This window comes from Rhodovulum sp. P5, from assembly GCF_002079305.1.
In the GTDB taxonomy this organism is placed as follows: domain Bacteria; phylum Pseudomonadota; class Alphaproteobacteria; order Rhodobacterales; family Rhodobacteraceae; genus Rhodovulum.
Genome location: NZ_CP015039.1, coordinates 3,147,501 through 3,373,909 on the forward strand (window position 1 = coordinate 3,147,501; position 226,409 = coordinate 3,373,909).

The following is a 226,409-nucleotide window of genomic DNA, read 5'->3' on the forward strand; positions in this document are numbered from 1 at the left end:
TCCCGCCGAAAGTCCAAGGGTTCCTGCTTAAAGCTAATCTGAGCAGGGTAAGCCGGCCCCTAAGGCGAGGCCGAAAGGCGTAGTCGATGGGAACCAGGTTAATATTCCTGGGCCAGGAGGATGTGACGGATTGTGGCGGCGTGCGTGCCTTATCGGATTGGCGCGTATCCAAGACAGTTCCAGGAAATAGCCCTCCGCCAGACCGTACCCTAAACCGACACAGGTGGACTGGTAGAGCATACCAAGGCGCTTGAGAGAACGATGTTGAAGGAACTCGGCAAAATACCTCCGTAAGTTCGCGAGAAGGAGGCCCGGCGTATGAGCGTCGGGGGCACAAACCAGGGGGTGGCGACTGTTTACTAAAAACACAGGGCTCTGCGAAGTCGCAAGACGACGTATAGGGTCTGACGCCTGCCCGGTGCCGGAAGGTTAAAAGGAGGAGTGCAAGCTCCGAATTGAAGCCCCGGTAAACGGCGGCCGTAACTATAACGGTCCTAAGGTAGCGAAATTCCTTGTCGGGTAAGTTCCGACCTGCACGAATGGCGTAACGACTTCCCCGCTGTCTCCAACATCGACTCAGCGAAATTGAATTGCCTGTCAAGATGCAGGCTTCCCGCGGTTAGACGGAAAGACCCCGTGCACCTTCACTACAGCTTCGCACTGGCATCAGGCACAACATGTGCAGGATAGGTGGTAGGCTTCGAAGCAGGGACGCCAGTCCCTGTGGAGCCATCCTTGAGATACCACCCTTGTTCTGCTTGATGTCTAACCGCGATCCGTTACCCGGATCCGGGACCCTGCGTGGCGGGTAGTTTGACTGGGGCGGTCGCCTCCCAAATCGTAACGGAGGCGCGCGAAGGTTGGCTCAGAGCGGTCGGAAATCGCTCGTTGAGTGCAATGGCAGAAGCCAGCCTGACTGCGAGACTGACAAGTCGAGCAGAGACGAAAGTCGGCCATAGTGATCCGGTGGTCCCGAGTGGAAGGGCCATCGCTCAACGGATAAAAGGTACGCCGGGGATAACAGGCTGATACTGCCCAAGAGTCCATATCGACGGCAGTGTTTGGCACCTCGATGTCGGCTCATCTCATCCTGGGGCTGGAGCAGGTCCCAAGGGTACGGCTGTTCGCCGTTTAAAGAGGTACGTGAGCTGGGTTTAGAACGTCGTGAGACAGTTCGGTCCCTATCTGCCGTGGGTGTAGGATACTTGAGAGGAGTTGCCCCTAGTACGAGAGGACCGGGGTGAACGATCCACTGGTGGACCTGTTGTGGCGCCAGCCGCAGTGCAGGGTAGCTATGATCGGACAGGATAACCGCTGAAGGCATCTAAGCGGGAAGCCCCCCTCAAAACAAGGTATCCCCGAGGGCCGTGGTAGACCACCACGTCGATAGGCCGGAGATGTAAGTGCAGCAATGCATTCAGTTGACCGGTACTAATGGCCCGATAGGCTTGATCCGATCCAGTAAAAGACAAACTCGGATCAAAAGCATACACACATGAAACTGTACTACTTGGATAACTGGATTTTCCTCGGTTTGGTGGTCATAGCGCGAGCAAAACACCCGGTCCCATTCCGAACCCGGAAGTTAAGTGCCGATGCGCCGATGGTACTGCGCCAATAGACGTGGGAGAGTAGGTCACCGCCAAACCTAGAAAAATCCAAAATAACTCTCAATACGAAAAAAATCAGGTCGCGCCAGAAGAGAAGACCCCAAAAACGCGCGGCACCGGCGAAAAGCCAATACAAAACCCTGTCGCGGGGTGGAGCAGCCCGGTAGCTCGTCAGGCTCATAACCTGAAGGTCGTAGGTTCAAATCCTACCCCCGCAACCAACGCGTCGCAGTAGCCAGTTGAATCCGGTGAGAGGCGTCCAAAGCGCCCTCCCGCAACCAACGATCGACCGGAAGTCGGGGTTTTGCTGTCCGGCTGCAAAGCGCAGGATCGCTCTCAGGTCGCCGGGCAGAACGATGAAGAGTTCGCCGTTCTGCGGCACGAGGCTGATTTCATCTAGTCGTGATCGAAGCACGTCGACGGCGGCGCCATCATCGTCCTCGGATTGCAGGTTCTCGCACAGATTCCCGATCCGATCCTGATACATTATGTCAATCGGCATCAGTTCAGACCCCTCAAGTTCACCAGTAAAACGCGTAAGTGATTGATATCGTTATGGCGAGATTGGCCAAAATGTAACTACGCGAGGGTGATCAGGCGGGTTTTGGCAGGTTCAGGGTGTCGAAGAGGTCCAGTTGTTCGGGGGTCGGGGTGGTGAGGCCGTCGAGCTTTCGGTCGGCGATCCGGGCTTCGTGGCGGTGGATGCGCGCGAGCATGTCGAGGGCGGTTCGTGGGCTGGCGTCATGTCCTTTTGCCTTCAGCCGCATGCGCATGACGCGGTAGAGGACGAGGGCGAGAAAGCAGATCAGCGCGTGGGCGCGGATGCGGTCGGGCAGCCGATGGTGGACGGGGGCGATCTCGATATCGGATTTCAGGACGCGGAAGCCGCGTTCGATATCGGCCAGCGACTTGTAGCGGGTCACGGTTGCGGTCGGCGTCAGGTCGGGGGCATTGGTCAGCAGGGCGAGCTTGCCGTCGAAGAGTTCGGCTCGGGCGACGGCGTCTTCGTCGATGCTGTAGCTGAACCGGTCGGCCTGCAGGTCTGCCTTGAGGAACCGGGTCAGTTCGGCCTCGGCCACGGCGCGCGTGAAGCGGCTATAGGCGCCGCGGTCGGAGGCGCGGCGGCCCCGCGCCGTCTGGCCGTCGTCTTGCGCATCGAGCTTGGCGACCATCTTTTCGGCCTGGGCTTCAAGTTCGGCGATGCGGGCGCGACGTCGTTCGGATTGGTCGGCGGCTCGAACGGGATCATGGGCGACGATCAGGCGATGGCCGGCAAAATTGCTTTCCGCCAGGCCGCCTTCGTCGAAGGCAAGGCCCCGAAAGGTCTCGACCAGATCGGCATAGCGACGGGCGGGGACGGCGAGGATGAACTCCAGCTTGCGGTCGTCCTGATCGGCCAGGGCGGTCAGTTCGTCGATGTTTTCAAGGCTGAGCAGGCCACGGTCGGCGACCAGGATGACACGCTGCACGGGAAACCGCTGCAACACCGTCTGCAGCATGCCCTGCAGGGTTTTCGTCTCCCCGACATTGCCGGGGTGGACCGTGTGCATGAGCGGCAGGCCGTCGGCGGTTTGCACGACGCCGAGCACGAATTGCCGGGCGATGCCACCGGTTTCCTTGTTCATGCCATAGGCGCGGAGGTCGTCGTCAACCTCTCCGTCGCCATGGATGCGCACCGTGGTCAGGTCGTAGAAGACCACGGCCAGGTCCCGATCGACCAGCGGACGGATTTGTCTGGCCAGTTCCATCTCGACCCGCTCGGCATGGTCCATCAGCGCATCCATGGCGCGGAGCAGATGTTGATGCGTGACGGTGTCCGGCATCGCCGGCATGGCGACCGTTTCCAGCCAGCGCAGGCAGCCCAGCTTGCTTGTGGGGTCGCACAACCGATTGAACACCATGGCGCGGACCAGCGCCTCCACGTCGACTTTCCGCTTGCCGGAACGCAGCGCACGGCCGAGGGCATGATCGAAACCAAGGTCCTTCCACAACTCGTGCAGGGCAAAGACGTCGCCATAGCTGCGCGCCGCCTCGTAGGTGATCTCGGCCTTCTCGGGCTCGACCCGACCCGCGGCGCGACTGAGCCCCCGGATCAGCGCATCGAGCTGGCCATCCTTCATCCCGTCCACGCGCCCCAGATTGGCCACGACGCGCAGCCGGGGCTTGCCCGCCTCGTTACGGAAGGACTCGACAATCTGCAGATAGCGACGCCCGCCGCTCTCGGTGATGCGCGTGAACATGGCATGCAGGATATCGCACGTTTGGGCGCATTCATAGGGTCTTAAACATCATAACGTGTAACTACACGACTTCGGCCGAACTGCCCACCTCGCGCGCCTTAAGCTATTGAAATCCCATACCTGCGCTGAACGCGCTCACGCAGATTCCCCCGGATTTTGTCGAAGTTCGGGGGCAAAGAGGTCGCGGACCGTGCGTTCGGAGCGCCCGCAGTTTCGGGCATGCGCCGCCGCGCCGAGACCGGCCATGAATGCGCCGAAAGCATCGATGAACTCTTGCTCGCTCAGCTTGGTGTTCCGGCAATACCGGTTCTTGGGGGTATAGGTTCTTGGCATTGCAGCCTCGCATCCGGCACGGGGTAATGTTCTTCCTGAGATACGCGGCAAAGCTTCCGGATGCGATCCGGTTTTGCGAGATTTTCCATACGAGGAGTCAGCGCTGACACCTGAACGTTGAAGCCCTTGCGGGCTGAAGGTCCAAAGAAAATGGAGCAGCCAGATGTCAAAGCCTCGCACTTCCAATGGGTTATCATGTCCCTGCTTTGGGAGGACGGCCCGATGAACGATGCGTTTCACCCGATCATCGTCGCCGCCGACTTCCAGCTTGTGCAAAAGCCCTTCTACATCGAGCGGGTCTGGAAGCCTGCCCGCGCAGCAAACAAAAATCTGCCCAGCAGCGTGGCATGGCTCAACGCGCTTGAACTTGTCTACAGCTATCACGGCAAGCTGCGCCATCTCGACGGCAGCGAATACGATGTCCCGGAAATCGATGCGATCTTTGTCGATGGCGAGAACCGTTGGATGCGCAACTTCCTTGAGGCGGATGCCACCGGCGCAGCGCCAAGACGCTTTTCCCGGCAGTTCGAACGCTTGCGCCTGATCGAGCTTTACTGCCGTCTGATCGAGCGCGGCGAGTGGTGGAACGGACCTATCCCCGCATGACCCACCTGAGAACGAGAACTGCCCCGACCCACAGCTCTGGCCGGGCTGCGCCCAGCCGGTAGGGGAATGCGGTTAGTGCCAGAGTGATGGTCAGCCCGCACAGGGCTTCGAGCCCGGAGCGGTTCGTTGCGGGCGGATCGACATGGATGTCGCCGCGGGCGAGTTGCGCGGACGCCCCGCCCGGCCAGGCATCGCGCATGGCTTCTAGCCGCCGCCAGTGCCGCGCTCGCAGCCGGGCAAAGAGGCTGAGCCCGAGCAGCAAGGCCGGGGCATAGCCCGCGACAACGCGGGCGAACCCCGCAAACGGTAGTGGCAGGAAGACCCCATAGGTCCCGGCGATCAGGGCAAGACACGCCCAGACGAGCCAGAGCAGTGCGGCGAAAGTGACGACAATCCCGAAGACCTGCCTCATCCGACCCTCAGATACATATCCAGCATCTCCCCCAGCCTTGCCCCCGCCCGCTCAAAATTCACCGGGGCAGGCAGTGCCCGGTGTTCATGATCGGGGTGGATATCGAAGAGCGGCATGCCCCGCGCATTGCGGTAACGCGCATCGAGGAAATATGCAGGGCGAAACGCCACCACCGGATGCGCCGCCGCCAGCTTGATGAACTGCGTTGCCGGATGCAGCGCCATCAACTCTTCGGGCCGGATCAAGGGCCGGGCATGAACGGCATCGCCCGCGCCCCGATAGTCAGGATCACCAAGCAGCGAGGCGCGGATTTCGGCGCTCTCATAGGTCAGGCGTTCGACCGTGGTCTGCCCGCTGAGTTCGGAGAGATAGCGGGCGGTGAAGGAATCGTTCGTGCCGAAGCACTGCACGCTGGCGGCGTTGGCGATGAAGGTTTGCCAGCGTTCGCCATAGAGATCGCGAAGCTGCGAGAAATCCTGCACCACGGCCAGCATTTGAAGGCCGAGCCCGGCCATCAGGCCAAAGCTCCGCTCGACAATCCCCAGCCGCTCTAACGCGGCCATTTCTTCCAGCAGAAACAAAACCGGCGGTTCCGGTCGCTCCGGCAGGTTGGCGATTGCATGGATCAAAAGAGCGATCAGAAGGCGCAGCCAGCGCCGGGCGCTGTGCAGCCGCCGGACGGGCAACACGATGTAGAGCGTCGTGTTTCTGCCAAGGTCCTGAAGATTGAAATCCGAGGCGGACAGGGAAGCCGACAGCTTTGCGCTTTCCAGAAAATGCGTGTTGCGCTGCGCAGTCGAGATCACGCCGCTGCGTTCCTTCTCCGCCTTGTTCATCATCCGCGCCGCCGCCGAGCGGACAAGCTCATAGGGGCTGGCTTGCATTTCTTCGAGCAAGGCGTCGAAGCCTTCGCGGTCGCGGTTGAGATCGGCGCGCAGATCGTGCAGCGTTCCGCCGGTCTGCACCTGAAACAACGAAAGACCGGCAATCAGCGTGGCTGCTTCGTCGGTCCAGAACGCCTCGCCTCCACGCTCGCCAATCGTCATCGCATCGGACAGCAGCATGGCTTCATCGAAGGCTTCATCGCCATCGAGATCGATGCTGCGAACCGGGTTCAGGCGCACAGGATCGACTCCAAGGCGCGAACTGACTGCATCATAAGGATCGATCATGACGACATTCTGCCCAAGGACATCCTGGCGATAGCGCGCCGTGATGAGCGCCAGCTCCCCGCCTTTGACATCCAGAACAACAGCAGAGCCGGGGTGATCGAGCAACCGGGGAACTGCCCCAGACACGGCCTTGCCGCCGCGTGTTGGCGCGACGATCATTTCATGGCGGGCGCCGCCATAGGTGATTGGAGTATTTGTGCCCCCGCGGGTTTCTGCGGGGAGCCAGCCCAGCAAATGATGGCCAAGGGGACCGTAGCCGCGGGCAAGAAGATGGGCGCTATCCGCCCATCTTCCCGCGCCATGCAGATCGGGATCGAAAACCCAATCGCGCGGCGGCTCCCGGCGTTGCCCCTGCATGGCACCTTTCACGGTTGATCTTCGGGACAAGGGGTGAGTTCCAGCACGGTCTGTTCCGCATAGACCTCGCTCACCACATTGAAATACCGCTCCAGATTGGGCACAGCCCCGCCGGTATCGGCAAAGAAGCTGTCCGCAAGACCCTTGAGCCAGCGGTCATCGCTTTTGCCCATGTAGTAGACGAAGGTGAAGACCCCGCGTTTTGCCAGCAGGGTCGCGGCCTCGCTATCGGCATCGAGATTGGCCCGCCCGTCCGTCAGCAGGATAACGGCCTTCTGATGATCGATACGGGCCGGATCGTTTAACCAGTCATAGGCATCGCGCAGCGGCCCGAAGATGTTCGTACTGCCCGCCGCAACCCAGCTTTCGATATCGAAGTTGTCCGGCTCGCAGGTTTGATCGCCGTCCGTCTGGTGCGAGAGAGACCAGTCCTTGGCAAAACTGCCGACCGAGCAATTCGCGCTGTCCGGCAAGGCATCGATGAATGCCCTGGCCGCACTTTTGATCCTGTCCATCTCGCTGGAAACAGAACCCGAGCGGTCCACCAGAACGGCAAAGGACATCGGCAGGATATCGGGTTCCACGACGATGCGTTTCGATGTGAAACACAAGCGCTGCCCGGCGGTCGTATAGGCGGCGAGCGATCCTTGCGGCGGAACGGTGATGTGCCCCTCATGGTCCTTAAAGAGACCGGCCACCACCAAGCCTTGCGGGGTTTCCTGAACGGCGGTGATTTCTGCGCTGCCGCCCGACCATGCGACGACAAGATCGTGCTCGACATCGATATCGTAGCCGCGCGTGATCGAAAGCCCGACGCCATCGACCATGCCGATGCTCTCCACCATTTCGATTACCCGTTCGTTTGGAACGAAGCGGGGATCGGTGCGCACCCGCAAGCTGACGTTCTGTTCGAAGGCATAAAGGCGGGCAAGATCGATGTCCGCGGTCATGGTGGGGTCGATGCGCGCGATGATCCGAAACGTCTCGCCTTGTGCCGCAATGGCCGACGCGACCAAGGCGCTAGCGCAAAGAAGAGAGGCAATCCGTTTCATCTCTCATGCCCCCCGAGGATATGGCCGAGGGCTGCGCGCGTGCGCGCCGCATCCATCAGGTCGAAATCCACCGCGCCCGCACGGGCACGTTCGATCAGCCCGGCATCGGTGAAATAGTCGAGATAGACTTCGTCCTGATCGGCATGGACATTGACCATCCGCACGACGCTTGCCTGTCCGGCAAGGTCGGCAAGCGCCAGCCCCGCCGGGGCGGATTGCGGCAGCGAGATTGTCGTCTCCCCGCTGTCGCAGGGAAATCCCGCATGGATCATCGGGCCAATACCGACAAGCTGGATATCGTCTGGCATCGTGATGCGCGCCGTCAGGCGAACCTGATCCCAGGCCAGAACCAGATCGGAGCAGGTATCGCGAAACTCGATCAACTCCAGCACGTGCTGTCCCTGATCGAAAAGCTGTTGCGGCGTGCCCGACCAACTGACTTCGGTCGGGTTGGCCGTCAGCAGCAAATGGATTTGCGTGTCCTTGGTCGCCCGGCGGCGGCGAAGCTGCGCCAACTCGCCAAAGGTAAAGCTGATCGTTTCTATGGCCGCTTCGCGGTCTGTGACGACACCGCCGTTTTCAATGACAAGGAAAATGGCGGATTTGGTTTGAGCGGCGGCGATTGCTCCGGCGCTGACGCTGAGCAAAAAGGCTGCCGTGCCAATCATGCGTTTCATGGCTTTAGTCCTTCTTCAAAGGGAAGTTTTAAGGGAGTGGACAGCCCGCACCGTCATGAAGGCGAGAACCGTATTGACGATGGCAACGACCCCGGCGACGAACACGCCGAGGCCCTGATTATTTGCGAGAAACGCCATCAGGGGATTTGCCTGAACCGTGGCAAACGGCCCGCCCACACTTTCGCGGGCGATCAGCGTGTAAAGGTTCACCGTCTCAAGCGAGAAGACGAGCGCATAGAGCGCGAGGCCGATAACTGCATAAGCCCGGTTGGTTGGTTTGATGAACCAGCTTTGCGGATCATCGAATATCCGCTCGCTCAGAATATGCGACCAGATGCCAATCGGCACGGCGATACTGAAGATCGCCAGCAGGAACGACAGCAGATGCGAAACCGTCATTTCGTCATCGACAGCGCAAAACAATGCGCCGACCGCAGGCAGGTCGCACAGATACACATCCGACATCATGCCCATGGTTTCGGAGTAGGCTCCGAACAGCATGATGAGCATCGAGAATTCCAGTGTCCCGGCAAAAGCCAAAACGAGGATGGCCCCCCAATCGAAGTCGGGATTTGGCAGACGCGGCGGACGCGTCATGATCTTTTGGGAACGGGTCGAAGGCATGCTTTCATATCCTCTTCGTCCAGTGCTGCATGTGCGATGGCCGGGAGGTCGAGCGGACTCACTTCACCGCCATCGACAATCAGCCTGCCGGGGATTTGCCGGGTGCTCTTGCAAGGGCTGGAAACGCGACAGCCAACGCTTGCAATCCGGTGGACATCTTCCAGATACGATCAGCCGTCCCGCACCCAATCGAAAGGCGGGTTGCTCCTGCAACCCTTGCCCTTCGGCGAGAACGGGTGTGCAAGCGGAAAAGGAAATTCTGCGGCGGGCGCAGGGCGCGGCTTGTCCGCGCCCGAGCCTCGGGAGACCGCTGAATTTGCTTTGCAGCGCGCCGAGGGCGGAGCCCTAAGCAAATAGGCAAAGGTGCCAGGGCATGCCAGCATGGCGTGGTCTGGCTCAAACAATGCTGTCAGGGATTTTCCGGACACGCATCGGAAGCACGCAGCCTTGTGGTGCGGTGCGAAAAATTCGGCCCTTACGCCGAACGCAAGCTGTTTAATGTATTACACATTAACACCTTGGCAGGGGAGACGCTGCGCTCTCCCCGTGCACCCCTCACGCCTTGGCTCTTGGAAGGTATCGAACCCTCCAGAGCCAACAGACCGTATCGCCGGTCAACCACTCGCAAGGGAGCCTTCGGCGCTCCCCTGCACCCCATCGATCCTTTCAGGAAGACCACGGGGCTATCGTGCCCCTTGGAACCCACTCGCAGGGCTTGGAGATATGTCTTCTCCACCTGCACCGAACCATGCACGAACGTCTGGCCGTCCGATCACCAGTCAGGGGAGCATTCTGCGCTACCCCCGACACCCCCATCGACTTGAGGGCGTTCCTACCCCCAAGACCCCCGACCATTTCATGGAGACCAACCCTGCGCGGATTGGATGCTGTCATCTTGCCGAAGACGAACCCTCTCAGCGGTCTATCGCTACCCCCAAACCCAGCTCGTCCGGCTTGGAGCATTCCCTCTCCACCGACACCGAACAATGCACAACCGGGCGCCCGATTGACCCGCGCCACACCGTGGGAACCACACGACGTAGGCGGTTTCACAGGGTAGCCCCTCTCTCATGGCCTAAGCTATCCGAGCCGCTGCGGCGGCGTTGTCGCCACGTCAAGTGCAGTCAGCGCTGTCTCAGTGCCGACTTGTGCCGTCTTCCTCATGGCTATACTATATTTGGTAAAGGCGCAGAATCTCCTGATGGCTGGTCGACGTTACGTTTCTGCTCGCACGATCTGAGGGTTAGAGTTGCTACTATACGCTTATTTCGTTCGCGATGCAGCTTTCACGTTTCACTCATCCAAATCAAATTCTCCCTCATTAAGCATTGATAGGGCGCTAAAATATTGGCATAATGTCACGAAACGAAACGGAATTTAATGAGCATCGACGTTTTCGATTTTTTCTCGGGATGTGGTGGTACTAGCAAGGGCTTTGAGCTTGCTGGATTACGTCCGGTTTTTGCATTGGACTTTGACGAGGCTTCGTCGGAGACGTTCCGGTGCAATTTTCCCGATGTCGAGTTCTACCTTTCAGACATCACTCAATTCGACTCGCGCATCCTTCGTGACCTTATTGACCGCAAGAATCTTACGCTGTTCTGTGGTTGCGCTCCCTGTCAGCCGTTTACTAGACAAAATACACGCAAACCTGAAAGTCAAGTTGATCCGCGAAGATCGCTTCTAACCTATTTTGGCGCACTTGTCGCAAGATACTTGCCCGACTACGTTTTTGTTGAAAACGTTCCAGGCATGCAGCGAATCAAAGGAAATAGCACTCTCAACCGCTTTTCAAGTAATCTAGACAAACTCGGATATAGTTCGAGGATCGGTATTGTAGAGTCGCAGGGATATGGGGTGCCGCAACGCCGCCGTCGCTTGGTCTTGCTCGCCACAAGGCATGGATCAATCAGCTTCCCACGCGAGACGCACGGCTCTGAGTTAGAAAAGCCATATGCGACAGTTCGCGACTGGATATCAGATTTTCCGCCCATCGCTGCAGGCGAAACCCATCCTGATATACCCAACCATCAGGCAGCAAACCTGTCGGAAATAAATCTGAAGCGAATAATGGCAACACCTCCAGAAGGTTCTAGGTCTGACTGGCCTGAAGAATTGCATCTGGATTGTCACAAATCAGGTTACTCGGGCCATACTGATGTGTACGGTCGTATGAGGTGGGACGGACCGGCAACCGGATTGACGACACGCTGTATCAGCTTGTCGAATGGTCGGTTTGGACATCCGGAGCAGAATCGAGCGATAAGCATTAGGGAAGCGGCCTCATTGCAGACATTCCCTACCGATTTTAGATTCTTCGGCTCTTTAGGTTCCCAGGCCAAACAAATCGGTAATGCGGTTCCAGTCCTGTTGGCCAAAACGTTCGGTGCGCAAATTGCCGACCATGCTGCAGAGCGTGCGGGATAGAGAATGGCGAAGTTCCAAACCAGAGCACGAACAGTTGACATGCTCGGACGCCAGCAAATCGCGAACGTCTCCACTGCTATCAGCGAATTATTCAAGAATGCTCATGATGCTTACGCCGATAACGCTGAAGTTGACTACTTTCGGTCCGACAACCTACTTGTAATCCGCGATAACGGCGTGGGAATGACAGCGGAAGAATTCGAGAACCGCTGGCTCGTCCTTGGGACCGAGAGCAAATATGCTCCCCAAGGCTCCAAGGCCCATGCGTATCGTCCTTCCGAAAAGCAAGAACGTGCAATCATGGGCGAGAAAGGCATTGGCCGCCTCGCAATAGCACTCCTGGGCCGACAGGTTCTCATTCTTACACGTGCTGTAAGAGAGGGGATTCAGCACGACCTTGTGATGTGTTTTATACACTGGGAACTGTTTGAGATATCTGGCGTCAATCTTGAAGAGATAGAGATACCAACAAAAACCATCTCCGGTGGGCGCCTTCCGACCTCCGCTGATGTTGATGAATTAATTGAACAAGTCAGAAAGAATGTCTTGGCACTTTCCAGTAAGGGCGAAAAAAAACAGATTGATCGAATCAAGAGAGATATCTCCGACTTCCAAGTGGACCCAAGCGATATGGATCAGTTTCTCGGCGGTCTAAGCCTCGACGAAAACAGGTCTGGAACACACTTTTATGTTGCGCCCGCAGATGAAGGGATAGCTCTTGAAGTCGAACGTGAACGGCAACAGGGCACGAAAGATTTTACAAAATTCCTGCTTGGATTCTCGAATGATGTATTCCGGGAAGTACCACCGCCACCAATTCTAACAGCCTTCCGCTATTGGCCAACGGATAGCTACTATGACGATCTCATCGGACCTGGCGAGTTCTTCACACATGACGATCTCAACACTGCTGATCACAGGATCAGCGGGAGATTCGACGAGTTCGGTCAGTTTCAGGGCGATGTTCGTATTTACGATGAGGAAATAAACAGCCACGTAATTCCTTGGTCATCGGGGCAAGGACAGCAGACTAGATGTGGCCCGTTCGAGGTGGAATTCGGCTATGTCATGGGCAAGCAAAGCGAAACAAAGTTACCTCCAGACGAGTGGAGGCGTCTGACCTCGAAGCTGGACCGGATTGGCGGCGTATATGTGTACCGTGATAGGATACGGATACTTCCTTACGGCAACTCGGATGTGGACTGGCTGAACATTGAAGAAAGGCGCACAAGGGGTGCGTCCTATTATTTCTTTTCTCACCGCCGGATTTTCGGAGCTGTCAAGCTGACAAGAGAAGAAAACGGTCTCCTTCATGAAAAAGCCGGTCGCGAAGGCTTCCAGCAAGACAAAGCCTACAGGCAGCTCAAAGATATTCTTGAGAATCTATTCCTGCAGTTGGCCGCTGACTTTTTCAGAGAAAGTGGGGGGTTATCTGAGTACTACAGTGATCAGCGCTCAGAGCTTGAGCGGTTGGAGCTTGCTCGCAGACGCCGAGAGAAGCAGGTTTCGACAAAAAGAAAGAATATTTCGGTAGATCTCGAAGGTTTCTTCGATCGGGTGAATGCGGGACTTCCACAAACCGAGCTGTCCAATCTTCGCGATATGATCAACCAGCGTATGGATGCGGCTTCGAGGATGAAAGACCCAGACACAGCTTCAAGTGCTTTGCTGGATGCGGAGAGAGAAGCGAACCGGAGGCTTTCCGAGATTCGTGAAAGCTACCGACTGAGCAAGCCACGTGGTGTGGGCCTCTCTAAAGCTCTACAGCGAGAGTGGAACGCATATTCATCTGAAGTCCAGCGACTTGACCACGAAGTGTTCGGTCCCTTCTCGAATGAGGTGTCTCAGACGCTCGGAGCCGTTGCAAAAGAGGCCAAGCTCTATGTCGATCAGCGCAAGCGGCTTGGCGCTCTTATCAAGCAGCAGGCCGAAAGCGGTAGAAAGCAGGTAACGCAAGAAGCTGGAGAGGTAAGAAACTCAGCGGAAGAAACACGTTCTTCGGCACTTAAGTTTGCGCGTGATGCGATCAGGAACATGCAAGAAACCATTTCCGGTGTTGAGGTAGATTTCAACCAGCGTGATCTCGTCGGGCTATCAGAGAGTGAGCTTGAACAGCTTCGCGACAGCTTCGAGGGTCGGATCGAAGCTGCTGGCCGCAAGAACAAGGAAACCTTGGCGAAGATACGCGATATGCTGACGGCGATCTCCAGTAATATCGCGCATGGTGCGGATATTGCTGACACCGATATGGTTGAAGCAATGGACCAAGAACTCCAGGAACTGAGAGAGCAGGCAGATGCTGATGCAGACATGGTTCAACTGGGTCTCGCAGTCGCGATTATCAATCATGAGTTTGAGTCGGCCATCAAAGGCGTGAGACGGTCGCTTCGGGAACTGCGTCCATGGGCAAGCTCTAATGATGAGCTGGCGGGTCTTTATCAGGACATCCGAAACAATTTTGATCACTTGGATGGACACCTTAATCTTTTCACACCTCTTCAGAGACGTCTGTATCGCAAAGCTATTCCAATAAAGGGATCGGACATCAACCACTATTTAAGAACCCTGTTTGAGGTTCGGCTCAAACGACATAACATAAAAATGTCTGCAACTGATGACTTTCTCTCTGCGGAGATCACGGGCTTTCCATCCACGTTGTACCCTGTGTTCGTCAACATTATTGATAATGCTATATTCTGGCTACGCGACATTAAGGGTGAAAAGCTGATCAAGCTTGACGTAAATGACGAAGGGTTTTTAATTGGCAATAACGGACCTTCCATTGGTGAGCGTGATCGCACGGCAATATTTGAGCAGGGTTTTACCAGGAAGCCGGGCGGCAGAGGATTAGGGCTATTCATCTCGAAAAAGGCCCTGCAGAAGGAGGGGATGGATATCGAGGTTCAGCCAAGTTCTGCCAGCGATGGCGTTGTAATCATGATAAAGTGGCCGGAGAACGATGACGCTTCCTGATACCGTTGAGAGTTATTCGAAGTACGCAGCAGCAGAGTTTATTCAGACTGCCGTCTTTGTCGATGACCGGATTTATGAGAGGCAAGACAATACTACCGGTGATACCAAGAGTGTCGTCGCACCAAAGACCCGAAAGAAGGCGATCAAGAGTGTTGAGGCAGAAGACCCGATACAGGAGGCTGAGATCGGCGAGTCGGATAGCCTGCCGGATGCACGCGATATTGTAACGAGCTTCGCAAAGAAACAGATTGTTTGCTCCCTATATCAACCTAAGAAGACCGCTAAGTATTCACCTGAGTCGGACATTTTTCCACTCTGCAAAGCGGCTGATGTCGTTATTCTAGACTGGGACCTTTTTGGCGATGGAGGGGAACGTGCATCCGAGCTCGCTGAGGGTCTTGTGACCCAAGCCGTCAAGGACGTGCCCGAACAACTAAGGCTAATCCTCATATATACGCAAGAAGCGAATCTCTTCGACATTGCAAACAGACTTTATGAAAAAATAACCGGTAGTATCGGCGACAGCCTTGTGCCGCGACCCGAGGATGGGGGGCTAGCTTTCCATACCGAGAACAGTCGCGTCGTCGTTTTGGGGAAGCCTGGGCGGACCCGTACACAGGAGCAAGAGGCATTTGTCGTCGATGAGAGTGATCTCGCCGATGCTGCTATCAGCGAGTTTGCCAAGCTGGCTTCCGGTCTTCTCCATGCTGCAAGCTTGTTAGGCCTTTCGGAAATACGCAAGAATAGCCGGAAAATCCTCTCCAAGTTTCATCACGATCTGGATGCCGGCTTTCTCACTCATCTATCTTTGTCGCTTCCTGAAGAGGATGCCTCCTCGCACGTAATTCCACTTCTCGTTTCGGAAATCGAATCTGTTCTTGAGGATGCTCTTGCGCGCCCACTAGTTCCCAAGGGGCTTCTGGCGGACTGGTGCAATAATGTCTGGATTCCAGGAGAGCATCTGGGAAACATATTCAAAAAAGACGGCGTCGATTACAGGAAGGTAGCAAAACTTCTTTGTACCGAAGGGTTTAAAGCCGCGCGCGCCGAAGAGGATGCGACCCCGAACCCCGATGCGGAAAAGAAAAAGAACAAAAACACCAGAAAGGCTGCCCAAATATTTTTGCCCTCGGCGGATTCGAGCGCGAACCAGCGCTTTTCGCATTTAATGTCAAGCCGTACATTTTATGGGAATAAGGACAAGACGCTGAAACTTGGGAGCGTCGTTCATCAAAAGGATGATGACACTTACTTACTCTGTATTCAACCAGTCTGTGATAGCGTTCGGTTGAAAAGTGATCGTGTCTTTGTATTTGTCCAAATGGAGAAAGGTGGCGAGGGTGATGGTGACGATGCATCTCACATAGTCATTCTCTCGGATGATTCCGTTCGGGAACTGGTCTATAAGCCCAAGTCCTATCTTTGCTTCACAACTACATTCTCGCCCGACTTAGCGACGCAAGAGGTGGTGGCAAAGCCAGATGATCAAGGAGCGTTATTCTTCGAAAACACGGATGGTAAGAGATTTTATTGGGCCGACCAGCTTCGGGCTTCCCACGCTCAGAGGGCTGTCGAACGTTTTGCAAGTGATCTGTCGCGCGTGGGCCTTACAGAAGCAGAGTGGTTAAGGCGCCTCGCCAAGGACTAGGTGTGTGTTCTACCTATCTATGACCACATCTTAATACTTGGTGCGACAACGCCGTCGCAAAATACCTGAAAGCTTAGGACGTTCTTGTGACCTTCATATTCGGTTTCCTCGGCGTGTTTCACCGAACTTCGACAAAATCCGGGGGAATCTGCGTGAGCGCGTTCAGCGCAGGTATGGGATTTCAATAGCTTAAGGCGCGCGAGGTGGGCAGTTCGGCCGAAGTCGTGTAGTTACACGTTATGATGTTTAAGACCCTATGAATGCGCCCAAACGTGCGATATCCTGCATGCCATGTTCACGCGCATCACCGAGAGCGGCGGGCGTCGCTATCTGCAGATTGTCGAGTCCTTCCGTAACGAGGCGGGCAAGCCCCGGCTGCGCGTCGTGGCCAATCTGGGGCGCGTGGACGGGATGAAGGATGGCCAGCTCGATGCGCTGATCCGGGGGCTCAGTCGCGCCGCGGGTCGGGTCGAGCCCGAGAAGGCCGAGATCACCTACGAGGCGGCGCGCAGCTATGGCGACGTCTTTGCCCTGCACGAGTTGTGGAAGGACCTTGGTTTCGATCATGCCCTCGGCCGTGCGCTGCGTTCCGGCAAGCGGAAAGTCGACGTGGAGGCGCTGGTCCGCGCCATGGTGTTCAATCGGTTGTGCGACCCCACAAGCAAGCTGGGCTGCCTGCGCTGGCTGGAAACGGTCGCGATGCCCGCGATGCCGGACACCGTCACGCATCAACATCTGCTCCGCGCCATGGATGCGCTGATGGACCATGCCGAGCGGGTCGAGATGGAACTGGCCAGACAAATCCGTCCGCTGGTCGATCGGGACCTGGCCGTGGTCTTCTACGACCTGACCACGGTGCGCATCCATGGCGACGGAGAGGTTGACGACGACCTCCGCGCCTATGGCATGAACAAGGAAACCGGTGGCATCGCCCGGCAATTCGTGCTCGGCGTCGTGCAAACCGCCGACGGCCTGCCGCTCATGCACACGGTCCACCCCGGCAATGTCGGGGAGACGAAAACCCTGCAGGGCATGCTGCAGACGGTGTTGCAGCGGTTTCCCGTGCAGCGTGTCATCCTGGTCGCCGACCGTGGCCTGCTCAGCCTTGAAAACATCGACGAACTGACCGCCCTGGCCGATCAGGACGACCGCAAGCTGGAGTTCATCCTCGCCGTCCCCGCCCGTCGCTATGCCGATCTGGTCGAGACCTTTCGGGGCCTTGCCTTCGACGAAGGCGGCCTGGCGGAAAGCAATTTTGCCGGCCATCGCCTGATCGTCGCCCATGATCCCGTTCGAGCCGCCGACCAATCCGAACGACGTCGCGCCCGCATCGCCGAACTTGAAGCCCAGGCCGAAAAGATGGTCGCCAAGCTCGATGCGCAAGACGACGGCCAGACGGCGCGGGGCCGCCGCGCCTCCGACCGCGGCGCCTATAGCCGCTTCACGCGCGCCGTGGCCGAGGCCGAACTGACCCGGTTCCTCAAGGCAGACCTGCAGGCCGACCGGTTCAGCTACAGCATCGACGAAGACGCCGTCGCCCGAGCCGAACTCTTCGACGGCAAGCTCGCCCTGCTGACCAATGCCCCCGACCTGACGCCGACCGCAACCGTGACCCGCTACAAGTCGCTGGCCGATATCGAACGCGGCTTCCGCGTCCTGAAATCCGATATCGAGATCGCCCCCGTCCACCATCGGCTGCCCGACCGCATCCGCGCCCACGCGCTGATCTGCTTTCTCGCCCTCGTCCTCTACCGCGTCATGCGCATGCGGCTGAAGGCAAAAGGACATGACGCCAGCCCACGAACCGCCCTCGACATGCTCGCGCGCATCCACCGCCACGAAGCCCGGATCGCCGACCGAAAGCTCGACGGCCTCACCACCCCGACCCCCGAACAACTGGACCTCTTCGACACCCTGAACCTGCCAAAACCCGCCTGATCACCCTCGCGTAGTTACATTTTGGCCAATCTCGCCATAACGATATCAATCACTTACGCGTTTTACTGGTGAACTTGAGGTTTCAGGCCCTGGGGGATGACCAGATGGACACCGAACGACCCCATTTCCGCGATTTGACCTGCCCCTTTTTTTAGGGCTACTCGTAAATCGAGTCTGTTTTCCTTTGCAGTTGCCCCAAATCAATGGATTTACTAAGCTTTCTGAAATTTCAGAGGCGCGCCAGCACTATGGACAATGCTTACATATTCTACACAAAGCTTCTGACGCAATCAATCCTACCGCGCCTACACCGCAAGTGATCGAGCAGGAATTCGAGGCTCTGGGGGCGTGGTTGAATTCAGTCATGGAGAGCCAAAAATTGATAAAGCTAAAGTAATTAGATGCGGCGAAAGTCTGGACGCATTGTCTTCGACTGTGCAAACGCGAGGAAAGGTTTCGGTTTAAGGCGCTCTTCCTTCTGCAACATTCTTTCCAACCTGATAACAGTGTAGTGCGCAGGGGAAATGACGGATGGTGGTCTGGTCTATCGTTGTTTCGCACGTCATCGTCTTGGTCGTTGCGCCGACCGGCAGGTTTGTGTCCTGGTGGCGTTTGGCCAGTTCAATCAAGCCCTTCAGTTCGCCGGGCTGGTCGCTCGCATAACGATCCGACCATTTGATTTCATAGGCCCAGGTTGGCTTTAGCCGGGCTGGATCGACGCGCACCAGATCGACTTCAAGCTCCTGACGCCCCTTCTTCCAGCGTGCATAATGGATGTTGTGCATCTCCTCTGAATGAAACCATTGACTGAATATCGCCGTCTCGGCCATCGCCCCCATGGGTTCGTCGCCGTCCTCGATCTGGGCGAACAATGCGGATCGCATCGATGGGTTGGTCAGATAGACCTTGAAGTGCCGCATGCGCTGAAAAGTCTTGCCGGTGTCATCGACGCGGCGCACGCGCACAATCAGGAACGCCGCTTCAAGATAGTCGAGATATTTGGTGATCGTGTTCTTGGCCACACCCGAGCTTTGCGCAAGTCCGTCAAGGCTGATTTCCTGTCCGGTATGGTAGGCGATGGTCGTGAACAGCCGGTTCAGTTCCTGAATGTCCTGAATACCGTACAGGCTGGGCAAGTCGCGCAGGAGCACCTTGTCGATGATGTCGCGTCCGAGGAAGCGTTGCACATCGGCCTGAATGCGCTCGTTCAGAACGGCTTCCGGATAACCGCCGAAATTCAGGTAGTGAATAAACTCCCCGTTAAGTTTTTCGATGTCGCGGGCGCTATACCGCAGCGTTGCGCCCCTGTTGCGAGAGATGATGAGCTTGTCTTCAAGCCCGCGGAACATCAGGAACTCTGCAAAGGTCAGGGGCGGCAGGAAAAAATCGGTAAACCGTCCCGCACCCGATTCCTGGCTTTTCAGGCGCAACGCCGCTGCGGCAGAGCCCGAGGCGATGAACCGCGTATTCGGATGGCGGTCGGTCAGCACCTTCAGATGGATTTCCCAATCCTTCAGATACTGGATTTCATCGAAGATGACGATCCTCTTGTCGTCGGGGGCATGCCCCGTTTCTTCCTCGAAGAGATCGATCAACCGTTCGAGCGGCATGCCGCTATAGAGCGGCGTGTCAATCGAAACGAACAGGATGTGTGAGCCCTCGAACCCGTCGCGCAGCGCCTGATCGATAAGCTGTTTCAGCATCACGGTCTTGCCGACGCGGCGCGGTCCCATCAGGATTGTCGTGCGTCTGACCGACCAGTCGAGTGCAAGCCCGGAAAACGGCCCAAAATACGCCCGTCTTCGTTCCTTGCCGAGGTGCGGCGGAGCGTGATCCGCACCCCACCACGGGTTGTCCCGTTTCAGGCTCTTGAGAACATCTGACTTTGAAATCTCTAACATGTTCCAATAGTATCAGGGTCGTGATCTTAATGCAACGGGGGGCTTTAAGTCTCTGATGTGGCATTGGTTTTGGTGTCACGTTAAGTCATGACAGCCCGAACTTTCGGGTGGCGAGCCACTAACGGAACGCACCAAAGCCATGTTTCGAACGACCGGGCAGACTGACTTCCCTTAGCCCGCCGAGCCAGACATCAGCGCCGTTTTGTTACGCCAACCATGGCGACAACCGCACGTTCAGTCATCGCTGAAACTATCGGGATCGATTGTTGGGGAGTCAATACATAACACCACAAAGTGGTGCGAACGCTATTTGTTGCGAATTTGCTATCTCGTACCGCTAGATGCAGGGGGGCGTCAATCTCCGATCTCGTGAAAGAGGCCAATTCCCAACGGGAGCGAGCTCCTGGCACCTGCGTCTGTGCCTCACAGGTCTTCATCATCGCGGCGCGGAATAAAGATAAGGGGGCGCACCCCTCACGGGGCCGGGTGCTCGTGAACCAAGCCCGCCGATAGCGGTCTTGGCCATCCGGCTTCGCCCCCTTGCGCGAGTGTCGGGCAGCGTTGCTGCCCTCCTGGCAGGGCACGAGACCTTTGGGTCTCGCGCGTTTTCCTTTCATTGAATTGGGGGTCGATGACCCCATCACCCGTCAAGACCAAGCCCTGCGCTGACGCTTCGGGCGAAAGGCATGGAGCCGTGGCTCGGCTTCGCCTGCGCCCGCACCACCTCCATGTCTTTCGGTCTGGACGGCCTCCCCCCTCTCTTCGCCAGAGGGGCAGTTCGGTTGCATGCGCAACCGAAGATAAGGAGAAAATCAAGTGAAAGCAGATGTTTATCAAAAAGTGACCGACAAGATCGTGGCCGATCTTGAAAAAGGCGAATTGACGTGGCTCAAGCCGTGGTCCGCAGGAAACATGGAGGGGCGGATCGTCAAACCCCTGCGGCACAACGGGCAGCCCTATAACGGAATCAATGTCCTCATGCTCTGGGGCGCGGCGATGGAGGGCGGGTTTCTCTCGCCTTTCTGGATGACCTTCCGGCAGGCCAAGGAGATGGGCGCGCATGTGCGCAAGGGCGAGCGCGGCAATCTGGTTGTCTATGCTAACACCATCACCAAGACCGAGGAACAGGACGACGGCAGCGAGGAAGAGCGCAGCATTCCCTTCATGAAGGGTTACACCGTCTTCAACGTCGAGCAGATCGAAGGCTTGCCCGAACACTACTACACCAAGCCCGAGCCCATCATCGATCCGGCGCAGCGCATCGACCACGCGGACATTTTCTTCACCAACATCCGCGCCGATATCCGCCATGGAGGGAACAGCGCACACTATAGCGGCGGCACCGATCATGTGCAGATGCCGGTTTTCGAGAGCTTCCGCAGCCCCGAAGCGTATTACGCGACCCTCGCGCACGAGTTGACCCACTGGACAAAACACAAGACCCGCCTTGACCGGGATTTCGGGCGCAAGCGCTGGGGTGATGAAGGCTACGCGCGCGAGGAACTGGTTGCCGAGCTTGGCGCGGCGTTCCTGTGTGCCGATCTGGCCTTAACCCCGGAGCCGGGAGAGGATCACGCGGCCTATATTCAAAGCTGGCTGCGCTAATGACGAGCTCGTCATTACCGTAATTATCGCGAGAACGGCATAATGCGGAGGAGAATTTCGTAGCCCGTTTGATTTCAATGTGTTGGATAGGGGTGCTGTCGCCCTTGCTGCGCATTATTTGAGACTGGAGGTTCCCTTGGTTGACCCAACAAACCAAGGAAAACCAAATGTCATCATCGAAACCTGAGGAGCTTTCGAAGCTTCGCGACACCCTGCACCGGCAGCGTTACAGCCTGACGGTCATTCACAATTATTGCCTCTATGCCGGTCAATTCCTCGCTTATCTGGAGGAGCACGCGATTGACCTGCGCGACGTCACCCCGGACTTTGTCGCCGAATACTTGCGCCACGCAGTCCGGCAGTTTCAACGGGACCGCGGGCGCGCACCAGGGTCCAGTTGGGCATCGATCCCGCGGTCGGGCATTCATGCCTTGCTGCGCTCCGCTTTGCCAGAATGGCCGCCAGCGCCGCCTGCCGCAAACGAAGCAGAGCGCGTCGCCCGCGAGACCTGCGACCAGTATGAGCAATGGCTAAGGGTCGAACGCGGCCTGGCAGAACCTTCGATCAAGGCGCTGATGTGGGAAGCGCGTCATTTTTGCAAATGGTTCGTCCAGCGGTACGAAAAAGTCGGTCTTGCCGATCTGAGCGTGCGCGACGTCGATGCTTACATGGATATCAGGGCGCCGGGATTGACTCGCAAATCGCTCAAGGACGTGGCCGAACGGTTGCGCGGCTTCCTGCGCCATCTACACCGGGGCAAGTTGCATCCGGATGACCTCTCGGGTCATGTGATTGCCCCGCTCCTCTACGCCTACGAGGGCATTCCGTCGATCCTGACTGCGGATCAGATCGCGGCGGTTCTTGAGCTTGCGGGGCAGGACAGTTCGCCCTTGGGATTACGTGACCACGCGATCCTGCAGCTTCTTGCCAATTACGGCCTTCGGTCCGGCGAGGTCGGCCGATTGCAGATCGAGGATATCAACTGGCGGGCCGATACCATTCGGGTACAGCGCTCCAAATCCAATGCCTCGGACGTGCTGCCCCTGATGGAACCCGTGGGGGAAGCGATCCTGCGTTACTTGCGGGACGGTCGTCCGGACACGAATGTGCGCACCATCTTCGTGCGGAGCCGTGCGCCTTATCAGGCGATGATGGCGGGCGGCCTCTATGGTGTGGTCAAACGGCGCCTCGCTAACGCCGGAATTGAGCTTGCTGGCAAGCGCGGACCGCATATCTTCCGTCACGCCCGTGCGGTCAGCATGCTGAGGGCATCCACCCCGCGCAAGATCATCGGCGATGTCCTTGGCCACCGATCCCCGGAATCGACAGCTCCCTATCTGAAGCTTGCCACCGAAGACCTGCGTGCAATTGCCATCAACCTTCCAGGTCGGGAGGTGAGACAATGAGGCGTTGGCCCGAGGATGGCGATGAGCTCATCGAGCACTACATCGCCCGGCTTCCATTGAACTATGCGATAACGCCAATTTACTATCGGCAAGCGCTGAACAGCTTCCGGCAGGTGGCGTTGCGGTTTGGCGCAACCGACCGGCAAGCATTTGAATACTGGTTGCGCGAGCGCGGCGAGGTCTGGGCCCGTTCAACGGTGAAGAACCGCGCCCGTATTGTTACCCGCTTCCTTGATGCCCTGGCGGATGAAGGAAGGATTGGGAGCAGTCCGATCTCCGACCTTCGCCGTGACTATAATGCCCACAGTGACACGGGGTAATACGGGCTTTGATGGCCCCTGATCCCAATCAGGCACTCGAGGCGTTGCGGCAACCTCGACCGTTCGAAAGTTCATTGGGAGAGCTGATGCGCAACCATGTCGAGCGGATGCAGCGCAGGGGCTACCGGTATGAGGCGGCCGACGTCATTTGCCGCAGGTTCGACCGCTTTCTGCAGCGAAGGCCCGATCTTGATGGCCAGCCGCTGGAGATCATGCTTGAGAACTACCGCAGGACAAAGACGACCGCGAACCATCCGGCCGAATGCGAGAAATTGGCCCGTATCCTGAACAAGGCACTGTGCCATGACGATCCATCACGTCCCAAACGGCAATCGGACAACCGGCCAGCGAAACAGGTCGCTCGCGGCTGGCGGCGCCCCTATATCTACAGCTCCGAGGAAATCCAGAAACTGCTTGCGATCGCCCGGACCTACCCGTCGCCGCGCGCACCCTCGCGTCCGATCAACCTATATACCATGCTGGTTCTGGCCTATTGCGCCGGATTGCGCATCGGCGAGATTGCAAGGCTGACGCTTGGCGACGTTGACATGCAGGCCGGAACCATCGCGGTCCGGGAGACGAAGTTCTTCAAGTCCCGCATTCTGCCGCTGTCGGACAGCGCGATGGATGCTCTGCGCGTGCTTCTCGAAGCGCGGGAGAAGGCCAAGGTCTCTCGCAGCCCCGAAGCTGGCTTGTTCTGGCACGATCAAAAGAACCGCTATTACTGTCGGGCAACTATCAGCGATCACCTTGTTGCCATTCTGCGCATGGCAGGCCTCAAACCGGTCACGGGCAAGACCGGGCCGCGCATCCATGACCTGCGCCATACCTTTGTCGTTCACCGGATCCTCGAATGGTACCGACAAGGCGTGAATCCGCAGGAAAAGCTGCCGTATCTTGCAACATATCTCGGCCACCGGGATATCAACTCCACGCTGGTCTACATCACGGTGACGCAGGAACTGTTGCATGAAGCGAGCGAGCGGTTCCGGGCCTTCGCCTCGCCTGGCAACGCTGATCCGGCGGAGGTGGCATCATGAAATCTGATCCGCTTCCCCAATTGCTGCGCATGTTCTTCACCGACTGGATGGTCCAGCAACGCAACGCCTCTGTGCATACCATCAAATCGTATCGGGACACCTGGCGGCTCATTCTGCGCTTTGTCGCGGCCCGGCGTCGCAAGCCGGTTGTTCGCCTAGCGCTGAGCGAATTGACCGCGGCGGAGGTCATCGCCTTCCTGCAACATCTTGAGGTCGAACGCGGTGACACAATCGGCACCCGGAACTGCCGCCTCGCTGCCCTGCGCAGCTTCTTCGGCTTTGTGGCAACGCGCGAACCGGAACTCATGGCGCAGTGCGCGGAGGTACTGAACGTGCCGACGAAAAAAGCACCGATCCGCGCGCCAGACTACCTCGAACCCGAAGAGGTGCAGGCGATCCTGGCTCAACCCGACCGCTCCACGTTGATCGGCCAGCGGGATCATGCCTTGCTGTCGGTTCTCTACAATACAGGCGCGCGCATCCAGGAAGCGCTCGACCTTTGTCCGCAAGCGATCAGGTTCGACGCACCAGCCTGCGTGCGCTTGTATGGCAAAGGCCGGAAAGAACGGATCAGCCCGCTTTGGCCGGAAACGGTCGCCTTGCTGAGGTCGTTGCTCGAGCGAATACCGAAGCCGGCCGATGAACCTCTCTTCGTGAACCGCCACGGCAAACCGCTGAGCGCCTCGGGCGTGCGGTTCAAGCTGGCGGACTATGTCAGGGCGGCTGAAAAGACCGCGCCGACGCTGGCGGCAAAACATGTGACGCCGCATAGCTTCCGGCACGCGACAGCCGTGCACCTGGTCGCCGCTGGCGTCGACGTCACGGTCATCCGCAGCTGGCTGGGTCATGTCAGCCTCGAAACCACCAACCACTATGCTCAGGCAAATCTGGAAACCAAACGGAAAGCACTGGAGCGTGTTGAAAGACCGAAAACCGATAGTCCACCCTCATGGCGACGCGACCAAAGCGTGCTCGACTGGTTGGATACGCTCTGACGCGCATCAAAATAATGCGGAGGTAAAAAGCCTGACGTTGCTGAAAACCAGGGCCTTGGCAGACTTCCTCCACATTATCCCATCCTCGCGATAATTGAAGGTCTTGAAAAACGACAAGCGGGCGATCTTTTCCGCCGCCGCCCATGCCCAGCGTGCCGCCGATTACCTGAAAGGGCTGCAACCCCTCATCGATGAACAGGACAGCAAGGAAGAGGTCGCGGCGTAAGCCGCGGCCTTCCGCCAGCATCGAAAGGGAAAACGCATGGAACAGCACAGCATCACATGGCGCGGGATTTCGATTGAGATCACCTTCACGCCAGAAAAATTCGGGATGGCCGATCATATCGAACTGACGACTGCGGAGCGTGTCGCGCTCCCCGTCACAGAAACCGGCTACCGCTCGCACTTCCTGCCGGTCGGCATTATTACCGAGCATGGCGGCGCGGTCGCTTATGTCACCGCGTGGCTGGAGCACGAGGCCGAGCGCACGGGATGGACCGGCGTGCAGCTAAGCCTTTTCTAGCGAGGCAGAAAATTCGCGGCTGGCCGGATGGCCAGCCGCGACTGAAATAGTTCTCTTTTTGTTCCGTTTATCGTATGTTATATTGGGGTATATTCCGATTCAGCCACACCATCTAGAGGATAGAGCTCGTGACTAAGACCTACAAACCCGGCGAAAAGGCACCGCGCAGTGGGCAATACGAGATGACCGGCCCACGCGGTGGTGGAACCGGAATCGAGCGCACAGTGACCAAAGGTGAGCCGCTGCCTCCGCCACTCAAGTCCGGCCAGAAGTACAAGATGGCCGACCCAACAAAGCACGGCGGCAAGAAAGGTAAGTAAGCGAAAAGTGAAGGCATTTATCTCATACTCCCACCGCGACAGCGAAGCGCTGAAGCGATTTCATGTCCACCTCGCTTCGCTCAAACGCGAAGGCCGCATCGAGGCTTGGTATGATCGTGATATCTTGGCCGGTGACGATCTGCATGCCGAGATTAAGGAACAGATCGAAGAATCTGATTTGTTCCTACTCATGGTTAGCCCTGACTTCCTCGCGTCAGATTACTGCGTTGAGACCGAGATGAGCCGCGCCCTTGAGCGTCACGAAGTGCGCGAAGCTCGTGTGGTACCGATCATCATTGAGCCTTGTGATTGGACGACCTCACGTCTCCGCGACCTTAAGGCCGTGCCATTGGACGGCAAGCCCGTCAGCGAATGGACAAATCAGAATACTGCTTACCTAAATATTATTCAGGAGTTGCGGCGCATCTTGGACAAAGAACCGCACGCAGTTGCGTTAGATGCAGCGGTCGATGTCGATGACGTTGATCGAAAAGCGCCAACGGCGGAGCGTCGATACCGCGTCAAAAAGGACTTCGATGATATTGATCGTGCCGAATTCAGGGAAGAAGCATTCAACGCGATCAGATCTTATTTTAAAAATGCCATTGAAGAATTGAGTGCCGTTGATGGCTTGCGCGGACGCTTCGCGGACTACTCAGATACATCATTCGGCTGCGTCATTGTGAATAGCAGCCTTGGACATGGAACGGCGCACCTTACGGTGCACGGTGGTCGTGGCAAGCATAGCTTTGGTGACGTCTATTATTCGTTTTCCGAAGATGCCTCGGACAACACCGCAAATGGCTGGTTCAACATCGAAGCCGATGAATATGAGCTTCAGCTAAAGGGCTCGATGGGCTTTTCACATGAGGAGCGACGAATGAATCCCGAATGCGCTGCCGAAGCGCTTTGGGTAGAGTTTCTCGGACAAGCGGGGGTTAGCTATGAGTGATACGGTTAGATTCCGCTGTAATAATTGCGGGCATCGCTTTGAGAGCGAAGTTCTGACAGAAGAAGAAGCCCGTGAGGCTCGCCGAATCGATAAGCCGACGTCAGCGGTGAGGTGCCCTGAATGCAACAGAACAGATATTCGCAGGGGTTGGGACTAGTAGGCCATAGCGAAAGTGAAGTGCTTCGTGCGAGTGACGATGACAGACGATTTTGAGGACTATTCCGGCGATTCAGCGCCGAACTATCCGAGCCCAGAAGCAGTTGAGCCTGGGGCGCTTCATAGTGCTCTCTGCTCACTTACATTTCTCGGTGATGACCCATTTCTTAGTATGCAGGCTTTCAATTTGGGTGCTGTTGATCAGTTCATTATGGACATCGAGTACGATGTTTTGAGAGAACTGAACGAGACAGAGCGGACTCCAGTTGCATCTGCCTCGTTTCTAAATGCTCAGTCACAAATGTGGCTATTTATGTGTTATGAGATTTTACGCACTTGGCGACAACGTTGTCGGGATGTCGCCAAATGGTCGGCATCGGGTTATCTAAAAGAAAAAATCCAGTCTCTGAAGCAGGACGAAGGATACCTGCATGTTGCCAAGCAAATGCGAGCGCAGCAATTGCAGCGGGTGCTGGAAGACAGGTCTCAGATCGAACTTGCAAATGCCGATCAAAAGCGCGTTCATGTCCTTTTCACTCAACTCGAACACCTGAGAATGTCCCTTGCCAAGCATGAGGTGAGGAAGAAAAGAGGCTCTGTAGCTCTGCGGCCAGGCTACGGACGAATTAACTATCTTTGCGGCTCTTTGGATTACGAACTTGAGGTTGGAAGAGTTTCACTGGGCACACTGAACCGCAGGCAAGTTGCGGAAGGCATTCGGGCATTGCCAAGCTCGGCAATACCGTCCGATGAGGAACTCGCTTCATTCGATGATTTTATGCGGGGCCCGCCCAGTGATTTTGACGCCTTCGACTAGAAATCGCGGCTGGCCATCTGGCCAGCCGCGACAGGCGCTTAAAGCGTAAGGTCGCGCGATGCGAGTTCAACCTCGATGGCTTCGAGCGATGCGAAAGCATCAAGGCGCTCTTGCGATCCGCGTGCAGCGGACATGAAAGCCTCGAACGCATCCCGGCGAAGGGCGTGCAACTCAGCAGTGCCAAGAGCCGCAGCATCGAAATGTGAAATGAGTTTCATACGAACCTCCCTTGTTTTGTAAGGAGGCCCCGAACCACTCAGGGCCTTTCGGCCCGCTCACCCAACATTGGCCTAGATCAAGGCACTGATGGTCGGGGAGATCGTCAAAATGGATAAGGGAGGTTGCGAAGCTCGTTGGCTTCATGCGTTTGATGCGGCGCTACGTCTAGCCGAACTTCGACAAAATCCGGGGGAATCTGCGTGAGCGCGTTCAGCGCAGGTATGGGATTTCAATAGCTTAAGGCGCGCGAGGTGGGCAGTTCGGCCGAAGTCGTGTAGTTACACGTTATGATGTTTAAGACCCTATGAATGCGCCCAAACGTGCGATATCCTGCATGCCATGTTCACGCGCATCACCGAGAGCGGCGGGCGTCGCTATCTGCAGATTGTCGAGTCCTTCCGTAACGAGGCGGGCAAGCCCCGGCTGCGCGTCGTGGCCAATCTGGGGCGCGTGGACGGGATGAAGGATGGCCAGCTCGATGCGCTGATCCGGGGGCTCAGTCGCGCCGCGGGTCGGGTCGAGCCCGAGAAGGCCGAGATCACCTACGAGGCGGCGCGCAGCTATGGCGACGTCTTTGCCCTGCACGAGTTGTGGAAGGACCTTGGTTTCGATCATGCCCTCGGCCGTGCGCTGCGTTCCGGCAAGCGGAAAGTCGACGTGGAGGCGCTGGTCCGCGCCATGGTGTTCAATCGGTTGTGCGACCCCACAAGCAAGCTTGGCTGCCTGCGCTGGCTGGAAACGGTCGCGATGCCGGCGATGCCGGACACCGTCACGCATCAACATCTGCTCCGCGCCATGGATGCGCTGATGGACCATGCCGAGCGGGTCGAGATGGAACTGGCCAGACAAATCCGTCCGCTGGTCGATCGGGACCTGGCCGTGGTCTTCTACGACCTGACCACGGTGCGCATCCATGGCGACGGAGAGGTTGACGACGACCTCCGCGCCTATGGCATGAACAAGGAAACCGGTGGCATCGCCCGGCAATTCGTGCTCGGCGTCGTGCAAACCGCCGACGGCCTGCCGCTCATGCACACGGTCCACCCCGGCAATGTCGGGGAGACGAAAACCCTGCAGGGCATGCTGCAGACGGTGTTGCAGCGGTTTCCCGTGCAGCGTGTCATCCTGGTCGCCGACCGTGGCCTGCTCAGCCTTGAAAACATCGACGAACTGACCGCCCTGGCCGATCAGGACGACCGCAAGCTGGAGTTCATCCTCGCCGTCCCCGCCCGTCGCTATGCCGATCTGGTCGAGACCTTTCGGGGCCTTGCCTTCGACGAAGGCGGCCTGGCGGAAAGCAATTTTGCCGGCCATCGCCTGATCGTCGCCCATGATCCCGTTCGAGCCGCCGACCAATCCGAACGACGTCGCGCCCGCATCGCCGAACTTGAAGCCCAGGCCGAAAAGATGGTCGCCAAGCTCGATGCGCAAGACGACGGCCAGACGGCGCGGGGCCGCCGCGCCTCCGACCGCGGCGCCTATAGCCGCTTCACGCGCGCCGTGGCCGAGGCCGAACTGACCCGGTTCCTCAAGGCAGACCTGCAGGCCGACCGGTTCAGCTACAGCATCGACGAAGACGCCGTCGCCCGAGCCGAACTCTTCGACGGCAAGCTCGCCCTGCTGACCAATGCCCCCGACCTGACGCCGACCGCAACCGTGACCCGCTACAAGTCGCTGGCCGATATCGAACGCGGCTTCCGCGTCCTGAAATCCGATATCGAGATCGCCCCCGTCCACCATCGGCTGCCCGACCGCATCCGCGCCCACGCGCTGATCTGCTTTCTCGCCCTCGTCCTCTACCGCGTCATGCGCATGCGGCTGAAGGCAAAAGGACATGACGCCAGCCCACGAACCGCCCTCGACATGCTCGCGCGCATCCACCGCCACGAAGCCCGGATCGCCGACCGAAAGCTCGACGGCCTCACCACCCCGACCCCCGAACAACTGGACCTCTTCGACACCCTGAACCTGCCAAAACCCGCCTGATCACCCTCGCGTAGTTACATTTTGGCCAATCTCGCCATAACGATATCAATCACTTACGCGTTTTACTGGTGAACTTGAGGTCTAGAGTTCAAGTTCCGGCCCCGGCTCCCGTCCGTCGCGCGGTGTGCGGCCTTTCTGCCGGTCGCGCTTCGGGGATTCGGGAGTCGATGTTCCAAAGCGCAGATAGTCCGCGATAGCCCGGTTAAGCTCGTCCAGTTCATGGTTGCGTTCTGCGCGGGCACGCACGATGCGCCGCTGTAGGTCCTGGCGTTCTTCAAGCTGGCGGGCGATCACCGTGTCCCGTTCTTGCCGGTCACGGATGGAAGCTTCCCAGGCGTCGAATTCGTTCTGACGTCTGATCTTGCCGTATTTCCCGGTCATCCGGCTCCACAGACCGCCGAGGCCCTTGGGCAGTCTTGCGGCCCGCGCGTTGGTTTCGGCGATCCATCGTTTTTCCTGCTTCTTGTTCAGTTCATCCCGTTCGCGCCGATGCCGTTCCACCATGTTCTGGCGGCGCATCTCGATTGAGGGTTGAATGCGGCGGTGGCCGGACTCGGCTTCCTGCACATACTGGCGCAGTTGCTTTGTCATCCGCTGCGCTATCTCCGCTTTTACGTCATCCACCGAAGGCAGAGCCTTCGGATCGGGGATGCGGTCTTTCACTTCGCGTGTTTTCACCCCGGCATAGCGCGCAAGGGCGTAAACCTCGCCTCTGAAATCCACCGCGACGACGCCCCGCCGGTCGCCGCGGGCGAGGAAGTAGCCGCGCTCTTCAAGCGCGCTGCGAAGTGCTTTCACTGCATCCGAGCTTTCCCAGCAGGCTCGAAACATCGCCTTGATGATCCGGGGGTCTTGCTTTGCACGTTTGGCCTGTTGCCATTCTTCGCGTGTCATGTTCAGCGGATTGCGCACGGCACGATCCACCATGCCGCGGGGCATGTCCCAGCCATGTTCGAGGTAGAGGTCTTTCGAGACATCCATCAGCCGGTTCTTGAAGAACGGCATGTTGCGCGCGGTCATTGTTTCGGGATCGATGCGCGACCAGATGACATGTGCGTGCCGCCGTCCTTCCTTTTCATGGAAGACGATGGCGCGGGGCTGGTCGTCGAGGCCGAGTTTCTGTTCGGCCGTTTCGATGGCGGTCTCGAAAGTATCGATTCCGACCGCTTCTGTCTCTGGCGGGTTCAGGCTCAGCGAGAACAGGAATTTGCTGCATCGCGAACCTTGTGCGACCGCTTCTGCCTCTAGCAAAGCGGCGGTCAGATCATCGGCGATAAAGCCGCGAACCTCGTGCAGTTCGACATGTTCGTTGTCGCGGACATTCAGAAGATGCCGGGCGAGGTGTGCAGCATTTCCGCGGATCGAACCCTTGAGGATCATGGCTGTTTTCCCAGCGCATCCAGAAGGTCACGGCGCATCGCCTGTATGGCCTCGCAAGCTTCGATCAGGTCGTCTTCGGTTTCGGGCGTGACGGGAAGGGAGCCGGTGTTCACGGCCTTGGCAAGCTGGTTCACATTGCTGGCCAACCGCGAGCCGCCAAGTGCCGCCAGAACCCGCCCGAGGGCTTCGTGATCCTTGACCGGGAACTTGCCCCGCGTTTTGCGCGGAACGGCATCTTCGCCAAACAGGCAATCGCGCACATAGGCTCCGAGCGCCATTCCCGCCGCATCCCGCTCCAGACGCGCCCGTTCCTCGAATGTCAGGCGCAGGCAGAAGGGCGAGGGGTAGGGTTTCTTGTTGTTAAATTCGTCTTTCATGTCGGGTCTCTTTCAGACCCGGCATGACGGCGAAAACAATCCATCTAGGAATCTGTATTACCTACAGTGCCTTAGATGGCGTAACGCCATGCCGAGAAGTCAGGTGAATAGATCAGTAGGCTAAGTCGGTTGCGAGCCCCCGCAACCAACCTAGCCCAGCACCTCAATCTATCTTGCTAACGCGGACACGCCCGGTCCGCGCGGTCAACATCTCAACGATGCGGTCTCAACTGCGTGCCAGAGACTGCCGGCCGAGGATCGCATACCCCAGAGAGTCAGATGATCCTCGCTCCGGCGCACGAGAAAGACCGGCATGTGGTGCAGGACGCTCCGCGTTGCATGGCCGACGGCGGTCGCACGTGGGGGCAGGTTGACGGTGCGGCCGAGAAAGTGTCGGAGCGACATCCCATCCCCCTGAATGTCGATTGCGGCCCAGGCGTCCGTCTGATCGGTTACGCAGGTGCCGGGGGCGAGGGCGCGGACATGGGCGGCGAAGTCGGTCTCTGCCTGGCTGGAGCCCTCAACCATCCATTGTCCCGGCGCGGACCAGAAGGTGGCCAGATCGGGGCCGGATGCATACCGCCCCGGCCCGGGCAGGGACAGGCCGGGTAGCACGGGCGCGACCTGGCCCCGCGGCCGCGCCAGCGATACCAGCGCGATGTCGGGCCGCTCGATCAGGGTGAGTGCTCCGACCTTCCGGGTCATGGGAGCCGTGCCGCCAAGGGCGGTGAGGGGGGACAGGTCAACCACGCAGGCGCTCTCCTTCCGGGTCCACGAAATGCGGTGACACAACCCGCAGCGCGACGGACTCTCCCGCAATCGGGTTGGCCGCGACGATCACCTCGTTCATACGACTGTCGCCGTCTTCGAGGAACCCAAGACCGATGGAATGGCCCATATGCGGCGAGAAACAGGCGGACGTTACCCAGCCCTGATCGGTCGTCATGTCCTGTCGCGCGCCCTTTGTGAACAGATGTGCGCCCGGGGTGACGACGGCCTGCGCGTCCACGGGACTGAGCCCGACGAGGCGGCGCCGATCCTTTGCAAGGCCGTCTCGCCGGGACATGACCGCGCCGATGGCGTCTTTCTTCGACGACACCATGCGGCCCAGCCCGATCATCGCGGCGGTGGTTTGGCCGTTGATCTCCGCCCCCGCACAGTGGCCCTTTTCGATCCGGAGCACCGACAGCGCTTCGGTTCCATAGGGGGTTACGCCGAGATCGGCCCCTCCCTCCATCAGCCGCTGCATCAGGGCGTGACCATAGCGGGCAGGGACGGCAAGTTCATAAGCCAACTCGCCGGAGAACGAGATCCGGAAGAGCCGCGCGCGCAGCCCGCCGCAGACCGTCAGCTCGGCGCAGGCCATGAAGGGAAAGGCGTCGTTGGACAGCTCAAAGCCATCGACCACGCGGGCCAGCAGGTCGCGCGCATTCGGGCCCGCCACCGCGATTTGCGCCCACGCGTCGGTGGTGGAGATCAGGTGCACGTCCAGATCGGGCCAAAGGCATTGTCGGGCGAATTCCATGTTGCGGTAGACAAGCCCGGCATTCGCGGTGGTCGTGGTGACGACATAGTGGGTGTCGGCCAGCCGGGCGCAGGTTCCGTCGTCATAGAGAAACCCGTCCTCGCGCAGCATCAGGCCATAGCGGACGCGCCCGACCTTGAGCGTGCTCATGATGTTGGCGTAGATGCGGTCGAGGAACAGCCCCGCATCGTCGCCCTGCACGTCGATCTTGCCAAGCGTTGTGACATCGCACAGCCCCACGGCTGCGCGTACCGCTTTCGCCTCTCGGTCAACGCTTTCGCGCCAATGGGTTTCGCCCGGTTGCGGGAAATACTGCGCACGCAGCCAAGGACCGACCTCGGTGAACACCGCCCCCTGCGCCGTGGCCCAGTGATGGGTCGGCGTCAGGCGGGTGGGACGGAAGTCGGGCCCGGTATCGCCCCCGCCAAGCACCGACAGGGACACGCCGGAATAGGGGGGGCGGAAGATCGTGGTGCCGGTCTCGGGGATGGATTTGCCGGTCAGGTCGGCCATGACGGCCAGGGCGGTGACATTGGCGGTCTTGCCCTGATCGGTTGCCATGCCCAGCGTGGTCCAGCGTTTCAGATGCTCGACGGCGGTCATGCCTTCCCGTTTGGAAAGGGCCAGGTCCTTGACCGTCACGTCATTCTGGAAATCCACCCAGGCGCGGCCTTTGCCGGGGACATGCCAGAAGGCAGCCTGCCGCAACGGGGTGTCCTCGGCCTGCGGAAGGTTCGGTCCTGTTGCCGTGATGCCGATCTGCGCCAGCGCATCTTGCGCGGCGGCGGCCCCGGCGGTCAGCGCGGCGTGGGTGGAGCCCCCGCCCGCACAGGCGCCTGCCGCGATCATGCCTTTCGGCCCATCGGTACCGGGGACGAAGGCCAGCAGATCGGCGCGCCAGACCGGGCGACCCCGATGGTGAGAGGCCAGATGGATGTTGGGATTCCAGCCACCCGAAACGCCGAGTGCACCGCAGGCGATCCTTTGGGTCTTGCCGTTGCTTTGCACGTCTATGCCCGTCAGGCGGCGGCGCCCGTGGCTGTTCGCCACCACGGCCCCCGTGAACAACCTGTAGTCACCGAAGCTTCGCGCATCGGCGCGGGTGTCGATCACCGCTGCCACCGGCGCACCATGGGCCAGCAGGTCAAGCGCGGTGCGGTGCCCGTCGTCGTTGTTCGTGAAGATCGCGACGCCGTCCCCGGCGCGGGCCACGGGACTGACGGCCCAGCGATTGGCATAAGCGCGGATCGCCCCGGCCAGCAGGATTCCGGGCCGGTCGTTGTTGGCGAAGGGGATGTGCCGCTCGGTGGCCCCTGTCGCTAGAACGCTCCGCCGCGCGGTGATGCGCCAGAGTGTCTGGCGTACTCTGCCCTCTGGATCGGGCAGGTGGTCCGACACCCGCTCCACCGCGCCAAAGATGCCGTGATCATAGGCCCCGAAAACGGTGGTCCGCGTCAGGATGCGGACATTGGGCTGGCTGCGCAGTTCCGCCTCGACCCCGGAAATCCAGTCGGTCGCGGGGGCTTCGTTCAAAAGGTGCCGCTCGGCCAGCAGACGCCCGCCCAGCCGGAAATCCTCATCGGCCAGAACCACCTCGGCCCCCGCACGTGCTGCGGTCAGGGCGGCGGAAAGACCCGCTGCGCCCCCGCCGATGATCAGCAGATCGCAATGCAGGTAACCTCGGTCATAGGCATCAGGGTCCGGCAGACCGGACAGCGCCCCCAGACCCGCGGCGCGCCGGATCGCCGGTTCATAGACCTTTTCCCAAAAGGCGGCCGGCCACATGAAGGTCTTGTAATAGAAGCCCGCCGCAAGGACGGGCGCCAGCAGGTCGTACACGGAGAGCAGGTCGAGGCCCAGCGGCCCGATATGGTTCTGCGACGTCGCGGTCAGCCCGTCGAAAAGTTCTGCCATCGTGGCGCGGGTGTTCGGCTCTGCCCGCGCGCCCTCACGCAGGGTGACCAGTGCGTTGGGCTCCTCCGACCCGGCGGAGACGATCCCGCGCGGGCGGTGGTATTTGAAGCTGCGCCCGACAAGCTGCACCCCGTTGGCCATAAGGGCAGAGGCCAGCGTGTCGCCGGGATGCCCCTGATAGCTGCGCCCGTTGAAGGTGAAGCTCAAGGTCTGGCTGCGGTCGATCAGGCCGCCGGAGAGACGGGTCATGCGGAACTGTCCCGTCTTCGAATTGCGACATCGGCGGCCAGTTCGGCGCCGAGGATCTCATGCGTTACCGTATTGCGCGTGACCACCAGCCACGACCGGTCCCCATGTTCGTGATACCAAAGTTCCCGGTGGATCCCGGCCGGGTTCTCCCGAAGGAAGACGTAGTCGCAGAACGCGGCCTCGCCGGCGTCGGGCGCAGGCCGGTCAAGCAGTCGCGCATCGCCGAGATAAGTGAATTCCTGTGCATCGCGAGGGCCGAGAAGGGGGTGGGGGATCAGCATGGCGGGACCTCAGTGCAGGTTGGGCTGCGCGCCGGCGCCGCGCTCGTCGATCACGTAGCCGCGCGCGAACCGGTCAAGGCGGAAGGCTGCGGCGGTCCCGTGCGGGCAGTCGGTGGCCAGAAGATGGGCAAAGGCGTAGCCCGACGCCGGCGTTGCCTTGAACCCGCCGTAGCACCAGCCGCCGTTGAAATAGAGTCCGTCCACCGGCGTGCGGTCGATGATGGGCGATCCGTCCATCGACATGTCCATGATGCCGCCCCATGAGCGCAGCAGCCGCGCCCGCCCGATCATCGGCATCAGCGCCATTCCGCCCTCGGCCACGTCCTCGACCACGGGCAGGTTGCCGCGCTGCGCATAGGAATTGTAGCCGTCGATGTCGCCGCCGAAGACCAGCCCGCCCTTGTCCGATTGGCTTATATAGAAATGCCCGGCGCCGAAGGTGATGACATGGTCGATCACCGGTTTCAGCCCTTCGGTGACAAAGGCCTGCAGTACATGGCTTTCGATGGGCAGGCGCATGCCTGCCAGGCCCATGACACGTCCGGAACTCCCCGCGACGGCCACGCCGACCTTGCCCGCACCGATGAAGCCGCGTGTCGTCTCCACGCCCTTGACGGTGCCGTTCTCGATGCGAAAGCCCGTCACCTCGCAATTCTGGATCAGGTCGACGCCGCGCCGGTCGGCCCCGCGGGCATAGCCCCACGCCACCCCGTCATGGCGGGCCGTGCCGGCACGCGGCTGCATCAGCGCGCCCTTGATGGGAAAACGGGCGTTGTCGAAGTTGAGATACGGAACCATCCCACGCAGGGCGTCGCGATCCAGCAGGCGCGCATCCGCCCCCGACAGCAGCATCGCATTGCCGCGCCGCCGATAGGCATCGCGCTGACCGTCGCTGTGGATGAGGTTGAAGATGCCCCGCTGGCTGACCATCGCGTTGAAGTTCAGTTCCTGCTCCAGCCCCTCCCACAGCTTCATCGAGAATTCGTAGAAGGGCTGGTTGCCGGGCAGCAGGTAGTTGGAGCGGATGATGGTCGTGTTACGCCCGATATTGCCCGAACCCAGCCAGCCCTTTTCCAGAACCGCCACCCGCGTCTGCCGGAAGACGCTGGCAAGGTAATAGGCAGTGGCCAGACCGTGCCCGCCGCCGCCCACAACGACGATGTCATAGTTGGGTTTCGGCGCCGCGTCGCGCCAGAGCGGCGCCCATCCGCGGTGCCCTCTCAGGGCTTCCCTGACAACCCGAAGGCCGGAAAACTGCATGGGCCGCCTCTGGTCAGATGTCGAGCGTGTGGTCTTTTTCCCACCGCGAAAAATGCGACACGAAGGAATTCCACTCCTGGTGTTTCATCTTCACGTAGGAGGCTGCGAAATCCTCGCCCAGCATCGCCTTGAGGTCCCCGTCCGCGTCGAAGGCACGTACCGCGTCAAGCATGTTCAGCGGCAGCTTGGGTGCGTCGGTCACCGTGTGACCCTCGGCATACATGTCGATATCGTAGCGTGGCCCCGGATCGGCCTTGGAGCGGAGACCGGAGAGACCCGCCGCGATGATCACCGCCTGAAGCAGATACGGGTTCGCCGCCCCGTCGGCGAGGCGCAACTCGAACCGGCCCGGCCCCGGCACCCGCACCATATGGGTACGGTTGTTGCCGGTCCACGTGACCGTGTTCGGTGCCCATGTCGCCCCCGACAGAGTGCGGGGCGCGTTGATGCGCTTGTAGCTGTTGACCGTGGGGTTGGTGATCGCGGCCAGTGCCTCGGCATGTTTCATGATCCCGCCGAGAAAATGCGCGCCTTCGGCCGAAAGCCCGACCTCGCCGGCCTGGCCGCTGCCGCTCCCGGCGAAGACGTTGGTCTTGCCGTCGAGATCCCAGACCGAGATATGCGCGTGACAGCCGTTGCCGGTCAGCCCCTCGACCGGTTTCGGCATGAAGGTGGCGCGGAACCCGTGCTTTTCGGCGACCGATTTCACCATGAACTTGAAAAAGCTGTGCCGGTCGGCGGTCACCAGCGCGTCGTCGAATTCCCAGTTCATCTCGAACTGGCCGTTGGCGTCTTCGTGGTCGGTCTGGTACGGCCCCCAGCCGAGCCCGAGCATGTAATCGCAGATCTCGGCCACCACGTCATAGCGGCGCATCACGGCCTGCTGGTCGTAGCACGGCTTTTCGGCGGTATCGTGCGGGTCAGAGATGGTTTCGCCATCGGGTGTCAGGAGAAAGAACTCCGCCTCGACCCCGGTCTTGACGCGCAGCCCGGCATCGGTCGCTTCCGTGATGAGCTTCTTCAGCACGTTGCGCGGCGCTTGCGTGACCAGGTCCCCTTCCATCACGCAGTCGGCGGCGACCCAGGCGACCTCTGGCTTCCAAGGAAGCTGAACGACGGAGTCCGGGTCCGGCACGGCCAGCATGTCGGGATGGGCGGGCGTCATGTCGAGCCAAGTTGCGAAACCTGCAAAGCCCGCGCCCTCTGCCTCCATATCCGCGATCGCGGCGGCGGGGACGAGTTTCGCCCGCTGTCCACCGAAGAGATCGGTGAAGGAGATCATGAAGTATTTCACGCCGTTCTTCTCGGCAAATTCCGCAAGCTTGCTCATCGTCTCTCGTCCCTTCCTTCCAGTGTTCCCGAAAAGAGGGGCCGTTGGCCCCCCTTCATCTTTTCAGCCTCCTCAGAACCCCGGCTTGCCCGGATACCAGTCGGTCCCGGCCAACGGCACCTGCGCCATGGCGGCGGCCTCGATCGTCAGGGCGCACAGGTCCTCCGGTTCAAGGTTGTGAACATGGCTTTTCCCGCAGGCCCGGGCGAGGGTCTGGCATTCCAGCGTCAGCACGTTGAGGTAGTTGCGCAACCGCCGCCCCGCGGCCTCCGGGTGCAGGCGCGCCTCCAGTTCCGGGTCCTGCGTGGTGATGCCGGCGGGGTCGCGTCCCTCGTGCCAGTCGTCATAGGCGCCGGTGGTTGAGCCGAGCTTCTGATACTCCGCCTCCCATTTCGGGTCGTTGTCGCCGAGTGCCACCAGTGCTGCCGAGCCGATGGAGACCGCGTCGGCCCCAAGCGCCAGCGCCTTGGCCACGTCCGCGCCGGTGCGGATGCCGCCCGACACGATCAGTTGCACCTCACGATGAACACCCAGATCCTGCAGCGCCCGGACGGCGGGACGGATACAGGCCAGCGTCGGCTGGCCCACATGTTCGATGAACACCTCCTGCGTCGCCGCCGTACCGCCCTGCATCCCGTCGAGCACGACGACATCGGCGCCGGCCTTCACCGCAAGTGCTGTGTCGTAATAGGGGCGCGCACCGCCGATCTTGATGTAGATCGGCTTTTCCCAGTTGGTGATTTCGCGCAGCTCAAGGATCTTGATCTCCAGATCGTCCGGCCCGGTCCAGTCCGGGTGACGACAGGCAGAACGCTGGTCGATCCCCTCGGGCAGGTCGCGCATGTCGGCGACGCGTTCGGTGATCTTCTGACCCAGCAGCATACCGCCCCCGCCGGGTTTGGCGCCCTGACCGACGACGATCTCGATGGCATCGGCGCGGCGCAAATCGTCGGGGTTCATCCCGTAGCGCGACGGCAGGTACTGGTAGACCAGCTTTTCGCTATGCCCGCGTTCCTCCTCGGTCATGCCGCCGTCGCCCGTGGTGGTCGAGGTGCCGGCCAGGGTCGCACCGCGCCCCAAGGCTTCCTTGGCGTGACCGGAGAGAGAGCCGAAGGACATCCCCGCGATGGTGATCGGGATCTTGATCTCGATGGGTTTCTTGGCAAAGCGCGTGCCCAGCGTGACGGCCGTTTCACACTTCTCTCGATAGCCTTCCAGTGGATAACGCGAAATCGAAGCGCCAAGGAACAGCAGGTCGTCGAAATGCGGCACGCGGCGTTTCGCGCCGCCCCCGCGGATGTCGTAGATGCCGCTGACCGCGGCACGGCGGATTTCCGAGTTGATCTCGTTGGAGAATGTCCAGCTCTGGCGCGGTACGGTGTTCGGGGTCTCTTCCATGTCGCGCTCCTCAATACTCGTCGGCGTGGTCGATGTTGAAATTGTAGAGCTTCCGGGCCGAGCCGTAGCGCTTGAACTCTTCGGGCTTCGCATCCGCCCCGGCCCGGGTCAGCAAATCGCGCAGGAGGTCGATATGCTCCGGGCGCATCTCTTTCTCGATGCAGTCGGCGCCCAGCGATTTCACCGTGCCCCGCACGAACAGAAGTGCTTCGTAAAGGGAATCCCCCAGCGCCTCGCCCGCGTCGCCCAGAACCACAAGGGTGCCCTTCTGCGCCATGAAGGCGGACATGTGGCCGATATTGCCGTGCACCACGATGTCGATCCCCTTCATCGAAATGCCGCAGCGCGAGGACGCGTTGCCCTTGATATTCAGAAGCCCGCCATGACCGGTGGCCCCGGCATACTGGCTGGCGTCGCCCTCGATGGTGACGGTGCCCGACATCATGTTCTCGGCAACGCCCGGCCCGGCGGACCCTTCCACTGTGACCGTCGCTTCCTTGTTCATTCCCGCGCAGTAATAGCCGGTGGAGCCCTTGATGGTTACGTCCAGCGGTCCGTCCAGACCGACGGCCATCGCATGGCTGCCGCGCGGATTGGTGATGACATAGGCTTCGTTGGCCTGACCCTTCGCGGCGGCCTGAAGTGTGGTGTTGGCTTCGCGCAGATCGATCTGGCTCATATCCAGGGTAACGGGCATGGCTCAGCGCTCCCAGAAATAGACGGTTGCGGGTTCCGGCTCCCACACCTTGGCATTCGCGATGCCGGGCAGGTCCGCGAAGGCGCGGTATTCCGAGGCGAACGCGACGTAATCGTCGGTCTCCGCCATGACGGCGGGTTTGCATGCGATGGGGTCGCGCACCACGCCAAAGCCGTTTTTCGTACCGGTGACGAAGGTGAAGAACCCGTCGAGGTCTTTCAGCGTGCCTTCCAGCGCCTCGCCAAGGCTCGCCCCCTCGGCAATGCGGGAGGAGATGTAGGCGGCGCCGACCTCGGTATCGTTCTCGGTCTTTGTATGGATGCCCTTGCGCGCCAGTTCACGGCGAACGTTGTTGTGGTTCGACAGCGATCCGTTGTGCACAAGGCACTGGTCGTCGGCGGTCGAGAACGGGTGCGCGCCCAGCGTGGTCACCGCGGATTCGGTGGCCATGCGGGTGTGGCCGATGCCGTGGCTGCCGCCCATATCCCGGATGCCGAAGCGGTCGGCAACATCGCGGGGCAGGCCGACCTCCTTGAAGATCTCCATGCTGGCGCCGGCGCTCATGATCCTAAGGCCGCGTGCCTCAAGAAGGGCAATCGCCTCGGTCTCCTTCTCGGGCGGCAGGGTCAGCACGGCGTGGGTGCTGACCGCGCGCATCGAAACATCCGTGTCCAGAACCTCGGCCAATGCAGCATCAAGGCCGGGAAATGACGTCTCGGGCGTGTTGGACTGCACGGTGATTTTCAGGCTGCCGGTCTCTTCGCCATAGATCGCGATACCGGCACTGTCCGGTCCGCGATCGGTCATGGTGATGAGCATGTCTGTCAGCATGTCGCCCAGTTTCGGGCGCAGGTCATCCTGTTTCAGGAACAGGCCAACGATGCCGCACATGGGTCCTCCTTGGAATTCGGGGTGGGGCGTGTGCCTCTCCCGATCACCACTATGGAGAAATAAATATTCTTACGAGGAAAATTTTGCGCTGACGGCGGGAGTTTCTGGATACGTCGTGTGGACTGCTCAAGAAATGGGCATGCGAGATCGGGGCTGCGGTTCGCAGACCGACAGATCAGCGGCTTTGCGGATAGGTGATGATCGACAGATAGCGAATCGGAAGGGAGGCCAGTTCCTCCGGCCCATGGGGGGCATCGGAGTCGAACAGCAGCGTATCGCCGACCTCCATCCGATAAAGCTGATCGCCGTGGCGATAGCCCATCTCGCCCTCCAGCATGTAGAGCATCTCGATCCCTTCATGCTGGAAGGTCGGAAACTGGTCGGTCTCGTTCTCCAGCGTGATCATGTAGGGCTCCACCACCACGCCCGACGCGTTGGAGCCGATATGGCCCAGCAGGTGATACTGGTGCCCCGCCCGGGTGCCTGCACGGTCGATCTCCACGCCCTCGCCCGCTTTGACCAGCATGCATCCGCGCTCTTCCTCGTAGCCGGAAAACAACTGCACCAGCGGCACGCGCAGCGCATGGGCCAGACTTGAGATCGTGCCGAGCGACGGCGAGATCAGCCCGTTCTCGATCTTCGAGAGCATGCCGACCGACAGGCCGGTCTGCGCCGCAAGGTCGGCACCGGTCATGCGCTGCCGCTTGCGCAAGTCGCGCACCTGCCGGCCGATCGCGACCTCCAGGTTCTTTTCCCGGATTTCGCGAAGCGCGTGGGGATCTTGTTGAAGGACCTTGCCGTTGCGCTTCACACTCATGCTTCCCTGCTGCTGTCCGCGTGACGTTGGAAGATGCCTTTCTGCCGGTTTCGGGTCAACGGGCAAGGCCGGGCCTGCGCGCACGGCTGACTTCCCGCTCGAACGCCCCGTGTGCGCGCATGACGCCGATCGGTCAGGCGGAGCGGCGCGTGGCGTCGGTCACGTATTCAAGGAATTGCGCCTCGCTCAACGGTCGGGCGAAAAGGTATCCCTGCAAGACGCCGCAGCCGATGCCACGCAAGATCTGCGCCTGTGCTTCGGTCTCTACCCCCTCGGCCACTGTCCCGATGCCCATGGTTTCGGCAATCTCGACTATGGCCCGGACGAGATTGCGGGCGCGCAGGTCGTCCTCGACCGGCAGCACGATCCGCTTGTCGATCTTGAGCGCCGAGGGCGAGATCTCCATCAGGCTGATGATCGAGGCGTGGCCGGAGCCGAAATCGTCGATCTCGATATCCACGCCGACCTCGCGGATCTTTTCCAGATGGAAGCGGAAGGCGTCGCTTTCCTCCTCCACCAGGATGGATTCCAGCAACTCGAAGGTCACCTTGGTTCCGTCGGCCACCATGTCGCGGGCCAACGAAACGACATCGGGGTCATGCATGCGGCCCGACGAGACGTTGAAGCTGATCTTCGGCACAGAGAACCCCTGCCGCCGCCAGCGGGCCAGGATGTCGCGCGATTTCTCCATCATGATGCGGTCGATCTCGGGCACCAGATGCAGGTGGTCGGCGACACGCAGGAAGGCATCGGGGGCAACCACCCCGTCGGTCGGATGGTTCCAGCGCAGGAGCGTTTCAATGCCGACCAGGCTGCCATCGGCGGCGGAAATCTGCGGTTGGAAGAACGGCACGAACTGGTCGTTGTCGAGTGCCTCGTGAATTTCCACGGCCATCCGGCGATCATGCAGGATCTGCCGGTGCAATTCTGGCGTGAACAACTCCAGCCGGTTCCGTCCGCCGGCCTTGGCCCGATAAAGCGCGGCATCGGCAAACAACTGGATATCGTCGCTCATCGTGGAGATATCTTCCGTCCAGGCGATGCCGAAGCTGGCCCCGAAGCGGCACTGGCGGCCCTCGTGGATCAACGGCTCGGCCAGTTTAATCCGAATGCGTTCGACAAGTTTGCCCGCGTCGGTTTCGGAATTTCCGGGGGTCAGCAGGATTGAAAACTCGTCCCCGCCGATCCGGGCCCCGAAATCGCCGGCGCGCAGGCAGGACCGCAAGACATCCGCGACGCGGACAAGGACCTTGTCGCCGGCCTCGTGGCCCAGCGTGTCGTTGACATACTTGAAATGGTCAAGGTCGATCCGGATCAGGGCACAGCCTTTCGGCCCTCCATTTTCGGCACCGGAAATCCGGTCAGCGAGAATGCGGTCGTAGAAGCGCCGGTTCGGCAGGCCGGTCAGTCCGTCATGCAGGGCCTGCCGTTCGTTCTCGGTCCGCATCTGCTCGGCCGTGGCGTAGGCGCGTTTGAGTTCGGCCTCGCGTTCCACGTCTTTCGTGACATCGTGCAGCGCCCCGGTCCAGACGACATTGCCATCGGGGTCGCTGCGCGGGATGGAGGCCGCCGCCATCCAGATTTCGCCGCGCTCCGGATGGCAAATGCGAAAACGCATGTTCCACGGGGCGACATTGCGCATGCTCTCTTCGGTGCTCTCGACCAGCTTCGGCCGGTCCTCGGGGTGGACGCGCGCGAAAATGCCGTCCTTCAACGCGTCGATCTCGGCGCGGCTGTAACCGACCAGATCCTCGAACCGCTTGCTCGTATAGGGGAAGTCAAGCGCGCCATCGGCGTTGGCCCCGAATTCGTATAGGCCGACGGGCGCGATGTTGGCCATCGATGTCAGACGATCATGGGCGCGGTGCAACTCTTCCTCGCGCGCGACATCTTCCGTCACGTCCAGAAGCGCCCCGGTCCAGACGATATCGCCGTTGTCCTCGCTCCGGGGCACGGCCGTGCCGCTCAGCCACAGGGTGCCGCGTTCGGGATGGCTCATCCTGAAGCGGATGTTCCACAAACCCAGCGTCCGGGCGCTTTCCTCGGTCTTGGCCATGACCTCGGGCAGATCCTCTGGCAGTACCGCGTCAAAGACGCTTTGCGGATCGCTTTCGATACGGGCAGCGTCGATGCCGACAAGGTCGACGAAACGTCCGCTGCAATAGGGGAAGTCGAAACGCCCGTCATGCGCGCGGCGGAATTCGTAAAGCCCGGCGGGCGCAACATCGGCCACAAGCGTCAGCCGGTCATGCGCCCGCTTCAGCGCCTCGGCCGTTTCGGCGACACGCTGTTCCGCAACCATCTGGTCGGTGATGTCCAGAATGCTGCTGTAGAACACGATTGCGCCGTCGGGCTGCGCGCACGGGGTCACCGACGACATCACCCAGCGTTCACCTTCCGTGGGATGGTTCATCCGGTGTTTGAAGGTGACCGGGCTCAGGGTGCGGCCGGCCCGCTCCAGCGTTTCGTGAATGCGCGGCAGATCGTCAGGATGCACATACCGTTCGAAGGCAGAGCCGTCGGCCGCGATGTCCTCGGCGGGGACGCCGCTGATTTCGGGCAGTCTGGCGCTGAAATACGGGCAGTCGATCTTGCCGTCGGCCGAAACGCGGTATTCGAACAGGGCGGTCGCCGAGTTGTCGGTCAGCGTGTTCAGCCGCGTATGGGCAAGGCGCAGCTCCTCTGCCGCCTCCGCCATGCGCCGTTCGGCGGCCTTCTGGTCGGTGACGTCGTAGTTCACCCCTAACGCGCGCAGGGGTTTGCCCATGTCGTCGACAAAGACCCGCGCCCGGGCCCTCATGACCCGTGTATCGCCGGCCGGGATGACGATGCGGAACTCGGTGTCATAATCCTCGCCAGAGGCGACGGCGGCTTTGAACTGGTCCTCGGAGCGCTTCACGTCGTCCGGATGGATGCGATTTCGCCAGCCTTCATAGTCCCCCTCGAACGATCCGACAGGCACGCCGTAAAGGCTGTGCATCGTTTCGTCCCAGACGTTCCGCCCGCTGACGAAGTCGAGATCCCAGATACCGATCTTGGCGGCCCCGGTGGCAAGGCGCAGGCGCTCTTCCAGCAGACGGGACCGATCCGCCGCCTCGACCGCGCGCTGCTGGTTGGTCATCTGTTCGGTGATGTCGCTGACATTGCCGTACCAGATGACCGATCCGTCCGCTTGCGCAAAGGGCAGGGCCGAGATGCGGACCCAGGCTGTTCCGCTTTCGGGATGCAGAACCCGCACCTTCGTATCGAAGGCTGTCAGGGCCGCCGTCGCCTCTGCGATCTTGTCTGTCAGGTTGAGCCGGTCCCCAGGTTCCATCAGGGTAAAGGCTGCGTGCCAGTCCGCTTTCAGCGCTTGTGCCGTCGTGCCGAACAGTTCCGGCATGCGGGCACTGAAATAGGGAAATGCTGCCCTGCCATCGGGTTGTTCCTGCCATTCGAACACCGCTCCGGGCATGTTGTCGGCCAGACGGTTGAACCGTTCCTGCGCGCGCCGGGCTGCGTCCGCCGCCGCGGCCAGACGATGTTCGTAGTCCTTCCTCTCGGTGATGTCGAAGGTCGTCCCGCAAATCAGGGGATGCGCGCCCTCGTCCTCACGTCTGAAAGGCTTGGCCACGCTGGTACACCAGACCCAGTGGCCATCGACATGGCGCAATCGGTGATCGACGCGGGCCTCGGCCTTCTGGCCGGAGATCATCGCCGAAAGCTCTGCCTGCACCCTTGGCAGATCGTCAGGATGGATGAGCGAGAGCATTCCGGTCAGGCTCTTGTCGCTTTCCTGATCCTTGCGGCCGGTGATCGTGCCGAATTTCTCGTTCCGAGTGAAGACGCCCGTGGCAGGGTCCAGATACCACGGGGCGACGCCGGCATGTTCCGTTGCAACATGCAGCAGACGTTCGCTTTTCTCCGCCACGCTCAGGGCCGTTTCCGCCGCTTGCAGGGCGTCAAGCAGGCGCGCCTCGTTCGCTTTCCGCTCGCTGATGTCGGCAAGGCTGCCACAGATCAGTGCGGGAAACCGGTCATCGGTCACCGGATACTGTCTGGCCGACGCTTCGAACCACTTGTAGGTGCCGTCCTTGCAGCGAAGCCGGTAGTCGACTTCGTAGCGGTCGCTTTTACCCTCGCACAGGCGCCCGATCTGTTCGGAGGCGAATGGCAGATCATCGGGGTGGATTCGTTCCCGCACCCATTTGCCGTCGATTTCCACCTCTCCCGGGGCGAAGCCGAGCAGTTCGAAATAGGCCTTCGTCACCCACATCTCTCGCCGGTCCGGATATGTGACCCACTGGGCGAAACCCGCGTCCTGGGCGGCCGCGTGCAGGATTTCCGGGCGGTTGATGGGACTTTCGTCGGGGGAAGGGGAGGCGGCCGTTTTGGTCGCAGCCGCCTCCCGATCCATGAGTTGCAGGGACACGGCGACCATTTCGCCGCGGACGACAATGCCGGCCACGGAGGCATGGATGCGGCGGCCATGGCCGCCGCCGGGCGCGGCAAAGGCGACGTCCTGCGGCGCCCCCTTGGCCTTCAGCGTCTCAGTCGCCTGACAGATGATCTTTGCACTCTCGTCGCCCATCACATCGCGCAGGGGGCGCTTTTCGCATAGCGGCTCCGTCCAGCCCAGAAGTCGCGCGGCCGGCCGGCTGGCCCCCAAGACCTCGCCCTCGGTAGAGGCGACAAGGACGGGGTGATCCAGTGTCTGCACGAGCTGGGCGACGATGAGATGCTGATCTTCCATGAGGACCCTGGAACAACTTTTGGGCAATTGCCATTCTTGAAGCAGACACCCTAATCATTGCCTAAAGAAGGCGATTATCGAGAGAGTCCGTGGCAAATTGTTAACATCTGTGGTTGCGGAACGGCGCGAGGGCAGCGGGCGAATCGCCTTGGGTCATGCCGCGCGGCGTGTGGGCTAGGTGTTCTGGCGGGGCGAGGTCGATCTCGCATGCCGAATCGGTTCCGCAAGACGTCGCAAATTCGGTAACGTAGCCAATGGCAATCCCGGGGGTTGAACGCCATTGTTCCGGGAAAGCGCGGCATTTCCTCTTCAATGCGTCTGATCTGTGCCCTTTTCAGAGGGCACGGTAGGCATATATAAACGGGTCCAACGCGAACACCGCCCGCCCTCCGGAGCCTGCAAACCGTGATCGACGACCTTCGCATGATGGCCGCCATGGGAGACGACCCCGATCAGGAATCGGGTGTCATCACCAAGACGCGCCCCAAGACGCAGCGCCCGCCGCTTTACAAGGTGCTGTTGCTGAACGACGACTACACGCCCATGGAATTCGTCGTCCATGTGCTGGAGCGGTTCTTTGGCATGAGCCATGCACAGGCGTTCGAATTGATGCTGGTCGTTCATAAGAAAGGCGTGGCGGTCGTCGGCGTGTTCTCGTTCGAGGTGGCCGAGACCAAGGTTGCGCAGGTGATGGACTTCGCCCGCCGCCATCAGCACCCTCTGCAATGCACCATGGAAAAGGAATAGGGCTGAACGCCCGCCGATGGCTGACACCCGCCTGACCCTCGCGCTGGAGAGCGGCGCCGCAAGCCTGCCCGCTGACGGCAGGATCGTTGTTCTTGGCCCGCCGGCCGGGGCAGACTTGGCGGCGCTGCCCAAAGGGCGGGTGCAGATCGTTCAGGGTTTTGCCCCGGACCACACGGCTTGGGCCGGGCGGGGCTGGGATGTCGCGATCAAGGCCCAAGGGGACTTTTCGGCCGCGTTGGTGTTCATTCCCCGCGCCAAGGCCGCGGCCCGCGCCCGCGTTGCCGAGGCGCTGACCCTGTCCGGCGGCGGACCCGTCATCGTCGATGGCACCAAGACCGACGGGGTGGACAGCTTGCTGAAAGCCTGCAAGGCGCAGGGTGCCGATCTCTCGGCGGTGTTCGCGAAGGCCCATGGCAAGGTCTTTACGCTGACCGGCGACCCGGCGGATTTCTCTGACTGGATGCCGGCAGAGGTCGATCTGATCGACGGGCGCTATCGCACGGCGCCCGGTGTCTTTTCCGCCGACGGGATCGACCGGGGCTCGGCCCTGCTGGTGCAGGCCCTGCCGCCGCGGCTGAAGGGCCGAGTGGCCGATCTGGGGGCGGGCTGGGGCTATATCGCGGCGGAGGTTCTGGCCGCCCATCCCGAAATCGCCGAGATGCATCTGGTTGAGGCGGATCATGCCGCGCTGGAATGCGCCCAGGCCAACGTCGCCGACCCGCGTGCCCATTTCCATTGGGCCGATGTCGCGGCATTCTCTCTGCCCGCGGCCGCCGATGTCGTGCTGTGCAACCCGCCCTTTCATGTGTCGCGCGCGGCGGACCCCGATATTGGCCGGGCTTTCCTTGGTGCAGCGGCGCGCAACCTTGCCGCGCATGGCAAGGCCTTCATTGTCGCCAACCGGCATCTGCCCTATGAACGGGACCTTGCGGCGCTATTCGTCGAGGTCGAGGAAATCGGCGGCGATGCCGGTTTCAAGGTCTTGCGGGCGGCGCGTCCGCGCAAGGGCGGCCCGGCGCATCGGCCGCGCCGATCCTGAACCAAGTCCACGGGAGGTTCACCTCATGTCGTTCTCCATCAGCGGAAAGACCGCCATCGTGACCGGGGCGGCCAATGGTGTCGGTCTGGCCATCGCCCGCCATTTCGCCGACCGTGGGGCCAATGTCATGCTGGCCGATATTGACGAACCGCGGCTTGTCGATGAATGCGGCAAGGATAGCGAGGGCGAAGGCAACATGCGCTTCTTCGCCGGCGATCTGCGGGAGCGGTTGACCATCGCCAACCTGCTGTCGGCGACCATCGACGCGTTCGACCGGATCGACATCCTCGTCAATGCAAGCCGTCAGGTGGTGCCCTCCGACCCGCTGGACCCCGATCAGGACGCGGTTGAATCGCTTCTGCAACAGAACCTGATGACCGCGCTGCGCCTCAGCCAGATCGTGGCCAAGCGGATGATCCGGCAGGCCGAGCAGGATGCGCTGGAGGAGGGGACGGCCGGCTGCATCGTCAACCTGTCTTCTATCGCGGCGCGGCGCACGCATCCCGATCTTCTGGGATATTCCGTCAGTACCGCGGCGCTGGACCAGTTGACCCGGTCGATGGCCGTGGCCCTTGCCCCGCACCGGATCCGGGTGAACGGGGTGGCGTTCGGCTCTGTCCTGTCGGCCAGTCTGAAGGACGTTCTGAAGGAACATGCCGACTACCGCGCCGACATTCGCGATCACACGCCGCTTGGCCGGATTGCGAAACCGTCCGAAGTTGCCGAGGCAGTGCAGTTCCTGGCCTCCGAGGGGGCACAGTTCATGACCGGGCAAATCCTGACGGTGGATGGCGGGCGGACGCTGCTTGATCCGGTGCACGCCCCGGCGCACTGATCCGTCAGGGCGCCTTCTGCCGGGATCGTGCAATCGCCGCACGGGTGCGCGCCACGGCGATCGGCAGGATCGCCGTCAGCACCAGCAGGCGGAACACGTGATGCACGGCGACATAGGCGGGATCGGCATTTAGCAGGAGCGACATTGCCATCATCGTCTCCAGCCCGCCGGGGGCGAAGGCGATCAGCGCCGTCAGGATCGGCAAGCCCAAGAGGTTTGACACCAGCGCCGCAGCCAACAGCGAGATCAGCGCGGCAAAGCCGGTCAGCATAAGCGATGCGCCCAGCGCCTGCACGAACATGCGCAGCGTGACGCCAGAAAACCGGGTGCCGATCATCGTGCCCATCGCCACGAAGGCCGGAACCGACATCCAGACCGGCAACCCGCCCGTCACCACGCCCGAACCTTGCGCAAGGGCAGACAGGCCAAGCCCCCCAAGCAGCAGAGCTGCCGGAACCTTCAGCCGCAGCAGCCCCAAACCCAGCACCGCGGACCCGGCCAGAAGCGGCAGAAGCGCCACCATCGGCATCGCCCCGGCCCGCGCCACCGGCACCGGCAAATCGCCATGGCCCAGAAGCGGGGCAAGGAAGGGCACGATCAGGGTCAGCGACAGGACCCGCAGGCTCTGGATCATCGTCACCCGCGGAAGGTCGGCCTTTACATCCGTGGACAGGCTGAGCACGAAACTCAGATGGCCGGGGCAGGCGGTCAGAAGCGCGCTCATCCGGTCGAAGCCGAAGATGCGCCGCATCAGACGGGCCCCGAGAACCAGTATCACGATCACGGCAAGGGCCAGCACGATCAGGCTCAGCGGCCAGCGGCTGGCGGTGTGCAGCGCCTCGGGGGTGACGCCCGCCCCCATGTTCACCCCGATGGCAACGAAACAGGTGTCCCGCAGCCAGGCCGGCATGTCCGTGCGCCCGCCCGAGATGGAAAACACCGTGACGGCCAGCGCCGGCCCTGTCAGGTAGGGCGCCGGCAGGCCAAGGGCGCTGGCGCCGGCCGCGCCGAATGCGCCGATGGCAAGGGTGACAAGCGTGGGCAGAAGGGCCGTTTGAAACGAAGCGCGCATTCCTACCAGAAACGGATCGCCGCGCCCAAAGTCAATCGGCCTTGGGTCTATGGCACGAAGCGCACAGATTCACCCTCCTGGGGACTATCGTGTTGACTTGCGGGCCGCTGTGCCGCATCGCCATGCCCCGAACGCATCGTTTTGGAGCGGAACCATGAAAATTGCGATGGTCGGTACCGGGTATGTTGGGCTGGTGTCCGGTGTGTGTTTTTCCGATTTCGGACATGAAGTCATTTGTATCGACAAGGATCCCCGCAAGATCGAGATGCTGGAACGCGGCGAGGTCCCGATCTACGAGCCCGGCCTTGACGAGGTGATGGCGCGCAACGTGGCTGCCGGGCGGTTGAGCTTCACCGGCGATCTGGCCAGCGCGGTCGCCGGCGCCGATGCGGTTTTCATTGCCGTGGGAACGCCGACCCGTCGCGGCGACGGGCACGCGGATCTGACCTATGTGATGGCCGCGGCCGAAGAAATTGCCAACGCGCTGACCGGCTATTGCGTCATCGTCACGAAATCCACCGTGCCCGTCGGCACCAACCGAAAGGTTGCGGATGCGGTGCGTGCTGCGAACCCGGCGGCCGATTTCGATGTGGCGTCCAACCCCGAATTCCTGCGCGAAGGCGCGGCCATCGACGACTTCATGCGCCCTGATCGCGTGGTCGTCGGCGTGGAAACCGACCGCGCCCGGGACGTGATGGCCGATATCTACCGGCCGCTCTTCCTGCGAGAGTTCCCCATCGTCTACACCGATCTGGAATCGGCAGAGATGATCAAATACGCCGCCAATGCCTTCCTCGCCACCAAGATCACCTTCATCAACGAAATGGCGATGCTGTGCGAAAAGGTCGGCGCCGATATCAAGGCGGTGTCCAAGGGCATGGGGCTGGATGGCCGGATCGGCAACAAGTTCCTGCATGCCGGCCCGGGCTATGGCGGGTCTTGTTTTCCCAAGGATACCTCGGCCCTTGCGCGGATCGGGCAGGACTATGCCTCGCCTTGCGCGATCACCGAGACCGTCATCGCCGTCAACGACAAGGTCAAGCGGCGCATGATCGACAAGCTGGTCGATCTGTGCGGCGGGTCTGTCAACGGCAAGACGGTCGCGGTCCTCGGCGTGACGTTCAAGCCCAATACCGACGACATGCGCGAGTCTGCCTCTCTGACCATCGTGCCGGCCTTGGTCGGCGGCGGTGCCAAGGTGCGCGTGGTCGATCCCCAGGGGCGACGGGAGGGGGAGGCACTGTTGCCCGGCGTGGCATGGGTCGAAGACCCCTATGACGCCGTTGCCGAGGCCGACGCCGTTCTTCTGCTGACCGAGTGGAACGAGTTCCGCGCGCTGGATTTGTCCCGGATCGCCAAGGCGATGGCGACCCCGCGCATGGCCGATTTCCGCAACATCTATCCGGTGGAGGATGTGCAGGGCGCCGGGTTCGAGGCCTATATCGCAATCGGCCGCAAGGGGTTCGGGCTTGAGGACTGATCGGTCATGGCCGATCTTTTCTTCCTCGCCTCCAAGATCGTGTGGGGGATGCTGAGGGCCGATACGCTCATCGTGATCCTGATGGGGGTCGGCGTGGTCGCTCTTCTGCGCGACCGCGCTGTCCTTGGGGCCGTCTGCGTTGCACTGGCCTTTGTCTCGGTTCTGGTCGTCGCGCTGACGCCGCTGCCCAACAGGCTGCTATACAGTCTTGAAAGCCGTTACCCGGTGCCGGACCTGACCGCGCCGGTGGCGGGCATCGTGATCCTTGGCGGGGCGGAAGACCCGACCTCCACCGCCGAGTGGGGGCTGCCGCGGGTGAACGAGGCGGGCAGCCGTTTCCTTGCCGCGCTCAGCCTTGCGGAACGCTTTCCGGATGCTGCCGTGATGTTCACCGGCGGCAGTGGAAAACTGTCCGGATCCGACATGCCCGAGGCCGAGGTCGCGCGCCTGATCCTGACCGGGGCGGGGCTGGACGACGACCGGCTGATCCTCGAAGGGGCCTCGCGCAACACGGCGGAAAACGCGGCCTTCGCGGCGCGCGCCGTCCCCGACCGGACCGGCCGTTGGGTACTGGTGAGCAGCGCCTATCACATGCCCCGCGCGGTAGAGACATTCTGCGCCGCCGGCTGGCGGGACCTTGTCCCCTATCCGGTGGATTTCCGCAGCCGCAAGCGCCTTCGGCTGACATGGCAACCGGCGGAGCAGTTCGTTCTGCTCAACCTTTCGCTGAAGGAATATCTGGGCCTTGCCGTCTATCGCGCGACGGGCCGGGCGGTGCATCCGTTGCCCGACGGATGCCTAGCCGCGCAATAGGTCTTTCGCCACGGCAGCGCAGGCCCTAAAACCGCCCCATGCCGATCACCCTTGCCAGCCTTGCCGATCTCGACGCGCTGGAGTTCGATGAAATCATCGACGCCCGCTCGCCCGCCGAATATGCCGAGGATCACGTTCCCGGCGCGATTTCCCTGCCCGTTCTGGATAACGAGGAACGGGCGCAGATCGGCAAGATGTATTCCCGCGAAAGCCCGTTCAAGGCCCGCAAGGCCGGGGCGGCACTGGTCGCGCGCAATGTCGCCCGGCATATCGAAACGGTGCTGGCCGACCGGCCTAAGGGCTATCGCCCGCTGGTCTATTGCTGGCGCGGTGGGCAGCGGTCGGGCAGTTTCGCGCTGATCCTTCAGCAGATCGGGTGGCGGGCCGACACGCTCGACGGTGGGTGGCGCAGTTACCGCCGTCTGGTGCAGGCCGCGCTTTACGAACAGCCCTGGCCCGGCCCGGTGATCGTGCTGGACGGCAACACCGGTACGGCGAAGACGGAGGTTCTGGGGCTCCTGGCCGAAGCGGGGGTGCAGGTGATCGACCTTGAAGGTCTGGCCAACCACCGCGGATCGCTGTTCGGTGCGATGCCGGGCGGGCAGCCCGCGCAGAAGGGCTTCGAGACGGCGCTGGCCATGGCGCGGGCGCGTCTGGACCCGACGCGCCCCGTGGTGGTTGAGGCAGAGTCGAGCAAGATCGGCCATATCAACCTGCCGCCGGGGTTGTGGGAGGCGATGAAAACCGCACCGCGGCTGGCGATCAGTGCGCCCCTTGCCGCGCGGGCGGCCTATCTGGCGCGCCGGTACCGCGACGTGACCGAGGACCCCGCGCGGCTGTTGGCCACGATCGACGGCCTTGCGCCACAGCACCCGGCCGAGCGGATCGAGCGCTGGCGCGCGTTGGCCGGCGCGCAGGCGTTCGAAACGCTGGCCGCGGAATTGATGCAGGATCACTATGACCCCCGCTATGGCCGTCAGCGCGCCCGGTTCGACGACCAGCCTGTGCAGGAGGTCGACCTTGCGGCGCTGGATGAAGCCAGCCTGCGCGCCGCCCTGCCGGACATCGTGGCCCGGATCGACGGTCTTGCCGGGGCGATGCAAATGGTCTGACGTGCCGTCTGGCTAACCGTCCCGTGCGAGATCGTGGAACGGCCGCATGAACTTGCGGTCGATATGATCCTTCCAGCGCCAGACCCACGCGCCCTCGACCCTCAGGGAAAGCCGGTCGGCGGCGGCCCGCTTGCCGCCCATCGAGATGAGTTTCAGATAATCGCGCTGCGGGTGGTAGGGTTTGCGCCCGTCCCCGGTGATCTCTGCGCGCAGGTTGTGCAGCAGCACGGGGGCCTCGCGCACGGCGTAGACGCCGGCCTTGGGCCGTGGCGCATGGCTTAGATGCGCGCAGTCGCCCACGGCGTAGAGGGCCGGGTCGGTGACGGAGCGGAGCGTTTCATCCACCGTCACGAAGCCGTCGGTCAGGTGCAGCCCGGTTGCCTTCAGCCAGCCCTGCGGGCGCGACCCGGCTGCGCCGATGACGATGCCGGCCGGGATGGTCTCGCCGCCCTCCAACGCCGTCCCCGTCGCGGTGATCCGCCGGATGGTGATCCCCGCCCGCAAATCGATGTTCTGCGCCCGGATCTGCTCCATCAGGGCGGCTTTCGCCCCGCGTCGCACGTCGCGCAGGATATCCTCTGCGGCGTCCAGCAATGTCACCTCTGCGGACAGCCCGGCCTGCATCAGTCTGTGCCGTGCGGCCAGTGCCAGTTCGACACCCGCAACGCCTGCCCCGATGACGGTGACCCGCGGCGCAACCGCTCCCGCCCGGGCGCGGGCGACGAAGTCTTCCCACGCTTGCGCAAAGGTGCCCAGCGGCTTGGCCGGGATGGCGTGATCGGCAAAGCCGGGCAGGTTGGGCAGATCGGAGGTGATCCCGATGTCGAGCGAGGCGAGGTCATAGCGGATCGGCGCCTGCCCGTGCAGATGGACCATCCGCGCCACGCGGTCGATGCCGTCGGCCCGCCCGGTGATCAGACGCGCGCCCGCATACCGTGCAAGGGGGGCAAGGTCGATTTCCAACTGCTGACGGGTGTAATGGCCCGCGATCAGCCCGGGCAGCATACCGGAATAGGGCGCGGTCGGGCCGGGATTGATGACCGTCAGGCGCACCCCCGGCACCGGTGCCTTGCCCCATGCCAGCAGAACCAGCGCATGGGTATGCCCGCCCCCGATCAGGACAATATCGCGGGGTCGGGACGGCAGGTTGTCGTCGCGTCCTGTCATGGCCCGCGCCTAGTCATAGCCCGTCATTTCCAGATAGCCGACGCCGGAGCGGTTGCCGGTCACCTGAACCGGCCCCTCCCAGTAGTCGACCGCCGTGTCCATCCAAGCGCCGTCGTTCAGCGCCTCGATCTCGATCTCCAGATCGCGCGCGGGCAGGGCGATCCGCCAGCGAACCGGGATCGTGCGCCCGGCGACCTCGTCACTGCGCAGGGGCGTCATCGTAACGGCCCCCTTGGCCAATGGCGTTGCCGCCCCATCCCTCGCGATCCATGTGCCTGTGGTGTAGTCGCCACTGTCGGCGCGCAGGCGAAAGGCCATCAGCTTTGCCCCGTCGTCGAAATGCAGCGACACCCAGTCCCAGCCCTCTTGATCGGCGTCGAGCGGCTGGCTGGACCATTCCCGGTCAAGCCACCCCTTGCCAGTCACCTGCACCTCTCCCTCTGGCAGGGTCAGGGTGCCAGACAGGCGATAGAAGGGCTGCGAATAATAGTAGCTGGCATTCCCCCGATCCGATTTCACGGAATAGCCCGCCTCCCCATGCAGGACGAGGGGGCCATCGGCGGTCAACGCAAGGTCATAGGCAAAGTCCGGGGCGCTGGCCGTCAGGGTCAGGGCCGACAAAGGATCGGCGTCCGCCGGTGCGGTGCTTTCCATGCGCCAGTCGTCGATCCATGCCTCAAAAGGTTCCGGGGTCACGCCCCCCTGTCCGATCCCCCCGCGGGCCAGCCGCATCGCCGAATAGTGCGCGGTCGGCGTGGTCAGCCCCGCATTGCCCATCCAGATATGGGTGGCCTGCCATCCGGTGCCGTCGTCCCGCGGGGCCAGCGCGTTGCGGAAAAGCGTCCACTGAATGCCATAGCCTGTGCCATCCTCGCCGGTCAGATTCGCCGTCAGATACCACCACTCGATCCGGAACCCGGGATGGGGGCCATGATCCTGCGGGAAGGTCAGCGCATGCCCGCGTTCGGGCAGGGTATACCCGTCGGCCGTTTGGCCAAGGCCCGCAAAACCCTGCGCAAAGGCGGGCAGGGGCAGCAGCAGGGCCAGGATCAGCGCCCTAGCGTTCATCGGCAAACACCTTCAACAGCGTCGTGGGTTGCAGCCGCGCCAGCCGCCATGCGGGCCAGGCCGCGGCCAGACCGGCGGCGGCCAGCGCCAGCGCCGCCAGCCACAGCCAGTCGGCGGGAAAGACATGCATCGGAAGGCGCCAGCCAAACGCCTCCACATTCACCACGGCCAGCAGGACCCAGGCCAGCATCAGGCCCACGGGCAGGGCCAGCACCATGGTCAGCGCGGCAAGCAGAAGTGCACGCAAGAGTTCCAGCCGGGCCAGCCGCCCCCGCGTCAGCCCCAGCGCCCAGACCGGGGCCAGTTGCGGCAGGCGCATGGTCGACAACGTCAGAAGGCTGGTGAACATCGCGAACCCCGCTATACCCATTGTCAGCACGTTCAGCGCAGCCGTCACGGCAAAGGTCTTCTCGAACACCATCAGGGAGATTTCCTTCACCTTGCCCTGATCGATCATGTTGTCCTGCGGCAGGCCGAAATCTTCGGTCAGCGCGCTGCGCAGGGCCGGCACGGTCTCGGGATCGGTGCGGATGGCATACCGGCGCCGGTCAAGATCGGGGTAGAGGGAAATCAGATCGGCCACGCCGATGATCACCTGCCCATGCGGGTTGCCGTAATCGGCGTAGACGCCCACCAGCGGCCGTTCCGCCCCGCCGGGCAGGGGAATGGTCTCGCCCAGATCAAGGTCTTCCCGCCGCCAAAGCTGTTCGTTGATGATGGCGCCCTCGCCCCGGGCCAGCGTTTGCCAGACATCGGGGGTGCCAAGGATCAGGGGCCAGTTGTCGGGATAGGTGCGGTGGTCGGCCACACCATAGATTTCGGCCTTGGCGCCCAGCACCGGCCCCTCGATCTTCCAGATCGGCAACAGCGCATCGGTCCGGGGCGTCAGCCAGTCGCGCAACCGCGCGGCCTCGTCCTCCGTCCGGGCGGTGACATAGAGTTCGGAGGGCAGGCGCTGGTCCAGCCATTCGGTGAACGTCACCCGGAAACTGGCCACCATGGTGCCCACGCCGATATTGGCCGACAGGGCCAGCAAGAGCGCCATCAGCGCCAGGGACAACCCCGGCACCTGCTGCCGCGTATCGGCCCAGAACCAGTGGCTGAGCACGCCGCGGCTGACCCGTTCCGCATTGCTCAGGATGACCGACAAGGCCGCCGGAAGCGCCAGCGCCGCCGACAGCAGCAGCGCGCCCAGAAGGACGAAGCCGCCCACGATGCCCTTGCCGAAGAAGAGCGCCAGCAGGGCCACGACGGCCAGCGCCCCGGCCAGCAGGCCCTGACCGGTCAGCGCGCGGGCAGAGGCGCGCGCCCATGCCCGCGGTTGCGCGGGTGCCAGAAGCGGCAGGTGCCATAGACGGTACAGGCTTTGCGCCGCGGCCACGCCCGCGCCGACCATCGCGATGGCCAGTCCGCCCAGCCACCATTCGGGGCGGAGCGACAGGCTGCCCGACACCGAGGCCCCGTAAAGCCCCCGCAGCGAGGCCGCCACATCGGGCAACAGCGCCGCGGCGATGACATAGCCAAGCGCGATGCCCCCCAGACCGGCGACCAGCGCCAGCAGCATCACCTCCGCCGCCAGAATGCTGACCAGTGTTCTCAGCGGCAGGCCAAGGGCGCGCAGCGTGCGGAACATCGGGCGGCGCTGCTCGAACGCTAGCCCGATGGCGGAATGCACGATGAAGAGGCCCACCGCGAAAGACAGGAACCCGAAGGCCGTCAGGTTCAGGTGAAAACTGCCGGTCAGTTGCGCGACATCCGCCTGCTCCTGCGGGGCGCGGCGTTCCAACCCCGGGGCGATGTCTTCCAGCGGCGGCCGGCCCAGCGGTTGATCGGGCAACAGCAGCAGGCGTGAGAGCTTGCCCTCCGCCTGCAAAAGGGTTTGCGCGATCCCGACATCGGCAAAGACGATGCCCGGGGCCATCCCCTCGGTCGCGACAAGCCGGGGCAGGCCCTCTTCCCCCGCAAGATCCGCCACCGTTTCAGGTGCGGCGAAACCCAGCCCCGGCGGGGTCAGGAACTCAGTGATCTCTCCGGTTTCGCCGACCGCAGGGGGCAGGCTGTCTTGCGGCGCGGTGAACGGGTCGATGCCGTAGACCTGCACAGATTTGCCCGCGTGGGACCATCGCCCCTCCATCAGGGGGGAGACCAGCCACCCGGCCCGGCGCAAATCGACATAGACCTGTTGGGAAAACCGTTGTCCGTCACGGGGGGCCAACTGCTCCAGCCGGTCCTGCCCGAGGATACGCGCCGCCCGGTCATAGCTTGCGCGTGCTTCCGCATTGATGGCCTGCACGCCCGACCACAGCGCGGTGGCCAGCGCCAGCCCCAGCAGAAGGCTTGCCAGTTGCAGCGGATGCCGCCGCCAGTGGGACAGAAGCGCGGACAGGGCAGTGCGGCGCATCAGGCCAGCCACCCGCCAGACAGATGTACGCGCCGACCAAGGCGCCCGGCCAGCCGCGGGGAATGGGTGACCATCAACAGACCGGCCCCGGCCTCTGCCACGAGTTCCAGCATCAGGTCCAGCACCGCGTCGCCCGTCGCCTCGTCCAGATTGCCGGTCGGCTCATCGGCCAGGATCAGCGCGGGGCGCGCGGCCAGCGTGCGCCCGATGGCCACCCGTTGCTGTTGCCCGCCGGAAAGCTGTTCGGGATAGCGGTCCATCAGGGGCGCAAGGCCCAGCCTGTCGGCCAATCGGTGCACCTCTCCGGCATTATATCGCCCTGACAGCCGCGCCTGAAAGGCCAGGTTGGCCGCAACGTCGAGCGACGGGATCAGGTTGAACTGCTGGAACACCAGGCCCACGGTCGTTCGGCGCAGGGCGGCAAGCTCTGCATCCTTCGCCGTCTCGATTGCCTGCCCGTCGACGGACAAGTGCCCGCTGTCGATCCGGTCAAGCCCGGCACACAGATGCAGCAACGTGCTTTTGCCTGATCCGGATTCCCCGGTCAGGGCCACGGTTTCCCCCGCAGCGAGGCTGAAATTGACGCCGCGCAGAACCTCTACCCGCGCGCCGCCGCTGTCATGGCTCTTGCTGACCTGTTGCAGAGACAGAAGCATACCGCCCCTCCCGATCCTTCGACATGCCTACCTAGCCTGTCTGCCGGTCACGGACACCCCGAAACGACCGGACGGGGTGCCGCAGTCGGGGCGGGCGGGCCAATGGCCCGGCTCAGTCGAAGGCGGTGCCGGGCTTGATGCCCAGTTTCTTCAGCACGATGGCCGCCGGGCAGAACCCGGTAAAGGAACTCTGGATCAGGTTCACGCCGACAAAGGCGGTGAGCAGATACCACCAGCCTGACACCCAAGTGCCAAGGGCCAGCGAAAGCAGGATCATGAAACCGGCGAAGGTCATGATGGCGCGGTCGAGGGTCATCTAGGATCTCCCTGTTGGAATGCGGCCGAAGAGGGGGCCCGGCGGAAAGTTAATGCGGCGATGCGTCAAATTCAACGTGGCGCATATTCCGGTGCCGGTCGGCGAGGGCCGAACAGGCCGACGGGGCGCGCTCGTCCCCGGTGTCGCGGAAATGCCCGATTTCGGTCCTCCTTTGGTCCCTCTGTCCGCGTCTGGTTGGAGCAATCGCAATGTTCATCTGGGCAAAGCCCCGGACGGCCGGTTTGATGGAGGGGTTTGCTTTGAGCATGATGGTTGACAGCGGCATTCACGCACCGTCCCGGTTGATGCCGGGCCTTTCGGGTCACCCGCGCGGGGTGTTCGGTGGCGTCGACATCGAGTCGGCCGTGCAAAAGGTCAGGAACGCCGGTCTTGCGCGAAACGGGTGGACATGGGCCATCGCATCGGCGGGTCTTGCCGTCGTTCTGGCCGCGCTGATCCTGCACCCCGCCGTCCATGTGCCGGAAATCGTGCCGGGCACCGACAAATACGTCCATGTCGCGGCCTTCGCCAGCCTGATCCTGCCCGGGTCGCTGTTCCACCCGCGTGCCCTGTGGTGGCTGGCCCCTGTGATGCTGGCCTTTGCGTCGGCCACGGAATATCTGCAAGCCTTCGTCGGCCGGAATGCCTGTTGGTCCGATGCTGCCGCCAATGCCCTTGGCCTTGCCGTCGGGATCGCCCTGGGCCTGTCGCTGTCCCATGTGGCGCGGCGTGTGCGCGCCGCCCGGGATGCGGGCCCTGCACTGTCTGTCGCCTGAGGGCCACCGCGGCCGCGCGGGCCGCTGACAGCGGCACGGCCTGCCGCAACCTCCTGCCGGCTCGGTGCCATTTCACCTTGGGGTGCGCCCCTGCGCGGCATTTACGATCCTTCTGCTGTCCGCCAGAACCGCTGCCGAACGCATGCGCGACCGGAGTCGCGCGGCACGCCGGCAACAGGGAGGCTGAGACATGGCAAACCCGCTTTTCGACACGCTGTTCGGCCGCCATGCGGGCCAGGGCACCCCGTTTCTGCACCTGCCCGATGGACGCATCGTCACCCATGACGCCTTCCTTCGGCTCGCTGCCAAATTCGCAAACGGGCTGACGGTCTTCGGGTTGAAACCCGGCGACCGGCTGGCCGTACAGGTCGAAAAATCGGCAGAGGCCGTGGCGCTTTACGCCGCCTGCGTGCAGGCGGGGGTGATCTTCCTACCTCTCAACACCGCCTATACGCCCGACGAGGTGTCCTATTTCATCGAGAACAGCGGCGCGCGGCTGTTCATCTGTGACGGCCGCAAGATGGGCAAGCTGACCCCGGTGGCAGAGGCCGCGGGCGCAAAGGTCGCGACGCTGAACGCCGATGGCACCGGCAGCTTCGCGGTGGCCGCACGCACCCGGCCCGATCAATTTGAGACGGTGCCCCGGGCAGAGGACGACCTCGCCGCGTTTCTCTACACGTCCGGCACCACGGGGCGGTCCAAGGGCGCGATGCTGACCCAAAAGAACCTTTTGTCGAATGCGCAGGCGCTGGCCGACACCTGGCGCTTCACCGCCGATGACGTGCTGCTGCATGCCCTGCCGATCTTTCACAGCCATGGCCTGTTCGTCGCGATCAACGTCACGCTGCTGGCGGGGGGCGCGATGATCCTGTTGCCGAAGTTCGACACCGACGCGGTGATCGCCAACCTGCCAAAGGCCACGACGATGATGGGGGTGCCGACCTTCTATACGCGGTTGCTGGACGACGACCGTTTCACCCGCGATCTGGTGGGGCATATGCGTCTGTTCGTGTCCGGATCGGCGCCACTTCTGGCCGAGACGCACCGGCAGTTCGAGGACCGCACCGGCCATCGCATCCTTGAACGCTACGGCATGACCGAGACGAACATGAACACCTCCAACCCCTATGACGGCGAGCGGGTCGCGGGCACCGTGGGGCTGCCCTTGCCGGGGGTGGAGGTGAAGGTCTGCGATGCCGAGGGCGCCGCCGTCGCGCCCGGCGAGATCGGCGTGATCGAGGTGCGCGGGCCGAACGTCTTCAAGGGCTACTGGCAGATGCCCGAAAAGACGGCCGAGGAGTTGCGCGAGGACGGTTTCTTCATCACCGGCGATCTGGGGCTGATCGATGACCGGGGCTATGTGCACATCGTTGGCCGGGCGAAGGACCTGATCATCTCGGGCGGTTACAACATCTATCCCAAGGAAATCGAACTGGTGCTGGACGACCAGCCCGGCGTTCTGGAAAGCGCGGTGATCGGCGTGCCCCATCCCGATTTCGGCGAAAGCGTCGTGGCGGTTCTGGTGCCCGCACCGGGGGAAAGCCCCGACATCGAGGCCATTGCTGCAGTGCTCCGGGAACGCCTGGCCGGCTTCAAGCAGCCCCGCCACTTCGAAGTCGTCGATGAACTGCCCCGCAACACAATGGGCAAGGTGCAAAAGAACGTGCTGCGTGACCGCTACGCCGCCCTGTTCGGGTGACGTCAGGCTAGCGGATGACCACGCGCGGGGTGGCCGCCTCTGCCACCTCTCCGATGACGGAGGCATGGGCAAACCCCTGGTCGGCAAAGAGCGCCAGCACGTCGTCGAGTGCAGACCGTGCGCAACTGACCAATAATCCGCCACTGGTCTGCGGGTCCGTCAGAAGCGACCGCTCGGTCTGGGCAAAGCGTTCGGGCAGGACGACATCATGGCCGTAGCTTGCCCAGTTGCGGCCCGAGGCCCCGGTCGCGCAGCCCTGATCCAGCAGCGCGCGCACCTCGTCCATCACGGGCACGGCGTCCCAGTCGATATGCAAGGCGCAGCCCGCGCCGCGCGCCATTTCCATGCCGTGCCCGCCCAGACCGAAGCCCGTGACATCGGTCATCGCATGCACGCCCTCTAGCGCCGCAAGCGCCGGGCCGGGGGTGTTCAGGCGGGTCATCGTGTCGATCAGTTGGGCATAGCCCCCATCGCTCAGCAGCCCCTTGCCGAAGGCGCCCGACATAACCCCGCTGCCCAATGGTTTGCCCAGCACCAGAACGTCGCCGGGCTGTGCCCCGGCATTCCGGCGCACCTGATCGGGATGGATCACGCCAAGGGCCACCAGTCCATAGATCGGCTCCACCGCGTCGATGCTGTGCCCGCCGGCCACGGGGATCCCGGCCGCGGCGCAGGTGGCCCGCCCGCCGTCGAGGATCCGCCCGATGGTCTGCGTGGACAGCGCGCCCAGCGGCATGCCGACCAGCGCCAGCGCCATGATCGGCCTGCCGCCCATCGCGTAGACGTCGCTGAGCGCATTGGTCGCCGCGATCTGGCCGAAATGGAACGGGTCATCCACCATCGGCATGAAGAAGTCGGTCGTGGCCACCAGCGCCTGATCGTCGTTCAGCTGGTAGACCGCCGCATCGTCCGACGTCGCTGTGCCCACCAGCAGATCCTCCGGTATGGGCAGGTCGGCCGCGTTGCCCAGCAGTTCAGACAGGACGCCCGGCGCGATCTTGCATCCGCAGCCGCCGCCATGGGCCAGCTTTGTCAGGCGTTCTTCACCGGCGGGGATGTCGAGGGTCATGGGCGATCTCCGGGTCTGGCGTATCGGGCAGCACCAGCGATAGGCCCGTGCCGGGCGGAGGTCAACGCAGCGCCGGTCAGAGGGCCATCATCGGCGCGGCGGCCGTGCCCGTCAGATCCGTATCACGCCGCAGCGCCGGGGGCCCCATAGCGTTTCAGGATGAACTGGGCGAGGTCGTCCACCGGCATCGGCCGGGCAAGGGCAAATCCCTGCAGCACCGAACAGCCGATCTCGGTCAGCAACCTGACATGGTCTTGGGTCTCCACGCCCTCTGCCACGACCTCGATGCCAAGCGCGCGCCCGATTTCGACGATGGCCTTGACCAGTTGGTAATGCGGCTCCGACCCGGTGATCGGGGCGATGATTGCCCGGTCGACCTTCATCGCATCCGGCCCGACCGAGATCAGCCCGGCGATGGAGGCGCGACAACTGCCGAAATCGTCGATTTCGACGCGGATGTCGTTTTCCTTCAGCGTGTCGATGGACCAGCGCAGGGCCTCGCTGAGGGTGTCGAGCGACATCGATTCCAGAAGTTCGATCGACACCTCGGTATCGGGGTCGATATCGGCCCGCAGGCTTTCGGCAAGGTCCTGATGCATCAGCCGGTCGGCGGTGACGTTGAAGCTGATCTTCGGCATCAGGATGCCGCGGGCCTTCAGCGCCCGAAGATCGTTGGCAGAGCGTTCGAACAGAATCCGGTCGATCCGTCCGGTGACCTTCAGTTCGTCCGCATAGGGCAGGAATTCGCCCGGTGACAGAAGGCCGTGTTCGGGATGCTGCCAGCGGCACAGCATCTCCACCCCCCTTAGCGCCAGCGAGCCGCAGTAGAACTGGGGCTGATAGAACGGCACGAATTCGCGCCGCTCGATCCCAAGCAGGATCTCGTCCGACATCTTGCGGCTGCGGACCATCTGGTGCTGCAGATCGTCGTTGAAGAAGGCGTATTGGTTCCGCCCTGCCTTCTTCGCCCGGTAAAGCGCCATGTCGGAGTTCACCAGCGTCTTGCGCGCATCGAACCCCGCCCCCTGGCCGAAGGCGATGCCGATGCTGGCGCCGATCCGGCAGGAATGGCCCTCATAACTCACGGGGTTGGCAAGATCCTCGACGATGCTGCTGGCGACGGCCTCGACATCCGCCTTGTCCGGGCCGCCGAGAATGGCAATCAGGAACTCGTCACCGCCGATCCGGAACGTGTGCTCGCCGGATCCTGTTCGCATTCTCAGCACGTCCGAGACATGCTGAAGGATGAAATCGCCGGCGTCATGCCCGATGGTGTCGTTGATTTCCTTGAACCGGTCCACGTCCACATGAAGCAGGGCGAAATCCTCGCCGTTCCGGCCGGATGTCTCGTCGATCTCGGACAGGAAGTCTTCGGCAAAGCGGCGGTTGGGCAGGCCGGTCAATGCATCGTGGCGGGCCTGATGCTCGATCTCCCGGTTGGTCTTTTCCAGCGTCTTCATCTGACACTCGATCTGGGCCTTCTGGTCGGCGTTGCGCAACAGAAGCTCGCGGCGTTCGATATTGGCATTGCGCAGGCGTTCGATGGCCTCGGCAAGGCGCCGGAAGCCCGCCCCACCGCCTTTCAGGACAAGGCGCCGTTCGGTCGCGCCCTGTGCAAGGTCAAGGATCGCAGACGTCACCGTGGCCAGCGGGCGCGCGACATGGCGGTTCGCGGCAAATGCCGCCGCAATCACCGCGACCGCGACCAGCAGCAGCACGGCAAAGGTGCTTTTGGCAAAGACGCTGATCCAGTGGCTGGCCGACAGGCGCACCTCTTCCGTCGTGGCGGTGATCGAGGTGCCAAGCCGGTTCAGCAGCGCGTCGTATTCCTGTTCGGCCGACCGGCGGGCAAAGGTCGCGGCATGGGCGTTCGACCAGGTTTCTTCCGCCTCGGCGACCAGCCTGCGCAGGCGGTTGATTTCTTCCTCCGACTGGTTGCGAAGGGTCATCACATGGGGCAGGCGCAACCGGGTCTGCACGATCCGTGCGCGGACCTGGCCGTTCAGGGTCTCAAGGTCGTCCAGCGGTGTCGTGGCCAGTGTCGCCGCCATCGCGCGGGCTTCGCTGAGGGCCAAGTTGACGCGGCTGATGGCGATATCGCCCGTCCGCAGGCTGCGAATGCGGTTGCGCTCGTCCTCGCTCTTGTCGACGGTTTCCTGCAATTGCCGGGTCAGTTCCCTGTAGCGGGTTTCGGCGGCGCGGGAATAGGCCTCGGACGCCCAATAGGCGTTCTGGGTCAGCGTGTTGATCGTGTCGGGGCCGGCCTCGGACAGCACCGCGAGGCTGGCGCGAAGCCGGGCCGTCGACGGTTTGCAGATATTCGCGGTTTCGCCCTCCTGTTCCGGGGTACAGGGCGGGGGAAGCTGTTCGAGCTTCGCCTCGATGCCCTTCAGCGGCACCTCCAGCCCGGTCTCGGTGCCCTTGAACCGGTCAAAGCTTGCGATGTGGCGGCGAATATGTTCGGCGGTCACCATCGCGCCGAACAGGACATGCAGCCGCTCTGTGATGATGCGCTGCTCGTCTTCCAGTTCTTTCGACGCCGTGGTCGAGGCCGCAAGGTCCAGCCGGGCAAGTTCGGCCTCGTGCCCGACCAGCGCGGCGACCTGGTTGAGGGCTTCGTCGAGGTTCGTCATCGCCCGGGTCGCGGTGTCGGCCTGGCTTGCGGCAACGATGAAGGCCGTCAGGGTATCGGCGGCGATGATGCCGGAGTCGTCGGCAAAGCCATTCCCGGGATCGGCAAAGCGCAATGCCTCGATCTTGGCGGAGAGAACGTCGAAGGCCGCAATCGCACGTTGCTGGCCTTCGGGGTCGGGCGACTGGCGATACTGGCGGATGGTGCGGGACAGATCCTGCCGGGCCGCGTCGACCGCCTCGATCGCGCCCCAGCGGTCGACCTGACCGCTCAACTCATTGATCGATGTCCACGCAGCGATCCCCAACAGGAACACGCCCAGAACCGTTGCCGCGATGGCTTGGTTCAGGCCGTGTGTCATGGACGTGCCCTGCGCCAGGGGCCGGGCGATCCAGTCTGTTGGGGCGCGCAGCTTCATGTGGCGCAGATCAGCGACACACCATGACCAGGCCCTGGTCGCGGTTTGCATGCATACTGAAGCAATGGAAGTCGTACACTTCCTGCGTGTCGTAGTGGTACCACTTCAGCACCGCGTCATCCTCGATATCGGCGGCGGCCCAGACACGCGGCCAGACCAGCTCGCCGGTCAGGTCGGGGGTTTGGGAATAATCCGCGGCGACCATTTCGGGTTCGCGATTGTCGGCGATGACGGTCGACCCGGTGAACAGGTTGACGCCCTGGCGGGAGTGCACGAACGGCAGATCGGGGTCATAGACGGCCTGCGTGGCGGCCTCGATGCCGTCGCGGTCGATGATCTCGACCAGCGCCTTGGCCAGGGCGCGGCCTTCTTCCTTGGTGCCGAGAACCGGCGCGGCTGCGGCCGGGACGGCGGCAATGGCCAGGATGACGGGCGTCAGGACTTTGCGGAGCATGTTGGGAACCTCTCTTCGTGTTTCCGGATGTGAGTGCAACTGCGGTTACAAAGCCGATTGTTCAGACGTCAGAAGGGCCTCACTGTGGCATTGCGATGGCGTGTGGGATCGGGGCGAATTCCGCCGCCGGTCTTGCACGACCCGGCGTTTCAGATCGGGTGAAGCGCCGGTCGGTGGTTTCGATGGGCGGGCGTTGATCTCGCATTCCGCGGGTCAGCCCGCCCCTGTCTTGGGTCTCTGGGGTCAGAAATCCTGCCACGCGCTTGCATTCGCGACCTGCCGGGTCTCGAACGTGGCGTGCTCGACTGGCGCGGGGCTCGCGCTCGGCATGAACTCCATCGCCCCTGTGTCGATCAGGCCCGCGCTTGGCGCTTTCCCTTTCAGTTGGAAACGGGCCACGATGCCTTGCAGGGTGTCGGCTTCCTGTTTCAGCGTTGTGGACGCGGCCGTCGCCTGTTCCACCATGGCGGCGTTCTGCTGGGTCACCTTGTCAAGCTGGGTAACGCCGACATTGATTTCGCCGATGCCCACCGATTGTTCCTGAGCGCCCGAGGCAATGTCGGAGATCAGTTCCGCGATATTGGCGACCCGTTCAACGATATCGGTCAGCGCCTCGCCGGTCCGGTTGACCAGCGATACGCCGGAATCGACATGGTCGGAACTGGCAGAGATCAGTTGCTTGATTTCCTTGGCCGCGTCCGAGGAGCGCTGGGCCAGCGCCCGCACTTCCGAGGCGACGACGGCAAACCCGCGCCCGGCCTCGCCCGCGCGGGCGGCCTCGACGCCGGCGTTCAGGGCCAGCAGGTTGGTCTGGAAGGCGATGTCGTCGATCACGCCGATGATCTGGGTGATCTCGTCCGACGACTTCTTGATTTCCGACATCGCCCCGATGGCTTCGGTAACGACACGGCCGCTTTGCTCCGCATCGGTGCGGGCATCCTTGACCACCTTCTCGACCTCGGCCGCGCCTTCCGCGGCGGAGCGGACGCTGCTGGTCAACTCATCCAGTGCGGCGGCGGTTTCTTCCAGCGTTGCGGCCTGGTTCTCGGTCCGCTGCGACAGGTCGTCGGAGGCCGAATTGATTTCCTCGGCGCGGGTGTGAATCTCGGTCGCGTTCTCGACCACCGTGCCCATCAGGTCGTTCAAGGTGTCGATGGTGGCGTTGAAATCCCGGCGAAGTTCTTCATAGGCTTCCGGGAACGGATCGTCGAGCGAGCGTGTGAGGTTGCCAGACGACAGCGCGCGCAGCGCATCGGCAAGATTCGAGACGACGAGATGCTGTTCGGCCGCGCGTTCCTGACGTTCGATTTCCGCGGTCTGGCGCTCTTTTTCCATCTTCGCGCGCTCGATCAGGCCATTGCGGAAGATCACCAGCGCCTCGGCCATGCGGGCGATTTCCCCACCCATCAGGCGAAAGCCTTTCACCTCTGCCAGATCGCCATGGGCAAGCCGGTGGGTAACGCGGGTCAAGCGCGAAATCGGCCAGATGATCAGGAACCATGTAAAGACCGGTGCCACGAGGAACAGCACAAGACTGGCGGTTCCGATCATGTTCATCCGACGCTCTGCCGTGGCGGCCTGGGCAAGGATGGCGTCGCCCGCCGATGCGGCCTGTTCGACCATGCTGTCAGCATGCATCACGGCGGTCGGGGCGATCCGGCGCAACCATGCGCCCGCGGCCCGCGACGTGGCCTCGGCGCTCATCTGGGCGTCCAGCATGGCCAGCCGGATCCCGACGACACCGGTTTTGGGGTCGGCAATCGCCAAAAGTCGGTCGAGCTTTTCGATGATGTCATCGTTGAGGAACGCGTTTTCCTTGAGGTCGACGATTTGCGCCGCTGCCGCATCCAGACGGGCCTGGGCCTCTTCGGCCGCGTCGAAGTCGCGGGCCGTGGCGCCGAGATAGGACACCGCGACCAGGCTTTCGACGGCAAGCGCGACCTCGTCGGAATCCCGAAGCTGCTGCACCTCGTTCTCGAGAAGGCGGTGAATGGCATCGCGGTTGAAGATCGAGGCATCCTCGGCGCTGACCATCAGGTTGTAGGTCAGATCGTCGATCGCGATGCTGAGGGCGATATGGCTGCGGTCGCGAAGGGCCATGATTTCCTTGCGGAAGCCGTCCCGCGCGCGGAACCCCTGGCGCGCTGTCTGGGCAAACGCGTCGCGGGCTTCCTTCAGCGTTGGCAACTGCTCGGCGACCGCGTTGGATTCTTCAAGCGTGGCGAGCAGGCCGTCCAGTTTCTTCAGTGAAGAGGTCGCCGTGTCGCGCAGGACGGTGGCAAAGGCCTTTTCATCGGTCGTGGCAAGCGCAAGGGCGATGCCGGTCAGCAGGTTGATCTCGCCCCGCGCCTGCAGGATCAGCGAAGTCGCGGCGAAATCGTATTCCAGCATCGCCTCAAGGGTCTGGGACACGACATCGATGGTCTGGTCCCCGGCGAGGTTCATGTCATAGACCGCATCGTCGGACAGCTGTTGCAGCAGGGCCCGCGTCTCTTCGGCCAGTGTGGTGAACGCCGCCAGTTCGTCAAGCAGCATGTCCCGGCGTGAGAAGTTGGCGCCAAGTGCGCCTTCCATCTCTTCTGCCGCGGATTCGAGGCCGGTTAGCAGTTCCTCGATCTCGGCCACGGTTTCGGCGGGCAGGTTTTCCATCGCATCCGCCAGAGAGAACATCTGGATCTCCAGATCCTCGGCGGCCATCTGCAATTCGCCGGGGTCTTTCGCCAGCAACATGTCGGCGACGGCTGTCTGGATGTCGCCGGTGAAACCGATGACCGTCTGGCTGTCCTGAATGCCGGGCAACTGCTTGCCCAGCAGGTTGTTCAGTGGTCCCGAGAGGGAATGGAAGACGTTCAGGCCGATGAAAACGGCGACGGCAGTCATGGCGCCCATGGCAAGCAACGTGCCCGAGATTTTCAGGGCGAGACTACCGAGTACATTTGAAAGAAACCTGCGCATGGGACCCTCCGCGCTGCGCTGAAGGAGATCGGGTGCGGGCCGGCCGGGTCGCGGTCGCCCTGCGGTGTTAGCTGTCTGCCTCGGGTACGGGCCGTTCGACTGGTTCGAAACGGCCGTCCGGGCCGATCCGGCTCAGGTACACCTGATCCAGACCCTGATTGTCGCCTGGGCCATAGGCGAGCCGAAGCCCGCCAAGGTCGAACTCGCCCAGACCGGAAAGGGCCTTTGCAAACCCTTCGCGGGTCAGCCAAGGTCCGGCGTTTTGCAGGGCGCGGATCGCAACGCGCCCCGAAAGATAGCCCTCCAGCGACGCGAAGCCTGGTTCGGCCTCGGCGTCCAGTTCGGAAAGGGCTGCGATGAACTCGGCCACGACCGGCAGGCTGTCATCCCACGGGAAGGGCACGACCTGGCTGATGATGACGCCCGCGCCATCGGCACCCAGCTCTTCCGCCAGAGCCTTGGAGCCGACGAGGGAGATGCTGGCATAGTCCGGCGTGAAGTCGTGATACTGCGCAACGTCGATGAAGGTGGCCACAGCCATGTGGGTGCCGATGAAGAAGACGGCCTCCGGTTCGGCCTTGCGCAGCTTGAGAACCGCAACCTTCACGGCGGCGGTGTTGCGGGTGTAGGTCTCCTCGGCGACGAGGGACAGGCCGCGCTTGCGCAAGGAGGCCCGGACCGCATCGCGCCCGGTTTCGCCGAACGCGTCGTCCTGATACAGGATCGCGACCCGTTCAAGGCCGCGCACATCCGCCAGATGCGCGATCGCGGCTTCGACCTCGGCGCCGTAGGTGCTGCGGATGTTGATCACATTGGTGACCCACGGGGCGCGTGCGAAATCGGCGCCGGTCATCGGCCCGATCACGGGCAGCCCGGCATGGCTGGCCATCGTTTGCGTGGCCTGCAACTGGGCGGTGCCGACCTGCCCGATCAGGGCGATATGCTCATCCCCCTCGATCACGCCGGCAACGGCGCGAATCGATTCTTCGGGCTCATACCCGTCGTCGAAGCTATCAAGCTGGATCGTCCGACCGTGAATGCCGCCGGCCCGGTTCGCCTCTTCGAAGGCGGCGAGAATACCCTGACGCAGGCCGGTGCCAAGCTGAGCCGAAGGCCCTTCCAGCACCGCCACCTGGGCGAAACGCACGGTCGTTCGGTCGATGCCACCCGCGGCAAGGCCGGTGGTGGTCGCGGCAAGAGAAAGGATTGCGAGGGCGAGTTTGGCTGCAGGATGCATGTCGGGCTCCGCCTGAACGTCATTCATCGAAGACCAGTAGCCCTTCAGGTCTTAACAAGGCGTAGTGGATCACCGGACCCTGCGGATATAACGCGGCGAACTTTAGCGGAATGGTAGCGTTTCGAGAGGTCACGGGCGCGTGCAGCCGCGCGTGCGACGCAAACGGTAGGCGGGGTCAGGGCCCCGGAATCCTTGACCTATGTCTTGTCGGTCGCGGTGCCGCGTCAGTGAATAATCGCCTCGTCACGCACGAACATGTTGTCCCACGCGCGGTCGATCAGATCGGGGGTCATCTGGTAGGGAATGCCTTCGAAATCGCAGATGGAGATCATCTGGTCGATCAGGAACCCCGGTTGGTAGTTGGCATAGTCGTTGTCGATCAGCGGGTATTTCTCATCCAGAAGGTAGCTCAGCGTCGCCTGGTCGACGGGCATTTGCTTCTTTTCAGCGACAAGATTGAAAATTTTCAGGAAATCCGCCTGGCACGGGCCGTCGACCTTGATCTTGAAGAAGATCCGGCGCAGCGCGGCGCGGTCGAAGATCTCGTTGGGGTGAAAGTTGGTGGAGAAGATCACCAGCGTGTCGAAGGGGACCTCGAACTTCTCGCCCGATTGCAGGGCAAGGATATCGCGGCTTTCCTCCAGCGGCACGATCCAGCGGTTGATCAGCGCCTGCGGCGGTTCCGCCTGTCGGCCAAGGTCATCGACGATGAAGACGCCGCCGGTGGATTTCAGCTGCAAGGGCGCCTGATAGGTGCGGGCCGTGGGGTTGTAGACGAGGTCGAGCATCGACAGCGACAACTCCCCCCCCGTGACCACGGTCGGCCGGTCGCACAGCACATAACGCGTGTCGAACCGGCTGGAGGTGCGGCGCAGCGATGTCGGGCCGTCCACCAGTTCCTCGGCCGCGGAATGCACGATGGGGTCGTAGACGGTGATCACCTGTCCGGCATATTCCACGGCGCGGGGGATATAGATCCGATCCCCCAGCGCGTCGCGTATCCCGTTGGAGATGGACGATTTCCCGTTGCCGGGCGGGCCGTACATCAGGATCGAGCGTCCCGCGCCGACCGCGGGGCCAAGGTGGCCCAGCAGGTTGTCGGGCAGGATCAGATGGCCCATCGCGGCGGTCAACTGGGCGCGGGTGATCTGGATGTTGCGGATCGACTGGCGTTGCACCTGTTCGGCATAGACATCCATCGGCACGGGCATCGCGCCGTAATACTCCGACTGTGCCAGCGCATCCTGCGCGCGGGCCTTGCCCGCCTCGGTCAGTTGATACCCCATCTCGCCGCCGGACCCGGCATGCAGCGTCCCTGTCGCCTCCAGCAGCTTTTGACCCCGGGCCAGATCGACCAGTTCCTGCGTGACCGTGACCGGCAGGCAGATCGTCCGGGCGATTTCCGTGACCATGTCGAGATTCTGGCGGAACACCGTCTTCAGAAGGATGTCGCGCATCATCACCTCGGGCAGGCGCATGTCGGCAAGGCTGCGCGGCGCTGGCGGGGCGATGACGGAGGAGGTTTGCATGTTCATGGGCGACCTCGTCGATTGCGGCGTGTCGAAAAGTTGCCGTCCGTTTCCGGCAAATCTTGGGCGCCCCGGCGCAAGATGGCGACAATTGCGTCTTTCGAAACCGTTCCTTCAGGACTTGCCCGGCAGAGAGGACAGGACCCTAGCGGGGCAGGACATGTCACGGCCCAATCCCTTTACGCTCGCCTTGCTGATGGCCGCGATCCTTGCGGTCGCGACGGGTCTTGGGCTGCTCAAGGGCGCGCTTTACCCGACATGGCACGAGGCCGACCTGCTGCACATGGCGCAGATCGTCGAGCGTGAAGCCGCCGGAGAATGGCCGCATCTTGACTTCATGACGCCGCTCGGCGTGCTGGCCTATGCGCCGATCACCCTGTTCGTGCGGCAGGGGTTCACCTTGGCCGAGGCGTTCGTGCTGGGGCAGGGGCTTGTCGGGGCTCTGCTGTTGCCCGCGGCAATGTGGGCAGGGTTCAGCCGTCTGTCGCAGGCCGCCGCATATCTGTTCGGGGCCGGGATGATGATCATGTGCGTCGCACTGGTGCCCGCCCATGCCGCGCCCGGGATCTCCCTGTCGATGAGCTATAACCGCTGGGGTTGGGCCATCGGCTTTACCGTGTTGCTGGTTGCGGTGGTGCCGCACCGGGGCAGGGGCTGGTCGCCGATGGTCGATGGCATGATCCTTGGGCTTGGCCTTGCTGCGCTGGCCCTGATCAAGATGACATATTTCGTGGCGTTCCTGCCGGCGGTTCTGCTGTCGCTCTGGATCCGGCGCGACCGGCGCGGGGCTGCGCTTGCCGCCGGGTCGGGGATCGCCGTGGTGCTGGCCGTGACCGCCATGGCGGGCATCGGGATCTGGCCGGCCTATCTGGGCGATCTTCTGACCGTGGCGCGGTCAGAGGTGCGGGCCTTTCCGGGGGAGAGCCTGGCGGTGATTCTGGGCGGCACGACCGGTCGGGTTGGCACCGCGCTTCTTCTGGTCGTTGTCATCTGCCTTCGCCGTGTCGGGGCGATGCAGGCCGGTCTTCTGCTCTTGGTCGCCGCTCCGGGGCTGGCCTATGTGACGTTCCAGAACCACGGAAACGAACCTGTCTGGTTGTTCTTCCTTGCCGCGCTTGCGTTGGGGGCAAGTGTAACGCAGGGGCGGGATGAACGATCAGGCCCGGCGCAAGCCCTTGCCGTGGCGGGGTGGATCGCGCTTGCGCTGTCCGCGCCCGGCTTCATGGCGATGGCGGAAAGCCCGCTCAGGAATTTCTCGACCGACCGGGAGGGGATGGTCGAAATGCTGCCGGGCGATCAGGGGCTGTGGGAGCCGGGGGGCCGCGTTCTGCATGTCCAGACCCGGGTCAGCCGCCCCTTCGCTGCAACGGAAAGCCAAGACAACGCTGGCGCACGACCCGAACCCACATACCTGAACGGCGAGCCGTTGGAGCAGTGCCGGTTGTTGAGCGGCCTGGTCGGCTGGTTCCGGGGCATCGGGGAAGAGTTGACGGAGGCCGGTTTCGGGGCGCGGCGGATCTTCGTGGCCGATCTGCTGAACGGCTATTGGCTTTACGGCGGCGGCGTACCGTTGCCCGGCGGTGCGCCGTGGTATTACGGGGGCTTGCCGGGGCTCGAGGGGGCGGAGTTCGTTCTGGTCCCGCAATGTGCCGCGCGCCCGGACGTCAGGGCGCTGATCCTGACCGAACTGGAAGACGCCGGGATCGTGCTGAGCGAGGCCGACCGGACGGACGACTACATCCTGATGGCCATCACGCCGTCGCTTGCCCTAAGCACGAGATAGAAGATCAACGCGCCCGCCAGCGCCAGGCCCATCGGGAAATCCCGGTCTGTCCACGACGCCCAGTCGGGCAGGGCGCGACGCACCGGGGCCAGACGTCGGATGCCGCGATGGGTGATGAAGGCTGCGACCAGTACCACGGCGAACAGCATCAGGAACCGCCCAGATTCGTCGGCAGCCAGGAAGGGCGCCATCGCTGCGGCGAATTTCGCATCGCCCGCCCCGATCAAGCCAATGGTGCTGGCCACGAAGCCGATGCCAAGCACAAGCACCAGATGCAGCCAGCGCCACGCCCAGACATCGATGGGCAGCGCGATCAGGCCTACGGCCGCGTAGACGACAACCAGCGCGACCACGGCGCTGTTGGGGATCTTCATGTACTTCATGTCGCTCCACGCCACCCAGATCGCGATGGGCAGCACGAAGGGCAGGAACCACAGCGCGTCATTTGCGGACAACGCCACCGCCGCCGCCCTAGCCGCGGCTTTCGAGCGCTTCCAGCGCCCGGACTGCTTCCTCGAAATGCTGCGGGCTGGTTTCGATCGCGTCCTGCAAGAGCCCCTTGCCCAGTGCCACATCGCCCTGCTTGATCGCCGTCAGTGCCAGCGTGTGATAAAGCTGGGCGCGCTCACCCCGGTTTGCCTCGATCACCGGCAGGGCATAGTTGCGTTGCGCGCCGCGGGCCAGAACGAGGTTGTTCTTCGCCGTGAAGAGCGCGGGGTCATAGGTCAGCGCCTCGACGAACAGGCGCTCCGCACCGGGATAATCGCCGCGGGTCAGCTTGGAATAACCCCAGTTGTTCAGGACTTTCGCTGGTGTCGTCGTCAGCCCCGCCGCGGTTTCATAGTAACTGTCGGCCTTGTCCCACTGGCCATTGCTGTCGGCGATCATCGCCTCCAGCCGGTAGCGTTTGTAGGTCTCATGCGTCGGCGGGACGCCTTTCAGCACCGTTTCCGCCCTGGCCCAGTCGCCCGTGCGGATCAGGGCATCGGCATGGTCGACCTTGTCCTCGGCAGTGGCGGCCCGGTGCGCGGCGACCTTGGCCCAGATCGCTGCACCCTCGGTATTGCGTTTCGCCCGGATCAGCGACCGCGCAAGTCCGCGCTGCGCGTCGATATTGCCGGGGTTTTCTTTCAGGGTCCGTCGGAAATAGGTCGCGGCCTCGTTGGGGTCGGCCACGGTCATCATGATGTCGTTCATGGTGCCCTGGTCAGCGGCCAGCACATCCTGCACGGCCCGTTCGACCTCCACCGGGGTGGTCTCGGCACAGGCCGTCAGCATGAGCGCCCCGCCGGCGCACATCGAAAGTAGGATAGATCGGCGCATTTTCCTGCGTCCCTTGCTGCTCTGCCCTCAGTGGGAGGCGACCAGCCGGTACGTTGCGCTGCCCTGCCTCACCAGTTCGTAATCATTATTATTGCGTGTATCGTACGACGGAATTTCGGTTTTTGCGATAGCCAGTCGAAGATTGTGCCGGATGTCGTCCGATTGGCCACTGTCGAGCGCGAAGGCGGTTTCAAAGACGCGCCTCGCCTCGCCCGGCTTGCCTCTCTCGATCAGCACGACGCCCAGATTGTTCCAGGCGGGTACGAAGCGGTTGTCCTTGTCCACGGCCTGTCGCAACTGGCGTTCGGCCTGACCCAGACGGCCAAGGCGCAGATTGGCCGATCCGATGGCGGACAGGACCTCGGCGGTCAGGCCCTGTTCGGCGCCAGCGCGGTAGAAAGACTTCAGCGCAAGGCCATAGTCGCCCGCGGCCATCAGGCGATGGCCTTCGACCATCGCATTCGCCGCGGTGTGTGGCTGGTCCGCGCCGGATGAGGCTGTTGGCCCCGCCAACTGGCAGGCAGATAGTGCGATTACCGCGGCCAGCGCCAGGCCGCGAAAGGCAATGTCAGAAAGACGAACCCGAAAGCGTTTCATAGATGCTGTGGATCGAGGGGCCGATAAGCGCGATGAGCAGCGGTGGTACCGTGAACATCATCGTGCCCAAAGTCAGCTTGGTTGGCAACTTGTTCGCCTTTTCCTCGGCCCGCATAACCCGCTTGTCCCGCATCTCGGCCGCATAGACCCGCAGCGCTTCGGCAATCGAGGTGCCGAAGGTCTGGGATTGAACCAGAACCGTCACGAAGGAGGACACGTCGGTCACCCCGCAGCGGTCGGCCATGTCCTTTAGCACCTGCACCTTGTCCTTGCCGGCCTTGATCTCGTGCGCGACGATCTCGTACTCGTCGGCCAGATGGGGGAAGCCTGCGCGCATTTCCTTTGCCACCCGGATGATCGACTGGTCCAGCGATTGCCCGGCCTCAACGCAGACCAGCATCATGTCGAGACTGTCGGGAAAACCGTTGGTGATCGATTCCTGCCGCTCCTGCACCCGGCGGCTCACCCAGTATTTCGGCAGGTAGTAGCCCGCAGCACCGGGAATCAGGACCGTCAGGATCATGTTGGTCGTGCTGGCCCCGGTCGTTGAGTGTTTCACGACGGCGAAGATCAGCCCCACCAGCAGCAGCCCGATGCCAAGCGTCAACTGGGCGAAGTAATAGACCCTGACCGAGGATTTGGAGCGATAGCCCGCCTGCATGAGCTTCATCCGGACCGCCGAGAACTCCGCATCATCCTGCGGTTCGAGGAAGTCTGCGAAGCGGTCAAGCTTGTCGGCCTGAGAGCTTTGCCGCAGGGCCGTCGAGGGCTCGCGGACCGTCGCGGCCTTCATCTCGCGTGTCTGCTGGCGCAGCTTGTCCAGCGGGTCGGGTCGCCTGCGCAACAGGGCCGGCAGTGTCAGGGCGATCATCGCCACACCGATAACCCCGATGGCATAAACCGGCGCCAACGGGCCAAGCCGGTCTGTGAGAAGGACGGTCAGCGTATCGAGCATTTGCATCGCTTGCGTTTCCTCAGACCTTCACGTTGACCATGATTTTCATGAAGATCACATTCGCCACGAGGAACACGCCGACCCCGATGGCGGCGGGAATGAAGAACGGCGTGTCCTTTACGTTGTCGTAGAAGTCGGGCTTCAGCGTCACGAGGCCGACGATTGCCGCGACCGGAAAGCCCGACAGGAACATGCCGGACCATTTCGCCTCGGCCGTGATGGCCTTGACCCGGCGAAACAGCTTGAACCGCGCGCGGATCACCTTGGCCAGCCCGGCCAGAACCTCGGCCAGATTGCCGCCCGACTGCTGCTGGATGCTGACCGCCACGGCGAGAAACCGCATGTCCTGCATGTCGACCCGTTCGGCGAGGTCTTTCAGCGCCTCGGACACATCCCTGCCATAGGCGGCCTCGTCCGCAATGACGCCGAATTCGGTGCCCAGCGGATCGGGGACTTCCTTGGCCACGATGTTGATGGCGGAGATGAACGGATGGCCCACCCGCAGGGAACGCACCATCAGTTCCACCGCGTCGGGAAGCTGTTCCTCGATGATCTGCAGCCGTTTCGTGGCCTTGTTCTGGACCCAGACATAGACCCCGCCCACGCCCATGGCGACGGACACAAGCGCGCGGACAGGCAAGGGCGCCGCGGTCCCGACGGTGAGCGCCAGAAAGGCGACCCCGGCCAGAAGGACCATGATGGCGATCAACTGGCGGGGGGAAAACGCGATATTGGCCTTTTGCGCCTTGTCGGCCAGCATCGCGTAAAGCGGGATTCCCCCGGCCTGCATGTGCTGGGTCATCTCCTTGCGAAGCTGTTCTAGCACCTGCTCTCGGCCGTTGCCCTTTTCCAGAAGTTCCAGCCGGCGGTTGACCTTGGCGTTCAGGCGGATCGACTTGCCGAAAACCGTCAGATACAGCCCTTCGACCAGCGCCAGAACCGCGACGAAGATCAGCGCGTAGATGATGAGTTCGCCGCCGACCTGCATGGGCTCAACCTCCCATATTCGGCTCGAACAGGCTTGCGGGCAGGTCGTCTCCCCACTGGCGGAACCGGTCGGAATAGTGGCTGCGCACGCCCGTGGCGGTGAAGCGGCCGATGATCTTGCCGTCTGCCTCCAGCCCAAGGCGTTCGTAGCGGAAGATTTCCTGCATCGAGATCACCTCGCCCTCCATGCCCGTCACCTCGGTGATCGACACCATCCGGCGAGAGCCGTCCTGCAGGCGGCTGGCCTGCACGATCAGGTTGACGGCGGAGGCGACCTGGCTGCGCACGGCCTTCAACGGCATCTCGATCCCGGCCATCGCGATCATGTTCTCAAGGCGGCTGACCGCGTCGCGCGCGTTGTTGGCGTGGATCGTGGTCATCGATCCGTCATGGCCGGTGTTCATCGCCTGCAGCATGTCGATGACTTCCTCGCCCCGAGTTTCGCCGACGATGATCCGGTCGGGCCGCATCCTGAGCGCGTTCTTCAGGCAATCGCGCTGGCTGACCGCGCCTTTGCCCTCGACATTGGGAGGGCGGCTTTCCATGCGTCCCACATGGGTCTGCTGCAGTTGCAGTTCGGCGGTATCCTCGATGGTCAGGATGCGTTCGGCATCGTCAATGAACGAAGACAGGGCGTTCAGCGTCGTCGTCTTGCCCGAGCCCGTGCCGCCCGAGACGATGATGTTCAACCGACACGCCACCGCGGCCTGAAGATAGGCGGCCATCTCCTCGGTGAAGGCGCCGAAACGGACCAGATCGCCGATCCCCAGCTTGTCCTTCTTGAACTTGCGGATCGAGACCAGGCTGCCATCGACGGCAATCGGTGGCACCATCGCGTTGAAGCGGGACCCGTCCGCAAGCCGGGCATCGACATAGGGGTTCGATTCATCGACGCGGCGGCCCACCGCCGAGACGATCTTGTCGATGATCCTTAGCAGGTGCTTTTCGTTCTGGAACGTGATGTCGGTCAGTTGCAGCTTGCCGCCCCGTTCGACGAAGATCTGCTTGGGCCCGTTGACGAGGATGTCGTTGACCGTGTCGTCCTTCAGCAGCGGCTCCAACGGTCCAAGGCCCACGACCTCGTCGAAGAGTTCCTGGTTCAACTGGGCGCGGTCTTCCCGGTTGAGGACGACGCCGAGTTCGTCCAGCCCTTCGCCCGAAATGGCATTGATTTCGGTGCGCAGATCCTGTTCGTCGGCATGTTCCAGCGCGGCGAGATTGAGGTCTTCCAGAAGACGTTTGTGCAGTTCGATCTTGAGTTCGCCCAGACGTTCGCGGCGCTTGCGTTCCTTGTCGGACACGGGGGCGGCGTCGGCAGGCGCGGTGGCGGGAAGCGGCGCTGTCGTAGGGGAGAGCGTCGGCCCCGACGTATCCTTCTGTCTGGCTGCGGGCTCCGCCGCCTGCATGTCGGTCTTTCTGTACCTTGAAAACATCGGGTCTGCTTTCCCCTCAACTCTCTGCGTGGGCGGCCTGTGCGGTCAATTCGAACAATGAGACTGCGAGCTTTTGTATTTCACGGCGCAAGGGCGATTTTCCGGCGCTGTTTGCCAGGGGCACGCCCTCATCGCCCGATTGGGCGACCATCTTGCCGCTGTCCGGCAGAAGAATGTCGATAGCGATATCCAGGCTTTCGGCCATGCGCTTCACCCGGCTTCTGGCCGAAAGCTCGGAACGTTTCGGTGCCCGGTTCATGGCAAAGCGCAGCCGTTCGAAAGGCAGTTCCTCCGCCCGGAGCGCTCGGATGAGCCGGACCGTGTTCTGGGCCGAGCGCATGTCGAGTTCCAGCAAGGCGAAGTAGAGGCTGGCCTTGGTCAGAACGGCTTCGCTCCACTGAACCAGCGTTGTGGGCATGTCCACGATCACGAAGTCGAACTGCCCCCGGGCCATGTCGATCAGCGTCCTGACGTCGTCCGACGAGATCAGGTCCAGCGGCAGGATGTCGGCCGGCGCGGTGAGAACATGCAGGTCGTTGCCGTAGGTTTGCAGCGCCTGCATGAAGCTATCGCTGTCCATTGCCGAGATATCGGACAGCAGTTCGAAGACGGCCTCTTTGCGGGGAAGGTCCAGATAGGTCGCGACGGAACCGAATTGCAGATCCAGATCGATCAGGCAGACACGCTTGTCGCGGTCTTTCGCCGCCAGGGTCAGTTCCCAGGCCAGGTTCACCGCGAAGGTCGAGGCGCCGACACCCCCGGCAAGACCGTGGACCGGCAGGACCACGCCGTCGCGGTCCGGTTTCGAAGCGGTGGCCCGTCTGTGTGCGGCTTCTGCGGCGGCGGGCGGCGGCGGGTCGGCGCGCCTTGCGCGGTCGATGGCGTCGTGCAGGGCCCCTTCGGGCAGGGGATAAGGGACGAAATCGTCGGCCCCTTCCCGCATCAGCTGGTGCAGGGCGATGGGGCTGACATCCTTGACCACCACGATGACCTTGACGCCGTTGGACTTCGCCGTCCTGACGACGCGGCCCAGAAAGCCAATGTTCTCTTCATCCTCGCCATCGACGGCAATCGCGATGAATTCGAGCCCAGCCGCTTCGGGGTGATCGAAAAAGTCGATGATGTCCTGAAGGCCGAGGTCCCCCCAGTTTTCACCAAGCTCCGCCCCCATATCCTCGACAAGGAGGTCGAAGTTGCGGATATCGCGCGACACGGTACAGGCGGCGATCGGTGCGGGATCGGGATGCAACGCGGCCGTCCTTGTCATCTTTTCCATTCCTGCCTTGGGCACAGACGCCCCGGTCGCGCGCGCCGGGGTTTGTCTGAACGCAGGCGACTCGCCCACCTGCGCACGGCTTTGGTCAGTGAAGAAACATGGCGCGCAAAATGGGCGACATTAGGGCCCATCGCGCGGAATTGTTTGAAAATTGGCAATGCCCCTTTGTGACCGGTACGGCACCGGTCGCGTCGAGTTATTCGTCGCCTTGTTTCTGGACCCGACCGATATAGCGGTTCCGGTAGGCGCTATGCATGTAGGTCCCATCGTGGATCATCCGGTGGGGCGCGACAAAGCCCGCAACCTCGGTAACCGTCCGGCGGTTGCGCCGTTCGCGCCCTTCGGTGACGATCAGCGGTTGCGTGTCGCCGTAGGACACGACTGCCTCCAGCCGGTTGCGCGCGATGCCCCGCGATACGAGGAAGTCGACGGCCGCCTGTGCCCGGCGCAGACCGAGGCGTTTGTTGTATGCGGGCGTGCCGACCTTGTCGGTATGGCCGTAGACGCGTATCCGGGCATAGGGGTATTGCTGCAACCATGCGGCCTGTTGCGCCAGCGCGGCACGGGCCATGTCGTCAAGCGCTGCGCTGTCAAAGGCGAAGGTGATCATGCTGGGCACCTCGGCGGCAAAGCGGCGCGTCATCTCGATGGCCAGTGTGCGGTCGCCGGACATGGTGAGCGTGTTGTTCAGCGTGGGCGTCCCGAAATGCCCCTCGTCGAGACTGGCACCGACTTCCGCTTCGCAGCCGGACAGGGCGACGGCGGTACACAAGGCAAGCAGTTTCAGGCGTGTGCGCATGGGGCCTACTCCATCACATAGCCATAGGGGCCGCGGAAATCCTGCCGGGCAATTTCGCCAGCCGCCCCCTGGGTCGGGGCATTCGGCGTCCCCATCCTGCCGAACAGGAAGAAATCCCGCTCGCTGGCGGGGCGCAGCCGGTCGGTGGGCAGGGCCAAAGCCTCGCCCCGGGTCGGGGTCACAAGGTGGGCGGTCACGATGATGACCAGTTCGCTCTGGTCACGCTGGTAGTCGGCGCTGCGGAACAGCGCGCCCAGCACGGGAACATCGCCGATCCACGGCACCTGCGTGGCAAGGCTTGTGAAATCGTCCTGCAGAAGACCCGCGATGGCGAAGCTTTCGCCGTCGTGAAGTTCGATCGTCGTTTCCGTCTTGCGGCTGGAAAACCCGCTGATCGTCAGCCCGCCGCTGCTGAAGGTGACGGACGGGTCGATATTGCTGACCTCGGCCTCCATCTGCAGGTTGATGTTCTCGCCAACGACATTGGGCATGAAGTCCAGCGAAACGCCGAAGGGCCTGAATTCGACCGAGACATTTCCGTCCTGACCTAGGACCGGAATGGGATAGTCGCCGCCGGCAAGGAAGCTGGCATTGTGGCCGGACAGCGCGGTGAGGTTCGGCTCCGCCAGCGTCCGGATGAACCCCTTCGTCTCCATCGCCTCAAGCAGCAGGTTGAACTGCATGACACCGGCCTGCCCGCCGATCTGGAATATGCCGGCGCCTGTTGCCGCCGTGGTCAGCGCATTCGCCTGAAACGTCGTGTCACCCCCGTCGACCTGACCGCTGACCCCGAAATTCGCACCAAGGCTCTTCGCGACGGAGCGGTTCATTTCGGCGAACCGGACATTCAGCATGACCTGCTGGCTTCCGGCCACGGACATCATGTTGGAGACCTTCTTGGGCGCATATCGCTCTGCCAGCCCCATGGCCCGGTCGATCACCTGCGGGGAACTCACCGTGCCGGACAGAACAAGCCCGTCATTGGCGGCCCGCACCTCGACCGGTTCGCCGGGCAGGATCTCGCGCAGCCGTTCCTTGAGTTCGCTTATATCCAGCGTGACGCGGACTTCGACATTGGCAAGAAGCTGCCCTTCGGCCCCCAAAAGCGTCAGCGTGGTGCGGCCCGGTGCCTTGCCGAGGACATAGATGCTGCGGTCCGACAAGGTCGAGATGTCCGCGATCGCGGGGTTGGAGATGGACAGTTCCGCGAAGATCTCTTCGCTCTCGACGATCACGGCACGGTTTACGGGCACGTTCAGTTTGCCCGAGGATGTGGCCCCCATCGTTCGAAGGGCTTGTGCCTCGGGCGAAGAAGGTTGCGCAAAAGCTGCGCAAAGGCCAACAAGGCCTGCCGCAAGCAAGCGTGTCGCTCTCATGTGATCCTGCCTTTCCGATCACGCCTCGGGCCGGGTCTTTCGCCCGGTTTGCATGCAATGATGCTAGAAGTTGTGCAGTCTTGCAACGATCAGCCAAAGGGGGAGCCTTGTGCCTGTGTGCATCAGGCAACATCAGGGCGCCTAGGTGACAGACCGCGCACCGGGCGTCGGGCGCGGTCTGTCGCGGATTTGGTTCGGCCGAGAGGTCAGTTCGTGCAGGGGATCGGCATGTCGACAACTTCCGACCCGCGGCGGGTGCGGATGGTGCAGACCTGCGCCTGCTCCTGCGCGATCACGGGGGCGTCTTCGATGCCCAGAAGGATGTTCTGGTCTACTTCCACCGCCTCTGCCACGACGTCATCATAGGCGCCGACAAGCGACAGGGACAGGCGCCCGGTGGATTGTGCCTGCGCGAGTGCCGCAACCTGCTGCGGTGTCGCCTCGACCGTGATGGTGCGCGCGACCTTGGGTTTCATCGTGTCCTCGTCGGCGATCTGATCGACGGCGATCAGCCTTATGCCGGTATCGATCAACTTGGTCACCTGCCGGCCTTGCGCATGTCCCGTCCAGTAGACATCCACCTTGTCGCCCGGGCGAAGGAATCCCGAAACGCCGGAGGTCACGTCGACGCGGATCGCGAAGGCCCGCATGCCGCGGCCAAGCCGCGAGGTGATGCCGGCATCGGCCCCGGGTTCGGTGACCTTGACCCTCAACAGCGGCTCGCCGGCCTCCATCGCCCGCAAGACGGTTCGGAATTGCGGCCCACCCTTCGGAAACAGGTCTTCGGCGGTCTGGAACGTCCCCTCTGGCATCGATGCCGTCGGCCAATGCACTCGGCGCAGATCATCAAGGGTAATCTGCTGGCCATAGCGCAATGTCGTCTTGGCCACGACCACCGGTTCGACCTTGATTTGTTTGGCACGGGCGGCCCGCTCTGCCGCCAGTTCGGTTTCGTACTGGCCGATATAGGTCTGCGCCATGTAGACAGCGAAGCCCGCCAGACCGAGCCCAATGACGAGGACAAGTCCGAACATCAGACGCATGGCTTATCCTTTCCGTTGTCGTGTTTTAAAATACCAGTCGCGCGGCTTAAGATGTGTGGCCTTTTATAGTAGCGCCCGATTGCGGCGAAACGCCGATACTTGCTTGCCGGGCGGAGGGCTGTTGGTGAAAGGCATTGGTGCTATTTGTGCCCGCGGTTTGATATTAAGGCCGTGTAGAAAACACAGGCCGCATCTTTTGGATGCGGCCCATCACAAGTGAAAGTTCATTTCACAGTGTCATGTTATTCTTCGAAGCCGAGCGTGCCGAGATCGACGATTTCAGCGCCGGTCAGCGAAGCCTGGATCTTGCCCGCCATGCTTGTCACGCCGCCCTGCACGGTGCTGAGCACCGCAACGCCAAGACCAACGATCGCAGCGGTCAGGACGACCCAGTCCACGGTCACGGCGCCAGATTCATCGTCGCGGAAATTCTTGATGCGTTCGAACAGTTTCATGTGATCCCTCCAGAAGGATGCTCGCCTATTTCACCTTGCCCTTTCGACGTTTTGCGGGAGCGAATTCATCGCGATCCGCATTCGCCTTGGCATGCCTATATAAGGCCACTCGAATCGGGCGAGAGTTTGGCTCAGGCTTGTCAATTTACGAGATATGAGAGGAATTCGCGGAATGGTCCGCAAATATACAAAAAATGGAAACAAATTTGCGGCTTTTGCGCGATGAGGCGTGGTGTGCCGGCCGCCTGTGGGACGCCATGAAAAAGGCGGCACCTGTCAATGCCGCCTTTCCGCTCGTACGCCGTTCCGATTATTCGGGTTGGCAGATCTCGCGCCGCCCGATGGCGATGGCCGTCCGGACCAGCAGGAAGGCGATCACGACCACCAGCAGGCCAAGCAGTCCGCCGCCCAGATACTGATGAAACTGCGACCCGGTCTTCATCGAGTACAGGAACGTCGCAATGGTCAGCGCGGCCAGCGGGAACGACAACGCCCAGAAGGACAGGGCGAAGGGCAGCCGCAGGATCTTCGGCAGCTGCGTCGCCACGATCAGCGCGAAGACATAGGCCGCGTTGATCAGGACCCGCGCCATGTCGTCCAGTTCCACCGCGGCGCCGTGCATCCGAACCCATGAGATAAACCCGACGGCCGGCGGGGCGATCAGGATCACCAGCGTCGGCTGCAAACGGCTGGGCAGCGGGTCATGGAAGGTCAGCCGGTTCATCACCAGCGCCAGCATGACGACCCAGAACAGAATGCCGCCCGAGAAGAACAGCCAGGAGATATCCATATAGCCCAGTTGAACCCCGGCGATGGGGACAAGGATATTGCCTACAGGCGGAATGAACCATGCCGCGCTCAGATGGCCGGGTTTGAAGTGGCGGTGGCCGATCCAGTCGGAAATGACCAACAGCGACAGGATACCCTGCAACGTGGTGCCCGCGATCCAGAGCGGTTCGGCGATATCACGATACCCGTCACCCAGCAAAGCGATGGACATCAGGATCATGGAGATCGAGATCGTCGGGAAGAAGGCCAGACGCACGGGGTGATGCCATTCCCAAGCGGCCATCTTGAAATGGAACATCACCTTGAGCAGGTAGCCCAGCGCGACAATGCCAAGCAGCCCTGCCGAGGCATACATGACATAATGCGAATAGTGGTACTGCGCGGGGATCGGCAGGGCGGTCTCGCCCGCATGCAGCGCGAGTGTCAGGCCAAACATGCCCATCACCGTCGCGAAGAAGGTGATGGGGTAATGGGCCAGGCGGCTTTCCTGCGCGCCGGTTTCGATGTCAGCAGATGTGCTCATCCGGTTGGAGCCTCCTTGCTCATTAACGGTCCTCCTCGGGCCGCCGCATGAATGCCTGAACCACGTAGGCCAGGAAGATCAGGCCGCCCGCCCCCGCAACCCCGGTCAGTGTCAGCACAATCAGATCGATCGGTCCCCCGATGTCGGAGAACCCCGAATTCGTCATGTACTGCACGAACAGGATCGCGGCCAATGCCCCGATTGGTGCCGTCAGTTCGGCACGCGCAAGATAGCGGCCGACGATGCTGCGGTCACGAATCAAAACAAAGATGAATGCGAAAGTAATCAATAGCGCGACCAGAACCATAGACCAAAAAAGCGCGGTCCCGAACATTTCCTGGAAGACAGCGATCAAAGTTTCGAGAGTGAGTTCCTTCATCGTTGCGTCTCCTTACGCTTTGCCGCGCAGCATGGCGTTGTAGGTGGCTTTCAGGGCGACTTCCTTCATCAGCCATGAAATCCAGAGTTCTTCCAGCGGCGCGATGACACCGGGGAAGGAGGGGGTGAGGTTGTTGCGATAGTCGAACTCCACCAGCATCGCGCGGCCCACCCGCGTGATCATCGGGCAGGAGGTGTAGCCGTTGTAGATCGCGGGACTGATGCGGCCCTCGATATCGGCGACAAGGTGATCTTCGACCACCGGCACCTGCCATTTGACCGAGGCCGCTGTCTTGCCCTTGGGTACGCCGGCCACGTCACCCACGGCAAAGACGTTGCGATAGCGCGCATGGCGCAGCGTTTCCTTGTCGACCTCGGCCCAGCCTTCGTTCACCCATTTGCCGTCTTGCCAGGGCAGGGGCGAGTTGCGGATTACGTCGGGCGCCACCATCGGCGGAATGACATTGGTGAAGTCGTAGTCGATTTCCTGATCGCCTTCGGGCGTGTCGAAAGTCAGGATCTTCTTGCCCGGGTCGATGGCCTTGAGCTTGTGGTCATAGCAGGGGCGCACGCCACGGTCCTCGAACAGCATCCGGACCTTTTCGTTCACGATCGGGACAGAGAAGAAGCCGCCGTTATGGGCGGCGTAGTGGATTTCGACCCGACCGCGGCTGCCCTTCTTGCGGGCATAGTCATCGGTCAGGAAGGTGTATTTCAGCGGCGCGCCCGCGCATTTCATTTCGGTCGCCGGGCGGTAGAAGACCGCCTTGCCGCCCTCGTCGGTGAAGCGGTCCATCGCGCCCCAGGTCGCGGCGGCCTGTTCCGGGCCCGCATAGACCGCGCCGATGCCGTTGGTGCCGACAAGGTTCATGTCGAACCCTTCGATGGCGTCCCAGTCAAGCTTCAGGCCTGTGGCGAGGATCAGGAAATCATAAGCAATCGTCTTGCCGCCGGTGGTGACGATCTTGTTGCCCTCCGGGTCGATCTCGGCGGCGCCCTCCGCCACCCACTCGACCCCGCGCGGCAGCCATTCCTGTGTGCCGGACACGGAGTAGTTGGCGGGTTTCAGCCCCGACGCGATCAGCGTGAAGCCGGGCTGGTACAGATGCCGCTTGCGCCCGTCAACGATGGTGATCTTGGCGCCGTCCAGCCGTTCGACCAACCGGTTGGCCATGGCCGTGCCCGCCGCGCCAGCGCCAAGAATGACGATCCGCGCCTTGGTCTTGACCTTGTCGGCACGCGCCGGGCCGGTGGCGCCTGCCAGCGCCAGACCGCCCGCGGCCATGCCGAGGAAGGCCCGCCGCGAGGGGGTGAAATCGTAGGGGGCTGTCATGCGTCTCCTCCACCTTAACATTCGAATAGTTGCATGTGTCGGTCGTCGTATATTCACAACGATTACCCATGTCAAAGACTCATCTTTGGTGAGGGACAGATTCTGGTGGGGTCCGGGGCGGATTTCAGGCGCAATGACGTCGGCCGGTGCCGAGGCCAGAACGTCAAGGTCTGTCACTCATCCGTGTTGGATATACGCTGTCAACGCGATGTGCATTCCCGCACCTTTCTCACCTCAATCTCACCGTTCTGTGCATTTAAAGGGAGCGTGTTTGGGTGCATCTCTTGCGCATCGGACGGCGCAAGTCTTCCGACTGACCAACCGAAGAACCACAAAGAGAAATGGAGTTCGATATGAAACGTCTTGTTCTTGCTTCCGCACTTGCCATGTCCGTCGCGGCGCCCGCCCTTGCCGACGGGGTGAACACCCTGAACGCCTCGACGATGAGCCAAGCCAGCGGCATGACCGCAGACATCCTGCGCAACGCAGCGCGGTCCAGCGACGACGGCATCGACCGGTTGTTCGCTGACGACATTGCTGCGCCGGGGGAAGTGGCCAAGCCCGTCAATGCTCGGGCGGCGCGCATCCTGAAAGAAGGGGCGCTGGCGAGCGACGATGGGATCGACCGTTTGAGCGCCGGCAAGAAGTACGGCACATCCTTTACCGGCGAACCCGTAAGTGCGCGCATCAAGGCGATCCTCAACCCGCCGAGCATCAACCGTGACGGCGAGAACAGCTGATCATGCGCGCCGAAGACCGTGCGGGGAGTAGATGTTCATCTCCCCGCACATGAGAGAAACCGCCCGGCCCCAAGGGCCGGGCGTTTAGATCAGTCAACGATCGTGGCTTCGGTGGCCGCCCGGATCTCGTCCTCGCTCACGCCCTCGGCGCATTCGACGATCTTCAGGCCACCTTCCACGACATCCAGCACGCCCAGATTGGTGATGATGCGGTCCACGACGCCGGTGCCGGTCAGGGGCAGGCTGCATTCCTTCAACAGCTTGCTGTCTCCATGCTTGTTGGTGTGGTCCATCACGACCACCACGCGGCGCACCCCGGCGACAAGGTCCATCGCGCCGCCCATCCCCTTGACCAGTTTGCCGGGGATCATCCAGTTGGCGAGGTCCCCTTGTTCCGACACTTCCATCGCGCCCAGGATCGCCATCGCGATCTTGCCGCCGCGGATCATGCCAAAGCTTTGCGCGCTGTCGAAATAGGCCGAATGGGCCAGTTCGGTGATCGTCTGCTTGCCGGCATTGATAAGGTCTGGGTCGACCTCGTCCTCGGTCGGGAAGGGGCCGAGGCCCAGCATCCCGTTTTCCGATTGCAGCGTGACATGCACGCCGTCGGGGATGTGGTTGGCCACCAGCGTCGGGATACCGATGCCAAGGTTCACATACATCCCGTCTTTCAGTTCCTGCGCGGCGCGTGCCGCGATCTGGTTACGGTCCCAGGGCATCAATTGTTCTCCTGTTCGTTTCTGGTCGCGAGGCTTGCCATCAACTGCGCCGTCTGCGTCACCAGCAATGGTATCTCTTTTGTCGTCTCAGAGCCGAAATGACCGTCGGCCACGCGTTGCGCCACTGCGAGGAACTCCGCCGCCTCGTCTCCCAGGGCGGCGACACCTTCGAAAAATTCGTCTGGACTTGCCATGGCAACGCCGCTGACTAAGCCGCGCGGGTGGTGCGCTGTTCGATCCGTTTCTCGTGCTGCCCCTTGATCAGGCGGTGCACGTAGATGCCGGGCAGGTGGATGTGGTCGGGGTCAAGCTCTCCCGGCTGCACGATCTCCTCCACCTCGCAGACGCAGACCTTGCCGCACATCGCGGCGGGCGGGTTGAAGTTGCGGGCCGTCTTGCGGAAGACAAGGTTGCCGGTGGTGTCGGCCTTCCATGCCTTGACGATCGACAGATCGGCCACGATCCCGCGTTCCAGGATATAGGTTTCGCCGTCGAAGTCCTTGTGCTCCTTGCCCTCGGCGATCTGGGTGCCGACGCCTGTCTTCGTGTAGAAGCCGGGGATGCCGCAACCGCCCGCGCGCATGCGTTCGGCGAGCGTCCCTTGCGGGTTGAATTCCAGTTCCAGTTCGCCGGACAGGTATTGCCGCATGAACTCGGCATTCTCGCCGACATAGGAGGAGATCATCTTTTTCACCTGCCGGGTTTGCAGCAGGATGCCGATGCCGAACTCGTCGACGCCGGCGTTGTTGGAGGCAAAGGTCAGGTCCTTGGTGCCCGCCTGTTTGATCGCCTCGATCAGCAACTCCGGAATGCCGCAGAGCCCAAAGCCGCCCGCGGCGATGAACATGCCGTCGAACAGCAGGCCGTCCAGCGCCTCCTCCGCGCTGCCATACACCTTGTCCATGAAACGCTCCCTGTCTGGTCCTTTGGCAAAAGTTGTGGCGAAGGGGCAGGGGGGAGTCAACGGAGTGCTGCGGATGCGAGAGGTGCGTTCGGTGGGGCCGGAGACTGGAAGCGCCGCAACCATTTACAGCGGGGCGCGCGGTATCACCTTGGCGCGTGGCCGTCTTCGTTGACCAAGAGCAACACCTTTTTCCGTTCGCCGGGTGAAAGTTCCTTGATCACAGACAGCACGCGCTTGATCTGGTCCGGAGTGAGGTCACGGTTTCTTACATCCACCACAACGACGTGGATGCCGGATTTTTGGGATGTATGCCGTTTCAGGCTCGCCCTGAAGTTATCGAACTGGGTCTCGAAGAACGCGTGCCGGGGAGGAGAGCAATCGTCGTAAACCTTGTCGACGGCCCCGCCCGCGCCGCGGCTAACCCAATCGCCGCCGATGTTCTTCTGGCTCCGTTCCAATCGCTTGCCAAGGACGTGTTCCAGTGCATTGGCGGTGTTTGCCTCGTTCGAGCGGTAAGCCCCTTCGCCCTGGCCGCCCTGATCCGGGTCCAAGCCGAGATGGCGCAGGTGAAGGAGGCGGACAAGCCGGGAACGTCCTTCCTTCAATTGTGTTTCCTCATTTGCCATTTTCGCCCTCCATATCCCTTGGCGGAGGGTACCACTCTCGCAGGACTCGAGCAATCTGGACGGGTATTGCTGGGCGTCGCTTTGTCCGTTCGGGATATGCCGGTTCGCTCAGATGATCCGCACCTGCGCGCCCACCGGCGTGATCGCGAAAAGCTCTGCGATCATCTCGTTGTAAAGCCCGATGCAGCCATCGGAGGAGGGGCGCCCGATCTTGCGCGTGTCATGGGTGCCGTGGATCAGGTAGGCGGGCCAGGACAGGTACATCGCATGGGTGCCCAGCGGGTTGCCCGGCCCTGGCGGCATATAGCGAAGGTCGGGATTTCGTTCGAGCATCGACGCCGTTGGTGTCCAGTCGGGGCCGACCTTCTTGCGGGTGACGCGGGTATAGCCGCGCTTGGTCAACGCGTCGCTGATCGGTACGGAGGTCGGGTAGACGCGGTAATCCTCTCCGTCCCCGCTCCAGAAATGCAGGGCGCGGGCGGGCGTGTCGGCCACGATCGCGGCCGGGCCCAATGTGTCGAAGTGATCGCGCCAGTCCTGTCGCCGGAACATCGCCGTATTGCGACGGGCAAAGCCCGTGGTCTCCGCCCGCAAGATCGCCGGGGCCGCAACGCAATACCCAACGGCGACCAGCGCCGCGCGCCGGGACATCTTTATCGAAGTCATGTGACTGCCTTTTTCTGCTCGCCCCCTCACACTGGCGCTGCGATGCAGAAATGGCCAATCACTTGCGTTCACCGACAGGTGCGCAGGCGCGGCGTCAGGACGCCTCGTCGCTGTCCTGCGCTTCCTTGGTGGTCTTTTTCTTGGTCGTGGTCTTCTTGGCGGTGGTCTTTTTTGCTGCCGGCTTCTTCGTCGCGGCACTTTTCGCCGCCGGTTTCTTGCCGCCCTTCTTGGAAGCCTTCTCGGCGATCAGTTGCACGGCCATTTCCATGGTCACGTCGGCGGGTTCAACGCCCTTGGGCAGGGTCGCATTGACCTTCTCCCATTTCACATAGGGGCCATAGCGGCCGTCCATGACGTTGACCGCGCCGCCGCTTTCGGGATGCTCGCCCAGTTCGCGGAGCGGTTTGGCGGTCGTGCCGCGCCCGCGGGTCTTTTTCTGCGCCAGCAATTCCACCGCGCGGTTCATGCCGACGGTGAACACCTCCTCCACATCGGGAAGGTTGGCGTATTTCTTGCCGTGTTTTACGAAGGGGCCGTAGCGGCCGATCCCGGCCTCCACCACCTCGCCGTCCTCGGGGTGCGGGCCGATTTCGCGCGGCAGGGACAGAAGCATCAGGGCCTTTTCAAGGTCGATCTCCTCGGGCGCCCAGCCCTTGGGCAGGCTGGCGCGCGGGGGTTTCGGCTCTTCCTCGGTCGGCTCTCCGCGCTGGACATAGGGGCCGAAGCGCCCGACGCGGAGCGTGATCTCGTCCTCGCCATCATGGCCCAGAACCTTGCCGTCAAGCTCTGCCGTGGCGTCATCGGTGGGCGCCGACAGGGGCCGCGTGAACCGGCATTCGGGGTAGTTGGTGCAGCCGATGAACGCGCCGCCGGAGCGCGCTGTTTTCAGGTTCAGCCGCCCGATGCCGCATTTGGGGCAGATGCGCGGGTCGGTCCCATCCTCGCGCGGGGGGTAGAGATGGGGCGCCAGAACCTCGTCGATCTTTTCCAGCACTTCGGTAATGCGCAGATCGGCCGTTTCGGCGATGGCGGCCGAGAAATCCTTCCAGAAGCGGCTGAGGACATCCAGGTAGGCGCGTTCCCCGGCCGAGACGTCATCCAGTTCGTCTTCCAGGTTGGCGGTGAATTCATAGCCCACATAGCGGCGGAAATAGTTGGTCAGGAACGCCGTCACCAGACGCCCCTTGTCCTCGGGGATCAGGCGGTTCTTGTCCTTGCGGACGTAGCCGCGATCCTGAATCGTCGTGACGATCGAGGCGTAGGTGGAGGGCCGGCCGATCCCCAGTTCCTCCATCCGCTTGACCAGCGTCGCCTCGGTGTAGCGGGGCGGGGGCTGGGTGAAATGCTGTTCCGGGGTGATGCCCTGTTTGGCCGCGGCCTCGCCTTCCATGATCTGGGGCAGGCGCTTGTCTTCGTCGTCCACGACGTCGTCGCGGCCTTCTTCGTAGACCTTCAGGAAGCCGTCGAACAACACCACCTGACCGGTCGCCCGCAGCACCACCTGCTTGTCGCCACTTTCCACATCCACGGTCGTGCGTTCCAGCCGGGCGGCCTCCATCTGGCTGGCGAGCGTCCGTTTCCAGATCAGATCGTAGAGCTTGCGCTGGTCGTCATCGGAAACCTTCAGCTTTCCGGCGTCCCGGGTCATGTCGGTGGGCCGGATACACTCGTGCGCCTCTTGGGCGTTCTTGGCCTTGTTCTTGTACATCCGCGGGCTTTTCGGGACGTACTCTTCCCCGTAGCGGTCCTTGATCGAGTCGCGGGCGGCCATCACCGCCTCGGGCGCCATGTCGATCCCGTCGGTCCGCATATAGGTGATATAGCCAGCCTCATAGAGCCGCTGCGCAGATTGCATGGTCTGGCGCGCGCCGAAGCCGAATTTCCGGCTGGCCTCTTGCTGGAGCGTCGAGGTCATGAAGGGCGGGGCGGGGTTGCGGTTGGCCGGTTTCGCTTCGACAGAGGCGACGGTGAACTCGCGGCTGCTGATCGCCTGAACGGCCAGTTCCGCGGCGGTCTCGTTCTCGATGTCGTATTTGTCGAGCTTCTTGCCGCCCAGAACGGTCAGCCGCGCCTCATAGGTCTGGCCGCGGGGCGTGGCGAAGACCGCCTTGACCGTCCAGTATTCGCGGGCGCGAAACGCCTCGATCTCCATCTCGCGCTCGACGATCAGGCGCAGGCAGACCGATTGCACGCGGCCCGCCGATTTCGCGCCTGGCAGCTTGCGCCACAGCACGGGCGACAGGTTGAAACCAACGAGGTAGTCCAGCGCACGGCGGGCCAGATAGGCGTGGACCAGCGGCTCATCGATGTCGCGGGGGTTCTTCATCGCCTCGGTCACCGCGGATTTGGTGATGGCGTTGAAGACCACGCGCTTGACGTCGGTGCTTTTCTTGATCGCGCGGCGTTTGCGCAGGGTTTCCTCAAGGTGCCAGGAAATCGCCTCGCCCTCGCGGTCGGGGTCGGTGGCGAGGATCAGCGCGTCGTCGTCCTTCAGCGCGTCGGCGATCGCCTTTACATGCTTGCGGGAGTCCGTCGCGACCTCCCATGTCATCTCGAAATCATGCTCGGGGTCGACCGAACCGTCCTTTGGCGGCAGGTCGCGGACATGGCCGTAGGACGCCAGAACCGTGTAGTCATCGCCCAGATATTTGTTGATTGTCTTGGCTTTGGCCGGGGACTCGACGACGACGACGGGCATGAAGATCCTTTCGACTCGGGGGAAGAGGTCGGCGGCGCTAGATGTGGCCGGTGCGACGGGTTTGTCAATGCGGGCATCCCGTAACTTGTCCCCTTGCCCCGTCTTTTGGGCAGGGGAACAGGGCCCGGTCGGGCGGTCGCGGTCAATCGCAGCGCGACAGCAACCCACCCGGCGCCCGGGCAATCCGGCCGTCCAGTTCCAGCATGACCAGCTCGGGTGCGACACGCCCCGCCGGCAGGTTCAGATCGCGGATAAGCTGGTCTTCGGCCAGCGGCGACGGGCCGAGCCGAGACAGGATTTCCTCGTGCAGCGTGCTGATATCGGCAGGCGGGGGACGCTGGGCTTGCACCGGGGCCTCTGGCACTTCGGCGGCGCAGGGGGTGGGGACTTCCGCAAAAAGATCGGGCCTGTCCGGCCGGCCGCAGGTTGTGGCCAAGACCTCGATCACGTCGTCGGCCCCGCGAACCAGAACCGCCCCGTCGCGGATCAGCATGTTGCACCCTGCGGCGCGTGCGTCGAACGGGTGGCCGGGCACGGCCAGCACCTCCCGCCCCTGGTCAAGGGCGGTGCGTGCGGTGATCAGGCTGCCGGACCGTGCCGCGGCCTCGACCACCACAACCGCGCGTGCGAGGCCCGCGATGATCCTGTTGCGCTGGGGGAAATGCCGGGCCTGCGGGGTGAGGCCCGGCGGTTGTTCCGTCAAGCGCAGGCCCTTTTCGCCGATCTCTTCGGTCAGCGCGGCATTCTCGGCGGGGTAGGCGATGTCAATTCCCCCAGCCTGAACCGCCACGGTTCCGGTGTCCAGCGCGGCCATATGGGCGACCCGGTCGATGCCGCGGGCAAGCCCCGAAACGATCACATGGCCCTGCGCGCCCAGGTCTTCGGCCAGCCGTCGCGCCATGCGCGTGCCAAGCGACGACGCATTGCGCGCCCCGACAAGGGCCACCATGGGCCGGTCAAGCAGGTCAAGCCGCCCCTTCGCCCAAAGAAACGGGGGCGCATCGGAAAGGTCGATCAGCGCTTGTGGATAGTCCGCCCCGCCGAAGAACAGCGGCCGCGCGCCCAGTGCCAGCCCCGCGTCCAGTTCGGCCCGGGCTGCGGCTTCGGAAAACGGGGCATAATCGTTCACCCCGGCGGCCCGCGCAACGCTTGGCAAAGCGTCCAGGGCGGCCGCGGCGCTGCCGTGTTCTGCGACCATCCGGTGAAAGGTCGTGGCCCCGACCCGTCGCGACCGGATCAGTCGCAAGCTCGCCACAAGTGGCTCTTCCTGCGATGAAACCCGGATCGCCTCGTGCTTCAGCTTCCCCACGACACCGTCCTCCGTTCCGTGCGGGGCGCAGGTTGGCCGCGAAATGGTTAACGAGACATGAATGCGAAACGGTTTCGATATTGGGGGAGTGGAGGGAGAGGCCGGCGGATCGTCGCGGGTGGGCATTTTTCGCCGCATCTGCCGGAAAGAAAAGGTCGCGCCATTTTCTGGGCGCGACCGGATGAAGCGAAGCTACGGTAACCTGGGAGTCTTCCCGGGTGGGTGGTGCGAGGGGGTGGTAGGAAGAATAATTCTCCGCGTTTCCGTAACTCCGCATCATCCTGATATGCACTTTGCGCCGAAGAGAGTTAACAGAAGGTGAACGGCGAAGGGAATAATCGCCTTAAGCGCGAATTTTTCTAAACCGCATGAATTCACGGGCGGTCTGCCCTAGCTTCCGGCGCCCCCGACCGTCAGGCCGCCAATCAACAGCGTGGGTTGCCCGACGCCCACCGGCACCCATTGACCGGCCTTGCCGCAATTTCCGATTCCGGGGTCGAGGGCCATGTCGTTGCCGATCATCCGGATCTGTTTCATCGCGGTCGGCCCGTCGCCGATCAGCGTGGCCCCCTTGACCGGGGCGCCGACCTTGCCGTTCTTCACGCGGTAGGCCTCTGTGCAACTGAAGACGAACTTGCCGTTGGTGATGTCCACCTGTCCGCCGCCGAAGCCCACCGCATAGATGCCATCTTTCACTTCGGCCACGATGTCCTCCGGGTCGGCCTCTCCGCCCAGCATGTAGGTGTTGGTCATGCGCGGCATCGGCGGATGGGCAAAGCTTTCGCGCCGCCCGTTGCCCGTCGGCGTGACCCCCATCAAGCGGGCGTTCTGCCGGTCCTGCATGAAGCCCACGAGAACCCCGTCCTCGATCAGGACATTCTTGCCAGAGGGTGTGCCCTCGTCATCGACGCTGATCGACCCGCGCCGGTCGGGGATCGTGCCATCGTCCAGAACCGTTACGCCCTTTGCGGCGACCTGTTGGCCCATCAGTCCGGCAAAGGCGGAACTGCCCTTGCGGTTGAAGTCGCCCTCCAGCCCGTGGCCCACGGCCTCGTGCAGCAGAACGCCGGGCCAGCCATTGCCCAGTGCCACGTCCATGACGCCGGCGGGCGCGGCTTCGGCCCGCAGGTTGACCAGCGCGATGCGCAGCGCTTCCCGCGCGGGCGCTTCCCAGTTGGCCCGGTCGATCAGTCCGGTCAGGCCCGTGCGCCCACCCCCGCCGTGACTGCCGGATTCGCGGCGGCCGTTTTCCTCGACGATCACCCCAACGTTCAGACGGGTCATCGGGCGGGTATCGGACAACAACGTGCCGTCCGGGCGCAAGATAAACACCTCTTGCAACGACGCGGCCAGCGTGGCGGTCACCTGCACCACGCGGGGGTCGAGGTCGCGGGCGAAGGCGTCGATCTCGCGCAGGGTATCCAGCTTCACACCGAAGCTGGCATCGGCCATCGGGTCGGCATCGCTGTAAAGGCGGCGGTTGGTCGGCTGGGGCGCGTCGGCCAGCGTGCCGCCACCAGCGCCGACGGCCAGCCGGGCGGTTTCGGTCGCGCGGCGCAGGGCGGCCTCTGAAATCTCGGTGGAATGGGCATAGCCGGCGGCCTCCCCCTTCACCGCGCGCAGCCCGAATCCCTCTGACGCGTCATAGCTGGCGGTGCGCACCCGACCGTCGTCGAAGCTCAGCACCTCCGACCGGCGGCGTTCCAGGAACAACTCGCCATCGTCGGCCCCGTGGGTGGCATCGCGCAACATCGCCAAGGCCGCATCCTGATCCAGCAGGCTGTCGAAGGGGCGGAAAGGCGGGTGCTGCATGGCGGGATCCTCGCTCGCGGGGCTGTGATGGAAAAAAGGTGGCAGATTGTCGCAGTTTTGCTTGTCTCTCCCCCCTCAATATGTTTCTCTGAATGCACGATACAACGACATGAGCGTCGTCTCCGCAAACTGTCGTGAAAAATGGCGGAAAATCTCGCCAAAGGGAACCGGGATAGGCGCAAGGATCGTCAGACGCCGCGCTCGGGTTCGACTGCCGGGCGTTCCCACTTGCTGGTCCGGTGCTGCACGCTCCTGCAGCGCCGGACCACAAGACCAAATCAGCAAGCAACAGCATTTAGCCGGGGTGACACTGCCTTGGGTCTGGCGTATCAGGCGACGGACTGAAGGAAGGCAGGCTGATGCGTTACGTGTCCACCCGGGGGCAGGCCCCGATTCTTACATTCGAAGAGGCCATGCTGACCGGCCTTGCACGCGACGGGGGGCTCTATGTTCCCGAAACGGTGCCGGGCATGTCGCCTGCGGATATCGCGGGGCTGGCCGGTCTGAGCTATGAGGACGCCGCCTTCCGCGTGATGAAGCCCTTCGTCGGGGACGCCTTCACCGATGCGGACCTTCAGGGAATCATCGCCCGCGCCTACCAGGGCTTCGACCATCCCGCCCGCGCGCCATTGACCCAGCTTGGCCCCAATCACTTCCTGCTGGAGCTGTTCCACGGGCCCACGCTGGCCTTCAAGGACTTCGCCATGCAACTGATCGGCCAGCTGTTCCAGACGGCGCTGGAACGGTCGGGCAAGCGGGTGACCATCGTCGGCGCCACCAGCGGCGACACCGGAAGTGCCGCGATCGAGGCGTTTCGCGGGCTCGACAATGTCGATGTCTTTATCCTCTTCCCCGAGGGACGGGTGTCAGAGGTGCAGCGCCGCCAGATGACCACGCCGTCAGAGGCGAACGTGCACGCGCTGGCCCTGAAAGGCGATTTCGACGATTGTCAGGCCCGCGTGAAGGACATGTTCAACCATTTCGAGTTCCGCGACGCGGTGGGCCTGTCGGCCGTCAACTCGATCAACTGGGCACGGGTGCTGGCACAGGTGGTTTACTACTTCACCTCGGCGGTGTCGCTTGGGGCGCCGCACCGGTCCGTCGCCTTTACCGTGCCGACGGGCAATTTCGGTGACATCTTCGCCGGTCAGATCGCCCGTCGGATGGGCCTGCCCATCGAACGGCTGGTGATTGCCACCAACCAGAACGACATCCTGCACCGGGCGCTGTCCGGCGGGGCGTATGAGACCAAAGGGGTGACCCCTTCGATCAGTCCGTCGATGGATATTCAGGTGTCGTCCAACTTCGAACGCGCTCTGTTCGACGCCTATGGGCGCGACGGCTCTGCGGTTGCCCAACTGATGGGTGAACTGAAGGACAAGGGCGGCTTTTCCATCAGCCAGGGCGCGCTGGAATGCCTGCGCGAAACCTATGCGTCGGGCCGCGCATCGGAAGAAGAAACCACCGCCACGATCCGCGCCACCCATGCCGCGACGGGCGAAACCCTTTGTCCGCATTCCGCCGTCGGTGTGAAGGTCGCACAGGACCAACCCGCCACCGCGACGCCGATGATCACGCTGGCCACCGCACATCCCGCCAAATTCCCCGACGCGGTCGAGGACGCGACCGGTCAGCGGCCCCCCTTGCCCTCCCGCATGGCGGACCTGTATGAGCGGCCGGAGCGGGTGACGGCCGTTGAGAACGACCTTGCCGCGCTTGAAGCTCTCATCGAAGAAAGGCGCAAGCGTTGAGCGTCGAACTCCACAGGCTGTCCAACGGCTTTCGTATCGTCACCGAGAACATGCCCGGGCTGAAATCCGCGGCGCTGGGCATTTGGGTAATGGCCGGCGGGCGCGACGAACGTCCCAGCGAAAACGGCATTGCCCATTTCCTTGAGCACATGGCGTTCAAGGGCACCGACAAACGCACGACGCTTCAGATCGCCGAGGCGATCGAGGATGTGGGCGGCTATATCAACGCCTATACCTCGCGCGAGATGACGGCCTACTACGCCCGTGTGCTGGAGGCCGATGTACCGCTGGCGCTGGACGTTCTGTCCGACATCCTGCTGAATCCCGTTTTCGCACCCGAGGAGATCGAGGTCGAGCGCGGTGTGATCCTGCAGGAAATCGGGCAGGTTCTGGATACCCCCGACGATGTGATTTTCGACTGGCTGCAAGAGGTCGCCTATCCCGAACAGGCCATCGGGCGCACGATCCTGGGCCCGGCAGAGCGGGTCAGCGGCTTTTCGCGGGACGATCTGTTCTCCTTCATCCGCCGCCACTACACGCCGGAACGGATGATCCTGTCGGCTGCCGGTGCGGTCGATCATGCAGAACTGGTGCGTCTGGCCGAACAGACCTTCGGGCATATGAAGCCAAGCACGGCGGACAAGCCCGAGCCTGCGAGTTTCACCGGCGGTGAGCGGCGCGAGGTCAAGTCGCTGGAACAGGCGCACATGGCGCTGGCCTTCGAATGCCCCGGCTATCGCGATCCGGGCATCTATACCGCGCAGATCTTTTCGACTGCGCTGGGCGGGGGCATGTCCTCGCGCCTGTTTCAGGAACTGCGGGAAAAGCGGGGGCTTTGCTATACCGTCTTCGCGCAGACGGGCGCCTATGCCGACACCGGCCTGATCACGTTGTACGCGGGCACCAGCGGCGAACAACTGGGCGATCTGGCAGAACTGACGATGGCGGAACTTGCCCGCGCCGCCCATGACATGACCCCGGCCGAGGTCGCGCGGGCCCGCGCGCAGATGAAGGCGGGGCTGTTCATGGGGTTGGAAAGCCCGTCGAACCGGGCCGAACGGCTGGCGCGGCTGGTGTCGATCTGGGACCGTATCCCGGATATCGACGAAACCGTCGCCCATATCGACGCGGTGACCACCGGCGATGTGCGAGAATTCGCAGGACGTCTTGCCGGTTGCGGGCGGGCAGCGCTTGCGCTTTACGGCCCCGTGGCGAAGGCGCCGGCGCTCGACGCGCTGCAAGGCAGGCTCGTGGCCTGATGTTCGGGTTGCGGCGGAAGGTCCGCATCGAGACCGCGCGCATGATCCTACGCCCGCCCATCCATGCCGATTTCAACGACTGGACGGTGCTTCGGGCGGAAAGCGCGGGGTTTCTGACGCCGTGGGAACCGGCGTGGTCCAAGGATCATCTGCTGCGCAAGGCCTTTACCAACAGGGTCTACTGGGCGCAGCGGGCGCTTTCTTCGGGCTCTGCCCTGCCGCTGTTTCTGATAAGGCGGGCCGACGATGTGCTGTTGGGGGCGATCACGCTGGACAACATCCGCCGCGGCCCGTCGCAATCCGGCACCTTGGGCTACTGGGTCGGGGAGCCTTTCGCGCGGCAGGGATACATGCGCGAAGCGATCGAAGCCGTCGTCCAGCATGCGTTTATCGAGCGCGACATTTCGCGGATCGAGGCAGCCTGCCTGCCCGAGAACGTGGCGTCACGCGGCGTGCTGGAGAAATGCGGGTTCAAGTATGAGGGCGTGGCCCAAAGCTATCTGCAGATCAATGGCCGCTGGCGGAACCATGTGCTTTATGCCAACCTTCGGAGCGATCGGCGCGGACGAACCGCGACGGGTTGATCCGCTGTGCCTGTCATAGGGAATGCCACATAAACGCAGACCGGTCGCAAGGGGGGGTGCGAAAGGCCGGCTGGCGTCAGGCGGTGGCGTCTGCCAAGGCGCTGGTGTCTTCGGGACGCAGAACCTCGCGCAGGATCAGCATCAGGGCGCCAAGCGTTCCACCCAGCCAGTAGGCGAGTATGATGGTCAGCAGGCTGGGCCCGAATGTCATCGAGGCGATGAATGCGGAAGCAACGCCGGAGAAGATCGATATGAGGATCAGAGCTATCAACATGGGTTCCATTGGTGCCGACGAAAGACGTCGAGATTTGGGCAGACTGGGGGAAACATGTTGACATCGGGTTACCGAACACACGCCCAGACACAACCTGACATTGATTCCGGGCGTTGTCCCATGTGACATTTTCGTGGCGGCACTTCAACCAAAAGCAGTGCTCCGCGGGGCCCGGGGAAAGCGTATGGGTTTGACCGACTTACGGATATCGAGACTTGGCATCGCAGGGGTTCTTGCCGATGCAGCCGACGGCGTGTTCAGCGAAATCACCCAGGGACGCATCCTGGCCCTCGCCTTTGCCCTGCGCCAGACCCCCGGGGTGACAGAGGTCGTGCCGGGCATGAACAACCTGCTGGTCGAGGCAGACCCAAGGCAGTGTACGGCGGACGCAGTCGAGACCCTGCTGCAACGCCTGTGGCATGAGGTAGAGCCCGCGCCAAGCCAAGACCGGCTGATCGAGATCCCAGTGGTCTATGGCGGCGCCGCGGCCGAAGATATCGGTGCGTGGGCTGCGCATGCTGGCCTGTCGGTCGATCAGGCTATCGCACGCCACGCCGCAGGCCACTACACCGTGGCCGCGGTCGGGGCGATGCCGGGCTTTGGCTATCTCTCTGGGCTCGATCCGCAGCTTGCAATGCCCCGGCGCAAGGTGCCCCGCACGCGGGTCGTCGCGGGGGCGGTGATCGTGGGGGGCGCGCAGGCAGCGGTTATGCCGATCACGGCGCCCTCGGGCTGGCACATCATTGGCCACACGCAGGTCAAGCTGTTCGACGCCGACGCCGCGGAACCGTGCCTGTTTCAGCCCGGCGATCGGGTGCGCTTTACCGTGAAAGAGATCCTGGCATGATCGAGGTTCTCAGAAGCGGCCCGGCCAATTGCATTCAGGATGCCGGGCGGCCGGGCCTTCTGCATCTGGGGATCAGCCGCTCGGGCGCAATGGACAGGCTATCCTTCGACATGTCCAATGCGCTTTTGGGCAATCGGCCCGATGCCGCGGCGGTCGAGGTGGCGATGTTCCCTTTCTCGGTACGGAGCGATGTTGACACCTGTGTTGCGGTGACCGGTGCCGATGCGCGGGCCGACGTCGACGGGCATCGCCTTCCGCCCAACTGGGCCGTGCCGGTGCGCGCGGGGGCGGTTCTGTCGCTTTCGCCCCCGGACCGAGGGATGCGCACCTATGTGGCGTTTCGGGGCGGGGTCTATGTGCCGCCTGTCATGGGGTCCCGCGCCACGGATCTCAAATCCGGTTTCGGCGGGTTTGACGGCCGCGGCCTGGCGAAGGGGGATCGTTTCGCCCTTGGAGAGGCCAATCCGTGCCGATTGCCGACGGCGGGGCGCGGGGCCGTGCTGCCTGCCGACATTGCCTCCGACTGGGCCGCGCTTGCAACCGGCGCTGCGGTCGGGGTCATCCCGGCGGCGGAGTTCCAAGACTTCACCGAGGGAAGCCGCGCGCAGTTCTTCAACGCCAATTGGCGGGTGGGGCATCAGGCAGATCGCATCGGCTATCGCCTTGAGGGGCCAGAGCTGACCCGAACGGAACCGCGGGAATTGTTCTCACACGGGCTCTTGCCGGGTACGGTGCAGGTTCCGGCCTCTGGTCAACCGATCATCCAGCTTGCCGATGCCAATACCTGCGGCGGCTATCCCAAGATCGCTGCGGTCGTCGCGCCTGATTTGTGGAAGATCGCGCAACTGGGGCCGGGCGGGCATCTGCGCTTTCGGATGATCGAGCCCGAGGTTGCCCTTGAACGAATTAGCGCTCAGGAAAGCCTGATCGCGAAACTGCGCAGCGCGGCCCTGGCGATGTGAACCGCCCGGCTATTCGTACACGAGAACCGGGTTGCGCCGGATGGAGCGGTCTAACCGGTATCGGGACGCATCCGCCTGTGGTTCCACCGGAACGATCGCGCTTCGGCCGTCGCCCCAGCGTCGGTTCCAGCCGGTGAGACGCCCATCGGCCCCATAAACCGGCCTGTCGGTCCAGGCTGCCGACCAGTAGAGAAGTGGGTCGTAGTACTGCCCCCGGCGCGTCGCATCGTAGTCGATCAGCGACAGGCGGCGCGTGCCGTCCTCCGCCGCCGTATAAAGCCTGCGCTGATGGGTCGGGAAGTCGACCGAGACGAAGGCCGGGGCGCTGTCATGTATCCCGTTATTGGCGAACACCCCGATATCGACACGGGATACCAGCCGTCTGCTGCGTTCCTCATCGCCATAGCCAGGCCGGCCATAGACGGGTTCGGGGAATGCGTCGTGCCATCTGATGCGGATGCGGGCGGTTTGTCCGTCCGGGCCTTGCGGTTCGATCTCGACCAGCGCGGGGTTGCCGTGCAGCAGGCGCCATTCATAGGTCAGGGGGCGGTTTCCCGGATTGACCTGTGGCGAGGCAGTGACGACCAGTTCCTTTTCCCATTCGAAACCACGCCACAGCCGGGCAACCGCCGACAGGGTGTCGAACAGCCGTTCCGACCGACCGTCCAGCCCGGCAGTCTCGGCAAAGTCCTCCCGCTCCACCCGAAGCTGCAGAACGGGCGGGATCTCGTCGGGTTGCATCTGGTTGGCGTGTCCGACCATGCGGCCCGGCCGAAGCTGATCTTGCGCAAAGACCGTGGGATGGGCCGCGCCGCTCAGATACGCCTCCCGGCTGGAGACCGTTTTCAGGTTCCGGCGCATGATCATCTGCAAGGTCGGCACGACAAGCCCGTTCTTGCGCATCACGTCCATCGTTTCGCGGGGAAAGGCCGCCAGCGTCATCGCGAAGGCCCGCAGAAACCCCTTGTCGGTGCCCGACGACCCCTGGCTAGTGACCGTGTAGGGCCAGTTCGCCGGGAATGTGTCATGGGCATCGTGATCGCGGTGTTCGGGATAGATATAGATGTGGTTGTTCTGGTAGAGCCGCGCCGAAAGCGCAGGGCCGTCTCCGCTTGTCATCAATTGCCGGGTCTGGCTTCTGGGGGCGTCGCCCCCGGTGATCGCGGTCGAGGAATTGCCGAAGACAGCGGCGGGAAGGACCAGCGGCCCGGCCCGGCCATAGTCGAACCCGCGGGCCTTCAGATCCGGCCCGTAGCGCAGGAAAAGCAGGCGCGGGAACTCCTCTGGCCTAATGATGGAATGCCCACGGTCGCGATTGTCGTAAAGGATGCCGTGAAACCCGTTCACCGCGCCCTTCGCGTTCAGATAACGCAGCAGTTGGGCACCATCCTTATTGTTGCCGGGGCCCACGATGGGCAAGGTCATGTCCGGTTCGGGCAGGGTCAGGCCGAAGGCGACGAACTGGCGGGCGCCGACGGGGATCAGATCCGCGGCCTTTAGCACGACATCGGCCGCCCGGGCCATCTGACCGGCTGCCAGCAGGACCAGCGCTGCAATCCATAACAGAAATACGCATTTCATGGTGCAATCTTTACGGGAACCGACCGTAGGGTCCAGCCCCGCGGGCATCCGGATCGGGCTGTGCAGGTCGCGTTTCACCATGTCCGTCCCGGCGGGGCGTTTCAGCGCGTCGTTCAACCGGCGCAGACGGCCGAACCGAGGCTAAACCACCCGGATCACGTCCTTGTCCACGGCCAGCAGATACCCGCGCCGGGCCACGTTGCGGACCAGCAATTCACTGACGATCTGGTTGCCCAGGGAGTCGCGCAAGCGCTTGATCCGGGTCGCCCCGGCGGCTTCGTCGCAGTCTTCGACCGCGCGGCCGGATATCATCGCCTCGATCTCGGCGCCCGAAAGCATGTCGTCGTCCATCCGCGCTTCGGCCAGCACCGAAAGCGTCTCGATAGCCGCCGGTGTCAGCGTGAAGGCCATGTCGTTCAGCAGCAGCGCGTTTTCGGCGCGGATGATCATCAGTGACGAGACCCGTATGCCGGCCCTTTCGATTTCCGACATGCTCCGGTTCAGGGTGACAATGGTGACCAGGAACATCAGTGCCGCGATCAAAAGGCCGGTGGCCAGCAACATCAGCACGAAGATCACCATCCGGTAGGAGGCCAGGACCTCGGAAAAGGCGGTGCCGGACTGTGCAAGGATCTCCAGCAGCTTGATCTCGGCCCCGGTGGTCAGGTTGTCGTTCTCGATGAACAGGCGCTCGACCCGCGCGTTGAAGGCATTGGCGTCGGGCAGGGTCAGAAACAGCAGAACGGCCGTGGTCAGCAGGATCGCGACAATGGCGGCAATGCCGGCAACGACCACCCATTGCGCCCGAACCGGGGGTTTGATGTCTCCGCTGCCGCTCATCCTCGCTGCCCCGGACTTCATCGCCCTGGCTCAGTATTTCAGGAAGTATCCGCCAGCGCTGGCCTTGCGCTGGTCAAGCCCGTCGGCCCCGAAAATCGACATCACGTTCAGCAACTGCCATCCGGCGCGCCCAAGCCGGCGATCGATTTCGCGCGTGGCCGCGTCGCGGCTGCCGCAGGCGGCCGCGGGCAGTTCCATCACGCCGTAATGCAGGCGCAGGGGGCTGTCCTGCTTGGCCTTGTAGTCGGCATAGCAGTCCGCCGCGGCCGACGTCGCGAGGACGAGCGCGCACAGAAGGATCGAAGGGAAAACACGGGGTGCCATGCCCGAAAGCATGGGGCAGGCGGCGACGCTATTCAATAACAACCGCGCGGGGGCGGCCTTTTCACGGGGCGTCATCCGATAACAGGGCGTCGTCATTGCCTGACAGCGGGCACCGGCGGGATCGTGGGGCATCGCAACACGGAAAGGACATTCCCATGATCCGTTATCTCGCAATCCCCGCCCTTTCGCTGGCGCTGTCTGTCACGCCCCCGCTTGCCACACCGGCGCGCGCGGGCGATGCCGATGCGCTGGCTGCCGCCCTTCTGGGGGCCGGTGTGCTGTTCGTGATCGTTGAGGGGCTGGGCGACCGGTCTGCCCGGGCGGCACCCCGCCACGTCGTTCGCGACAGGCCCATGGCGCCGCGCGCCCACGGACATCGCCGTCATCCGCCGGTGACCCGGCATAGCGGCCCGCGCGGCGACCACTGGCCACGGGCACAGCGCTGATGAGAAAGGGAGGCGGCGCTTGCCCCGTGCCGCCTCTGCCCCTTGCCACTCTGCCCCTTGCGGCGGGGACGGTCCCGCGCTTTGATGCGCGGCATGCAGCAGCTTTCCCCCGATTTCACGTTTGAACGGCAGGCATTCGCCCAAGGCATGCGCGTCGTCGTCGGGGTGGACGAGGTGGGGCGCGGCCCCTTGGCCGGGCCGGTGACTGCTGCGGCCGTGCGTCTCGACCCAGACGCGATCCCGCCCGGGCTTGATGACTCCAAGAAACTGACGGCGGCCCGTCGCGCCGAACTGGCGGAGGCGATCCGGGCCGTGGCCGAGGTGTCGGTCGCCCATGCCAGCGTCGAGGAAATCGACCGGCTGAACATCCTTCAGGCCAGCCATCTGGCGATGTGCCGGGCGATCGCCGGATTGTCCACGCGGCCCGATTTCGCCCTGATCGATGGCAACCGCCTGCCGCGCGATCTGCCTTGCGCGGGACAGACGGTGGTGAAAGGCGATGCGCGTTGCCTGTCCATCGCCGCGGCCTCTATCATGGCAAAGGTGACACGCGATGCGCTGATGGTGGACCTTGCGCAACACTTCCCCGGCTATGGCTGGGATAAAAACGCCGGTTATCCGACCCGCACGCATCTTCAGGCGATTCGAGATATCGGGGTCAGCCCATACCATAGGCGTTCATTCAAGCCCGTGCACAATATCTTGTATCAAGAGAAATCCATAACCCCCTGATTCAAAAAAGAAATTGACGGCGAATCGGGTTTGACTCACATTTGGGGCCAACAATGACGCCGAAGACATGGCGCCTTTCAGAGGCAACTGACCAAGATGACCAAAGCCAAGGGGGCGGCGCAGCTTCCGCTCAACACGATTCTGCCCGGCGATTGCATCGAGGCGATGAATGGCCTGCCCGAGGCCAGCATCGACCTGATTTTCGCCGACCCGCCCTATAACCTGCAGCTGAAAAGCGAACTGCACCGGCCCGACAATTCCAAGGTCGACGCGGTGGATGACCATTGGGACCGGTTCGACAGTTTCGCCGCCTATGACAGCTTTACCCGGGGCTGGCTGGCCGCCGCGCGGCGGGTGCTGAAACCCAATGGCGCGATCTGGGTCATCGGCAGCTATCACAACATCTTCCGCATGGGGGCAGAGTTGCAGAACCAGGGCTTCTGGATTCTGAACGATGTCGTCTGGCGCAAGTCGAACCCGATGCCGAATTTCCGCGGCAAGCGGCTGACCAATGCCCATGAAACGCTGATCTGGGCCAGCCGTGACGAAGGGGCGAAATACACCTTCAACTACGAGGCGCTGAAATCCCTGAACGAGGGCGTGCAGATGCGCTCCGACTGGGTGCTGCCGATCTGCACCGGGCATGAGCGGCTGAAGGACGACAACGGCGACAAGGCGCATCCGACGCAAAAGCCGGAATCCCTGTTGCATCGCGTTCTCGTGGCAACGACCAATCCTGGCGACGTGGTGCTTGACCCGTTTTTCGGCACCGGCACGACCGGCGCGGTGGCCAAGATGCTGGGCCGCGATTTCATCGGGATCGAACGGGAAGCGGCCTATCGCGAGGTGGCCGAGAAGCGTCTTTCCCGCGTGCGCAAGTTCGACCGGGAGGCGCTGATGGTCTCCACCTCCAAACGCGCGGCGCCCCGCGTGCCATTCGGCCAACTTGTCGAACGGGGGATGCTACGCCCGGGCGAGGTTCTGGTCTCTCCTCGCGGCAAGACGGCCAAGGTGCGTGCCGACGGCACGCTTGTTGGCGACGATGTCACCGGATCGATCCATCAGGTTGGCGCGGCGCTGGAAGGCGCGCCCAGTTGCAATGGCTGGACCTACTGGCATTTCCGGCGGGAGGGCAGGACGGTCCCCATCGATTTCCTGCGTCAGCAGATCCGGGCCGAGATGGGACATCCCGGCACCTGAGGCATTCACGATTACCGCCTGTGCCCGCGGTTTCCGGCCGCGGCACGCGACTGCCCCGCCATGCCCATGGCGGGGCACTTTTTTCGCGCGGCTTTTCAGAACTGTCGGGGCCCGGCGGCCCGGCTACAGTACGAGGCTGCCATAGGGCGGAAGATCCGCCCCGTCGCGGCGCGCCTGCTCATAGACGCCGCGCAACTCGTTCAGGGCCTTGCGATAGGTCTCTGCCGAGTCTGCCAGTTCATAAAGATCGGGGCCTTCCTCCATCGCATCCATCGCCGCTTCCTCGTCATCGACCACGCGGGCCAGCGCCTGGATGGCGGTCATGAGGGCGATCTTGCTGATTTCGACCATCGTCTCCGCTCCCGTATCCTAAGCCGTTGATCAGATGGTCCCGGCCAGTTGCTTTTGCCGAACGACGCAATTGCGGGCAAGGTTGTCCAGCGCCCCGCGCAGGGTCACCGGGCTGACCGTGCCGCCCGTAAGAACCTCGATCTGGTAATGATGCGGGTCAGAGCCGCGCTGGACGACCTGCAGGCAGGCGGGCAGCGTCGTTCCCTCGGGCATTTGGAAGTAGTTCCATGACCGGTAGCCAAGCGCGCCCTCATAGTCGTGCAGGGATGTGCCGCTTCCGGTGTCCATTTGGCCATCGGTGATCGACCAGTCCTGGCGCGAGCGTGTCTCTCTCACGGTCTTGCCGTGCTTGTCCTTGACGATCTCGCCCGCCCGGTTCCGCTTGGCAACGGTCCAGTATCGCCGTTCGATATCGCCGTGAAGGATGCCGGCAGCCGGTTCTTCGCCGTCGACGGCCCACACGCCCTTCTTGAACTGCCCCTTGTTGGCCGCCCGGTAATAGTCCTTGTCGAGTGTGGCCATCGTCTCCTCCCTGTTGCACGGTTTTTAAAGCTTTCAATCAAGGCGCACTATTTTATACGAATTGTACGCAAATCACCCCATTCTCGCAACAAGCTTCGCCGTCATGTGCCGTCGACGCCGGGGCATGTCCTGCCCCCAGTCGGGTTGTCCGCACGGCCGCGCGGGCGCCCCCTCGGCAAATCCGGTTCCTGCCCTACATCTGGCGAAAGTACAGGAGGACACGCATGAAGCTTCTGGTTGTTGGTGCCAGCAAGGGCATCGGGTTTGAAACCGTGACATACGCGCTTGAACGGGGGCATGAGGTCCGGGCACTTGCCCGGAGTGCGGACAAGATGGCGCTTGACCATTCCCGGCTGGATAAGATCGCCGGCGATGCCCGCAACCCCGAGGATATCGCAGCCGCCGTCACCGGCGTCGATGCCGCGATCATGACCATCGGGTTGCCCAAGAACATGGAGACGCTGAAGCGCACGACGCTGTTTTCCGATGCCACGCGGGTGTTGCTGACGGCCATGTCGGGCGCGGGGGTAAAGCGGCTTCTGGTCGTCACGGGCTTCGGCGCAGGCGATAGCAAGGCCAAGTTCAGCTTTGTCGAGAAACTGCCCTTCGATGCACTTCTTGGCCGGGCCTATGCCGACAAGACCGTGCAGGAGGAGTTGATCATGGCCTCCGACCTCGACTGGACCATTGCGCGGCCGGGTATCCTGTTCTCGCGGCCCATGACGGGCGAATACGAGGTGCTGGTCAAGCCAGAGACATGGCATCAGGGGCTGATGTCGCGGGCCAATGTCGCGCATTTCCTGATCCATGCGGCCGAGGACGGGACTTATGTGCACCAGACGCCGGTCTTGATCCGCTAGGGATGCCGTCAGCCCGCGGCAAGCGCGCCGCGTGCCAGGTCAAAGGCCTTGCGCATCACCGTGGGCAGGTCTGATGGGCGAAAGGCAGCCTTTTCGACGAACGCTCCGCGCAGGGGCGTGACGGTGTCGGGCAGGGTCGCCACCCGCAGGGCCAGCCGCAGGTGGAAATGGGTGAAGGTATGGCGGACCTCGGCGCCCAGCGGTTGCCAGTCGGCCGGGGCGGGCGGGGCCTCCATCGGATGGGTTTCGGTCCAATCCGTGCCCGGCCAACCCATCATGCCGCCCAGCAACCCCTTTTCGGGACGCCGTTCCAGAAGCCAGGCCCCGTCGGCGCGTCGGCCGATATAGGCAATGCCAAGCCGGGTCGGCTTGGGCTTTTTCGGCAGTTTGCGGGGCAGGTCCGCCGCAATGCCCTGCACCCGTGCCGCACAAGGCCCCACCCACGGGCACAGCCCGCAGGCCGGGTTTTTGGGTGTGCAAATCGTGGCTCCCAAATCCATCACAGCCTGTGCATGGTCGCCGGGCCGCCTTTCCGGTGTCAGTCGCGCGGCAAGCGCCGTCAATTCGGCCTTTGCGGTGGGCAGCGGCGTCTCGACGGCGAACAGGCGGGCCATCACCCGTTCGACATTTCCGTCCACCACGGTCTCGGGCCGGTCGAAGGCGATGGCGGCAATGGCCGCGGCGGTGTAGGGGCCAATGCCGGGAAGCGCCAGCAGGTCGGCATGGGCATCGGGAAACCGTCCGCCATGGGCATCCGCCACGATCCGCGCGCATTTCAGCAGGTTGCGCGCCCTGGCGTAATATCCCAGCCCGGCCCATTCCCCCATCACCTCGGCATCCTCTGCCGCGGCCAGCGCACCAACGGTGGGCCAGCGCGTTGTAAAGCGGTGGAAGTAGTCCTTTACCGCGGCAACCGTGGTCTGTTGCAGCATCACCTCTGACAGCCACACGGCATACGGGTCCGGCTGCACGCCACGTGCGCGGTCTTGCGGCCCCACCCGCCATGGCAGGTCGCGGGCGTGCCGGTCATACCAGTGCAGAAGCGTTTGGCTCAGCTCTTCGTCACGCAATCTTTATGCCTTTCTTCGGGTCAATTCTCTGGCTGGCCTGTGCCCGCGCCCCTAGGATAGGGTTCAGCAAAGGGAATGACAGCCATGGCCCGACAAGGCAGCCGGGAAATCCATCGCAAACGCGGTTTCGCGCATGCATCCAGCCTGCTTCAGGCCCGCATCCGGCGGGTCGGTGAAAAGCGGGGTTTTGCCGTGTCGCGCCTTCTGACCCACTGGGCGGAGATCGTGGGCGAAGACATCGCGCGTATCGCGCGCCCCGTCGACGTGAAATACGGGCGCGAAGGGTTCGGCGCCACCCTGACCGTGCTGACGACCGGGGCCAATGCCCCGATGCTGGAAATGCAGAAAGAGGCGCTGCGCGAAAAGGTCAATGCCTGCTACGGCTACGCCGCGATTTCACGCGTCCGCCTGACCCAGACCGCGCCGACCGGCTTTGCCGACGGGCAGGCGGAGTTCGCCCCGGCCCCGAAATCCGCGCGGTCGGCCCCTGACCCGGTGGTCAGGGCGCAGGCAGCAGAGCTTTCCGCCGATGTGCAGGATGATGGCCTGCGCGCGGCCCTTGAAGATTTGGCGGCGAATGTCCTATCCCGCCCGAAACGTTGAGGAGAACCCGAACATGATCCGCAACATGAGACTTGGCCTGATTGCGCTGGGCATCCTTGGCGGGGCCTGGCTGGCCACGTCGCACGTCCTGCCCGGGCTATCGCCGGTCGGTCCGGCACAGGCGCAAGACTCCGCCGCCGATACCGTGGTCGTTACGCCCTTCACGCTGGGCGATCCCGACGCACCGATAAAGATTTCGGAATACGCCTCTTTCACCTGCGGGCATTGCGGGCATTTCCACGAGGAGGTCTTCAAGAAGCTGAAGGCCGACTACATCGACACCGGCAAGGTCTATTTCACCTATCAGGAAGTCTACTGGGACCCGTACGCGATCTGGGCAGGTCTTCTTGCGCGTTGCGGGGGGGAGATGCGGTTCTTCGGCATAGTCTCCATGCTTTATGAAAAGCAGGGCGAGTGGATCGATGCCAAGGATCCCGGCAAGACCGCCGAGAACCTGCGCAAGATCGGCCGCACCGCGGGCCTTGGCGCCGACGAGATGGAACAGTGCCTGAGCGATGCGGCCCTTGCCACGGCGCTGCGCGACCGGTCCGACAAGGTGTCGGCACGCGACGGGATCACCGGGACGCCGTCGCTGATGATCGACGGCGAGCTTTACAAGAACATGCCCTATCGCAAGCTGAAGCAGATCCTCGACGACAAGCTGAAAGGCTAGGCCGGTGGCCGCACCTCTTGCGGGGCTGAAGGTTGTCGAACTGGCGCGGATTCTGGCCGGGCCCTGGGCCGGTCAGGTGCTGGCCGATCTCGGTGCCGAGGTGATCAAGGTAGAGGCCCCGGAAGGCGACGACACCCGCCGCTGGGGCCCGCCCTTCGTGCACCGTGACGGGCATCGCGAAGCGGCCTATTTCCATGCCTGCAACCGCGGGAAGCAGTCCATCGCGGTCGATTTTCGCACCGATGACGGGCAGGCGCTGGTGCGCGACCTGGTGGCCGGGGCCGATATCGTCATCGAGAATTTCAAGGTCGGCGGGCTTTCGAAATACGGGCTGGACTATGCCAGCCTGTCAGAGGTCAATCCGCGGCTGATCTATTGCTCGATCACCGGCTTCGGGCAGGATGGGCCTTATGCCCATCGCGCGGGCTATGACTTCATCATTCAGGCGATGTCGGGGCTGATGTCGATCACGGGAGAGCCCGATGGCCAGCCGCAGAAGGTTGGCGTGGCGGTCACCGACATCTTCACCGGCATCTATGCCGCGACCGCCATTCTGGCCGCCGTTCATCAGCGCGAACAGACCGGGCGGGGCCAGCAGGTCGACATGGCGCTCTTTGACGTGGCGACCGCGATCACCGCCAATCAGGCGATGAACTATCTGACCACGGGGCAGGCCCCGCATCGGATGGGCAATGCGCATCCGAACCTTGCCCCCTATCAGGTGTTCGATTGCAGGGATGGCTTCCTCATCATCGCGGTTGGCAATGACGGGCAGTTCGGGCGGCTTTGCCAGTTGCTGGGGCTGGAGGGTCTTGCCGCCGATCCGCGTTTTGCATCCAACGCCGACCGCGTGGAAAACCGGGCGGCGCTGACCGCGGCCCTGACAACTGCAACGACGGGCTGGCCCAAGGCCGATCTGCTGGCCGCGTGCGAGGGGCAGGGCGTTCCTGCCGGGCCGATCAATGATATGGCCGAGGTCTTCGCCGATCCGCAGATCATCCATCGTGGGTTGGTGGCGACGCGCGACGGGGTGCCGGGGCTGCGCACGCCGATTGTCTTCTCGGATGCGGAACTGGCGCTCGACCATGCCGCGCCAAAGCTTGATGAGCACGGCCAGGCAATCCGGTCCCGGCTCAGCCCGGGCCGAGACCGATCCGGCTGAGGCCCGCCTCGAGCGGCGCCCAGTCGTCAAGAACCAGCCGCACGGGAAGCGTCAGGACTTTCTGTCGGAAATCGCGCGGCAGCCGCACGGCGTCCTTTTCGGTCGTGACCATCTGCGCGCCCAGCAGCTTTGCCTCCCCCTCCAGCCGGGCCATCAGGGCGGGGGTCAGGGGCTGGTGATCCTCCAGCGGCTCGCCACGCTTCAGATCGGCGCCAAGGCCCCGGAGCGTGGCAAAGAACTTCTCCGGATGACCGATGCCGGCGAAGGCCAGAACCGGCATGCCCTGCCAGTCGATCCCGGTCTGCAAAGGATGCAGCGCGCCGCGCAGGTGGGGCACGGTCAGGGTCTGGCCCCAGGCGGCGTCGAACTGGCGCTGTGCCGGGGGGGCGCCGATCGACAGCACGCAATCGGCGCGGGCAAGGCCCACGCCCAGCGCTTCGCGCAAGGGGCCGGCGGGGATCACGCGGCCATTGCCGAACCCTTTCACGGCATCGACGACGACCAGCGACAGGTCCTTGGACAGACCCGGATTCTGGAACCCGTCATCAAGGATGATCGCCCCGGCCCCGGCCGCGACGGCCGCGCGGGCCCCCGCTGCCCGGTCCTTTGCCACCCATGTCGGCGCGAACGCCGCCAGCAGCAGCGGTTCGTCCCCGACCTCGGCCGCGGAATGGACCCGCTCCTCGACCCGGACCGGCCCTTCCAGCCGCCCGCCATGGCCGCGGCTGACGATATGTGCCGTCACCCCCCGCGCCATCAGGCGCATGGCGAGTGCGATCACGGTCGGTGTCTTGCCGGTGCCGCCCGCGTTGATGTTGCCCACGCAGATCACCGGAACGCCGGGCCGTTCAAACGGGCCCTTGGCCAGCCTGCGCGCCGTCCCGCGGGCATAAAGCGCCCCCAGTGGCGACAGCAGGCGCGGGACAAGCCCGGGCCGATCCGGCGCGCGATACCAGAAGGCGGGCGCGCCCATCAGGCAGTTTCCGATTCCGACAGGACGTCCAGCATGCGTTCCACGATGCGGTCGGTCGATTTCGTGCCTTCGGTCGAGATGTCCCAAGCATTGCGCGCCATGACGGCGGCGCGGTCCGGCGCCAGCAGTTCCGACAGCGCCTCGGCCAGCGAGATCTCATCCCGGACAAGCCGCGCGGCCATCGCATCCCCCAAGCTGTTGTAGCGATCTGCGTACGGGCCAAGTGCAGGCCCATGCAGGATGGCCGAGCCGAGGGCCGCGGCCTGAAACGGGTCGGGGCCGTCATTCGCGCCCAACGTCCCGCCAAGGAAACTGACCGGGGCAAGCCGCAGCCACAATCCCATCTCACCCTCCTGATCGGCGACGTAGATCTGGGTTTCGGCCTCAGGCTCTTCGTTGTCGGAACGAAGGGCCACCAGCCAGCCCTCCGCACGTAGACGGCGGGCCAGATCGGCGCCGCGTTCGGGATCGCTCGGTACCAAGATCAGCAACAGCCGGTGCGCATGACGCAGGACGCGGGCATGGGCGGCAACGACAACCGGGTCCTCGGCCGGGCGTGTGCAGGCGGCCAGCCAGACGGGACGCCCGGCAATGAGTGCGCCAAGCGCACCGCGTTCGGCCGAATTGCAGCGCAGGACGGCGCTGCCGCGGGACAAGGGCTTGCAGGTCGCGATCCGGTCTCGCGGCAGGCCCATCGCGGCCAGTTGCGCCGCGCCATCCGGGGCGGTCACGAAGATCCGGTCGAACCGGTTCAGCAACTGCCGGTTCGCGACGGCGCCGATGCGCCACCGGCTGCGCCAGGCTTTTGGAATATCGGGCAGGATCAGGAACAGGGCGGTGCCACGTGCGCCCGCATAGCTCAGCGTGCTGGCGGGAAGATGGGCGGGGTAGAACAGCGCGATGTCCGGCCGCCAGCGGTCCAGGAAGGCCGTGCTTGGCCGAAGGCCTTCGCCCGGACCCGCGGCGCACAGCACATCGGGCAGGTCCGGCAGGGACGCTGGCCAGTCCGGTACGCTGTTTTGGCCGGTGACGAGAATGGTCAGGTCGGGGTCCCGGTCGTCAAGCTGGCGCAGAAGTTCGGCAACTTCCGCCTGCGCGTCGGGCGGCGGCGCATGCACCCAGACCAGCGGCCCATTGGGCCGCGTGGCGTTCGATCCGCTGTGTCCCGCCATTGGCCGTCCTGTCAGGCGCCCAGTTCCTCGGTCGGGCCAGCCTCGAGTTCCTCGTCGCGCAGTCGGTGAATATGGGCGATGAAATAGCGCATATGGGCGTTGTCGACCGTGCGCTGGGCCTCGGCCTTCCAAGCGTCATAGGCGGTCTGGTAGTCGGGAAACATGCCCACGATATGGATGTCGTTGACGTCCTTGAAGACGGTGTGGCTGGGGTCGATCAACTCGCCACCGAAGACGAGATGCAGGCGTTGGGGCATGGGGTTCTCCGGTCCTTCTGGATGTGTGGCTACCCTAGATCATGCAGGTGCAGCAGGAAAGGGGATCAGGCCAGTCGCGCGACCAATTCGCCATGGAGCATCGGCGCACCCGCCAGAACGCCGTGCGATGTCGGCCTTGGTCCATCGAAGCGCAGCGGGCGGCCTGCCCGGTCGGTCACGGTGGCGCCGGCCTCTGCCGCGATCAGGCTGCCTGCGGCGGTGTCCCAGTCCCAGCTGTCGCGCAGCGTGATCATGGCGTCGTAACGGCCCTGGGCGACAAGGCAAAGCCGGTAGGCAAGAGAGGCCCGCAGGGACCGTCTGACCCGCGGCGGCGGCCCGGCCCAGTGCCCGGGGTCGAGGGCCGGGCGCGCTGTCAGGATCGATGCGCCGTCCAGTTTGGCACGTTGGCTGGCATGGATCGGCCGGTCGTTCAAACGGGCCCCGGCCCCCGCGGCGGCGGTGTAAAGCTTGTCGGCAACGGGCAGATAGACCGCCGCGGCGATGACCGTCCCGGCCTCTGCCACGGCAATCGCATGGGCAAAGCTCTTGCCGCCCTGGATGAAATCCCGCGTTCCGTCGATGGGATCGACGATGAAACAGCGCGCAGCCGTCAGGCGCCCGGCATCGTCCTCGGTTTCCTCCGACAGCCAGCCATAATCGGGACGGGCAGAGAGAAGCCGCTCGCGCAGCATGTCGTTCACGGCGATGTCGGCCTCGGTCACCGGGCCCTGCTTGTCGGGCTTGTCCCAAGTCTGCGGATCGCGCCGCCAGTAGTGCCGGGCGATGGCGCCAGCCTCTTGCGCGGCCTCGGTCAGCAGCGCAAGGTCAGTCCCCGGCAAGCGTCAGACCCTCCACCCGCAGGCTGGGCACCCGGCGGGACAGGTGATCGCGGGCGTCATTTGCGGGCGTGATCCGGCGCAGCATGTCGGGCAGGCTGCCCGCGATGGTGCATTCGTTCACCGGATAGGCGATTTCGCCGTTCTCCACCCAAAAGCCCGACGCCCCGCGGGAATAGTCGCCGGTGTTGGGGTTGATCGTGCTGCCGATCAGCGAGGTGACCAGAAGCCCGGTGCCCATCTCGGCCAGCAATTCGTCCCGGCTGGCGGTGCCCGGTGTCAGGGTCAGGTTGCCCGCGGCGGGCGAGGGGGGAGAGGAGGTGCCGCGCACCGCGTTGGCGGTGCTTTCCAGCCCCAGCTTGCGCGCCGTGGCAAGGTCCAGCACCCAGCCGGTCAGGATGCCCTTGTCCACGATCAGCCGTCGCGCGGTGGGCAGCCCCTCGGCGTCGAACGGGCGGGAGCCGGAAATGCGCGGGCGGTGCGGGTCCTCGACCAGCGACAGCGTCTCGGGCAGGACCGGTTCGCCCAGCAAATCCCGCGCCCAGGATGCCCCCCGCACGATGGCATTGCCGTTGATGGCCGACAGCAAATGCCCGATGAGAGAGCTTGAGATACGTTCATCGAACAATACCGGATAGGCACCGGTTTTCGGTCTGCGGGCGCCTGCGCGGGCCGCGGCGCGCTCACCCGCAAGCTGGCCGACCGCGGAAGCATCGAGCACATCGCCCTGGAAGACGCGGGATTCCGCGTGCCAGTCACGCTCCATCCCGGTGCCGGTGCCGCTGATCGCCATGCAGGACACCGACCGACCGGTGCGGGCATAGCCGCCCGAAAACCCGTTGGTGGCGGCGATATGCAGGCGGCGGTTGCTATATCCCGCGCTACAGGAGTCGGCCTGGGATACCCCCGGCACGGCAAGGGCGGCGGCCTCTGCCCGGCGGGCGTCGTCCTCCAGCGCGGCCGGGTCGGGTTCGGGCGATGGATCGGCGAGTTCCAGCGCGGCGGTGTCGAAGTCACGCGCAAGGGCCGCAGGGTCCGCCAAACCGATGGTTGCGTCCTCAGGCGCCTCGCGGGCCATGGCGACGGCGCGCTGGGCCATCTCGGCCAGTGTTTCCGCCCGGGCATCGGAGGCCGAGACGCAGGATTGCCGCTGTCCGATCAGCACCCGCAGGCCAAGATCGATCCCCTCTGCCCGCTCTGCCTGTTCCAGCACGCCCTTGCGCACATCGATCGACAGCGAGGCGCCTTCGGCCACGATTGCATCGGCGGCGTCGGCCCCGGCCTTTCGGGCGGCGTCGAGAAGGGCATGGGCCAGGGTTTCGATATCCTGTGGCATTGGACCTCCTGCTGCGGATTGATGATCAGCTAATACGTTGACCCGACGGGAACAAGGCACCGCGACATTCGCGGTGTCCCGCCCCGGCGCGCGATAGCGGGCGGCAGACCCCGCTCAGCGCAGGCGCTGGCCGTTGGCAAGGATCTTTCCGTCCCCCGTCACCTCGATGTCGGAGATCAGCGTGTCGCCTTCTGCACCGGGCCGGGCGAACATGCCCACCATCATCCGGATGCCGGTCGCCTGATCCCGCGGCAACAGCCCCATCCCGACCAGTTTGTCCAGCAGCGCATTGCCGCCCGCAAGCCGCAGGGCAAGCTTGCCTTCCGGTTGCGGCATGCCCTGCTGGCCGATCTTCTGGCTGTTGTCGAAGGTGAACGCACCCTGCCCGGCAAGGTCGACGCCCGCCACGCTCAGTTGCAGGTCCTTCACGTTCAACGCGGACAACTCGCCGGGCATTTCTGTTGGCTGAACGCTGTCGGCGTCGGTGATGTCGACCAGCCAACGCGCCTTGCCCCCAAGGTCGAGCACCACCGTCGCGGGATCGCGGGGCAACTGCCCGGTTGGGTCGAACATGGCCCAGATCGCATTGTCGATCTTCAGCCCGTCCAGTCGGGTCAATAGTGCGAAGTCGGCCGGTTCGTCTGTGCGGAGCAGCGGCATTTCAAGGCGGAACGCGCTTTCGGCCACCTCCATCTCGATTTGCGGCAGCGGGATTTGCGTGCCACTGACGGCCATCTTGGTGTCTGTCGCGACCACATCGTAGGCCATGGCCCCCTCCGCCAGCGCAAAGTCCAGTGTTCCGGGGCCCGACGTGACGGCGATGTTGGTCCGATTGTCCTGTTCGGCGGTGTCCATGGCATAGGACAGCCCGCCATGCATGACCCGGCCTTTGGATGACAGACCGGCGGCCAGCATCCCGGCCGGTGTCGTGCCCTCTGCCCCCGCCGGAACGGTGCTGACGGAGGATGAGGTCACGTCGCCAACCTTGCCGGTCATGGTTAGGGCGATTCCTTGCGCGGCATCGGTCACGGCCATGGCGAGGGTCGCCAGCTTGGTGGTGAAGTCCGCCGCGACCTGCTGGGCCTCGTTCCCCGACACGACATAGGTGCCCGCCGTATCCATCGCGGCCATTTCCAGCGTGACGTCCTTTGGGGTGCCATCGACCTTCATCATGTCCAGCCGCAGCGCGAGGTCGGGCGCCGCCATGTCATAGGCAATCGTCCCGGTATCGCCGCTGGCGGTCATTTCCAGACCGCTTTGCCGGACGGTCATGTCCATCTCTATGCGCTCACCCGTGTCCGAAACGGCGACCACCCGCAACGGCATCGCATCCGGAAACATCACGGCAACGGACCCGTCACTGCGTTCCGACAGGACAAGCGTGCCGAGCGCGAGCGATGTGCTGGCGCCCTCGGTCGAGGCGTTGACCAGTCTGGCCTCACGGATCGTGAGGGTGTCGCCGGTCTCGCTCTCTGTCCCCGACAGGGTCTGACCCGACCGTTCGGCAAGATCTTTCCAGGCGGCCCAGACCTGTTCAGCGGTCACGTCGGCAGAGGCCACGCCGGTGCAGGCAAGGACAACGGCAAGCGCCCCGGCAGAGGCGGATTTGAGATGTGTCATCGGCGGGGTTTCCTGTCTGGGGTCTGTGCGAAACCTGCGTCACTCCCGCATCGGCTGTCAACGGCACGTTGCGCTGGCGTGTGCCGGAGCGCTGGGCTAGGACTCGTCAGAACAGGTGGATCGGCCGACGGAGGGTCAGATGGCTGACATGACAGGCAAAAGCGTCCTGATCACCGGTGCGAGCCGGGGCATCGGGGCGGCAGCCGCGCGGGCCTTTGCCGAGGCGGGGGCGCATGTCGCGCTGGCCGCGCGCAGCGAAGAGGCGATTGCTTCCATCGCGCGGGAAATCGGCGGAAACGCGCTGCCGCTGCCCTGCGACGTGGCCGATTTCGGCGCCGTGTCCGACGCGGTTCGGGCCGTGGTCAAGTCCTTCGGACGGATCGACGTTCTGGTGAACAACGCCGCGGTGATCGAACCGATCGCGCGGATGGAAACGGTCGACCCGGCAGAGTGGGCAACCGCGCTCGACATCAACCTCAAGGGCGTTTTCCACGGCTTCCGCGCGGCGATGCCGGTGATGGCGGCCATGGGGGGCGGCACGATCCTGACGATCAGTTCGGGGGCCGCCGTCAGCGCGATGGAGGGGTGGAGCGCCTATTGCACCGCCAAGGCAGGCGCCGCGATGCTGACCCGCTGTGCCGATCTGGAAGGGCGGGAAAAGGGCATCCGCGTGATCGGCCTGTCGCCGGGCACCGTCGCGACCGACATGCAGAAGACCGTCAAGGAAAGCGGGGTGAACCCGGTCAGCCGTCTGGATTGGTCCGACCATATTCCGCCCGCTTGGCCCGCGCAGGCGCTGCTTTGGATGTGTACGCCCGATGCCGACGAATTCCTTGGCCGCGACGTCGCGTTGAAGGAACGGGCGATCCGCCGCCGCGTGGGGCTGCCCACATGATCGTGCTGCAAGAGGATGGGCCGCGCTGGACGGTCACGCTGGCCCGGCCCGACAAGGCCAATTCCCTGACCCGGGCCATGCTGCTGGAGCTTGAGCAGATCGTCGCCTCTGCCGCCGAGGCGAAGGTCGCGTCGCTGGTTATCACCGGGACCGGCAAGGTCTTCAGTGCCGGCGCCGATCTGGATGAAGCGAAGGCGGGCCTCGCCACCGATGGGGTGTGGGAGCGTCTTTCGGCCGGGATCGCGGCGCTGGATGCGCTGACCGTGGCGGCGCTGAACGGCACGCTTGCGGGCGGGGCCTTTGGCATGGCGCTGGCCTGCGATCTGCGCATCGCCGTGGACGAGGCGAAGTTCTTCTATCCGGTGATGAAGCTGGGCTTCCTGCCGCAGCCGTCTGATCCGGGGCGGCTGGTTGCGCTGGTCGGCCCGGCGCGGGCCAAGATGATCCTGATGGGCGGGGCCAAGATCACGGTGGACGAGGCACTGCTGTTCGGTCTGGTCGACCGGATCGTGCCGAAACAGTCCCTGATGAAGGAGGTGGAGGCGCTGACGGCCGATGCCGTGGCCGCAACGCCGGAACACCGCGCCGCGATAAAGGCGATGTGCTGCTAGAACAGGGGCCTAACGCCGCCGCCGCGGGCCCGGTGTCTTGGAATGAAAACCGGGCGGGCGCTTTGCCACCCATGCGATGAATTTCGCGAGCCGGGGATGGGCGCGCAGGGCCTCGACGCTGTTGTACTCCCGCGCAAGCTCCGCCTCTGTCAGGGTGGCATGGATTTCGTTGTGGCAGAGCTGGTGAAGCCGTACGACCGGCCCGCCCTTGCCGCCCTTCAGCTTGGGTGTCAGGTGATGCAGGCTCTGTTTCGCGGTTGGCGGGATCGGGCGGCCGCACAGGGGGCAGATCGGATCGTCGGTCATGGGGCGCGAAGATGATGCGGGGGCAGCCGTTGGACAAGGGGCAAGGTATCGAAACCGTCGATGCGCTGGTGATCGGGGCGGGGCCGGCCGGGCTGATGGCGGCGGAGGCGCTGGGCGCGGCGGGTCGTGCGGTGTTGATCGTAGACGCCAAGCCGACGCCCGCGCGCAAGTTCCTGATGGCGGGCAAGTCGGGGCTTAACCTGACCAAGGCGGAGCCGACCGACGCGTTCCTTTTTGCCTATGCGGAAAGCGCGGCGCGCTTGACCCCAATATTGGCCGCGTTCGGGCCTGAAGACGTTTGCGCTTGGGCCGAGGGGTTGGGCCAGCCGGTTTTCACCGGCAGCACCGGGCGGGTGTTTCCCAAGGCGATGAAGGCTTCTCCGCTGCTGCGCGCATGGCTGGCAAGGATCGGGGCGCGCGGGGGCGTGTTCCGCAACCGGTGGCGTTGGACCGGCTGGCAGGACGATGCTGCTCTGTTCGACACGTCCGAAGGGCCGCGGGGTGTCGTTGCCGGTGTCACCGTTCTGGCGCTCGGGGGCGCAAGCTGGGCACGGCTGGGCTCCGACGGGCGCTGGTCTCCGGTCTTGGCCGAGGACGGGGTGCCGGTTGCTCCGTTTCAGCCCGCCAATGTCGGCCTGACGGTCAATTGGTCCGCGCCGATGGCCCGCCAGTTCGGGCAGCCGGTCAAGGGCGTCGCACTTCGGGCGGGGCAGGGGCCGTGGCATCGGGGCGAATTCGTGATTTCCGCCCGCGGTCTGGAAGGGGGCGGCATCTATGCCCTTTCCCGCCATTTGCGTGACGGTGCGCCGCTTGTCGCCGACCTGATGCCGGACTGGAGTGCGACGAAGATCGCCGACAGGCTGGCGCGGCCGCGTGGCAAGGCGAGCCTGTCCAACCATCTGCGCAAGGCCCTGCGGCTGGACCCGGCGCGGCTGGCGCTGCTGATGGAATTCGGTCGGCCGCTGCCAGAAGGGCGCGACCTTGCCCCGCTGATCAAGGCGTTGCCGGTTGCCCATGCCGGGCCGCGTCCGCTGGATGAGGCGATTTCGACCGCGGGCGGGGTGTGCTGGTCGGCCGTGGATGCCGACCTGATGCTCAAGGCCCGTCCGGGCACCTACGTCGCCGGCGAAATGCTGGATTGGGAGGCGCCCACGGGCGGATATCTTTTGACCGGCTGCCTTGCCACCGGGCGCTGGGCCGGGCAGGCGGCGGCAAGGCGCCTTCAGGCGGCCAGAGCGCGTTGATAGGCGGGCCGTTTGCGCATCCGCTCCAGATACGCCCCCAGCCGGTCTTCAACGATGGGGAAATGCGCGGATTCGGCCCAGTCACCGCAATGGGTCAGGATGATGTCGGGCACGGTCATCCGATCACCCATCAGGAACGGCCCGGCTCCCATCCGATGTGCCAGCGTGTGCTGGCTCCGCTCGAACTCCCATTTCAGGCTGTCCTTGATGGCGTGTTGGCGCATCTCTTTCGGCAGGACGAAGGTGTGCCGCGCTGCCATCCAGAGGGCAGCGTCGAATTCATCCAGCAGGAACTGGGTCAGGCTGTCCTGACGGGCGCGATCGATGCTGCCTGCGGGAAAGGTCAGTTGCCCGTGTCGGTCCGCCAGATAGGTCAGGATCGCGGTGGAATCGGTGATGGGCACATCGTCAACGATCAGCACGGGCACCTTGCCGGCGGGGTTCAACGCGATCACATCGTCAGAGCGCGGCGGGGCTGGCAGGTGGGCATACGGGACCCCCAGTTCCTCCATCATCCAAAGCACGCGCCGTGCCCGGCTGTTTCCGCTGCCGATGACCCTGTACATGTCGCGTCCTCCCTGACGATCTGTCCTGTGTCCCACGGGACAGGGCCCCCGTCAAACGCCTGTCAGGCCCGGCGCTTGCCCAGTTGCGCAAGGCGGAACAGGCTGCGCTCCATCAATGCCATCTGCGGCGCGCGGGAGGAGGAGCGCAGTTGCAGGTCGGTGTCGATCAGAAGGGAAAGCGCGGTCTCCAGATTCGCGCGGCCCCAGCCTTGTGCCTGACGCGTCATGCTGTCCTTGACCTTGAAGGGCACGGGCGGGCGTAGCCGCTGGATGCCCGTGGCCGCGCCCTCTGGGTCACTGGCTGCGGCATGCAAACGGCGGAAATGACGGGTCGCGGCGATGCATAGTGCGACGGGGGTCACGCCCTGGGCCTGCAATCGCCGCAGGATCGGGCCGATCTCGCCCCGGCGGCCCTCGGCCACGACGTTGATCAGGTCGTCGGCATCGGCCTCGGTTGAGCGGGGGGCGCAGGCGGCGACATCCTCGGGGCTGACGGGCGTGGCATCATCCAGCTTGTAGAGCGACAGTTTCTCCACCGTTTGCCGGAAATCGCCGGGGTCGATCTGTGTTGCCAGATCCAGAAGCGCCCCCATCGCGGCCCGGTCCAGATCGCCCAACCCGGCCTGGGCCAGCATCGCCTCGATCTCGTCCCGTCCCGGGGGATCGTCATAGATCGCCGCCGCATAGGCATTGGTATGCCCCTCGAACAGCTTGCGCAGGGCAGAGCGGGGGGCAAGCTGCCGCGCGGTCACCACCAGTTGCGCGTCGCCGTCCTGCCAGTCTGCCAATGCGGCCGCGATGGTGTCGGCCAACCCGTCGGTCGCCTCGTCCACGAAAACCGCGCGCGGGCCGGGAAAGAACCCGCGGGCCTTCAGCGCATCGGCCAAGGCTGCCGGGTCGCTCCGCACCTCGGACGCATGAAGGCGGGTCAGCCGCAATTCGTCCTCGGCACCGGGGCCAAGCAGGGCGGCCAGAACCTCTTGCCGTTTCAGCGCGACGCGCATCGCGTCCGACCCATAGATCAGAAGGCCGATGCGCTCCGGTTCGGGCCGGGTGAAGTACCGGGTTGCCGCGCGCCCCGAAAGCTTCATTGCGGCAGCGTGCCCGCGACCCCGATCAGCCGCGTCACCAGATCGTCGGCCAGCACCGTCATCAGGCGGCGTTCGGCATCGCGCTGTGCCGCAAGGGTGGCGACGGTGCTGTCCGCCGTCGAATAGGCCGAGAAGTTCGTGACACTGCCGGAGTGGACGACCTGACCCGTGGTGAGGTCAAGCAAGCGGTACGCCACCGTCCCCACAAGGTGATAGCGGGTCGTGTCGGTCGTATTGGCGACCCGGTCACGGGTGGTTTTCACGTCATAGGTCATCCGGTATCGCGGCGTGCCGGCGCGGCCAAGGCGGTCTTCCAGCCGCTCGACCAGCGCGAAGTCGTATTTGTCTTTCGGGTCGTCAAAGCCGATCCGGTGGCGCAGCGCGGTTGCCACCCCACCGGTACCATAGACGGGGCGGAACCCGCAGGCGCCGCACATCGCCAGCGCGGCCAGCCCGGCCAGAGCGGCTCTGCGATCAGACCACGACATTGACGATCCGGCCCGGAACCACGATCAGCTTTTTCGGGCTTCCGCCTTGCAGCGCCTTCACGACGGCCTCGTCGGCGAGCGCCAGCTTCTCAATTTCCTCCTTGGCCATGTCCTTGGGCACGCGGATTTCCGACCGTCGCTTGCCGTTGATCTGGATCGGCAGGGTCACCGTGTCCTCGACCAGCAGGGCAGGATCGGCCTTGGGCCAGGGCGCGTTGGCGATCAGGCCCTCGCCGCCCAGCATGTCCCAGACTTCCTCCGACAGGTGGGGGGTCATGGGGGCCATCAGTTGCGCCATCACCATTGCGGCGTCCCGCCGCGCGGCAAGCGAGGCGCTGGATTTGGCCAAAACATTCGTGAAAGCATAAAGTTTTGCGACCGAGGTATTGAAGCCGAAGCTCTCGACGCCCATAGTCACGTCATGGATCGTCTTATGCAGGGCGCGGCGCAGGGTTAAATCGTCTTCCCCCTTGTTCGCCGCGCCCTCGCATTTTCCTGAATCCTCTGATTCGTAAGACGCGATCCCGCCCTCGTTCAGTTCCTCGGAAATGCCGTGCGCGATGCGCCAGACCCGGCCCAGATGTTTATAGGCGGCTTCGGCCCCTGCGGCGGTCCATTCCACGTCCCGCTCCGGCGGGCTGTCCGACAGCATGAACCAGCGCGCGGTATCGGCCCCGAAGGCGTTGATGATGTTCACGGGGTCGACGACATTCTTCTTCGATTTCGACATCTTGGCAGAGGGGATGATCTCGACGCCTTCATTTTCGCTATCGTCCTCGGACAATTGCGCACGAACGTCGTCGGGGTTTTCAGGATCCCGACCTGCTCGTTGCATCAGGTAGCGGCTTACGGCGCGTCTCTGACCCGTGTCATCAGTCAAAGTTACGACATCCTCGGGGAATAGGTAGAGATTGCGGCGAACCGCTTCGTCGGCAACTGCGCCGCTGCCCTCGACGGGAGGCCCCCAAGCGCCAAGGCGGAGATAGATCTCGTGCGTCACCATGCCCTGTGTGAAGAGCGCGTTGAACGGCTCTTTCGCCTTTTCGGGCAGGTGGCCGGTGATGTGCATCGCCCGTGCGAAGAAGCGGGAATAGAGCAGGTGGAGAATCGCATGCTCGATGCCCCCGATATACTGGTCGACATTCATCCAGTACTCGGCCTCGCCGAGATCGGTGGGCGTCGTCAGATGGGGCGCGGTGAAGCGGGCGAAATACCACGACGAATCGACGAAGGTGTCCATCGTGTCGGTTTCGCGCTTCGCCGGCGCCCCGCATTTGGGGCAGGTGCAGTCCCGCCATGTCGGATGACGATCCAGCGGGTTGCCGGGGATTGAGAAATCGATCGGCTTGCCGCCCTCGTCATAGGGCAGCGCGATGGGCAGGTTTTCCTTCTTCTCGGGCACCACACCGCAACTGTCGCAATGGACAACCGGGATCGGGCAGCCCCAATAGCGTTGGCGGCTGAGCCCCCAGTCGCGCAGGCGGAACTTGGTCACGCCCTGGCCGACGCCGTTTTCTTCGCAAAAGGCGATGGCGGCATCCACGGCCTCTTCCCCGGTTGCGATCTCGTCCCAGGCGAAGGCTTTCAGCCAGCGGACCTTCTCGGTCTTCGGCGGCACGAAGGCGTCGTTTTCGACCGGCTCGCCGTTTTCCAGCGCAACGAAGGTATCGGTGACCGGCAGATCGTACTTCCGCGCGAAATCGAGGTCGCGCTGGTCATGGGCCGGGCAGCCGAAGATCGCGCCGGTGCCATAGTCCATCAGGATGAAGTTCGCGATGTAGACCGGCAGTTCCCAAGCCGTATCAAAGGGATGGCGGACGCGCAGACCGGTGTCGAAGCCTTTCTTCTCGGCCTTTTCCAACTCCTCCTCGCTGGTCCCCATCTTGCGGCAATCGGCGCAGAACGCGGCGATTTCGGGATTGTCCTTCTCCAGCGTCTTGGCCAGCGGATGGTCGGGCGAGATGCCCAGAAAGCTTGCCCCCATCAGCGTATCGGGCCGCGTGGTGTAGACCTCGACCCGGTCGAAGCCCTCCGGCGGGTCGATCAGCGAGAACGCCATTTGCAACCCGCGCGACTTGCCGATCCAGTTGCGCTGCATCAGCTTGACCTTCTCCGGCCAGTCGTCCAGCCCGTCGAGCGCGTCCAGCAACTCCTCCGCGAAGTCGGAGATCTTGAAGAACCACTGGGTCAGTTCGCGCCGCTCGACCGTCGCGCCAGAGCGCCAGCCCTTGCCCTCGATCACCTGCTCGTTGGCCAGAACGGTCATGTCGACCGGGTCCCAGTTGACGGTGGCGTTCTTGCGATAGACCAGCCCCGCCTCAAGGAAGTCGAGGAACATCGCCTGCTGCTGACCGTAATATTCCGGGTCGCAGGTGGCGAATTCGCGGCTCCAGTCGATGGAAAGCCCCATCGGCTTCATCTGTTCGCGCATGTCGCGGATATTGCCGTAGGTCCAGTCCTTGGGATGGCCGCCCCGTTCCATCGCGGCGTTTTCCGCCGGCATCCCGAACGCGTCCCAGCCCATCGGATGCAGCACGCTGAACCCGCAGGACATCTTGTAGCGCGCGATGACGTCGCCCATCGTGTAGTTGCGCACATGCCCCATATGGATACGGCCCGAGGGGTAGGGGAACATCTCCAGCACGTAGTATTTCGGGCGTCCTTCCTCGCGTTTCGCAGTAAAGGTGCCGTCCGCGGCCCAGGCTTCCTGCCATCGGGGCTCGATCTCGCTGGGGGTATAGCGCGCCATGTTTGGGGTCCTTGCTCAGTCAAACGCCGGGCGCGATGGCCCGGCGTTGTGATAATCTTGCGGTGTCGGGCCGTCCAGTGCCGGATCAGAGCTTCCCGTCGCGGATTCGCAACTGCCGGGCACGGGTCAGGATCGCATCCTCCACCGCGCGGGTCGTTGCGGCATCTACGGGCCCGCCGCGGGTCGCCAACGCAACCTTGAGCGAACGGGCCTCAAGCGCGGGGTCCTGCACATAGACAGTCGCGCGATAGGCGCGCCTGCCGCCGGGCGGTGTGCCGTAACCAGTTGTGATCACGCCGGAAAACGGATCGACCGACTGGATCGGCAGGAAATTCAGCACATCCAGCGAGGCCTGCCAGAGATACTTGTTGACCTCGACCGTGGTGTTGGGATCGTCCCTGTCGCTGAACAGATCCCAGATGGTGGAGCGTTTTTCGCCCTCGACCAGCGGCGTGTTTTCGCGCTGCCGTTCGATGCTGGCCTGCCGCGCGTCTTCCCGGGCGGCTTGCTGTTCGGGGCTGGTGTTCCGTTTGAACAGGCCCCCGCCGCCGCAACCCGAAAGGCCCAGCGCCAGCGCCCCGATCAGAACCCCGCGCATCATCGTTTGGAAGGTCATGGATGTCTGCCCCGGCAAGTCTTTTTGCGTCTTTACCGGAGGGCGTCTGGCCGGACAAGTTTTTTCCCCGTCGGCAAATTCCCGCGCTGGGCGATGCGGTGTGGCACGGCTGCATCAATCCGGGGCGTCCTTTCCGACCGGGTCCGCAGTTTCTTGCAATTCGGGGGGGCAAGAGCCAAACCGGATGCATACTCAGATCGGATGCCCCGACCTGAGGTGCATCTTGAAACGAATGAGGGAAAAACCATGAAAAAGGTTCTCCTTGCGACGAGCGCTCTGGCCCTGTCCGCCGGTGTTGCCTCCGCTGAAATGACCCTGAAGGGTTCGGCTGAAATGGGTATCTTCGGTGGCGACCTGTACGGTGCTGCCAACGACGCCGCCCAGTTCCACAACGATTTCACCCTGACCTTCGACGGTACGGGCGAAACCGACGGTGGCATGTCCTTCGGCTTCCACATCGAAGTTGAAGAGTCGAACGGCTCGAACGCCACCAACGGCAACGCGTCCTACGACAACGAGTACGTGTTCATCTCCGGCGCCTACGGCACCCTGACCCTCGGTGAGATCGACAGCGCCTACGACAAGCGCCTGACCGAAGTCGCGCTGGCCGGTGGCACCATCACCGACGACGAAACTGTCCATTCCGGCTTCTCCGGTAACTCGGAAATGGACGGCATGTACGACAACCAGATCCTGCGCTACGACTACTCGTTCGGCGCCGCTGGCCTGTCGTTCTCGATGGAGCAAGAAGCTGACGGCTCCGACGCCGCTGGCATCGACCCGGTCTACGCCCTCGGCTTCAGCTACGACATCGAGCTCTCCTCCATGTCGATCGGCCTTGGCCTCGGCTACATCACCCAAGATGAATACGGCGACATGATCGGTGTGTCCGTCATCGGTGAAATGGAATCTGGCTTCTCCGTTGGTGTGAACTACTCCAAGCTCGACCTCGACGGCGCGGGCAACGATTGGGAGCACTTCGGTATCGGCGCTGCCTACACCATGGACGCGTGGACCGTTGCTGCCAACTACGGTAGCTACGACTACGACGCCGGCTTGGACGAATCCGGCTGGGGCATCCTCGTGAACTACGACCTGGGCGGCGGTGCTGTCATTCAGGCCGGCTACGGCTCCAGCGAAAACGACGGCCAAGTGGCCGGCGCGGACCTCGAGTCCTGGTCGTTCGGTATCGCGATGTCCTTCTAAGTCTTACGACTTGGTATGACGGAGAGAGCGGGCCTTGTGCCCGCTCTTTTCTTTTCCGGGCGATTTCCGCAGGGGCAAATCGACAAGGGGTTTCGGCCATGCTAAGCCCAGCCGGCCCTGACCTGTATTTGACCCATGCCGCCTGTCGACCCCGCACAGCTTAACCGCCTTTACCAGAATGCCCTCCGCCGCCAGTCGGCCGGGGATCTTGACGGTGCGGCCGAGCTTTTGACCCAAATCCTTGCGGCCCGCCCCCGGCAGGCCGAGGCGCTGTTCCAGATGGGGCGCATCGCGATGGCCCGGGGGGCGCCCAAGACCGCCGCCCGGAATTTCGCCAAGGCGGCCGAGGTCAAACCGGCGGAACCCGCGATCTGGACGGCCTATGCCGAGGCCGTGGCCGCCATTAACGACAAGGCGAAGGCCAAAGCGTTCATCAAGAAAGCCAAGGCCGCGCGGCTCGCCCCCCGGCTGCTGGCAACGCTACAGGATATTCTGGCGGGTGCGCGCAAGGCGCCGGTCTCCCCCCTTGGCTCCGCCGGGCCGGAACATGTGCAGGCCTTGCTGGCCCTTGCCAATTCCGGAAAGCCGGAGGCAGCGGAAACGCGGGCGGCCGAATTGCGCAAGGCGCATCCGGACTCCGCGATACTGGCCGATATCCACGGCAATCTTCTGGCCCGGTTGAACAGGCCCGACGCCGCGCGCGAGGCATTCGAGACCGCGCTTCGACTGGCACCGGATTTCGTCGAGGCGCGGGTGAATTTCGGCCGGTTTCTGGTGGATGCGGGCGATCTGGCCGCGGGCGTTTCGCATCTGGAGGCGGCCGTCCAAATGGCGCCGAAGCACGGCCCGTCCCTCTTGGCGCTTGGCACAGCGCTTGCGCGTCTGGGCGACACGGAAGGGGCCATCGCTATCCTGACCCGCGCCGCCGCGGCCTTGCCGAAAGCGCCAGAGCCGCAGGTCAGGTTGGGCGAGGCGCTTTTGGCCGCCAAGGATTTCGGCGCCGCAGCTGTCGCGTTCCGCAAGGCGATCGATCTTGGCGACCGGCGCCCCCGGGTTCACGAAGACCTTGCCCGGGCGCTCGACGGCTCGGGCCAGCCCGAGGCCGCGCTGGCCGCCCATGACGTGGCCGTGGCCGCAGACCCGTCCCGGGCAGAGGGGCACGGGCGGCGCGCGATCCAGTTGCAGACGCTGGGACGATTCGACGAGGCGGAGGCCGCCTTTCGCCGTGCCATCGAACTGGACCCGCATAACGGCGAAGCCTACCGGATGCTGGTCAAGGGGCGCAAACTGAAGGACGGCGATCCGCTGATCGCCGAGATGGAGGCGCTTGCCGCCCGTCCCGACCTGACCGACCACAGCCGGATGAACCTTGCCTTCGCCCTTGCCAAGGCGATGGAGGATACCGGCCGAACGGACCGCATCTTCCCGTTTCTGCATGAAGCGAACGCGCTGATGCGCAAGCTCTACCCCTTCGATATCGCCGAGCGACGGGCAGAGATCGACCGGGTGAAGGCCGCCTTCGACGGGGTCGACTATACCCGCTCCGTTCCGGGGACGACCGACTATGCCCCGATCTTCGTCACCGGGATGCCCCGGTCGGGCACCACATTGGTGGAACAGATCATCGCCAGCCATTCCCGCGTCACAGGCGGGGGTGAGTTGGGCTTCGTCGCGCCCACGGGCCTGAGGATGCTGGATGACGGGGCGGGGGGGCTTCGCGCCCTGTCGGATATGGCCGACAAGGACATCGCCGGTTTCGGCCGCAAGGTCGAGGCGCATTTCCGGATGCGCCTGCCCGGATCGGATCTGGTCACCGACAAGTCGATCCAGACCTATACGGTGGCCGGTCTCGTGCGGCTGGCTTTGCCGAAGGCCCGCATCGTCGTCGTGCATCGCGACCCGCGCGATATCGGGCTGTCGATCTACAAGAACGTCTTCGCCGAAGGCACGCATCGCTATGCCTACAACCTGCGCGACCTTGGGCAGTATTATCGCCTGTATCTGGAATTGATCGATTTCTGGCGGGCGCGTCTGCCCGACGGGTTCTACGAAATCGCCTATGAAGACCTCATCGCCGAGCCCGAGGCGCAATCGCGCGCCCTGATCGCGGCCTGCGGTCTGGAGTGGGAGGATGCCTGCCTCGATTTCCACAAGACCGAACGGCGGGTTTCCACGCTCAGCCTGCATCAGGTGCGCCAGCCGCTGTATGCAACCTCGATGAAGGGGTGGGAACGGCATCGCGACGATCTGTCGGACCTGATCGAGGCCCTGGGCGACGTGATCGATTGAGAGGTGAGGGATGGGACTTCAGGACATCAAGGACCGGGTGACGAAGGCCGAGGCAGAGGCCGGGCGCGCGCCGGGATCGGTGACACTGATCGCGGTGTCGAAGGTGCAGCCGCTGGAGCGGGTCGAGGCCGTGTTGGACGCGGGGCAGCGCATCTTTGGCGAGAACAAGGTGCAGGAGGCCGCGGGCAAATGGCCCGATTTCATGGAGCGTTATTCCGGTGTGGAATTGCACCTGATCGGCCCGCTGCAAAGCAACAAGACCCGGGCGGCGGTAGAGTTGTTCGATGCGATCCACTCGGTCGACCGGCTGAAACTGGCGCGTCGGATCGCTGACCATGCGCAGGAACTGGGCCGGTCGCCTGATATCTTCATTCAGGTCAATACCGGGGAGGAGCCGCAAAAGGCGGGCATCCTGCCGACCGAAACCGATGCGTTCGTGGCCGAGTGCCGCGCGCTGGACCTGCCGGTGCGGGGCCTGATGTGCATTCCGCCGGTGGACGAGACGCCAAGCCTGCATTTCGCCCTGCTGGCCAAGATCGCGGCCCGCAACGGGCTGGAGGGGCTGTCGATGGGGATGAGTGGGGATTTCGAACAGGCCATCGCCCTTGGCGCCACCCATGTTCGCGTGGGCAGCGCGATCTTCGGGGAACGGGATTACGGCTGAGGGGCGCGGGCCGATGGCCGCACCGCCGCCAAGGGTACCGCCGCGCTGGTTCGCGGCGGCGGTTCGGTCCGTCAGGCGGCCGTCATCGAACTCAGGAAGTTCCGGACCCGCTCCGACAGCGAAACGGCCTCGCCCGAGACGGTCGTGACAGCCTCTTTCAGCGTGTAGGACGTATCGCCAGAGCGGTCGACGCGGGCGCTGACATCGTGGATCATCTGCGCCATCTCGTTGGTGCTGGTTGCGGTCGCCTCCGCATGCTGGGAGATTTGCTGGGCGGCGTGCCGCTGTTCTTCCACGGCGACGCGGATGCTTTCAGAGAAGCTCTGGACCCGCCCGACGCTGTCACCGATGCCCGAGATACGCGACGCGATTTCATCGGTTTCGCTCTGGATGCGCTGGATGCGCTCGGTGATCGATCCGGTGGCTTCGGTGATCCGTCCGGCCAGCGCCTTGACCTCATAGGCGACGACGGCAAAGCCTTTGCCGGCCTCGCCTGCGCGCGATGCCTCGACCGTCGCGTTGACCGCAAGCAGGTTGGTCTGCTTGGCGATTTCCGAGATCAGGTTTACCACTTCGCCGATTTCCTCGGCCGCCGATTGCAGGGCTTCGGCCTGCGATGAGGAGGTGACGGCGGTTTCCGATGCACTGGACGCGGCCGTCGCGGCATTGTTGACGTCATTCGTGATCTGCGAGATCGAGGCCGAGAGTTGCTCGATCGCCGAGGCCACAGATTGCGCGCTGGTCGCGATCTGGGAGGCGCTGTCGGAAAGTGACCCAGCGCCCTGACGGGCATGGCCGATTTCGGTTGTCATGCCGCCGGCCGCTTCGCCGAGTTGGCGCATGGACGAGCCGAGAATTTCAACGAAGTTGCCGACATCATCCTGAAAACGCTTGCCCAGTTCCTCTTGCCGTTCGGCATAGGCGTCGGACTGCGCCTCGTGGAAGGCCGTCACCGCGATTTCAGTATCGAGCATCAGGACACGCGACAGCGCGTCGATCAGCTTGGTCGGATCCTTGCTGCCGAAGACCCCGAAGCGCGGCTGGCATTTCTTCAGGACGATCCCCTGCAGACGGAGGCTGACCCGGGAATAGGAGGCGACGTAGTGGCTGATCGGCAGGCCGATCTTGAAATGCACCTTCCCGACCCGCTCGGCACTCGCGAAATAGTCCTGGGTAAAGTCGTCCATGAACATTCGCGTCCAGTGCTCTTTCTGCTTCTTCTTGGCGTGGTCGCGCAAACCCTCTTTCGTGAAATACCCCGCCCAGTCCGGCGTGTTGGAGACCGTGTCGTAGAAGTCGGCGAGAACTTCGTCGAGATGGGGGACGACCATCTGGCCAACCTCACGGACCATTGCCCGCGTATCGCCCTTCAATTCATAGGCCCAAAGACGGGCTGGTTTGCGCTTCTTCATGGTAGGGCTCGCTCTCCGGCTTGCGGCACTCGGTTCCGAGCCGCACTATCACCAGAGAGTTCTTTCGCTGACGTTACCGGGAAAGAAGCTGTTTAGAACTTTAAATGAAAAGGCCGCCCGAACGGACGGCCCTGCGGTGCCAAGGGGGGGGCACCCCACTTCAGGATTTCAGGGGACCGATCATCATGATCATCTGTCGGCCTTCCATCTTCGGCATGTTCTCGACCTTGCCGATCTCCTTGACGTCCTCGGCGACCCGTTCCAGCAGGTCACGGCCAAGATTCTGGTGCGCCATCTCGCGGCCGCGGAATCGCAGCGTGACCTTCACCTTGTCGCCGTTTTCCAGAAACCGCACGACGTTGCGCATCTTGACATCATAGTCGTGGGTGTCGGTGTTCGGGCGGAACTTGACCTCCTTGACCTCGATGATCTTCTGTTTCTTGCGCGCCTCGGCCTCGCGTTTCTGCGTCTCGTACTTGAACTTGCCGAAGTCCATGATCTTGCAGACGGGCGGTGTGGCGTTGGGGGAAATCTCGACAAGGTCAAGCCCGGCCTGCTGGGCCAGTTCAAGGGCCCGGGCGGGTTTCACGACGCCGACATTTTCACCTTCTGCGCCGATCAGGCGGATCTCAGGGGCGCGAATGCGGTCGTTGACGCGGGGTCCGGTTTCGCGCGTGGGGGGCGCGTTGTGCGGTCTGCGAGCTATGGTGCCATTCCTTTTGTGGCTTCGATTGGGTGGTGCATAAACTACCGTTCGAAATCGCGCGTTTCAAGGCGGATTCGCTGGGGTTTTGGACCTGCGGCCCCGTGTTCTGCCGTCAGGCAACCGGGCGCCACGACCGATAGGGCAGGGGCGTAAACGAAAGATGCCCCGCCGGCGGTGGGCCAGACGGGGCACCCGTGATCGTTTTCGGGACGGTTCAGCCGACGAAGGCCTTCTCGACCACGTATTCGGCGGGCTCGGAATTGGCGCCCTCGCGCAGGCCCCAGCCTTCCATGATCGCCATCACGTCCTTGTTGAAGTCCAGCGAGCCGCAGACCATCGCGCGGTCGATCGCCGGGTCCATCTGCGTGCCGTCCAGCCCCAGATCGGCAAAGACCTTGCCCGAGGCGAGGTTGTCGGTCACCCGGCCCATCCACTTGGATTCTTCACGGGTGGTGGTGGGGTAGTATTTCAGCTTGTCGCCGACGAATTCCCCGATCAGCGGATCCTCGGGCAGGCTTTCGACCAGTTGCCGGCCGAATTCCAGTTCCGCCACCTCGCGGCAGGTGTGCATCATGATGACTTCGTCATACCGCTCATAGGTGTCGGGGTCGCGCATCAGGCTGGCGAAGGGGGCGATGCCGGTGCCGGTGGCGAGGAACCACAGACGCTTGCCGGGCAGAAGCGCGTCAAGGACAAGCGTGCCAACGGGCTTGGGTCGCAGGATGATCTCGTCGCCTTCCTTGATGTGCTGCAGGCGGGAGGTCAGCGGGCCGTCCTGCACCTTGATCGAGTAGAAATCCAGCCCCTCGTCCCAGGACGGCGAGGCGATGGAATAGGCGCGCATGATCGGTTTGCCGTCGTCGCCGGGCAGGCCAATCATCACGAACTCTCCCGAACGGAAGCGCAGCGTCTGCGGGCGCGTCGTGCGGAAATAGAACAGACGGTCGGTGTAGTGGCGTACCTCGGTCACGGTCTGTGCGTCGGGCAGGGCCTTCTTTTTCTTGGTCTCGGTGTCGGTCACGGCAGTCTGCTGGTTCATGCTGTCCTCATGCAGCGGGACGGTCGCCCCGCTCCTTTCCTTCTAGGTATCCTCCTCGGGCGGGGAAACCCCCTGTGGCGCATAGTCTGTGGATGCGTCCTGCACAACCCGTCCGCCGGTGTTTCCCCGATTGCGACGTCTTGAGCCATGACTCAGATCAAGGCTGATTGTCGCAGGCTCGTGTCGGCGGGTCTTAGGAAAAACTTAACGGTTCGATGTCCTAACGTGTTGGACCTTGCTTAATTCCATTGGAAAGGGTCTGCATTACAGCCATCATGGGAAAGGGGATACCCGCAAAAATCCCGTTAAACGTGTGTTTTTTGAGGTGATCCAAAATGTCAGCGGGGACATATTTACACAACGCACTGTAATTTCGAGTGCAATTCGTGAGTGAGTCTCAGGCTAAACCTTACAAAGACGTAATGAGGACATGAATTCAGATGGATTTGGAAACCGCGAAACAAAGTTTGTGCCAGCGGGGGTGGCTTAGCCGCGTCCCGAAAGATTTTTCAAAACGACTGCTTGAGAATGCAAGGCTGCGCCGTGTCGAACCGGAAGAGGCCCTGTGCCACATGGCCGATCCGTCGGCCGACATGTTCGGCTGCGCAGACGGGCTCGTCTCCGTGTTCCTCGATGCGGGTCCGTCGGCGGCGCGCCTCGCCTTCGTTGCCCATCCGGGGTACTGGGGCGGGACGATCGGCACGGCCGATGGCGTGCCGCGGCGCGCCAGTCTGTTTGCGCGCACGCCGGTCACGACCCTGTCTGTGTCCCTGTCCCATGTCGAGGCCATGGCCCGCGAAGATGGTGACACATGGCGCTATGTCTGCATGAATGCGGCCAGTCACTTCGACAACCTCGCGCTCTTACTTCTTGCGAATGTACACCAGAATAATGACGTCCGTGTGATGATCACGCTGCGCCGCCTTTACGATTTCAATGACGGAGAGCGGAACTTCCCAGTCAGCCAGTCCGAGATTGCGGAAATGGCGGGCCTGTCGCGGAACTCGGTGAACCGTTCGATCGGGCGGCTGGTGGCACAAGGCCTGATCGAGGCCGGGTATGGCTGGCTGCGGATTACCGACCCCGACGGGATCAAAGCAGCGCTCAACCGGGCGCATCTGCCGTTCTGGACATCGAAGGACGCCAAACAGGCCTGATCGCGACGGACCTGTCCATTTGGTTACATCTTCTTACCGGTTGCCGGTTTTGCTTGAGGCCCGGGCCATCTTGGGCAATAGTCCCAAGTCACGCGTCCCCTGGGGAGTGGGCGCGTGTGTTGCGTTGGGACAACTGGTTAACCGGGAGGCAACCATAATGAAATTTCTGACTGCGGCCGCCGCCGCCGCGGCGCTGACCTTTTCGGCCGGCGCCGGCCTTGCACAATGTGACGATGGCGAAATCGTCATCAAGTTCAGCCATGTGACCAATACCGACCGTCATCCCAAGGGGATCGCGGCGACTCTTCTGGCCGAGCGGGTCAACACCGAGATGAACGGCACCGCCTGCATGGAGGTCTATCCGAACTCCACGCTCTACAACGACGACCAGGTGTTGGAGGCGATGCTGAACGGCGATGTGCACATGGCCGCGCCGTCGCTCTCGAAATTCGAAAAGTATACGAAGCAGTTTCGCATCTTCGACCTGCCGTTCATGTTCAAGAACGTCGACGCGGTGAACGCCTTCCAGGCCTCTGACATCGGTCAGGCGATGAAGGAATCGATGGCCCGCCGCGGTCTGCTGGGCCTTGCCTTCTGGCACAACGGCATGAAGCAGTTCTCGGCCAACAAGCCGTTGGTGATGCCCGAAGACGCCGCCGGCCTGAAATTCCGGGTTCAGACCTCTGACGTTCTGGTCGCGCAGATGGAGGCGCTGAAGGCCAGCCCGCAGCCGATGGCCTTTTCCGAGGTCTACGGCGCGCTGCAAACCGGCGTTGTCGATGGGCAGGAGAACACCTGGTCGAACATCTACGGCCAGAAGTTCTTCGAGGTGCAGGACGGCACCACCGAGACCAATCACGGCATCCTCGACTATCTCGTCGTGACCTCGGTCGAGTGGTGGGACGGGCTTGACCCGGCGGTCCGCGATCAACTCGCAACGCTTATCGCCGAAGTGACCGAAACCCGGAACGCGGAATCCGAGGCGGTCAACCAGGAGGCCAAGCAGGCGATCATCGCGGCCGGCGGCGTGGTGCGCCAGTTGACGCCCGAACAGCGCGAGGCCTGGGTCGAGGCGATGAAGCCGGTCTGGACCAAGTTCGAGGGCGATGTCGGCACCGACAACATCGCCGCCGCGCAAGAGATCAACGCGCAGCACTGATGCGCGTCTGACAGGATCGGGGGCGGCCCGCTATCAGGGCCGCCCTCTTGGGGGATTTTTCGAACAACTGGGGGCCACCGAAGATGAGCGCATCTTACCGGCCGAAAACCGTGCTCGGGCGTCTTGTGCACGCCTTCGAGGAGACGGTGATCGCGACGCTTCTTGGGCTGATGGTGCTGGTCACCTTCGTCAATGTGGTGCTGCGCTACGGATTCAACACCGGGCTGATCTGGGGGCTGGAGGTCACGCTGGCCTTGTTTGCATGGCTGGTGCTGTTCGGCATCGCCTATGGGTTCAAGATCACCATGCATCTGGGCGTGGATGCGCTGTTGAACACGGTCACATCGCGCGCCCGTCGGGTGTTGTCCCTGATCGCGCTGGCCATCTGTATCGCCTATGCGGCCCTGTTGATGAAGGGCGCCTATGACTACTGGGCGCCGTTTGCGAACCTTGCCCCCACCACGGGCCGGTGGTTCCCTACCGGCTTTGAAGAGATGAAACCGTGGGACTATCGCGGTTATGTGCCGACAGAACGCGTGCCGATGCCGGAAATCCTGCGCGGCCCCATCGAATTTCTGTTCCTCCCCGAAGGCGAGGACCCGTATGAAAAGCTGCCCGTGGCGGTGCCTTACACGATGATCCCGGTGGCCGTCGCACTGATGCTTTATCGCCTGATCCAGGTTGGCATCCGGATCGTGACGGGCCGCCAGCAGGGCCTGATCGTCAGCCATGAGGCCGAAGACGCGGTCGCCGAAACTGCTGCAGAACAGGGGCACTGAACCATGGATGTCGCACTGCTTTTCGCCATGGTCGTCGGCTTCCTGCTGATCGGCGTGCCCATCGCGGTATCGCTTGGCATGGCGTCGATGCTGTTCCTGCTGGCCTTCTCCGATGCCTCGCTCGCTTCCATTGCGCAGTCGATGTATCAGGCGATGGCAGGGCACTATACACTTCTGGCCATCCCGTTCTTCATCCTTGCGTCTTCGTTCATGTCCACCGGTGGCGTGGCACGGCGGATCATCCGTTTCTCCATTGCCTGTGTGGGGCATCTGCGCGGCGGGCTGGCGATTGCGGGCGTCTTCGCCTGCATGATGTTTGCCGCACTGTCGGGGTCGTCACCCGCAACCGTTGTGGCCATCGGCTCCATCGTCATCGCGGCGATGCGGAAGGTGGGATATACGCGGGACTTCGCGGCGGGTGTAATCTGTAACGCGGGCACCCTTGGCATCCTGATCCCGCCCTCCATCGTGATGGTCGTCTATGCGTCTGCCACGGATGTCTCTGTCGGGCGGATGTTCCTTGCCGGTGTCATCCCGGGCCTTGTCGCCGGTCTGATGCTGATGGCTGCGATCTATATCATGGCCCATATCCGCAACATGCCCAAGGGTGAGTGGCAGGGCTGGGGGGAGGTCGCGGCGTCGTTCCGCGAAGCCTTCTGGGGCCTGATGCTGATCGTCATCATCATGGGCGGCATCTACGGCATTCCCGGCGTCACCGGGGCCATATTCACCCCGACCGAGGCCGCGGCGGTCTCCTCGGTCTATGCGTTCCTGATTGCCGTCTTCGTCTATCGGGACATGGGGCCCTTGGCCGCTCGCGATGGTGGCGCGCCGAAGACGCTGCTGCAGCGGCCCTGGGCGCTGGTGACTGGGTTCGTGCACCGCGATACGCAGCGCACGCTTCTGGATGCGGCGAAGCTGACCATCATGCTGATGTTCATCATCGCCAACGCGCTGATCCTGAAGCATGTCCTGACCGACGAGCAGATACCGCAGAAGATCGCCGGCGCGATGCTGGAGGCCGGCTTCGGCAAGATCATGTTCCTGATCGTGGTGAACCTGATCCTGTTGATCGGCGGACAGTTCATGGAGCCTTCGGGCCTGATCGTGATCGTGGCGCCGCTGGTGTTCCCCATCGCCATCGAACTGGGGGTGGACCCGATCCATCTGGGCATCATCATGGTGGTGAACATGGAAATCGGGATGATCACGCCACCGGTGGGGCTGAACCTGTTCGTCACCTCGGGCGTGGCGGGGATGCCGATGATGCGGGTTGTGAAGGCCGCGCTGCCGTTTCTTGGCGTGCTGTTCGTCTTCCTGATCCTTGTAACCTATGTGCCGTGGCTATCGACATGGTTGCCCACCAGCCTGATGGGGCCAGAGATCATAACGAACTGACCCGGCGCAGCCGGTTCGCTCATCACCCCACAACAGATACGGGACGCGGCTGTCGCGCGTCCCTGTTCGCCCGAATCCTGCTACACTTCCCTTGGGAAAAGCGGCCCGTGGTGCGCTTGCGCCCGGGCCATCGCAGGGAGATCGACGATCGTGCCGTATGTTGACGGATTCGTGGCTGCTGTGCCGGATGAGCGGAAGGACGCCTATATCGCCTATGCCAAAGCGGTATGGCCATTGTTCCGGGAGTTTGGGGCCAGCGCCGCCTGGGAATGCTGGGGGGATGACGTGCCGGATGGAGAATTGACCTCATTCGCGCTGGCCGTGAAGGCGGAGCCGGGCGAGACGGTCGTATTCTCGTGGACGATCTGGCCGGACAAGGCGACACGCGACGCGGGATGGGGCCGGATGATGGAAGATCCGCGCATGGCAGAGCTGGGCGAGATGCCCTTTGACGGAAAGCGCATGATCTATGGCGGGTTCCAGCCGATCCTGCGTATGGGAGAGTCGTTGGCGGGCTGACAGCGCTTCGGCGCATCGTCTGCCCAAGACCGTTTGAGGGGCCTGCCGCCCCTCAAACGACGTAGATGCTACTTCGGTCCGTGTCGGCCTCAGGCCGCTTCCAGCGCCGCGATGATGGCGGAGAAATCGGCGGCCTTGAGCGAGGCACCCCCCACCAGCGCGCCATCGACATTGGACACCGCAAAGATCTCGGCGGCGTTGCCCGGTTTGACCGACCCACCGTAAAGCAGGCGGATCCGGTTGCCATCGTCGCCGAACCGTTTGGTCAGTTCCGCGCGCATGAAATCATGCACCTCGGCGATCTGGTCCAGCGTGGGCACCCGGCCGGTGCCGATGGCCCAGACCGGTTCGTAGGCGACGACCACGGTCTTGCCGTCGACGCCAGTATCGGGAAGGGAGCCTGCAAGCTGCGCCTCGATCACCGCCAGTGTCTGGCCCGCGTCGCGCTGGGCCTCTGTCTCGCCCACGCAAACCACGGCCACCAGTCCCTCGGCCAGTGCGGCCTCTGTCTTGGCGCGGACAACGGCGTCCGTCTCTGCATGGTCGGTGCGCCGCTCGGAATGGCCGAGGATGACATAGGTCGCGCCGGCATCCTTCAGCATCTCTGCCGAGATGTCGCCGGTATGGGCGCCCGAGGGTTTTGCGTGGCAATCCTGACCGCCAACCGCGACGGCGCTGTCCACGGCGGTGTGGAGCATGCGTTCGATCAGCGTGGCGGGCGGGCAGATCAGGATGTCGATATTCGAGGTCATGTAGTCCATCGACAACTGGACCACTTCTTCGAGCGACTTGCCCGTGCCGTTCATCTTCCAGTTTCCGGCCGCCAGCTTCTTGCGCATGTGTATTCCTCCCGGGAAGTTTGTTCGGCGGTCTTCCTAGGGCATTTCGGCACAGGGCGGAACGGCCTATTTGAGCGCAGGCAGGATCAGCCTTCGGTGGTCTCGTCGATGTCCTTGAACTTGATCGATTCGCCGCAACCGCAGGCATCCACCACGTTGGGGTTGCGGAACTTGAATGCCGATTCAAGCAACGAGGTCTCGTAATCGATCTGTGTCCCGAAAAGGAACATCTGCGCCATGGGCGCGATGGCGACCCGCGCGCCGTCCTGTTCCACCACCTCGTCCAGCGGATCGAGGTCGGCGACATAGTCCATCGTGTATTCCATCCCCGCACAGCCGCCTTTCTTGACGCCGATACGCAGGGCGGCCGCGTTTTGCTTGCCCATGAGCTTCGCGACCTGCGCCGCCGCGGCGGGGGTCAGTGTGACGGGCGGATTTCCGGGGGTGCCGAACATGGGTGTCTCCTCTTCTTGGAGAAAAGCTAGGGTCTCGGCGGGCGGCGCTCAAGGGCGAAATGTCGCAACGGGGGCTTGGCCGACGATTTGGGGACATCGAACAGGAAGAAGGGCAGCCCGGTCGGACTGCCCCCCTGATGTGGTCTGTCGGGATCAAAGGCCCATGCAGTTGGCGTAATAGGTCACGGTCGCCGGCCAGTCGGAGAACATGCCAACGATGCCGACATCCTGCGCCAGAACGTCGAGCAGTTCGAAATAGACACCGTCATTGTCGGTGACACCCTCGATCGACTGGAAGTACCAGCCGCCCCCGCTGGCCAGCGGGCCGGAGCGTTCCAGCGTCCATGTGATCATCTTCAGGCCGGCGGCCTTGGCTTGCTTGGCCAGTTCAGAGGGCACGATCTCGCCGTCTTCCTCGGTCACCAGCATCCACATCGGCGGAGCGATGTAGTTCACGCCCATGCCCTTGAGTTCTTCCATCGTGTTCGGCCATGTGGCCGGGTCCATGTGGTCGTAACCTTCGATGTCGTATTCATCCATCAGGTACACGGCCTGCGCGCCGAAGTCCGGCTCATTCTCGATCCAGTAGAGGATGTCGTCGAGGTTGAAGGACTGCGCGAAGACGTCAGAGGCCGGAACGCCAGCGGCCTTGTATTCGTCGATCATCTTCTGGGCGTAGTCCTGCTGGCTGAAGCCGTCGAAAGGCATCTCGACCGAGGGGGACTTGAGTTCCGGGGTGAATTTCACGCCCAGCGCCTTGAACAATTCGATCGAGTCCTTGTGAGTCATGATCGTGGCGTCGCCCGCGTAAAGCGTGGTCCGCCAGTCGGCGACGCCGCCCTGATAGGCCGCCGGCGTGGTCGCGGACTTGTCGGCGGCATCCATCTTCGGCGACAGCGACTGGAACTGCTCCAGCGTCAGTTCGGATGTCCTGCACTGGGCCTTTGCTCCGGTAGAGCCGCCGGCGGGCGTGAACGGGGTGACACAGGTATCGGCGAGGTCCGTCACCAGGATGTTGGTCGTTGTGGCCAGATCGTTCTGGGCGTGGCGGCAGACCAGTTCCTTGTCCTTGGTGAAGGTCACGTCGCATTCGACAATCCCTGCGCCCATTCGCGCCCCTGCGACATAGGATTCGCGCGTGTGTTCGGGGAACATCAGCGCCGCGCCGCGGTGGCCGATGGAAAAATCGCTGCGCTTCGGCGTCTGGCCAAGGCAGGCGGCCAGCTTTTGCTTCAGCGGGCCGTCTTCCATCCGGTCGACAAGGTAGGCCGGGCGTGGCCCGTACTCGATATCCGCGGCAAGGGCGGGCATCGCGGATGCCACCAGCAGGGCGGTTGCCGTCAGGCGGGGGAACGTCATCGAAGTCTCCGTTCTGGATCAGTTATCAGACGGAATCGATGTGACGTTGGTCTGTGACGGCCGCGCGACGTTCGCGTTACGCTTACATGAAGCCCAATTCGAGACGCGCCTCGTCGGACATCATGTCCATGCCCCAGGGCGGGTCCCACGTGATTTCGACATTGACGCGGTTGACCCCGGCCACGGGTTCGATCGCCTCGGCCAGCCAGCCGGGCATTTCGCCCGCCACGGGACAGCCGGGCGCGGTCAGCGTCATGATGATTGTCACCGCGTTCTCGTCATCGATGTCGATGGTGTAGATCAGGCCGAGATCGTAGATGTTCACAGGGATCTCGGGGTCGAAGACACTGCGGCATGCCTCCACGATCTGATCGTAAAGCGGATGGTCCGTCGAAGACGGCTTGATGAGGGGCGTGCCCTCCAGCTTTTCCTGCGGCTCGGACATGGTGACTCCTGCATTTCTTACAAAAGACATAAGGAATACATGTCGCGGCGTCCAGATCCGGTTTCATCACCGGCGGCTGGTTCGGGGGCCTTTCCACTGTTAAGCTGAAAAGAGCGGCACCGGTCCGCCGGGGCCGGGCCTTGCAGGGAGGACGTGCAGATGCGATCGGCTATCATCTGGGGCGCGGTTCTTGGCCTTGTGGCGGCGCCGGTGCTTGGCGGGGTTGTCGACGACCTTTTGTCCGAGGCGGACGAGATGTGTGCGTCCTACGAACGGGGCAACTTCTCGGAAGGGGACGCGGTGTCCCGGGTCGATCTGGATGGCGACGGAACGCTCGACACCGTGATCGACGAAAGCCGGTTTTCCTGTAGCTCGGCCCTGTCGATCTTTTGCGGCTCGGGCGGATGCACGCTTCATGTCGTGATCGGGGAGGAGGTCTGGTCCTTTCAGGCGGAAGACTGGCGCATGATCGAATGGGAGGGGCGTCCGATCCTGCTGATCGCGCGCGATGGCGGCTGGTGCGGCGGCGCGGGCGCGCAGGTCTGCTATGAGGCCGTGGTGTGGAGCCACGGCGACATGCTGACGGTGATGCCTCAACCGGAATAGGCCGCTGGTCGCGAACCTCAGTCGGTCAGCGCGGCGGCTAGCCCGTTCAGCATGTCGAGGCATTGGCCAAGTTGCTTGATCGCGATGTATTCGTCCGGTTTGTGGGCCTGCGCGATGGACCCGGGCCCGCACAGCACCGCCGAACAGCCGAGGGACTGGAACAACCCCGCCTCGGTCGAGAAGGGGGCCGTTTCCGCCGCCGTCCGGCCCGTCAGGTCGCCGATCAGGTCGCGCGCGGGGTTATCGGCCTGCGGCTCCAGCCCGGCAACCTCGCCGATCACATGTGTGACGATGCTGGCGTCGGGGTGGACGGCCCGCATGTCGGGCAAGAGGGTGTCGTCGACGAAACGCGCCATTTCATCCTTGACGAAGGACATGTCGGCGGCCTGCACCGGGCGCATTTCCCAGCACAGTTCCGCATGACCCGGGATGACGTTATGGGCATGTCCCGCCGCGATCCGGCCGATATTCACGGTGGTTTCCGGCGGGGTGAAGGGGCTGTCCGACGGTGCGCGGGCCTTCAGTGCCTCGGCCAGTTCCATCAGTCGCGCGGCATAGCGGATCGCCGCGCCGGCCGCGTTCACCCCGGCGGCGGGGGTCGACCCGTGCCCTTCCAGCCCGTGGAATTCGACCGTGTATTCGCAGCAGCCCTTGTGCGCCTCGACGATCCGCATTGCCGTAGGCTCGCCCACGATGGCGATGGCTGGGCGCAAGTCCCGCGCGGCGAGTTCCCGGATCAGCGCCTGCGCACCAAGGCATCCGACCTCTTCGTCATGGGTCAGCGCGATATGCAGCGGGCGGCGCAGGTTCAGCCCGGCATAGGTCGGGGCCATGGCAAGCACGCAGGCGACGAATCCTTTCATGTCGCAGGTGCCGCGCCCGAAAAGCCGCCCCTCGGCCTCATGCAATTCGAACGGATCGGTCGACCAGTCCTGTCCGGCCACCGGCACCACGTCGGTATGGCCCGAAAGAACGATCCCGCCATCGGTGTTGCGGGGCCCGAAGGTGGCAAACAGGTTCGCCTTGTGCCCGGTTTCGTCGTGAAACAGGTCGACCCGGGCGCCCAGTTCGCCCAGCATCGCGGCGACATGGACCACCAGTTCAAGGTTCGACTCCGACGACACCGTGGGAAAGGCCACCAGGTCAGCCAGGATCGCGCGGGTCTGTTCCAGCGTGGCCATCAAGGTTTCACGAACAGCTTGCGCGGGCGGTTGCAGAACGTGTGGGCCGGGCCATCCTCGCGGATCAGGATCGACTCGGTGATCTCCAACCCCCAGGTTTCCATCCACAGGCCCGGCATGAAATGGAAGGTCATGCCCGGCTCCAGCACCGTGTCATCCTCGGCGCGCAAGGAAATCGTCCGCTCACCCCAGTCCGGCGGATAGGACAACCCGATGGGATAGCCACAGCGCGCACCCCGTTCGATGCCCGCCCGTTCCAGCACCGCGTTTAACGCGTTGGCGATGTCGCGGGCCCGGTTGCCGGCCTTGGCGGCCCAAAGTCCCGCCTCGATCCCTTCGATCAGCGCGGCCTCGGCGCGGATCATGTAATCCGGTGGCGTCCCAAGGAACACCGTTCGGCAGAACGGCGCGTGGTAGCGCCGGTAACAGCCGGAGATCTCGAAAAACGTCGCCTCGCCCCCTTCAAACGTTCGCCCGTCCCATGTCAGGTGCGAGGCCGCGGCATCCGTGCCCGAGGGCAGCAGCGGCACGATGGCCGGGTAATCGCCCCAGTCCCCGTCCAGCCCGGTCAGCGCGTCGCGATAGATGTCGGCCACCAGTTCGTTCTTGGGAAGGCCCGGCTCGATCCGCTCCACCACCCCGTCGATGATCTTTTCCGAGATCTTCGCAGCCCGGCGCATGAAATCCAGCTCTTCGTCGGATTTCACCGTGCGCTGCCAGTTCACCAGGGCGGTCGCGTCGACAAGGTCCGCCTCTGGCAGGCTGTCGCGCAGGGTCACATAGGCCTTGGCGGAGAAATAGTAGTTCTCCATCTCAACGCCCACGCGCTTCGCCCCATAGCCCAGATCGCGGATGATGCCCGCCAGATGCTGCATCGGGTGTCGTTCGCTCGACTGCACATAGGCGTCGGAATAATGGGTGATGTGCACGCCGGCCATCCAGACCGTCCTGACCGCGCCATTGGCATCCATCTGGCGGCCCCACCACATCGGGTCGGCATCGTGGAACACCAGTACCCCCTGATGCACATAGAACGACCAGCCGTCATAGCCGGTCAGCCACGCCATGTTCGAGGGGTCCTCGACGAACAGGATGTCGATGCCTCGCTCCTCCATCGCGCGGCGCACAAGGCCCAGCCGCCGGTCGTATTCCGCCCGGCTGAAGGGGGCTCGGCCCTCGGTGGCATAGCCGAACTGGACGATTTGGTCGTTCATCGCACAAAAGCTCCTTCCCGTCCGGTCGGGGCCTTTCGGGGCCTTGGGACGGGTAACGGTCACAGGGTGTGGGGCGGGCACGCGCCACCCGATGTGACAAGAGGGCCAAAGCATCGTCAAGGGGCGGTGCGATGCCAACGGCCGGGATCCGGGCGGGACGCCTAACAGAAAGGCACGGGCACGGGGTGGAGACAGCGGCCCGCTTCCGGTAAGGCTGGGCCAAGCCGGGGAAGACCCCCCGCATCTGCCGCAACGCGCCGCTGAGGCCCGGACGTTTGGGCCCGGCGCAAGACGAAAGGACAGCCCGATGCTGAAGAACGACATGCTGGAACAGTGGGACCGTGAGAACTTTTTCCACCCCTCGACCCATCTGGGCCAATTCGCCCGCGGAGAGGCCCCCCAGCGCGTGGTCACCGGCGGGCAGGGCTGTTTCATCGAGGATCGGGAGGGTAACCGGTTCCTCGACGCCTTCGCGGGTCTTTACTGCGTGAATGTCGGTTACGGCCGGACCGAGATCGCCGAGGCCATCGCAGAGCAGGCGAAGGAACTTGCGTATTACCACGCCTATGTCGGCCACGGGACCGAAACCAATATCACGCTGGCGAAGATGGTGATGGACCGCGCGCCCGATCACATGTCCAAGGTCTATTTCGGGCTCAGCGGGTCGGACGCGAACGAGACCAACGTGAAACTGGTCTGGTACTACAACAACATCCTCGGCCGGCCGGAGAAGAAGAAGATCATCAGCCGTCGGCGCGGCTATCACGGTTCGGGCCTGATCACCGGCTCGCTGACCGGGCTGGCCGCCTTCCACAACAAGTTCGACCTGCCGCTTGACCCGGTCCTGCACACCGAGGCCGCGTATTACTACCGCCGCCCCGATCTGGATATGACGGAGGCCGATTTCGTGGCCTTCTGCGCCGCAGAGTTGCAGGCGCTGATCGAGCGGGAGGGCGCGGACACCATCGCCGCCTTCATCGGCGAACCGGTCATGGGCACCGGTGGCATCGTGCCCCCGCCCGCCGGCTATTGGGAGGCGATCACGCCGATCCTGGAGGCCAACGACATCCTGCTGATCGCCGATGAGGTCGTCACCGGCTTTGGCCGGCTGGGCACCATGTTCGGCTCCACCCATTACGGGCTGAAGCCTGACATCATCACCATCGCCAAGGGGCTGACCTCCGCCTATGCGCCACTGTCGGGCTCGATCATCTCCGACAAGGTGTGGAAGGTGCTGGAACAGGGCACCGACGAAAACGGCCCCCTGGGCCATGGCTGGACCTATTCGGCCCATCCCATCGGCGCCGCCGCGGGCGTGGCGAACCTGAAACTGATCGACGAGATGGGGCTGGTTCAGAACGCAGGCGAGGTCGGCGGGTATTTCACCGCGAAGATGGGTGAGGCCCTCTCCTCCCACCCCCATGTGGGCGAGGTTCGGGGCGAGGGGATGCTTTGCGCCGTGGAACTGGTGGAGGACAAGGCCTCCCGCACCTTCTACGACCCGCCGATGAAAACCGCGGGCGCCGTGGTGGCCGAAATGGCGAAAGAGGGCGTCATCTGCCGCGCCATGCCGCAAGGCGACATCCTCGGCTTCGCGCCCCCGCTGTGCCTGACACGGGAAGAGGCCGACCGGGTGGTGGATGTGACGGCGAAATCGGTGAAGGCGGTGCTGGGGTAGGGGCTATACGGCCGGCCGAAAACCTGCCAGAACCCCGAAGGTTTCGCCGCGGGGTTCTGGTGCGGTCAAGGCATTGAAATCCAGTCAGCCTTCGGGCGTGGCCAGAAACGGTCGTTTTGTAGTGGCATACACGATTATTGCATGTCGTCGGATACCCCAATCATCTGGTCAGTGACTTTTCCTAGGGCCTCGTCAAACGCTGGATGCATGTTCGCGAGCGTCGTAAGAGCCACAGCCATCATCGCGGGATCGTGTGGTTCGGTGATGGCAGCGGCCTCAGCTACCTTCATTGCGGTCTGATGTAGCGCGCAGTCTTCATCGAAAAATGCGTAGTTGAAGGTTATGACGCCGATCAGGCTGACTTTGTGATTTGCAATGCAAGATCCAGGTTCGACAGCGACATCTGATATTCGCGACCAGCCGCCAAAAATTGCTGAAAGAGGAATTGACAAGAGAATTACTGCTGTGAGCTGCTTTAGGGGGCCAAGCTGGATGAAACGAATCCAGATATTTGAAATCAAGTTCATTCAGCCTCCGCCACTTCGTTTCAGCTAGCTTTTCGATAATGCGAAGTTATTTCGCTCATGGGGATGAGGCAAGTGCAGGAATTCTCGACTGCAACTCTTCGTCGGATTCGGTGTGTCCTTGATCAAGGTCTGGATATTGCGCGCGGGTTGTGACCTCGGCAGAGACGACCGTTGTTGCCAACTTTCCGATGTCAGATGTCGTTTTCATGGCTCTCCTCATCGCAACGCCCCCGTCTCCCTCAACGCCTCATACTTCCCCTGATCCCACCACCAGTAATCCGTCCCCCTATCATAGGGCGGCTTGTTCGCCGGTTTCCCGAACACGTCCCAATAGGCGATCCAGTGCGACCCCTTGTACCAGTTCGGCACCCAGATGTGCTTGGCCCGCAGCACCCGGTCCAGCGCCTTCACGCGCACGCGCAACGTCTCCCTGTCCTCTGCGGCCAGCACCTTCTCGATCAGCGCATCCACCACCGGGTCGGCCAGCCCTGACAGGTTGTTGCTGCCCTTCGCGTCCGCACTTTCACTGCCGAAGAGCGTGCGCAGTTCGATGGAGGGGCTCATCGAAAGAACGTAGCGCGCCACCGTCACGTCATAGTCGAAGTCGTCCTGCCGCTGCTGCATCTGCGCGGCGTCGACCTGGGTGTATTTCGCCTCCACCCCCAGCCGGGACAGGTTGTCGATAAAGGGCAGCACGATCCGCTCGAAGGCCGGGCTGTCGGAGACGAATTCGACGGGCAGCGTCTCGCCCTCCGCATTCCGGCGCAGGCCCTTGGGGTCGACATGCCACCCCGCCGCGTCCAGCAGGGCCCCGGCCTGCCGCAGCACCGCCCGGTCGAGGTTGCGGTCGGGGCTTTGCACCTTGGGCACGAAGGCGGGTTCGGAAAACACCGCGTCCGGCAACTGGTCGCGAAATTCCTCCAGCACCGCCAGTTCCGCCCCCTTCGGCAGCCCCTCTGCCTGCATGTCGGAGTTTTCCCAGAAACTGTCGGTGCGTTCATAAAGCCCGTGAAACAGCCGCTGGTTCGACCATTCGAAGTTGAACATCATGCCGATGGCTTGCCGCACGCGCGGGTCGGCGAATTGCGGCCGCCGCAGGTTCAGCCAGAAGCCCTGCGCGCCGGATGGTCGGGCGTCCTCGATCTCCTCCCGCTTGATCCAGCCCTTTTCGAGGGCCGGGAAGTCGTAATTCGTCGCCCAAAGGGCAGACGTGAATTCCTCGTGGAACAGGTATCCGCCGGTCTTGAATGCCTCGAACGCGCCGGTGTTGTCGGCGTAGTATTCGTACCGATAGCAGTCGAAATTGTTCTTGCCGACATTCACCGCCAGATCGGCCCCCCAGTAATCGGGGTTGCGGCAATAGGTGATGGCGCGCCCGGCATCGACCTTTTCCACCACGTAAGGCCCCGACCCCAAGGGCGGTTCCAGTGTCGAGCGGTCGAATTCCCGCGTCGCGTAGAAATGCGCGGGGATAATTGGGATTAACCCGACATCGGCGATCAGGTCCCGCGTCGCCGCGCCGTCCGCGAAATCGACCCGCACCTGCCGCGGCGACAGGGCGGTCACGCTGGCGACGTCTTTCAGCCGGATGCGATATGTCGGCGATCCCTCCGCCTTCAGCGTCTCAAGTGTGAACATCACATCGGCGGCCGCCACCGGGGCGCCATCGGCAAAGCGCGCGCCCTCGCGCAGGGTGTAGATCACCCATGACCGGTCTTCGGGATAGGTCACGCTCTCTGCCAGCAGGCCATAGACGGCGTCGGGTTCGTCATAGGCCGGTTCCATGAGAGAGTCGTAGATATGGTCCAGCCCCTGCGCCGGCTCACCGGCCAGGATGAACGGGTTTAAGCTGTCGAAGGTGCGCGAGGCGCCGGTGCCGCGAAAACTCATCGTGCCGCCCTTCGGCGCGTCCGGGTTCACATAGTCGAACTGCGCAAAACCGGCGGGGTATTTCAGCGCCCCGAAGGCAGAGATGCCATGGCGCGTGACCGTGTCTTCGGCACCCGCCGCGGTGGCCCAAAGGCCGGTGATGAGCAGTGCGATTGTCAGACGTCGGGCCATGGCGGTCGTCTCCCTTGTGGCCCGAAGGAGGCTAGCACGCGCCGCGGAAATGCCAACAGGCACGGGCGCGTACGTAAATCCGGCCCTTCTTCTTGGTCGAAATACCCAAATCCCGACAGCTACCACCGGCGCGGCGCTGGTAAGCCGGGACCGCCTTCACACCGCCTGAAACATCGGGAAGGTGACGCCCAGCGCCCAGGCCAGAAACAGCCCCAGCCCGATCCCCGCCCCGGCAGGTCGGGCGGTGGACCGGCCAACCCAGCCGCCCATCATGCCGAACAGCAGAAAGAACAGCAGCACCACCGGCAGGATCACCAGCAGGAAGAACAGCCGGTCGAAATCGAGCGCCACGGCGATGCCGAGCGAGACGAGGAACGCCCCACGCGCGGTCAGGCTGCGCCAAAGCGGTGCCCGCCCGCCCTCGACCATCAGGGAGTCCGACAGCATGTAGGGCACCGTGCCGACGGCCATCGCCGCGATGATCAAAAGCCGGATCGGGATCGGGAAGAAGCTGGTCACATACCGGTCCATAGCCAGCCCGAAGACGAAGATTCCATAGAAGGCGACGAGACCGGCCAGCATGAGGATGCGCCGGACCTCGTCCCGGCTGGGCCAGCGGACCTCGTCCCACCATGCCAGCATGGCAAGCACCACCATACCGTAGACGAAGAAATGCATGGCCAGATACTCCGCCACCAGCACCGGCAGGAACCGCGTGTCGACGGGGGACAGGACCAAGGGCACCACCACCGCGGGCAGCAGCGCCACGATCAGGAAGCGCTTGTGCGACAGTGGCACGGGCCGCGGCTCCTCGGTGCGTTCACGCAGGCGCGCCAAGGGCCAGCCAAGCGCAACGATGCCCGCCAAAAGAAGCGCCGTCCAGCCGCCCATGTTCGCGACCGGCCCGTCGCTTTGCCGCCCGAAGGTCGCATCCAGCCACGCCCGGGCCTCTTGCAGCATCACGGGCGACCAGATCACGCCGACATGCTCCACATGGGGGGCGAGGATGGCGCGGCGCCCCGTGCCCTCGGCCGGGTCGCCCACGGTCTCGCCGAATTCGGCCTCGGGGTCGGCGCGTTCCAGCGCGGCGCGCGCGTCGGGGATCAGCCGCCCTTCCCACGCGCCCTGCACCATCAGCAGGTTCGGCGGATCGGTCGCGGTGATACTGTCGTCCGACATCGACACGGCCACGGTTGCCGCCAGCCGGTCATCGACGCGGGCCTGCCGCACGGCGATGTAACTGCCCATGGAATGGCCAAGGATCGCTACCCGCCCATCGGCCCAGGGCTGGTCCAGCGCGGCGTCGATCACGCGTTTGGTTTCGTCCATCAGCAGAAGCGCCGTGCCCTCGGGGCTGTCCAGATCGCCCGACATCGGCACCGGGTTGCGCCCGTGGCCTTCATAGTCGAACGCGACGGCCGCATAGCCCGCCCGTGCCAGCGTCAGCGAGGTCGCCTGCATCAACGGCCGTGATCCGGCGAACCCGTGGGAGACGATGACCACCGGCGCGGGGCCGCTGTCCTTCATCCGGTAGACCGTGGTGGGCGTTGTGCCCGTGCCCGGAACCGGTTCGATCAGGACCCCGGCCCGTTCGGCCTCCAGGTGCCAGACCGATACCGCGATCGCGATCAGCGACAGGATCAGAACGGCCCAGCGGGCCGGCGTCAGCCGCCAGCCGAAACGGTGATGTACCGGCGCCGTTTCGGCGGACGTGTCGGGATATCGGGTGGCAGGGCGCATCGGCGCTCCTTTCCTTCCTGTCGGTGTCAGACGCGATTTACCGATAGGTAGGGTGGAACACGCCCCCCGGCGAGAGCGTGAAGATCTCGCACCCATCCGATGTCACACCGATGGAGTGTTCGTATTGTGCCGAAAGCGATTTGTCGCGGGTCACCGCCGTCCAGTCATCGGCCAGCACCTTGGTTTCGGGCCGGCCCAGATTGACCATCGGTTCGATGGTGAAGAACATGCCTTCCTCCAGCACGGGCCCGGTGCCCGGCTGTCCGTAATGCAGAACGTTCGGCGGGGCATGGAACACGCGGCCCAGCCCGTGGCCGCAGAAATCGCGCACCACGCTCATCCGGTTGGCCTCGACATAGGTCTGGATCGCGTGGCCGATATCCCCGAAGGTGTTGCCGGGCTTGACCGCCTCGATCCCCTTGAAAAGCGCATCATGGGTGACCTCGATCAGCCGTTCGGCCTTGCGCGAGAGTTTCCCGGCCACATACATCCGGCTGGTATCGCCGAACCAGCCGTCGACGATAACGGTCACGTCGACATTCAGGATGTCGCCGTCCTTCAGCGTCTTCTCGCCCGGAATGCCATGGCAGACGACATGATTGACCGAGATGCAGCTGGCATGCTGATAGCCCTTATAGCCGATCGTGGCCGACCGTGCGCCCTTGGCCTCGACCAGTTCGGTGATGACGCGGTCGATTTCACCGGTGGTCTGGCCGGGCCGGATCAGCGGTATGATCTCGTCGAGGATCTCAGCAGCAATCCTGCCCGCCGCATGCATGCCGGCGAAATCTGCCGGTTCGTAAATGCGGATATTGTCCTTTGTGCGACGGCCGCCCGATCTTTCGTCCAAGGGGCTTCTCCTTACCTAATTGGTCCCAACTGATAGGACGGTGCGGCGACAAATTCCAGTACCCGCTAGGACGCGGGGTCCAGATGCACCTCAATCGCGTCGGCCATGTCGATGCCGTCGGTGCCGATCTTGGTCCCATGGCACAGGATCTGCACCCCGGCGTCGTGTGCCTCGCGGCAGGCCTTGGCATAGGCCGGGTCGATATCGCCGGCCAGACGGAAGCGGCGGCAGTCGGTGCGCTGGACAAGGTAGACCAGAACCGACCGGTGCCCGGCGGCGACCATCGCGGCCAGTTCCTCCATGTGGCGCGCGCCGCGGGTGGTGACGCTGTCGGGAAACTCCGCCCAGTCGTCGGTGCGCCGCAGGTGGACGTTTTTTACCTCGACATAGGTCTGGGGCAGGCCCGGTTCGGTCAGCAGGAAATCAACGCGGCTTCTCTGCCCGTATTTCACCTCTGCCCGGATGCCGGAATAGGAGGCAAGTTCCGGGATATGTCCGGCCTCCAGCGCCTCGCGCACCACGCGGTTGGGCAGGCTCGCATCGATGCCCGCCCAGTTGCCGCCCTCCAGTTCCACCAGCCGCCAGCCATAGCGCAGCTTGCGGCGCGGATCGTCGTTCGGTTCAAGCCAGACGGGCAGGCCCGGGTCTTTCAGGCCCAGCATCGCGCCGGGGTTCGGGCAATGGGCCACGACCTCTTCGCCGGTGTCCAGCGTGACATCGGCCAGAAATCTGTTGTACCGGCGCGTCAGCCGGCCGCGGACAAGGGGAACCTCGAAATTCATGGCTCGCAGGTACCGCCCCGAATGCGCGGCGACAAGGGACGCGTGACGCTGGTGTCCGCGCCCGAGACGCCCCTTTCGCCCCAATTGTCGGCAAGTTCCGCGGCGATGCCGCCAAGGCGCACATTTCTCAACCCCGTCTTCAGGCTTTTCGGCAACTGGGTTGAGACGGGGCGAATGTCCCGATAGATGCTATGCAGGGCCTAAACCCAAGGGCGAACGCGATGTTCGATGTGATGCGCGGCATGACGGCACAGATCGCGGGGACGATCCGCGACCTTGCGCCCATCGTTCTGGTGGTGGGGTTCTTCCAGATCGTCGTGCTGCGCCAGCCTGTCGATGGGCTCGGCGAAATCGCCTTTGGCCTGCTGTTCGTGATGGCGGGGCTTGCGATCTTCATCCAGGGGCTGGAGATGGCGCTGTTCCCCATCGGGGAATCGCTGGCCGACGCCTTCGCGCAAAAGGGCTCTCTCTTCTGGCTTCTGGCCTTTGCCTTCGGGCTGGGCTTTGGCACGACGGTGGCTGAACCGGCCCTGATCGCCGTGGCGGCCGAGGCGGCGGGCATCATGGCCGAGGGCGGCGCGATCCCGAAAACCGAAAGCGCGACGGAGGGCTATGCGCTGGCGCTGCGCTATACCGTGGCCGTGTCGGTGGGCACGTCCATCGTGATCGGCGTCTGGCGCATCCTCAAGGGCTGGCCGATCCAGTGGTTCATCATCGCGGGCTATATCCTTGTCGTGGCGCTGACCACCGTGGCGCCCGCGGAAATCATCGGCATCGCTTACGACTCCGGCGGGGTCACGACCTCGACCATCACGGTGCCGCTGGTCACCGCACTGGGCGTCGGGCTGGCCTCTGCCATCAAGGGGCGCAACCCGATGGTGGACGGTTTCGGCCTGATCGCCTTTGCCAGTCTGCTGCCCATCGTCTTCGTGCTTCTCTTCGGGATCGTGGTGCAGGGATGACAGGCTGGGCAGATCATCTTCTGGCGACCTTTCTGGGCACCCTTCGGGACGTCGCCCCGATTGCCGCCATTCTGGTCGGCTTTCAAGTCGGCGTGTTGCGCCGCAAGGTGCCGCATCTGCGCAAGGTTCTGATCGGGTCCTTCTACGTGGTCCTGGGGCTGGCGCTGTTCCTCTTCGGGCTGGAACAGGCCCTGTTCCCGCTGGGGGAGATGATGGCGCAAAGCCTGACCGACCCGGCCTTCGTCGCGGGCGGCAAGCCGGTCGCGTCGCTGGTCTGGCACGATTATTACTGGACCTACATCTTCGCCTTTGCCATCGGCTTTGCCACCACCATCGCCGAACCTTCGCTGATCGCCGTGGCGCTGAAGGCGAAGGAGGTTTCGGCGGGCGGCATCACCGCCTGGGGGCTGCGCATCGCGGTGGCCATCGGCGTCGCGCTCAGCCTGTCGGTGGGGACGTTCCGGATCGTCACGGGCACGCCGCTCTATCTCTATATGATCGTGGGCTATCTGATCGTTGTCGTGCAGACGATATTCGCGCCGCGGATGATCGTGCCCCTGGCCTATGATTCCGGCGGGGTCACGACCTCGACCGTCACGGTGCCGCTGGTGGCCGCGCTTGGGCTGGGGCTCGCCTCCACCGTGCCGGGGCGCAGCCCGCTTCTGGACGGTTTCGGACTGATTGCGCTTGCGAGTCTCTTTCCCATGATCACGGTGATGGGCTATGCCCAGATCAGCGCCTGGCGTGCCGGGCGCGTGCGCGGTGCAAAGGACGCCGCGGCGGAAGGAGGGCCGCCATGAAATTCAAGATGATCCTTGTCATTACCAAGGACGAGAAGACCGATCTTGTGACCGAGACGGCCCGGGCCCACGGGGCCACGGGCATGACGGTTATCACGAATGTCCGGGGCGAGGGGCTGAAGCCGAAGAAAAGCTTCATGGGCCTGACCGTCGAAGGGCAGCGCGACATCGTCATCCTGCTGGTGGAAGAACATATCAGCCGCCACATCCTGGAGGAAATCGCGCGCGCCGCGGGGTTTGAGAATGAACCGGGCGTCGGCGTCGCCATGCAGATCGACATCGAGGACGTGATCGGCCTTGGCACGCAGATCGCCTCGATCCGCCATGAGATCGAGGAGGAAGACCTGTGACCGGGCGACAGTTCACATCCGTGGCCGAGGTGATGAGCCAAAAGTTGCAGACCATCAACGGGCTTGCCACGGTGCAGCAGGCCATCGACCAGATGAAAGAGGCGCGGGTCGGTTCCCTGATCATCGAACGCCGCCACGACGGCGACGAATTCGGTCTGGTGACCGTCTATGACATCGCGGCAAAGGTTGTCGCGGAAAACCGCAGCTTCGACCGGGTGTCGGTGTATGAAATCATGACCAAGCCGGTGGTGACCGTCTCGGCGGACATGAACATCAAATACGCGATCCGGTTGCTGGCGCGGCTTTGCATGACGCGGGCGCTTGTGACCAAGGGCGACGAACTCGTCGGGATCGTCACCCAGCGCGACATGGTGGTGCGCTTCGCCGACGACAGTCACCGGCCCGCATGATTGTCTGGCTGGCCGGCTGGACCCGCCGCAAGGACGCGATCTTTCGTGCGGTGACTGACGCGGCCGGCGGTGGCACGCGCCTTGCCGTCATCGGGCTGTCGTTCCGGGGGTTCCCCGAGACACGCGCACGAACCGAGGCCGCGCTGGCCGTGGCCAAGCGGCAGCCCAAGGGGTGGCTGGGACGGCGGCTGAAACGGGCGCTGATCGGGGCGCAATACAACTGGTCCCGGCGCTATTTCACCCGCCACCGCGACGCTGTTGCGATGTGCTGGAACGGGCTGACGGGATCCCGCCGCGCGTTCATGGAAGGCGCGCGCGATGCCGGGGCCGGGCGGCTTTATGCCGAGCTGGCGCCCTTTCCGGGGCGTGTGACGCTGGACCCCGCTGGGGTGAATGCGAAAAACGGCCTGCCGCGCGTGGGGCAGTTCTACCTCGACTGGGCGGCGAATAACCCTGACGACGCGGGGCAGGACTGGCGTGCGCTGGGCGCGGGCTGACCGCCCGTCCGTCTCGCCGGGCGGATGTGGGGCAGGGCGATGCGGGGGCGCTGGCGCAGGCCGGTCGGTTCCTGTTCTGCCCGTTGCAGGTGCCCAATGACAGCCAGATCACGCTGTTTTCCGGCTGGACCGGCAGTGTCGAGGGCATGATCGCTGCCCTTGCGCGCACGGCCCGCGCCCTGCCCGAAGGCTGGCATATTCGGCTGAAGGAACACCCCTCGGCCCGCGTTTCGCTGGCCGGGGCGCTGGACCGGGCGGTTGCGGACAGCGGTGGGCGGCTGGTCGTGGACAACGCGACCGACAGCTTTGCCCAGATCTCGGCCTCAGACGGGGTGATCACGATCAATTCCTCAATGGGATTGCAGGCGTTCTTCTTCGACAAGCCGGTCATCGTTCTGGGGCAGGCGTTCTTTGCCATCCCTGGCCTTGTCACCTGTGCGGGCTCCGAGGCTGCGCTGGCCGAGGCGCTGGCCGCCCCTGATCGGTTGGATTATGACCCTGCCTTGCGCGCGGCGTTCATGTCCTATCTCGACCGGGTCTACTACCCCCGTGTCACCGACTTGCCCGACGGTCGGGTCGAGATCGACGCCGACGCCCTGGCCGCGAAACTCCGCGCCGCGCGGCGCTGAACGGGCCTTTCGTCCGGCGGGGCTTTGCTGTATGGCTGCCGCCCGTTACCTATTTCCGATGTCAGAGGAGCCACCCGATGGGCTACAGGGTCGCCGTTGTCGGCGCCACGGGGAACGTGGGCCGCGAAATGCTGAACATTCTGGCCGAGCGCCAGTTTCCCGTGGACGAGATCGCAGCGCTTGCCTCGCGCCGGTCTCTCGGGACCGAGGTCAGCTTTGGCGACAAGACCCTCAAGACCCAGGATCTGGCGCAGTTCGATTTCACCGGCTGGGACATTGCCCTTTTCGCCATCGGTTCTGGCCCGACCAAGGAATACGCGCCGAAGGCCGCCAAGGCCGGCTGCGTGGTGATCGACAACTCATCGCTCTATCGCTACGACCCGGACATTCCGCTGATCGTGCCGGAGGTGAATGCCGACGCGATCGAGGGCTATGCCAAACGCAACATCATCGCCAACCCCAACTGCTCTACCGCGCAGATGGTCGTGGCGCTGAAACCGCTGCATGATCGCGCGAAGATCAAGCGCGTCGTGGTGTCGACCTATCAGTCGGTGTCGGGCGCGGGCAAGGAAGGCATGGACGAACTTTGGGACCAGACCAAGGGGATGTATGTGCCCGGGCAGGAAAAGGACCCCGCCAAGTTCACCAAGCAGATCGCCTTCAACGTGATCCCGCATATCGATGTCTTTCTCGATGACGGCTCCACCAAGGAAGAGTGGAAGATGGTCGCCGAGACGAAGAAGATCGTCGACCCCGCGATCAAGGTCACGGCCACCTGCGTGCGCGTGCCGGTCTTTGTGGGCCATTCCGAGGCGATCAATATCGAGTTCGAGGACTTCCTCGACGAGGATGAGGCGCGCGACATCCTGCGCGAGGCGCCGGGGATCATGGTGGTCGATAAGCGCGAGGACGGCGGTTACGTCACCCCGGTCGAATGCGTGGGCGATTTCGCCACCTATGTCAGCCGCATCCGGCAGGATTCCACCATCGAGAACGGCCTGAACATCTGGTGCGTGTCCGACAACCTGCGCAAGGGCGCCGCGTTGAACGCGGTTCAGATCGCAGAAGTCCTCGGCCAACGGGTGCTGAAGAAGGGGTGACGAGCGCCCGGAAAACGGTCCGGGGGACCGTTTTCAGCGAGGAACGGGCGGAGCCCCGATACGGCCGCGGTCCGGGGCGTCAGCCCTGGCGACGGCTCCCGGGGGAGCGTTCGAGCCTCGAACGGGCGGAGGCCCGGGGAAGGCCCGGCCCAGTGGGGCAGACCCGGCCAAGGCTGACCGCCACTTCTCTCCATCTTTATAGGAAACGGATGGTCCGGCGGGGTTGATTGCTGCGGGGATCGGCGTCGTCTGTGCGGCAGCGGGAAGACCAGCGCGGAACAGAGGGGCGTCAGCCCCGCCCCGCCGTGGCCCCTCTGCCGAGGCTAACGCCCGCGCCGACCACCCTCAAACCGGCAAGAACCGCCCCTTTTCGGGATCGTAGCATTCCACCACGCCCGCGCCGATGTCGTTCCACAGCCCGTGCAGCGCCAGTTCCTCGGCCTCGACGGCGGCCTGGACGAAGGGGAAGCTCATCAGGTTTTCCAGCGACACCAGAACCGCGTCCTTTTCCATCGTCTCCAGACGTGCGGCCTCATCCTCGATCCCGGCATGGCGGTCATAGGCGGGGCGCAGGATGTCCATCCAGCGGCCGATGAAGCTGGTCTTTTCCTCAAGCTGGGGCGCCTTGCCCGCGCACATGTCGTGGCAGCCGCGCACGCCCCCGCAATTGGAATGCCCCAGGACCAGCAGGTTCGCGACCTTCAGCACGGTCACCGCATATTCCACCGCCGCCGAGGTGCCGTGGTAATCGCCGTCCGGCGCATAGGGCGGCACCAGCCCCGCGATGTTGCGATGGATGAAGAACTCTCCCTCATCCGCGCCGAAGATCGAGGTGACGTGAATCCGCGAGTCGCAGCACGAGATGATCATCGCCCGCGGGCGCTGCCCGTCTTCGGCCAGACGGCGGTACCACGCCTTGTTCTCGGCATGGGTCGTCGCCTTCCAACCGTGATAGCGCTGGACGAGATATTGCGGCAACGGGCGGGCGGTCTTCATTCCGGTCTCCATCTTCTGTTCGGTGTCGGTGAATAAAGGGCATTTGGGGGGAATTCGAGGGATTTCGGACACGGCCCGAAACGCTTTCTTGACCCTGCCGCGCATAGGGTGCCCGCGGTGGGTGTGGTGATCGGAGGGTATTGCGTGTCGCCTGTATTTAATTTGCGGCCGGATGAGCCGTTACGGCTCGATTCGGAGCGTCTGGCGGACATGTTCGTTGATCTGGGCGAGGCCCGGGCCGAGGGCCTGATCGAGATGTCCGTCGGCCGGATCGAGGAATTGCTGGCCCGGCTCGCGATTGCCGCGGAGGACGGGCGGCCCGAAACCTGTGCCGGTCTGGCGCGGGAAATTCGGGCGGTCAGCGACATGATCGGGTTGTTGAGCCTGTCCTGGGCGGCCCGGGGTGTGGAACGCGCGGCGCTGTCGCGCGATCCTGTGGCATTGGCGGCAACGCGGGACCGGCTGCGCCGGATGGCGCTGCGGTCGTTCCGGTTGACAGAGGAGCTTCGGCACCGGTCCGGCTGATACGGCTTGCGGGCGGCACACAGGCAGGTAGGGTCGGGGCATCCCTGACCTGATACCTGTAGGAGGCCTTGCCCATGCCGCCCCGTTTTGCCGATCCCTCCGACGCGTCCCTGCCGCTCCACGTGGTTGCCGAGGATCGATTGGACGATTGGCGCAGTGCGCTGCCGCCGATGCAGGCGGCGTGGCTCGATGCCGTGGGCTTTGCCGCGGCCCCGGGAGAGGTCCAGCCGCTGCCCGCGGCGGGTGGCGGGCTTGCCGGCGCGGTGGCCGGTTATGGCACTGCCAAGGCGCGGGCGCGCGGGCGCTTCCATCTGGCGGGGGGCGCGGCGCGTTTGCCTGCAGGTGCCTACCATCTGGAAGCCGATCTCGAAGGTCCCGCGCTGGAGGCCGAGGCGCTGGGGCTTCTGCTCGCCGCCTATCGGTTCGACCGGTACAAGACCCAGAAACCCCTTGCCGCGCGGTTCAAGGCCCCCGCAGGGATCGACGCCGCGCGGGTGGAGGCGATGGCAGCGGGCGAATGCCTGACCCGCGACCTGATCAACACGCCTGCCTGCGACATGGGACCCGAGGCGCTGGAAGCGGCCCTTTTCGATCTGGCCGCCCGCCACGGGGGCACGGCGCGGGCGATCCGGGGCGATGACCTGCTGGCGCAGAACTTCCCCCTGATCCATGCGGTCGGACGTGCCGGGCCGCAGGCGCCACGGCTGCTGGAGATGACTTGGGGCGATGCCGGGCCGCGGCTGACGCTGGTCGGCAAGGGGGTGTGTTTCGACACCGGCGGGCTGGATATCAAGCCCGCGGCGTCGATGGGGTTGATGAAAAAGGATATGGGTGGCGCGGCCACCGTGCTGGGGCTGGCCGACATGATCATGGCGCTGAACCTGCCCCTGCAACTGCGCGTGTTGGTGCCCGCGGTGGAAAACAGCGTGTCGTCGAACGCCTTTCGCCCGCAGGACATCCTGACCGCGCGCAATGGCCTGACGGTGGAGGTAAACAACACCGATGCCGAAGGGCGGCTGGTTCTGGCCGATGCGCTGGCCCTTGCGGCAGAGGAAGACAGCGACTGCCTGATCTCGATGGCCACGCTGACCGGCGCGGCGCGGGTGGCGGTCGGCCCCGATCTGGCCCCGTTCTACACCGATGACGACGCGGTCGCCGCGGCCTTGGCGGGCAAGGCCGGCGATATGGCCGACCCGGTTTGGCGGATGCCGTTCCATGCGCCTTATGACACGATGCTTGAACCGGCGATCGCGGATCTCGACAACGCGCCCTCGGGCGGGTTTGCGGGTTCCATCACCGCGGCGCTGTTCCTGCGGCGGTTCGTGGGACAGGCGCGCTATGCGCATTTCGACATCTATGGCTGGCAACCCGCCGATGCCCCGGCCCGGCCCAAGGGCGGCGTGGGGCAGGGCGCGCGCGCCATTCTGGCGGCCTTGCCCGAGGTTCTGTGCCTGTGACCGGCGACCGGCGCGAAACCCCGGCCAACACGCGCGTCGCCGCCGCGCATCTTGCTGGGCTCGTGCAGGCCCCGCGATATGCAGACCCGGTGACCCAGCGTGTGACCCGGCCCGTGACGGATCTGTTGCGGGACCCCGGCGGCGCGCGGGACCGTCAACTGGTGCTGGGCGAGGGGTTCGAGGTACTGGAAATCCATGACGGCCACGCCTTTGGCTGGGCCGCGCGGGACGGGTTCGTGGGCTATGTTCCGGCCGACGCCCTGTCGCCCGACGTGCACGAGCCGACCCATATCGTCTGCGTGCCAGCCAGCCACGCCTATTCCGCGCCCAACCTGAAAAGCCCCGAGATCTCGGCGCTCAGCTTCGGCTCTCGCCTGCGCGTGGTCTCTGCCAGCGGGGCGTTTTTTGAGACCGCGCAAGGCTGGTTCGTGCCGAAACCGCATCTTCGCCCGGCCAATGCGCCCTTTGCCGACCCCGTGACCGTGGCGCAGTTGTTCTTCGGGGTCCCCTATCTCTGGGGTGGCAACTCGGTCTGGGGGATCGATTGTTCGGGCCTTGTGCAGGCGGCGTGGCTGGCCTGTGGGCTTTCCTGTCCCGGTGACAGCGACCAGCAAGAGCGCAGGCTTGGCATGGCGATGCCGGACGGCACCCCGTTCGAACGGGGCGACCTTTTGTTCTGGAAGGGTCATGTGGCGCTGGTGGTGGCAACCGGGGTGATGATCCACGCCAACGCTCACACCATGTCTGTGGCCTATGAAAAAATCCCCGACGCCATCGCCCGGATCGCCGCGCAGGGCGACGGAGAGATGACGGCGCACAAGCGGGGCACGGCTGAAAGCGATTGAAGGGGCAGCGGCTGGTCATCCTGACTTTCGCAAGAACCACGACCGGCCGAATGCCCCGAATGGGCCGCCCCTCGCCCCCATTGATCCAAGAAGGTCCCGGCGCGCGCAATGTTTGAGACAGGGGGGATGTGTTATGTTATCGTTAATAGCGCCTGAATTTGGCGTTAACGGGAACCTTTGAGCGTTTCCACCATAGGGAGTGTGAATATGAAGACGATTTGGACTGCGGCGGCCATTGGCCTGCTTGCCTGCGGGGCACAAGCCGCAACTTTGATTGGCGATGAAGTTACCTTTGAATGCACCAATTGTGGGCCTCCCAGCAGCGATACCTTTATCGTGACCGATGGCTTGGGCCCGGAGATCAGCCCGTTTTCGCAATGGAACGTGGATGTCGAAGAAGACACCCTGCTTGCCGAATGGACCTTCGACGCCACGATCATCGACGTGGTCTGGATCTGGTCCGATCTCGATTTCGGGACGGGTATCACCGGGGCATCTTTCGATCCCAGTTCGACCTGGGGCACGCTGGGGTCGCTCAGCTTCACATCCGATAGCGTGACCTACATCAACGATGGGGGGGAAAACACGGTCTCGGTCGGTGACTACTTGCTGATCAACATCGAAACCTCGCAAGTGCCGCTGCCCGCCTCTTCCCTGCTGCTTCTGGGCGGACTTGGCGCGGCCGCATTCTTCCGCCGCGCTGCTGGGCGTTCGACCCGCGGCTGAGCGGTATTTTCATTTGAAACCCCTCCTTCCTGCGCGTCGTGGGAAGGAGGTCGTGGAACCGGTTGCAGCATGCCGTTGCGCGCAGGCGCCCCAAACAGGCTGCTGAAAAACCAGAGCCCCCGCCGTCGCAAGAGAAAACCCTTCCTTGTAAGCAGCAATGCAGCAGGCAAGTAGGGCGGCGCCCTCCCGCGGGAGGGTCGGGCGCGGCCCGGTCTGGTCGCCCGGACCAGCTTGGGCACGATGGTCCGAAAGGGTTCGGCCGTAGGCGCATGTCGTGTGCTTTTTCAGCAGCCTGCTAATCCACGGGGCGGATCAGTTTCTTCTCCAGCACGCGCAGCACGGTCTTCAACTCCTGCCCGCGCTTGAGGATCTGTCCGTCCATGCCGATCACCGCATACATGCCCTGACGATTGCGCAGTTTCGGGCGTTTCTCGATCCGGTAAAGCGGATGCTCGGCGGTGCGCCGGAAGATCGAGAAGACCGCGACCTCCCGCAGGCAGGAGATACCGTAGTCGCGCCATTCGCCCGCGGCGACCATCCGGCCGTAAAGGGTCAGGATCACGCCCAGTTCGGCCCGGTCAAAGGCCACCTGTTCAGGGGGGCAGGCACTTGGGAACGGGGTGGGTGGCACGGCGTTCATTCAGGCAGGGTGCCGTCATGGCGCGGCCAAATCAAGCCTCGCCCTGATCTTGCCGTGAAATTTCCCCCACAAGGACCGTGGCGTTCCGTGTTCGTGCCGGGATTGGGGGGGATATTAGCATCATAGCGAAGACGCTAACCCGGTGCCGCGGTTTTTTCAGCCCCCACCCAGCCTGCGGCACCGGGACCTTCGCTGGCTCCTCCCTTTTCAATATACACCACGGCCTCAGCCGAACTGCCCCTGGCAGAACCAGCCAGAGGACATCGCGCCCCCATGGGCGTAGAACAGCCACAGCCGCACCCCCGCATCCGTTTCCACCCGCCAATAGTCGCGCGGGCCGGACCGCCAGGCTGGGTCGTCCAGCCACCATTCCGGGGCAATCCGTTCGGGTCCCGTCGCGCCTTCGGCCCGGAACAGACGGCGGCGCCAGCGAAACTCTTGTGGCGGGGTTGGGCGGTCAGGGGCGTGCACGGGTTCGGGCGGGAACAGCAAAAGCGGCCGGGGTCGGTCGCGGTTGGGCCAGTCCGCGACCGGGGCCGACCAGGCGGCCTGAAGACGCTGATAGCCCTTTTCGGGGATATGGCTTTCGGCCGGTGCGACGCGTGTCACGGCCTCCAGCCCCACGCGGGCACCGATCCGTCCGATCAGGTCGGCAAGCCCGGTGTCGTTGCTCTGGCGTGCCGCGGCGGCGCGGGCGGCCTCGACATGGCCGGCATGCTGGCGGGCCTGCAGGGGCTCTGTCACATGTGCCTCGATCCGCAACCGGTCGATGCCGGGGCCCGCGTCGATTGCGCCCAGCTTCAGCGCGAGCAGCGGGCGCATCCGCTCCGGCATATCGGCGGGGCAGGCAAGGCCAATCTCGACCTCCTCCATCCCGTGATCGCAGCGGAACGCCTGAAGCCGCAGCCGCCGTGCCCCTTGGCCCGCCACGCGCAGGCGGTCGCACAGGGCGGGCAACAGGCGGTCGATCCCGGCCAGAAGGTCGGTCTCGAGCCCGATCGGGTCGGGCAGCGACAGCCGTACCGCGAAATGCGGCCGCGGCCGGGAGGGCGAGACGGGTTCGGGCACGGCCCCCAGCGCCTGATCCAGCCGCAGCACCAGATCGCGGCCAAAACGGCGGGCAAGGGGGGCACGGGGCATGCCAAGAATATCCTCCACCCGCCGCAGACCCAGCCGGGCCAAACCCGCGACGGTGTCGTCAGACAGGCGCAGTGCGGCCAGCGGCAGCGGGGCCAGCGCCTGCCGGGTCTGGCCGGGCGGGGCGATCCGGGGGGCGTGGTCCGCGCTGTCCACCGTCGGTACCCGTTGCCAGACGGCCCGCTTCGCGGCACGGGCGCGGGTGGCGCGTGCCTCCTGCGCGATGGCATCGCCGGACCGATGGGGCGTGGCGGCCCGCCCGGCATAGCGCGCCAGCGCCCAGGCCGCGCCGCGGGTATCGGCCAGCCCCGTATGCACCGTCAGGCCCAGATCGGCGCAACTCACCCGTATCTCGTCCAGCATCGCCGCCTCTCCACCGAAAAGATGCGCGCATCCGGTGATGTCGAGGACCAGCGCATCGGGCGGTTCCTCCGCCACCCAGGGGGAAAACCGGCCCGCCCAGCGCGCAAGGCTGCCCAGAAACGCGGCCTCGCCGGCCCCATCGGCGGGACGGGTCAGCAGGGTGGGGCAGATCGCCAGCGCATCGCGCAGGGGCTGACCGTGGCGCAGCCCCGCCGCCCCGGCTGCCGCGTTGAGCGAGGTCAGAACCTGCGCGCCGTTATCCTCGGCCACGATGGCGAACGGGCCGCTCGGCAGACCACGGGCCCGGCGCTGCACGCGTTCGGCGGCAAGCCGTGGAAACCATAGCGACAGGATACGGCGGGCGGGCATGGCGGCAGCATGTTCCTTATATGTTCTCACTGTACGCCTTAGGTGCGGGGGAGTCGAGTCGTGCCCACGACGATGTGACGGGACGCTGCGCGCCCTCTGTATTACCTTTCAGTTGTGCAATCAGGAGATCCGCATGACCCTCAAACGCATTTCACAACTGACTGTCTTTTCTCTGGTGGCTGCGGCGGCAACGCTGTCCTATGCCGCCGATGCGACCGAACCCACGGTCAAGGCCCGCCAGGAGCTGATGGAAAAGATCGGCATGAACACCAAGCTGATCAGCCAGATGGCCAAGGGCGAAAAGCCCTTTGACGCAAGTGCCGCGCAGCAGGCCGTGGCCACCATCGCCGAAAAGGCCGGCGAAACCCCCGCGGCATTCAAGACGCAGGCCGACGATCCGGAATCCACCGCCAAGGCGAATATCTGGGAGGATTTCGACGATTTCACCGCCAAGTCCGAGGCGCTGCACAAGGCGGCAATGGCGGCCGATGTCAGTTCGCTTGACGCGCTGCGGGCCGCCTTGCCGGAAATCGGCAAGACCTGCAAATCCTGCCACGACGATTACCGTACCAAGGACTGACCCGGGTTCGACCTGATCATCCCACATGCGCCGTCCGCCAAGTGCGGGCGGCGTAGCCGGTATTCGCCGGATAGCGGTTTACCGCGGCTGTTTTCGCGGCCATGTTTACGGCATGACGGGTGTGGGTCTCCCTCACCCCACACTTTAAAAGAGTAGTCATGCCCAACGAAAAGCCCCGCCTTCTTGCCGTCCTGATCGACGCCGATAACATCCCCGCCCGCCATGCCGAGGCGATCCTGAAGGAGGTCACGTCCTTCGGGGAACCTGCGCTCCGCCGTGTCTATGGCGACTGGTCGGCGGACCGGTTGAAACCCTGGGCGGAGAAGGTGCTGGCGCTGGGTCTGGTGGCGCATCAGGAAACCGCGAACACCAAGGGCAAGAACGCCTCTGACATCGGGCTGGTCATCGACGCGATGGACATCCTGCATTCGGGGCGGTTCGACGGGTTCGTTCTGGTGTCGTCCGACAGCGATTTCACCCGCCTGGCCAGCCGCATCCGCGAACAGGGGCTGGACGTGATCGGCATCGGAGAGGCGAAAGCGCCGGTCAGCCTGCGCAACGTCTGCAACCGGTTCGTCCTGATCGAGAACATCGTCGAGGAACCCGCGACCGCGCCGAAGGGCCGGGCCGACGCTCCGACCGGGACAAAGCGCCCGCCTCAGGAAGTGACGGACCTGATCGTCCGGGCGATGGACAAGATCAATCAGGAAGACGACTGGTACACGCTGGGCCAGATCGGCCAGTTCATCACCGCCGACAATCCCGATTTCGACACGCGAACCTATGGCAAACGCAAGCTGTCGGACCTTGTGCGGGAGTTGAAACGGTTCGAGACCAAGCGCGTCGGCAACCAGTTGCATATCCGGCGGCTGGATTAGCAGGTTGCTGAAAGACCAGAAAACCCACCGTCGCAAGAGAACACCGTTCCTTGTAAGCAACGATGCAGCAAGGAAAGTAGGGACGCGCCCTCATTTTCGGCCGCCGTACTCCGCATGAGTGTCAGCCTGTTTCAGAGGCACCAAGAAGATGCACCGGCGCCTCTTCGCGCGTGGTTGAGCGATTACCAAAAAGCTGGGTCTTTCAGCGGCTCGACACAGGTCGGTGGCCCCTGAAGCGGCATGAGTGCCCTGGTCGTCAGCGATCGCCCGAGCCATCCCTCCGGATAGGACAGTGGGAGCGGCGCCCGGGCGATGTCTTCGGTGATGTGCTCGAAGCCCAGTTTCGAATATAACTTGGGGTCACCGTAGGTGAGGGCCACATCTACACCGTTCTCGCGCAGGCTCTTCATGCCGTGTGACAACAGAGCCTGGCCGATCCCTTTGCCCTGCTGCTGGGGGGCGACCGCGGCGGGCGAAAGAATGAAGACCGTGCGCTCGTCATCAGCATAGATCATCCGCGTGAAGATGACGGCCCCGACCAGCGTGCCATTGCTGAGGGCCGAAAACACGATGATGTCATCCGGCGCGACGCTGTCGAACATCCGGGCTACGAGACCGGCGATAAGATCACCTTCGGTTTCCCCTTCGGAGGCGGTGAACGTATCCTTGAACAGGCGGATGATGTCATCTGTTCGATTTGCGTGGCTGTTGGTGAATTCCATTGTGGTGCCTTTTGGCCTGTCATCGTTGATTGAGCTGCGCGCGCACGGCCTTGATGCCCTGCCGCGAGACGCGGTAGGGCGCGCCGTTCCGCGAGCAAACGAAGCGCCGTTTCTTCAGACGCAGAAACACATCAAGCGTGCAGTCCGTCAGGACATGACCGTCGCGTGTGTAGCAGGTGATGGCGTGTATCTTGCCGCCCGCGCCCCTGTCATGGTGGATAGCCCCACCAAGGGCGAGTTCATGCAGAACACGCTGCTCGTGCCTTGAGATATTCAAAGGGATGTCTCGATTTCATGAGAGTGCAGAAACAACAACACTCAGCCGAAAGCGTGAGTGTCATTTTGGTTTCGGCGTTCCCGTATCGTTAGACCGGGAACGGGCTTATGCCCGGGACTCTTTCATAAAATCTCCATAGCGAGAGGTGCTCTACCTCTCCCTGCGTCGAAAGTAGGCGTCCAGTTAAATCGAGGCAAGCCTCTTCTCGCTGTCGAAGAGTCACAGCGGCAGATGAACAACGGAGGGTGATCATGGACACGCCGCCAAAGGCAGGTTTGTCTAGGCGGGCCGCTGCGTGACCACGGGGCCCCTTCGGGCCTCGCCCCGCGGTTCTGACCTCCATCCCACCGCCCTCATATCCTCACGCCCCATACCGCGCCATGAAGGTCGCCAGGGCGCCGTCGATCACGCGGGTGATCTCGGCCTCCGTGAAGGTGACGCCGACGCATAGCAGGCGCCGCACGTGAAGATCGGCCTTGCACAGTTCCACGAACTGGTCGGCCGCCAGCCGGGCGTCATCGATGCAGAGGTCGCCGCGATCGGAGGCCAGCCGCAGGAAATCGGCGATCTGTTTGCGCAGGGCGCGCGGGCCGGTCTCGTAGAAGGCCGCAGCCAGTTCGGGGAAGCGGTCGGCCTCGGCCACGCAAATGCGGAACATCGCCTGATTGAAGTCCGACAGCAGCGACGCGACGAGATGGCGGGCGGCGGTATGCAGAACCTCCGCCGCTGGAGCGGACATGTCGATCTCTGCCAAGGCCGCGCCGGTCTGCCGCTGGCACTCCCGCTGGAAAACCTCCAGAAACAGCAGCCGCTTGTCGGGAAAGTAGTTGTATAGCGTCGCCTTGGACACACCGGCCGCGCGGGCGATGTCGTCGACGCTGGCGCCCTCGAACCCGTCGCGCAGAAACACGCTTCGGGCACCTTCCAGCACCTGATCGAATTTCCGGCCTTTCTTGATCGCTTGCGCGACGGCGGTCATCTGCAATTCCCTGAGTGGCCCCCATGGTAGACCATGGATTTCGCCAGAGGCAAGGCGGCAGGGGCGTCGAATCGCGCAGTGGCGTTTTCCGCCGGTTGCGGCAATGAACCGGCTTGTCGCCTGCGCGGCCCTTCCTAACTTTAGAAATATTCTAAAACAGGAGTCCATCCATGATTCCCGGTGTCAGTCAGCGCCGCCGCTTCTCCGACCTCAACGAGCAGGAGATCCTCGCGCTTGCGATCTCCTCCGAAGAGGACGACGCCCGCATTTACCGCAGCTATGCGGAACAACTCAGGACCGACTTTCCCGACTCCGCCCGGATCTTCGAGGGCATGGCCAAGGAGGAAGACGCCCATCGCAACCGGCTGATCGAAAAGCACCGGCAGCGGTTCGGCGAAACCATTCCCCTGATCCGGCGCGAGCATGTCTCGGGCTACTATGCCCGGCGGCCGGTCTGGCTGGTCCAGAATCTGGGGATCGAGCGCATCCGCGAAGAAGCCGAGATGATGGAGCGCGACGCGCACCAGTTTTACATCAAGGCCGCGCAGCGGACCTCTGACGCCTCCACCCGGAAACTCTTGGGGGAACTGGCCGCGGCCGAGGCCGGGCACACCGCGGCGGCCGACACGCTGACGGGCAAGCATCTGGACGAGGACAGCAAGGAGCAGGAAGCGCGGACCGCCCACCGGCAATTCGTGCTGACTTGGGTGCAGCCCGGGCTGGCGGGTCTCATGGATGGGTCGGTCTCGACGCTGGCCCCGATCTTTGCGACCGCCTTTGCCACGCAGGATACGTGGACGACCTTCCTTGTCGGTCTGGCGGCCTCCGTCGGGGCGGGGATTTCCATGGGCTTTACCGAGGCCGCGTCCGATGACGGGGAAATCTCGGGCCGCGGCTCGCCCATCAAGCGCGGCATCGCCTCTGGCGTGATGACGGCGCTCGGTGGGCTGGGCCATGCGCTGCCCTATCTGATCCCGCATTTCTGGACCGCGACGATCATTGCCATGGTCGTGGTGTTCGTCGAACTTTGGGCGATCGCGTGGATCCAGAAGAAATACATGGACACGCCGTTCTTCCGCGCCGCGTTCCAGGTCGTGCTGGGCGGCGCACTGGTTCTTGGGGCAGGCATCCTGATCGGCTCGGGCTGATCGGGCAGGCGTTGTTGGGCCGTCAGTTCCGGCGGCCCAGAAGCGCGCCCAGAACCTCTTTCAGGATGTTGTCGGCGGCGTTGTCGCGGGACTCTCTGGGGCGGGCCTCTTGCCTCGGCTCGCCATTCCGTGGCGCGTCGGGGATCAGCATCGGCAGCGGCCGGGGCGGCAGGCCCTCATGCACGCGCAGCATGGTCGCGTGCCAGATCTCGGCCGGCAATCCGCCCCCTGTGACGCCGGTCAGGGGAGAGTTGTCGTCATACCCCATCCAGACACCGGCCACGTAATCGGCGGTAAAGCCGATAAACCATGCGTCGCGCGCGGCCGACGTCGTCCCGGTCTTGCCGGCGACCTGCCAGCCGGGCAGTTTGGCGCGCTGTCCGGTGCCGGCCTCCACCACGCGGTTCATCATGTAGATCAGGCTGCGGGCGGCGCGTTCGGAAATAACCCGCTCGCCCATGCCGCCGGCCTGGTCCATCAGGGGGGCGCGGTCGCCCTTCAGGCGCAGTTCGACGAACCCGTAGGGCGTGACGCTCGACCCGCCGTTCAGGATACCCGCATAGGCGCCGGTCATGTCGATCAGCGTGGATTCCGAGGCGCCAAGGGCCAGCGCGGGGCCAAGGGCCAGATCGCTTTCCAACCCGAAATCCGCGGCGATCTTGCGCACGTTTTCGCGCCCCACGGCCTCTGACACCTTAACGGCGGGGATGTTCAGCGAATGCTGCAATGCTTCGGTCAGGGTCACCCGCCCGCGAAAGTCGCGGGAGTAGTTCTTGGGGCTGTAGGGGCCGGAGCCGGGCACGTCGATGGTGAAGGGTTCGTCCAGAACCGTCGCGTTGGGCGTATAGCCCAGATCCAGCGCCGCGGCATAAACGAAGGGCTTGAAGGCCGACCCGGTCTGACGCAGCGCCATGGTCGCCCGGTTGAACCCCCCGATGGCGGTCTTGCGGCCGCCCACCATGGCGCGCACTGCGCCGTCGGCCGACATCACGACGACCGCGGTCTCGGCCTCCGATCCCTTCCGAACCTTCGTCGCAAAGACCTCTTTCACCGCCTCTTCCGCGGCGCGTTGCAGGCGCGGGTCATAGGTGGTGCGGATGATCACGTCTTCGGTGGTGTTGCGGGTCAGGAAATCGGGGCCCGAGGCCATGACCCAGTCGGCGAAATATCCGCCCGAGCGGGATTCTGCGGCCTGCGACAGTTCCGCGGGATGCGCCTTGGCCAGCAACGCCTCTTTCGCGGTCAGATAGCCCTGCGCCTGCATCAGCCCGATGATCAGGTTCGCCCGGTCGCGGGACCGTTGCAGGTTGTTGGTGGGCGCATAGGTCGTGGGGGCCTTCAGCAGCCCGGCCAGCATCGCCGCCTCTGCCGTGTCGACCTGATTGGCCGACTTGCCGAAATAGCGCTGGGCGGCGGCCTCGAACCCCCGCGCGCCCGCGCCAAGATACGCGCGGTTAAGGTAGATCGTCAGGATCTCGTCCTTGGAATACTTCGCCTCCATCGCCATGGCGAACAGCGCTTCCTTGGCCTTCCGCCAGAGCGTCGTGCGGCGGCAGTCGGCCTCATAGGCGGCCTCGTTCTTCCACTTCGCGCGCTCGTAGGGCACCCCAAGGCACAAGAGCTTCGCCGTCTGCTGCGTGATGGTGGACCCGCCATGGCCCGACAGCGGCCCACGCCCCTCGGCCAGGTTGATCCGGACCGCCCCGGCGATGCCGCGGGGTGAAATGCCGAAATGGCGGTAAAAGCGCCGATCCTCTGTCGCGACGATCGCGTTCTTCAGAACGGGCGCGACGGTTCCCGCGGTGATCTGGCCGCCGAACTGTTCCCCCCGCCAGGCAAACACCTCTCCGCTGCGGTCCAGCAGCGTGACAGAGCCGCGGGTGCGCCCGTCAAGCAGCGCGGACATCTCGGGCAACTGGGCATAGAAGTAGAGAACGGCCAGCGCGATCACCAACGCGACCGACAGCGCAAGACGCGAGGTCAGTTTCCACACCAGCGCGACCAGCCAGCCGATCAGCCGGCGAAACGCGGCCACAATGGGGTTGCGCGTCTTGCGCCGTGTCGTGCGGCGGCTTCCACCACCCGACCCGCGCCGGGTCGGGGTCCGTTTGCTCTTTGTCGTCTTGCTGGCGGTCTTCTTGCGAGGACGCCGTTCCGCGACCAAAGGGGGGGTCTTCCGGCCTTTGCTGCCCATTGCCGTTTCGACTGCCTCTGTTTTGTTTTGCGGCAGGATAGCCTGCCTGCCCGGAAATGTGGAGTTCCTGAGAGGTCAACTTTCCGACTTTCCAATCTGCTCAAGAAATGGTCATTAAGTATCTTGTGTGCAAAAAATGTGCATTAACTTCCTGTTTGGCGGCTTCTTGAGCGATGTAAGAGCTTGCCCCCCCGCGCCGTCGTGCCGTTCCTAGCCGGCGTGAATCCCGCAGGGGCTCCTGCCAAACCGGAAAGGTAGTAACAGTGAAACTCATCATCGCTGCAATCAAGCCGTTCAAGCTGGAGGAAGTGAGGGAAGCCCTCACTGCAATCGGCGTGCGCGGCATGATGGTGACCGAGATCAAGGGCTTCGGCTCTCAGTCCGGTCACACTGAAATCTATCGCGGCGCGGAATACGCCGTGAACTTTGTGCCCAAGGTGAAACTGGAGATCGTCGTGGCCGCGTCCATGGCAGATCAGGTCGTCGAGACCATCGCGAAGACCGCCAAGACCGACAAGATCGGCGACGGCAAGATCTTCGTTCTCGACGTGCAGCAGGCGGTGCGCGTGCGTACGGGCGAACTGAACGACGACGCGATCTGACGCGGACGTAAAAGGGATAGAGAGTGAGAATGACAATGAAGAAACTTGGTACAACCTTGGGTCTGTCGGCCCTTGCGGCGTCGGCGGCGCTGCCCGCCTTCGCGCAGGACGCGGTGACGGAAACGATGGACAAGGGCGATGTCGCCTGGATGATGACGGCCAGCGTGCTGGTCCTGTTCATGACCGTTCCGGGGCTGGCGCTGTTCTATGGCGGTCTCGTGCGCGCAAAGAACATGCTGTCGGTGCTGATGCAGGTCATGCTGGTGGCGTCGCTGATGATGGTGATCTGGGTGTTCTGGGGCTACTCCTTTGCCTTCGGCGGCAGTACTTCGCCGTTCTGGGGCGGCTTCGGCAAGCTGTTCCTGTCGGGTGTCACGGCGGATTCGACCGCGGCCACCTTCACCGACGGTGTGGTGATCCCGGAATATGTGTTCATCGTGTTCCAGATGACCTTTGCCGCGATCACGCCGGCCCTGATCGTCGGCGCCTTCGCCGAACGGATCAAGTTCTCGGCCGTTTTGCTGTTCTGCACCCTCTGGGTGACCTTCGTCTACTTCCCCATTGCCCACATGGTCTGGGATGGTTCGGGTCTTCTGTTCAACCTCGGCGCGCTTGACTTCGCCGGCGGCACCGTTGTGCACATCAATGCCGGTATCGCGGCGCTGATCGGTGCCTATCTGGTCGGCCCGCGGATCGGCCTTGGCAAGGACAACATGGCGCCCCACTCGATGACCCTGACCATGGTCGGTGCGTCTATGCTGTGGGTCGGCTGGTTCGGCTTCAACGTCGGCTCCAACCTCGAGGCCAACGGCTTCGCCGGTCTGCCCTTCATCAACACCTTCGTTGCCACCGCCGCGGCCATCCTGTCGTGGTCCATCGTCGAGATGATCCTGCGCGGCAAGGCCTCGATGCTGGGCGCTGCATCGGGTCTGGTTGCCGGTCTGGTTGCGATCACCCCGGCCTGTGGCCAGCTTGGCCCGATCGGTGCGATCATCCTGGGCCTCGTCGTTTCGCCGATCTGCTACTTCTTCGTGGCCACGGTCAAAGCCAAACTTGGCTATGACGACAGCCTTGACGTGTTCGGCATCCACGGCATCGGCGGCATCACCGGCGCGCTCGGCACCGGTCTGCTGGGCGGCCCGCTGTTCGGCGGCCAGGGTGGCGACGACTACAACGCCATCGGCCAGACCATCATTCAGGCCGAGGCCGTTCTGGTCACCATCGTGTGGTGTGGCGTGATCTCGCTGATCCTCTACAAGGTGGTGGACATGCTCGTCGGTCTGCGGGTCGACAACGACAGCGAGCGTCAGGGTCTGGACCTCACCAGCCATGGCGAGGCTGCCTATCACAGCTGATCCCGCGTAACAGGGAAGCGAAACGGAAAGGCCCGGGCGCGCGCGTCCGGGCCTTTTGCATGCGCGATTGCCGTCGGGTAGGCAATGTCGGTTCCGGTCGGGCATGTCGGGGGGCGGCGCACGCCCGCGAACATGGCGTTCAAGGCCCGGATTCGGAATTGCCCAAAAATTACGCGACAGGCAAAACATGTGCAAAAATTGTGCATATGTCCGCGCGATCCCGGCCGTTCGCGCCCCGGATTTCTTGAGTCCCCCGGCCCGCGCCCCCTTCCTAGCCCACGTGAAATCCTGCAGGCGCGCCTGCGAAACCGGAAAGGTGGTAACAGTGAAACTCATCATCGCTGCAATCAAGCCGTTCAAGCTGGAGGAGGTGAGGGAAGCCCTCACGACCATCGGCGTGCGCGGCATGATGGTGACCGAGATCAAGGGCTTCGGCTCCCAGTCCGGTCACACCGAGATCTATCGCGGCGCCGAATACGCCGTGAACTTCGTGCCCAAGGTCAAGATCGAACTCGTGGTCTCGGCCGCGATGGCCGAACAGGTTGTCGATACCATCTCGAAGACCGCAAAGACCGACAAGATCGGGGACGGCAAGATCTTCGTGCTCGATGTGCAGCAGGCTGTGCGGGTGCGCACGGGCGAAAGCGGCGACGACGCGCTTTGATCCGCGCGACGATCCAGTCAGTAAAGGACCAATCGACGATGAAACCTTCGACAATTCTTCCCCTCGCGGCGGGCCTGATCGCCCTTCCCGCACTGGGCTTTGCCCAGGAGGTGGACACCACGCCGCCGAACGAGGAAATCGGCTATATCTTCACCACCTTCATGTTCCTCGTCACCGGCTTTCTGGTGATGTGGATGGCCGCGGGCTTCACCATGCTGGAAGCGGGCCTCGTGCGGCAGAAGAACACCACGATGCAGTTGATGAAGAACGTGGCACTCTTCTCCATCGCGGCGATCATGTACTACGGGATCGGCTACAACCTGATGTATCCCGGCGAGGGGGGCTGGACCATCACCAACGTGCTGGGCGCCTTCAGCGCAACCACGCTGGAACCCGTGGGCGGCAGCCCCGACACCGACCTGAGCTATGCCTCGGTCGGCTCCGACTTCTTCTTCCAGCTGATGTTCTGTGCGACGACCGCATCCATCGTGTCGGGCACGCTGGCAGAGCGGATCAAGCTCTGGCCCTTCCTGATCTTCGTCGTCATCCTGACCGGCCTGATCTACCCGATCCAAGCGTCGTGGAAATGGGGCGGCGGCTTCCTTGATGCGAATTTCGGCTTCCTCGACTTTGCCGGTTCGACGGTCGTGCACTCTGCCGGTGGCTGGGCCGCTCTGGCCGGTGCGCTGATCCTGGGCCCACGTCTGGGCAAGTATGGCAAGGACGGCTCTGTCCATCCGATGCCGGGTGCCAACCTGCCGCTGGCCACGCTGGGCACGTTCATCCTGTGGCTGGGCTGGTTCGGCTTCAACGGCGGTTCGCAGCTTTACATGGACACCGCCGGCAACGTCGCCGACATCAGCCGCATCTTCTCCAACACCAACACGGCCGCAGCCGGTGGTGCGCTGGCCGCGCTGATCCTGACCAAGGTGCTCTACTCCAAGCCGGACCTCACCATGGTGCTGAACGGTGCGCTGGCGGGCCTGGTGTCGATCACGGCCGAACCGCTGACGCCGTCGCTGGGCATGGCGACGCTGATCGGCGCCATCGGCGGTGTGATCGTGGTCTTCGCGGTTCCGTTCCTCGACAAGCTGAAGATCGACGATGTTGTCGGCGCGATCCCGGTTCACCTGATGGCCGGTATCTGGGGCACCTTCGCGGTCGTCCTGACCAACTCCGACGCGACGATCTACGGCCAGCTGGTGTCCATCGCGATCGTCGGCGCGTTCGTCTTCGTCGTCTCGGCCATCGTGTGGTTCATCCTCAACGCGATCATGGGCATCCGTGTCAGCGAAGAGGAAGAGGTACAGGGCCTCGACATCGGCGAGCTGGGGATGGAGGCCTATCCCGAATTCGCCAAGGGCTGATCGGTCCCTTTGTCCAATCCAGAAAAATGAAGACCCGGGAGATGTGCCCGGGTCTTTTCATTTGGACCGGTCGTGCCCGACCAGAACGGTCCGATGCGATCTTGGGCGCTGGCGTCAGAAATCCTGCCAGGCGCTGTCATTGGCCGCGCTTTTCGGCGCGGAATCGCGGGCAAGTGCGACTTCGAACTCGGTCTCGGGGGTGACCGGCACGGGGCTGTGGCTGAACTGTGCCGCTGGCGCGCTGGCCACGCCGACGGGCCGGCCGCCGCCCCGCAACTGGAAGCGGTCGACAAGCCCCTGAAGGGTCTGCGCTTCCTGCTTCAGCGTGGTGGAGGCTGCGGTGGCCTCTTCGACCATCGCGGCGTTCTGCTGGGTCACCTTGTCAAGCTGGTTGACGCCGACATTGATTTCCCCCAGGCCCACCGACTGCTCCTGCGCGCCCGTTGCGATCTCGCCGATCAGATCGGCGATGTTGCTGACCCGCTTGACGATGTCGGACAGGGCGTCGCCGGTGCGGTTGACCAGCGACACGCCGGAATCGACCTGCTCGGAACTGGTCGAGATCAGGTCCTTGATCTCCTTCGCCGCTTCGGAGGAGCGCTGGGCCAGCGCCCGCACTTCCGAGGCGACGACGGCAAAGCCGCGGCCAGCCTCGCCCGCGCGGGCGGCCTCGACCCCGGCGTTCAGGGCCAGCAGATTGGTCTGGAAGGCGATGTCGTCGATCACGCCGATGATCTGGCTGATCTCGTCCGACGACTTCTTGATCCCCGACATCGCGCCGATGGCGTCGGTCACGACCCGGCCGCTTTCCTCCGCCCCTTGGCGGGCATCCTTCACGACCTTCTCGACTTCGGCCGCACTTTCCGCGGCAGAGCGGACCGAGGACGTCATCTCATCCATCGCCGCGGCGGTTTCTTCCAGCGTGGCGGCCTGGTTCTCGGTCCGCTGCGACAGATCCTCGGACGCGCCGCTGATCTCTTCGGCGCGGGTGTGGATTTCCTTCGCGTTCTCGTTGATCGACCCCATGATGTCGTTCAGCGTGTCGACCGTGGCGTTATAGTCCAGCCGCAGCCGGTCATAGCCCTCGCCAAAGCTGGTGGTCAGGCTTTGGGTCAGGTCGCCCCGGGCCAGCGCCGTCAGGGCGTCGCCCAGACGTTCAACGGCATCGGTCTGTTCGGCACGGCCCTTTTCGGCGTCCTCTTCGGCCCGTTTGGCCGCCTGAAGCCGGGTGCGCAGCGTGTCCAGACTGCGGGCGATGCCGCCGATTTCATCGCCGCGGTCGGTCCGCGGCACGGCGTTGTCATAGGATCCTTTGGCGATCTGTCCCATCGCGCCACCGACCTCGGCAAGCGGTGTGCCGATCATCCGGCGCAACAGCAGGGCCGAGCCGGCGACAAGCATCACCGTGATCAGCATCGCAACGGCCATGGCGGGGGCGGCATCCAGCAGAAGGTCGGCCAGAAGACCATCGGGCGTCCAGATCGTACCGATTGCGCCGATCGGTTCTGCGCTGTTGCGGTAGTAGACGGGTACGGCCGCAATCAACTGCCCATCGGCCCGCGCGACCTTGCCGGTGGCCATGGCCTGTTTTGCAAGCCGGGCCAGTTCCGCCTCTTCCGCAGGGCTTGCGACGCCCTTGTTCGTCACGATGTCGCCCTTGGCGTTCCACACGGCCAGTTCAACGAAACGCTCCCCCTCCATCTCGGAGAGTTTGTCCAGTTCCGCATTGATGCCGTCCACCTTGCCGAAGGTCAGGTGCCCACCGATCAGTTCGGCCCCTGATATCGTTTCGGCAACCATCAGGCCCCCGACTTGCTTGTAGATGAGGTCATAGCCGCTGCGGGTAGAGGCCACCTGAACCATGACCGCCACGATCACGGCGGTTATGGCCGTCAGGGCCGCGGCCTTGAGGAAGACCGATCCCTTTGCGGCCAGCACCGTGGATGTGTCCTTTGAACCGTTCATCGATCGATCTCCCCTAAAGGCTGTGTCAGAGCAGCGCTGCGCCGTCGACGGCGACGGTCATTGCCCCAACCGGGGCACCGGTGGCCGGATCGACCAGCGTGAACGAGATCTGGGCCTGATAGGTCTGGCTGGACTCGTCGAACTCGATCTCGCCGTAATGCACGGCCCCGGCACCAACGCCGAAGGTGTCGCTGTGCTTGGCCTCATCCCCCTGCCAGTAGTCCGAGGTCACGCCCGAGGCGGCGACATTCAGACCCTTGGCATCCATCACGATGATTTCGGTGATCTGGCCGCCGGTCGCCGCAACCTGCTGCCGCAGAAAGTCGGACGCGGCATTGCCGATCACCGAGGAGATCAGCGCGCTGCCGGGGTCGCCGACCTCACCGCGCCAGGTGGTGTCAAGCTGGTCGATGGTGGCCTGATCGTAGCCGCCGGTCTTGGCGTTCTGGGCCGCCACGGCATCGAGGATGGCCGCATCCTGCGCCCACGGCAGCACGGAGGCTTCGAGGAAGGCCTGCATCTGGGCGTCATTTTCGCCGGCAAAGGCACCGGTTGCGGCCAGGGCGAACAGGACGGGGGTGAACGTATGTGAAAGCTTCGGCATGGTTTCCCTTTCGATCCCACCGAGACAAAGATGACTGGAGGGTTAGCGGGCAATGCCTACCGATTGTTTAAGTCGTTCCAGAGGCGCGAATGTGAAATGATTCAAAAGCGCCCGGTTCGGCCGGGCGCGGGGGATGCCGGACCGGTTGCCGGTGCCTACAGCCCGACCGCCACCATCGCATCGGCCACGCGGGGGATCAGCGCCTCGGTCAACCCGGCGAGGTTCATCCGGCTGTCGCCGATCACATAGACCCCGTGCACGTCACGCAGCGCCGTCACCTGATCGTCACTTGCGCCGATCAGCGAGAACATGCCCTGCTGGGCCGCCAGATAGGCGAACCGGTCCGATCCGGATTTCTGTTGCAGCGTTTCGGCCAGCATCCCGCGCAGGGTTTCGATCCGGCTGCGCATGGCGCTCAGTTCCGCGGCCCAGTCGGCGCGCAGCTTGGCGTCGCCAAGGATCTCGGTCACCACCCGCGCGCCGTGATCGGGCGGGAAGGCATAGGTCTGGCGGTTCAGGTTCGACATGTTCGCCCGCGCGACGGCTTGCGTGGCGGCATCGGGGGCAAGGGCCAGCAGGGCGCCGACGCGGTCCCGGTAGAGCCCGAAATTCTTCGAACAACTGACGGCGACCAGCATCTGCGGCAGCCGCTGGGCCAAAAGGCGCACGCCCTCGGCATCGGGCTCCAGCCCGGCGCCGAGCCCGTGATAGGCCAGATCGACCAGCGGCAGCGCGCCGGTGCGCGACAGCACCTCGGCCACAGCCTGCCAGTCCGCAGGCGTCAGGTCGGCCCCGGTGGGGTTGTGGCAACAGCCATGCAGGATCACCACGTCGCCCGGCCCGGTTCGGCCCAGATCGTCCAGCAGTCCTTCCCGGTCCAGCGCACGGTCGGCGGCGTTGTAATAGCGGTACTCGACCTGCTCCAGCCCCAGGAACCCGGCGATGGCCGCGTGGTTGGGCCAGCTTGGATCGGGGATGAACACGCGCGCCGCGGGATTGGCCAGCCGCACGAGGTCAAGCGCGATGCGCACCGCGCCGGTGCCGCCGGGGGTCGCCACGCTGGCCAGGCGGTTGCGGGGCGCGGCCTCGCCCAGGGTCAGCCCGGCAATGGCCTCCAGAAACGCCGGATCGCCCTCAATCCCGACATAGCCCTTGCTGGCCTGCTGCTGCCAAATCCGTTCTTCCGCCGATTTCACCGCCTGCATCACCGGCGTGGTGCCGTTCGCATCGCGATAGACGCCGACCCCAAGGTCCACCTTGTCGGTCCGCGGATCGGCGCGGAAGGCCTGCATCAGGCCGATGATCTTGTCGGGCGCCTGCGGCGACAGGCGGTTCAGCATGTGGCTGGCCCGGTTTCGATCGGCAGGTCGTTATACATGCCCCATTCCGTCCACGCGCCGTCATAGACCGCATAGCTGCGGTGCCCCAAGAGGTCGAGCGCGAGGGCAAGCATCGCCGCATTCACCCCCGACCCGCAGGTGGTGATCGCCGGTTTCTTGAGGTTCACGCCCGCGGCCTCGAACACGGCGCGCAGGTCGTCGGGCGACTTCATCGTCCCGTCCTCGCTCAGCAGCATCGCGAAATGCACGTTCTTGGCGCCCGGGATATGCCCCTGCCGCAGGTTCGGGCGCGGTTCGGGATCGTCACCCACAAAGCGGCCGGGCGGGCGGGCGTCGATGATCTCGTAATCCGACAGCTTCGAGGCCGCGGCCACCTGCGTGACGTCCTTGATCAGATGCGCCTGCCGCTGCACCGTGATGTGCCGGTCACGCACGACGGGGGGCAAATCCTCCATCGGGCGGTCCTCGGCCAGCCATTTCGGCAGGCCCCCGTCCAGAACGGCGACGTCGGTCTTGCCCATCAGGCGGAAGGTCCACCACACCCGCGGCGCAGAGAAGATGCCGGCGGAGTCATACACCACCACCTGGTGCCCGTCGCCGATGCCCATGGCGCGCATCCGGCTGATGAATTTCTCCACCGGCGGCGCCATGTGCGGCAGGGAGGAGCGCTGGTCGGAAATTTCGTCGATGTCGAAAAACCGCGCGCCGGGAATGTGGCCCTGGTCGTATTCTGCCCGTGTGTCGCGGTCGATACCCGGCAGATACCACGACGCATCAAGGATCCGCAGGTCGGGGTCGTTCAGATGTGCGGCAAGCCACTCTGTCGAAACAAGCGTTTTCGGATCGTCGTAGGCCATGAACCCCTCCGGCAGCGCAACATTCTTACTCCAATAAATCGCGGCCGCGGCAGAGACAAGGTAGTTAACCGTGGTCCTTCAACAGACGCTGCTTTTGCCGTTGCCAATCACGCTTGGCCTCGGTCGCGCGCTTGTCCTGGGTCTTCTTGCCCTTGGCGATGCCGATCTTCAGCTTCACGATGCCCTTGTGGTTGAAATACAGCACCAGCGGCACAAGCGTATAGCCCTTGCGCTGCGTGTCGGACCAGAGCTTTGCCAGTTCCTTGCGCGACACCAGCAGTTTGCGCTTGCGGCGTTCCTCATGCCCCCAGGTCTTGGCCTGTTCGTAGGGCGCGATATAGCCGTTGACCAGCCACAGCTCACCGTCTTCGACGCTGGCATAGCTTTCGGCGATGTTGGCGCCGTTCTCGCGCAGCGACTTGACCTCCGACCCCTGCAGGATGATCCCGCATTCAAGATCGTCCTCGATGGCATAGTCGTAGCGCGCCCGCCGGTTCTCGGCGATCACCTTGTAGTTCGGATCTGTCTTCGGTTTGGCCATGGTCTGCGGGATATAGGCGAAAGCCGCGCCATGGGAAAGGCGTTCGGGCATTGGCGCCGCGCGATTGCATCGGGGCCAGTGGGCCGCGGGCGAAACGGTCCGTTTCCATCCGCCGGGGCAAAACCGGGCCATCGGGTCCGCCACTGCCCCAATTTCCGGTCGCGAAACAGTAGGCCCCGGTTCGGGACCGGCATCGCCCTGTCGCCCATGTTTGCCCGGCCCATTGTCGCCAACACGTGAACGGGCCGGGTCGCGCGGCCCCGTTATCCGCCGCGCCGTGGCCTGTGCCGTCTGCGCGCTGCCCGCAACTGCCCCAACCATTGCCCCGATTTCCGACCGATTTCGCAGGCTTTTGTCTATGTGCGGCCCCGGAGATTGTTGGGGCCGCTGTTCGGTCGATTTGGACTGGTGGTGAGTATCCTGTTGGGTCGGGGGCGCCGCCGGTCGTGTTTGGTCGGTCCGGCGCCCCCGGCTTGCCGATTGGTCCCCTCACCCTGCTTTCCCAACAGGCTGCTGAATAGGCCTGCGACATGCGCCTAAAGTCGAGACCTTTAGGAACATGGTCCCGATGCTCGCTTGGGCGACCAGCCCGGGCCGGGCGCGGCCCTGCTTGGCATGATCCATCGTTGCTCACACGGAACGTTCTTCTGTGACGATATGGAATTTGGGCTATTTCAGCAGCCTGCCAAAGGCCGTTGCCCGCATGCATTTGCCCACGCGGACGAAAGCGACCAGGCCAGTCTGCCCCCCGGACGGGCCGTGGTGCGAACTGTGTCCGAAACTCGGCGCAAAAAATCTAAAAACTTCCGAAATTTTCACCCAGTTTCGCCCGGTTCGGGGCGCCTACTGCATCTCACGGGCCGAGTGATTTGTGGCCCGCTGTACGGCCGGTTAGAGGCTGGTAGCGAGTACATTGTTCGGTTGGGGGCGCCGCCTGTCGTGTTCTGACGGGTTGGCGCCCTCGGCTTGTCGCCCGCCCGGCGCGCAGGATCGGGCCCCTCCCAAATCGACGGCCGGCTGCGCCGCACCTGTCTTTCAGGCGGATATCCGGGCCATGCGGATGACCCGGACAACTGTGTCCGAAACTCGGCGCAAAAAATCTAAAAACTTCCGAAATTTTCACCCAGTTTCGCCCGGTTCGGGGCGCCTACTGCATATCACGGGCCGAGTGATTTATGGCCCGCTGTACGGCCGGTTAGAGGCTGGTAGCGAGTACACTGTTCGGTTGGGGGCGCCGCCTGTCGTGTTCTGACGGGTTGGCGCCCTCGGCTTGTCCGGGCGGGCGTCCTTGCACCGAAAGCCGGATCTTGACCCCGACCGGGCCTTGGCATAGTGACGGGGGACCAAGCGGGCGTTGTGTAGTGGTAAGACCTTAGCCTTCCAAGCTAATGACGCGGGTTCGATTCCCGCCGCCCGCTCCATCCCATCACCGTCGACCGACCGATCACGGGTGACCGACACGGCCGCACACGGACGCGTGAGCGACCCTGCCTTGTTGTCCCCCGGCTGCGGCCCTACAACACGTCCGACCCCGCCTGCAGGAGATACGGCATGCCCCCCGGCGCCCCGCAACTGGAAGAGCGTGAAACCTCCAAGCGCATTGGCGCGCTCCGGGCGCTTTGGCCCTTCGTTCTGCCCTATCGCAAATTGCTGGCCGCGGCGCTCAGCGCGCTGGTGGCCACGGCCTGTGTCTCGCTGATCCTGCCGATGGCCGTGCGCCGCGTGGTCGACGCGTTCGAGACCGAAAGCGTCGATATCCTAGATTCCTACTTCGGCGGGGCGCTGGCGATTGCGGCGCTCTTCGCCTGTGGCTCGGCCCTGCGCTATTACCTTGTCACGCGGCTGGGCGAACGGGTGATCGCCGATATCCGCTCCACCGTGTTCGACCGCATGATCGGGATGAGCCCGGCCTTTTACGAACGCATCATGACCGGCGAGGTGCTGAGCCGGATCACCACCGACACCACGCTGATCCTGTCGGTGATCGGGTCCTCGCTGTCGGTTGCGCTGCGCAACGTGCTTGTCTTCTTCGGCGGGCTGCTCTTGATGCTGGCGACCTCGGCCAAGCTGACGGCGGCGGTGCTGGTGCTGGTGCCCGCGGTGATCGTGCCCATCGTGGTTCTGGGGCGGCGGCTCAGGAAACTCTCCCGCGCCAATCAGGACTGGATCGCCGCGTCTTCCGGCAACGCGTCAGAGGCGCTTCTTTCCGCCCAGACGGTGCAGGCCTTCACCCACGAGACCGCCAGCCGCGCGCAGTTCCGCGAGGTGACCGAGCGCAGCTTCGTCTCTGCCAAGCACCGCATCGGGACCCGCGCCTTGATGACGATGATCGTGATCCTTCTGGTCTTCTGGGGCATCGTCGGTGTCCTGTGGATCGGTGCGCGCGATGTCCGGACCGATGTGATGACCGTCGGCGAGCTTGTACAGTTCCTGATCTATTCGATCATGGTGGCCGGCGCCGTGGCTGCGGCGACCGAGGTCTGGGGAGAGTTGCAGCGCGCCGCAGGGGCCACCGAACGGCTGGTCGAACTGCTGAACTCAAAAGACAGCGTGGCCGACCCCGACCATACCCAGCCGCTGCCCAACCCCGTTTCCGGCGACATCCGGTTCGACAATGTCGTCTTTTCCTACCCCTCGCGGCCCGGTCAGCACGCGCTGGACGGAATATCGCTGCATGTCAAACCGGGGGAGACCGTGGCCCTTGTCGGCCCGTCCGGTGCGGGGAAATCGACGATCATCCAGCTTCTTCTGCGGTTCTACGATCCGCAGGGGGGCCGTATCCTGTTTGACGGCGTGGACTTGCGCGAAACCACCCGCGCCACCTTCCGCCATCATGTTGCGCTGGTCCCGCAGGACCCGGTGATCTTTGCCGACACCGCGCGCGAAAACATCCGCTTTGGCCGGCCCGAGGCCACCGATACAGAGGTGGAGGCCGCCGCCCGTGCCGCCGCCGCGCATGACTTCCTTTCGGCGCTTCCCGATGGCTATGACACCTATGTCGGCGAACGCGGGATCATGCTGTCAGGCGGTCAGAAACAGCGCATCGCGATTGCTCGCGCGATCCTGCGCGACGCCCCCGTTCTGCTGCTGGACGAGGCGACCTCGGCGCTGGATGCGGAGTCCGAACGCGCGGTGCAGCATGCTGTCGACGAAATGGCGGCAACGCGTACGACGCTGATCGTGGCGCACCGGCTGGCCACGGTGAAAAAGGCCGACCGGATCGTCGTCTTCGACAATGGCCGGATCGTCGCCGAGGGCACCCATGAGGCCCTGGTGGCGCAGGGCGGGCTTTACGCCCGGCTGGCGCGGCTGCAATTCACCGACGGGATCGAAACGGCGGCCTGAGCGGCGCTTTGTCGTTTGCGTGTCACCGAGTCCGGTCCAGACTTTCCGCACCCTGATAGGCCGCTGAAAAAGTACACGACATACGCCTACGGTCGTAACCTTTCGGAGCATCGTCCCGAAGCCGGTCCGGGCGACCAGCCCGGGCCGCGCCCGACCCTCCCCCGGGAGGGCGCATTGGAGATGTCATTCGGGTCCCGTACGTCGCCCGGACTTTTGAGATAAACTGATCGGCACAAGCGCTTCGATGCGCCCACCCAAGGTCGGGCGCGGCCCTACTTGCCCTGCTGCATCGTTGCTTGGCCGTCGGCAATATCGAGGCCATCGCCGAAAAGACGTCGGGCGAGGGGGCGCGTTACCCCGAGATTTTCGAGGCCAACAAGCCGATGCTGACCGACCCGGACAAGATCTATCCCGGGCAGGTCTTGCGCATTCCGCAAGCCTGATCTCGGCCCGCCCGCCGCATCGCGGCCCCTGACGCCACGTTGGAAGCCGCACGCACAGCTTGCGGTGGGCGGCGCTTCGTTCCATCCTGCCGGGTAGGGTCCGTGCCACCGGCCAAGGTGTGGACCACCGGGAGGAAACATCATGGCAGCCTATGCCCTGCGCGCTGACCGCGACGCGATAGAGAACGAGTCGACATGGGATGGGCGGGACCTGCCCCGCAGCATCCATGAATTCCTTGGCAAGACGGCCCTCCGCCATGCCAACCGCTCCGCCCTTTCGTTCCAGCTTTTTTCCGCGCCCGATGCCCCGGCCACGACCCTGAGCTGGTCGCAGTTGCACGGGCGTGTCACGCAGGCGGCCAACCTGTTCCGGCGTCTTGGCATCGGCGAGGAGGACGTCGTTGCCTATGTGCTGCCCAACTGTCCAGAGGCCGTGGTGACGCTTCTGGGCGGCGCGGTGGCCGGGATCGTGAACCCGGTCAACCCGCTGCTGGAGACCGGGCAGATCGCTGCCATCCTGCGCCAGACCCGGGCCAAGGTCGTGGTGACGCTGAAGCCCTTTCCCAAGACCGACATCGCCCAGAAGGTGGCAGAGGCCGTCCGCCACGCGCCATCCGTCCGTACCGTGCTGGAGGTCGATCTGGCGGCCTATCTGACCGGCCTGAAACGGCTGATCGTCCCGGTGATCCGCCCCAGGGTGAGCGGCGCGGACCATGCCGACCATCTCGACTTTGCCAAGGCGGTTGCGGGTGAACCGTCCGACCGGCTGACCTTTGCGGATCAGACGGAGGACCGCGTCGCCGCCTATTTCCATACCGGGGGCACCACCGGCATGCCCAAGATCGCCCAGCACAAGGTCTCTGGCATGATCTACAACGGCTGGTTGGGAGAGCGGCTGCTGTTCCGACCGGACGACACCGTGATCTGCCCGCTGCCGCTGTTCCACGTCTTCGCGGCCTATCCGGTGATGATGTCGGTCATCGCCTCGGGCGCGCATGTGGTCTTTCCCACGCCGGCGGGGTATCGCGGCGACGGGGTGTTCGACAATTTCTGGAAGCTGGTCGAACGCTGGCGCGTCACCTTCGTGATCACCGTGCCCACGGCCATCGCCGCGCTGATGCAGCGCAAGGTCGATGCCGATGTCTCGACCCTGAAATACGCCTTTTCGGGGTCGGCGGCCCTGCCGGTGGAGCTTTACAACCGGTTCGAAAAGGCCACGGGCGTCACCATCTGCGAAGGCTATGGCCTGACCGAGGCGACCTGCCTTGTCTCGATCAACCCGCCAGCCGGGGAAAAGAAGATCGGCTCTGTCGGGCTGCCCTTTCCCTATACCGATGTGCGCATCCTGAAATGCGACGCGGACGGCAACGTGACGCGCGCCTGCGATACCGATGAGACCGGAGAGATCTGCGTGACCAATCCCGGCGTCATCACCGGGGCCACCTATACCGATGACAGCAAGAACCTGGGCCTGTTCGCCGAGGGACGCTTCCTGCGCACCGGCGATCTGGGCCGGATCGACGCGGACGGGTATCTGTTCATCACCGGGCGCGCGAAGGACGTGATCATCCGGGGCGGCCACAATATCGACCCCGCCGAGATCGAAGAGGCGCTTGCCGGTCACCCCGATGTGGCGTTCGTCGGGGCCATCGGGCAACCGGACGCGGTGGCGGGCGAGTTGCCATGTGCCTATGTCGAACTGGTGTCCGAGGCGACCGCCACGGTCGACGACCTGATGGACTATGCCCGCCGCCACATCCACGAGCGCGCCGCGATCCCGAAACATCTGGAGATCGTGGAAGAGCTGCCCAAGACCGCCGTTGGCAAGGTCTTCAAGCCCGACCTGCGCAAGCGGGCCATCGCGCGGGTCTACACCGCCGCGCTTGCCGCCGCGGACCTGCCGGTTCAGGTGCGCGAGGTGGTCGAGGACCCAAAGCGCGGGCTGGTCGCCCGGCTGGAACGTCCCCCCGCCGTCGACCCCGAGGCGGTGCGGCATGTGCTGGGCAACTTCACCCGCCCCTGGGATTGGGCCGAGGATTGAGGGGAGCGGCCTCCGTCTTCGCCCTTATCGACAGCGGCATTGCCGCCCTCAGGGAACGCTTGGAGCCGCGCCATCGACGGGCCGAGGCGCGGCGACCGGACGATCGGTCTGTGCGCTTTATGGTGCAATATCCGGACGAGCTTTGAACGTCGCGCCGGTGTTACCAGATCGCCGGGCCGTGGGGTCGGCCCCTCAAGTTCACCAGCAAAACGCGTAAGTGATTGATATTGTTATGGCGAGATTGGCCAAAATGTAACTACGCGAAGGTGGTCAGGCGGGTTTTGGCAGGTTCAGGGTGTCGAAGAGCTCCAGTTGTTCGGGGGTCGGGGTGGTGAGGCCATCGAACTTGCGGTCGGCGATCCGGGCTTCGTGGCGGTGGATGCGGGCGAGCAGGTCGAGCGCGGTGCGGGGGCTGGCGTCATGTCCTTTGGCCTTCAGCCGCATGCGCATGACACGGTAGAGGACGAGGGCGAGAAAGCAGATCAGCGCGTGGGCGCGGATGCGGTCGGGCAGCCGGTGGTGGACCGGGGCGATCTCGATGTCGGATTTCAGGACGCGGAAGCCGCGTTCGATATCGGCCAGCGACGTGTAGCGGGTAACGGTCTCGGCGGGCGTCAAGTCGGGGGCGTTGGTCAGGAGCGCGAGCTTGCCGTCGAAGAGCTCCGCGCGCGCGACGGCGTCCTCGTCAACACTCCAGCTGAACCGGTCGGCCTGCAGGTCTGCCTTGAGGAAGCGCGTCATTTCCGCCTCGGCGACGGCGCGGGTGAAGCGGCTATAGGCGCCCCGGTCGGAGGCACGGCGACCTCGCGCGGTCTGGCCGCCGTCCTGCGCGTCGAGCTTTGCGACCATCTTTTCGGCCTGGGCTTCAAGCTCGGCGATGCGCGCGCGGCGCCGGTCGGATTGGTCGGCGGCTCGAACGGGATCATGGGCGACGATCAGGCGGTGGCCGGCGAAGCTGCTTTCCGCCAACCCGTCCTCGTCGAAAGCAAGGCCCTGGAAGGTTTCGACCAGATCGGCATAACGACGGGCGGGAACCGCGAGGATGAATTCCAGCTTGCGGTCGTCCTGATCGGCCAGGGCGGTCAGCTCGTCGATGTTTTCAAGGCTGAGCAGACCGCGGTCGGCCACCAGGATGACACGCTGGACGGGGAAGCGCTGCAAGACTGTCTTGAGCATGCCCTGCAGGGTTTTCGTCTCGCCGATGTTGCCCGGGTGAACGGTATGCATGAGCGGCAGGCCGTCCGCGGTCTGGACCACGCCCAACACGAACTGCCGGGCGATGCCGCCGGTTTCCTTGTTCATCCCGAAAGCGCGAAGGTCGTCCGCGACATCCCCGTCGCCATGGATGCGCACCGTGGTCAGGTCATAGAAGACCACGGCCAGATCGCGATCGACCAGCGGACGGATCTGTTTGGCAAGCGCGCCTTCGACGGTATCGGCGTGATCCATCAACGCATCCATGGCGCGGAGCAGGTGTTGATGGGTGACGGTGTCCGGCATCGCCGGCATGGCGACCGTTTCCAGCCAGCGCAGGCAGCCCAGCTTACTTGTGGGGTCGCACAACCGATTGAACACCATGGCGCGGACCAGCGCCTCCACGTCGACTTTCCGCTTGCCGGAACGCAGCGCACGGCCGAGGGCATGATCGAAACCAAGGTCCTTCCACAACTCGTGCAGGGCAAAGACGTCGCCATAGCTGCGCGCCGCCTCGTAGGTGATCTCGGCCTTCTCGGGCTCGACCCGACCCGCGGCGCGACTGAGCCCCCGGATCAGCGCATCGAGCTGGCCATCCTTCATCCCGTCCACGCGCCCCAGATTGGCCACGACGCGCAGCCGGGGCTTGCCCGCCTCGTTACGGAAGGACTCGACAATCTGCAGATAGCGACGCCCGCCGCTCTCGGTGATGCGCGTGAACATGGCATGCAGGATATCGCACGTTTGGGCGCATTCATAGGGTCTTAAACATCATAACGTGTAACTACACGACTTCGGCCGAACTGCCCACCTCGCGCGCCTTAAGCTATTGAAATCCCATACCTGCGCTGAACGCGCTCACGCAGATTCCCCCGGATTTTGTCGAAGTTCGGCGGCCCGGCGATGGCGCGGCGGGCCTCCGGCCCTTGTCTCCGCGCCTTGTTCTACGTTGCCATCGACGTGAGACTGGGAAGCGGGCAGGTTTACAGGCCGCTCCGCCCCGGTCATGGCAAGCGGTCTTCACCTTCTGTCAATCTGTTTCGCATGCGAAACTTTTGCCGCCCGGCGCCCGCGCGCCCCGGCTCTTGCGAAGAAGACGGCATTTTACTCAACACCGGCTTCCTAAGCCAAGGGTTAGGATTTTCAGCCGAAGACAGGAGTACTTGCGACTGTTGCGGTGGTTCGATGTCCCCGATCCTGACTGATTTCTCCCGGTTCGTGTCTGCGGTGGGATCCCCGACCTGGGTGATTTCCATGGCGGGCGAGGTATGTGCGGCGAACCCGGCGGCGCTTGAGATCCTCGGGCGGGATGCCGACGGCCTGACCGGGCGGCCGTTCGCCACGGTGCTTGCATCGGATTTCGCCAAGCGGCTGCAGGCGGTGCTGTCGGATCTGGCCGATGCAGGGCAGGGAACGGCACAGGTGCACGGGCCCTTCCTTGCCGGCGACGGGGGCGAGGTGTCGCTTGATTGCATGCTGTCCCCGATCCTGGACGGCGGCCGGACGGTCGGGTTTCTGGTGCAGGCGCGGTCCGGCGCGGTCCGGCGTCCCCGCCATGACCTGCTGACGCAGGTGCCAGAGGTCGCTGCGGCCGAATACCATCACGACATTCTGGAACAGGCGGTCGAAACGGCGCGCTTCGGCTGGTGGTATTTCGACCTTTCCCGCCGCAAGATGTGGGCGAACGATACCTATTTCCGGATGCTCGGCTTCGACCCCGGAGAGGTGGAGCTTGACTCCGCATGGATCCGGTCGCGCATTCACCCCGAAGACCTCGACCATGCCATCAAGGCCATCGAACGTCTGGGGCAAGGGCTCAGCCCGACCTACCATGTCGATTATCGCCTTCGCTGCAAGGACGGCACCTACAAGTGGTTCGAAGCCTGCGGCCGGGAGGTCGCGCTCGACGGTCCGGACCTGCCGCCGATGATCTGCGGAAGCCTGAAGGACATTTCACGGCGGCGCCGGTCCGATGAAAAGCTGGCCGACGCCCTGACCGATGCGAAATCCAACGCCGAGATGCTGCGGATTGCCGTGGAATGCGGCAAGATGGGGGCCTGGACGATCTGTGCCGAGCGGAACGAGGCGTGGATGCTGGATGAGGGCTTCCGCCAGCTTGGTTATGACCCCGGAGAGTTCACGCCCGACGACGCGGGCTGGCGGGCCCTGATCCACCCCGACGATCTGCCCGACTCCATCGTCAAGATGGAGGCCGTGATGCTGGGTCAGGCGGAGGTCTACGACCACGAACAACGCCTGCGCCACAAGGACGGCAGCTATCACTGGTACCGGACCGTCGCCCGCGGAATCGACCGCAGCGATCAGGGCCTTTCGCCGCTGGTCGGCGGTGTTCATAGCTGCATCGACGAGCAGAAGGAAAACGAGCGTCGCCTGTCCGAAGCGCTGGAAGGGGCCCGGACGGCCCAGATCGAGGCGCAGGAGCGGGAAAAGATCCTGCGTATCTCGGCCCGGAACGGGGGGGTCCTGCACTGGTCGGCCTGTGCGGTTGAAGACAGCTTCTGGGTGCCGGCCGAAACCTATCAGCTGCTTGGCTACGATGCGGCGGATGTGGAGCAGACCCGGGTCTGGTGGCGGTCGCTTGTCCACCCCGAAGACCTGCCATCCGTCATTTCGGAAGCCGAAAAAATGGAAGGCGGGAAGATTCCGCATTTCGAGCTGAAGTACCGCCTGCGCCACAAGGACGGGGGCTATCACTGGTACCGGGCGCTTGGGCGCACGCTTGACCGCAGCGCGCAGGGTCTGCCGCCCCTGTTCCTCGGCGCACTTGTCAACATCGACAGCCTGAAGGAAAACGAACGCCGCCTGTCGGACGCGCTGGCCAGCGCGGAAAAGGCCCGCGCAGAGTCGCAGGCCCGGGAAGAGATGCTGCGCACCTCGGCCGTCTGCGGGGGGGTCCTCTACTGGTCGGCTGGCAGCGACACCGACGAATTCTGGGCCCCGGACGAGACCTATTTCGCCCTCGGCTACGATCTGAAGACGTTCGAGCGGACCCACACATGGTGGCGGGCGCTGGTCCATCCCGAAGACGTGACCGTGGCGCGTGACGAGATGGCCAAGCTGATTGCCGGCGAGGTTTCCCTGTACGAGGTTGAATACCGGCTGCGCCATGCCGACGGCACCTATCACTGGTATCGGTCCATGGGGCGCAAGACCGACCGGTCCGGTCAGGGTCTGCCCGACCTGATCTCGGGCACGGCCGTCAGCATCGACAGCCTGAAGGAAAACGAACGCCGCCTGTCGGATGCGCTGGCCAGCGCCGAAAAGGCCCGCGCGGATTCCCAGACGCGGGAAGAGATGCTGCGCGTTTCGGCCGAGTCCGGCAAGATCGCCCACTGGACGGTGTGCCCCGATCTGCAAACCGGCTGGGCGCCGGACGAAACCTATCGCCTGCTCGGCTACGAGCCCGGCGATTTTCCCTGCAACGATGTCGGCTGGCGCGGCCTGATCCACCCCGATGACAGGGACGGCGCCGTCGCCGAGATGTCAAAGCTGATCGACGGGCGCGCCGATGTCTATGAACATGAGCACCGCACGCGCCACGCCGATGGCAGCTATCACTGGTACCGGGCGGTGGCCCGCAAGGTCGGGCGCGAGGACAAGGGGCTGCCCTTCCTGATCGCCGGCGCCATCATCAGCATCGACGACATGAAGGAAAACGAGCGCCGCCTTGCCGAGGCGGCAGAGGCCGCGCACCGGGTCAGCGAACGCCTGAACACGCTGGCCGACAACGCCCCCGGCGCGCTGTACGAGTTGCGGCAGGATGCCGACGACAGCATGCATCTGCCGTATTTCAGCGCGAAACTGCCGTCGCTTCTGGGCGTCACTGCGGAAGATGTGGGGATCGACACCACGCTAGCCTTCTCCCGTATTGTTGACGGCGATTGGGGGCCGATATCAGATGCCATCGAGGAGTCGCGCCGGAACCTGACCCCGTTCGAGGCCCGCTTTCGCATCGACCACCCGGAAACCGGTCTGCGCTGGCTGTTGGCGTCGTCGCTGCCCTTTGCCCAGCCCGACGGCGCGGTCCTGTGGTTCGGCAGCATGTTCGACATCACCGACCGGCTGCAGGCCGAGACGAAGGCCGCACAAGCCGCCGAAGAGGTTCGCCACGCCCATACGCGCCTGAACACGCTGGCCGACAACTCTGCCACTGCGCTGTCCGAGTATCGGGTGTCGCCGGATGGCGCGATCGACGTGATCTATTTCAGCGCGAGACTGGCCCAGATCATGGGGGTTTCCGCGGCAGAGATCGAGGCGGAAGGCACCGCCGTCGCACGCCATGTTCACCCCGACGACTTGCCGTGGGTTCACGAGACGCTGGAACGGGCGGCGCGAGACTTGTCGCCGGTGACCTTCAAGCATCGGCTCAACCACCCGACCGAGGGCTTGCGCTGGATCATGGCGTCGGTCACCCCCAGTGCCCAGCCCGACGGGTCCATCGTGTGCTACAGCAGCATCCTTGACGTCACCGAGCAGGAACGCGCCCAGTTGCGCGCCGCAGAGGCCGCCGCAGAGATGCAGAAGGCCCATGAGCGGTTGTCCTCGGTCGCCAATATCGCGCCGGTCGGCCTTTACGAATACCGCCTGAACCAGAACCAGGAGGGCGACTTCCCCTATACCAGCGCGAAGTTCGAGGACCTGTTCGGTTATACCCGCGCAGAGATCGAGGACATGAAGGGCCGGGTCTTCGACCGGGTCGATCCCGCGGACCAGATGGAAATCTCAAGCACCACGCTGGACAGCGCCCGCGACCTGTCGCCCTGGCATCTTCGGTTTCGCGTCAACCATCCCGACCGGGGCAAGATCTGGCTGTCCGCCAATGCGACCCCGCGCAAGGAACAGGACGGCACCATCGTCTGGACCGGTGCGGTGCATGACGTCACAAAGGACGTCAAACGCGAGGTCGATCTTCTGAAGGCTCATGAACTGGCCGAGCGGATGCGTGCCGAGAACGAGCGGCAGGCATTGCAGGACGGCCTGACCGGCCTGCCCAACCGCCGCCATTTCGACCAGACCCTGACCCAGCGCCTTGAAAGCGCCCGGACCGGCCCGCGCGATTGCGCCCTGATCCGGGTCGATCTGGACCATTTCAAATATGTCAACGACACGCTGGGCCACGAGGCGGGCGATCAGGTTCTGCTGCGGGTGGCCGATGTCTTGCGCGACAGCGTCCGGTCGACCGATTTCGCGGCCCGGATCGGGGGGGACGAATTCTCGATCCTGCTGGGTCACGGCACGTGCCGCGACAATGCCCGGGAAATCGTCGAACGGATTCAGAAACGACTGGCGGTGCCGCTGTTGTACGAAGGGCGCCAGTGCCGGTTCGGGGCGAGTTTCGGCATCGCCCATACCGAAGACCTGACCGAGACCGGTGCCGAGATCCAGCTGTTCGCCGATGCCGCGCTTTACCGGGCCAAGGCCGATGGGCGCAACCGGCTGGAATTCTTCACCAAAGAGCTTCACGCCAACCTGATGAACGACCGGCGCCTTGCCGTCGAAATCCAGGAGGGACTGGAGCGGGACGAGTTCATCCCCTATTTCCAGCCGCAGGTCTCTACCACCGACGGCAGCCTTGTGGGGGTCGAAACCCTGCTGCGCTGGAACCATCCCACCCGCGGTATCGTCGCGCCCGACGCGTTCATGCATGTGGCCCAGCAATTGCGCGTGGTGCCCGAAATCGACCGCGTGATGATGGACAAGTCGCGCGAGGTTCTGGACCGCCTGCGGGGGCAGGGGGTTTCCATTCCCAAGATCAGCTTCAACGTCAGTTCCGGGCGGATGCACGACCCCGATGTCGTCTCGGCCGCCAGCGCGATGGTCGAGGGCGAAACCAAGGTCACGTTCGAGTTGCTGGAGTCGATCCTGGTGGAAGAGGAAAGCGACGCCTTCAAGTTCCACCTCGACATGATCCGGGATGCGGGCATCGAGATCGAGATCGACGATTTCGGCTCCGGCCATGCTTCTGTCATCGGGTTGATGGAAATCGCGCCATCCGGGCTGAAGATCGACAAGCGCATCGTGACCCCGGTCGCCGAGGACACCAAGTCCCGCAACCTTGTGCGCGCCATCGTCGAGATCGCAGAGACGCTGGGCATCGCCACCGTCGCAGAGGGCGTGGAAACCGAGGAACAGGCCAATATCCTCGCGGCGCTCGGCTGTGACGTGCTTCAGGGCTATTACTTTGCCCGGCCGCTTTGCGAAGCCGATCTTCTGACCTTCGCGTCGGGCTATATGCAGAAAACGGCCTGAGGGGCCCCTGATGCGGACCTGCACCGGGTGCGGTCAGGCCGGGCTGCGTGCGCCGCGGCTGGACCGAATTCCATCTGGAAGGGATGGTAGCGGAGGAGGGACTTGAACCCCCGACACAAGGATTATGATTCCTCTGCTCTAACCAACTGAGCTACTCCGCCGAAGCGTGGCGCTAGGTAAGCGAGGCCGCCGGGGGCGTCAAGGGAAAAACTCTGGCAAAAATGGTCGATGGCCGGGCAATTGCCGCACCGGCCCCCGTCCCCTAAGCTCTTGCGACCGGGTTTGACCCTGCGCGGCGTGCCGAAGGCCCCGCAAGGGCCGGGGAGAGAGGGGAGGCGTTCAATGAATCTTGCAAGGCTGGCCGCGGAAGCGGCAGAGCGTAACAGCCCGGTGCGGGCCGGGCTGATCGGGGCGGGGAAGTTCGGGTCCATGTTCCTCAGCCAGGTGCCGACCATCGAAGGCCTGGAGATCGCGGCCATCGCGGATCTGGATGTCGACCGGGCGCGCACCGCCTGCCGCGCGGTGGGTTGGGACGAGGCGCGGATTGCGGCCACCGCCTTTGTCGAGGACGGCACGGCCCTTGCCGCGCGCGACGATGTCGATGTTGTGGTGGAGGCGACGGGCAACCCCCGGGCCGGCATCGCCCATGCCCGTGCGGCCATCGCCGCGGGCAAGCATATCGTGATGGTCAATGTCGAGGCCGATGTTCTGGCCGGCCCCGCGCTTGCGGGGGAGGCCGCGGCGGCCGGTGTCGTCTATTCCATGGCCTATGGCGACCAGCCCGCGCTGGTGGCCGAAATGGTCGACTGGGCGCGGGCGGCGGGCTTTTCCGTCGCGGCGGCGGGCAAGGGCACGAAATACCTGCCCGCCTATCACGCTGTCACCCCGGACGATGTCTGGTCCCATTACGGGCTGACGGCGGAGGAGGCCGCGCGCGCGGGCATGAACCCGCAGATGTTCAACTCTTTCCTCGACGGCACGAAAAGCGGCATCGAAATGGTCGCCATCGCGAATGCCTGCGGTCTGACCGTGCCCGAGGCGGGGCTGTCCTTCCCGCCCTGCGGCGTGGACGATCTGGCCCATGTGCTGCGCCCCAGGGACCTCGGCGGTCAGTTGGAGGGGCGCGGGATGGTGGAGACGATCTCCTCGATTGAACGCGACGGGCGGCCGGTCTTCCGCGATCTGCGCTGGGGCGTCTATGTGGTGCTGGAGGCGCCCAACGACTATGCCGCCGCCTGTTTCCGCCAATACGGCCTGCCCACGGATTCCACCGGGCGCTTTGCGGCGATGTACAAGCCCTTTCACCTGATCGGGCTGGAGCTGTCGATCTCGGTGCTGAGCGCGGCGCTGCGCGGGGAGCCGACCGGGGCGGCCCGGGCCATGCACGGCACCGTGGTGTCCGTTGCGAAGCGCGACCTGAAGGCGGGGGAGCGGCTGGACGGCGAGGGCGGCTATACCGTCTGGGGAAAGGCGCAGCCGGTTGTGCGGGCGCGCACGGCGCTGCCCATCGGGCTGGCGCACGGGGTGACCCTGCGGCGCGATATTCCGGCGGGCGACGTGGTCGAGGCATCCGATGTCGATCTGGACGACGATCCGGTGCTGGCGCTTTATCGGGGGCTGGTGGAGGGCTGAGACGGGCGCCCGCGGTCCGGAGAGTTGGGGGCGCCGCTTCGTCAACACACGACGGGCAACGCCCCCAACCGACCAGAGTACTCGTTACAAGCCTGTAAGCGGCTGTACCGCGGGCCATAAATCACTCGGCCCGTGATATGCAGTAAGCGCTTCGAACCCGGCGAAACTGGGTGGAAATTTCGTAAGTTTTTAGGTTTTTTGCGTCGAAGTTCGGGCACGGCCCGCCGGGGGGCATTTGTGCGTGGCCTGACCCTGCGGATCGACGGTCTGGTTGGGGGGATTGAAAGGGGGCCGGGATGCGCCGGCGGTCGGCTGACGGCCGTCGTGGGGACGTGCCATAAGCCAGGGGCGCCGACCCGTCACAACACGACAGGCGACGCCCCCAACCGAACTTGTTACTCGTTACCGGCCTACAAGTGGCTTCACGAAGGGCCTTAAATCACGCGGCCCGTAACCGCATATAGCCCCCGGAACCCGGCGAAATTGGGTGAAGATTTCGTAAGTTTTTAGGTTTTTTGCGCCCAATTCACGACACAGTCGGGCGGAGGCGTGGTGGGGGCATTTGTGTCGGGGGGCGTGGGAGTAACCGGAGCGCCTTTTGAGGGGCACGCGTCGCTCGTTGGTAAGATGCAGTGTAGGCTGCTCGGCAATGGGCGGCACACTACTTTCTCTAGACTAGTGTTAAATCCCGATCTTGGCCGCCAGATAGTTTGCTGTGAGCCCGAATAATACGGAAGCGGCTCCAGCGAAAATAAACTTCACCCAGACGATAAACATATTGTTCCGTTGCATTTTTTCTAAGGCCTTATCTGCCTCTGACAAGCATACCAGTGAATACGGGCCCGAGCGAGATATTGCCTTCTTTGCCCAAACTGATAGCGGAGAGGCTGCTGCTAGTGATGCAGATATCGCTGCGAACGAAATGAGGCATGCGGTAAATAACGAGTGAGAGTCTGATACGCTATCGCTTAAGAATGCGAAAGAAAAGTAGCATGAGGCAGATGCTGCCAATGCCTTAACGACTACAGGTGTGGCTGGTGCTAAGACCTTTGTTAAATGGCCGAATGCACTCTGTCGGCTCTTGGGGAGACCGCTAAACCAATCTTCGATCTGCGCCTCGAAATTACGTGCAACTGCCAAGTCAACATACTGAATATCTGCTCGCGCAGTGCCCGTTTCGAGTTCATAGAAAATGTTCTTTTCTCCCTCGGTCGCATCTTTAATTCTGAATCTATTGACCACCCCTAGCGTACTTCGCAGTCCAACAGAAACGTTGTAGGGCTTTGCTTCTTTGGTCTTGGGTAGTAAAATAAGGAAGTCGTAATCAATTTCCACGTTCTCTGTCGAAATATTTCTGTTTAGCCCTTGGGCCATGAAGCGCTCCATTGAGCTAAACCTTTCGACTTGGCTATTGCTATAGCGCACAGCGACAGTGCAGCCGGATGCTTCGCAAGTATATTGCTCTAATGTCTGCTCAATAATTCGGTGTAGGTTTGCAATTGCATGGGCATCTGTTCGGTGGTGGTCAAAGAAAAGCTGGGAAATGTGCTCTATCTTGCTGGTCAAGCTGTTATATACATCTTGGACAACTTGGATGCTGACTGAGCGGCCAGTTCCAGTAACGACTTCAGCATTATCTTTGATGTCCGTCATTTCAACACCCCCTCGAACTCCCGCCATTCCCCCTTGGACATGCCGGAGGTTTCCTGCGTCACCGTCTCTCCCTTCAGCATACGCCGGATGCAGTCCATCGCGGTGGCGGACAGATTGACGCCCCCCATCCGGTAATCGGCAAAGGCTGCATAGGCCAGCGGCACCCAGTCGGCGACGATCTCGCACATCAGTTGGGCGTAGACGCGGATTTCGTATTGGGCGTGCACGTCCGCCCGCAGCCGCAGGAAGTGGAAAAGGTTGTGAAGATCGGTCTTCCAATACCATTGGGTATAGATATTGGCGGGCAGGTTCATACGGGCCAATTCGCGGGCAAGGCCCTTTTGCCCCTCCTGGCTCAGCATCGCCTCGTAATTGTCATAGGCGCGGGCGGCGTCGGTTTTCAGGATGTCCAGCACGCGGGCGGCCTCTTCGCCCTCCAGCAATTCGCCGCGGCCCTGGTTGTTGACGGTGGATTGGGCGGCCAGCGCGTCGGGGGCGGGGATATAGAATTCCCGGTCGAGGATCGAATACCGGGCAGAGTATTCGTTGACGTTGGCGGTGCGGTGCCTGATCCACTGGCGGGCGACGAAGACCGGCAGTTTGACGTGGAATTTGACCTCGCACATCTCGAACGGGGTCGAGTGCCAGTGGCGCATCAGGTACCGGATCAGCCCCTCGTCATTGCTGACGGATTTGGTGCCCTTGCCGTAGCTGACCCGCGCGGCCTGACAGATCGCGGCGTCGTCGCCCATGTAATCGATGACGCGGACAAAGCCGTGGTCCAGCACCGGATGGGCGGTGTAAAGCCGCGCCTCCATCCCCCGGGCGGTCGCGCGAAGCGTGGGCCGGGTTTCGCGGCGTTCGGCCTCGATCTCGGCAAGCTGTTCTTCGGTCAACGGCATGGGCGCGGTCCTTTCGCGTATAAGACGAGTCGCGCCATACTATATCTATGTGGGCCGTTCGGGGGAACAGCCATATGATGTAAGGCGCGGTCGGCTTGCCGCGCCCCTCGCCCCCGGCGCCGGGCGTGCTAGAGTCGGGGGAAGAAGAAGGAGGGTGCCTTATGGAAGTCCGCTATCTGCATACCATGGTCCGGGTGAAGGACCTTGAGAAATCCATCGCGTTCTATGAACTGCTGGGTCTGAAGGAGACCCGGCGAAAGGACAGCGAGGGCGGCCGGTTCACGCTGGTGTTCATGGCGCCGCCGGGGCAGCCGGATTGCCCTGTCGAACTGACCTATAACTGGGACGGGGACGAGGGGTTGCCCTCCGACAGTCGCCATTTCGGGCATCTGGCCTACGAGGTGGAGAATATCTATGAGATGTGCGCGCATCTGCAGGCGAACGGCGTGACCATCAACCGCCCGCCGCGGGATGGGCACATGGCGTTCGTGCGCAGCCCCGACAATATCTCGGTCGAGCTGTTGCAGAAGGGCGGCAGCCTTGCCCCCGCCGAACCCTGGGCCAGCATGGAAAACACGGGCCATTGGTAAGGCTGGCGCTGCTTGGCCTTGCCGTTCCTGCCCCGGCAGAGGCGTGTCGGCTGGCGCTGCTGCTGGCGCTCGACGTGTCATCCTCCGTCGACCGGGCGGAGGATGCGCTGCAACGGGCGGGGCTGGCCGCGGCACTGACGGCACCGGCGGTGCAGGCGGCGTTTCTGTCCGGGCCGGGCCCGGTGGCGCTGGCCGTCTATGAGTGGAGCGGGCGCAATCAGCAGAAGCTGGTGCTGGGCTGGCGGTTTCTGGACAGCCCCGCGGCGATTACCCGGGCGGCGGGCGAGATCGCCGGGTCGCGCCGGTCCCATGCCGAATTCCCGACGGCGATGGGCTTTGCCCTTGGCCATGCAAGCAAGATGTTCGAGACCGCGCCGGCGTGCCTCTCCCGAACGCTGGACGTCTCGGGCGACGGGGTCAACAATGACGGGTTCGGGCCGGATCTGGCCTATCGCAATTTTCAGTTCGACGGGATCACGGTGAACGGGCTGGCCATCGGCGGCGCGACAGGGGATGACGGCGACGTCTTCGACTATTACCGCGACCATGTGATCCGGGGGCCGGGGGCCTTTGTCGAGACCGCGGGCGATTTCGAGGATTTCGAGCGGGCCATGCGGCGCAAGCTGAAGCGCGAGGTCAGCGTGCGGGTCTATGGGGCGCTTGGGGAGGGGATTGCCCTGCCGTAACGCCGGCGCCGTGTTGGTCGGTTGGGGCGGGATTTTGTCTCGCGGCGGCCGGCACCGCCGTTCTGGCGGGCGCTCCGCACAGCAGGTGGCAGATGCTGCGGCTGCGGAGGAACGTGAATTCCGGGGGTGTGATCTTTGGGCGGGCTGCGATGACGGGCAAGCCAAAGGAAAACGCGTTTGCAAGCGCGCTGGATTGTCCAGATCGCTTCGGTCGGGCAGAGGGTCTTTTTCCGGACCTGATCGCCGCGTCACGGGCAGGTGCCCCGGGCTGCGGGGCCGTTGTCGAATCCGCACCGGGAGTCGAGGATTTCTGATACCGCGCCGGGTCGCACGTTTCTGCGCGATTGCCTGACGGCGGCCTTGGGATGGCCTTGGGGCGGCGGTTCGCCGACCTTAGTAGATATAGCGAATCTGGTCGCTCCAGTACCGCTCCATCCGCTTCAGCGCGGCGGTGATGTCGGACAGGCCCTCGCTCGTGACGACGCTGCGCGAAAGCAGCCCTTCGGCGTGGCGCGCGAACAGGCCCGCGACGATGTCGCGAATTTCCCGCCCCTTCGGGGTCAGGCGCACGCGAACGGCGCGGCGGTCGATCTCGCAGCGCTGATGGTGCATGTAGCCTTTTTCGACCAGCTTCTTGAGGTTGTAGGACACGTTGGAGCCCTGATAGTAGCCGCGGCTTTTCAACTCGCCCGCGGTGACCTCGTTCTCGCCGATGTTGAACAGCAACAGCGCCTGAACCGCGTTCAGTTCCAGCACGCCGAGCCGTTCGAACTCGTCCTTGATGACATCCAGAAGGAGCCTGTGCAGACGCTCCACCAGGGAGAGCGCCTCAAGATAATCGCCCATGACGCCAGCGGTTTCACCGGTCGCAAGGGAGGGGTGTATACTCATGTCTGTCTCCGCCGTTCGCGTTACAGACAGAGGAATAAGAAATGAGTCGCGAATATTCAGTTAAAGCCGTGAAAAAGCGCCCAAACCTTGTCAGCGACCGGCCTGCCGCGCGGACAGTTCCGCGATCAGGGCCGCATAGTGGACGGGCGCGCTGGCCTGCCCCGTAACCCATTGGTAGAGCGCATGATCGTCTTCGCCCAGGAGCGAATCGAACAGCTCAAGATCGGCGCCATCCAACTGGCCGAGATACTGGTCGGCATAGCCGCCGAGAATCAGGTCCATCTCCTTGGTGCCTCGGCGCCATGCGCGGATATGCATCCGCTTGCGCCGGTCCTCCAGTGACTCGCTCATGATCATGCGTGCTCCTTCAGGGCGTGGCGAAGCCGTTTTTCAAGAACGCCCAGCCGGTCGGACAGCCGGGACATCTCGGATTTGACCTGCCGAACTTCGGTCAGAACGGCCCGGATGTCACCCGACAGGGTCACGTCCTCGACCGGGCCGTCCAGCCCGTCTCCATGGCCGTTCAATAGCCACATCATCGAGACATTCAAGACGCCGGCCATCATCTGAAGCTTGTTGGCGCGCGGTTCCGAGATGTCTTCTTCCCAGCCGCGAACGGTCTGAAGCTTCACGCCCAGCCGTTTTGCCAGTTCCGTCTGGGTCATGCCCAGCGCCTCGCGCGCGCCGGCGACCCGGTCACCGAAGGTCGCCGACTCTTCCGAATACCAGTCGGAACCGGAATTGTTGTTTTCGCTCATCGCCCCCGCCTTTCCGCCAATCCCGCTTGCATCGATCCTGCCTCGCACCCTATGAGAAAGGAGTTTTTCTTTCAAACCGGAGGCGACCATGTCCTTTCTGTCTGCGACACTCTCGCGGGTCAAACCCTCACCGACCATCGCGGTGACGACCAAGGCGCGGGAGTTGAAGGCCGCGGGCAAGGACGTGATCGGCCTTGGCGCCGGGGAACCCGATTTCGACACGCCCGACAACATCAAGGCCGCCGCGAAGGCCGCCATTGATCGGGGGGAGACGAAATACACCGCCGTTGACGGCCTGCCCGAGCTGAAAAAGGCGATCTGCGACAAGTTCAAGGCCGATAACGGGTTGGACTATACCCCCGCGCAGGTCAGCGTCGGCGCGGGCGGCAAGCAGATCCTCTACAACGCGCTGATGGCCACGTTGAACCCGGGGGATGAGGTGATCATCCCCGCGCCCTACTGGGTCAGCTATCCCGACATGGTGCTGCTGGCGGGCGGCGAGCCGGTGATTGTCGAGGCCGGGATGGAAACCGGTTTCCGCCTGACGCCCGAGGCGCTGGAGGCCGCGATCACGCCGAAGACCAAGTGGTTCATCTTCAACTCGCCCTCGAACCCCACGGGCGCGGGCTATACGCGTGAGCAGTTGAAGGCGCTGACCGACGTGCTGATGAAGCACCCACATGTCTGGGTGATGTCCGACGACATGTATGAAAAGCTGACCTATGGCGATTTCGAATTCTGCACCCCTGCGGAGGTCGAGCCGGGCCTTTATGATCGCACGCTGACCTGCAACGGCGTGTCCAAGGCCTATGCGATGACCGGCTGGCGGATCGGCTATGCCGCGGGGCCGGTTGAACTGATCAAGGCGATGAGCAAGATCCAGTCGCAATCGACCTCCAACCCCAGTTCCATCGCGCAATGGGCAGCCCTTGAAGCGTTGACCGGCACGCAGGATTTCATCCCCGTCAACAACGCCACGTTCGAGCGGCGGCGCAACATGGTGGTGGAGATGCTGAACGCCGCGACGGGGATCACCTGCCCGGTGCCCGAAGGCGCGTTCTATGTCTATCCCTCCATCGCCGGGTGCATCGGCAAGACGTCTCCTGCCGGGGTGAAGATCGAGAATGACGAGGCGTTCGCGACCGCTCTGTTGGAAGAGAAGGGCGTGGCCGTGGTGTTCGGCGCGGCTTTCGGGCTCTCGCCCAACTTCCGGGTCAGCTATGCGACCTCGGACGAGAACCTGATCGAGGCCTGCAAGCGCATTCAGGACTTCTGCGCCAGCCTGACGTGATCGCCGCGCCCTGCCCGGACAAGGCGGCGGTTGAACGCTGAACCTTTGCCGGGCCGGGTCGGAGATCACCGCCCTTTGTGTGGCTGTCCCCGGAAGAACGTGTAGTCTGCCCCCGAGGTAAAGGGGAGGGGCAGAGCCGTGGACGTGATTACCGCAGAGGTTGCGATCATCGGGGCGGGCAGCGCGGGCATGCGCGCCTATCGCGAGGTCACGAAGGTCACCGACAATGTGCTGCTGATCGAGGGCGGGCCCTATGGCACCACCTGTGCGCGGGTCGGCTGCATGCCCTCCAAGCTCTTGATCGCGGCGGCGGAGGCCGCCCATGCGGGGCGCAGCGCCGATCCCTTCGGCGTGACGTTCGGCGCGCCGCAGATCGACGGTGCCGCGGTGATGAAACGGGTGCGGGAGGAGCGTGACCGGTTCGTCGGTCATGTCGTCGCGGCGGTCGAGGACTGGCCAGACCGTCACCGCATCAAGGCCATGGCGACGTTCCGGTCGGACCATGAGCTTGCACTGGACGACGGGCGGATCGTGCGGGCCGACCGGATCGTGATCGCGACCGGGTCGCGCACTAATATCCTGCCGTTCTTCCATGAATTCGGCGACCGGATGATCGTCAACGATGATGTCTTCGACTGGCACGACCTGCCCGGATCCGTCGCCGTGTTCGGGGCCGGTGTGATCGGCCTGGAACTGGGGCAGGCGTTGCACCGCTTGGGCGTGCGGGTGCGCCTGTTCGGACGGGACCACCTTGTCGGCCCGCTGGGCGATCCGGAGGTGCGGGACAAGGCGCTGGAGATCTTCACCGGTGCGCTTGATTTTCTTCCCCATGCGGAGGTCAAGCGCCGGGCCTGCACCGAAACCGGCGTGCAGGTCGACTGGGACGAGGACGGCACGACCCGCACGGAAGACTTCGCCTATGCGTTGATCGCCACCGGGCGGCGGCCGAATGTCGACACTCTGGGGCTTGAAAACACCACTCTGGAACGGGACCGGCGGGGTATTCCGGTCTATGATGTGCATACCGGGCAATGCGGCGACAGCCCCATCTTCATCGCGGGGGACGCCAATGACCGGTTTCCGCTGCTCCACGAATCCGCGGATGAGGGCATGGCGGCGGGCTATAATGCCGCGCGGTTTCCGGAGGTGCGGCGCTTTGCGAAAAGCACGCCGATCTCGGTTGTCTTCACCGACCCGCAGATCGCGATGGTGGGCGAGACCTACCGAGACCTGACAGAGCGCGACGCAGACTTCACCGCCGCCGGGTTCGACTGGTCCGGTCAGGGCCGCGCGCGGGTGATGCGCGTGAACGAAGGTCTGTTGCGGATGTATGGGGACCGCAATACCGGCAAACTGCTGGGGGCAGAGATGATCGGCCCGGCGTCAGAACATATCGCGCATCTTTTGGCGTGGTCGATCCAGTCGAACCTGACGGTCGACGAGATGCTGGAACGGCCGTTCTATCACCCCACGCTGGAAGAGGGCGTCAGGACGGCCCTGCGCCGGCTGAACCACGCCATGCAGATGGGGCCGGCCTTCCCGCCGCGCTGTCTGGATTGCGGGCCCGGCTCCTGACCGGTTTACCGGGCCCTTCGGGTCAGTCCCGCGCCAGCGCGTCCTCGATCAGCGTGACGGTTTCATCGACACCGTAAAGCGCGATGAAGCCGCCGAAGCGCGGGCCCTGGCTGGCGCCAAGCAGCACCTCGTAAAGCGCCTTGAACCAGTCGCGCAGGTTTTCGAACCCATGGTCCTTGCCGACGGCGAAGACGAGGCTTTGCAATTCCTCGGCGTCAAGGCCGCCCTCCCACGCCTTCAGGCGGGCCGATAGGTCCTCCATCGCTGCGCGTTCCTGTTCGTCGGGGGCGCGGAATTCGCGGGTGGGGGCCACGAAGTCGCGGAAATAGCGCACCGCGAATGTCGCCGCCTGATCGAGGTCGGGATGGGTTTCGGGCGAGGCTTCGGGCGCATAGCGCCGGATGAACCCCCACAACCCGTCCTTGTCCGTGGCCCCGGCGACCGAGGCGAGGTTCAGCAGCATCGCAAAGGGGACGACCATCCGGCTTTCGGGCGGATTGCCGTTGTGGATGTGCCAGACCGGGTTGGCCAGTTGCGCCTTGAGGTCCTGATCGGGAAAGGCCTTGAGCTGCTGGTGGTATTCGTCCACCGCCTTGGGGATCACGTCGAAATGCAGCCGCTTCGCCGTCTTGGGCTTCTGGTACATGAAATAGGACAGCGACTCGGTGGCCGCATAGGTCAACCACTCGTCGATCGAGATCCCGTTGCCCGATGATTTCGAGATCTTGGCCCCTTCGGCATCGAGGAACAGCTCATAGCTGAAATGGTTCGGCGGCGTGCCCCCCAACGCCCGGCAGATCGCGTCGTAGATCTTTTCGTTGGTGGCGTGTTCCTTGCCGTACATTTCGAAGTCGACACCCAGCGCCGCCCAGCGCGCGCCGAAGTCGGGCTTCCACTGCAGCTTGACGTTGCCGCCCGTGACCGGGAGCGTCCATTCGCGCCCGTCCTCGTCGTCGAAGGTGATCTCGCCCTTCGACCCGTCCACGTTTTTCATCGGCACGTACAGCACGCGGCCCGTTTCGGGGTGGATCGGCAGGAAGATCGAATAGGTCTGCTGCCGCTCCTCGCGCAGCGATTTCAGCATGATCTCCATCAGCCGGTCATAGCGCTCGGCGGCGCGCAGAAGCACCTCATCGAACTGCCCCGAGGCATAGAATTCACGGGCCGAGTAGAATTCGTATTCGAACCCGAAGGTGTCGAGAAACCGCCGCAGCATGGCGTTGTTGTGGTGGCCGAAGCTTTCGAACTCTCCGAACGGGTCGGGCACGCTTGTCAGCGGCTTCTGGATGTTGGCGCGCAGCATCTCCTGGTTCGGGACGTTGTCGGGAACCTTGCGCATCCCGTCTAGGTCGTCGGAAAAACAGATCAGCCGGGTGGGGATGTCGCTGATCGCCTCGAACGCGCGGCGGATCATCGTGGTGCGCAGCACTTCGCCGAAGGTGCCGATATGGGGCAGGCCGGACGGGCCATACCCCGTCTCGAACAGGACATAGCCCTTTTCCGGCGGCGTCTTTTCCACGCGTTTCAAGAGCTTGCGCGCTTCTTCGAAGGGCCAGGCCTTGGAACTCATCGCGGCGTCGCGCAGATCGGACATGTCATCACTCCAGACGGGCCGGACCCCATGCCCGGCAAGGCGCGACTCCTATTGCCCGTCCCGCCTGCCGTCAATATTCTGCGCCGCAACAAGAGACTGGAAGGAGGCGGGATTGACATCCACCCAAGCGCCGATAACCGCGCAGGATGCGCTGGTTGCCATCATGATCGCGGTGTCCGCATCGGATGAAAACATCCGAACCGCGGAACTTGTCAGCATCGAACGGATGGTGGACCACCTTCCGGTGTTCGCCGATTACGATCAGGACCGTATCCGCGTGGTCGCCCAGACCGTGCTGGAGTTGTTCGAGGAATACGAAGGTTTGGATGCGCTGTTCGGTCTGGTTCGGGACGCTTTGCCCGAGAAGCTGTATGAAACAGCCTATGTCATGGCCTGCGATGTCGCCGCGGCCGACGGCAAGCTGGGAGAGCAGGAACTGCGTCTCTTGGCGGAAATCCGGTATGAGCTGAACATCGACCGGCTGGCCGGGGCGGCCATCGAACGCGCGGCGCGCGCGCGTCACCGGGTGCTGTGACATGGTGCCGGTGGACGTGCCGGGCCGGTTCTGGCCTTTTGCGGATGCTTTCGTGGCGGGGGCGACCGTGGTGATCGACCGGCCAAAGGGGTCGGGTCATCCGCGCTTTCCCCAGATCACCTATCCGCTGGATTATGGCTATCTGGAGGGGACGCAGGCCATCGATGGCGGCGGCGTCGATATCTGGCGGGGCAGCCTGTCGGGGGGCCGTGTGACCGGGGTCATCGCCTCGATGGACCTGATGAAACGGGATGGGGAACTGAAGCTTCTGATCGCCTGCACGGCCGAGGAGATGGAGGTCATCCTTGCCTTCCACAACCAGGCGGATTTCGTGGCCGGGGCGCTGATCGAACGGCCAGCCGGGGTTTGACGGCCCCTAGCGGGCCGTTGCCGATCCATGGTGGCGCCAGAACCGCGCCATCATCAACACGCCCGCCAGCGCCAGACCCGATGCGAGCCCGAGCCACACGCCAATGCCCTGAAAGTTCAGGACAAACCCCAGGACATAGGCGACGGGCAACCCGACCAGCCAATAGCTGATGGCGGCCATGACCATCGGTGCGCGGGTGTCCTGCACCCCGCGCAGAAGGCCAAGCGCCATCACCTGCGCAGCATCGACAAGCTGAAACAGCGCTGCGGCCGCCAAGAGCGCGGTGCCGATGGCCAGCACCTCCGCGCTGTCAGGAGAGGCGGGGTCGAGAAACAGCCCGACAAGGGGCGCGGGGTAGCCGAGAAACAGAACGACCGAGGCGGCCACGGCGCCCCCGGACAGTGCCAGGACCGTCACCGCGCCGCGCCGAAGGGCGACGCTGTCGCCTTGCCCGAAGGCGCGGCCCGCCCGGATCGTGGCGACATTGGAAAGCCCCAGATGCACCATGAATACCGCAGAGGCGATTTGGAGTGCGATGCCGTGCGCGGCCAGCGTCAGGGGGCCAAGCCATCCCATCATCACCGATGACATCGCGAACAGGCCGACCTCTGCGAGATTGGTCAGCCCGATTGGCCAGCCCAGGCGGAAGACGCTGGCAAGGGCATCCCGGTCCGGTCGCCAGAAGCGTTGAAACAGCCTGTGGTCGGGAAAGGCCCGGGCGGCATAGACGATCAGCAGGACCATCGACACAAGGTGCACCAGCACCGAGGCCAGCGCCGCCCCCCTTATGCCAAGCTCCAGCGCGCCGAAATGGCCGAAGATCAGAACATAATTCCCCGCGATATTGACCGCGACGGCGCCAAGCGTGACCCACAGAACGACCCGGGTGTGTTCCAGCGCGGCAAGGTGGCTTTTCAGGACCATGACCACGAGGGCGGGAATGATCGCAGGCCCCGTGATCGTCAGGTATTGCTGGGCCAGCCGGGCGATTCCGGGGTCCTGTCCGCCGCTGAGAAACAGCCGTTCGGCGAACAGAAAGACGGGCACGGTCAGCAGCCCGAAACCGATTGAAATCCAAAGGCCCATACGCGTTGCGCGGCGCGCCTGCGTTTCGTCCCCGGCCCCAAGCGCGGCAGCCACCATCGGCATCACCGCCCATGCAAAGCCCGACCCCATGATGAACAACACGAAGAAGAGCGAGGCGCCAAGCACCTCGGCCGCCAGCGTTTCGACATCGTAGCGGCCCAGCATCACCGCATCGGTCAACGTGATCGCGAACTGCGCCAGATGGCTGCCGATCAGCGGCAGGCCCAGCGCCAGCGCTGCACGCAGATGCGAAAGATAGCCCTGGGGGGACGCCGCCGTGGTCATGCCGGGGGCTTAGCCTTGGGCTATCAACCCGGCAAGTGGCAACCGGCCGTGCCGTCGCGACACGCGCCGATGCCGAACGCGATCCGAGCCCTTACGTGACCCGAAAACCGGCGCTTTTCGGGGCGGGCGTGGTCAGGAAATCCTGACTTTGCCGTCATGGTGGGGGCATGCGACGAGAGTGATTCTAAGCAGGCGGTCACGTCTTGTCCCCCGACAGCCCCAATGCGACTCGCTGCCGCAATCCTTGCGTGAATCCGGCCTTTCGATGTCATTCCTGAGGCGAGGCCCCGTCTGTCACGCTGCTGTTCCTGCTTGTCGCGATGTGGCGAAAAACCATTTATTGTCAGCGCATTAAGCCCCTTTCTCGCTTGCCCGTGCGGGGGGCGGCGACCCGTTGAAAAAGTAAAAAAAACGTTGATTGGAACGGTCACATGTGGGACATTATTCCTATGACTACGGGGAGGGGGCTCTCATGTGGAATCTATGTGGGTATGCTTGCCTCAATGATTTGGGAAAGAAATAGGACGTCTGATATGACAAACCTGAAATTCTCCAAAGCCATGGCGTTCGGGCTTTGCTCGTCGCTTGTGGCGCTGATGGCGGTTCCGGCCTCTGCGCTGACGGTCCGGATTACCGATAACACTGCGTCCTCGTTCCTGGTGGCTGACGGCGGTGCACTCGACGCCGACGGCATTGCCAACAACGAGGTGACCTTCGAATGTGCCGCATGCGGCGGCGTGGCTGGCTGGTCGTCGGTCTCTGTCGACGCGTCGGCAACCCCGGCGGCCAACGTTGGTCTGCCCGGCATCCTGAACGTGCTGAACCTGAGCGTCGATGCGACCAGCCCGACTGTCGCCTCGCTGGTTATCGAAGCGACCCAGACGGGTATGACCTTCAACCAGATCGCGGCCTTCTGGGAACAGTATCACCAGGCGACCGGCAACGTCAGCAACACGACGGGTGGCGGCACCTACTCGATCGAAGCCTGGTATGACGCGAGCAACACCGCGTTCGGCTATGGCAGCCAGATCGACGGCACCTTCGCCGGTGGCACCGGCGTTGCAGCCTTCAGCGCTTCGGACAGCGACCCGGCCGCGAACACGACGTTCTCGATGACGACGCGGATCGAAATCAGTCATTTCGGCAGCAGCGTCACGTCGCAGATCGACTCGCAGGCGCACATCGTTGCCTCCGAAATCCCGGTTCCGGCCGCTGGCTTCCTTCTGGTCGGTGCGCTTGGCCTGATCGGTGCTGCGTCGCGCCGCAAGGGTTAAGAAACCAATTTTGAATTCTTGAAGAGCGGCGGGTTTTCCCGCCGCTTTTTCTATGCGCCGCGGTGCCATTGCCTGAACCGGGGACTGCTGCTCTAATACGGGTCAATCAACCGAAAAGAGCAGTAACCCAATGGCCGACGATCTCCTATCCTCTTCCAGCAATGAAACCTCCTATGATGCTTCGTCCATCGAGGTGTTGGAGGGGCTGGAGCCCGTCCGCAAACGCCCAGGCATGTATATCGGCGGCACCGATGACCGGGCGTTGCACCACCTTGTGGCCGAGGTTCTGGACAACGCGATGGACGAGGCCGTGGCAGGCCATGCCACCCGGATCGAGGTCGAACTGCACGAGGACCACTCGGTCACCATCCGTGACAACGGGCGCGGTATCCCCGTCGACCCGCACCCGAAGTTTCCCGACAAGTCCGCGTTGGAGGTGATCCTGTGCACACTGCACGCGGGCGGCAAGTTTTCCGGCAAGGCGTATCAGACCTCCGGTGGCCTGCACGGCGTGGGGGTGTCGGTCGTCAACGCCCTGTCGGACCGTCTGCGGGTCGAGGTTGCCCGGAACCGCGAACTCTTCGCGCAGGAGTTTTCTCGCGGCATCCCGCAAGGCCCGTTGGAAAAGCTCGGGCCCACCCCCAACCGCCGCGGCACCACCGTCACCTTCCACGCGGATGAGGATATCTTCGGCAGCCACCGTTTCAAACCCGCGCGGCTGTTCAAGATGGCCCGGTCCAAGGCGTACCTGTTTTCGGGGGTCGAGATTCGCTGGAAATCCGCGCTGCCGGACGGGGACATGGCGCAGGAGGCCGTGTTCCACTTCCCCGGGGGGTTGTCGGACTACCTGACCGAAACGCTGGGCGCGGCATCGACCTATTCCGACCGGCCCTTTGCCGGGAAGGTCGGTTTCCAGGAGAAGTTCGGGCAGCCGGGCAGCGTCGAATGGGCGATCAACTGGACGCCCTCGCGCGACGGGTTCATCCACTCTTACTGCAACACGGTGCCCACGCCCGAGGGCGGCACGCATGAGGCCGGGTTCTGGGCCGCGATCCTGAAAGGCATCCGCGCCTATGGCGAACTGGCGTCGAACCGCAAGGCCGCGCAGATCACGCGGGACGACCTGATGGGGGGCGGTTGTGCGGTTGTGTCCACCTTCATCCGCGAACCGGAATTCGTGGGCCAGACCAAGGACCGGCTGGCCACGACAGAGGCCGCCCGGCTGGTGGAAGGCGCGGTCAGGGACCATTTCGACCACTGGCTGGCGTCGGACACGAAATCGGCGGGCGCGATCCTCGATTTCCTCGTCCTGCGGGCCGAGGAACGCCTGCGCCGCCGGGCGGAGAAGGAAACCGCCCGGAAATCGGCCACCAAGCGGCTGCGCCTGCCGGGCAAGCTGGTCGATTGCTCCAACACCGCGCGGGAGGGGACGGAGCTGTTCATCGTGGAGGGCGACAGCGCGGGTGGGTCGGCCAAGATGGCGCGGGACCGGAAGACACAGGCGCTCTTGCCGCTCCGGGGCAAGATCCTGAACGTGCTGGGGGCGGCGTCCTCTAAACTCGGCAGCAACGCAGAGATCAACGACCTGACGCAGGCGCTGGGCACCGGCATCGGGACGCGGTTCAACATCGACGACCTGCGCTATGACAAGGTCATCATCATGACCGACGCGGATGTGGACGGGGCGCATATCGCCAGCCTGTTGATGACCTTCTTCTTCACCCAGATGCGCCCGCTGATCGACCACGGGCATCTTTATCTGGCTTGCCCGCCCTTGTTTCGCCTGACCCAAGGGGCGCGGCGCATCTATGCGCTGGACGAGGCGGAAAAGGCGATGTGGCTGGAAAAGGGTCTGGGCGGCAAGGGCAAGATCGACGTCTCCCGCTTTAAAGGCTTGGGCGAGATGGACGCGAAGGATTTGAAGGAAACGACGATGGACCCCGCCAGTCGCAAACTGATCCGCGTGTCCATCGACGAGGACGAACCGGGCGAAACCGCTGATCTGGTGGAGCGCCTGATGGGCAAGAAACCGGAATTGCGGTTCCAGTATATTCAGGAGAATGCGCGGTTCGTGGAGGAGGTGGATGTTTAGGTGTTGGTAGACCCATTTTTGCTTCATCTTCATATCTCTGAAATCCAACGGAAATCCGAGATGGTGAGGGGATCAGCGCAGGCGCTAGAAAAAACCCTCACAACTAGCGCGCCGGTAAATCATGTATTCTTTTATTTGCATAGTATATTGTTTAACTCTGCGGCGGTGTCCCTGTCCTTCTTCCCTCCTCGAAAAAAATACTCTGCAAGAGGGGCAGCACTACGTGCGGCGTTCTCCTCCTGTGAGAACTTGAACGTGTTAAAAGATCGCTCGCTTAGGGATCATATAGTGCATTTTGATGAGCGGCTTGATGACTGGTACCGGGAATCGAAATATAAGAATATTGCGCACGGGCTAATTGGGCCTAGAGACATGGTTGGTGGTCCCTCAATTGACACGGTCGATATTTTCGAACATTACATACCGAGTGAGGGGGTCTATATTTTTCGCGGAGATGAGTTTAATATCGTAAAATTAGTGAAATGCATAGATAGTGTGCATGTTTTGGCGGGGGATATTTGCAAGTATCATTGGGCTGATGAGCGGTTTATCTTGGCGTTGTCTTAGGTTAAAATAATGTCGATTTGACCTCGCCGTCTTGGGGGCTGCCCTCAAAGGGCGTGACAACAGCGCCACCCTCCCTGCGGCCCGCAAGCCCCTTGCCTTTCCGCCAGCCTCCGCCACACTCGCCCTGAACAGGGGAGGAAACGCGCATGTGTTGGAGCGCCGATGTATCGCTTGCCATGGTGGGGCTTGGGGCCGTGGCAACCGGGGTCACCCTCTGGCGGGGGGAGAAGGCGGGCATCTGGGCGACGCTGGGCTATTTCACCTTCATGGAGGGGTTACAGGCCGCAGGCTACGCCGTGGTCGATGACTGCGGCAACCCGGCCAATACCTCTGTCACGCTGCTGTCTTACCTGCATATCGCGTTCCAGCCCTTTTTCATCAACGCCTTCGCCATGGCGCTGATCCCCTATGCGTTGCCCAAGGTCGTGCGCCAGGCGGTCTGGGCCGTTTGCGCGGCCGCCGCGGCCTTCATGGTGGCGCAACTGATCCCGTTGGAGTCCTTGGGCAAATGCGCCCCCGGCTCGGTCCTGTGTGGCGAGCGGATGTGCACCGTGACCGGCACATGGCATATCGGGTGGGAGGTGCCGCTGAACGGGCTGACCGGCCTTGGCTATGAAGTCATGGGCCGGCTGTTCCAGTTCCCCAGTTACCTGATTGCCGGGTTCGTCGTGCCGCTGCTGTACGGGGCGTGGCGCTTCGTTCTCTTCCACGCGATTGCGGGGCCCGGGCTGGCGCTGATGCTGACCTCGAACGCGAACGAGATGCCGGCGGTCTGGTGCCTGTTCTCCATCGGGATCGTGCTGACGGGGATGAGCCCGCTGATCCGCCGCAAGATGGCCGGGCCGCGCGCGGCGGCGTAAGGTCTGGCCGGTGCGGGGCGGCGGGCTATCTGATCGGTGACCCGGATGGAGCCCTCCCCATGCTGCGCCGCCTTGCCCTTGCCCTGACCCTGTTGGCCGCCCCCGCCACGGCGGAGGATGTGGAACTGGAACTCGTGCTGCTGGCCGACGCGTCCGGTTCCATCGACATGGCCGAAATCCGGTTTCAGCGGCAGGGCTATGCCGAGGCGATCACCGACCCGGCGGTCCTGTCGGCCATCGCCAACACCGCCTATGGTCGGATTGCCGTCACCTATGTGGAATGGGCGAGTGCCGGAGAGGAACATGTCGTCGTGCCCTGGACGATCGTCGGTGGGGCCGAGGATGCCGCACGGTTTGCCGAAGACCTGATGATCCCGCCGCGCATGGCCTTTGGGCGCAATTCCATCGGCTCCGCCCTGCTGAAGGGCAAGGCGTTGATCGAGGAGAACGCGATCGAGGGCTGGCGCAAGGTGATCGATTTCTCGGGCGACAGCGCGAACAACTGGAACGGCCCGACGATTGCCGAGGCGCGGGCCGAGGTGCTGGAGGGCGGCATCACCATCAACGGGCTGGCCATCCTGTGCCGCTTTTGCAATGGCCGGCCGTCGGGCGCGGATCTGGAACGGCTGTACCAGGAGCGGATCATCGGCGGGCTGGGCGCCTTCGTGGTGACCGCCGATACGGAGGACAGCTTTGCCGAGGCGGTCAAGCGCAAGCTGATCCTTGAGATCTCGGGGGAGATGCCGGGGCGCAGTTTCGCGGCGGCCGAATAGAAAAGGCCCCGGCGATCATGCCGGGGCCTGCATCACCGGGTCTGGCCCGGATCAGTTCTTGTCCTTGTCGACCATCTTGCCGGCCGAGATCCACGGCATCATGCCGCGCAGCTTTTCGCCCACTTCTTCGATCTGGTGGGCGTCGTTGTTGCGGCGGATCGCCTTGAAGCTGGGCTGGCCCACGGAACATTCCGCCATCCAGTCGCGCACGAAGCGGCCCTGCTGGATGTCGTCGAGCACCGCCTTCATCCGGGCCTTGGTTTCGTCATAGGGCAGGATGCGCGGGCCGGAGACGTATTCGCCGTATTCCGCGGTGTTCGAGATCGAGTAGTTCATGTTCGCGATGCCGCCTTCGTAGATCAGGTCGACGATCAGCTTCACCTCGTGCAGACACTCGAAATAGGCCATCTCGGGGGCGTAGCCGGCCTCGACCAGCGTTTCGAACCCGCAGCGGATCAGTTCGACCAGACCCCCGCACAGAACGGCCTGTTCGCCGAAGAGGTCGGTTTCGCATTCTTCCTTGAAGTCGGTCTCGATGATGCCGGAGCGGCCGCCGCCGATGGCGGAGCAGTAGGACAGGCCGATTTCAAGGGCCTTGCCGCTGGCGTCGTTGTGAACGGCCACAAGGCAGGGCACGCCGCCGCCCTTGACATATTCGCCGCGCACGGTGTGACCGGGGCCCTTGGGCGCCATCATGATCACGTCGACGCCCTTGGGCGCCTCGATCAGGCCGAAATGCACGTTCAGACCGTGGGCGAAGGCGATCGCGGCGCCGTCGCGGATGTTGTCCTTGACGTATTTGTTCCAGGTGTCGGCCTGAAGCTCGTCGGGCATGGTGAACATCATCAGGTCGCACCATGCGGCCGCTTCGGCGATACCCATGACCTGCAGCCCTTCGCCTTCGGCCTTCTTCGCCGAGGGGGAGCCTTCGCGCAGGGCGACGGCCACGTTCTTGGCGCCGGAATCGCGCAGGTTCAGCGCATGGGCGTGCCCTTGGGAGCCGTAGCCCAGGATCGCCACCTTCTTGTCCTTGATCAGGTTGATATCGCAGTCACGGTCATAGTAGACGCGCATGTTTCTGTCCCTCGTCGCAAGCTGTCCGGCGGGCGCCGGTACGGATCCAACGCTCCTTACCGGACTCTGGACGTGGGTTGCAATGGGAAGTGGCCCGGTCCGGCGTCAGACCGGACGCACGCCCATTCCCGCCCGCATCAGCGTCTTGCGCACGGGGGCCAGCGAATAGAGACCCGCAATGCCCGCCGCGCGCAGGTCGCGGGCCACCGGTTCTCCGCGCATGGAGACGCGGTTGAGCATGTCGATCCCGGTGACGCGGGCCAGGACCTCGGGCCGCCGGCGGCGGTTGTAAAGCTCCAGCATTCGGTCGTTGCCGATATCGGCGGGGGCCGCGCGGGACAACTCCAGCAGGACACGGGTGTCGGCAAGGCTCATGTTCAGGCCCTGCGCGCCGATGGGCGGGACGACATGGGCGGCCTCGGCAATCAGTGCCGTGCGCTCGTCGTGGAACCTCTCGGCGATCTGGCTGATGATCGGCCAGACCGTGCGGCGGGTCACAAGATTGAGGGGACCGTAGATCGCGCCGGAACGTGCCGTCATCTCGGCGTTGAACTCGGCCTCGGGCATGCTGGCCAGACGCAGTGCCTCGGGCCCGTGCTCCATCCAGACGATGGCCGAACAGGGCTTTCCGTCGCGGTCGGGCAGGGGAACCAGCGTGAACGGCCCGCCCGAGCGGTGGATTTCCGTCGATACGTTATGGTGCGGTTCGGGATGGGTGACAGCGAAGGCCAGTGCCTTTTGCCCGTAACGCATGGTGCGCACGCCGATCCCGACAGCCTCCCGCACGGGGGAGTTGCGTCCGTCCGCGGCGATCAGCAGCTTTGCCGAGACACGTGTTCCGTCCGTCAGGGTGACCAGCGCCTCAACATCCCGGGTCAGAACCGATTTCGTCCCGACGCCGGTGCGGAATTCCACATTGGGCAACTCGGTCAGCCGGGCCACCATTTCGCGGCGCAGCAGCCAGTTGGGCAGGTTCCATCCGAAGGGCTGTTCGGACAGGTCGGAGGCGTTGAAGTCGCGCGTGATACGGGGCGCCGGGGTCTTGCCGCCCGCATCGACGATGCGCATGGTCTGAAGCTCGGTCGCATATGGCGCCAGTCTGTCCCACAGACCGGCATCCTTCAGGACCTTCAGGGAGGGTTGCAGGAAAGCCGTGGTGCGCAGGTCTGCACCGTCGGCCGTTTCCTCGGTCACGGGCGGTGCCGGGTCAACGCACAACACCGAAAAGCCGGCCGATCCGAAAGCGGCCGCCGCAGTCATCCCGGCAACACCGCCGCCGGAGATCAGAACGTCTTTGGAAATGCGCGTCATGTCACCCTCCTGAACCCCAGATAGCGTGGTGCCGCCCGAGGTCCAAGAGGCGTTTGACGGATCAGCCGCGGCTGAGCCAGACCATAATGGCCAGCATCACCCAGGTGGCGACGACCGCGGGCATGAAGAGCCCCAGCACGCCCCATTTGACCACGGCGAAGGCCCAGAGCCCCGCACCGATCAGGATGACGGCCCAGATGCTGGCATCGGTGACGAGGCCATTGCCCTTCTTCGGCGCGTCTTCTGTCATATTCGTTCCCATGAATGTCTCCCTATTGGTGCGGCGATCAAACCATATGCGGCATACTGGAATATGTGGCGGAATGTCGCAAGCAGATCCGGTCATCCTTAACCGCCGGTCAGTCGGCCAAGAAAGGCGGTCAGGTCGTCGGTGTGATGGTCGATATGCCCGGCGGGCTCTTCTGCCGGGGCGACATGGACCGTGCGCAGCCCCATCGCATGCGGTTCGGCGAGGTTCCGCGCATCGTCTTCGAACATCGCGCCTTCCCGCGGGACGATTCCCGCTTGCGCAAAAACCTTCTCAAACGCCGTGCGCCGCGGTTTCGGCTGAAAGCCCGCATGCTCGACGCCATAGACCGCATCGAACACGCCCGACAGGCCGCGCGCCGCCAGCACCCGTTCGGCATAGGGGGCCGATCCATTGGTATGGACGATCCGCCGCCCCGGCAGGGCTGTGATGCGCGCCCGCAGGTCGGGGTCCGGCGCAAGGTGGTCCAGAGAGATGTCATGGACATCGGTCAGGTACGGTCCGGGGTCGACGCCGTGCACCTCCATCAATCCGGCCAGTGTGGTGCCGTATTCGGCCCAATAAGCCTTGCGCAGCCGGTTGGCCTCGGCCTCGGCGACGTTCAGCGCGTCCATCACGAAGGCGGTCATGCGACGCTCGATCTGATCGAACAGGCGCGCCTCTGGCGGGTAAAGCGTGTTGTCCAGATCGAAGACCCAAGCCCGGACATGTGAAAACGAAGATGCAACCATTCTGCATCGATACCGTGCTGCGGCATTCGGCACAATTGCCGGGGCTTGATTTGCCGCGGCGCAGAGCACTATTGTCTACCACGGTATGCAGGAGCGCCCCTAGATGAAGGACATCCGTCCCGCGCACAAGGATGCGTATGACCTTATATTGGAAGCGATCGATGTGGGCGTCTACGCGCCCGGCGACCGGCTGGTCGAAAGCGAACTGGCCGAACGTTTCGGCGTTTCCCGTACGCCGATCCGCGAAGCGCTGCAACGTCTGGAAACGCAGTCGCTGCTGACCCGCGACGGGCGCAGCCTGATTGTCGCCTCGCTTGGCCACGACCAGATGGCAGAGCTTTATATCGTGCGCTCTGAACTGGAGGGGCTGGCGGCGCGGCTGGCCGCGCAGCACGCGACGGCAGAGGAAATCCGGGTCTTGCGCGCCATGGTTCAGGAGGACCGCAAGCACCTGAACGACCCGGTCGCCCTGTCACGGGCAAACCGTCGGTTTCACAAGCAGATCCATCTGGCCTCTCACAACCGGTATCTGGTGCAGCAGCTCGATCTTGTGCATCGGACCATGGCGCTGATGGCGACGACATCGCTGGCCATCGACGGGCGTGGGCAGGATGCGCTGGCCGAGCATGATGCGATCATCGCGGCTATCGAGGCAGGCGATGGTGATGCGGCGAGCGAGGCGCTCAAGAGCCATATCTCGATCGCGTTCGAGGCGCGCCTTCGCCACGACGCCGCTGCGCTTTTTCCTGACGGCTGACGACCGCATCGTCGGGGTGCAACTGCGCGTGCACCTTTGCGATGATCTCTTCGGCATCGGGGTCCGCCTGGGGCGGTTCGAACAGGCCGTGGCGGGTCTTGTCCCAAAAGAACGGACGCGACGCCATCTCCCATAGCGCGTTGTAGGAGGCCATCGACGCCAGCGGGAAATAGACGTGGAGTGTGGGAAGCCATGCAAGAAGCCTGAGCTTGCCAGCGCGTGACAGGCCGAACGCCCCGACCCCGAGATTGACCAGCTCGGCGGCGACGAACAGACCCACCAGCACGGTCATGCCTCCCGAAGGAAGAATCCCGGCAAGCGGATGACCGAAACCCAGCATCAGCCCCCAGAACGACCACAGCAGCGGTGCGAAGGCGAACTGCGACAGCGTGCCGAGAAAGAGCACCTGCATCCCCGCAAACCCCCAGCCGCCCAACTGGCGCCAGAGCCGCGCGGGATTGCGCATATGGCTGGCCCAGGTCATCGCATAACCCTTCAGCCAGCGAGAGCGTTGCCGGACCCAGGGCCAGGCGCGGCAGTTGGCTTCCTCTTCGGTGATGCTGTCCAGAAACTCTGTCCGATAGCCGTGCCGGGCAAGCCGCAGGCCCAGATCGGCATCCTCCGTGACATTGTGGGCATCCCAGCCGCCCAGCGCCTCCAGCGCGGTTCGGCGGAAGAAGAGCGTCGTCCCACCCAGAGGAACCGGCAGGCCCATGCGCGCCATGCCGGGCAGGATCACCCGGAACCACCCTGCATATTCGATCGTGAAACAGCGGGAGAGCCAGTTGGTATCGGTGTTGTAGAAATCCAGAACGCCTTGCACGCTGGCCACGTCGGCGCCGCGGCTGTGGAAGTGATCGACCACCTTGCGGATCTGATCGGGGGCCGGGGCGTCCTCTGCATCGTAGACGCCGACGATGGAGCCTCGGCAGAAGTCGAGCGCGAAGTTCAGGGCGCGCGGCTTGGTCTTCAGTGTTCCGGCGGGCACCGTCACGCAGCGCATCCAGCGGGGCAGGTGGGTGCGGTGCAGCATTTCCCGTGTCAGGATGTCGTCGGCCTCGGTCACAAGGCAGATGTCCAGAAGCGCGCGCGGATAGTCGAGCCGCGAAAGGCGTTCGATCAGGCGCGCCATGATCTCGGTCTCGCGATAAAGGGGCACGAGGATCGAAACCACGGGCAGGCGGGCAATCGTCGGGATGTCAGGTTCCGGCCGCTGCCGCAGGGCCCGCGCCTGAACGAGGGCTGCGGTCAGTTTCAGCGCGGTCCCCAGCACCATCCATCCCACCGTCCACAAGGTGAGCGCCGCCAGCAAAGCCAGCGGAGCCACAAGTGCCGTGACCAGAAGCACCGCAAGGAATGCCACCACGGCGGCGCGCGGACCGGCCGCATACCAGAACCGGCAGCTTTCGTCCGGGGATACGCGGAATTCCGCGGCCTGTGCCAGATGGTGCCCCCGCTGTTGCAGCAATGTCCGGTGCAACTCTTCTTCGCTGCAAAGGACCATGATGGCGGGGTGCAGATCGGCGGGAAGGGTACGACTTTCCGCGGCGAAATGTTCGGGCCGATGCGTGGCGATCAGGGTTCCACCGGCCACACGGCGCCAGGGCAGGAGCCCCTGTCGCAGGCATCGCGCCGCACCGATCACGTCGATCAATCGCGGATCGGGTGGGAAATTCTGAAAATCAGCGTGCCCCGCGTCGTATTGCTGCGACCGTGCCTCGCCCAACGCATCGCCCGTGATCTCGCCATGTGCCAGCAGCAGTTCGCCAAGGCCGACATCCATCCGCGAATGGTCGGAAAAGGCGGTTGCAAGGGCCTGGGGCGACAGGGTCCCCGTGGCAAGCAACGCCTCGCCCAGGCGGCGATCCCTGTCCTCAGGGCGAAGTTCGGGGTCCGCTGGCCCGGATAGCCGTGACCGGGCCGCGGTCAACGGTATGACAGGCGACATGGGCGGTGCTCTTTAGAACTGCACCGCCTTCATCGGCTGTTAAGGTTAATGAACGGTAAACCCGCGCCCCACGCGCGGATCAGGCGGCGGGGGCCGGGTTTCAGACCATTTCGATCCGGATCATGACAGGGTCTTTGGCAACCACCCCGGTGTCGGCAAACCCGGCCCGGGCATGGTCCAGCGCATCGCGCGTGGTCTTGTGCGTCACGATCAGAACAGGGGCGCTGGGGCTGTCATGGCGATACTGGCGCATCCGGTCGATGGATATCCCGGACTCGCCCAGAACAGTGGCCACCTTTGCCAGCGCGCCGGGGCGGTCCTCCAACTCCATCCGCAGGTAGTAGGGTGCCGCGGCGCTGGCCCGTGCGGGGCGTGCCGTCTCTAGCGCGGTCGCCGGTTGCCCGAAAGTGGAGACGCGGATGCCGCGGGCGATATCGATCACGTCCGACATGACGGCGCTTGCGGTCGGGCCTTCGCCCGCACCGGCCCCGCGCAGCACGATCTGGCCGACGGCGTCGCCCTCCAGAACCACCATGTTGGTCGGGCCCTCAAGCTGACCAAGAGGGGAGGCCGCGGGAACCAGACAGGGGGTCATCCGGCATTCCAGACCGCGCCCGGTCATCTGCGCCACGCCCAGCAGCTTGATCCGGAAGCCCATGTCGGCCGCCTGCCGGATGTCGTCGATCGAAATCCGCTCGATCCCCTCCAGATCCATCGCGGCGAAATTCACCTTGGTGCCATAGGCGATGGAGGCCAGCAGGGCGAGCTTGTGGCCCGCGTCGATGCCACCCACGTCAAGCGTCGGGTCAGCCTCAAGATAACCAAGGGCGTTGGCCTCGTTGAACACCGTTTCATAGGGCAGGCCCTCGCCTTCCATCCGGGTCAGGATGTAATTGCAGGTGCCGTTCATCACGCCCATGATCCGGGTGATCTGGTTGCCGGCCAGCCCCTCGGTCAGCGCCTTGACGACCGGAATGCCGCCGGCGACCGCGGCTTCGAACCGGATCACGTGGCCCGCCGCTTCGGCTGCTTCCGCCAGGGCTTGCCCGTGAATGGCCAGCATCGCCTTGTTGGCGGTCACGACATCCTTGCCCGCGGCGATGGCGGCCTCGGTCGCGGCCTTGGCAGGCCCGTCAGACCCGCCCATGAGTTCCACGAAGACATCGATATCGTCGCGCTGGGCCAGCGCGACTGGGTCGTCCTCCCAGTCATAGGCATCCAGGGAAACGCCGCGGTCCTTGTCCCTGGTGCGGGCCGAGACGGCCGTGATCGTCAGCGGCCGGCCGCTGCGCTGGGCCAGAAGGTTCGCGCGCGACTGGATGATCTTGACGACACCGGCGCCGACGGTGCCAAGCCCGGCAATGCCTAGGCGCAAGGGGGTGGTCATGGTCGGGTCTCCGATTGGCCGTCTGTCTGGGTTCGCGGGTTGTTAGCGCGATGATGCAGGGCTTGCAACGCGTGGCACCGCTATTCGCTGCGCGCCTTCAGGGCGGCCGCCTTCTGGCGCAGGATCGCGGCGCGGGCTTCGAAACCCGACGTCTCGTCACCGGCGGGAACCGGGCTGACCGCCCGCGCCCTGAGCGTCGCACCGCTCGCGTCAATTGCCCCGGCCAGTTGCGGTGTCACGCGTGGATCCTGTTCGGGAACAAGCAACGGGTCGATCGGAATCAACCGCGGATAGATGGCCGGAACCTCGCGGGCGGGTTCGGTCGTGTCGATGTCCGGAAAAGGGGTGCAGCCCGGCGACAGTGCCGCAAGGGAAAGCGCCCAGAACCCTGTCGTCATGTAGCGCACCGTCTCATCCTCATCCGAACCTTCCCTGCAGTACGCTTGCCGGTAGCATCGGGCAAGCTGATGGTGCGGTAAGGTTATTCGATGGTTGCCGCTGGCGGTGGTGCAGCGAAGACCGGCCCGAATTCCGGCTGCGATTGCGTGGCTGCTTGCGCGAGAAACGAGATTTGGCTGGGGTGGTAGGATTCGAACCTACGATACACGGTACCAAAAACCGCTGCCTTACCACTTGGCTACACCCCAACGGTGGACGCGTAGATACGCTGTGAGCGCGACGGCTTCAAGCCGTTTCTGTCAAAATCTCAGCACAAAACTCGGCCTCTTCACCGGCGTGGGAATCGCCTTCGCCGCAGGTCATGGATCGGCCCAGGCTGTGTGCCGCATACCCCAACCAGAGACAGGCAAATGCACTCGCCACAATGGACGGGCCAAAGCGTTCGGGAACGCAGACCGGTTGCAGGAGGTCTGGTTCGAGACCGGAATCTCCGTTCGACAGGGGGAGTTCGGGCGCGCGGGACGCCCGAGGCGCAGTCAGGTCGACCGGTGCTCAAGCCCGTTTACACGATGTCCCAGTCCAGCCCGACATTGGCGATGACGTGGAACGTCTCTTCCCCGTTCTCCATTTCCCAATAGCCAACCATGCCGGTATCCCGGCGCCACAGGACATCGTCCGTCTGATCGCCGTTGAAGTCGCCGGTGTCCGCGACCGACCAGTCGGTTCCGGCAAAGCCGATGACGTGGAACGTCTCTTCCCCGCCATCCATTTCCCAGTAGCCGACGCTGCCGGTGTCCTTGCGCCACAGGATATCGTCGGTGCCATCGCCGTTGAAATCGCCGGTGCCCTCGACCGTCCAGTTGGTTCCGGCATAGCCGATGACATGGAACGTCGCATCCCCGCCGTCCATTTCCCAGTAACCGACATTGCCCGTGTCCTTGCGCCAAAGGACGTCTTCGGTGCCGTCACCGTTGAAGTCGCCGATCCCTTCCACGAGCCAATTGGTGCCAGCATAGCCGATGACGTGGAATGTTTCATTCCCGTCGTCCATTTCCCAGAAGCCGACACTGCCGGTGTCCTTGCGCCAAAGGACGTCTTCGGTGCCGTCGCCGTTGAAGTCGCCGGTGCCCTTGACGGTCCAGTCGGTGCCCGCAGAGCCGATGACGTGGAAGGTTTCGTCGCCCTCCTGCATCTCCCAATAGCCGACCGTCCCGCTGGTATAGCGCCACAGGATATCCATGGTGCCATCGCCGTTGAAATCGCCGGTTTCCTGAATCGTCCAGCTTGTGGCGACGTCGGCAAGGAAGTGATAGGTTGCTGCCCCGTCATGCATCTCCCAGAAACCGACCCGGCCGGTTGACTTTCGCCATAGAATGTCGCTGGTTGCGTCGCCGGTGAAGTCGTGGGCGGCCTCTGCCTCCGACAGGGTGATCTCGACGGTGGACTCCGGCTGTTCGGTCACATCGAAGCTTTGGCCGGTGAAGTCGCCCTGCAGCGTGATCGATGCGTCTGCTGCGTCATCGCCGTCGAAGTCGACGGAGATCACCGTGGACGAGACCGACGAGGAGACCGAGGTCACGGACCCCAGAACCGATTGCAGGGTCAATGTGTCTTCGGCCATGAAATCGGTGATCACGTCGCCGTCGAGTTCGCTGGCGCCGTCGGCCATGAAGGTATCGCGGCCGTCGCCACCCGTCATCGTATCGGCGCCTTCGCCGCCCTCGATGATGTCGTCGCCGTCGAATGCGAAAATCCGATCATTTCCGCCAAAGCCATCGATCATGTCGCCAACACCCGCACCGCTTGCGAAGGTGCCGAATATCATGTCCGCCCAATCGTTCGCGCCAAGGACGACGCCGTCTGCCGGCGTGTCGTCCACCTCGAACACAATATCGAAGTCGGGCGAATAACTTTCTCCGTCGAATGTGATGGAGGTGAATTCCTGCGAGGCCTCGTCGGTCACGGGGCCTGTAAGGATCTGCAATTCGTCGTCGTTGCGATCGGTGAAGACCAGACTGTCCAGTCCGAAATTGCTGTAATCGGTCAGATCGATCGGAGCGCCGCCCAGGGCCTCGATCTCGTTCATAAGATCGACCAGTTCCCCAAGATCGCTTGGGAAGGTGCCGTTCAACGTCAGCAGGTGGTCGAAGAGGTTCAGTTCCACGGCCGAGGTCGTGACGCTGAAGCCGAAGATGGTGTTGCCGTCATCCGTGACTTCGATGGCGGGAATATCGTAGGCGGCGAGGGTCGCGACGATCTCTGCCATACGCGACGTGGACAGGACAGCCATATCCTGAATGTCGTCGAGGATCACGGCGAAGTCGAAAATGTCGGAGAAGCTTTGCGGTAGGCTTCCCGATATGGTCAGGGTGACATCGCCGGATGTCAGGGTGTAGCCACTGCTCAGCAGCGAGAAGGCAAGGATCTCTCCCGTGCCGTCCTTGTCAATCGTGACCGTGTCGATCTCCCCGGTCGCGACCCCTGTGTCGATGGCCTCGAACAACGCCTCCAGCGTGCTGACCGGCCCGATGCCCGTTCCGGTTGCAACGACGTCGAAGTCGCCGTAAGTCAGGTCAAGCCGGGTCGAGGACAGCGAATTGACCGTCGGATCGTTTGTGTCACTGTACCCAAGAAACTCGTCGAGCTCGGTCTCGTAGTCGAGGCTGATGGTATAACCCGCTTCGCCATTGGCAAAGCTTTCTGCCATCTCGTACACGGTCCGGAACAAGTCGGTGGTAAGGGTGACGGCAACCATCGGTCAAGCTCTCTTCCAGTCAATTTCGTTCAGGGGCAATGGGCAGCGCGAGATGAAAAAAGTCAAGCATGGACAGGCTTTTACCACTCAAGTTTCGCGCTTATTGGTTTCTTGTATGTTAATTCTGTCGGTTGCTGGTTGCGATACGCCCGGCCGTTGGACGACTGAAACGGAATTGTTGATTGGGCATGATCGGCAGGAGTATACGCTGTCGGCGCTTGAAGCGACGGCGCTGCAATTTCTCGGACCATTTGCGCCCGGGGGCGGCTCTGGCGGTGGCGGCGGTGCGGGGCTTGGCGTCGACGATCTGGCGCCCGATTCCGACACCCCGTACGACCTTACGAAGGACAGGCTGCTCGGCATCGCGTTGGTCGCGAAATATCCCTTGTCAAACAGGGTTTCTGCGCTGGCAGATGTCGATCTGAGCTATGGGCAGAGCCGCTACAACCTGCCGGAGGGCATCGGTGTCTTCGTCGATCCGACGGTCATCGAATTCAACACCTTCGCGCTGACACCGGAGATCGGTGTGGCTGCACGTCTGTGGGAAACCGGCGCGATACGGGTCGATGGGGAAATGGCCCTTTGCCGACAATACGCGAAAACAAGGACGAAAGTCAGCTCCGCGTTGCTCGATATCAAGAATGTTTCCTATCCGGAGATCGGGTGCACGCGTTTGGGGCTTGACGTCTCCAGCCCGCGCCTCCCCGGAAAGCTGCGCGTCAACATTCGGCACGATACATCCGATATCTGGCAGGTGCGTGCGGAGTTGCGTGTTCCTTTAAGGTGAAAGTTAATGGAGTATTTTATATTTTCAGAGTTCAATTTCCTAAAGTGTGGCTAAATCAAGTCATGCCGCGGTCTGAACGGCCGGGTTGAGCGGAATGGTCCAGATCACCAGATTTTTGCCAGCGGCCACAGGTCGCCCACGCGCCCAAGACAGGCCTTGCCCCTCGGTTGCCCGACAGCATCGACAAGGTCAGCGCCGCATCAGTCCGGCATGCATGAGGCGTCTTGGCGATACACGGAAGGATTGTGTCGCCAAGACGGGCGAATGGCGATCTGAGGGGCTATCGGTATCACATGAGCATAACGCGCCTGATAAATAACGCGTTGTTGCCCGGGTAGTCCGCCTAAGTGAGAATTTGGTGGAGCCGAGGGGAAGCGGCAG

At 63.6% G+C, this 226,409-nt stretch carries 203 protein-coding genes, 4 tRNA genes, 2 rRNA genes and 1 pseudogene (1 of these 210 only partly in view); 91 read left to right on the forward strand and 119 right to left on the reverse strand.

Annotation, left to right across the window (positions count from 1 at the left end; translation table 11 throughout):
- The 3 genes from RGUI_RS15030 to RGUI_RS15040 all read left to right on the forward strand — a co-directional run.
- A 23S ribosomal RNA gene (locus RGUI_RS15030) occupies window positions 1-1,456 on the forward strand; it begins 1,402 nt to the left of the window's first position.
- A 77-nt stretch (window positions 1,457-1,533) separates the two neighbouring features.
- A 5S ribosomal RNA gene (gene rrf, locus RGUI_RS15035) occupies window positions 1,534-1,648 on the forward strand.
- Between the two features lie 106 nt (window positions 1,649-1,754).
- Window positions 1,755-1,831 (forward strand) — tRNA-Met (locus RGUI_RS15040).
- Here the strand turns inward: RGUI_RS15040 and RGUI_RS15045 are convergent.
- The 3 genes from RGUI_RS15045 to RGUI_RS21490 form a co-directional block, all read right to left on the reverse strand.
- Window positions 1,810-2,112 carry a hypothetical protein gene (locus RGUI_RS15045; RefSeq protein WP_081533503.1) on the reverse strand — a complete coding sequence of 101 codons (303 nt, stop codon included), beginning with the start codon at window positions 2,110-2,112 and terminating at the stop codon, window positions 1,810-1,812. The genes RGUI_RS15040 and RGUI_RS15045 overlap by 22 nt on opposite strands.
- Before the next feature lie 91 nt (window positions 2,113-2,203).
- A complete protein-coding gene (locus RGUI_RS15050; protein ID WP_081532493.1) occupies window positions 2,204-3,850 on the reverse strand; it encodes an IS1634 family transposase in 1,647 nt (548 codons plus the stop codon).
- A 135-nt stretch (window positions 3,851-3,985) separates the two neighbouring features.
- Complete coding sequence (locus RGUI_RS21490) at window positions 3,986-4,423, reverse strand: hypothetical protein (protein WP_156882982.1); 438 nt, start codon at window positions 4,421-4,423, stop codon at window positions 3,986-3,988.
- Between RGUI_RS21490 and RGUI_RS15060 the strand changes: the two genes are divergently transcribed.
- Complete coding sequence (locus RGUI_RS15060; protein WP_156882983.1) at window positions 4,406-4,789, forward strand: hypothetical protein; 384 nt, start codon at window positions 4,406-4,408, stop codon at window positions 4,787-4,789. The two genes, RGUI_RS21490 and RGUI_RS15060, sit on opposite strands and share 18 nt — an antisense overlap.
- Here the strand turns inward: RGUI_RS15060 and RGUI_RS15065 are convergent.
- From RGUI_RS15065 to RGUI_RS15085, 5 genes are read right to left on the reverse strand one after another with little or no spacing between them, the layout of a single operon-like run.
- On the reverse strand, window positions 4,776-5,201 hold the full coding sequence (locus RGUI_RS15065) for a hypothetical protein (RefSeq protein WP_081534448.1): 426 nt from the start codon (window positions 5,199-5,201) through the stop codon (window positions 4,776-4,778). The two genes, RGUI_RS15060 and RGUI_RS15065, sit on opposite strands and share 14 nt — an antisense overlap.
- On the reverse strand, window positions 5,198-6,742 hold the full coding sequence (locus tag RGUI_RS15070) for a type IV secretory system conjugative DNA transfer family protein (protein ID WP_156882984.1): 1,545 nt from the start codon (window positions 6,740-6,742) through the stop codon (window positions 5,198-5,200). The genes RGUI_RS15065 and RGUI_RS15070 overlap by 4 nt, the downstream gene beginning before the upstream one ends.
- Entirely contained in the window at window positions 6,739-7,782 is a 1,044-nt protein-coding gene (locus RGUI_RS15075; RefSeq protein ID WP_081534454.1) for a vWA domain-containing protein, read from the reverse strand. Before RGUI_RS15075 ends, RGUI_RS15070 begins: the two co-directional genes overlap by 4 nt.
- Complete coding sequence (locus RGUI_RS15080; RefSeq protein ID WP_081534457.1) at window positions 7,779-8,459, reverse strand: hypothetical protein; 681 nt, start codon at window positions 8,457-8,459, stop codon at window positions 7,779-7,781. Before RGUI_RS15080 ends, RGUI_RS15075 begins: the two co-directional genes overlap by 4 nt.
- 15 nt (window positions 8,460-8,474) lie before the next feature.
- Window positions 8,475-9,056, reverse strand: coding sequence for a hypothetical protein (locus RGUI_RS15085; protein ID WP_156882985.1), 582 nt, complete (start codon window positions 9,054-9,056; stop codon window positions 8,475-8,477).
- A gap of 1,407 nt (window positions 9,057-10,463) precedes the next feature.
- On the opposite strand from RGUI_RS15085, the gene RGUI_RS15090 reads away from it, so the two are divergent.
- The 4 genes from RGUI_RS15090 to RGUI_RS15105 all read left to right on the forward strand — a co-directional run bounded on the left by RGUI_RS15090 (window position 10,464) and on the right by RGUI_RS15105 (window position 18,069).
- Complete coding sequence (locus RGUI_RS15090; protein WP_081534463.1) at window positions 10,464-11,510, forward strand: DNA cytosine methyltransferase; 1,047 nt, start codon at window positions 10,464-10,466, stop codon at window positions 11,508-11,510.
- 3 nt (window positions 11,511-11,513) lie between these two features.
- Entirely contained in the window at window positions 11,514-14,483 is a 2,970-nt protein-coding gene (locus tag RGUI_RS15095) for an ATP-binding protein (protein WP_081534465.1), read from the forward strand.
- Window positions 14,470-16,131 (forward strand): response regulator receiver domain, encoded by a 1,662-nt coding sequence (locus RGUI_RS15100; protein WP_081534468.1) that lies wholly within the window; start codon window positions 14,470-14,472, stop codon window positions 16,129-16,131. The genes RGUI_RS15095 and RGUI_RS15100 overlap by 14 nt, the downstream gene beginning before the upstream one ends.
- A gap of 291 nt (window positions 16,132-16,422) precedes the next feature.
- Window positions 16,423-18,069 carry an IS1634 family transposase gene (locus RGUI_RS15105; RefSeq protein ID WP_081532493.1) on the forward strand — a complete coding sequence of 549 codons (1,647 nt, stop codon included), beginning with the start codon at window positions 16,423-16,425 and terminating at the stop codon, window positions 18,067-18,069.
- Window positions 18,070-18,530: 461 nt separating this feature from the next.
- Here RGUI_RS15105 and RGUI_RS15110 read toward each other — a convergent pair whose 3' ends face one another.
- A complete protein-coding gene (locus tag RGUI_RS15110; RefSeq protein WP_081534471.1) occupies window positions 18,531-19,970 on the reverse strand; it encodes an ATP-binding protein in 1,440 nt (479 codons plus the stop codon).
- 816 nt (window positions 19,971-20,786) lie between these two features.
- On the opposite strand from RGUI_RS15110, the gene RGUI_RS15115 reads away from it, so the two are divergent.
- From RGUI_RS15115 to RGUI_RS21500, 10 genes are all read left to right on the forward strand, one after another.
- Entirely contained in the window at window positions 20,787-21,575 is a 789-nt protein-coding gene (locus RGUI_RS15115; protein WP_081534473.1) for an ArdC family protein, read from the forward strand.
- Window positions 21,576-21,715: 140 nt separating this feature from the next.
- Complete coding sequence (locus RGUI_RS15120) at window positions 21,716-22,981, forward strand: site-specific integrase (RefSeq protein WP_253798467.1); 1,266 nt, start codon at window positions 21,716-21,718, stop codon at window positions 22,979-22,981.
- A complete protein-coding gene (locus RGUI_RS22210) occupies window positions 22,978-23,301 on the forward strand; it encodes a hypothetical protein (RefSeq protein ID WP_253798470.1) in 324 nt (107 codons plus the stop codon). Before RGUI_RS15120 ends, RGUI_RS22210 begins: the two co-directional genes overlap by 4 nt.
- An 86-nt stretch (window positions 23,302-23,387) precedes the next feature.
- Entirely contained in the window at window positions 23,388-24,341 is a 954-nt protein-coding gene (locus tag RGUI_RS15125; RefSeq protein WP_253798481.1) for a tyrosine-type recombinase/integrase, read from the forward strand.
- Window positions 24,338-25,336, forward strand: coding sequence for a site-specific integrase (locus RGUI_RS15130; RefSeq protein WP_253798483.1), 999 nt, complete (start codon window positions 24,338-24,340; stop codon window positions 25,334-25,336). The genes RGUI_RS15125 and RGUI_RS15130 overlap by 4 nt, the downstream gene beginning before the upstream one ends.
- Window positions 25,337-25,439: 103 nt before the next feature.
- On the forward strand, window positions 25,440-25,562 hold the full coding sequence (locus RGUI_RS22380; RefSeq protein WP_256387852.1) for a hypothetical protein: 123 nt from the start codon (window positions 25,440-25,442) through the stop codon (window positions 25,560-25,562).
- Window positions 25,563-25,598: 36 nt separating this feature from the next.
- Window positions 25,599-25,859 carry a hypothetical protein gene (locus RGUI_RS15135; RefSeq protein WP_081534478.1) on the forward strand — a complete coding sequence of 87 codons (261 nt, stop codon included), beginning with the start codon at window positions 25,599-25,601 and terminating at the stop codon, window positions 25,857-25,859.
- A 128-nt stretch (window positions 25,860-25,987) separates the two neighbouring features.
- Window positions 25,988-26,179 (forward strand): hypothetical protein, encoded by a 192-nt coding sequence (locus RGUI_RS15140; protein ID WP_081534480.1) that lies wholly within the window; start codon window positions 25,988-25,990, stop codon window positions 26,177-26,179.
- Window positions 26,180-26,186: 7 nt separating this feature from the next.
- On the forward strand, window positions 26,187-27,131 hold the full coding sequence (locus RGUI_RS15145) for a toll/interleukin-1 receptor domain-containing protein (RefSeq protein WP_172841163.1): 945 nt from the start codon (window positions 26,187-26,189) through the stop codon (window positions 27,129-27,131).
- 196 nt (window positions 27,132-27,327) lie between these two features.
- The gene (locus RGUI_RS21500; RefSeq protein WP_156882986.1) at window positions 27,328-28,104 is read left to right on the forward strand and encodes a hypothetical protein; all 777 of its coding nucleotides are present in this window, start codon (window positions 27,328-27,330) and stop codon (window positions 28,102-28,104) included.
- Between the two features lie 38 nt (window positions 28,105-28,142).
- On the opposite strand, the gene RGUI_RS15155 is transcribed toward RGUI_RS21500, so the two are convergent.
- Window positions 28,143-28,322 carry a hypothetical protein gene (locus RGUI_RS15155; protein ID WP_081534486.1) on the reverse strand — a complete coding sequence of 60 codons (180 nt, stop codon included), beginning with the start codon at window positions 28,320-28,322 and terminating at the stop codon, window positions 28,143-28,145.
- A gap of 340 nt (window positions 28,323-28,662) precedes the next feature.
- On the opposite strand from RGUI_RS15155, the gene RGUI_RS15160 reads away from it, so the two are divergent.
- Window positions 28,663-30,309, forward strand: a complete 1,647-nt coding sequence (locus tag RGUI_RS15160) for an IS1634 family transposase (RefSeq protein WP_081532493.1) — start codon at window positions 28,663-28,665, stop codon at window positions 30,307-30,309.
- Between the two features lie 81 nt (window positions 30,310-30,390).
- On the opposite strand, the gene RGUI_RS15165 is transcribed toward RGUI_RS15160, so the two are convergent.
- The 12 genes from RGUI_RS15165 to RGUI_RS15220 form a co-directional block, all read right to left on the reverse strand.
- Complete coding sequence (locus RGUI_RS15165; RefSeq protein WP_081534488.1) at window positions 30,391-31,689, reverse strand: relaxase/mobilization nuclease domain-containing protein; 1,299 nt, start codon at window positions 31,687-31,689, stop codon at window positions 30,391-30,393.
- Window positions 31,686-32,066: a hypothetical protein gene (locus RGUI_RS15170; protein WP_081534490.1), complete on the reverse strand. Its 381-nt coding sequence runs from the start codon at window positions 32,064-32,066 to the stop codon at window positions 31,686-31,688. The genes RGUI_RS15165 and RGUI_RS15170 overlap by 4 nt, the downstream gene beginning before the upstream one ends.
- A 204-nt stretch (window positions 32,067-32,270) precedes the next feature.
- Window positions 32,271-32,816 carry a sarcosine oxidase subunit gamma gene (locus RGUI_RS15175; RefSeq protein ID WP_156882987.1) on the reverse strand — a complete coding sequence of 182 codons (546 nt, stop codon included), beginning with the start codon at window positions 32,814-32,816 and terminating at the stop codon, window positions 32,271-32,273.
- Entirely contained in the window at window positions 32,809-35,754 is a 2,946-nt protein-coding gene (locus RGUI_RS15180) for a sarcosine oxidase subunit alpha family protein (RefSeq protein ID WP_081534492.1), read from the reverse strand. The genes RGUI_RS15175 and RGUI_RS15180 overlap by 8 nt, the downstream gene beginning before the upstream one ends.
- Window positions 35,751-36,035, reverse strand: coding sequence for a sarcosine oxidase subunit delta (locus RGUI_RS15185; protein WP_081534494.1), 285 nt, complete (start codon window positions 36,033-36,035; stop codon window positions 35,751-35,753). The genes RGUI_RS15180 and RGUI_RS15185 overlap by 4 nt, the downstream gene beginning before the upstream one ends.
- A gap of 9 nt (window positions 36,036-36,044) precedes the next feature.
- Window positions 36,045-37,295 carry a sarcosine oxidase subunit beta family protein gene (locus RGUI_RS15190; RefSeq protein ID WP_081534496.1) on the reverse strand — a complete coding sequence of 417 codons (1,251 nt, stop codon included), beginning with the start codon at window positions 37,293-37,295 and terminating at the stop codon, window positions 36,045-36,047.
- A 13-nt stretch (window positions 37,296-37,308) separates the two neighbouring features.
- The gene (gene glnT / locus RGUI_RS15195) at window positions 37,309-38,625 is read right to left on the reverse strand and encodes a type III glutamate--ammonia ligase (RefSeq protein WP_081534498.1); all 1,317 of its coding nucleotides are present in this window, start codon (window positions 38,623-38,625) and stop codon (window positions 37,309-37,311) included.
- A 72-nt stretch (window positions 38,626-38,697) separates the two neighbouring features.
- A complete protein-coding gene (locus RGUI_RS15200) occupies window positions 38,698-40,023 on the reverse strand; it encodes an FMN-binding glutamate synthase family protein (RefSeq protein WP_081534500.1) in 1,326 nt (441 codons plus the stop codon).
- Window positions 40,024-40,033: 10 nt separating this feature from the next.
- Window positions 40,034-40,720, reverse strand: a complete 687-nt coding sequence (locus RGUI_RS15205; protein ID WP_156882988.1) for a GXGXG domain-containing protein — start codon at window positions 40,718-40,720, stop codon at window positions 40,034-40,036.
- Window positions 40,721-40,723: 3 nt separating this feature from the next.
- Window positions 40,724-41,611, reverse strand: coding sequence for a glutamine amidotransferase family protein (locus RGUI_RS15210; RefSeq protein ID WP_081534502.1), 888 nt, complete (start codon window positions 41,609-41,611; stop codon window positions 40,724-40,726).
- 175 nt (window positions 41,612-41,786) lie between these two features.
- Complete coding sequence (locus RGUI_RS15215; protein ID WP_081534504.1) at window positions 41,787-42,428, reverse strand: XRE family transcriptional regulator; 642 nt, start codon at window positions 42,426-42,428, stop codon at window positions 41,787-41,789.
- 133 nt (window positions 42,429-42,561) lie between these two features.
- The gene (locus RGUI_RS15220) at window positions 42,562-47,160 is read right to left on the reverse strand and encodes a PAS domain-containing protein (RefSeq protein WP_081534507.1); all 4,599 of its coding nucleotides are present in this window, start codon (window positions 47,158-47,160) and stop codon (window positions 42,562-42,564) included.
- Between the two features lie 426 nt (window positions 47,161-47,586).
- Here RGUI_RS15220 and clpS point away from each other — a divergent pair, with 426 nt between their 5' ends.
- The 3 genes from clpS to RGUI_RS15235 are packed head-to-tail and all read left to right on the forward strand — an operon-like array spanning window position 47,587 to window position 49,781.
- A complete protein-coding gene (clpS, locus tag RGUI_RS15225; RefSeq protein WP_081536116.1) occupies window positions 47,587-47,907 on the forward strand; it encodes an ATP-dependent Clp protease adapter ClpS in 321 nt (106 codons plus the stop codon).
- A gap of 16 nt (window positions 47,908-47,923) precedes the next feature.
- Window positions 47,924-48,946, forward strand: a complete 1,023-nt coding sequence (locus tag RGUI_RS15230; RefSeq protein WP_081534509.1) for a class I SAM-dependent methyltransferase — start codon at window positions 47,924-47,926, stop codon at window positions 48,944-48,946.
- 25 nt (window positions 48,947-48,971) lie between these two features.
- Window positions 48,972-49,781: an SDR family NAD(P)-dependent oxidoreductase gene (locus tag RGUI_RS15235; RefSeq protein WP_081534511.1), complete on the forward strand. Its 810-nt coding sequence runs from the start codon at window positions 48,972-48,974 to the stop codon at window positions 49,779-49,781.
- Between the two features lie 4 nt (window positions 49,782-49,785).
- Here RGUI_RS15235 and RGUI_RS15240 read toward each other — a convergent pair whose 3' ends face one another.
- Window positions 49,786-50,853, reverse strand: coding sequence for an AbrB family transcriptional regulator (locus RGUI_RS15240; RefSeq protein ID WP_081534513.1), 1,068 nt, complete (start codon window positions 50,851-50,853; stop codon window positions 49,786-49,788).
- Window positions 50,854-51,007: 154 nt separating this feature from the next.
- On the opposite strand from RGUI_RS15240, the gene RGUI_RS15245 reads away from it, so the two are divergent.
- Genes RGUI_RS15245 through mnmH form a run of 3 tightly spaced genes read left to right on the forward strand, consistent with a single transcriptional unit; the run spans window position 51,008 to window position 54,258 of the window.
- Entirely contained in the window at window positions 51,008-52,333 is a 1,326-nt protein-coding gene (locus RGUI_RS15245) for a UDP-glucose/GDP-mannose dehydrogenase family protein (protein WP_081534516.1), read from the forward strand.
- A 6-nt stretch (window positions 52,334-52,339) separates the two neighbouring features.
- Window positions 52,340-53,146: a YdcF family protein gene (locus RGUI_RS15250; protein ID WP_081534518.1), complete on the forward strand. Its 807-nt coding sequence runs from the start codon at window positions 52,340-52,342 to the stop codon at window positions 53,144-53,146.
- A 38-nt stretch (window positions 53,147-53,184) separates the two neighbouring features.
- Window positions 53,185-54,258: a tRNA 2-selenouridine(34) synthase MnmH gene (mnmH, locus tag RGUI_RS15255; protein ID WP_081534521.1), complete on the forward strand. Its 1,074-nt coding sequence runs from the start codon at window positions 53,185-53,187 to the stop codon at window positions 54,256-54,258.
- Window positions 54,259-54,270: 12 nt separating this feature from the next.
- Here the strand turns inward: mnmH and RGUI_RS15260 are convergent, their stop codons facing one another.
- The 5 genes from RGUI_RS15260 to RGUI_RS15280 all read right to left on the reverse strand — a co-directional run bounded on the left by RGUI_RS15260 (window position 54,271) and on the right by RGUI_RS15280 (window position 59,866).
- Window positions 54,271-55,425, reverse strand: a complete 1,155-nt coding sequence (locus RGUI_RS15260) for an FAD-dependent oxidoreductase (RefSeq protein WP_081534523.1) — start codon at window positions 55,423-55,425, stop codon at window positions 54,271-54,273.
- A gap of 9 nt (window positions 55,426-55,434) precedes the next feature.
- Complete coding sequence (locus RGUI_RS15265; protein WP_081534525.1) at window positions 55,435-56,493, reverse strand: lipocalin-like domain-containing protein; 1,059 nt, start codon at window positions 56,491-56,493, stop codon at window positions 55,435-55,437.
- Window positions 56,483-58,894, reverse strand: coding sequence for an FtsX-like permease family protein (locus RGUI_RS15270; RefSeq protein ID WP_081534527.1), 2,412 nt, complete (start codon window positions 58,892-58,894; stop codon window positions 56,483-56,485). The genes RGUI_RS15265 and RGUI_RS15270 overlap by 11 nt, the downstream gene beginning before the upstream one ends.
- Window positions 58,894-59,550 carry an ABC transporter ATP-binding protein gene (locus RGUI_RS15275; RefSeq protein ID WP_081534529.1) on the reverse strand — a complete coding sequence of 219 codons (657 nt, stop codon included), beginning with the start codon at window positions 59,548-59,550 and terminating at the stop codon, window positions 58,894-58,896. Before RGUI_RS15275 ends, RGUI_RS15270 begins: the two co-directional genes overlap by 1 nt.
- A gap of 112 nt (window positions 59,551-59,662) precedes the next feature.
- The gene (locus RGUI_RS15280; RefSeq protein ID WP_081534531.1) at window positions 59,663-59,866 is read right to left on the reverse strand and encodes a DUF2892 domain-containing protein; all 204 of its coding nucleotides are present in this window, start codon (window positions 59,864-59,866) and stop codon (window positions 59,663-59,665) included.
- 209 nt (window positions 59,867-60,075) lie between these two features.
- Here RGUI_RS15280 and RGUI_RS15285 point away from each other — a divergent pair, with 209 nt between their 5' ends.
- Window positions 60,076-60,642, forward strand: a complete 567-nt coding sequence (locus tag RGUI_RS15285) for a hypothetical protein (RefSeq protein WP_081534533.1) — start codon at window positions 60,076-60,078, stop codon at window positions 60,640-60,642.
- A 190-nt stretch (window positions 60,643-60,832) separates the two neighbouring features.
- A complete protein-coding gene (locus RGUI_RS15290) occupies window positions 60,833-62,341 on the forward strand; it encodes a malonyl-CoA synthase (protein ID WP_081534535.1) in 1,509 nt (502 codons plus the stop codon).
- 7 nt (window positions 62,342-62,348) lie between these two features.
- Here the strand turns inward: RGUI_RS15290 and selD are convergent, their stop codons facing one another.
- The 6 genes from selD to RGUI_RS15320 all read right to left on the reverse strand — a co-directional run bounded on the left by selD (window position 62,349) and on the right by RGUI_RS15320 (window position 72,641).
- A complete protein-coding gene (gene selD / locus RGUI_RS15295) occupies window positions 62,349-63,410 on the reverse strand; it encodes a selenide, water dikinase SelD (protein WP_081534537.1) in 1,062 nt (353 codons plus the stop codon).
- 122 nt (window positions 63,411-63,532) lie between these two features.
- The gene (locus tag RGUI_RS15300) at window positions 63,533-66,403 is read right to left on the reverse strand and encodes a bifunctional diguanylate cyclase/phosphodiesterase (protein WP_172841164.1); all 2,871 of its coding nucleotides are present in this window, start codon (window positions 66,401-66,403) and stop codon (window positions 63,533-63,535) included.
- A 67-nt stretch (window positions 66,404-66,470) separates the two neighbouring features.
- The gene (locus RGUI_RS15305) at window positions 66,471-66,914 is read right to left on the reverse strand and encodes a hypothetical protein (RefSeq protein ID WP_081534541.1); all 444 of its coding nucleotides are present in this window, start codon (window positions 66,912-66,914) and stop codon (window positions 66,471-66,473) included.
- Window positions 66,915-67,157: 243 nt separating this feature from the next.
- Window positions 67,158-69,869, reverse strand: a complete 2,712-nt coding sequence (locus RGUI_RS15310; protein WP_253798486.1) for a methyl-accepting chemotaxis protein — start codon at window positions 69,867-69,869, stop codon at window positions 67,158-67,160.
- Window positions 69,870-69,936: 67 nt separating this feature from the next.
- Entirely contained in the window at window positions 69,937-71,106 is a 1,170-nt protein-coding gene (locus RGUI_RS15315; protein WP_081536118.1) for an ABC transporter substrate-binding protein, read from the reverse strand.
- Window positions 71,107-71,330: 224 nt separating this feature from the next.
- Window positions 71,331-72,641, reverse strand: coding sequence for an ATPase (locus RGUI_RS15320; protein ID WP_081534543.1), 1,311 nt, complete (start codon window positions 72,639-72,641; stop codon window positions 71,331-71,333).
- 154 nt (window positions 72,642-72,795) lie between these two features.
- Here RGUI_RS15320 and RGUI_RS15325 point away from each other — a divergent pair, with 154 nt between their 5' ends.
- Window positions 72,796-74,418 carry a hypothetical protein gene (locus RGUI_RS15325; protein ID WP_081534545.1) on the forward strand — a complete coding sequence of 541 codons (1,623 nt, stop codon included), beginning with the start codon at window positions 72,796-72,798 and terminating at the stop codon, window positions 74,416-74,418.
- Here the strand turns inward: RGUI_RS15325 and RGUI_RS15330 are convergent.
- The 14 genes from RGUI_RS15330 to RGUI_RS15395 all read right to left on the reverse strand — a co-directional run bounded on the left by RGUI_RS15330 (window position 74,370) and on the right by RGUI_RS15395 (window position 87,685).
- The gene (locus RGUI_RS15330; protein WP_253798501.1) at window positions 74,370-74,879 is read right to left on the reverse strand and encodes a prepilin peptidase; all 510 of its coding nucleotides are present in this window, start codon (window positions 74,877-74,879) and stop codon (window positions 74,370-74,372) included. The two genes, RGUI_RS15325 and RGUI_RS15330, sit on opposite strands and share 49 nt — an antisense overlap.
- A 10-nt stretch (window positions 74,880-74,889) precedes the next feature.
- Complete coding sequence (locus RGUI_RS15335; RefSeq protein WP_081534549.1) at window positions 74,890-75,741, reverse strand: lipopolysaccharide assembly protein LapB; 852 nt, start codon at window positions 75,739-75,741, stop codon at window positions 74,890-74,892.
- 27 nt (window positions 75,742-75,768) lie between these two features.
- The gene (locus RGUI_RS15340) at window positions 75,769-76,338 is read right to left on the reverse strand and encodes a tetratricopeptide repeat protein (protein ID WP_081534551.1); all 570 of its coding nucleotides are present in this window, start codon (window positions 76,336-76,338) and stop codon (window positions 75,769-75,771) included.
- On the reverse strand, window positions 76,310-77,299 hold the full coding sequence (locus RGUI_RS15345; RefSeq protein WP_081534553.1) for a type II secretion system F family protein: 990 nt from the start codon (window positions 77,297-77,299) through the stop codon (window positions 76,310-76,312). The genes RGUI_RS15340 and RGUI_RS15345 overlap by 29 nt, the downstream gene beginning before the upstream one ends.
- Window positions 77,300-77,312: 13 nt before the next feature.
- A complete protein-coding gene (locus tag RGUI_RS15350; RefSeq protein ID WP_081534555.1) occupies window positions 77,313-78,281 on the reverse strand; it encodes a type II secretion system F family protein in 969 nt (322 codons plus the stop codon).
- Between the two features lie 4 nt (window positions 78,282-78,285).
- Window positions 78,286-79,713, reverse strand: coding sequence for a CpaF family protein (locus RGUI_RS15355; protein ID WP_081534557.1), 1,428 nt, complete (start codon window positions 79,711-79,713; stop codon window positions 78,286-78,288).
- 16 nt (window positions 79,714-79,729) lie between these two features.
- Window positions 79,730-80,980 (reverse strand): AAA family ATPase, encoded by a 1,251-nt coding sequence (locus tag RGUI_RS15360; RefSeq protein WP_081536119.1) that lies wholly within the window; start codon window positions 80,978-80,980, stop codon window positions 79,730-79,732.
- 205 nt (window positions 80,981-81,185) lie between these two features.
- Entirely contained in the window at window positions 81,186-81,788 is a 603-nt protein-coding gene (locus tag RGUI_RS15365; RefSeq protein ID WP_081534559.1) for an OmpA family protein, read from the reverse strand.
- 5 nt (window positions 81,789-81,793) lie between these two features.
- The gene (locus RGUI_RS15370; protein ID WP_081534561.1) at window positions 81,794-83,164 is read right to left on the reverse strand and encodes a type II and III secretion system protein family protein; all 1,371 of its coding nucleotides are present in this window, start codon (window positions 83,162-83,164) and stop codon (window positions 81,794-81,796) included.
- 206 nt (window positions 83,165-83,370) lie between these two features.
- Window positions 83,371-84,207: a Flp pilus assembly protein CpaB gene (gene cpaB, locus RGUI_RS15375; RefSeq protein ID WP_081534563.1), complete on the reverse strand. Its 837-nt coding sequence runs from the start codon at window positions 84,205-84,207 to the stop codon at window positions 83,371-83,373.
- Between the two features lie 242 nt (window positions 84,208-84,449).
- A complete protein-coding gene (locus tag RGUI_RS15380) occupies window positions 84,450-84,662 on the reverse strand; it encodes a hypothetical protein (protein WP_081534565.1) in 213 nt (70 codons plus the stop codon).
- A gap of 310 nt (window positions 84,663-84,972) precedes the next feature.
- A complete protein-coding gene (locus tag RGUI_RS15385) occupies window positions 84,973-85,974 on the reverse strand; it encodes an SLAC1 anion channel family protein (RefSeq protein WP_081534567.1) in 1,002 nt (333 codons plus the stop codon).
- Between the two features lie 22 nt (window positions 85,975-85,996).
- Window positions 85,997-86,353 (reverse strand): DUF5368 domain-containing protein, encoded by a 357-nt coding sequence (locus RGUI_RS15390; protein ID WP_081534569.1) that lies wholly within the window; start codon window positions 86,351-86,353, stop codon window positions 85,997-85,999.
- A gap of 12 nt (window positions 86,354-86,365) precedes the next feature.
- Entirely contained in the window at window positions 86,366-87,685 is a 1,320-nt protein-coding gene (locus RGUI_RS15395) for an FAD/NAD(P)-binding oxidoreductase (RefSeq protein ID WP_081534571.1), read from the reverse strand.
- A 341-nt stretch (window positions 87,686-88,026) separates the two neighbouring features.
- Here RGUI_RS15395 and RGUI_RS15400 point away from each other — a divergent pair, with 341 nt between their 5' ends.
- Window positions 88,027-88,425 carry a hypothetical protein gene (locus RGUI_RS15400; RefSeq protein ID WP_081534573.1) on the forward strand — a complete coding sequence of 133 codons (399 nt, stop codon included), beginning with the start codon at window positions 88,027-88,029 and terminating at the stop codon, window positions 88,423-88,425.
- Between the two features lie 89 nt (window positions 88,426-88,514).
- On the opposite strand, the gene RGUI_RS15405 is transcribed toward RGUI_RS15400, so the two are convergent.
- The 8 genes from RGUI_RS15405 to tldD all read right to left on the reverse strand — a co-directional run bounded on the left by RGUI_RS15405 (window position 88,515) and on the right by tldD (window position 97,159).
- The gene (locus tag RGUI_RS15405; protein WP_081534575.1) at window positions 88,515-89,144 is read right to left on the reverse strand and encodes a 3-oxoacid CoA-transferase subunit B; all 630 of its coding nucleotides are present in this window, start codon (window positions 89,142-89,144) and stop codon (window positions 88,515-88,517) included.
- Entirely contained in the window at window positions 89,144-89,338 is a 195-nt protein-coding gene (locus tag RGUI_RS15410; protein ID WP_081534577.1) for a hypothetical protein, read from the reverse strand. The genes RGUI_RS15405 and RGUI_RS15410 overlap by 1 nt, the downstream gene beginning before the upstream one ends.
- Before the next feature lie 14 nt (window positions 89,339-89,352).
- On the reverse strand, window positions 89,353-90,048 hold the full coding sequence (locus RGUI_RS15415; RefSeq protein ID WP_081534579.1) for a CoA transferase subunit A: 696 nt from the start codon (window positions 90,046-90,048) through the stop codon (window positions 89,353-89,355).
- 143 nt (window positions 90,049-90,191) lie between these two features.
- Entirely contained in the window at window positions 90,192-90,674 is a 483-nt protein-coding gene (locus RGUI_RS15420; protein WP_081534581.1) for a hypothetical protein, read from the reverse strand.
- 108 nt (window positions 90,675-90,782) lie between these two features.
- Window positions 90,783-91,340 carry a L,D-transpeptidase gene (locus RGUI_RS15425; protein ID WP_081534583.1) on the reverse strand — a complete coding sequence of 186 codons (558 nt, stop codon included), beginning with the start codon at window positions 91,338-91,340 and terminating at the stop codon, window positions 90,783-90,785.
- A 94-nt stretch (window positions 91,341-91,434) separates the two neighbouring features.
- Window positions 91,435-94,038 carry a type I DNA topoisomerase gene (topA, locus tag RGUI_RS15430; RefSeq protein WP_081534585.1) on the reverse strand — a complete coding sequence of 868 codons (2,604 nt, stop codon included), beginning with the start codon at window positions 94,036-94,038 and terminating at the stop codon, window positions 91,435-91,437.
- Window positions 94,039-94,180: 142 nt separating this feature from the next.
- A complete protein-coding gene (gene dprA, locus RGUI_RS15435) occupies window positions 94,181-95,338 on the reverse strand; it encodes a DNA-processing protein DprA (protein WP_371587435.1) in 1,158 nt (385 codons plus the stop codon).
- Window positions 95,339-95,737: 399 nt separating this feature from the next.
- Window positions 95,738-97,159: a metalloprotease TldD gene (gene tldD / locus RGUI_RS15440; protein WP_081534587.1), complete on the reverse strand. Its 1,422-nt coding sequence runs from the start codon at window positions 97,157-97,159 to the stop codon at window positions 95,738-95,740.
- Between the two features lie 359 nt (window positions 97,160-97,518).
- Between tldD and thrC the strand changes: the two genes are divergently transcribed.
- From thrC to RGUI_RS15455, 3 genes are read left to right on the forward strand one after another with little or no spacing between them, the layout of a single operon-like run.
- Window positions 97,519-98,910, forward strand: coding sequence for a threonine synthase (thrC, locus tag RGUI_RS15445; protein ID WP_081534589.1), 1,392 nt, complete (start codon window positions 97,519-97,521; stop codon window positions 98,908-98,910).
- Window positions 98,907-100,169: a pitrilysin family protein gene (locus RGUI_RS15450; protein ID WP_081534591.1), complete on the forward strand. Its 1,263-nt coding sequence runs from the start codon at window positions 98,907-98,909 to the stop codon at window positions 100,167-100,169. Before thrC ends, RGUI_RS15450 begins: the two co-directional genes overlap by 4 nt.
- Complete coding sequence (locus tag RGUI_RS15455) at window positions 100,169-100,753, forward strand: GNAT family N-acetyltransferase (RefSeq protein ID WP_081534593.1); 585 nt, start codon at window positions 100,169-100,171, stop codon at window positions 100,751-100,753. Before RGUI_RS15450 ends, RGUI_RS15455 begins: the two co-directional genes overlap by 1 nt.
- Before the next feature lie 76 nt (window positions 100,754-100,829).
- Here the strand turns inward: RGUI_RS15455 and RGUI_RS22385 are convergent, their stop codons facing one another.
- Window positions 100,830-100,964: a hypothetical protein gene (locus RGUI_RS22385; RefSeq protein ID WP_256387853.1), complete on the reverse strand. Its 135-nt coding sequence runs from the start codon at window positions 100,962-100,964 to the stop codon at window positions 100,830-100,832.
- 247 nt (window positions 100,965-101,211) lie between these two features.
- Between RGUI_RS22385 and pxpB the strand changes: the two genes are divergently transcribed.
- The gene (pxpB, locus tag RGUI_RS15465) at window positions 101,212-101,874 is read left to right on the forward strand and encodes a 5-oxoprolinase subunit PxpB (RefSeq protein WP_081534597.1); all 663 of its coding nucleotides are present in this window, start codon (window positions 101,212-101,214) and stop codon (window positions 101,872-101,874) included.
- Window positions 101,871-102,836: a biotin-dependent carboxyltransferase family protein gene (locus RGUI_RS15470; RefSeq protein ID WP_081534599.1), complete on the forward strand. Its 966-nt coding sequence runs from the start codon at window positions 101,871-101,873 to the stop codon at window positions 102,834-102,836. The genes pxpB and RGUI_RS15470 overlap by 4 nt, the downstream gene beginning before the upstream one ends.
- A 9-nt stretch (window positions 102,837-102,845) precedes the next feature.
- Here RGUI_RS15470 and RGUI_RS15475 read toward each other — a convergent pair whose 3' ends face one another.
- The 3 genes from RGUI_RS15475 to RGUI_RS15485 are packed head-to-tail and all read right to left on the reverse strand — an operon-like array spanning window position 102,846 to window position 105,581.
- Entirely contained in the window at window positions 102,846-104,498 is a 1,653-nt protein-coding gene (locus tag RGUI_RS15475) for a hypothetical protein (RefSeq protein WP_156882990.1), read from the reverse strand.
- Window positions 104,499-104,558: 60 nt separating this feature from the next.
- Window positions 104,559-105,257, reverse strand: coding sequence for a hypothetical protein (locus RGUI_RS15480; protein ID WP_081534603.1), 699 nt, complete (start codon window positions 105,255-105,257; stop codon window positions 104,559-104,561).
- Window positions 105,258-105,287: 30 nt separating this feature from the next.
- Entirely contained in the window at window positions 105,288-105,581 is a 294-nt protein-coding gene (locus RGUI_RS15485) for a hypothetical protein (RefSeq protein ID WP_081536121.1), read from the reverse strand.
- Window positions 105,582-105,736: 155 nt separating this feature from the next.
- Here RGUI_RS15485 and RGUI_RS15490 point away from each other — a divergent pair, with 155 nt between their 5' ends.
- The 3 genes from RGUI_RS15490 (at window position 105,737) to RGUI_RS15500 (ending at window position 107,959) form a co-directional block, all read left to right on the forward strand.
- A complete protein-coding gene (locus tag RGUI_RS15490) occupies window positions 105,737-106,027 on the forward strand; it encodes a hypothetical protein (protein WP_081534605.1) in 291 nt (96 codons plus the stop codon).
- Between the two features lie 93 nt (window positions 106,028-106,120).
- On the forward strand, window positions 106,121-106,759 hold the full coding sequence (locus RGUI_RS15495) for a ribonuclease HII (RefSeq protein ID WP_081536122.1): 639 nt from the start codon (window positions 106,121-106,123) through the stop codon (window positions 106,757-106,759).
- Between the two features lie 96 nt (window positions 106,760-106,855).
- Window positions 106,856-107,959 (forward strand): site-specific DNA-methyltransferase, encoded by a 1,104-nt coding sequence (locus RGUI_RS15500; protein WP_156882991.1) that lies wholly within the window; start codon window positions 106,856-106,858, stop codon window positions 107,957-107,959.
- A gap of 123 nt (window positions 107,960-108,082) precedes the next feature.
- On the opposite strand, the gene RGUI_RS15505 is transcribed toward RGUI_RS15500, so the two are convergent.
- Window positions 108,083-108,310, reverse strand: coding sequence for a hypothetical protein (locus RGUI_RS15505; RefSeq protein WP_081534608.1), 228 nt, complete (start codon window positions 108,308-108,310; stop codon window positions 108,083-108,085).
- A gap of 30 nt (window positions 108,311-108,340) precedes the next feature.
- A complete protein-coding gene (locus RGUI_RS15510; RefSeq protein WP_081534610.1) occupies window positions 108,341-108,832 on the reverse strand; it encodes a hypothetical protein in 492 nt (163 codons plus the stop codon).
- A 224-nt stretch (window positions 108,833-109,056) separates the two neighbouring features.
- Between RGUI_RS15510 and RGUI_RS15515 the strand changes: the two genes are divergently transcribed.
- A complete protein-coding gene (locus RGUI_RS15515) occupies window positions 109,057-109,692 on the forward strand; it encodes an NAD(P)-dependent oxidoreductase (RefSeq protein ID WP_081534612.1) in 636 nt (211 codons plus the stop codon).
- A gap of 8 nt (window positions 109,693-109,700) precedes the next feature.
- Here the strand turns inward: RGUI_RS15515 and mutY are convergent, their stop codons facing one another.
- A complete protein-coding gene (gene mutY / locus RGUI_RS15520) occupies window positions 109,701-110,762 on the reverse strand; it encodes an A/G-specific adenine glycosylase (RefSeq protein ID WP_081534614.1) in 1,062 nt (353 codons plus the stop codon).
- An 84-nt stretch (window positions 110,763-110,846) separates the two neighbouring features.
- On the opposite strand from mutY, the gene RGUI_RS15525 reads away from it, so the two are divergent.
- Genes RGUI_RS15525 through RGUI_RS15535 form a run of 3 tightly spaced genes read left to right on the forward strand, consistent with a single transcriptional unit; the run spans window position 110,847 to window position 113,200 of the window.
- Window positions 110,847-111,365, forward strand: a complete 519-nt coding sequence (locus RGUI_RS15525; RefSeq protein WP_371586882.1) for a DUF721 domain-containing protein — start codon at window positions 110,847-110,849, stop codon at window positions 111,363-111,365.
- A 13-nt stretch (window positions 111,366-111,378) separates the two neighbouring features.
- Window positions 111,379-112,038 carry a DsbA family protein gene (locus RGUI_RS15530; RefSeq protein WP_156882992.1) on the forward strand — a complete coding sequence of 220 codons (660 nt, stop codon included), beginning with the start codon at window positions 111,379-111,381 and terminating at the stop codon, window positions 112,036-112,038.
- A 4-nt stretch (window positions 112,039-112,042) separates the two neighbouring features.
- Window positions 112,043-113,200 (forward strand): CaiB/BaiF CoA-transferase family protein, encoded by a 1,158-nt coding sequence (locus RGUI_RS15535; protein WP_081534620.1) that lies wholly within the window; start codon window positions 112,043-112,045, stop codon window positions 113,198-113,200.
- Here RGUI_RS15535 and lpxK read toward each other — a convergent pair.
- The 6 genes from lpxK to RGUI_RS15565 all read right to left on the reverse strand — a co-directional run bounded on the left by lpxK (window position 113,172) and on the right by RGUI_RS15565 (window position 119,394).
- Window positions 113,172-114,173, reverse strand: coding sequence for a tetraacyldisaccharide 4'-kinase (lpxK, locus tag RGUI_RS15540; protein WP_081534622.1), 1,002 nt, complete (start codon window positions 114,171-114,173; stop codon window positions 113,172-113,174). The two genes, RGUI_RS15535 and lpxK, sit on opposite strands and share 29 nt — an antisense overlap.
- The gene (locus RGUI_RS15545) at window positions 114,173-115,345 is read right to left on the reverse strand and encodes a 3-deoxy-D-manno-octulosonic acid transferase (RefSeq protein WP_081534624.1); all 1,173 of its coding nucleotides are present in this window, start codon (window positions 115,343-115,345) and stop codon (window positions 114,173-114,175) included. Before RGUI_RS15545 ends, lpxK begins: the two co-directional genes overlap by 1 nt.
- A gap of 11 nt (window positions 115,346-115,356) precedes the next feature.
- On the reverse strand, window positions 115,357-115,602 hold the full coding sequence (locus tag RGUI_RS15550) for a DUF4170 domain-containing protein (protein WP_081534626.1): 246 nt from the start codon (window positions 115,600-115,602) through the stop codon (window positions 115,357-115,359).
- A gap of 65 nt (window positions 115,603-115,667) precedes the next feature.
- The gene (locus RGUI_RS15555; protein WP_081534628.1) at window positions 115,668-116,441 is read right to left on the reverse strand and encodes a 3'(2'),5'-bisphosphate nucleotidase CysQ; all 774 of its coding nucleotides are present in this window, start codon (window positions 116,439-116,441) and stop codon (window positions 115,668-115,670) included.
- Window positions 116,428-117,774 carry a TldD/PmbA family protein gene (locus RGUI_RS15560; protein ID WP_081534630.1) on the reverse strand — a complete coding sequence of 449 codons (1,347 nt, stop codon included), beginning with the start codon at window positions 117,772-117,774 and terminating at the stop codon, window positions 116,428-116,430. Before RGUI_RS15560 ends, RGUI_RS15555 begins: the two co-directional genes overlap by 14 nt.
- Before the next feature lie 114 nt (window positions 117,775-117,888).
- Window positions 117,889-119,394, reverse strand: coding sequence for a DUF2125 domain-containing protein (locus RGUI_RS15565; RefSeq protein WP_081534632.1), 1,506 nt, complete (start codon window positions 119,392-119,394; stop codon window positions 117,889-117,891).
- A 139-nt stretch (window positions 119,395-119,533) separates the two neighbouring features.
- Here RGUI_RS15565 and RGUI_RS15570 point away from each other — a divergent pair, with 139 nt between their 5' ends.
- Window positions 119,534-120,289: an SDR family oxidoreductase gene (locus RGUI_RS15570; protein ID WP_081534634.1), complete on the forward strand. Its 756-nt coding sequence runs from the start codon at window positions 119,534-119,536 to the stop codon at window positions 120,287-120,289.
- Complete coding sequence (locus tag RGUI_RS15575; protein ID WP_081534636.1) at window positions 120,286-120,900, forward strand: enoyl-CoA hydratase/isomerase family protein; 615 nt, start codon at window positions 120,286-120,288, stop codon at window positions 120,898-120,900. Before RGUI_RS15570 ends, RGUI_RS15575 begins: the two co-directional genes overlap by 4 nt.
- A gap of 9 nt (window positions 120,901-120,909) precedes the next feature.
- Here RGUI_RS15575 and RGUI_RS15580 read toward each other — a convergent pair whose 3' ends face one another.
- Entirely contained in the window at window positions 120,910-121,206 is a 297-nt protein-coding gene (locus RGUI_RS15580; RefSeq protein WP_081534638.1) for an HNH endonuclease, read from the reverse strand.
- An 11-nt stretch (window positions 121,207-121,217) separates the two neighbouring features.
- On the opposite strand from RGUI_RS15580, the gene RGUI_RS15585 reads away from it, so the two are divergent.
- On the forward strand, window positions 121,218-122,450 hold the full coding sequence (locus RGUI_RS15585; protein ID WP_253798513.1) for a TIGR03862 family flavoprotein: 1,233 nt from the start codon (window positions 121,218-121,220) through the stop codon (window positions 122,448-122,450).
- Here the strand turns inward: RGUI_RS15585 and RGUI_RS15590 are convergent.
- The 5 genes from RGUI_RS15590 to RGUI_RS15610 form a co-directional block, all read right to left on the reverse strand.
- Window positions 122,429-123,016: a glutathione S-transferase family protein gene (locus RGUI_RS15590; RefSeq protein ID WP_081534640.1), complete on the reverse strand. Its 588-nt coding sequence runs from the start codon at window positions 123,014-123,016 to the stop codon at window positions 122,429-122,431. The two genes, RGUI_RS15585 and RGUI_RS15590, sit on opposite strands and share 22 nt — an antisense overlap.
- A gap of 62 nt (window positions 123,017-123,078) precedes the next feature.
- Window positions 123,079-124,107 (reverse strand): DNA polymerase III subunit delta, encoded by a 1,029-nt coding sequence (gene holA, locus RGUI_RS15595; protein ID WP_081534642.1) that lies wholly within the window; start codon window positions 124,105-124,107, stop codon window positions 123,079-123,081.
- Complete coding sequence (lptE, locus tag RGUI_RS15600) at window positions 124,104-124,595, reverse strand: LPS assembly lipoprotein LptE (RefSeq protein ID WP_081534644.1); 492 nt, start codon at window positions 124,593-124,595, stop codon at window positions 124,104-124,106. Before lptE ends, holA begins: the two co-directional genes overlap by 4 nt.
- Window positions 124,582-127,344 carry a leucine--tRNA ligase gene (gene leuS, locus RGUI_RS15605; RefSeq protein ID WP_081534646.1) on the reverse strand — a complete coding sequence of 921 codons (2,763 nt, stop codon included), beginning with the start codon at window positions 127,342-127,344 and terminating at the stop codon, window positions 124,582-124,584. The genes lptE and leuS overlap by 14 nt, the downstream gene beginning before the upstream one ends.
- A gap of 85 nt (window positions 127,345-127,429) precedes the next feature.
- Window positions 127,430-127,960 carry a DUF3576 domain-containing protein gene (locus tag RGUI_RS15610; RefSeq protein ID WP_081534648.1) on the reverse strand — a complete coding sequence of 177 codons (531 nt, stop codon included), beginning with the start codon at window positions 127,958-127,960 and terminating at the stop codon, window positions 127,430-127,432.
- A 246-nt stretch (window positions 127,961-128,206) separates the two neighbouring features.
- On the opposite strand from RGUI_RS15610, the gene RGUI_RS15615 reads away from it, so the two are divergent.
- The 3 genes from RGUI_RS15615 to RGUI_RS15625 all read left to right on the forward strand — a co-directional run bounded on the left by RGUI_RS15615 (window position 128,207) and on the right by RGUI_RS15625 (window position 132,119).
- Window positions 128,207-129,166 (forward strand): porin, encoded by a 960-nt coding sequence (locus tag RGUI_RS15615; RefSeq protein WP_172841165.1) that lies wholly within the window; start codon window positions 128,207-128,209, stop codon window positions 129,164-129,166.
- A gap of 135 nt (window positions 129,167-129,301) precedes the next feature.
- Window positions 129,302-131,455: a tetratricopeptide repeat-containing sulfotransferase family protein gene (locus RGUI_RS15620; protein ID WP_081534652.1), complete on the forward strand. Its 2,154-nt coding sequence runs from the start codon at window positions 129,302-129,304 to the stop codon at window positions 131,453-131,455.
- A 10-nt stretch (window positions 131,456-131,465) separates the two neighbouring features.
- Window positions 131,466-132,119: a YggS family pyridoxal phosphate-dependent enzyme gene (locus tag RGUI_RS15625; protein ID WP_081534654.1), complete on the forward strand. Its 654-nt coding sequence runs from the start codon at window positions 131,466-131,468 to the stop codon at window positions 132,117-132,119.
- Window positions 132,120-132,190: 71 nt separating this feature from the next.
- Here RGUI_RS15625 and RGUI_RS15630 read toward each other — a convergent pair whose 3' ends face one another.
- From RGUI_RS15630 to RGUI_RS15640, 3 genes are all read right to left on the reverse strand, one after another.
- The gene (locus RGUI_RS15630; RefSeq protein ID WP_081534656.1) at window positions 132,191-133,531 is read right to left on the reverse strand and encodes a globin-coupled sensor protein; all 1,341 of its coding nucleotides are present in this window, start codon (window positions 133,529-133,531) and stop codon (window positions 132,191-132,193) included.
- A 160-nt stretch (window positions 133,532-133,691) separates the two neighbouring features.
- On the reverse strand, window positions 133,692-134,237 hold the full coding sequence (infC, locus tag RGUI_RS15635; protein WP_081534658.1) for a translation initiation factor IF-3: 546 nt from the start codon (window positions 134,235-134,237) through the stop codon (window positions 133,692-133,694).
- Window positions 134,238-134,451: 214 nt separating this feature from the next.
- Window positions 134,452-135,276, reverse strand: a complete 825-nt coding sequence (locus RGUI_RS15640) for a ferredoxin--NADP reductase (protein ID WP_081534660.1) — start codon at window positions 135,274-135,276, stop codon at window positions 134,452-134,454.
- 572 nt (window positions 135,277-135,848) lie between these two features.
- Between RGUI_RS15640 and RGUI_RS15645 the strand changes: the two genes are divergently transcribed.
- The 5 genes from RGUI_RS15645 (at window position 135,849) to RGUI_RS15665 (ending at window position 140,288) form a co-directional block, all read left to right on the forward strand.
- Window positions 135,849-136,433: a Crp/Fnr family transcriptional regulator gene (locus RGUI_RS15645; RefSeq protein ID WP_172841166.1), complete on the forward strand. Its 585-nt coding sequence runs from the start codon at window positions 135,849-135,851 to the stop codon at window positions 136,431-136,433.
- A gap of 157 nt (window positions 136,434-136,590) precedes the next feature.
- The gene (locus tag RGUI_RS15650; protein WP_081534664.1) at window positions 136,591-137,592 is read left to right on the forward strand and encodes a TRAP transporter substrate-binding protein; all 1,002 of its coding nucleotides are present in this window, start codon (window positions 136,591-136,593) and stop codon (window positions 137,590-137,592) included.
- An 83-nt stretch (window positions 137,593-137,675) separates the two neighbouring features.
- The gene (locus tag RGUI_RS15655; RefSeq protein WP_081536124.1) at window positions 137,676-138,371 is read left to right on the forward strand and encodes a TRAP transporter small permease; all 696 of its coding nucleotides are present in this window, start codon (window positions 137,676-137,678) and stop codon (window positions 138,369-138,371) included.
- Between the two features lie 3 nt (window positions 138,372-138,374).
- Entirely contained in the window at window positions 138,375-139,769 is a 1,395-nt protein-coding gene (locus RGUI_RS15660; RefSeq protein ID WP_081534666.1) for a TRAP transporter large permease, read from the forward strand.
- 150 nt (window positions 139,770-139,919) lie between these two features.
- Window positions 139,920-140,288 (forward strand): DUF1428 domain-containing protein, encoded by a 369-nt coding sequence (locus RGUI_RS15665; RefSeq protein WP_081534668.1) that lies wholly within the window; start codon window positions 139,920-139,922, stop codon window positions 140,286-140,288.
- 89 nt (window positions 140,289-140,377) lie between these two features.
- Here RGUI_RS15665 and tpiA read toward each other — a convergent pair whose 3' ends face one another.
- The 4 genes from tpiA to RGUI_RS15685 all read right to left on the reverse strand — a co-directional run bounded on the left by tpiA (window position 140,378) and on the right by RGUI_RS15685 (window position 143,386).
- Entirely contained in the window at window positions 140,378-141,127 is a 750-nt protein-coding gene (gene tpiA / locus RGUI_RS15670; protein ID WP_081534670.1) for a triose-phosphate isomerase, read from the reverse strand.
- Window positions 141,128-141,213: 86 nt separating this feature from the next.
- The gene (locus tag RGUI_RS15675; protein ID WP_081534672.1) at window positions 141,214-141,582 is read right to left on the reverse strand and encodes an iron-sulfur cluster assembly accessory protein; all 369 of its coding nucleotides are present in this window, start codon (window positions 141,580-141,582) and stop codon (window positions 141,214-141,216) included.
- Window positions 141,583-141,735: 153 nt separating this feature from the next.
- Window positions 141,736-142,941 carry a glycerophosphodiester phosphodiesterase family protein gene (locus tag RGUI_RS15680; RefSeq protein ID WP_081534674.1) on the reverse strand — a complete coding sequence of 402 codons (1,206 nt, stop codon included), beginning with the start codon at window positions 142,939-142,941 and terminating at the stop codon, window positions 141,736-141,738.
- 82 nt (window positions 142,942-143,023) lie between these two features.
- A complete protein-coding gene (locus tag RGUI_RS15685; RefSeq protein WP_081534676.1) occupies window positions 143,024-143,386 on the reverse strand; it encodes an SUF system Fe-S cluster assembly protein in 363 nt (120 codons plus the stop codon).
- Between the two features lie 159 nt (window positions 143,387-143,545).
- On the opposite strand from RGUI_RS15685, the gene RGUI_RS15690 reads away from it, so the two are divergent.
- Window positions 143,546-143,992, forward strand: a complete 447-nt coding sequence (locus RGUI_RS15690; RefSeq protein ID WP_081534678.1) for a hypothetical protein — start codon at window positions 143,546-143,548, stop codon at window positions 143,990-143,992.
- A gap of 17 nt (window positions 143,993-144,009) precedes the next feature.
- Here RGUI_RS15690 and argE read toward each other — a convergent pair whose 3' ends face one another.
- Both argE and RGUI_RS15700 read right to left on the reverse strand, forming a co-directional pair.
- Entirely contained in the window at window positions 144,010-145,173 is a 1,164-nt protein-coding gene (argE, locus tag RGUI_RS15695) for an acetylornithine deacetylase (protein WP_081534680.1), read from the reverse strand.
- Entirely contained in the window at window positions 145,173-146,387 is a 1,215-nt protein-coding gene (locus RGUI_RS15700) for a M24 family metallopeptidase (protein ID WP_081534682.1), read from the reverse strand. The genes argE and RGUI_RS15700 overlap by 1 nt, the downstream gene beginning before the upstream one ends.
- A gap of 307 nt (window positions 146,388-146,694) precedes the next feature.
- Here RGUI_RS15700 and RGUI_RS15705 point away from each other — a divergent pair, with 307 nt between their 5' ends.
- Window positions 146,695-148,065 (forward strand): aspartate aminotransferase family protein, encoded by a 1,371-nt coding sequence (locus tag RGUI_RS15705; protein ID WP_081534684.1) that lies wholly within the window; start codon window positions 146,695-146,697, stop codon window positions 148,063-148,065.
- Window positions 148,066-148,199: 134 nt separating this feature from the next.
- Here the strand turns inward: RGUI_RS15705 and RGUI_RS15710 are convergent, their stop codons facing one another.
- The 5 genes from RGUI_RS15710 to sfsA all read right to left on the reverse strand — a co-directional run bounded on the left by RGUI_RS15710 (window position 148,200) and on the right by sfsA (window position 154,025).
- Window positions 148,200-148,592, reverse strand: coding sequence for a hypothetical protein (locus RGUI_RS15710; RefSeq protein WP_081534686.1), 393 nt, complete (start codon window positions 148,590-148,592; stop codon window positions 148,200-148,202).
- A gap of 216 nt (window positions 148,593-148,808) precedes the next feature.
- Window positions 148,809-150,653: an extracellular solute-binding protein gene (locus tag RGUI_RS15715; protein ID WP_081534688.1), complete on the reverse strand. Its 1,845-nt coding sequence runs from the start codon at window positions 150,651-150,653 to the stop codon at window positions 148,809-148,811.
- Window positions 150,654-150,809: 156 nt separating this feature from the next.
- Window positions 150,810-152,393: a dienelactone hydrolase family protein gene (locus RGUI_RS15720; protein WP_081534690.1), complete on the reverse strand. Its 1,584-nt coding sequence runs from the start codon at window positions 152,391-152,393 to the stop codon at window positions 150,810-150,812.
- A 37-nt stretch (window positions 152,394-152,430) separates the two neighbouring features.
- Window positions 152,431-153,243, reverse strand: a complete 813-nt coding sequence (gene map, locus RGUI_RS15725; RefSeq protein ID WP_081534692.1) for a type I methionyl aminopeptidase — start codon at window positions 153,241-153,243, stop codon at window positions 152,431-152,433.
- A gap of 65 nt (window positions 153,244-153,308) precedes the next feature.
- Complete coding sequence (sfsA, locus tag RGUI_RS15730; RefSeq protein ID WP_081534694.1) at window positions 153,309-154,025, reverse strand: DNA/RNA nuclease SfsA; 717 nt, start codon at window positions 154,023-154,025, stop codon at window positions 153,309-153,311.
- A gap of 221 nt (window positions 154,026-154,246) precedes the next feature.
- Here sfsA and RGUI_RS15735 point away from each other — a divergent pair, with 221 nt between their 5' ends.
- The 7 genes from RGUI_RS15735 (at window position 154,247) to RGUI_RS15760 (ending at window position 158,773) form a co-directional block, all read left to right on the forward strand.
- A complete protein-coding gene (locus tag RGUI_RS15735) occupies window positions 154,247-154,987 on the forward strand; it encodes a DUF1538 domain-containing protein (RefSeq protein WP_216640078.1) in 741 nt (246 codons plus the stop codon).
- A complete protein-coding gene (locus RGUI_RS15740; RefSeq protein ID WP_081534696.1) occupies window positions 154,984-155,787 on the forward strand; it encodes a DUF1538 domain-containing protein in 804 nt (267 codons plus the stop codon). Before RGUI_RS15735 ends, RGUI_RS15740 begins: the two co-directional genes overlap by 4 nt.
- Window positions 155,784-156,137, forward strand: a complete 354-nt coding sequence (locus RGUI_RS15745; RefSeq protein WP_081534698.1) for a P-II family nitrogen regulator — start codon at window positions 155,784-155,786, stop codon at window positions 156,135-156,137. Before RGUI_RS15740 ends, RGUI_RS15745 begins: the two co-directional genes overlap by 4 nt.
- The gene (locus RGUI_RS15750; RefSeq protein ID WP_081534700.1) at window positions 156,134-156,547 is read left to right on the forward strand and encodes a CBS domain-containing protein; all 414 of its coding nucleotides are present in this window, start codon (window positions 156,134-156,136) and stop codon (window positions 156,545-156,547) included. Before RGUI_RS15745 ends, RGUI_RS15750 begins: the two co-directional genes overlap by 4 nt.
- Window positions 156,544-157,044, forward strand: a complete 501-nt coding sequence (locus tag RGUI_RS22215; RefSeq protein WP_253798527.1) for a hypothetical protein — start codon at window positions 156,544-156,546, stop codon at window positions 157,042-157,044. Before RGUI_RS15750 ends, RGUI_RS22215 begins: the two co-directional genes overlap by 4 nt.
- Before the next feature lie 26 nt (window positions 157,045-157,070).
- Window positions 157,071-157,673, forward strand: coding sequence for a hypothetical protein (locus RGUI_RS22220; RefSeq protein WP_253798530.1), 603 nt, complete (start codon window positions 157,071-157,073; stop codon window positions 157,671-157,673).
- A 77-nt stretch (window positions 157,674-157,750) separates the two neighbouring features.
- Window positions 157,751-158,773: an aspartate-semialdehyde dehydrogenase gene (locus tag RGUI_RS15760; protein WP_081534702.1), complete on the forward strand. Its 1,023-nt coding sequence runs from the start codon at window positions 157,751-157,753 to the stop codon at window positions 158,771-158,773.
- Window positions 158,774-159,118: 345 nt separating this feature from the next.
- On the opposite strand, the gene RGUI_RS15765 is transcribed toward RGUI_RS15760, so the two are convergent.
- Window positions 159,119-159,769, reverse strand: coding sequence for a carbonic anhydrase (locus RGUI_RS15765; protein ID WP_081534704.1), 651 nt, complete (start codon window positions 159,767-159,769; stop codon window positions 159,119-159,121).
- A 144-nt stretch (window positions 159,770-159,913) separates the two neighbouring features.
- On the opposite strand from RGUI_RS15765, the gene RGUI_RS15770 reads away from it, so the two are divergent.
- From RGUI_RS15770 to RGUI_RS15785, 4 genes are all read left to right on the forward strand, one after another.
- On the forward strand, window positions 159,914-160,294 hold the full coding sequence (locus RGUI_RS15770; RefSeq protein ID WP_156882993.1) for a hypothetical protein: 381 nt from the start codon (window positions 159,914-159,916) through the stop codon (window positions 160,292-160,294).
- A 74-nt stretch (window positions 160,295-160,368) separates the two neighbouring features.
- Window positions 160,369-161,751 carry a M17 family metallopeptidase gene (locus RGUI_RS15775; RefSeq protein ID WP_081534708.1) on the forward strand — a complete coding sequence of 461 codons (1,383 nt, stop codon included), beginning with the start codon at window positions 160,369-160,371 and terminating at the stop codon, window positions 161,749-161,751.
- Complete coding sequence (locus RGUI_RS15780; RefSeq protein ID WP_253798533.1) at window positions 161,742-162,596, forward strand: NlpC/P60 family protein; 855 nt, start codon at window positions 161,742-161,744, stop codon at window positions 162,594-162,596. The genes RGUI_RS15775 and RGUI_RS15780 overlap by 10 nt, the downstream gene beginning before the upstream one ends.
- A 336-nt stretch (window positions 162,597-162,932) precedes the next feature.
- Window positions 162,933-163,322 carry a VPLPA-CTERM sorting domain-containing protein gene (locus tag RGUI_RS15785; RefSeq protein ID WP_172841167.1) on the forward strand — a complete coding sequence of 130 codons (390 nt, stop codon included), beginning with the start codon at window positions 162,933-162,935 and terminating at the stop codon, window positions 163,320-163,322.
- A gap of 295 nt (window positions 163,323-163,617) precedes the next feature.
- On the opposite strand, the gene RGUI_RS15790 is transcribed toward RGUI_RS15785, so the two are convergent.
- Complete coding sequence (locus tag RGUI_RS15790) at window positions 163,618-163,962, reverse strand: DUF2794 domain-containing protein (protein ID WP_081534714.1); 345 nt, start codon at window positions 163,960-163,962, stop codon at window positions 163,618-163,620.
- 225 nt (window positions 163,963-164,187) lie between these two features.
- Entirely contained in the window at window positions 164,188-165,831 is a 1,644-nt protein-coding gene (locus RGUI_RS15795) for a DNA polymerase Y family protein (protein ID WP_081534715.1), read from the reverse strand.
- A gap of 133 nt (window positions 165,832-165,964) precedes the next feature.
- Here RGUI_RS15795 and RGUI_RS15800 point away from each other — a divergent pair, with 133 nt between their 5' ends.
- On the forward strand, window positions 165,965-166,411 hold the full coding sequence (locus tag RGUI_RS15800) for a cytochrome c (protein WP_172841168.1): 447 nt from the start codon (window positions 165,965-165,967) through the stop codon (window positions 166,409-166,411).
- A gap of 158 nt (window positions 166,412-166,569) precedes the next feature.
- The gene (locus RGUI_RS15805) at window positions 166,570-167,289 is read left to right on the forward strand and encodes an NYN domain-containing protein (RefSeq protein ID WP_081534717.1); all 720 of its coding nucleotides are present in this window, start codon (window positions 166,570-166,572) and stop codon (window positions 167,287-167,289) included.
- Between the two features lie 182 nt (window positions 167,290-167,471).
- On the opposite strand, the gene RGUI_RS15810 is transcribed toward RGUI_RS15805, so the two are convergent.
- The 3 genes from RGUI_RS15810 to RGUI_RS15820 form a co-directional block, all read right to left on the reverse strand.
- On the reverse strand, window positions 167,472-168,011 hold the full coding sequence (locus tag RGUI_RS15810) for a GNAT family N-acetyltransferase (RefSeq protein WP_081534719.1): 540 nt from the start codon (window positions 168,009-168,011) through the stop codon (window positions 167,472-167,474).
- Between the two features lie 19 nt (window positions 168,012-168,030).
- The gene (locus RGUI_RS15815; protein ID WP_081534721.1) at window positions 168,031-168,288 is read right to left on the reverse strand and encodes a YjhX family toxin; all 258 of its coding nucleotides are present in this window, start codon (window positions 168,286-168,288) and stop codon (window positions 168,031-168,033) included.
- 361 nt (window positions 168,289-168,649) lie between these two features.
- Window positions 168,650-169,267 carry a TetR/AcrR family transcriptional regulator gene (locus tag RGUI_RS15820; protein WP_081534723.1) on the reverse strand — a complete coding sequence of 206 codons (618 nt, stop codon included), beginning with the start codon at window positions 169,265-169,267 and terminating at the stop codon, window positions 168,650-168,652.
- 170 nt (window positions 169,268-169,437) lie between these two features.
- Between RGUI_RS15820 and mbfA the strand changes: the two genes are divergently transcribed.
- Window positions 169,438-170,415 carry an iron exporter MbfA gene (gene mbfA / locus RGUI_RS15825; protein ID WP_081534725.1) on the forward strand — a complete coding sequence of 326 codons (978 nt, stop codon included), beginning with the start codon at window positions 169,438-169,440 and terminating at the stop codon, window positions 170,413-170,415.
- A gap of 22 nt (window positions 170,416-170,437) precedes the next feature.
- On the opposite strand, the gene RGUI_RS15830 is transcribed toward mbfA, so the two are convergent.
- Window positions 170,438-172,609 (reverse strand): transglycosylase domain-containing protein, encoded by a 2,172-nt coding sequence (locus RGUI_RS15830; RefSeq protein WP_081534727.1) that lies wholly within the window; start codon window positions 172,607-172,609, stop codon window positions 170,438-170,440.
- 263 nt (window positions 172,610-172,872) lie between these two features.
- Between RGUI_RS15830 and RGUI_RS15835 the strand changes: the two genes are divergently transcribed.
- The 4 genes from RGUI_RS15835 (at window position 172,873) to RGUI_RS15850 (ending at window position 176,597) form a co-directional block, all read left to right on the forward strand.
- Window positions 172,873-173,211 (forward strand): P-II family nitrogen regulator, encoded by a 339-nt coding sequence (locus RGUI_RS15835; RefSeq protein ID WP_081534729.1) that lies wholly within the window; start codon window positions 172,873-172,875, stop codon window positions 173,209-173,211.
- Between the two features lie 35 nt (window positions 173,212-173,246).
- On the forward strand, window positions 173,247-174,566 hold the full coding sequence (locus RGUI_RS15840) for an ammonium transporter (RefSeq protein ID WP_156883097.1): 1,320 nt from the start codon (window positions 173,247-173,249) through the stop codon (window positions 174,564-174,566).
- 325 nt (window positions 174,567-174,891) lie between these two features.
- Window positions 174,892-175,230 carry a P-II family nitrogen regulator gene (locus tag RGUI_RS15845; RefSeq protein WP_081534733.1) on the forward strand — a complete coding sequence of 113 codons (339 nt, stop codon included), beginning with the start codon at window positions 174,892-174,894 and terminating at the stop codon, window positions 175,228-175,230.
- Window positions 175,231-175,268: 38 nt separating this feature from the next.
- Window positions 175,269-176,597 carry an ammonium transporter gene (locus tag RGUI_RS15850; RefSeq protein ID WP_081534735.1) on the forward strand — a complete coding sequence of 443 codons (1,329 nt, stop codon included), beginning with the start codon at window positions 175,269-175,271 and terminating at the stop codon, window positions 176,595-176,597.
- Window positions 176,598-176,711: 114 nt separating this feature from the next.
- Here the strand turns inward: RGUI_RS15850 and RGUI_RS15855 are convergent, their stop codons facing one another.
- From RGUI_RS15855 to smpB, 5 genes are all read right to left on the reverse strand, one after another.
- On the reverse strand, window positions 176,712-178,562 hold the full coding sequence (locus RGUI_RS15855; protein WP_081534737.1) for a methyl-accepting chemotaxis protein: 1,851 nt from the start codon (window positions 178,560-178,562) through the stop codon (window positions 176,712-176,714).
- A gap of 25 nt (window positions 178,563-178,587) precedes the next feature.
- Entirely contained in the window at window positions 178,588-179,166 is a 579-nt protein-coding gene (locus tag RGUI_RS15860) for a hypothetical protein (protein WP_081534739.1), read from the reverse strand.
- A 155-nt stretch (window positions 179,167-179,321) separates the two neighbouring features.
- Window positions 179,322-180,506 carry an amino acid aminotransferase gene (locus tag RGUI_RS15865; protein ID WP_081534741.1) on the reverse strand — a complete coding sequence of 395 codons (1,185 nt, stop codon included), beginning with the start codon at window positions 180,504-180,506 and terminating at the stop codon, window positions 179,322-179,324.
- Window positions 180,500-181,363, reverse strand: coding sequence for a 3-mercaptopyruvate sulfurtransferase (gene sseA, locus RGUI_RS15870; protein ID WP_081534743.1), 864 nt, complete (start codon window positions 181,361-181,363; stop codon window positions 180,500-180,502). Before sseA ends, RGUI_RS15865 begins: the two co-directional genes overlap by 7 nt.
- A 64-nt stretch (window positions 181,364-181,427) precedes the next feature.
- Window positions 181,428-181,904 carry an SsrA-binding protein SmpB gene (smpB, locus tag RGUI_RS15875; protein ID WP_081536127.1) on the reverse strand — a complete coding sequence of 159 codons (477 nt, stop codon included), beginning with the start codon at window positions 181,902-181,904 and terminating at the stop codon, window positions 181,428-181,430.
- Window positions 181,905-183,251: 1,347 nt separating this feature from the next.
- On the opposite strand from smpB, the gene RGUI_RS15880 reads away from it, so the two are divergent.
- The 4 genes and pseudogenes from RGUI_RS15880 to RGUI_RS15895 all read left to right on the forward strand — a co-directional run bounded on the left by RGUI_RS15880 (window position 183,252) and on the right by RGUI_RS15895 (window position 187,733).
- Window positions 183,252-183,325: transfer RNA gene (locus RGUI_RS15880), tRNA-Gly, on the forward strand.
- 130 nt (window positions 183,326-183,455) lie between these two features.
- Window positions 183,456-185,249, forward strand: a complete 1,794-nt coding sequence (locus RGUI_RS15885; RefSeq protein ID WP_081534745.1) for an ABC transporter transmembrane domain-containing protein — start codon at window positions 183,456-183,458, stop codon at window positions 185,247-185,249.
- A 317-nt stretch (window positions 185,250-185,566) separates the two neighbouring features.
- Window positions 185,567-185,692 (forward strand): annotated as a pseudogene (locus RGUI_RS15890) (LysM peptidoglycan-binding domain-containing protein); the annotation flags it as partial.
- Window positions 185,693-185,834: 142 nt separating this feature from the next.
- Complete coding sequence (locus RGUI_RS15895) at window positions 185,835-187,733, forward strand: acyl-CoA synthetase (protein WP_081534747.1); 1,899 nt, start codon at window positions 185,835-185,837, stop codon at window positions 187,731-187,733.
- 270 nt (window positions 187,734-188,003) lie between these two features.
- Here the strand turns inward: RGUI_RS15895 and RGUI_RS15900 are convergent, their stop codons facing one another.
- Window positions 188,004-189,650: an IS1634 family transposase gene (locus RGUI_RS15900; protein WP_081533821.1), complete on the reverse strand. Its 1,647-nt coding sequence runs from the start codon at window positions 189,648-189,650 to the stop codon at window positions 188,004-188,006.
- A 462-nt stretch (window positions 189,651-190,112) separates the two neighbouring features.
- Between RGUI_RS15900 and RGUI_RS15905 the strand changes: the two genes are divergently transcribed.
- Window positions 190,113-195,197, forward strand: a complete 5,085-nt coding sequence (locus RGUI_RS15905; protein ID WP_216640079.1) for a PAS domain-containing protein — start codon at window positions 190,113-190,115, stop codon at window positions 195,195-195,197.
- Between the two features lie 84 nt (window positions 195,198-195,281).
- Here the strand turns inward: RGUI_RS15905 and RGUI_RS15910 are convergent.
- Window positions 195,282-195,358, reverse strand: a tRNA-Met gene (locus tag RGUI_RS15910).
- Window positions 195,359-195,539: 181 nt separating this feature from the next.
- On the opposite strand from RGUI_RS15910, the gene RGUI_RS15915 reads away from it, so the two are divergent.
- Window positions 195,540-196,829 carry an NAD(P)H-dependent oxidoreductase gene (locus RGUI_RS15915; RefSeq protein WP_081534751.1) on the forward strand — a complete coding sequence of 430 codons (1,290 nt, stop codon included), beginning with the start codon at window positions 195,540-195,542 and terminating at the stop codon, window positions 196,827-196,829.
- A gap of 681 nt (window positions 196,830-197,510) precedes the next feature.
- On the opposite strand, the gene RGUI_RS21505 is transcribed toward RGUI_RS15915, so the two are convergent.
- Both RGUI_RS21505 and thyX read right to left on the reverse strand, forming a co-directional pair.
- Window positions 197,511-198,482, reverse strand: a complete 972-nt coding sequence (locus RGUI_RS21505) for a hypothetical protein (RefSeq protein WP_156882995.1) — start codon at window positions 198,480-198,482, stop codon at window positions 197,511-197,513.
- Window positions 198,479-199,384, reverse strand: a complete 906-nt coding sequence (thyX, locus tag RGUI_RS15920) for an FAD-dependent thymidylate synthase (protein ID WP_081534753.1) — start codon at window positions 199,382-199,384, stop codon at window positions 198,479-198,481. The genes RGUI_RS21505 and thyX overlap by 4 nt, the downstream gene beginning before the upstream one ends.
- Before the next feature lie 161 nt (window positions 199,385-199,545).
- Here thyX and RGUI_RS15925 point away from each other — a divergent pair, with 161 nt between their 5' ends.
- Together RGUI_RS15925 and RGUI_RS15930 are read left to right on the forward strand one after the other, a co-directional pair.
- Window positions 199,546-199,974: a VOC family protein gene (locus RGUI_RS15925; protein ID WP_081534755.1), complete on the forward strand. Its 429-nt coding sequence runs from the start codon at window positions 199,546-199,548 to the stop codon at window positions 199,972-199,974.
- Window positions 199,968-200,660, forward strand: a complete 693-nt coding sequence (locus RGUI_RS15930; protein ID WP_081534757.1) for a DUF1194 domain-containing protein — start codon at window positions 199,968-199,970, stop codon at window positions 200,658-200,660. The genes RGUI_RS15925 and RGUI_RS15930 overlap by 7 nt, the downstream gene beginning before the upstream one ends.
- Before the next feature lie 393 nt (window positions 200,661-201,053).
- Here RGUI_RS15930 and RGUI_RS15940 read toward each other — a convergent pair whose 3' ends face one another.
- From RGUI_RS15940 to RGUI_RS15950, 3 genes are all read right to left on the reverse strand, one after another.
- On the reverse strand, window positions 201,054-201,551 hold the full coding sequence (locus RGUI_RS15940; RefSeq protein ID WP_081534761.1) for a MarR family winged helix-turn-helix transcriptional regulator: 498 nt from the start codon (window positions 201,549-201,551) through the stop codon (window positions 201,054-201,056).
- A gap of 90 nt (window positions 201,552-201,641) precedes the next feature.
- Window positions 201,642-201,902 (reverse strand): succinate dehydrogenase assembly factor 2, encoded by a 261-nt coding sequence (locus RGUI_RS15945; RefSeq protein ID WP_081536128.1) that lies wholly within the window; start codon window positions 201,900-201,902, stop codon window positions 201,642-201,644.
- A gap of 2 nt (window positions 201,903-201,904) precedes the next feature.
- Window positions 201,905-202,309 carry a helix-turn-helix transcriptional regulator gene (locus tag RGUI_RS15950; RefSeq protein WP_081534763.1) on the reverse strand — a complete coding sequence of 135 codons (405 nt, stop codon included), beginning with the start codon at window positions 202,307-202,309 and terminating at the stop codon, window positions 201,905-201,907.
- 88 nt (window positions 202,310-202,397) lie between these two features.
- On the opposite strand from RGUI_RS15950, the gene RGUI_RS15955 reads away from it, so the two are divergent.
- Both RGUI_RS15955 and RGUI_RS15960 read left to right on the forward strand, forming a co-directional pair.
- Entirely contained in the window at window positions 202,398-203,600 is a 1,203-nt protein-coding gene (locus RGUI_RS15955) for a pyridoxal phosphate-dependent aminotransferase (RefSeq protein WP_081534765.1), read from the forward strand.
- 138 nt (window positions 203,601-203,738) lie between these two features.
- The gene (locus RGUI_RS15960; protein ID WP_081534767.1) at window positions 203,739-205,175 is read left to right on the forward strand and encodes a dihydrolipoyl dehydrogenase; all 1,437 of its coding nucleotides are present in this window, start codon (window positions 203,739-203,741) and stop codon (window positions 205,173-205,175) included.
- 22 nt (window positions 205,176-205,197) lie between these two features.
- Here the strand turns inward: RGUI_RS15960 and RGUI_RS15965 are convergent, their stop codons facing one another.
- A complete protein-coding gene (locus tag RGUI_RS15965; RefSeq protein WP_081534769.1) occupies window positions 205,198-206,769 on the reverse strand; it encodes a lysine--tRNA ligase in 1,572 nt (523 codons plus the stop codon).
- Window positions 206,770-206,881: 112 nt separating this feature from the next.
- Between RGUI_RS15965 and RGUI_RS15970 the strand changes: the two genes are divergently transcribed.
- Window positions 206,882-207,304: a tellurite resistance TerB family protein gene (locus tag RGUI_RS15970; protein ID WP_256387854.1), complete on the forward strand. Its 423-nt coding sequence runs from the start codon at window positions 206,882-206,884 to the stop codon at window positions 207,302-207,304.
- Between the two features lies 1 nt (window position 207,305).
- Window positions 207,306-207,674 carry a hypothetical protein gene (locus RGUI_RS15975; protein WP_081534771.1) on the forward strand — a complete coding sequence of 123 codons (369 nt, stop codon included), beginning with the start codon at window positions 207,306-207,308 and terminating at the stop codon, window positions 207,672-207,674.
- A gap of 6 nt (window positions 207,675-207,680) precedes the next feature.
- On the opposite strand, the gene RGUI_RS15980 is transcribed toward RGUI_RS15975, so the two are convergent.
- The gene (locus RGUI_RS15980; RefSeq protein WP_081534773.1) at window positions 207,681-209,045 is read right to left on the reverse strand and encodes an MATE family efflux transporter; all 1,365 of its coding nucleotides are present in this window, start codon (window positions 209,043-209,045) and stop codon (window positions 207,681-207,683) included.
- Between the two features lie 533 nt (window positions 209,046-209,578).
- On the opposite strand from RGUI_RS15980, the gene RGUI_RS15985 reads away from it, so the two are divergent.
- The 5 genes from RGUI_RS15985 to RGUI_RS16000 all read left to right on the forward strand — a co-directional run bounded on the left by RGUI_RS15985 (window position 209,579) and on the right by RGUI_RS16000 (window position 214,611).
- Window positions 209,579-210,319 (forward strand): hypothetical protein, encoded by a 741-nt coding sequence (locus RGUI_RS15985; protein WP_081534775.1) that lies wholly within the window; start codon window positions 209,579-209,581, stop codon window positions 210,317-210,319.
- A gap of 130 nt (window positions 210,320-210,449) precedes the next feature.
- Window positions 210,450-212,411, forward strand: a complete 1,962-nt coding sequence (gene parE, locus RGUI_RS15990; RefSeq protein ID WP_081534777.1) for a DNA topoisomerase IV subunit B — start codon at window positions 210,450-210,452, stop codon at window positions 212,409-212,411.
- Window positions 212,412-212,978, forward strand: coding sequence for a hypothetical protein (locus RGUI_RS21510; RefSeq protein ID WP_156882996.1), 567 nt, complete (start codon window positions 212,412-212,414; stop codon window positions 212,976-212,978).
- Window positions 212,979-213,124: 146 nt separating this feature from the next.
- On the forward strand, window positions 213,125-213,838 hold the full coding sequence (locus RGUI_RS15995; RefSeq protein ID WP_081534779.1) for a DUF5765 domain-containing protein: 714 nt from the start codon (window positions 213,125-213,127) through the stop codon (window positions 213,836-213,838).
- Between the two features lie 62 nt (window positions 213,839-213,900).
- The gene (locus tag RGUI_RS16000) at window positions 213,901-214,611 is read left to right on the forward strand and encodes a DUF1194 domain-containing protein (RefSeq protein WP_081536130.1); all 711 of its coding nucleotides are present in this window, start codon (window positions 213,901-213,903) and stop codon (window positions 214,609-214,611) included.
- Window positions 214,612-214,662: 51 nt separating this feature from the next.
- On the opposite strand, the gene ilvC is transcribed toward RGUI_RS16000, so the two are convergent.
- The 4 genes from ilvC to RGUI_RS16020 form a co-directional block, all read right to left on the reverse strand.
- Window positions 214,663-215,685 (reverse strand): ketol-acid reductoisomerase, encoded by a 1,023-nt coding sequence (ilvC, locus tag RGUI_RS16005; protein ID WP_081534781.1) that lies wholly within the window; start codon window positions 215,683-215,685, stop codon window positions 214,663-214,665.
- Window positions 215,686-215,790: 105 nt separating this feature from the next.
- Window positions 215,791-216,996 (reverse strand): UbiH/UbiF family hydroxylase, encoded by a 1,206-nt coding sequence (locus RGUI_RS16010; RefSeq protein WP_081534783.1) that lies wholly within the window; start codon window positions 216,994-216,996, stop codon window positions 215,791-215,793.
- Between the two features lie 61 nt (window positions 216,997-217,057).
- Window positions 217,058-217,258: a hypothetical protein gene (locus RGUI_RS16015; RefSeq protein WP_081534784.1), complete on the reverse strand. Its 201-nt coding sequence runs from the start codon at window positions 217,256-217,258 to the stop codon at window positions 217,058-217,060.
- Window positions 217,259-217,344: 86 nt separating this feature from the next.
- Window positions 217,345-217,995 (reverse strand): pyrimidine 5'-nucleotidase, encoded by a 651-nt coding sequence (locus RGUI_RS16020; protein WP_081534785.1) that lies wholly within the window; start codon window positions 217,993-217,995, stop codon window positions 217,345-217,347.
- A 103-nt stretch (window positions 217,996-218,098) separates the two neighbouring features.
- Here RGUI_RS16020 and RGUI_RS16025 point away from each other — a divergent pair, with 103 nt between their 5' ends.
- The gene (locus RGUI_RS16025) at window positions 218,099-218,752 is read left to right on the forward strand and encodes a GntR family transcriptional regulator (protein ID WP_081534786.1); all 654 of its coding nucleotides are present in this window, start codon (window positions 218,099-218,101) and stop codon (window positions 218,750-218,752) included.
- Here the strand turns inward: RGUI_RS16025 and RGUI_RS16030 are convergent.
- The 5 genes from RGUI_RS16030 to RGUI_RS16050 all read right to left on the reverse strand — a co-directional run bounded on the left by RGUI_RS16030 (window position 218,679) and on the right by RGUI_RS16050 (window position 225,241).
- Window positions 218,679-220,700, reverse strand: a complete 2,022-nt coding sequence (locus RGUI_RS16030) for a glycosyltransferase family 2 protein (protein WP_253798539.1) — start codon at window positions 220,698-220,700, stop codon at window positions 218,679-218,681. The two genes, RGUI_RS16025 and RGUI_RS16030, sit on opposite strands and share 74 nt — an antisense overlap.
- 100 nt (window positions 220,701-220,800) lie before the next feature.
- Window positions 220,801-222,087 carry a homoserine dehydrogenase gene (locus RGUI_RS16035; RefSeq protein ID WP_081534788.1) on the reverse strand — a complete coding sequence of 429 codons (1,287 nt, stop codon included), beginning with the start codon at window positions 222,085-222,087 and terminating at the stop codon, window positions 220,801-220,803.
- 80 nt (window positions 222,088-222,167) lie between these two features.
- Complete coding sequence (locus tag RGUI_RS16040) at window positions 222,168-222,494, reverse strand: hypothetical protein (protein WP_156882997.1); 327 nt, start codon at window positions 222,492-222,494, stop codon at window positions 222,168-222,170.
- A 165-nt stretch (window positions 222,495-222,659) separates the two neighbouring features.
- Window positions 222,660-222,734: transfer RNA gene (locus RGUI_RS16045), tRNA-Gln, on the reverse strand.
- 314 nt (window positions 222,735-223,048) lie between these two features.
- Window positions 223,049-225,241 carry a VCBS repeat-containing protein gene (locus tag RGUI_RS16050; RefSeq protein WP_081534792.1) on the reverse strand — a complete coding sequence of 731 codons (2,193 nt, stop codon included), beginning with the start codon at window positions 225,239-225,241 and terminating at the stop codon, window positions 223,049-223,051.
- Between RGUI_RS16050 and RGUI_RS16055 the strand changes: the two genes are divergently transcribed.
- Entirely contained in the window at window positions 225,228-226,028 is an 801-nt protein-coding gene (locus tag RGUI_RS16055; RefSeq protein WP_156882998.1) for a hypothetical protein, read from the forward strand. The genes RGUI_RS16050 and RGUI_RS16055 overlap by 14 nt on opposite strands.
- Window positions 226,029-226,409 lie beyond the last annotated feature (381 nt).

What these genes read in the sequence shown, in the direction of transcription:
- RGUI_RS15045 (WP_081533503.1), bottom strand. Translation starts at nt 2,112, where the DNA reads ATGCCGATTGACATAATGTATCAGGATCGGATCGGGAATCTGTGCGAG.
- RGUI_RS15050 (WP_081532493.1), bottom strand. Translation starts at nt 3,850, where the DNA reads ATGTTCACGCGCATCACCGAGAGCGGCGGGCGTCGCTATCTGCAGATT.
- RGUI_RS15060 (WP_156882983.1), top strand. Translation starts at nt 4,406, where the DNA reads ATGAACGATGCGTTTCACCCGATCATCGTCGCCGCCGACTTCCAGCTT.
- RGUI_RS15065 (WP_081534448.1), bottom strand. Translation starts at nt 5,201, where the DNA reads ATGAGGCAGGTCTTCGGGATTGTCGTCACTTTCGCCGCACTGCTCTGG.
- RGUI_RS15075 (WP_081534454.1), bottom strand. Translation starts at nt 7,782, where the DNA reads ATGAAACGGATTGCCTCTCTTCTTTGCGCTAGCGCCTTGGTCGCGTCG.
- RGUI_RS15080 (WP_081534457.1), bottom strand. Translation starts at nt 8,459, where the DNA reads ATGAAACGCATGATTGGCACGGCAGCCTTTTTGCTCAGCGTCAGCGCC.
- RGUI_RS15085 (WP_156882985.1), bottom strand. Translation starts at nt 9,056, where the DNA reads ATGACGCGTCCGCCGCGTCTGCCAAATCCCGACTTCGATTGGGGGGCC.
- RGUI_RS15090 (WP_081534463.1), top strand. Translation starts at nt 10,464, where the DNA reads ATGAGCATCGACGTTTTCGATTTTTTCTCGGGATGTGGTGGTACTAGC.
- RGUI_RS15095 (WP_081534465.1), top strand. Translation starts at nt 11,514, where the DNA reads ATGGCGAAGTTCCAAACCAGAGCACGAACAGTTGACATGCTCGGACGC.
- RGUI_RS15100 (WP_081534468.1), top strand. Translation starts at nt 14,470, where the DNA reads ATGACGCTTCCTGATACCGTTGAGAGTTATTCGAAGTACGCAGCAGCA.
- RGUI_RS15105 (WP_081532493.1), top strand. Translation starts at nt 16,423, where the DNA reads ATGTTCACGCGCATCACCGAGAGCGGCGGGCGTCGCTATCTGCAGATT.
- RGUI_RS15110 (WP_081534471.1), bottom strand. Translation starts at nt 19,970, where the DNA reads ATGTTAGAGATTTCAAAGTCAGATGTTCTCAAGAGCCTGAAACGGGAC.
- RGUI_RS22210 (WP_253798470.1), top strand. Translation starts at nt 22,978, where the DNA reads ATGAGGCGTTGGCCCGAGGATGGCGATGAGCTCATCGAGCACTACATC.
- RGUI_RS15125 (WP_253798481.1), top strand. Translation starts at nt 23,388, where the DNA reads ATGCGCAACCATGTCGAGCGGATGCAGCGCAGGGGCTACCGGTATGAG.
- RGUI_RS15130 (WP_253798483.1), top strand. Translation starts at nt 24,338, where the DNA reads ATGAAATCTGATCCGCTTCCCCAATTGCTGCGCATGTTCTTCACCGAC.
- RGUI_RS15135 (WP_081534478.1), top strand. Translation starts at nt 25,599, where the DNA reads ATGGAACAGCACAGCATCACATGGCGCGGGATTTCGATTGAGATCACC.
- RGUI_RS21500 (WP_156882986.1), top strand. Translation starts at nt 27,328, where the DNA reads ATGACAGACGATTTTGAGGACTATTCCGGCGATTCAGCGCCGAACTAT.
- RGUI_RS15155 (WP_081534486.1), bottom strand. Translation starts at nt 28,322, where the DNA reads ATGAAACTCATTTCACATTTCGATGCTGCGGCTCTTGGCACTGCTGAG.
- RGUI_RS15160 (WP_081532493.1), top strand. Translation starts at nt 28,663, where the DNA reads ATGTTCACGCGCATCACCGAGAGCGGCGGGCGTCGCTATCTGCAGATT.
- RGUI_RS15165 (WP_081534488.1), bottom strand. Translation starts at nt 31,689, where the DNA reads ATGATCCTCAAGGGTTCGATCCGCGGAAATGCTGCACACCTCGCCCGG.
- RGUI_RS15170 (WP_081534490.1), bottom strand. Translation starts at nt 32,066, where the DNA reads ATGAAAGACGAATTTAACAACAAGAAACCCTACCCCTCGCCCTTCTGC.
- RGUI_RS15180 (WP_081534492.1), bottom strand. Translation starts at nt 35,754, where the DNA reads ATGACCCGTCTCTCCGGCGGCCTGATCGACCGCAGCCAGACCTTGAGC.
- RGUI_RS15185 (WP_081534494.1), bottom strand. Translation starts at nt 36,035, where the DNA reads ATGCTGATCCCCCACCCCCTTCTCGGCCCTCGCGATGCACAGGAATTC.
- RGUI_RS15190 (WP_081534496.1), bottom strand. Translation starts at nt 37,295, where the DNA reads ATGCAGTTTTCCGGCCTTCGGGTTGTCAGGGAAGCCCTGAGAGGGCAC.
- glnT (WP_081534498.1), bottom strand. Translation starts at nt 38,625, where the DNA reads ATGAGCAAGCTTGCGGAATTTGCCGAGAAGAACGGCGTGAAATACTTC.
- RGUI_RS15200 (WP_081534500.1), bottom strand. Translation starts at nt 40,023, where the DNA reads ATGGAAGAGACCCCGAACACCGTACCGCGCCAGAGCTGGACATTCTCC.
- RGUI_RS15205 (WP_156882988.1), bottom strand. Translation starts at nt 40,720, where the DNA reads ATGCCCGTTACCCTGGATATGAGCCAGATCGATCTGCGCGAAGCCAAC.
- RGUI_RS15210 (WP_081534502.1), bottom strand. Translation starts at nt 41,611, where the DNA reads ATGTGCGGCATCGTTGGCCTGTTCCTGAAACAGGATGACCTGCGCCCG.
- RGUI_RS15215 (WP_081534504.1), bottom strand. Translation starts at nt 42,428, where the DNA reads ATGAGTGTGAAGCGCAACGGCAAGGTCCTTCAACAAGATCCCCACGCG.
- RGUI_RS15220 (WP_081534507.1), bottom strand. Translation starts at nt 47,160, where the DNA reads ATGGAAGATCAGCATCTCATCGTCGCCCAGCTCGTGCAGACACTGGAT.
- clpS (WP_081536116.1), top strand. Translation starts at nt 47,587, where the DNA reads ATGGCCGCCATGGGAGACGACCCCGATCAGGAATCGGGTGTCATCACC.
- RGUI_RS15230 (WP_081534509.1), top strand. Translation starts at nt 47,924, where the DNA reads ATGGCTGACACCCGCCTGACCCTCGCGCTGGAGAGCGGCGCCGCAAGC.
- RGUI_RS15235 (WP_081534511.1), top strand. Translation starts at nt 48,972, where the DNA reads ATGTCGTTCTCCATCAGCGGAAAGACCGCCATCGTGACCGGGGCGGCC.
- RGUI_RS15240 (WP_081534513.1), bottom strand. Translation starts at nt 50,853, where the DNA reads ATGCGCGCTTCGTTTCAAACGGCCCTTCTGCCCACGCTTGTCACCCTT.
- RGUI_RS15245 (WP_081534516.1), top strand. Translation starts at nt 51,008, where the DNA reads ATGAAAATTGCGATGGTCGGTACCGGGTATGTTGGGCTGGTGTCCGGT.
- RGUI_RS15250 (WP_081534518.1), top strand. Translation starts at nt 52,340, where the DNA reads ATGGCCGATCTTTTCTTCCTCGCCTCCAAGATCGTGTGGGGGATGCTG.
- mnmH (WP_081534521.1), top strand. Translation starts at nt 53,185, where the DNA reads ATGCCGATCACCCTTGCCAGCCTTGCCGATCTCGACGCGCTGGAGTTC.
- RGUI_RS15260 (WP_081534523.1), bottom strand. Translation starts at nt 55,425, where the DNA reads ATGACAGGACGCGACGACAACCTGCCGTCCCGACCCCGCGATATTGTC.
- RGUI_RS15265 (WP_081534525.1), bottom strand. Translation starts at nt 56,493, where the DNA reads ATGAACGCTAGGGCGCTGATCCTGGCCCTGCTGCTGCCCCTGCCCGCC.
- RGUI_RS15270 (WP_081534527.1), bottom strand. Translation starts at nt 58,894, where the DNA reads ATGCGCCGCACTGCCCTGTCCGCGCTTCTGTCCCACTGGCGGCGGCAT.
- RGUI_RS15275 (WP_081534529.1), bottom strand. Translation starts at nt 59,550, where the DNA reads ATGCTTCTGTCTCTGCAACAGGTCAGCAAGAGCCATGACAGCGGCGGC.
- RGUI_RS15280 (WP_081534531.1), bottom strand. Translation starts at nt 59,866, where the DNA reads ATGACCCTCGACCGCGCCATCATGACCTTCGCCGGTTTCATGATCCTG.
- RGUI_RS15285 (WP_081534533.1), top strand. Translation starts at nt 60,076, where the DNA reads ATGTTCATCTGGGCAAAGCCCCGGACGGCCGGTTTGATGGAGGGGTTT.
- RGUI_RS15290 (WP_081534535.1), top strand. Translation starts at nt 60,833, where the DNA reads ATGGCAAACCCGCTTTTCGACACGCTGTTCGGCCGCCATGCGGGCCAG.
- selD (WP_081534537.1), bottom strand. Translation starts at nt 63,410, where the DNA reads ATGACCCTCGACATCCCCGCCGGTGAAGAACGCCTGACAAAGCTGGCC.
- RGUI_RS15300 (WP_172841164.1), bottom strand. Translation starts at nt 66,403, where the DNA reads ATGACACACGGCCTGAACCAAGCCATCGCGGCAACGGTTCTGGGCGTG.
- RGUI_RS15305 (WP_081534541.1), bottom strand. Translation starts at nt 66,914, where the DNA reads ATGCTCCGCAAAGTCCTGACGCCCGTCATCCTGGCCATTGCCGCCGTC.
- RGUI_RS15310 (WP_253798486.1), bottom strand. Translation starts at nt 69,869, where the DNA reads ATGCGCAGGTTTCTTTCAAATGTACTCGGTAGTCTCGCCCTGAAAATC.
- RGUI_RS15315 (WP_081536118.1), bottom strand. Translation starts at nt 71,106, where the DNA reads ATGCATCCTGCAGCCAAACTCGCCCTCGCAATCCTTTCTCTTGCCGCG.
- RGUI_RS15320 (WP_081534543.1), bottom strand. Translation starts at nt 72,641, where the DNA reads ATGAACATGCAAACCTCCTCCGTCATCGCCCCGCCAGCGCCGCGCAGC.
- RGUI_RS15325 (WP_081534545.1), top strand. Translation starts at nt 72,796, where the DNA reads ATGTCACGGCCCAATCCCTTTACGCTCGCCTTGCTGATGGCCGCGATC.
- RGUI_RS15335 (WP_081534549.1), bottom strand. Translation starts at nt 75,741, where the DNA reads ATGCGCCGATCTATCCTACTTTCGATGTGCGCCGGCGGGGCGCTCATG.
- RGUI_RS15340 (WP_081534551.1), bottom strand. Translation starts at nt 76,338, where the DNA reads ATGAAACGCTTTCGGGTTCGTCTTTCTGACATTGCCTTTCGCGGCCTG.
- RGUI_RS15345 (WP_081534553.1), bottom strand. Translation starts at nt 77,299, where the DNA reads ATGCAAATGCTCGATACGCTGACCGTCCTTCTCACAGACCGGCTTGGC.
- RGUI_RS15350 (WP_081534555.1), bottom strand. Translation starts at nt 78,281, where the DNA reads ATGCAGGTCGGCGGCGAACTCATCATCTACGCGCTGATCTTCGTCGCG.
- RGUI_RS15355 (WP_081534557.1), bottom strand. Translation starts at nt 79,713, where the DNA reads ATGTTTTCAAGGTACAGAAAGACCGACATGCAGGCGGCGGAGCCCGCA.
- RGUI_RS15360 (WP_081536119.1), bottom strand. Translation starts at nt 80,980, where the DNA reads ATGACAAGGACGGCCGCGTTGCATCCCGATCCCGCACCGATCGCCGCC.
- RGUI_RS15365 (WP_081534559.1), bottom strand. Translation starts at nt 81,788, where the DNA reads ATGCGCACACGCCTGAAACTGCTTGCCTTGTGTACCGCCGTCGCCCTG.
- RGUI_RS15370 (WP_081534561.1), bottom strand. Translation starts at nt 83,164, where the DNA reads ATGAGAGCGACACGCTTGCTTGCGGCAGGCCTTGTTGGCCTTTGCGCA.
- cpaB (WP_081534563.1), bottom strand. Translation starts at nt 84,207, where the DNA reads ATGCGTCTGATGTTCGGACTTGTCCTCGTCATTGGGCTCGGTCTGGCG.
- RGUI_RS15380 (WP_081534565.1), bottom strand. Translation starts at nt 84,662, where the DNA reads ATGAAACTGTTCGAACGCATCAAGAATTTCCGCGACGATGAATCTGGC.
- RGUI_RS15385 (WP_081534567.1), bottom strand. Translation starts at nt 85,974, where the DNA reads ATGAGCACATCTGCTGACATCGAAACCGGCGCGCAGGAAAGCCGCCTG.
- RGUI_RS15390 (WP_081534569.1), bottom strand. Translation starts at nt 86,353, where the DNA reads ATGAAGGAACTCACTCTCGAAACTTTGATCGCTGTCTTCCAGGAAATG.
- RGUI_RS15395 (WP_081534571.1), bottom strand. Translation starts at nt 87,685, where the DNA reads ATGACAGCCCCCTACGATTTCACCCCCTCGCGGCGGGCCTTCCTCGGC.
- RGUI_RS15400 (WP_081534573.1), top strand. Translation starts at nt 88,027, where the DNA reads ATGGAGTTCGATATGAAACGTCTTGTTCTTGCTTCCGCACTTGCCATG.
- RGUI_RS15405 (WP_081534575.1), bottom strand. Translation starts at nt 89,144, where the DNA reads ATGCCCTGGGACCGTAACCAGATCGCGGCACGCGCCGCGCAGGAACTG.
- RGUI_RS15410 (WP_081534577.1), bottom strand. Translation starts at nt 89,338, where the DNA reads ATGGCAAGTCCAGACGAATTTTTCGAAGGTGTCGCCGCCCTGGGAGAC.
- RGUI_RS15415 (WP_081534579.1), bottom strand. Translation starts at nt 90,048, where the DNA reads ATGGACAAGGTGTATGGCAGCGCGGAGGAGGCGCTGGACGGCCTGCTG.
- RGUI_RS15420 (WP_081534581.1), bottom strand. Translation starts at nt 90,674, where the DNA reads ATGGCAAATGAGGAAACACAATTGAAGGAAGGACGTTCCCGGCTTGTC.
- RGUI_RS15425 (WP_081534583.1), bottom strand. Translation starts at nt 91,340, where the DNA reads ATGACTTCGATAAAGATGTCCCGGCGCGCGGCGCTGGTCGCCGTTGGG.
- topA (WP_081534585.1), bottom strand. Translation starts at nt 94,038, where the DNA reads ATGCCCGTCGTCGTCGTCGAGTCCCCGGCCAAAGCCAAGACAATCAAC.
- tldD (WP_081534587.1), bottom strand. Translation starts at nt 97,159, where the DNA reads ATGCAGCACCCGCCTTTCCGCCCCTTCGACAGCCTGCTGGATCAGGAT.
- thrC (WP_081534589.1), top strand. Translation starts at nt 97,519, where the DNA reads ATGCGTTACGTGTCCACCCGGGGGCAGGCCCCGATTCTTACATTCGAA.
- RGUI_RS15455 (WP_081534593.1), top strand. Translation starts at nt 100,169, where the DNA reads ATGTTCGGGTTGCGGCGGAAGGTCCGCATCGAGACCGCGCGCATGATC.
- RGUI_RS22385 (WP_256387853.1), bottom strand. Translation starts at nt 100,964, where the DNA reads ATGACATTCGGGCCCAGCCTGCTGACCATCATACTCGCCTACTGGCTG.
- pxpB (WP_081534597.1), top strand. Translation starts at nt 101,212, where the DNA reads ATGGGTTTGACCGACTTACGGATATCGAGACTTGGCATCGCAGGGGTT.
- RGUI_RS15470 (WP_081534599.1), top strand. Translation starts at nt 101,871, where the DNA reads ATGATCGAGGTTCTCAGAAGCGGCCCGGCCAATTGCATTCAGGATGCC.
- RGUI_RS15475 (WP_156882990.1), bottom strand. Translation starts at nt 104,498, where the DNA reads ATGGTGAAACGCGACCTGCACAGCCCGATCCGGATGCCCGCGGGGCTG.
- RGUI_RS15480 (WP_081534603.1), bottom strand. Translation starts at nt 105,257, where the DNA reads ATGAGCGGCAGCGGAGACATCAAACCCCCGGTTCGGGCGCAATGGGTG.
- RGUI_RS15485 (WP_081536121.1), bottom strand. Translation starts at nt 105,581, where the DNA reads ATGGCACCCCGTGTTTTCCCTTCGATCCTTCTGTGCGCGCTCGTCCTC.
- RGUI_RS15490 (WP_081534605.1), top strand. Translation starts at nt 105,737, where the DNA reads ATGATCCGTTATCTCGCAATCCCCGCCCTTTCGCTGGCGCTGTCTGTC.
- RGUI_RS15495 (WP_081536122.1), top strand. Translation starts at nt 106,121, where the DNA reads ATGCAGCAGCTTTCCCCCGATTTCACGTTTGAACGGCAGGCATTCGCC.
- RGUI_RS15500 (WP_156882991.1), top strand. Translation starts at nt 106,856, where the DNA reads ATGACCAAAGCCAAGGGGGCGGCGCAGCTTCCGCTCAACACGATTCTG.
- RGUI_RS15505 (WP_081534608.1), bottom strand. Translation starts at nt 108,310, where the DNA reads ATGGTCGAAATCAGCAAGATCGCCCTCATGACCGCCATCCAGGCGCTG.
- RGUI_RS15510 (WP_081534610.1), bottom strand. Translation starts at nt 108,832, where the DNA reads ATGGCCACACTCGACAAGGACTATTACCGGGCGGCCAACAAGGGGCAG.
- RGUI_RS15515 (WP_081534612.1), top strand. Translation starts at nt 109,057, where the DNA reads ATGAAGCTTCTGGTTGTTGGTGCCAGCAAGGGCATCGGGTTTGAAACC.
- RGUI_RS15525 (WP_371586882.1), top strand. Translation starts at nt 110,847, where the DNA reads ATGGCCCGACAAGGCAGCCGGGAAATCCATCGCAAACGCGGTTTCGCG.
- RGUI_RS15530 (WP_156882992.1), top strand. Translation starts at nt 111,379, where the DNA reads ATGATCCGCAACATGAGACTTGGCCTGATTGCGCTGGGCATCCTTGGC.
- lpxK (WP_081534622.1), bottom strand. Translation starts at nt 114,173, where the DNA reads ATGGGCGCGCCCGCCTTCTGGTATCGCGCGCCGGATCGGCCCGGGCTT.
- RGUI_RS15545 (WP_081534624.1), bottom strand. Translation starts at nt 115,345, where the DNA reads ATGGCGGGACACAGCGGATCGAACGCCACGCGGCCCAATGGGCCGCTG.
- RGUI_RS15550 (WP_081534626.1), bottom strand. Translation starts at nt 115,602, where the DNA reads ATGCCCCAACGCCTGCATCTCGTCTTCGGTGGCGAGTTGATCGACCCC.
- RGUI_RS15560 (WP_081534630.1), bottom strand. Translation starts at nt 117,774, where the DNA reads ATGCCACAGGATATCGAAACCCTGGCCCATGCCCTTCTCGACGCCGCC.
- RGUI_RS15565 (WP_081534632.1), bottom strand. Translation starts at nt 119,394, where the DNA reads ATGACACATCTCAAATCCGCCTCTGCCGGGGCGCTTGCCGTTGTCCTT.
- RGUI_RS15570 (WP_081534634.1), top strand. Translation starts at nt 119,534, where the DNA reads ATGGCTGACATGACAGGCAAAAGCGTCCTGATCACCGGTGCGAGCCGG.
- RGUI_RS15575 (WP_081534636.1), top strand. Translation starts at nt 120,286, where the DNA reads ATGATCGTGCTGCAAGAGGATGGGCCGCGCTGGACGGTCACGCTGGCC.
- RGUI_RS15580 (WP_081534638.1), bottom strand. Translation starts at nt 121,206, where the DNA reads ATGACCGACGATCCGATCTGCCCCCTGTGCGGCCGCCCGATCCCGCCA.
- RGUI_RS15585 (WP_253798513.1), top strand. Translation starts at nt 121,218, where the DNA reads ATGATGCGGGGGCAGCCGTTGGACAAGGGGCAAGGTATCGAAACCGTC.
- RGUI_RS15590 (WP_081534640.1), bottom strand. Translation starts at nt 123,016, where the DNA reads ATGTACAGGGTCATCGGCAGCGGAAACAGCCGGGCACGGCGCGTGCTT.
- holA (WP_081534642.1), bottom strand. Translation starts at nt 124,107, where the DNA reads ATGAAGCTTTCGGGGCGCGCGGCAACCCGGTACTTCACCCGGCCCGAA.
- lptE (WP_081534644.1), bottom strand. Translation starts at nt 124,595, where the DNA reads ATGTCGTGGTCTGATCGCAGAGCCGCTCTGGCCGGGCTGGCCGCGCTG.
- leuS (WP_081534646.1), bottom strand. Translation starts at nt 127,344, where the DNA reads ATGGCGCGCTATACCCCCAGCGAGATCGAGCCCCGATGGCAGGAAGCC.
- RGUI_RS15610 (WP_081534648.1), bottom strand. Translation starts at nt 127,960, where the DNA reads ATGACCTTCCAAACGATGATGCGCGGGGTTCTGATCGGGGCGCTGGCG.
- RGUI_RS15615 (WP_172841165.1), top strand. Translation starts at nt 128,207, where the DNA reads ATGAAAAAGGTTCTCCTTGCGACGAGCGCTCTGGCCCTGTCCGCCGGT.
- RGUI_RS15620 (WP_081534652.1), top strand. Translation starts at nt 129,302, where the DNA reads ATGCCGCCTGTCGACCCCGCACAGCTTAACCGCCTTTACCAGAATGCC.
- RGUI_RS15625 (WP_081534654.1), top strand. Translation starts at nt 131,466, where the DNA reads ATGGGACTTCAGGACATCAAGGACCGGGTGACGAAGGCCGAGGCAGAG.
- RGUI_RS15630 (WP_081534656.1), bottom strand. Translation starts at nt 133,531, where the DNA reads ATGAAGAAGCGCAAACCAGCCCGTCTTTGGGCCTATGAATTGAAGGGC.
- RGUI_RS15640 (WP_081534660.1), bottom strand. Translation starts at nt 135,276, where the DNA reads ATGAACCAGCAGACTGCCGTGACCGACACCGAGACCAAGAAAAAGAAG.
- RGUI_RS15645 (WP_172841166.1), top strand. Translation starts at nt 135,849, where the DNA reads ATGGCCGATCCGTCGGCCGACATGTTCGGCTGCGCAGACGGGCTCGTC.
- RGUI_RS15650 (WP_081534664.1), top strand. Translation starts at nt 136,591, where the DNA reads ATGAAATTTCTGACTGCGGCCGCCGCCGCCGCGGCGCTGACCTTTTCG.
- RGUI_RS15655 (WP_081536124.1), top strand. Translation starts at nt 137,676, where the DNA reads ATGAGCGCATCTTACCGGCCGAAAACCGTGCTCGGGCGTCTTGTGCAC.
- RGUI_RS15660 (WP_081534666.1), top strand. Translation starts at nt 138,375, where the DNA reads ATGGATGTCGCACTGCTTTTCGCCATGGTCGTCGGCTTCCTGCTGATC.
- tpiA (WP_081534670.1), bottom strand. Translation starts at nt 141,127, where the DNA reads ATGCGCAAGAAGCTGGCGGCCGGAAACTGGAAGATGAACGGCACGGGC.
- RGUI_RS15675 (WP_081534672.1), bottom strand. Translation starts at nt 141,582, where the DNA reads ATGTTCGGCACCCCCGGAAATCCGCCCGTCACACTGACCCCCGCCGCG.
- RGUI_RS15680 (WP_081534674.1), bottom strand. Translation starts at nt 142,941, where the DNA reads ATGACGTTCCCCCGCCTGACGGCAACCGCCCTGCTGGTGGCATCCGCG.
- RGUI_RS15685 (WP_081534676.1), bottom strand. Translation starts at nt 143,386, where the DNA reads ATGTCCGAGCCGCAGGAAAAGCTGGAGGGCACGCCCCTCATCAAGCCG.
- RGUI_RS15690 (WP_081534678.1), top strand. Translation starts at nt 143,546, where the DNA reads ATGCGATCGGCTATCATCTGGGGCGCGGTTCTTGGCCTTGTGGCGGCG.
- argE (WP_081534680.1), bottom strand. Translation starts at nt 145,173, where the DNA reads ATGGCCACGCTGGAACAGACCCGCGCGATCCTGGCTGACCTGGTGGCC.
- RGUI_RS15700 (WP_081534682.1), bottom strand. Translation starts at nt 146,387, where the DNA reads ATGAACGACCAAATCGTCCAGTTCGGCTATGCCACCGAGGGCCGAGCC.
- RGUI_RS15705 (WP_081534684.1), top strand. Translation starts at nt 146,695, where the DNA reads ATGCTGAAGAACGACATGCTGGAACAGTGGGACCGTGAGAACTTTTTC.
- RGUI_RS15710 (WP_081534686.1), bottom strand. Translation starts at nt 148,592, where the DNA reads ATGAACTTGATTTCAAATATCTGGATTCGTTTCATCCAGCTTGGCCCC.
- RGUI_RS15715 (WP_081534688.1), bottom strand. Translation starts at nt 150,653, where the DNA reads ATGGCCCGACGTCTGACAATCGCACTGCTCATCACCGGCCTTTGGGCC.
- RGUI_RS15720 (WP_081534690.1), bottom strand. Translation starts at nt 152,393, where the DNA reads ATGCGCCCTGCCACCCGATATCCCGACACGTCCGCCGAAACGGCGCCG.
- sfsA (WP_081534694.1), bottom strand. Translation starts at nt 154,025, where the DNA reads ATGAATTTCGAGGTTCCCCTTGTCCGCGGCCGGCTGACGCGCCGGTAC.
- RGUI_RS15735 (WP_216640078.1), top strand. Translation starts at nt 154,247, where the DNA reads ATGTTCGATGTGATGCGCGGCATGACGGCACAGATCGCGGGGACGATC.
- RGUI_RS15740 (WP_081534696.1), top strand. Translation starts at nt 154,984, where the DNA reads ATGACAGGCTGGGCAGATCATCTTCTGGCGACCTTTCTGGGCACCCTT.
- RGUI_RS15745 (WP_081534698.1), top strand. Translation starts at nt 155,784, where the DNA reads ATGAAATTCAAGATGATCCTTGTCATTACCAAGGACGAGAAGACCGAT.
- RGUI_RS22215 (WP_253798527.1), top strand. Translation starts at nt 156,544, where the DNA reads ATGATTGTCTGGCTGGCCGGCTGGACCCGCCGCAAGGACGCGATCTTT.
- RGUI_RS15760 (WP_081534702.1), top strand. Translation starts at nt 157,751, where the DNA reads ATGGGCTACAGGGTCGCCGTTGTCGGCGCCACGGGGAACGTGGGCCGC.
- RGUI_RS15765 (WP_081534704.1), bottom strand. Translation starts at nt 159,769, where the DNA reads ATGAAGACCGCCCGCCCGTTGCCGCAATATCTCGTCCAGCGCTATCAC.
- RGUI_RS15775 (WP_081534708.1), top strand. Translation starts at nt 160,369, where the DNA reads ATGCCGCCCCGTTTTGCCGATCCCTCCGACGCGTCCCTGCCGCTCCAC.
- RGUI_RS15790 (WP_081534714.1), bottom strand. Translation starts at nt 163,962, where the DNA reads ATGAACGCCGTGCCACCCACCCCGTTCCCAAGTGCCTGCCCCCCTGAA.
- RGUI_RS15795 (WP_081534715.1), bottom strand. Translation starts at nt 165,831, where the DNA reads ATGCCCGCCCGCCGTATCCTGTCGCTATGGTTTCCACGGCTTGCCGCC.
- RGUI_RS15800 (WP_172841168.1), top strand. Translation starts at nt 165,965, where the DNA reads ATGACCCTCAAACGCATTTCACAACTGACTGTCTTTTCTCTGGTGGCT.
- RGUI_RS15805 (WP_081534717.1), top strand. Translation starts at nt 166,570, where the DNA reads ATGCCCAACGAAAAGCCCCGCCTTCTTGCCGTCCTGATCGACGCCGAT.
- RGUI_RS15810 (WP_081534719.1), bottom strand. Translation starts at nt 168,011, where the DNA reads ATGGAATTCACCAACAGCCACGCAAATCGAACAGATGACATCATCCGC.
- RGUI_RS15820 (WP_081534723.1), bottom strand. Translation starts at nt 169,267, where the DNA reads ATGACCGCCGTCGCGCAAGCGATCAAGAAAGGCCGGAAATTCGATCAG.
- mbfA (WP_081534725.1), top strand. Translation starts at nt 169,438, where the DNA reads ATGATTCCCGGTGTCAGTCAGCGCCGCCGCTTCTCCGACCTCAACGAG.
- RGUI_RS15830 (WP_081534727.1), bottom strand. Translation starts at nt 172,609, where the DNA reads ATGGGCAGCAAAGGCCGGAAGACCCCCCCTTTGGTCGCGGAACGGCGT.
- RGUI_RS15840 (WP_156883097.1), top strand. Translation starts at nt 173,247, where the DNA reads ATGAAGAAACTTGGTACAACCTTGGGTCTGTCGGCCCTTGCGGCGTCG.
- RGUI_RS15850 (WP_081534735.1), top strand. Translation starts at nt 175,269, where the DNA reads ATGAAACCTTCGACAATTCTTCCCCTCGCGGCGGGCCTGATCGCCCTT.
- RGUI_RS15855 (WP_081534737.1), bottom strand. Translation starts at nt 178,562, where the DNA reads ATGAACGGTTCAAAGGACACATCCACGGTGCTGGCCGCAAAGGGATCG.
- RGUI_RS15860 (WP_081534739.1), bottom strand. Translation starts at nt 179,166, where the DNA reads ATGCCGAAGCTTTCACATACGTTCACCCCCGTCCTGTTCGCCCTGGCC.
- RGUI_RS15865 (WP_081534741.1), bottom strand. Translation starts at nt 180,506, where the DNA reads ATGCTGAACCGCCTGTCGCCGCAGGCGCCCGACAAGATCATCGGCCTG.
- sseA (WP_081534743.1), bottom strand. Translation starts at nt 181,363, where the DNA reads ATGGCCTACGACGATCCGAAAACGCTTGTTTCGACAGAGTGGCTTGCC.
- smpB (WP_081536127.1), bottom strand. Translation starts at nt 181,904, where the DNA reads ATGGCCAAACCGAAGACAGATCCGAACTACAAGGTGATCGCCGAGAAC.
- RGUI_RS15885 (WP_081534745.1), top strand. Translation starts at nt 183,456, where the DNA reads ATGCCCCCCGGCGCCCCGCAACTGGAAGAGCGTGAAACCTCCAAGCGC.
- RGUI_RS15895 (WP_081534747.1), top strand. Translation starts at nt 185,835, where the DNA reads ATGGCAGCCTATGCCCTGCGCGCTGACCGCGACGCGATAGAGAACGAG.
- RGUI_RS15900 (WP_081533821.1), bottom strand. Translation starts at nt 189,650, where the DNA reads ATGTTCACGCGCATCACCGAGAGCGGCGGGCGTCGCTATCTGCAGATT.
- RGUI_RS15905 (WP_216640079.1), top strand. Translation starts at nt 190,113, where the DNA reads ATGTCCCCGATCCTGACTGATTTCTCCCGGTTCGTGTCTGCGGTGGGA.
- RGUI_RS15915 (WP_081534751.1), top strand. Translation starts at nt 195,540, where the DNA reads ATGAATCTTGCAAGGCTGGCCGCGGAAGCGGCAGAGCGTAACAGCCCG.
- RGUI_RS21505 (WP_156882995.1), bottom strand. Translation starts at nt 198,482, where the DNA reads ATGACGGACATCAAAGATAATGCTGAAGTCGTTACTGGAACTGGCCGC.
- thyX (WP_081534753.1), bottom strand. Translation starts at nt 199,384, where the DNA reads ATGCCGTTGACCGAAGAACAGCTTGCCGAGATCGAGGCCGAACGCCGC.
- RGUI_RS15925 (WP_081534755.1), top strand. Translation starts at nt 199,546, where the DNA reads ATGGAAGTCCGCTATCTGCATACCATGGTCCGGGTGAAGGACCTTGAG.
- RGUI_RS15940 (WP_081534761.1), bottom strand. Translation starts at nt 201,551, where the DNA reads ATGAGTATACACCCCTCCCTTGCGACCGGTGAAACCGCTGGCGTCATG.
- RGUI_RS15945 (WP_081536128.1), bottom strand. Translation starts at nt 201,902, where the DNA reads ATGAGCGAGTCACTGGAGGACCGGCGCAAGCGGATGCATATCCGCGCA.
- RGUI_RS15950 (WP_081534763.1), bottom strand. Translation starts at nt 202,309, where the DNA reads ATGAGCGAAAACAACAATTCCGGTTCCGACTGGTATTCGGAAGAGTCG.
- RGUI_RS15955 (WP_081534765.1), top strand. Translation starts at nt 202,398, where the DNA reads ATGTCCTTTCTGTCTGCGACACTCTCGCGGGTCAAACCCTCACCGACC.
- RGUI_RS15965 (WP_081534769.1), bottom strand. Translation starts at nt 206,769, where the DNA reads ATGTCCGATCTGCGCGACGCCGCGATGAGTTCCAAGGCCTGGCCCTTC.
- RGUI_RS15975 (WP_081534771.1), top strand. Translation starts at nt 207,306, where the DNA reads ATGGTGCCGGTGGACGTGCCGGGCCGGTTCTGGCCTTTTGCGGATGCT.
- RGUI_RS15980 (WP_081534773.1), bottom strand. Translation starts at nt 209,045, where the DNA reads ATGACCACGGCGGCGTCCCCCCAGGGCTATCTTTCGCATCTGCGTGCA.
- RGUI_RS15985 (WP_081534775.1), top strand. Translation starts at nt 209,579, where the DNA reads ATGACAAACCTGAAATTCTCCAAAGCCATGGCGTTCGGGCTTTGCTCG.
- parE (WP_081534777.1), top strand. Translation starts at nt 210,450, where the DNA reads ATGGCCGACGATCTCCTATCCTCTTCCAGCAATGAAACCTCCTATGAT.
- RGUI_RS15995 (WP_081534779.1), top strand. Translation starts at nt 213,125, where the DNA reads ATGTGTTGGAGCGCCGATGTATCGCTTGCCATGGTGGGGCTTGGGGCC.
- ilvC (WP_081534781.1), bottom strand. Translation starts at nt 215,685, where the DNA reads ATGCGCGTCTACTATGACCGTGACTGCGATATCAACCTGATCAAGGAC.
- RGUI_RS16010 (WP_081534783.1), bottom strand. Translation starts at nt 216,996, where the DNA reads ATGACGCGCATTTCCAAAGACGTTCTGATCTCCGGCGGCGGTGTTGCC.
- RGUI_RS16015 (WP_081534784.1), bottom strand. Translation starts at nt 217,258, where the DNA reads ATGGGAACGAATATGACAGAAGACGCGCCGAAGAAGGGCAATGGCCTC.
- RGUI_RS16020 (WP_081534785.1), bottom strand. Translation starts at nt 217,995, where the DNA reads ATGGTTGCATCTTCGTTTTCACATGTCCGGGCTTGGGTCTTCGATCTG.
- RGUI_RS16025 (WP_081534786.1), top strand. Translation starts at nt 218,099, where the DNA reads ATGAAGGACATCCGTCCCGCGCACAAGGATGCGTATGACCTTATATTG.
- RGUI_RS16030 (WP_253798539.1), bottom strand. Translation starts at nt 220,700, where the DNA reads ATGTCGCCTGTCATACCGTTGACCGCGGCCCGGTCACGGCTATCCGGG.
- RGUI_RS16035 (WP_081534788.1), bottom strand. Translation starts at nt 222,087, where the DNA reads ATGACCACCCCCTTGCGCCTAGGCATTGCCGGGCTTGGCACCGTCGGC.
- RGUI_RS16050 (WP_081534792.1), bottom strand. Translation starts at nt 225,241, where the DNA reads ATGGTTGCCGTCACCCTTACCACCGACTTGTTCCGGACCGTGTACGAG.